Below are 230,686 nucleotides of genomic sequence, written 5' to 3'. Positions count from 1 at the left end.
AAGATGATTGATGACAACAACTTGCTAGTAGGTGGTATGTCATGAAGCATCACTCATCCTCATCAAGTGAGCTGACTAACGATCCTTGGGGGCAATCGTTAACTTGGTTGATGCGTTATTTTGAGGTTAGACACCATACAAAAAAGGTGCTTTCTGGACTACCTCTTGTTGAGGGTAGATTGGATAGTGACTTATTCATCAGAGCCGCTGAGCGAGCCGATCTTGAACTCACATTAATCGATTTAAAATCCACCGCAATGTTGAGCTTTCCATTGGTGGTAATCAATAGGAAGACGTTACAACCCGCTATTATATCTGAGCGACATAACAGCGATTATCAAGTCACGTTATTTAGTGAAGATCAAGGTGAAACGCAATACGTCACGAGCGAGGAGCTGCATAATCAATTCCAGCCTCAAGCATGGCAAGTTTCTATGCGTCCAGAGCTGGACAAACGGATAAGTTCTATTCAAGCGGATTATAATGAACATTGGCTTTTCGCCGTAGTGAAAGAAATGTCTCCGTGGTATCGAGATCTTTTGATTGCCTCTTTCCTTATCAATACGCTAGCGCTAGTTATTCCGCTTTTCACTATGAACGTTTACGATCGTGTAGTGCCTAATCAAGCTTTCAGTACATTATGGGTTTTGGTCGCTGGTGTCTCCGTCATCATTATTTTTGATTGGCTATTGCGTAAAGCAAGGGGAGTTGTCACTGATACCGCGGGTAAGTACATCGATAACAAGCTTTCTTCGATACTTTTTTCTAAAGTTATGGGGATGAAACTTGAACACCGTCCTGCATCAGTCGGTGCATTCGCTCGACAACTACAAGATTTTGATAGTGTTCGCGATTTTTTTACTTCTGCATCTCTTGTGACCTTAGTTGATCTCCCATTTACGTTGTTATTTTTAGTCTTAATAGGTTGGCTAGGTGGGGCAATGATGTTCATACCTATTGCCGTCATGTTTATCCTGCTGATCCTTGGCTTTGCGGTAAAAGCAAAAATAGAACAATCACATACGGAAAGTGCTGCACTATCCATGAAGCGACAAGCTCACTTGTTTGATTCATTGTCCTCTTTAAAAGAGATTAAGCAAAATAACGCTACGGGAGAAGCACAAAAGCGTTGGGAGCAAACGGTATCCATGCTTTCTGATTGGCAAAATCAATCGCGAAACTATTCGAATATCGTTGCTTACTCCATTCAATCTAGCCAGCAGATAATTACCGTAATGTTACTTGTAACAGGCGTGTACAGAATTTCTGAGGGATTGCTCAGCATGGGGGGGCTCATTGCTATTGTCATGCTTAGCGGTCGTGCTGCAGGGGCGATTAACCAGTTAGCTATGTTGTTACTTCGCTATCAACAGACAAAAACAGCGGTTGAAGGCTTAAATTCTATCATGTCTTTACCTCAGGAGGCGCAACGCAGTCAGGTCATTACGTCTGCCGAATTTACAGGGAATATACGTTTAGAAAACGTGAGCTTCCAATACCCAGATGTTGATATGCCATGTTTGAGAGATATTAATCTTACTATCAAGCAAGGCGAACGCGTTGGCGTTATTGGTAGTGCAGGAGCAGGAAAGTCTACACTCCTTTCTATTATTACCAATCAACTCAGTGCCTTACAGGGTAGCGTTTATTTTGATGACATTGACAGTCAGCTTTGGCCCGCCGAATTGATAAGAGAGAAAACGGGTTGGGTTGGCCAAGATTCGCATCTTATATACGGCAGCATTATGGAAAACATAGTATTAGGACATCATGTTATTGATCAAGAACGATTACGCCGTGCGATAGAATTATCGGGTTTGAACCAGTACATGAGTCGCCTTCCTCATGGTCTAGAAACGCAAGTCGGAGAAGGAGGGCGTTATTTGTCGGGGGGGCAAAGGCAAGCTGTAGCGATTTCAAGAGCTTTTTATCGAAACCCAGCAGCATTAATTTTAGACGAGCCAACCAGTTCCTTAGACCAGCCTGCTGAGAATGCATTGTTTAATGCTCTCAAATCGTTGCCGCACTCGACGACGATGATTATTAGCTCTCATAAACATTCCTTATTATCGCTTTGTGATCGAATTGTTGTGCTTGATAAAGGCACAATTTTGAGGGAAGGAGCGCCCCAAGAAATTTTTGCTAAACAACAGTCTAACGCGAAGACGAACAGAGTACGCGCAGTATCAATTGTATGCGAAGGAGGTCAATGATGAGCACAGTTCGTTGGAGTAATGCTCATTTAGCAAACCGTTCGAGAACGTTGATTTGGTTGTCTGCCGCGTTAGTGCTGAGTGTGATTATTTGGGCCTCGTGGGCGAGGTTAGACGAAGTGGTTGTCGGCGAAGGAAAAGTTGTTCCTACTTTGTCTGTTCAGACGATTCAGAGCTTAGAGGGAGGCATTCTAAAGGAGTTACTTGTCATGCCTGGTGAAAGCGTCACTAAGGGGCAAACCATCGCCATTCTGGATGATACAAGGTTTAAGTCGACCTATTCGGAGACCTCTGAACAAGTTGAATCTTTGCTCGCCAGAAAGCAGAGGCTTCAAATTGAATTAGAAACGGTAAAAGTGAATAGCCTCCAACTGGATTGGAAACAACAAGTGAGTATCGAGCCTCAGCCATTTGATATTTCGATGACCGGCCACTCTGCCTATCTGAATGCCAAAGCAAACTATCTTGAGCGGTTGAGCCAACTGGAGTCTGAGCTGGAGGAGGCTAAATTGCGAATTGAGCAACAATCGCAAGCTTATCTAGATACCTTGAATACCATTCAAACACTAAAAAGCAGTCTGGTTATTGTCTCGAAAGAGCGAGATATGTTGAGAGAGGTGGTTTCTAGTGGCGCGGTGGCTGAAGTGGAATTATTAAAACTGAATAGAGACGTTATAAAGCTCAAAGGAGACATCGCGAGTTCACAAGCTGCTGCCCAAAAGCAAAGGGCTGTGTATTCTGAATCCATCGCAGATTATCGTGGTACTGCGCTTGCTTTTAGGGCAGAGGCACAAGGGCAGCTCAATGAAGTTGTGACGCAACTAGCGCAGCTCAATGAAAGTCGTCAGGCGATTGCGGATCAGTTGAATCGAACGCAGTTACTTTCTCCGGTCGATGGAACCATCAAAGATGTTTTTGTCAGAACCATCGGAGGTGTGGTTAAGCCGGGTGAGCCTATTTTAGAAATAGTCCCTCGTAATAGCACGTTAATCGTTGAAGCGAGAATTTCTCCTCAGAATATCGCCTTCATAAGGCCTGGCCTGCCGGCAACGGTAAAGTTGTCTGCCTATGACTTTGTCATTTACGGAGGCCTAGAAGGAGAAGTGACCTACGTAAGCGCCGATGCACTTCAAAATGAAGAGGGCAATGCCTACTACCGTGCCAACGTTACTTTCAAGGTTGATGATAAGTTTACGATCATCCCGGGAATGCAGGTTGTGGTAGACATTCTTACAGGAGAAAAAACAGTACTGAATTATTGGTTAAAACCTATATTACGTGCGAAAGAGAATTCGCTCAGAGAAAGATAGACATAAGGATATAAGATGCGGCTTAAATCAACGTTATTGGTCTTGTTTGCAGTATCATCGTCGCCAAACGCTTTGACTTTAGAAGAGTCAGTTACGTTATCTCTCGATAGCTCCCCCAGTTTGCTTGCTCGCTATTCTCGCTATGAGTCGATGGTACGAGACCGAAATGCCATAAATGGTTCATTTCTTCCTCAGGTTAATTTGTATGCAGCAGCAGGGTACGAAGGTACTCGATATAACAACGGAAACTACATCGACAGTGAAGATAGAACATTAGAAAGAACGGAGATGGGCGTAAGAATCTCCCAACTGTTATTTGATGGATTTAAAACAAGTGCTGATGTTGATCGCCTATCTTACGAGGCTGAAGCTGAACGCTTGGACTTATTGGCATCTGCGGAAAATGTTGCATTAGATACTGTCAGAGCGTATGTGGATGTTTTACATGCCCGAGAGTTGATGAAACTGACAGAAAGAAACCTAAATGAACACCAAGAGATCTACCGTTTCATTCTAGATAAAAAAGAAAAAGGTTTAACCAGCAACTCCGACTTAGCGCAGGTTTCTTCGCGTGTCGCGACAACACAGTCCTCATTGATTGCCGCCCAAAACAATCTTTCCGATGCTAGAACAAGATTTGTACGTTTGGTTGGTCGAGCGCCGCAAAACTTAGTTGAACCTGTTTACCCGCAGGAGTTGCTTCCGAATAAGCTTGACGAAGCACTCAAACAAGCGGTTAGGTTGCACCCATCCATACAGTCAGCGATGAAAGATTTAGAGGCGGCTCGACATGAAGTAAAAAGAGAAAAGGGGGATTACTACCCAGAGCTCAAGCTTGAGCTGTCAGCCAACAAAACAGACAACGTGGATAATATTGAAGGCATTAACGAAGATACAAAGGTTATGCTGACGGTCAACTACGATCTTTTTAACGGCTTTTCTACAGACTCCCGAGTGGAGTCATCTGCCTGGCGAGTAGAGGAGGCGAGGGCTATTCGAGCAAATGCAGAACTAGATGCGAATGAAGGTGTAAGGCTGGCATGGGACGCACATACATTGCTTCAACAGCAAATGGAGTTTTTAAAAGTCAACGTTGATGCGGCGAAAGTAACTGAATTAGGGTACATCCAGCAGTTCAATGTAGGGCGACGCAGTTTGTTAGATGTATTAGATGCCAAAGTTGAAACGTTTGTTGCGAGACGGAACTACACCCGAACAAAGTACGATCATTTGGTTGCCACTTACCGTTTATTCAACTCGATGGGGATTCTGACTTATGCGTTGCGAGTTGAGTATCCAGAGAACTGGAAGGAGAACAATAATGGATAAATTCGCAGTGACGAGTCTTCTAGTTTTCATGTTAGCAGGCTGTGCTGAATCACCGAATACGACGTTGACCACTTACCAGTACAACGACCTTAAAGACAATGATAGTGATGGCGTGATAAACCAACGAGATAACTGCGCAGATACGCCAAAAGGTGTGGTTGTTGACAGTGAAGGCTGTGCGAATTGGGTCAACGACTCGCAGACACACCTGATCAGCTTTTTCTTTGCGATGGATGAGCATCAGGTAACGCCATCTCATGATATGCCGCTAAGCGAGTTGAAAGCACTGCTTCAGAGTAACCCAAATGCGCAAGTCATACTGATAGGAGACACAAGCCCTGAAGCGTCACTCGAATACAACAAAGCGTTGGCAAAGAAAAGAACGGCAGCTATACGAAAATTGCTAGTGAGAAACGGCATTCAAGATAATCGAATTGAAGAGCAAGAGTTTTATCAGAATACGGCATTGACGGTACAACTAAAAAAACGGGAAAGGCGCACAATTGCTGTTGTAAACACGAAAGCTGAAAGTACTGAACAAGCGTGGACTATATTTAGTTCGGACAGCGAGTTGACACCTAATTCGAAGTTGGAGTTGAATTATGAAAATTAAAGTCTTGCCTTTCTTTGCTCTAGCTTCATGTTTGATTTCACCGCTGGCATTTGCTGACTCTGAGGCTCGAACATCGATTTTTGTCGAACCAGAGATACTAGAAACGATAGAAACATTGATAGATGAGCCAAGTGTAAATGTAGCGCTTGCATCTCAGTCTGGTGGTTTTAACGACATGCTAAATGACGGAGCCTCTATTGCGATCACATCTAAGAAATGGTCAGATGAAAACATCTCCCGATTTCAACGAGAAAGAGGCCACAGGCCTACACGTTTGTTTTTAATGGCAAACGCTATTGTCGTAATCAATAGTCAAAAGAGTACGGTAGATAGTGTTTCCGTTAGTGAATTGAAACGCTGTGATGCAAATACGTATGCTTTCGGGGAGATGCGTTTAAGTAACCCAGATGTGAGCTCTAATGGTTGTCAATCATCGATTCAAATGCTTGATGAAGACCGATTGAAACGGGCTTTAAGCGACGACTTTTCAGCCAAAGCTTATATGCGATACTCCGATTTTAAATACTCAGAACAGTGGTCGAGCTACAAGGCTCTCTCTGTTCATCATAACGATGACTCATGCTCTTTGAGCACAGATTGCATCTATTCTCTTCGCTATCCATTTTCCGTGGTCTATTACGTTTATATAAATAAACAATTCGACACTAATCAGAAGATCAAAAAATCAAAGCTATTTGAACTCCTTACAACCGACCACAATACACAACAGGTACGAAATGCTGGGTTTATTCCACTACCAAAAGCGCTTATTAAAAGAAATAGAGTGAAGTTAGGGCTAGATGAGCCAGTTGTTTTAAACGGGTATAAATAAACTTCATACGCCTAACTATGTGGGCTTGAGTGAACGTACCGTCCTAGGAAGTTTTGCCTTGCTGCTCATTTATCTTTGGTTAACCTTTGGTCAATTGAGTTGGTTGTAAGTGGTTTTGTTGGTAATTTTTCTATTATTGTGGCAAGTTTGCTTAAAACCACTTAAGTGAATTTAAGTCATGACACAAGAAGAAAGACTCGTAGCGCTCAGAGCGAAGCTGGATCAGCAAAATAAAGTAACGTTGTCTGAAGTTTGTGAGTACTTTGGTATCTCGCGAGATTCAGCTCGTCGAGACTTAGTTAAGTTGAGTCAGCAACCTGGGTTACAAAGAATACGAGGTGGTGTCATGCTTGCGCCGATCTCTTCCCATACCGAGGCATACGCGAGTCGACCCGTGAGTGACGTTAAACATCGACTGGCTCAATCTGCCGCAGCGTTGTTGGATGAGCGCGACCATCTTGTTATTGATACCAGCACCATTTTATCTCTGCTCCCACTCTATGCAGGAAAAGCGCGTTGTGGAGAAAACAAGCTCAACGTCGTTACTAACAGCATTGATGTGCTGACCGCTGCTGAGACAAACGACACAATGGACGTTTATTTCTTAGGCGGACACTTTGACCCTTATGCCAGAGCAGTTTTAGGGGCGCAAGCAGAGCAGCAAATGCAGCATTATCACGTGAACAAAGCGTTCATTGGCGTGTGTGCATTGTCATCCCGAGGGCTGACAACAAATAGTTTGTTAGAAGCAACAATGAAACAAGCGATGATTGCTCAAGCTCAGCAGGTCATCGTCGTTTGTGAATCCCGAAAAATTGGTAGCGACAATTTCCACCACGTATGTGATTTGTCAAAGATCGACATCATTATTACCGATCATCCCCCTCAATCAGATTTTCAACAACTCCTCGATCACAATGATATTGAATGTATTGTTGTATCACCGAAATAAGGAATCTTACAATGGCTTACGATCCCGTAAAAACCGCTGTGATTGGTTACGGATATTCAGCAAAAACGTTTCATTTACCCTTCATTAAAGCGCTACCAAATTTAACGCTGAGCGCGATAAGCTCTCGTCAACAGGAGGCGGTTCAGAATGATTGGCCAGATGCTAAGTGGTTTTCTGATGCGAATACTTTACTCGATGATAGTGATGCAGAGCTCGTAATCATTACTGCGCCAAATGACGTACATTACGAACTTGCAAAGCGTGCGTTGAACAATGGGAAACACGTCATCGTCGAGAAACCGTTTGTTACTCGTATAGAAGACGGTAATGAACTTATCGCCTTGGCGGAAGAGAAAGGTCTGGTGCTGAGCGTTTTTCACAATAGACGTTGGGATGGAGATTTTCTCACGGTTAAATCTCTTATCGAACAAGGTAAGTTAGGTGATATAAAGCTATTCGAGTCACACTTTGACCGTTACCGCCCTGAAGTTCGTCAACGATGGCGAGAGCTAGCTCAAGATGGTGGTGGTATTCTATTCGACCTTGCTCCTCATCTTCTCGATCAAGCATTGGTGTTGTTTGGCTTGCCAGATGCGATAGACGCACAATGTCGAATGATGCGTCCGGGCGCGACGACGATTGATTATTACAACTTGATACTTCATTACCCTGAGCATATTGTGCACTTGCATTCAAACTTGTATAGCCCAGAGCCGAATCTCCGCTACAAAGTATTGGGTACGGAAGCTAAATATGAAAAGTTCGGATTAGATCCTCAAGAGGGCTACTTAAAAGAAGGCCGTTTGCCGGAAAACGATGCTTGGTCGGAAGAAGATGAGGCGTTATACGGCGTCCGTTACGACGAAGACGGTGCGCAAACTATCAAAACGGAGAGAGGCGCGTACCAAGCTTACTTTGTTGGTGTGGCAGATGCCATTCGTTTGGGTACTGATAACCCGGTTCCTGCCGCTCAAGCAGTACAGAATATCGCTTTGATTGAGATGGCATTGGAAAGCAGTAAAACGGGTAAAACGATTCAGGTGAAACCATGAGTTTGACGCTTGAACTCGTGGCCCGGCAAGAGCATGAACTTCAGTTGGCGGAATTTAATCACCATATTGCGTGGTCTATCGGCCTTGCTCTAAAAGAAGAGGCTGAAGCTCGCGGCGCGGCTGTTGCTATTGAGGTTTACGGCTTTGGACAAACGCTATTTCAATACGCGATGGCAGGAACCTGTGCTGATCATTTAGATTGGGTCCGTAGGAAGCGAAACTCAGTATTGAGGTATGGCCACAGCTCTTACTATCTTTCTCTGTACAACAAGCAAAAGCAACGTGATTTCGAAAATCAGCCTCATCTCGATGCTCGTGAGTACTGCGCTCATGGTGGCGCGTTCCCAATTCGGCTTTCTGGGTCTGGTTTGGTTGGGGTTGTGACGGTATCGGGTTTACCGCAGTTAGATGATCATCAGCTAGTTGTGGATATGTTAAAAACGATGACAGAGACCAAACCCTCTTAAACGCCAAATATGAAAGTAGCACGGTTTCTTTATCGTGCTACTGAATTCTCTTTTTAGCTCATAAAGTGTTCTTTAATGTGAGCAAATATTAACATTGATCCCAACTTACTACCTGAAAATCAAATCAATTTCATATAACCTATACGCTCATTCATATAGAAAGCCTTCAAAGTTGGCCATTGGCAATGTCTTTTAGAAGAAAAGAAAAACTCAATCTTAGAAATCTTATTGTCACCCTATGTGTGTTCAGTGTGCTTGTCACTTTGATCAACGCATTCTACTCGATTTATCGTGTTCAAAGGGATCTCATCATCAATAACACGTTAGAATCAAACCGTGTTTACGCCCAAAAAATGTCTGAAATGACAGACTCTTTCATAGAAAGCTCAATGTCGCAGCTAAAATACAGTGCGAACGTGCTAAAAGACAAGATGCATGACGCTCAGCTTCTTGATAAAGAGGCTGAGAGATTAAGAACGCAAACCAAATCATTTAACTCTGTGGTTGTCGTTAATGCAAAAGGGGTTATTATTTCTGTATCCCCTGAAACACTTCAGGTGAAAGGTGTAAGGTTAGTGGGTGAAAGAAAACGCCAATCTTTAAACGCTCAAGCACCAGTTGTTACTGAACCATTTATATCGCCCGCTGGAAATTACTTGTTAACCATCTCATACCCTATATTTTCTCAATCTAATGAATATTTAGGTTATATCGGCGGCACTATTTATCTAGAAAAAGAAAATATTCTCGCAGAGTTACTCAGCCAGCACGCATACAAAGATGGTTCTTTCCTTTACGTTGTCGATGAGAGTAACACTCTGATTTATCACCCAGATCAATCGAGGGTTGGTGAAATAATCGACGATAATGAGGCAATCAAAGCGGTGACGATGGGGCAGAGCGGCAACAAAGAAATTGTTAACTCTCGCGGCGTCGAAATGCTTGCTGGTTATGCACCAGTAAAGTCATCAGGATGGGGAATTGTTGCTCAGCGCCCGAAATCGATGACGTTATCTGTGCTAGATGAACAGATGTGGAATGTTTTCCTTAAGTCGATTCCAATTGGTTTATTAACTTTGCTGCTAATTTGGTTCTTGTCCCTTCTTATTTCTAGACCACTTTGGCAGTTAGCGGGTGCTGTGCGAGGTGTCGAAGAACATTCATCATCTATCGATGATCTCAAACTGGTTAAGTCTTGGTATTTTGAGGTCTCACATTTGAAGCTTAGCTTTCTTAAAGCATTTGGTATCGTGTCAAAAACCATTGATAAGCTGCAACTGGATACATTAACAGATTCGATGACTGGATTATTGAATCGACGTGGATTAGATAAAGTTCTTGGTTTGTTTAAGCAGGAAAATACCGCGTTCTCTGTTTTGGCGCTAGATATTGACCACTTTAAGAGCGTAAACGATAACTATGGCCATGACGTGGGTGACAATTTACTTAGAGAGTTTGCGCAGTTAATGAAAGACCAAGCTCGCTCTAATGATCACCTGTGTCGTTCTGGCGGTGAAGAATTTATGATGTTTTTGGAAAAAACAGACGTAAACCACGCTATGGATGTTGCAGAGCGTATTAGACACAACGTGGAACAACATGACTTTCAGGTGGTTGGTAAGGTCACGGTTTCGTTGGGCGTTTCTCATTGGAAAGGCAATGACACACCAATTGAAGCGGTAATGAAAGACGCCGATAATGCACTGTATAAAGCGAAACATAATGGAAGAAATAGAACGGAGTTGGGTGACGACGCACAATAGATATTGCGCTTTATGCTGAACATAAAACGAGCCAGTGACTAACCTTTGCTGTTAATCGCTGGCGTAACTGCTACCAATTGCGCGAAACGGCAAGTTTAGCTCTAACTCTGGAATTTGTTTACCCACCCAAGCCGGAAATGTATTGCTATTTGGCCCTGGAAACAGCGTATATTCTTCAGCCCAAGGGTATTGGTTAATAACACTTTGTATTTTAGGTATAAGCTGGCGGGCCTTTTCACCTTGTATGGAGAGGATCTTTTCTGGTTTTGCACCATACCAATATCGATCTGGCGTCCCAGTTTGGTACTGATATAGAGCGGGTTGTCCGCGATTCACTCTCCAGCCGACTACTTCATACACTGTATATTCGTTCGCATTTTCAGGCTTTATTGCAAACCATGTATGAACAGCAAACCAGCCTCGCCAACCAAACGCATCTGCGGCGTAAAACTCAATCACAGCATGCTTAACATTAGAAGGGTCGGGTGCGATACCCGCAGGTTCTCTGCTAGCAGTACGCCAATCTCCTTGAGTGCATCCACCCAGCATAACCGCGATTGACATGAACCCAATTTTTACAAGGTGAGTAAAGTTGAGAAGGTCTTTCATTTATTGCTCCTAGACCAACCGATGTTGGTAACGCTCTATTGATTTTAGCTATAAAAACGTGGCAAGCCTGATTGTTGAAATCCTCTCCTTATTAAAAGAGAGAGGGAAGTTAGTGCCATAATTCCAGTTCATACGCAATAATAAGGTAAGCCGATTTGTAACATGTGGCATAGACGATGCCGTATTTCTCGAACGATTCGTCTAGTTGCGTATGAAAAAGTAAGAGGTTGTATGTATTCCTTACACGGCCACATGAATTAAAAACATTAAAAAAACAGAGATTTACAGTGGGTTTTGACTGATTGAGTGAGTTTGGGACCCTCACATTGTCTCGCATTTGCTTGTTTTGGGCGGAATTTTCATCGCTCATCTTTTTGCGCGTTTAGAGTCAGCGTTCAGCTATGGCACAATAGGCGCTCACAGAACAAGTGCTGTTTGGTCATGCAAATAGCAGAAAAATAACTAGAAATAGAATAATTAATGTTTAAATCAAAAAGTATACTCGCATTAAGCATGTTCGCATTTGGCTGTTTTGCCAATCAAGATAGCGAACCAACGTCCGTTGTGCTGAACTATGGTGACTCCTCCATCAGTACTGATATTCAAGCCAATCGAAAATTTCATGTTGTCCGAGACAATGAAAGTGAGCACGTAGAATTTTCCGGCGGAATCATAAAGGAGTATTCCGATTATATTGTGAATGTTCATATCATAAGAAAAAGCAAAATACGCAGATCAAGCCGAGAGCTGAATACAACCGTACTGATGAACAGTGATCAGATTGGGAAGCCTTTAGTGATTGGCATTGAAAATGATGAGTTCACTAGTATCACTTTGCGTTAATGCTTAGTATTTATTGAATAAGAATGAGGAAATTGATGCTCTCAATACGCTGCTATCGCACCGAGGATGCCCCAACACTGTGGGCACTCTTTTACCATACTGTGCGAATCATTAATCGTCGCGATTACACGGAATCACAAGTTTCCGCTTGGGCACCATCAGATTTTGACCTCGATGTGTGGCAACGCAAAATGGACGATATTCAACCCTATGTCGCGGAGATAGAAGGGCAGGTCGTTGGCTATTGTGATTTGCAAGGTGACGGCTTGATTGATCATTTCTTTTGCCATCATGAATACCAAGGACAAGGTGTTGGTCGTGATTTGATGTCTTTTCTTTTTTCACAGGCGAAAGTACAGGGGATAAAACGACTGTATTCTGAAGTGAGTATTACCGCCCGACCTTTTTACGAGAAAATGGGTTTCACAGTTAAGTCTCGACAACGTGTTGAGGTTAGGGGAGAAACCTTAACTAACTTTATGATGGAAAAGTATATTTAACTTAAATAGTGAGCATTTAGTGAGCTTGAACACAGATATAAAATGTTTTCCAATGTGAAAACGAGTTCATTGATCTCGCACCAACGTTTTGTTTGAAAACAGTGTACATAATCTTCTCTGGAACGCCATTACCGCATTTCGTCTCTGAAGGCTTAAAAAACAGTCTGAAAGTTTTGGTTTTGCGGCGGGTAATAGCGTTCCAAACGCCAAATGTGTCTGGCTAACCATCTCAGGAAGAGAAGTAGTACTATGCGCCCTTATCTCAAATACGTTGTTCCAACATTGATACCATTGCTTGTTTGGTTAATGCCTCTCTCTGCGTTCCCATTTGATGGCATTACTATCGTCCAGCAAAGAGTGATTGCAATCTTCTTGCTTGCCGCACTTTGCTGGGTATTCGAGCCAATTCCAATCTACGCCACTTCGGTTGTGATCATTGTCCTAGAGCTATTGCTTGTATCAAATAAAGGTATTGTGCTCTTTCGTTTGCAAGAAGGGCAGCCACATTTTGGTGAGCTATTACAATACAACGAGATAATGGCGACCTTCGCTAGTCCGATTATTATGCTCTTCCTCGGCGGTTTCTTTTTGGCTATGGCGGCGACAAAGTACAGGTTAGATGTCAACTTAGCCCGAGTGTTACTCAAACCATTTGGACAAAAACCAAAGTTCGTTATGCTGGGGTTGATGCTGATCACCGCTGTTTTTTCCATGTTTATGTCAAACACCGCAACAACAGCGATGATGTTGTCCATTTTAACCCCTGTGATAGCGGTTTTCGGGCCTAAAGACCCAGGTCGAATTGCATTCGCTTTGTGTATTCCTGTTGCGGCCAACATTGGTGGCATTGGTACTCCAATCGGCACGCCACCGAATGCCATCGCCCTAAAATATTTGGTTGGTGACAACTTAATTACGTTTGGTGAATGGATGGTATTTGGTGTGCCATTCGTTATTGTGATGATGGCGTTAGCCTGGTTTCTGATTGGCTTTTTGTATAAAGCCGAACAAACCACCATCGATCTGAACATTAAAAGCAAGTTTTTGAAAACACCCAAAGCAATAATGGTTTACGTCACCTTTGCCGGCACGATTATTCTTTGGTTGATGGGTTCTGCACATGGAATGAATTCTTACACAGTAGCATTAATTCCGGTCGCAGTGTTCTCATTGACGGGCATCATTAACAAAGAAGACTTGAAGAAAATCTCTTGGGATGTGCTTTGGTTGGTGTCAGGCGGTATTGCTCTGGGCCTTGCTCTAGATAAAACCGGGCTTGCGAAGCTGGTGGTACACAGCATTCCGTTTGATCAGTTCTCGCCATATGTTGTCTTGTTTGGTGCGGCTTTCTTGTGCTTGTTAATGGCAAACTTTATGTCGCATACAGCCACCGCAAACTTGCTGATGCCGATAATGGCTGCGCTGGGTACTTCTATGGCTTCGCTAACGCCTCTCGGCGGTGAAGTTACTCTGATCTTGGTCGTGACATTTGCCGCTTCACTCGGTATGTCGTTACCAATCAGTACGCCACCAAACGCGTTAGCTCATGCAACAGGGCATGTCGAGAGCGGCCAAATGGCTCGTATCGGTGCCGTGCTAGGCGTGATTGGCGTATTACTCAGTTTTGTGATGGTGTGGATTTTACATACTGTTGGGCATATTGGATAACCCATGTACGAAACGAAGTTAGACGCGTTAGTACAACGCTACTTTAATCACCTTGAACGCCGATTAACGGTTCTATCCGGGTCGGTGCTTATTGAGCAAGCTGGCTACAACGATCGCTTGTACTATGTGCTGTCGGGAGAACTGGCGGGCTATTACGCGGAAGATGACAAGAAACCGATTCAGGTATTTTCTGCGTCTCAAGGTGCGTTTATTGGCGTACATAGTTTCTTTTCTGGTACGTGGACTGCCTCTTCGACAGTGATTGCTCAAACCGATGTTGAATTGGCTTGGATACAGCGCGATACGCCCGCCGTGGAAGAAGCGACATACGGGCCATTGACGACACAATTTATGCCTGTGATGGTTAACGAATTATCTCGTCGTCAACGGCGCGCAATGCAAGAGGCATTGGCTAAAGAAAAAGCACTACAAAAGCTTCATACCGCAGAGCAAATGACAACGTTGGGGCAGCTTGCAGCGGGTATTGCTCATGAGTTGAACAATGCGATAGGCGTTGTAAGCAGTAAATCAGAACGGCTAGAGACAGTTATCATGGAACTGCTTGAAGAAGTTCATCCGGAAGCGAGTCAATTTTTTGATTTTGGTTTAATGCAAGGGCAGAAAGTCTTTTCTAGCGAAGCGAGAAAGCGGGGGCGTCACTTCGAAAAATACTACGGTTTAACCAAGGAGGTTGCTCGTGATCTTGCACGTGCCGTTCCAAATAACTTCCTTTCAGAACATTGGCTAAAAAGACCAGAAGAAGCGATACGTTTCTGGCAAATGGGGCGAGATCTCCATGACTTACGCATCGCTTCTAAACATACCGTTGGCATTGTGCGATCCGTAAAACAATTGGGGCGCACGGATATCGACTTGGATGAAGCGATTAACATCAATGATTCAATCAATCGCGCCTTGGCTCTATTGCAAAGTGACTTAAGACGAGTGAGTGTTCGTTTTAGCCCTGCGGATTTACCTGCTTTTATTGGTTCTCAAACCGAACTCGTCCAAGTTTGGGTAAATATCTTAAAGAATGCGTGCGATGCACTTGGTGAAACGGAGAAACCCGGTATCGAAATACATACTCGGGAGAGTAAGGGTAAAATTTTGGTCACGATTGCTAACAACGGACCAGAAATTGATGAAGCGACACGTAGAAAAATTTTCCGGCCAAACTTCACCACTAAAAAGGGGGGATTGTCGTTTGGTTTAGGGTTAGGTCTGTCGATTGTGAAGCGCATTATCGCCGGATATAACGGCTCTATTGTGGTAAAGAGCGACAGTGAAAAAACGATTTTTAGAATCAAGTTACCAGTAGAGGGTGAACATGGAGAAGCTTAATGTAATTTGCGTTGATGACCAACGAGAGGTACTAAGCGCGGTTCTACAAGATTTAGAGCCGTTAAATCAATGGTTGAATGTCGAAGACTGCGAATCAGCAGGTGAGGCTCTAGAACTGATGGATGAATTTGATGCAGAAGGCGAGATGATCGCATTGATTATTTCCGATCATGTGATGCCAGGTAAAACGGGAGTAGAACTGCTGACCGATGTATCAAAAGACGGTCGTTTTGGCTTTACGAGGAAAGTGCTTCTTACCGGGCAAGCGACGCACACCGATACGATTAATGCGATCAACTCCGCAGGCATTGACCGCTACTTTGAAAAACCATGGCAAGCAAGCCAATTAATAGAGTGCGTTAGAAACCTGGTGACCCAATATATCTTTGATGTGGGCTTAGATTACACTCAGTATCACGAACATTTAGATCAGAGTGTGGTGTTTGAACGCCTACGTTAATTAGGGGGCATTAAGCTTTGTTTTCGTCACGGCCAGTTAGTGTCTGAAATCTATAGTGAATAGTTCAGCATGTTTAACGTGGCCGTGCGGAATATTGCTCTAGTATGCTTAACTCAACGAATAGCGGCTTGCACTGGCAACAGACAGTGGCTTAGAGAACCAATAACCTTGCAGATAATCGACGCCCATTTCGGTAAAAAATTCACACATTTTGGCGTCTTCAATTCCCTCAATCACTACTTCAATACTATTTTCCTGGCACATAGTGATAAGAAACTTCAGATATTCTTGTGAAGAGCGGTTGGTTAGTGTTTTCCACGCCATCGACCTATCTATTTTGATTTGTGTCATCGGGAGGTCGAAGAAGCTATTTAATGAACTGTAACCCGATCCAAAGTCATCCAGAGAGAGTGCAAATCCTAGTTCCCTGAGGGTATTCAGAGGGGCAATGGCTGTCTGATTATTATCCAAAATAAACGTTTCTGTTAGTTCCAACACAATAGACTCAGGATCGACACCAACCTCATCCGCCATGGCTTTAATTCGCGCAGGGAATTCACTATTCATTAACTGAAGTACAGAAACATTCACGTTGACACGAACTTGGTTTTGGTAACGCTCACGGTAGTTTTTGATAAATTCACACGCTTTGGCAAAGACTTGATATCCGAGTTCGACAATCAAACCTTTGTTCTCTGCGACGGGGATGAATTCGTCTGGATAAATTTCGCCAAACTCTTTGCTACGCCAGCGAACCAGAGATTCGAAGCTCACCACTTTTGAGCTTTTGGCGTCAATAATTGGCTGAAACTTAACGCTTAATGTCTGTTTTTCTAGTGCACTTTTTAGACCTTGTTCAATAAAGAAATAACGGTCTACGGCATGCTGAGTTTTCTCACTGTAAACCGCAACACGGTCTTTATTCTGCTCGCTTGCGTACTGACAAGTTCGTGCTGCTTTACGTAATATTTCCTCTGCTGAGTGACTTGGATCTATGCAAGGATACAAACCAATACTAATGTTACTTCCTAAGTATTGGCCCTCTTCAATCACTGCCTCGTGGTAGGTTTCCTTTAAACTTTCGGCATAACTTTGCAGCGTTTCTACCGAGCATTCATCGTGAATCAAAATCGCAAAGTCATCATCATGTACGCGATATACAGAACTATTTGGAGAAGGTAGGTGACTGAGAGTTTGTAGCAATTTTTCCACTAACCCATCGACCAACTCGCTGCCATATTGATTTAAGTAAGATTTAATCTCTTCTATCTGAATGTAACAGATAGATGCACAAGAATCGGTGGCTCGCACACTATCTTCAATATCCAGCAAGAGATGGGCGCGATTAGCCATACCTGACGCATTGTCATGAAATGCGACTTGATGAATGTAGCTTTCCATCAGCTTGCGTTCAGAAATATCACGGTGGCTACCAACCATATAATGACCATGTTCTGTTTCTTTGGTCATGGCTACGCCTTCAATCCAGACGTACTGTCCATTGGGTTTACGCACGCGGTAGGTCGTTGTGACCCTCGTGTTGTTGGTAATGATGTGAGCATCGACCCGAGTGGAGAGTCTTTCTCGATCGAGAGGGTGAACAAGGTCTAACCATTGCTCTAAGCTGATTCGACCAGCGTTGATACCAAGCTGCTCATAAAAGCCCTTGTTATAAAATACCATGGTGCCAAACTCATCCATGTAAAAGAGGCCTTCGTTAAATACATCGAAGATATGAATGAATCGTTCTTCGACGATTTTTAGGAACTCTCGGTCACTATCTGAGACTTGTTGGTCAAATATGGTGGTCAAGATATTTCCTCCTCGAGCCTTTTAGCATCAGAGATGAGTGTTGGGGTTGATAACATAGAGTTGATCTGCTGGCGTACATTACAATCACAAAAGTGTCAGTTCAAATTGTTTGGCTATCATTTTATGCGCTACTAGGTTAATAACATACTAAGATTAGGCGGCTAATCATCGACATTTATAAAAAATAGTCAACAGTAAAAATCATTTATAAAATACAGTTATTGATGCCGTCCGCAATCTATAAATATTTATGAATAATTATCCTAAAGTTATTTTCAGTTGTGTCGGTATCAATGTGCGGTTTTCTAACGTCATTTGTATATATGCTATCTTGGATAAAACCATAATAACAAAAAGGACTTAATGAGCGCGACCGATTATTAATTGACAGGATGCTCATTAATTGTAATCAATTCAAATTTATTATCACGCCAAGTAATCAAATCTCTTATAATGCGGACGTTAATATCGAGTAAGCCTTCTTTATATGCAGTACGATCCGAAAAATTCAATCAAAATTGCGCTCGCTGATATCGGCGTTGGTATGTTTGTTACCGCGATAGAGCACAACAAGCGCGTTAATTTAGCCAATGCAGGGCGGATATCTAGCTCTGAAGGCATTAAGAAGCTTGCTACAAGTGGCGTAAAGTATGTTTGGGTAGATCAAACATTATCTTCGCAGCAGTGTGTCTTCAAGCCTGTAGATGAATCAACTGATGCCACTAAAGAGACGAGAGAGCAGAAACACTCAGATTTTAAGAGGGGTCAACGAACTTATCGTTCGAGAGACATCCAACACAAGCGAGCCAAAAAGCTGATCGCCGAAGCAAAAGATTTGGCGCAGAAACTATTGAATCAAACTTTTGAAGGAAAAATCATTGAAGTTGATGAAGTAGAAGCTTGGGCTGACGATGTCATTGAAAGTGTTTTGATTGACTCAGATGCGTTGCAGTGTGTCTCTGCACTCCGAAAAAAAGACTCTTACTTATTGGAACACTCCGTCAATGTCGCTTGTCTTTTAGTGTCATTCGGTAAGTACTTGGGCTTGGATAAGCCAACGCTAAAACAGCTTGCTGTAGGTGGCATTATTCATGATGTAGGTAAAATTAAAGTCGATGATAAGATCTTGCACAAGCCAGCGAAGCTAACGCCTGAAGAATTTGAACATATGAAGCTACATCAAGTGTTCGCAGGTGAGATAATCCTTCACGTAAAAGGACTTAGTGACGTAAGCCGTGATGTTTGTTTGATGCACCACGAGAAGTTAGATGGCAATGGTTATCCTAGAGGCTTGAAGGGGGAGGAGATTCCAATTCACGGCCGTATGAGCTGTATTGTAGATATCTACGATGCGCTAACGGCTGATCGCTGTTACAAAAAAGGCATGAGTTCTGCGGAAGCGTTTAAAATCTTGTTGAGTCTAACGCCATTTCATTTAGACGCCGACTTAGTTTACAAATTCATTAATTGCATTGGGATGTACCCCGTCGGCTCCATTGTCGAGTTGAACGATGGGCGTGTTGGTATTGTTTGGTCTTCAAATGAATCTCAAGCATTAAAGCCAGAAGTGAAATGTTTCTACTCCCGCAAGTATAAACGATACATTGATGTCACGATGGTGGATTTAAAAACGAGTGCGTACAAAATTGAAAGAGCGATCGCGCCTTCATCGTTAGAGATCGATCCTAAGCCTTTTTATGATTAAGAGAAATAGATAAGCTTATACAACAGGCTTTACATCCTTGCATGTAGATCGTATTTTATTTGCATAACTATCTATTAATTTTTTCTAAGTTATTTAGATGCAAGATGGTTATTAAGCCCTCGGCTTCATGGATAGAAACCGGGCGATAAAATAGTTCTACACAATGGGCTATAAACCTCATTTTGCTGGAAGGGATGCCAATGCAAATAGATACATGGATTTTTTACACTCTTGCCATTCTCGTGCTCACAGCTTCACCAGGACCAAGCTCACTGTTGTGTTTGAGTAAAGGAGTGAGTAGTGGGTTTCGTATTGCTTTCATGACTGCGCTTGGCAGTTTGTCTGCGATTACGATCATCCTTACGCTCTCATTTACCGGGCTGGGAGTTGTCATTGCTTCATCTGAGTTGGTTTTTAATATTATTAAATGGTGTGGTGCCGCTTATTTAATCTGGTTAGGTATTCAAGCGTTGCGCTCATCTCAGACAGATTTTAATAAAACGGCAACGACTCAAAGTTCCGCGACAGCGTTTAGCGCGTTCACTAGTGGTTTCATTGTTGGCGCTAGTAATCCCAAAGCGATAGTCTTTTTCACCGCTTTGTTTCCTCAATTCATTGAACCTTCCGCACCGCTACTGGCTCAATACGCGATTTTCGCGTCTACATTTGTGGTTTTTGAGCTTAGCTGGCTAACATTTTATGCATTGTTAGGGGTAAAAGCCTCCGATTGGTTGTTTGTCGCTGGAAGAGCGAAGTTGTTTAATCGTTTGACTGGTGGAGTATTTATTGGTGCAGGCGTGATGTTGTCGACGGCAAACCGATAAATAAGACAGACTTCGGTACGCAGTTAGGTTTCCCATATAGTAAGTTGGAATGCGCTAATTTAGCTTTGTCTTATTTCCAGAATGGAAATAGGCGTTTTGTTTATTTTCATTAGTGGCAACAGCCAAGCAGGAGTAAAATCACGTTACTCTTTAGGGGTAGAGCTCGTATTTTGTCTTGTGGGCTTGTGGTTACTTTGTAGGAATATCTTAGATGACAAGCCTTTCTAAACTACAACAACGTTTTCTAGATATCGCGACCGACGTCCGTCTTTCTCCAAAACAGAAGTCGAGTTTTTTAGCTTTAGAGGCGGAAGCGTGCATTCCTTACATGACCGTATCTTCATCACTGAGACAAGCAATGGATGAAGGCATCATCTGCGATATGTTTGAAGGTCATGCACCGTTTAAACCTCGCTACGTGTTGCCTGATTACGCTAAATTTCTATCGCAAGGCTCAGACTATTTAGAGTTGTCTCCGGCTGATGATTTCGATGATGCGCTGAATATGCTTACCATCATTTACCATCATGTTCCTTCGGTAACGAACATTCCGGTTTACTTAGGCCAGTTAGATGATGTCTTGTTGCCTTACATAGGCGACCTAACAGAGAGCCAGATTTACAAAAAGTTAAAACATTTTTGGATCATGCTGGATCGCACATTGCCAGATGCGTTTATGCATGTGAATGTCGGACCGACAGACAACATTATTTGTCGCACTGTTTTAAAAGTAGATGCGGAGCTCAAGCAGATCGCACCGAATCTCACCTTTATGTACGACGAGACAGTTACGCCTGATGACTTACTTCGTCAAGCGACACAGAACATTTGTGAATGCAGTAAACCGCATATTGCCAATTACCCAATGCACGCGAAAGCCTACAACGGCTCACGCTTTGGTATTGTAAGTTGCTACAACTCGCTTCCATTAGCAGGTGGCTCGAACACATTGGTGCGAATGAATTTAAAAGAAGTTGCAAAACGAGCATCAGACTGTAACGACTTCTTAAACAGTGCGTTGCCTTCTTACCATCGATTAATGGTCGAGCTCATAAACGCAAGAAGCACGCACTTGCATGAAAAATCGAACTTCTTTCAAGGCTTTTTGACGCAAGAAGGGTTGATAAAAGAGTCCTATTTCGCGCCAATGTATGGCGTTTATGGCATGGCCGAAGCGGTAAACCTTCTATTTGAAAAAGAAGGGCAAATAGGGCGATACGGAAAAAATGATCGAGCAAATACTTTTGCTCATGATGTTTCAGCAACACTGGCTAAACTGGTGGACTCAACCCCGGTGAAATATGGTTTAGATGGCAAAGCGCTCTTACATGCACAAGGCGGCATTAGCTTAGATCATGATGTTACGCCAGGTGTACGTCTGCCTTATGGTGCAGAGCCAGATCCTGTCACTTATGTACAAGCAACGGCGAAGCATCATCAGTATTATCGTGCGGGTATCAGCGATATTTTGACGATTGATGAAACGGTGAAATCTAACCCAGAAGCGATGTTCAATTTATGTAAAGGGGCACTAAATGCTGGTTATCGTGAGTTTACCGCGAATGTCACTTCAAATGACTTAATTCGCGTGACAGGCTACATGATCAAACTTTCAGACGTCGCGAAATATGATGAAGAAGGTTCGAGAACCAACACGACGTTTCTAGGTGCAGAAGCAGCAAAAAATACCAAAATTTTAGAACGCTCGCCACGTGTGGTGAGTCATGAAGTAACACCGACTTACACGCAGGCATAAGTTCGGTTTAGGAAAGAACAAGATGTCTAGACGAAGTGGAAGCCTTTTGGCAAAAGTCACTCGTATCCTTCCTTTCTCTTGTGTTGATGGGCCAGGAAATCGTCTAGTCATCTTTCTACAGGGTTGTAACTATCAGTGTTTGAACTGCCACAATCCTCACACGATAAACCATTGTAATCATTGTGGTGAGTGTGTGAGTGAATGTTCAGCAGGCGCATTGAAGTTCGACGAAAACAACAACGTTGTTTGGCTTAAAGAGGAGTGCACCCACTGCGATCATTGTATAGAGATATGTCAGAACCAATCTAATCCAAAAATTACTGACTACTCTGTAGTAACAATGCTCGATTTGATACGCAAACATCGCTTTTTCATCAGTGGTGTTACTGTATCCGGTGGGGAATCTACCTTACAACTTCCTTTCATTATTGAGCTGTTTAAAGGGATAAAACAAGATCCTGAATTACGGCACCTCTCTTGTTTCATCGACAGTAACGGTTCTTTAGCGGTTGCTGGTTGGCAGCGTATTCTACCTTTTCTGGATGGCGCAATGATCGATTTGAAAGCGTGGCAGACGGAGACGCATCAGTGGCTAACTGGGCGTGATAATCATCGTGTATTTAAAACCCTTCAATACCTAGTTGAACACGAAAAATTGTACGAGGTCCGCTTACTGCATATTCCCCAAAAAAGTGATTTAGATATAGAAATCGTAGCAATTGGACGTTACTTGAGTACTCTTCCTGAATCGGTGCTTATCCGTTTAAATGCCTTTCAGCATCACGGAGTAGTGGGGGAGGCGTTAACTTGGGATACGTGCTCTCATCATGATATCGAACGCTTAAAATCAGAGCTTCGATGCTACGTGAGTAACCCTATCACAGTGCCGACAGTACTCACGTAGTACCGTTGTTTATCTATGCTTACGCATCACAGGCATCTAACATGGCGCAAGCGTCGAGTAATTGTTGCTGTAACCATTTTAAAGCGGGATCGTTTAAGCTCGCTTTGTTCCAAACGAGGCTGTAGGCTACTTGCCCGTAATCGAATGGAAGAGCTTGCTCAACCAAACCTTTTGCTTGCATTGCCGCTCTTGCCCAAAGCTTGGAGCATGTGAACAAGTAATCCGAGTGCTGACACATCACCGCAGCTGAACCAAAGTCGGCTACACGCATGGCCAAGTTTCGTTTTGAATGCCTTTGGGTGAGATTTTGCTCAAAATAAGGTTGTGACAGATCTTTATCATGAATACCGATGTGTCTTGCACAAAGGTAACTTTCAACAGATAAGGGTTGCTCAGCGAGTGGGTTCGATGCTCTCATTAAGCAAACCATTTCGTCTTTCAAAATGGTTTTCCAGACCAAGTCTTTATTTTGTGTGGGTGGTTGGCTGAGATCGTGAGGAAGCAACAAAAAATCTACTTGACCTCTTGCTAATGCATCGAAGCTCATTTCCTCTTTCGCATGGACATTCAAGTGCGCGTGGTTACTCAGTTGTTGGGACAGATGCTGTAGAACTGGCGCAAAGAGCTCAAACGAACTTTCACGCATTGCTAATGAAAAACTACCTTGATAGTAAGCCGGATTAAAAGAGCCTTGATGTAATAACCCATTCATACTGGAGAGTATGCCATGGATTGACGGGCCTATATGCAGCGCAAATGCTGTCGGCACTAAGCGAGTGCCATCACGGTAAAAAAGGTCATCCTTTAGCGTTTCGCGTAACTGTCCGAGCGTTTTACTGACGCTCGATGGTGTTACACACAAGCGTTCTGCCGCAAGTGTGACGCTGTGAGTGGTTAACAACATATGTAAAACAGTTAGATGTTTAAGGCTTATACGCGAAAGAGCAATGTAGTCCATAAATAGCAGGTTTCTTATGATTTTTGGCAGTATATCAGCATGAAACAAATTTTTACTATTGTTTATCTCGGAAACACGCCTGTTTCTCTTTGAGCTCAATGCATTTAATGGGTTGCATAAGGGTTGATGGTGCTTATAAGTCTAGAAATTTATCTTAGTTTTGTTGGACTTTAATGCTTTCATTTATTCAATTCTAAAGCTTCTATGTAATTTTAATCAATTTGGAGGAGTTGATTGATTTGTACACGAATTAAACTTGTTCCTTGTTAATTAAAATAGATATTGTTTTGTTGATTGTTTGGTGATTTACTCATGATCCCTCAGTAACAAAGGTATAAATAATTAATGGACGACCCCTTTAGTCGACAAAACCCTTCACCATATGTCTTCTTATTATTGGAGACATGCTCATGCTAGAACTTTTTATGCAACCAGAAGCTTGGGCTATTTTCGCCACTTTGTTTGCGCTTGAAGTTGTCTTAGGCGTTGATAACGTCGTTTTTATCTCTGTCTTATGTGAAAGACTGCCGCTGCACCAACGTAAGCTGGCAAGAAACCTTGGTATTGGTCTTGCTGTTATTGCTCGTATTGGTTTAGTGTTTTCAATCTCTTGGATCATGCAATTGACTCAACCGCTATTTTCTTTGGCGAACCATGCGTTTACCGGAAGAGACGTCATCATGATTGCGGGTGGTGCATTCCTCTTGGCTAAAAGCCTGAAAGAGTTGTGGAGTTGGTTAAATCACAACGAGTCGGCTCACTCAACTCACGCCCGTACTGGTTTAGCGGTAGTTCTGTTGCAGATTGTTGCCGTGGATGCTGTATTCTCGATGGACTCGGTGATAACCGCCGTTGGTTTGACAAGTGATGTCCCACTTATGGTCGCAGCGATTGTTTCGTCTGCTATCGTGATGGTCATGACAGCCGAAAAAATCAATAACCTGGTGTCGTGTTACCCTGGTTTTAAGACACTTGCTTTGTTATTCCTCGTTTTGTTAGGTGGTTTATTGATGGCAGAAGGCTTCGAAATTCATATCAACAAAGGTTATGTGTACTTTGCGATGGCATTCGGCTTAATTCTGGAACTTTGTCATATCCAGTTAAAAAACAAACAACGCCCGACTATTAAACGTCTTAGTCCGTTGCGAGTTCATCCAACGAGATTAGAAGCTCGTCAATAATAAAAGATATTGCCGCTTATATGAGCGGCATTTTTATATTCGTCATCACCTATTTTTACTCTCTTTTTATTTTGTTGTCGTTTCGACAAAAAATCGCATTTGTTGTGGGGTTGAAGATTTTTTATATAGACCGCCCAACTAATATGAGTGAACGACAATAATGGATAAAATGATCGATGCGTTAGCAACCCATGGCTACTACATCTGGGATGATTTTCTTTCTGAACAAGAAGTGGCTCAATTACGAGACTGCATTCCAAGTAACTGGAAAAAAGCGCGTATTGGTCGTAATGACGATGTGACTCGTATTGAGTCAATTCGAAGTGACAAAATTCAATGGTTATCGCCCAATATGGGGCACGCGGTTACTTCTTACTTAGATAAGATGGAAGAAATACGCCAAGAAGTGAACCGTCACTTGTTTCTAGGACTTTTTGAGTATGAAGCTCACTTTGCCAAGTACGAGGAAGGGGATTTCTACCAAAAGCATCTAGATTGTTTTAAGGGCAATGAAAACCGTCGATTGACAACCGTTTTTTACATGAACGAATCTTGGACGGAAAAGGATGCAGGTGAATTGGTGGTTTACGATCTAAATGATAATAAGATAGCAACCATCCCTCCTCAATCGGGACGCTTACTTTTATTCTTATCTGAGCAATTCCCGCATGAGGTTTTACCGACCAATGCTGAGCGTTTCAGTATTGCAGGTTGGTTCAGAATCAATGGTGTGCGAGACAATGTACTTGATATTGCAAAATGATTGGTTTGCAACCTGCACAAAATCAGCATAGGGCGTAGATACGCCCTTTATCGATTAAACATTAGTTGATAGCTCGTAACACTCGGTCATGTTTCGCTCTAGCACTGCATAGACGTCAGAACAAAGTTCTTGTTTAGCGACTTGCTCGCCCATAATCGCGGCGATTTGTGCTTGAGCCATTCGTCCTCGGTAGGGACGGTCCTGAGACAGAGCTTGAAAAACATCGGCAACCGCGACAATACGTGATGGTACATCGAGTTCGTCTCCTGTTTTATGATAAGGATAGCCAGAACCGTCCAAACGCTCGTGATGATTAGAGGCCCACTCCGCTATTTTAGCGTTGGGAAACACTTTGTGTAATGCGAGCTGAGTATCAATTGTATGGCGTTTAATACGCGTATACTCTTGTTTATTAAGAGAGCCTTCTTTATGAAGAATCTCATCTGGTGTTTTTAACTTTCCGATATCATGCACCAACCCAGCAATAAATAACATCTCTTGGTCGTGCTCACAGAACCCAAGCTTGATGGCTAGATACCGAGATAACTCCGCCACTTTTTGCGAATGTTGATAAGTAAATGGGCTTTTTGCGTCAACAATTCGAGCGATAAACATGCCCAAACTATTCATATCTTGGATGGTGAGCTGTTTTTGAAGCCAATCAATGCTTTTAAAGTTTAATCCGATGGTTTCTATATTTTCAGACTCCATCGCGAACCAAAATGCGTCGGTCATAACGAGCTTAACCATTGCCTTAGCCATGTCTGGATTAAACAAAGTTCCAGCGTTTGCCATGATGCATTCTGCAATTAGTTCTTCATGAAGTGTGACAATGTCACAGTGGCAGTTCATGACGTATTTGGAACGCATAAAATCGAGACGATCGGCTAAATAGAGTAGGGCAGCGACCTCTTTTTCAAAAGGCGGTAAATCAAGATATTTTAGTTCACTCCAATGTGTATGGTGGTAAAGAACAGGTGTCGCAAACTGACGCAACAAACGACACTGCTTGAGGCTTCGGTATCCTCTTAAGCAATGTGTTTTTACATCTTGTGGCACCAACTCCTCAAGTAACATTTTATGTTCTTGTGTTTCGGAGACCCCACAATCGTGGATCATCCCTGCGAAGTAGCAAAACTCCGCTTTTTCTGGTTCCCAGTTCATGACCCGAGCACATTGGTAAGCGATGTAAGCGACACGATGGCTATGGTGCGTATCATCAACACCGACATAGTCGAGTGCTCGAGCAACCCAGATAAGTGCTTGTTTCAGATCGACTTCAAAGCCCATGTCCGTATGGGAATGGCAAGAATGATTCATGGTTTATACCGACATTGCTAATTAGCCCACGCTAAACCCAAATCAGAAGGTGATAGGAAAGATTGGGTACGACAGCGAATAGACCCCAAAAAGGTGGGCGTTTAGACATAGTTTTGATTATGGGCGGGATAATAATCCTAGTTGCATAATAATATCACCTGAAGCTCATGGTTAAGAGTCAGATATTTGAACTAAGTATAAGTTTTGAAAGATTATTGTTGCTCTTGTTGACTTATTTGAAAACGACAATAAATCATGATGTAACGCATTCTTATTTTTATTTTTGTAAATCGTGTTCGGGCTCAACCAGAGACACACGGTATTGATGTGTGATTAACAGAATTTATATTGTTGTTCTTGAAGGCAAAAAATAAGAAGACTTCTTCGAGGCTTGCTCTGTAACTAACAGAGTATTAGGTAAAGCAGCTTGTTAACAACATGACAATAGAGCGTCGTTGAAAATATTTTCTCTGTAGCTCATGTTGTTGAGGAAAGATAATAAAATGGTACGGCTTCCCAGCGATGTTAGCCTTTTTGGTGAGATAAGTTTATTGAAAATGTGTGATTGCAAAGTAAGCATAGGTGGTAAAAGTAGCTAGAATGATAGCTCTAAATGAAAAGGATTTCGTATGTTGAAGCATCGTTTATATCGGACTTACACCGCAGGGTTAAAAATAGCAGCCCTTATCCTTCCTATGCCGAGACCAACCTTGTTTTCCGGCCCTGGTTCGATGAATGAGCTATTAGAATCGATGGCCGAGCTGGGATTTAAACGCGTTTTGTTAGTAACCGACGAAGGGTTAGTCCAAGTCGGTATTGTAGATAAGGTGCTTGAGGCAGCAGCACAACTCGATTTACAGTTAGATGTTTTCTCGCAAGTTAAGCCCGATCCTACCTATGATCAGGTTGAGAGCGGTCTAGAGGCTTATCATCGTTTTCATTGTGAGGGCATATTAGCTTTGGGTGGCGGCTCTGCAATGGATTGTGCAAAAGTTATTGCTGCGAAAGTTACCAATAAACGGCCAATAAAAAAATTAGCTGGACTATTGAAGGTATGGCGAATGCCAGCACCGCTTTTTGCTATTCCAACAACGGCTGGAACCGGAAGTGAAGTTACTATCGCTGCGGTCGTGTCAGATCCCTCCTCACACATTAAAACCCCTTTAATGGATCCAAAGTTGGTGCCACTAATGGCAGCTTTAGATGCGAATTTAATGATTGGTTTACCTCCTAAGATCACGGCTGATACTGGCGTTGATGCATTAACCCACGCTATTGAGGCCTATGTATCGAAAAACGCTACTCAAGAAACGATGGCTTATTCGGTTGCCGCTATTAAACTCATTTTTAAATATCTTCCTAGGGCTGTGATGCTAGGGGATGATGTCGAAGCTCGTCATAAAATGGCTATGGCATCCTATTACGCGGGTTTAGCATTTACCAAAGCGAGTTTGGGTTATGTTCATGCCTTTGCTCACACATTCGGTGCGAGATATGGAATACCTCATGGTATGGCAAACGGATTAGCCTTGTTGCCTGTGCTGCGCTTTTCATTATCAGAGATTGAGCCTCAACTAAGAAAGCTCGATGAGTTGACGGCCGAGGGGCAGTTAGGTAACGCAAGTGCTCAGCATTTTTTGGCGAATCTGGAGTCCTTGTTTTCAACTATTGATATTGAGCAAACCAGTGCGCTCATTCAACGTGAAGATGCTGATGCGCTTGTTGATTTAATTCTGAAAGAGGCGCACTGGAATTACCCTGTTCCCAAGTTCATGAACAGGGAAGAATGCACACAGTTATTGTTAAATATCAGTAAGGTGTAAATTATAGTTTATATGTGTGGTTTTTTATCCTTACACTTTGCTTGATCTTCTGCTAAAGATCCTACAATATCGACGGCAATACAAATATGGTGTTGGTTTCGGTCCGCCGTTGCCCGATCTAATACTGATAATTTCTAATAAAGTGTAAAGATTAATATACAATGAGTCGTTCTAAAGTATTCGGTAGTACGCTAATTATTGCGGGCACTACAATAGGCGCTGGTATGCTAGCGCTTCCACTTGCCTCTGCCGGCATTGGTTTTTCAACTTCTATTATCATCATGCTAGGCTTATGGGCTCTGATGGCTTTCACTGCCTTGCTTATGCTTGAGCTTCATCAACATGCGGAGAGTAGTGCTACACTTCATACTTTGGCGAAACAGATCCTAGGTCAAAAAGGCAAGTGGGTGGCAAGTTTTGCGATGTTGTTTCTTTTCTACTCATTATGTGCAGCGTATATCGCTGGCGGTGGTGCTCAGTTCGGAGACCGCCTTGCACAATGGTTTGACCTCGATATTTCAGGGCCTACATCAACGATAATCTTTACCTTGATTGTGACTTTAGTTGTGACAGTGGGTACCGGTACGGTCGATAAAGTAAACCGAGTTCTGTTCGCGATGAAGCTCATTGCGATGGTTGCGGTGCTTTCTTTTCTTGCTCCAAACGTTACGGAATCTTACTTGTTAAGTATGCCAATCGAACAAGGCCTTGTTGTAGCGGCGATTCCGGTGATCTTTACTTCGTTTGGTTTCCACGGAAGTATACCTGCAATTGTGAATTACTTAGACGGTGACACTTCTTCTTTACGCAAAGCCGTTATTATTGGTTCGACGATTCCACTCGTTATTTATATCTTTTGGCAAATCGTGACGTTGGGTGTGGTTAGCCAAAGTACGCTTGTTGAGAACGGAGGGTTGAGCGCACTGATTGGTCAACTATCTCAGACAGTACACCAATCAAATTTGGGTAGCATTGTTGGTGTGTTTGCTGACTTGGCATTGTTGACATCGTTCCTTGGCGTGAGTTTGGGTCTATTCGAATTTTTGGGTGATACCATCAAAGGAAGTAACGATAAGCCTAATCGTTTGATTGCGGCACTAGTGACGTTTACTCCACCGCTAGGCTTCGCACTTTTCTATCCTCAAGGCTTTATTATGGCTTTGGGCTATGCAGCGATTGCCTTAGCGATTTTAGCCATCTTTTTGCCTTTGGTTATGGTGATCAAGGTTCGTAAATCGGATGATTTTACTGGGGAGTACCGCGTCGCAGGTGGTCAAGGTGCGTTAGTGATAACGGGCATCGCTGGCACTGGCATCGTATTCGCTCAGGTGTTAATTACGCTGGGTGTGCTTCCTGCTCTAGGCTAGTTGTTTAGAACGTTCTTTGAATAACTTCTAGTTACTGAATCCATCGTAATCAATCAGTATTGTTAGGCCAACGAGTTTCGCTCGTTGGCTTTTTTAATCTGGATCAAATTACCGTAAGATATCCGGTGAAAAAATTGGTAGAAATGTGCTTTTATTTCGTACACTTAAGTTGTGGTATATCGATAATTTAAGTGGAGAAAACCGCTCAAAATACCATTGAATTTGCAACACAATGAGCTTTTCTTGTTTCTCTGCTTTGGTGTGGAGGTGAAGCATGGCGCACCGGAGTTTTTACCCGTTTGCAAAACCGCTTAACGAGCAACTGCAAACGCTAAAAGGCAGGATGCAGGCGCACTTGCCATGTATTGATAGGGTGTCATTTGCAAAATATCACCCAGACCAAGATGTGCTCAAATCATTTGCAGAAAGTGAGTTCGACACTTGGTGTTTAGCCCATCACGAATCAGCATTCCGTAAACTCCACCACCTCAATATTGCCTCTAAAAACGCGGTTCCTCGTATCGTCGAAGACCTTCATGATATTAAGCACTGTCCTCGGGTTCAAATTTTACTCAAACACGGATATCAGTCGTCGGCTGCTATTCCTTGTTATGACAATAAAGCTTTTACTGGTTTTGTATTTTTGAACTCCACTCAACGTGATGCGTTTAGTTTAGAAGCGCTGAATGGTCTTAAACCTTATTTCGAAATGATTCGATTTGCGGTTGAATCAGAAACTCAAGTAGTCAATGCGATAGAAACGCTAGCTAACCGAATGCAATGTATGATGCCAGGCTATTCACCTGAGTATTACGCGCATACCAAACGCATGAAGTACTACAGTCAAATTATCGCAACGCAGTTAGCGGATCGTTATCACCTGAATGACGAAATGGTCGAAGATATTGGTATTTTTGCTCAGTTCCATGCGCTCGGTGATAGTCAGCTGCCAGTTGAAATTGCTAGCCGCCGAACAAATTACTCTCAAGAACAAGAGGCGATATTGATTCAACATATTGAGCGTTGTATCGATTCAGCGGATGACATAGTTGCCCGTATCGGAAATCCGGTTCACCCGAGTGTGACTTTGTTTTTGCAGATGATTATTTATCAGTACGAAAATTTAAATGGCACTGGTTATCCGTATGGTTTAACCAGTGATGATATACCAATAGCCGCCCAAATTACGGCTGCCGCAAATGCCTTTGATTTTATGACAACGCACCATCCGTATAGACAAGCGTGGTCCATCCCATACGCATTGTTAGAACTTGAAAAATGGGTATATCAGGGATGGTTATCTCGAGAATGTGTTGATGCTCTGCGAGAGCATCAAGGTTATATAAAGCAAATCATCCACAAATATCCCGAGCACTATACAGGCTTGGGGTTAATGTGAAGAGCAGTAACAAAGTTGAAATGTTGACGAGGAGGAATATTTAAACAATACTGTTTTTATATACAGTAATAAGTTTGGAGGTGAAGTATGTTGTGGGAAACCCTTGAAAGAGTAAACCGCTTACGCCAACAAGCACTTGCAAATCCTGAGTTTGTTGAGTCAGCAAAAGAGCACGAACAAGCACTTCAGGAGCAAGAATACCATTATCAAACTAAGAAAAAGCGTTCAGCCAAAGACAAACAAGGTAAAAAGTCGCTGGCCGATATCTATAAAGAAGTAGAGTTTGGCGCTGACGCTCGTCATTAATGTATTCACTGCGGCATTTTTCATTTCTTCATACGCTGCAGTATTCGTTCAAATTTATGCGAGAGCAGTGGGAGACCGCTGCTCTCGTTGACCTGCCTATAATTTACTAATGAAGTTCAGCAGAGCAAATTATCACTAACACTTAGCAATTCTCTCAATGATCTTGTTGATGTAATGATAATGACAACGGTTTGCATTTGTATCTTTGTTGTTATATAAAACCTCCCTTATTAATCGTTCTGTTGAATAAGAACGGCAAACGTGATCAACGAATGAGAGCTCTGAATAACTGTTATTCGTAAATGGCTATTAGGTGAAGTAGGGATGTTGGAAGCTAAAGCACTCCAGTTTGAGATTGAAGGCAAGTCATTGCTAAAAGCGTTTGATGTGACATTTGAACCCGGAAAAACATACGCTCTTGTTGGACACAATGGTTCAGGAAAATCCACATTGTTAAAGTTGCTGGCACAGCAACAGCCATACACCGCTGGTGACGTGGTTCTGCATGGAACGAGCATTAACGATCTCTCAGCGAAAAAATTCGCCCAACACATTGCCTACTTGCCTCAGCATCTTCCAGTGACCGACAGTATTTTAGGTCGAGATTTAGTCGGTTTTGGTCGTTATCCATGGCATGGTTTACTTGGACGTTTGAGTAAGAAAGATCACGACATTGTTGAAGAAGCAATGGCGATGACAGGCACACTAAAATACGCAGATCGCTTAGTGGACACGTTATCTGGAGGAGAGCGTCAACGTGTGTGGCTAGCTATGCTGTTAGCCCAAAAAACCGAGTATTTGCTTCTTGATGAGCCTTTGTCTGCGCTAGACATCAGCCATCAAGTAGATATGTTGAAGCTTATCTCTAAACTCAGTCAAGAACTGGGTTTGGGCGTTATTATCGTATTACACGATATCAACTTGGCTGCACGATTTTGCGACTACATCGTTGCATTACATCAAGGTGATTTGATTGCACAAGGCAATGTTGAACAGGTGTTTACTGAACCTAAGTTGAGGGACATATATGGGATAGAGATGATGATCTCTGACCACCCTGCGGGTTATCCGGTGGCGATGCCAAGCTAAAGGTTGGAATAATGAGCAGTACAAACACTCGACTTAAACATTTCTCTTTCGCTCTCTCACTTAGTGCGCTTTTGGTCAGTTCTTTTCAAGCACTAGCTGACGCATCACCTCGGGTGATGTCGGTTGATTGGACACAAACTGAAACGATGTTGGCTTTAGGGGTCGTACCTGTAGGCGTTGCTCAAGGGCAAGATTACGATGCTTGGGTAAAATCGCCACCGTTACCACCTCAAACGAAGGATGTAGGGTTAAGAACTCAACCCAATATAGAGCGCATTTACGAGCTCAGACCTGATCGTATTTTTATTGCCCCGTACTTCTCCTCAATGAAGCATCGCTTAGTTGATATCGCCCCGGTTACCACCATTGACTTATATGAAAGCGGGATTACGGATTGGTCGGTACTTACCAGCTTCACTCGGAGGTTTGGTGAAGAGCTGGGAAGAGAGGCGGAAGCAGAGGCGCTTATCCAACAATATGAAAAACGTTTCTCTTTATTAAAACAGCGTATAAATAAAGGCCAGCCGCCACTTCTAATGATTCAGTTTATGGATACAAAGCACGTACGTGTTTTTGGTCAAAATAGTCTTTACTCTCAGGCTATCGAAAAGATTGGGTTGAGTAATGCATGGAATGAAAAGACGAATAGCTGGGGCTTCAGCTTAGTTGGCATCGACAAGTTAGCTGGCATAAAAGCTCAAATTGTTATCGTAGAGCCATTACCTTATGGTGGAGCAGAGCAGCTCTCTCAAGACCCATTTTGGCAATATGTTGTTCAACAATCTGGTGAAAAGGTCATGCAAGTCGCGCCCGTTTGGAGTTTTGGTTCTATGCCTTCAGCTCTCCGTTTCGCAGAGTTAGTTACGGCGAGTAAGGTCGAGGAGTTAACACAATGAAAACGATGCCTTTAAGCTTTGTGGTGTTACTTTCGGCATTTACCTTTTCTATTGGTGCTTTCCAATTGTACCAAGTAAGCTCATTTTCGTTGGCTCTAAGCAGTTTATGGGAGCCTAACTTTCAATCTATCGATTCTGTTTTGCTTCACTTTAGCTGGTGGCCTCGAGTCTTCACCACGATTATATCTGGTGCTGGATTAGCGGTTGCTGGGGTATTGATGCAGCAAGTGCTGCGTAACCCTCTCGCTTCACCCACGACACTTGGTGTGGCGAGCGGTTCAAGTTTTGCTTTGATGTTAGCTACGCTATTCGCTCCTTGGATGTTGGATATTGCGCCTAATTTGGTTGCTCTCATCGGCGGTGTGATATCGATGGGGTTGGTGATGCTGTTGTCATGGCGACGAGCGTTATCTCCAACGGTTGTCGTCGTTTCTGGGTTAGTGATAAACCTGTACTTTGCATCATTAAGTACGGTTATTCTGATGATGAATACCGAAAAGCTGAATGGGTTAATGATATGGGGAGCCGGTTCGCTTGTTCAGAGTGGATGGGGAGATTTCTCGTATCTTGCCCCTCGAATCGCACTTGCTACGGTCGTTGCATTTGTGATTGCAAAGCCGTTAAGTCTGTTGGAACTCTCCGAGCAAGGTGCCAAGAGTTTAGGTGTCTCGCTAGCTAAGTTGCGTTTTGTCTGTCTTGGGCTTGCGGTGTTAATCACTTCTTGGGTGGTTTCTGCCGTAGGAATCATCGGTTTCATCGGGTTAGCGGCGCCAGCGATTACTCGATTGATAGGTATCAATAAAATCCAGCATAAGCTTTGGGTATCAATGCTGATTGGTGCCATGTTATTGACTTTAACCGATTTGGTTATTCAGCAACTGCCAGGGCTAATGGCGAGTTTTATACCAACGGGAGCAGCAACGGCTGCATTGGGCGCTCCGTTACTGTTATGGCTGTTACCTCGTTTATCACAAAAGACGCAGGGCCATACTCAAACAGTGTTAACTCGACACCGTCAACATGTTTACAAGCTAAACCCTAAAGCGATCTCATTGGCGTTGATCGGTACGTTAATTTCCGTTTTCCTTTTTGCCACGGTTGCTGTGCAAAATGAAGGGTGGACAAACTTATTTGCTAGCCAAAATTGGATTTTTTTGGAATGGCGCGCACCTAGATTATTTGCAGCAGCAATTGCGGGGGCAATGTTGGCGATTGCTGGAACCATGATTCAACGCCTAAGTGGAAACCCAATGGCAAGTCCTGAAGTGATCGGTATCAGTTCAGGGACAGCGATGGGATTGATCATCGCGATGTTTACTGGGTTTGGTTCGTCAATTTTCACTCTTTCTCTAGGCGGGCTCGTAGGCGCATTAGCGACGGTATTAGTCATTGTGCTGCTAAACCGTAAGTCAGGCTTTCAGCCGGAGCGTATTTTGCTGACTGGTATTGCGATAACCGCACTGATGAATGCAATACAGAGCTTTATTCTAGCCACTGGTGACCCAAGAAGTTATCAAGCATTGGCTTGGTTGTCTGGGTCTACCTACTATGTCTCGGTTGAAACGTTACTCCCATTGTCTTTATCTGCGCTTGTCTTTATAGGGTTGAGTTTTCTCTGCGTAAGATGGCTAGATATTCTTCCTGTCGGTGCCGCTTCCTCTAAAGCACTTGGAATTCGAGTTGATCGTTCACGCGCAATACTGCTTCTTTTAGTTGCTTGTCTCACGGTCAGTGCGACATTGGTTGTTGGCCCGATTAGCTTTGTTGGGTTGTTGGCTCCGCATTTAGCTCGCTTATTTGGTTTTAACAAAGCGTCACAACACATGTTATGCGCCGCGATACTGGGGGCAGGGGTGATGTTGTTGGCTGATTGGTTGGGACGACAGGTCCTTTACCCGCAAGAAATACCAACAGGGCTTATGGCGTCTCTCATTGGCGGTTTGTATTTAATGTGGGGTTTACGCCGCTTATAGAAATGAGCTAAGCCTCAACCAAGAAAGTACTTATACAAATAAGCACTCGTAGTGGCATTCGTAACCTATGCGAGTGCTTTATGCAAAACCTCTGGTTTGTCTTTTACGGAAACAACTGGCGATGCCGTAACTCGCTTTTCTTTCAGCGGTCGCTGAAGTCATGAAGGGTTGGTTTGGCTGCCGACAAAAAGGAGAGAATATGACTCGGCAGTTTATGCTGACACCAACGTCGATGGCGGTTGTATTAGCTGTATCAACGCCAAATGTCTTGGCTCAGGAAGATGAAAATATAGTTGTGATTGGACAGCAGCAAGACAGTGCAGTTGGTCCAGATTTTAGTTATCTCGGAGCGAAGAGTCGGGCAGCGACGAAAACTGATATTGCTATCAATGAGACTCCAAGAGCGGTGTCTGTTGTTACGCGAGAGCAAATGGATGATCGTGCCTCTATTAGCATTTCTGACGCACTACAGTACACACCAAGCATTCAAACTAATTATTTCGGCGAAGATAACAAGCAAGATTGGTTTATTATTCGTGGTTTTAAACAAGCGAACAGCGGGTTGTATCAAGATGGTACCCGTTTATATTCTTCTGGCTTCTATAGTTGGCAAATAGATCCGTTTGCGTTAGAGAGGGTTGAAGTTTTACGTGGTGCAGCGTCTGTTCTTTATGGGCAAAACCCTCCAGGTGGGGTTATCAATGTTGTCAGTAAGCGACCTCAATTTGATGGGGGGTCAGGACTTGTATCTTTGGAGTACGGTTCTGAAGACCGTAAACAACTTTCTCTTGACGTAAACTCTGAGGTGAGTGAGCAGTTAGCTTTCCGCTTTCAAGGGTTAGCGAGAAAAAATGGGACGAGAATTAGTGGGGTAGAAGCAGAGCGCATTCTTCTCTCTCCATCGATGACGTACAAATTTAATGAGACGTCTGAAATTACCTTTCTAACGAGCTATCAAAAAGACGACTCAGATCCTTATCTGCAATTTTTGCCAGTTGAAGGAACGTTAACGCCAAACAAAAATGGAAAGATCAGTGATAGTTTAGCGATAGGCAATCCTAACTGGGAGACGTTTGAGCGTGAGCAGGTGTCTTTAGGCTATGAGTTTTCTCATGCATTTAATGATACCACTTCATTTGTTCAAGCAGCTCGTTACAGCGAAATGGATGTTAAGCTAAGACAAATGTATTCGTACGTTTACTCGGCTGACGTGCCTGCGTTGGGGCCGGCTTTGGACCCATCAAATGAACGCAAAACCATACTTCGGGGGGCTTCAACAGAAGATGGATCATCCGATGCTTTTAATATCGATAATCGTTTGATGCACCAAGTAAATTGGGGAAGTGTTGAGCATAACTTGATGTTGGGCTTAGATTTTCAAATGATCAGTATCGATGGTAAAGATTTTGCCAATGACCCTATCGTTGCTAATGGTAGTGCATTATTAAACACACCAATGGGAGCTTTGCCCGATCCTAGGTTTAATGTATTTAATCCTACTTATTCGGATAACATAATGTTACTCGATCCGAATACGCTACAACCATTGAGCGAAACCGATAAGCAAAGAACGAAAATCGATAATCAGCAGCTCGGCGTCTACTTTCAAGCTCATATGCTGATCAACGATAAATGGGCGATGTTATTGGGCGCACGTTACGACGATACAAGTAATGAAGTACATAATGTTACCACGGGTGCTCGCACGAAAGTCGATAATGGAGAGTGGACGTTTAGCGTGGGAACGGCTTATATTTCTGATTCTGGCTTCACGCCATACTTTAGTTACTCTCAGTACTTTGATCCAATTATTCAAGAAGACAGCAATGGTAAGCCAGCGAAGCCTGAAAGCGGTGATCAATTTGAAATCGGTATGAAATACCAACCGGATTCATTTGATGGTTATTTCAATATTGCAACGTATCGGGCAACAAAAGAAAACTTGGCTCGTATCTACTTGAGTGAATTAACGCAAATAGGAAAAATAGAAAATAACGGCGTTGAGTTTGAAGCTGTAGCTAATGTGACACCATCCTTAACATTGATCGGGAACATTGCGTACGTTGATGCAGAGATAAAAGAAGACATCAATAAGGCATGGGTTGGCAAAACACCTTCCCAAGTGGCGAATACCGTATCATCAGCTTGGGCACATTATCGTTTCTTTGATGGACCTCTTGATGGCTTTGCTGTTGGCTTAGGCGCGCGCTATACAGGTGAGTCATACGGAGACAATGAAGAGAGACTAAAAGTACCAAGTTATTTCTTAATGGATGCGACGGTCAGTTATCGAATCGGCGATTACAAGCTACAAGTCGCAGCTAAAAACATCGCGGATAAAAAGTACATAGCGACATGTGATGGTTTTTGTTGGTATGGCGACCGACAAAATGTTATTGCAAGTTTAACTTACGACTGGTGAGTTAACGTATAAATAAACACCCCTAACTTTAGGGGTGTTTATTTAGAAATCGGCTTTACGGACAAAGTGCGGGTTTTTGTACTTTTTCTGCGGGCCAAACGATGATACGACAAGTTTGTTCCATAACGTTTTGTCAAACTCACCCTTTGGAATCGAAGGGTAGAGGGTTTCCTCTTCTTCTCTTGCAAAGTTCATATATTGTTTCTTTTTAATTTGATTGTACTTTTTGGCGATCTGGTTATGTTTTCTTACCCACTCCAGCTTGTAATTGTGGAGCACTTTTTCACCTTCTTCGAGAGTCATTCGAGATAGGAACAGTCGCTTGTATGAGACCTTTCTGTCCAGCATTGTGCGCATAACGGTTTGGATATATTTACCGTGATGCGTAATGGTAATGTCGTTTTCATCAATAGGAGTGACACACCAGCCTTTAGGTAAAAAGTCTGGCTTCTTAAATTGCTTATTACGCTCCATTAGCGCCTGATGTAAAACTAAATCAGAGGTGCCGCGGAACGTCTTTTGCCATTTACCGATACGAATTTGAATCGAACCAGGCAAGCGATAGATGTTAGTAAACTTATCTTTGTCCATGGACTTGTGTCATGAGATTAATGTGCATAATTAGAAAGCGGAATTCAGCCCAATGCCACAGGCAGTAGACTTAAGTACCGTACGATTTTACAACGACCTTGCGTGATATAGCGAGGGGTTATGTCAATAATAGGTAAGAAATAGAAAATTAGTTCACATTATGAAGAAATTGGAAGCTAACAAGGCTAAATTTTGAAGTTACACCAATTATGCCCATGCCGACTAAATAAAAAGAAGGCACGGGCATAAAATCACACCGCTTCTTCGAGTTGCTTGGTGTCTTCTTCAATCTGTTGTAGGTGTCGGTTTGCTTGCTGTAACTGATACATTTGAGCATAACGACCATTTTGCGTTAAGAGTGCTTTGTGTGTACCTTTCTCGACCAACTCCCCATGATGAAGAACAATGATTTGGTCTGCATCTAGGATAGTTGACAGCCGATGAGCAATAACAACGAGCGTCATGTCTTGTCTGAGTACCGCCAAGCTCTTTTGGATTAAAGCCTCTGTTCCCGAGTCAATATTTGCGGTTGCTTCATCTAATATCAATATCTTAGGTTTTACCACAAGCACACGTGCTAACGCCAAAAGCTGTTTCTGACCCGCAGATAAATTAGTTTCGCCTTGACCTAACTGCGTGTCTAGCCCGTTAGGGTAACGATGAATTTGTTCTGCCAAACCTACCTTGTCTAACGCATCCCATATTTGATTGTCATCAACCGCCCGACTGAGAGAGATGTTTTCTCTGACTGAAGCAGGGAGAATATGTGGATCTTGTTGAACCATTGCCACATCTTTGCGAAGTACGTCTTTCCCTAATGTCTGAAGTGGACGACCATCTATGAGCAGTTCACCACATTGCGTTGGATAAAAGCCCATTAACAGTGACGCTAAGGTGCTTTTACCGCTTCCTGTATGCCCGACAAGCGCGATAAAGTCTTGGTGGTTGGCCTTCAACGAAATGTCTTTTAGGACGTCCTGTTTACCATCGTAGCTAAATGTGAGGTCTTTAAGTTCGATAGCACCTGACCTTAATGGTTGATGATCGCCCCCGTAAGTTTGTTCTTTCGCATCAATCAATTCAAACACACGTTCGCTTGATACTAACGCCTGCTGAAGTAGAGCAAGTTGCTGAGTCATCTCAATTAGTGGTTCAGTAACTCGCGCAAGATAACTGATAAATGCATACAGTACCCCCACACCAATCAACTCAATACCATTAAAACCAAAGATCGCAACCAAGCAAAGCAACGCAAGACCAGCGAGTAAGTCCATTAATGGTCTTAGCAGATAGCCGTTTAGCCGAATCACTCGTTTAGATGCCACCAGATGCTCTGCGGTTAGCTCGTTGAACTGTTTATTAAAACGCTCTTCTTGTTGCATTAGTTGAATGACACTCATCCCTTGAATGGATTCACTCAGATTCGCATTTATATCGGTCAATAGGTCACGCATCTTTCGGTAGCTTTCTGTACTTAGCTGCTTAAACAAGTACATAAAGCCGATGACGATCGGCAGCAATACAAGCACAACGAGTGTGAGCTTCCAGCTCATGAAAAACATAACGCCAAGCATTACGACAATCATGACCACGTTTTTCACCACGGTCGCGATCAAAAGCTCATAAAATTGCTGTAAAGATTCCGTATCGTTGGTGATTCGCGACACCAATTTTCCAGCAGGAGTGTAATCAAACGCAGATAACGGCTGCTTAATCACGCCAGAAAATACTTGCTTACGAATCGCTTTGATCGTGTTAGCCGCGACAATGCTAAATTGCAATGACTGAAAATACTGGAATGTTGCCGATACGATCTGAAGAGCGATATAACCTACTGCTAGCGAAATCAGAACATTTTGTGAATAGTCACCTTTAGCGATGTGCTCATCAATGAAATATTGAATCAACCAAGGGCCGCCGGCGCTAGCTAACGCTGCAATAAACAGCAAGGCGAGTCCTTTAATCATTGGCTTTGGTTGAGATAATGGGTAAGACATTAACCGTTTAAACGTGCTGGTCTGGTTCATTCATTATTCCTCCATCGCCTGTTCTAGTTTTTGGTACTCGAACATTTCGGCGTACCATCCCTGATGCGCTAATAAAGCGCTATGTTGCCCACGTTCAGTAATGTGGCCGTGATTCAAGACAATGATCTCGTCTGCTGCTTCCAATGCGGTGAGGCGGTGTGCAATAACGATTAGGGCTTGATCACGGTAGTGTGTTTCCAAATTCTTAAGGATTTGATGTTCGGTCCGTCCATCAACAGCGGAAAGTGCATCGTCCAAAACCAACACTTGGGCATTCAGCAGCATAGCGCGTGCTATCGCAATACGTTGTTTTTGCCCGCCGGAGAGTGTAATGCCTTTTTCACCAACTTCTGTTTGGTAGCCTTCAGGAAACTTCTCAATATCGTCATGTATACAGGCTAACTTTGCTGCTCTATAGACTTCTTCTTTCTCTGCATTAGGGTTGCCTAAGGCAATATTGTCGAAGATAGATTTGGAGAATAGAAACGGACTTTGGTTAACTACAGCAAAGCGGTTTCGCCACTGTGGAAGTAGGGCATCCTTGATCTCGACATCACCGAATTTAATTGAGCCGTTTTCTAAATCATGTTGACGCAAAAGTAGTGTTAACAGGGTCGATTTTCCGCTTCCTACAGGCCCTGCAACTCCCAACATTTTTCCGGGTTCAAGTTCGATGTTTACTTCCGTCAAAGCGGGCGGTAAATCACTAGACCAGTGGAAATCGTCGATATCAATTTTCAACGGAAGTGGTTTATTTTCTATTGGCTTATTGCCACTGATAATTTCTGGCTTTTCATCAAAGATCTCTTGTAATCGGTTCCATGCAGCAGAGCCTCTTTCTAAAATGTTAAATAGGAATGCGAATGCCAGCATCGGCCATATCATCAACCCTAAATACATCGTAAATGCGGTCAGATCACCAAGCGTGATCTCACCTTTATCAACAAGGTAAGCACCAGCAGCGACACTAAGAAGGAAAGAAAGACCGATGGTTAACTGAATTGCCGGGTCAAATCTAGCATCGACTCTTGCGACAGCGATGTTCTTTTCGCCAGTATCATCCACAACCTCTTCAAAACGTTGCTGCTCTTGGTTTTCTAATCCGAAAGCACGCAGCATTCGCACGCCATTAAGTGACTCTTGTGTCATGTCTGACATGGTAGAAAAGGCTTCCTGAGCGACACGAAAGCGTTGATGTAGGATACGCACAATAAAGAAGATGATGATGGCAAGAAATGGCATTGGAAGAAGCGCCATTACGGTGAGCTTCCAGCTTACTTGCGTTACCATAATGATTAAAACCGCAATACCAGTGATCAAAGAGTCTGCGGCGGTTAAAACCCCTTCGCCGGCAGTCATAACGATATTACGCACATCATTAGTGCCACGAGCCATCAGATCCCCCGTCTTGTAACGTTCAAAAAAACGAGGTGGCTGTGTCGATAAATGCCTATATAGACGGTTACGTAGAATGGTCCCGAGCTCCCAGCTTGCGCCGAAAAGCCAAATTCGCCATAAGATGCGACACCCATAAATAGTAAAGATCAGTACAGTTAACCCTGAGAGCCATAGAATCAGCGTATTTGTATCTAAAGTGTTGTCTACGACGCCATCAACTATGATGCCAACTGCTTTGGGCGGAACAAGCTGTAGTGCTGATATAACAGCGAAAAGCAGAATGGATCCGACATAGTGCCTCCACTTTTGTTGGAAATACCAACGTAGCTGCCAGAATATTCTCATTACGCCTCCCGCTTTAAATTATTGAATTTGTTATAGAACTATTATTGAGCGAAATGATGAGTTTACAAGCACAAGTTATAGGCGGGTTTAAAAACGATAGATTGTTTCAATTATAGCCATGTGTCGGCGCAAATTACTGGTTTTATCTCTATGAGCTCATTGTGCGACGACATTATGTGAAATAGTTGTTAATGATGGTTTTGGAGCCATTACCTTGCAATAACGATGAAGACACCAAAAGTAAAAGTGTTACTGCCACTCTCTATGGGAATTAGCAATCGTCAGTTTGTATTTTGTATTTCACTTGGCCACCAGGAGTTTCTGGGTAGTAAACTTCGACATAACACATATGTTCTGGACCAACAGGCTTGTTTGCAAAACCAATAAGGAAGTAGGGCTCGTCTGGGCTATCTACCCCATACCAAGTGTTGATAGTGAGTTGCGGATCAAAGCCTGCTAGCTCTTTTGCTGGAATAACATTTTTGATAAATCCAAAGTAACCAATTAGGTCGTTATGGCCGTCATTATCTAGATCAATGTTATATTGTATGCCGCCATCTACTGTCTCTTGAGATTGAATCACTGCTTTGGTGTAGACAAAGTTGTTGGCGGTCATGAGTGCTTCTCTGGCTCCATATAGAACCGCCACTCTGGCATCTTTTTGTAAGCCAAGAAATTTAGGAAATGCAACGACGCTTACAATACCAAGAATGATGATGCACACAATGAGTTCAATAAGAGTAAATCCTTGAGAGCGACGCACAGCCTTTCTCCATGTTTTAGAAACGAATAGGCGGCTATTCTGATATAGAAACTTTCAGGTCAAGTATTAAAAAAGAATGATAGTAAGAGATCGGGATTGCAAATCTCAAATATAAAACAAGTTGCTTATTTTCGAGATGAGGAGTGATTTTGATAAAAACCAAGGAATGAACTCGAGAGGATAAAATCCTCCCGAGTAAAGCGACTAAGATTCGTGTGTCAGAGCACTGCTGTTACGTTTAAAAATGAATCGCCAAATAAATAAGACAATTGCGATGTAACCTAATCCTACACCAAGCGCTTGCCAGTGCATGCCGTTATACATCGCGATTGGCATCAAAGAGATGATGAAGATGTCAGTGATTGAGCCAGGGACATAAGCGATGGCGTAATCATCAAGTACTTTGCTACGCATTTTGGGATCAACAATACGAAGTAACGCAATACCCATGGCAACCGTACCGGTTAACCAACCCCAAGAGAAAATGCCTTTCTCGAACCAATCTTCGCCCATGATACGTGGGGCAACCCAGAAGATTAGCCATAGTGTGAAGGCGATACCGCCGATTGCAAGCACTACCATCGGCATTAAATACTGGGCTAAGACGGTAATCTTGATGGCTGAGATACCAAAGATAATCAAATAATCGGTACTGATGCCCGCAGCGTGTTTGAATGCACCGTCACAAAGATAGCGTGAAGCTTTGGTTTGTTTCGCGATGATTCGCACAAGCATGCCGCCAAGGAAGCCAGTTACAAACGTCGGGATCTGCACCTTATCGTGGAAAGAAGACAAGTAGTTGGCGGCGACATAAGAGAAAGCGGTTACGACAACCACTAACGCAGCGTGAATCGCGAAAGAATCAACCGACAGGGAAGACATGGTGTCTTTCATTACCGGTTCTTGATCATCAGGCTTAACAAGGCCTTTGCGTTCGTGTTCGTCCATGCTGTCGAAGGTCGTAAAGCTACGAATCCAACCCATCTTCAATGCGAATTGCAGCATGAGCATGCCGACAGAAATCGAGATGAAAATACCCACGGTTGCGAACGTTAAGCCAAGTGTGAAGCCATCTTCCCAGCCAAGCCCCGTGAAGATTTCACCAACAACAGATGCAGAGCCATGTCCGCCCATAAAGCCCGCAGACATTGTCACACCAAAGCCAGGATTAATCTCTGGCCAGAAGAAGGTTGTGAGAACTAGACCAAACATTGCTGCAAACAACCACTGAGAAACAGAAGCGATTTGGTTAAACGCCCACAATGAGCCAGCACGCTGTGCGACGGTTTTAGGTGATGGAACATCCGTTGCCAGACCTAACGCAGAAAAAAGTGCAGCAGTTAATAGGCTTGCGTTAGCGGTAAACGTATCGGTCCAAGGCAGTACGTCTAACAGGGCTGGTCCAAAAATTAGACCGAATAATCCTGCGAGAACCGCCGATGGAATGTACATACGCTGTAATAATGGCGCGTGAACGCGAATGACTTTTGCCAAAATTAATAGTAAGCCAGCGATGGCTAAGTCAGTCAGCATTAGACCTTTAGGCATCTTATCCTCCAGTAAATGCAGCCAAGGGGTAGCGTCCTTGTGACCTACCTTGAATAAAAATCTCTCTCAAGCCAAAAAGCCACATACGTGACTAACAGCGTTGAGAAATCAATGTCGTTTTCATAAGCAAAGGAATGTGCTTATGCAATTTGAAATGAGTGTAAATGTTGTGATTGCACACGAACAGGAAGAGAAATTAGATTAAATTTCTCGATATTTTTTTGATAGTTCACTCAGGAAAGGCGGCAATCCTAGTCACTTTGTCAGAGCAATGCAATTGGTGTGAATCAATAAATTATGCCTAGTTATGGGTGTTTCTGACTAACAACATGAAAAATAAAGACAATTAACAAGCAATAATATTTGTCATATCGACAATAAAAGTTAATTAAATGGTTAAATTGTCGCCGCTTTATGTGGGGCGTTACGGATTCACATGCGAAAGAACAAAATCGACTAAGGTGCGATTTTTAAGGGAAAGCTGTTTTGAACGGTAAAGCAGGTGGATCGGTTTTGGCTTGGGAATGTGTGAATGGAGAATTTCTACCAAGGCGCTAGATTGGATTTCCTGTTCAACTAAGATCTTTGGTTGCAGAAGAACACCAGAGCCTTTTAACGCGGCAAACTTAAGTACATCGCCATTATTAGACGTTAATCGGGTGTTGCTGTTTCCAAAGGTATTAGATGGCATGTTCACCACTTGTTGGCTTTCTCCTTGGTGATACTGAAACCCCAAACAATGATGATGTTCAAGGTCATCAAGCGATTGGATAGGGGCATGTTGTTCAAGGTAAGAGGGTGAGGCGCAGTAAGTCATGTGGTATTCACCCAATTTTCTCGCGACTAACGACGAATCGACCAACTCACCGATTCGAATAATCACGTCTGCTTCGCTTCGATATGGGTCAATCAAATTGTTGTCCAACATCAGCTCAACGTTCAAATCGGGAAATTCAGCTAAGAAGTCAGCCACGATAGGAGCAATGACCTTTTTGCCATACGTGACAGGGCAGTTAACTTTTACTGTTCCGGTTGGACGGTTGATCAGCGTCTGGATCAGGTTCTCTGCGTTGGTGATGTCTTCAATAATGCGGTGGCACTCTTGGTAGTAGAGTCTGCCGGCTTCGGTCAGGGACTGTTTACGCGTGGTGCGATGAATCAGCTGTGTACCTAAGCTTTGCTCAAGAAAGCTCACGTGCTTGCCAACCATAGTCGGTGAAATATCAAAGTGGTGTGCAGCATTACGAAAGCTGCCGTGTTCGACCACGTAAGCGAAAACTTTCATGCTTGTTAATTTATCCATTGCACACCCAGAGTTGATAAAGAAATAACTACAGCAGAGTTTATCAATCAAATGAGGTTAATTACAGTGGGCGTATGATTAAGAATGGAGAAAGAGATCCATCATGAGCGAGACGATTTTTGTTACCGCCGAACTGAAAATGAATGCCGATAAGCCAAGACAACAAGTGGTTGAAGCCATTGAACAATTTTGCCTTGATATGCAAAGCGAAGCGGGGTGCTTGCAAGCGAATGCGACCTACGATTCTAAAGATCCACAACGTGTGATTCTTTGGGAGCGATATGAAAACCGCGCCGCGATTGAAGCGCATTTTGCTATGCCGCATACACAAGCGTTTATTGCGGCTGAAATGGCAGAGTTAGTTCAAGCATTCGAAACCCAAGCTCAATAGGAGAGGCGAACATGAAATGGGGTATTCTAGGCACAAGCTTTATCTCAGGTGTCATGGCTGAGGCAATCCAAGGCGATGACAAGAGTGAACTGTACGCGGTTGCTGGGCGTTCGGAGCAGAACTTAAAGACATTCGCTGAGCAATATGGCATCGAGAATACGTTCAACGATTACGATGCATTGATTGCCGATGAGCAAGTCGACATTATTTACATAGCATTGCCAAATCACCTTCATCATGACTTTATCGTTAAAGCGGCAGAGCAGGGAAAAGCGATCCTGTGTGAAAAGTCACTGTCGGTAGATATGGAAAAAACCGAGTTGGCACTAAAAGCAGTCGAAACGCACAAGGTATTCTTTGCTGAGGGTTTGATGTACTTACATCACCCATTGATCAGCGAGTTGGTTTCTGTGCTTAAATCGGGAGAGATTGGTGAACTTCGCTCCATCCACACGTCTTATATTGCGTCGATTGCGCAGTTTGTTAATCCAGACAGTAAAGGTGCTTTGTATAACTTAGGTTGCTACCCAATGTCATTGGTGCATTTGGTGGTGAAAACCATGTTGGGTGAACAAGCCTTTGGAAACCGCTCTATGACGGCGATTGGTCGACGAGGTAACGATGGGAATATCTGTGAATCGAGTTTGATGATGCAATTCGGTGAGCAACAAACCGCGAGCGTACACACCGCCGAAGATCATGGATTGAAACACCAATTCACTATTCTGGGTAGTAAAGGCAGTATTACGTTAGACTCGAATCCATGGCTACCAACGCAAGACAACCAGTTTAGTGTGGAAATTTACGAGACGTCGAAGCGCGAGGTGTCTGTATCGGCAGCTGGAGACGCTTTCTTCTATCAAGTGCGCAATATTCGCCAAGCGGTTGAAGCAGGGCGTACATCGTTAGAGAACCCTTGTGCAACATGGGAAGACTCTCACCGTATTATGCAGCTACTGACTGAGTGGGAATCACTGGCTTCAAAGTAAGTCTGTACTTGAACCAATGAACATAAAAACGGCGCACTAAATCCAATATTTGGTGCGCCGTTTTGTTTTGGGTTCAGTCTCTGTTAAATGCGATTATCGCCGGTGCTGAACGCAATGATTTGGCTGATTTCAGACAGGCTTCTGCCACTTTCTTGCTGCCATTGAACAAACGCTTTGTTGGTTGCATCGAGCGATTTTTTCGTATCTTTGCCACCTTCAATGATCTTGCAATTACGCAGGTAAGCTTCAACGTCGCTAGACAAGATGAAGGTATCAACGCCCATTTGACGCAGTGTGTAAGGGCCAGTATTTCCGCCTAGGCGATTGCCGCGTTTCTTCAAATACGCCCATAGGTCGGTGATTTTCTCTTGCGGCCAATCGGCAACCATTTTACCAAACGATCCGTATTCGATTTTTGCTTCGTGGATCATACGAGCATTAGCAGGAATCGACATGACTTTAGTGAGATGGCGAATGATGCGTTTGTCGGTTGCTTTGGTTTCCCATTGCTCGTCTGACAGCATCAACAGCGGCTCAATCTTAAATCCGAAGAACACTTCTTCGAAGTTCGGCCACTTGTTGCGAACCACGCTCCACGAAATCCCACTTTGGAATACCTTCATTGAAAAAGCAGCCAGCCAACGGTCGTCGGGAATCGCTGCCAGCTCTTCTTTGCTTAGCGGATGAGATAAAAGCGCTTCAAGTTGATCTTCACCACCTTTACGCTCGGCAGCGCGCTGATAAATCGCGTCAAATTTTTCGATACTCATAAAAGAAGTTAGTCCTAGTTTATGTCGATATTTGCGAAACATACTACGCTTAAGTGGCTGAATCGCAAATTGATGGAGTGTCACAAATGAAGAAGGTCACATTAACGTTTGTCGGAGAAGGTTCGGATCGTATTGCAGAAAAATTCTATGCGTGGATGACGGATGGTGGGTTAGAAGACAGCATGATTGAGAATTTATCTGACCGTGAAATCTCAGTTGTCGGCATCAGTGATATGGATAATGAAACGCGTGATGTGGTAATCAATACGGAAATGAACTGACGAGTCGACTATCGTCAGCAAGCAGAATCAGATAAAACAAAGCCCTTCACTCGAAGGGCTTTGTTGCGTTTATAAGCATGGGAGCTTAGTTGTTTACCAGCGTCAGACCGCTTGGCAGTGCATCACCGAAGATACGTTTCGATTCACTCTCAGATAGCTCTTTGACTTCTTCAACCAATGATACCCAAGATTCAGGCACTTTACTTTGCTTCAACTTAGCCAGTACCTGCTCACGGTAGTCGTCTGAGATATCAAATAGTCGGTCGCCTGTTTTACGACAAATCATTACGGCTGCAAACGCGATCATTGGCTCTTTCTGCCAGTTCTGTTCTAACAGTTTAAGCAACCACTGTTCCGCTTGTTCACGAGGAACGACGTTATGCTGACTGCCATATAAAGGCGTACGTGATGCCAAGCGACCCATTGCCCACCAGTGTGCTTGTTCAAACTGGTTTTGGTTGATCGCTTTACTCAAGAACCACGTTGCCAATAGAACTTTATCTTCCACTTCTAGATGCTCTAGAGAGGCTGAAAGACGCACCATGGATTCGTAACCCATGTCTTGTGCCGCTTTGGCGGATTGTGGGTTTTTCATCGCGCCGGGATGCAGATATTTTGCGATGTCTGCCAAAATGGTTTCTTGTTGTTCTTGGCTTAGACCGCCCGCGATACGTCGCCAGAATACCCACCAGTCTGTCCAACCTTGATGGTTTTTGAACTGAATATTTTGTTGATACAGTCCCCAAACTTGCTCAATACGCCAAGAGTCTGTTGGATCGCCAAAGCCCGGACGCAGTGCAAAGCCCGCCAAACGAAGCCAGTTTTTCTCGTGCTGTTCAGAACGACGGCGACGCTTACGACCTTGTGCAAAAGTATCGAAAAGTTGACGGAGTGTGGTGAAGTCCCATTCGTCACGTTTGCCGAGCTTCTTCTCAAGGTCTTTGGCTAAGGTTTTGATCTCTTTGCCTTCTGCGCTTTTCTTGTTACCGCTGTAAAGGCGAGCGATCAGCTCCTTACATTCGTTCAACTTAGGGTGAAGTTTAACTTGCTCGCTGTCATCGGTTTGCTTGTTACGAACTTCGAATTCCAGCTCCCAACGTTTGTTATCGTCTTCTGCGCTGACACATTCCATCTTAAGCGTGCCGACTTCGGTCAACTGACACGCCAGTTGTACTTCTACGCGCTCTTTCTGGTTGGCTTGTAGTTCAGCGCCTTCACCTTCAAGGGTGGTGATATAAGGCGGCAGAGGAGCAAATAAGTCGGGGTCAACGTCCACCATCACACCGTTTTGAATGGCGGTGTTATTGGTTAAGGTGTCGTGGGTGGAAGTCAGCAGGTTAAAGCGAACGGGTTCACCCAAGGTAAGCGAGAAACGACGACCACTTAAGCGGATCTCGTGACCTTCTTCTGTCCCTTTTGCAAGCAAACAGAGCGCTTTGCCCATCTTGTTCTTTTCTTGAAGATGCAAGAAGTAAGAACGCGCTGCACCACCACCAATTTTTAGCTGTGCACCACGACGTGCTTTACCAAACGCAACAGCACCTAGTGCAACAGACCAATCTGGATGTGGGTTATCTAATACCGTAACCGGAGCGCCGCGCCAATCGGACAGTAGGGTAGTGACTCGCTCAATCACAAGTTCACTGTTGAACACACCACCGTTAAGTAGCAAACCGACTGGAATTGCATTTTGTTTGTCGTCTTCAATGCGAAGAGCGGCACGAGCAACTTGTTGGTGCTGAGTTAAGAACTCGGCTACGTGTTTGCTCACCGCTGGGTCAGCAACGTATGGAAGACCAAACTCGACAACCGCGCTGCGGCGTTTGTCCGGCACTTCACTGAAATCAGAAAGCGGGAAGAAGCCATCTAAAGCGATTTGGTGCACTTCTTGTTTGCTCAGCCCAATACTCTTTGTTCCGCCAAGAAGTTTCGAGCCGCTGCCCAGCATGGTGATCTTCACTTCTTCAGGTGCACTTGCTGAAAGTAGGTTTTCTTTCGCCTTACGAGTTTGCTGAATCAGCTTAGTCAGGCTTGCTGCAGTGAGCTTCTTACTTTGTTCCCCTTTATTTTGAGAAAGGCGGCTCTCCGCAAGGTGTGCTAATGCTAAGTCGAGGTTATCACCACCCAGCATCAAGTGTTCGCCAACACCAATACGATCAAGGGCTAGTTCATCTTGAGAAGAGAAACTGGCTTCAATCAAGCTCAAGTCGGTAGTACCACCACCCACATCGCACACTAGGATCAGTGGCAACTCTTTGAGCTCATCAGCTGCGGTTTGCTGGTGACGCGCGTACCAGTCGTAACATACGGCTTGTGGCTCTTCGAGCAGGACGATTTTTTTCAAACCTGCCAACCCAGCGGCTTCAAGCGTAAGCTTACGAGCGGTTTCATCGAACGACGCTGGAACGGTCACAACCACATCTTGGTCTTCTAGCTTGTTGCTAGGATGACGGTAGTTCCACGCTTGGCGAATGTGGTTGAGGTAGCTTGCGCTGGCAATGACGGGAGAAACTTTATCTACGTCTTGCGCGCCAGCCCAAGGAAGAATGTCTGAGCTACGATCCACTGCTTGGTGTGATAGCCAGCTTTTAGCACTGGATACCTGACGTCCTTCCACCTTAGCGCCTAATTCACGAGCCCATTCACCCACGATCACATTACTAATGTCGCCAGATACAGGTTCGTTTTCCCAAGGAAGTGTTAGGTCAGAAGGGGAGATTTGACCAACTGCAGGGTGATAGCGGAAAGAGGGCAGCAATGGTTTACGAACCACTTCACCCGGACCAATCAATTGGTCGATGTCGAATAGGGATACTTCGGATTGTTCAAGGTTGTCGGTGATTTCACAATACGCCACCACAGTGTTTGTGGTGCCAAGGTCAATACCAACAAGAAAACGAGGAGATGCCATACAAACCTTCGTGTATTTAAAAACGGCACCCGATTGGATGCCGTTTGATTTCTATTTATTCTTCTTCGTTTGAGTTGCTTTTCGCGTCTTCGCGCACATCGAACTCAACATGCCATTTTTGACCGTTATCAGCGGCAATGGCTTCTAAGTAAAGCGTACCAAGCTCTGTCACGCGAGAAGCTAGGGTTACTGGAACCACTTCACCTTCACGACGACCTTCAGATACTGGCAGCGTTACTTGGATTTCTGGTAGCTCTTCAAGCTCTTCTGGTGCCCAGTAGTCTAGGTGAGTACCCGCTAGGTCATCACGACGAACCGTTGAGCCAAAGAATTGGAAGTTAACCGGCTGACCGATGATCAAACCAAACTCTTGGCTTGGCACGTCAACGCTTGAGCCTTCTTCCATACCAAATGGTGCAACACACAGTGCTTCCATTGGAGGCGCCATGCCCGGAATCGCTGGCATCGCACTTTCGATACCTACGTAGTAAGCCGAAGCAATACCACCACGGATACGAACGCCTTGACCACGACGTACAGAGCCGTAGTAAGCCGCACCGCTAGCAACCGCAAGGTCTAGGTCTACACCTGTTAGGCGTTTTGCCATTTCCGCATCTGCTTCAATTAGCCATTCGTTGATCGTGTCTTCTAGACGAGTTGCTAGAAGTTTCGATTTCAGAACACCACCGTTGAATAGGATTGCGGTTGGCTTGATGAAGTCAGCTGATTGGGCTGCATCCGCACCTGGCATACCAGGCATGTTAGCGAATGGGTTGAAATCTTGAGCTGCTGCTTCTGCGCCATTTCCTGAAGCAGAAAGGGCATTAGCTTGCTTAGACAAGAACGCTGCAATGTGACGAGTGATGCCTGCATCTTGTGCGTAAGGCAGACCCATTTGCGTTAGTGCACCACGGTTACGTTGAACAGGGTGGTCAGTAATCGCAACTTGAGGGAAGAAGCCGTCAACCAGTGTTTGTTGCACTTCTTCTTGAGTCAGTTCTGTTTTTAGCGTTGCGCCAAGCAGTTTAGAACCACGGCTTGGTACTACGATTGGCACTGACTGAAGTTCACTGTCGTTCAATAGCGCTTCTTTCGCGTCGCGACATGCGTGTGTCATTGCCTGAACTTGCCATGGCTGTAGCTCTTTGCCTTCTTGCGCTAGCTTCATCTTCAAGCGGTACGCAAGTGCAAGGTCCATGTTGTCACCGCCAAGTAGGATGTGTTCACCTACCGCGATGCGGTTCAGAGTTAGGTTGCCGTCGTCTTCAGTTACTTCAACCAAAGAAAGGTCGGTTGTACCACCGCCGATATCGACCACAAGTACGATGTCGCCAACTTCAACTTCGTCGCGCCATTTGTCGTTACTGTTATCGATCCAGTTGTAAAGCGCAGCTTGTGGCTCTTCTAGAAGCGTTAGGTGTACAAAACCAACGTTGCGTGCTGCTTCTGCTGTTAGATCGCGAGCAGCAGGATCAAAAGAAGCAGGGACCGTAATAGTCACGTCTTGATCGGCAAGGTTGTGATTTGGGTTCGCGTGATTCCAAGCGTCTTTTAGGTGCTCTAGGTAAAGCTCTGTCGCACGAAGAGGGGATACTTTTTCCACTTCTTCTGGGCTACCTGCTGGCAGGAAAGCATCACGACGGTTCACACCTGCGTGGCAAAGCCAAGATTTCGCACTTGCAACAAGACGAATTGGTGTTTTTGAACCTAGGTTACGTGCAATTGCACCAACTAGAGCTTTTGGCTCGCTCGACCACGGAAGAACGCGTGATTGCGGGTTCATTTCGTGTTCGTGCGGCTGGTAAAGGAAAGAGCCTAATTGGCTGCGAGTCTCTACCGTACCCGGCGCAGTCAACTGCGGGATAGGCATCACTTCAACGCGAGCGTCTTCGTCGTGAGTATCAACAAAAGACATGACACAGTGTGTTGTACCTAAGTCGATACCAACACTGAATTTTGGCGTCTGTTGAGTTTCAACAGACGCTTCTTGAGAATGGTTTTCTTGGTTCATGTGTTCCATTACAGCTCAACCTCAGCTGGAGCGAGCACAGATGCATCGTAGTTCTCAGCCAGTTTAGGCAACGTCATTGATGTTGCTTTCCAACCTTTGTGAACTAGCGTGCCGTTGAATGGCGCGCTGCCTGTTACGTTGCCAGTTAGGCGGATTTCTTGTGGGTTGAAGCCTTCTTCAACCGTAATGCGAGTTTCTTCGTCTTCGTTACGAACGTGCGCTAGCGTCACGTAGTCGTTCAGTACTTTCTGACCGCCAGTGTGTATTACGCGAGCGGCTGCACCTACTTCTTCATCAGAGAATGACGTTAGGTCTTCTTTTAGGAAGTCAATCAGACGAGCTTCTTGTTGCATGATAGAAAGCAACTGCATTGCAGAGTCCGTTGATGCTGTTGCAAGTTTTGATTCAACTTCTACAACACGCTCTACAACTTTCTCTACTTCCACTACTTTTTCTACTTCAACGATCTTCTCAACTGGTTTCTCAACCTCGACGATTTTCTCGACTGGTTTTTCTACCACTTTCTCGACCACTTTTGATTTGCGCGACACTGCAACTAGAAGAAGCAAAACGCTCGATGCGGTTAGGCCAGCGTGAAGCATATCGAACGTTTGAGGAATTAGGTTCAAATCAATGTTCATGACGTTTTTTCTCTTTCTATTGATTTATTGGTGCTCAGTATTGGCTCATATTTGTTCACTAAAACGATCGTCTTTGCGATCTTGCACCAAGTTTAGACATTAAAATGATGACGGATGGTAGCATATTCAAGGCTTAAGGCTGTAATAATTCGTGACTATACCGTACGAACAGCGTGAAAAATCGACGATCAGACTCCCCAATATAGGTTGTTGCTTGATGTTTGTGCATTGCTAACGCAGTATTTCAATAGATCCCGAAGTTTAACTTACGGAAGTATCAAAAATTACGATATGACACAAAGCACCGCTCATAAGAGCTTTATAAAACGACATTCAGACTCTATTTTAGCTTTTTTGGCGACTTTATGTGTCACTGCTGGTGTAGTAGGTGCTGCTTATACAATGCAGCAACGGTATACACAGACGACGTTTGATACTTTAGCCGACCGACAAGCAGAATCACTTAAAGCAAACGTCGAGAATGATCTAAAGTTCATTGGTGCGGGCGCAAACTTTTTCCATTCGATTGAGCGAAGCTATTGGCCATCGTTTCCCATGTATGCGGAACAAGTGATTAATAGCTCACGAAGTCTCATTGGACTTCAATGGATGCAAAAGGTCGAATTCGAAGATCTTGATGAACATATTTTAAAGACCCGTCAAAAATTTCCAAACTTCCAACCGTTTACCGTTCCTAAAGATGGTCCCAAAACCTACGGGTACATTTTTGAACACAATGAGCCAATTTTTATCGCGTCGGATATCTACCCAAGAACACCGGAAAACCTTTCTCTATTGGGTTTCTATTTTTCGCGCAAACGCTTCGATTTAATCTTGGATGATATTTCCGAAAATGGGCGAGCGAATGTCTCGGATAAAGTTCGCTTACTGCAAGATGGTTATGACAAGTCCATACCTAAGACTGGGTTGTTGGTGTTCCATCCAGTGTTCGACTTCGAGAACAAATATTTATTAGGAGTAGTGACCGGCGTTATCCGAAGTACGGTTTACTTTGAGGATTTGATTACGAAAACCGCGACGGAGCTCGATATGTCGGTGCGCGTAGAAGATTTGGGATTCGACGCAGCAGATGACCCTGTTCTCTTTCAAAGTGCTAGCTGGGATAACATTCGAGGAACGGTTATAAGCCGAACCATTCAACTGCCTAACCGTGAATGGCGTATTGACTTTAAACTTTCTGACGCAGTCTCAGCTTGGGAGCGTTCTATTTTAGCGGGCACGACGCTAGCCGGATTGGTAATCGCCTTTTTGATCAGTTGGATTGTGAATTTACAGTCTCGAGAAAAAGAGCGCTTAGCGGTCATGTTGGAGCTCAAAACCGTTGAATTAAAAAGAATGGCAGAGCGAGACCCTCTAACTCAACTACTGAATCGCCGAGCATTCAACGATCACTTGCTTAATCAGATAAACAAAGGTGTTAACTTCGCCTTGGTTGGTTTTGATATCGACCACTTCAAAGTGATTAATGACAAACACGGCCATTTAGGTGGAGATGAAGCGTTGCAACATGTCACTAAGCTGGTCAGTGCTAATTTAAAACCGGGAGATAAGTTTTACCGCGCTGGTGGTGACGAGTTTTGTATTATTTCTAAAGTCATTGATAGAGCGGTGCTAGAAGCTTACCTAGAAAAGTTACGGAGTGTTGTGGCAAGTACGGCTTTTGATTATGGTGATGCGTCAATCATCTGTACGTTGAGTATCGGTGCGGTTATCCATAAAGAAGAAGATCCTGAGAGCTTGTATCACAAAATGGATAGTCAACTTTATTTGAGTAAAAAAAACGGCCGTAATAATGTGTCGATCGGCGATTAAATGGGCGCACAAATTCGAGTTTTACGCCGTGTTACGATAGAATCGCACGCTTTAAATTTTTATGTTAGGAACCAAGGCAAACTATGAACCATAACCGTATTGTATGCTTCGATTTAGAAATGTGTTGCTGGAACGAAAATGGCGTCGGCAGCACGGGTGAAATTATCGAAGTGGGGTTAGCTGAAATAGATTTGTCTATAGGTGAGATAGTCAAGCGTGCTCAATACTACGTGAAACCAGAACACGATGAAGTGTCTCTGTTTTGCGCTGAGTTAACGGGCATCACACCACGTAAGATTGAAAAACAAGGACGCCCACTAGAAGAAGTGCTTAAATCCATGGTTAAGAACTTCGGTGGTCGCAACAAAATCTTTGCATCTTGGGGGCGAGATGACCTCATTCTTCTAGAAGAGTGTAAGCAAAAAGGTATTGAAGCACCGTTCACAGAGTTCATCAACTTAGCGACACTCTACCGTATTCAAAATCGTCTTAAAGATAGACGTATAGGCCATCGAGCCGCTCAAGAAGCAAAAGGAATAGACTGGGAAGGGCGTCAACACTCTGGCTATGTAGATGCATACAACTTAGCTAAGCTTGCTTTGACCATGTTTTAGTTATTCGAACCTAGCTAGCTTGTAATTAAATAATCATCCAACCATTGTTGTTTTGTCATGCAGTCTGTTTAGTGTGGAAAGAGCTAAACACATACCTTGACCAGTATTTTAATAACAATGTCGTTGGCTTATTGAAAAACGCGCAGAGTGCGCGTTTTTTTATGACAACAGAAGCGATATCTGTTGTCATTCTAGGGGTAGCTTAGAGTTAGCCAGCGACTTATATACTCATCTCGTCACTTTACTGAGACTGTAACTTCGCTCGAATGAACTCGCTGTGATCAACATAGAGTAGCTCTGCTGTTTTACGGATCACCGCGTCTTCTAGCGGGTCAATTTCGCCGTCTGCGTAAGCGACTTCCCACATGCTTTTGATTAAGTTGTAACGAGTTTCTTGAGTCAGTTCTCTTAGTTGAGAGGTAAAGTCGTACAGCGAAGCGGAATCTTTTATTTTCTGTTGCGCTTGCTCTAACAAAGTATTTGATTCTTCTTCATTTAACGAAAGCAGTTTCATCAATAAAGAGCGCTTTGTTTCTTGTTCTCTATCATCGACACTATGGTCTGCGCCAGAAACTTCACAAAGCAAACACGCGATAGCCATGTTAGGGGAAAGTGTGTTGGTTTGGCTTAAATCAGAGCCATCAATGAGTTGTTTAAATAATGATGTGAGAGAATTAAACATAATGAACACCGAGCTATTGTTTATTTGGTTAACATGGTAATAAATACGGAAGATCTCAAGGTGCGATACCAAATTTAGCACGCCGTTGACATTTAAGAACGGCCACTTTCTCCCCAAAAAACCTAAACTCCTGAGTTAGTTCAAGGTGACTTGCCTCTTACAAAGGGCAAGTCATTTTGGGATTGATACTCAGCTTTCAGCACGTGTCGGTGGAAAATGAACTTCGTCACCATCACTCGTCAGAATACTAATTTGACTTGGTTTGCCTTCATCATCAAGACGTAGCTCACCAATGGCACTATGGTTAACCAAGCGATAAAAGTTGTGCGTACTTGGTGCGCGTTTGTAAATCTTGAGTCGTTTACGTTTTGTGAACCAGTTTAAAGGTGAGCGAGGGCTGTATAGCAGTCTATCTAGGCCATCACAAATATTGACCAGTTGTGTAGGGAACTGATTTTTAATTCCACTACAGGTGATTTGATAGATATTCGGACTGTTTTTTCGATAGCGGAGCTTAATATCGTATGCAAAAGAGTAGTGTACGTCGCCAGAGAGAATAACAAAGTTAGTTGGTGTCTTTGTGTGTGTGAAAATACTAATAAGAGTATTCGCACTTCCGGGGTGGGCCATCCAGTTTTCAGCATCAACCATCAATGGTTTACCAAGCATGGTCACCACACGTTGTAGTGCTTCGATAAATTTCACACCAAACATTGGCGCGGCAGAAACAATAACAACTTTGTCTTGGTGCACGAGTTCTTGGTGGAACTCAATCATAGCTTCCCAGTCCATTAAGCCAGAAGGTTTGTTCATTTTAGACTCAGAACGCCAGCGTCTGGTTCGTGTATCTAGCACGACAACTTTTGGTGTCGTAGGAATGGTGTAGTGCCAATTCTCAAAGCGATACAAATATTGAATAAATGCATCTTGGGTTTGCGAGGTTCGCTCATCGATAAAGCGTTGAGCGAGGCTCATAAATTCATCATTGAATTTTTCTGGCGCATTTCCCCAACCTTGGCAAAGCCAGTAAGCTATCAAGCTATTACCGATAATGCGTTTTGCAAACGTGTTGCTGTATGCGGCTTGTTCCCAGCCTATGGTGAGATTCCAATCGTCGGTGACATCGTGATCATCAAAAATCATATAGGTTGGAATGTGAGCGAGTAAGCGTTGAACCTTGTCCAGACCTGCGACGAATTTATCAATTTGTTTTTTTTCTTCGCGCCATTGCTGCTGCCATTTGGGTTCAAGAACTTCTCCGCCGACAGTAAATTCGTTTTCTAATAAACGATCCGTTCGAACAAGCTTCCACAAGGTCGGAGACCAAACCAATAAGTACATTGCAAAGCACTCAGCAAAGCTTATTAGGTGATTCTCACACTCTTTGGCGCTGAATATTGGTGTCCCTCGGTGTGGAAAAAACTTACTTAGTAAACTGTCATCACTCACATAATGAGGCAACAATTTATCTCGACCATAATAGCAAGCAGGGTGTTGGTAGAGCTCATTGGTATTTTTTATCGGAGCTTGATCGAATTCTTCGCCTGGCAAACCCAATAAAGCTATGACTTGCTCAATGGCATCGAGAGTGGGGCCTGCAACATGGTCTGCATAGATTTGATCACCACTCATGATGAGCATATCTGGTCTTTCTTCAATGGATTGAGACGCGATTTTATGATCCGCAGCGACCAATGTATCATCACTGAAGTGATGGGGATTACGGCAAGATCCATGTAAGAGATAATCCGCTTTTTCACTAACGAGGAACTCAATACCCAAGTTTGGCGTATTATCTTGCTCATAAGTCAGGTGAGGGAGCAGTTCCGTCACTAAGCCATATTGCGTTTTTATTTGATAGCGTAACGCTTGATGGGTTGGAAACTCGCCTTCTAATTTAAGTAAGCAACACCACGCATTGAGGCCGACTTGAAGCTGTTCTTTTTGTTCACTTAAAGGGGCTTGATAAAGGATGGAGGCATTTTCATCCGTAATTTGCACCATACCCTCCAAGCGTTGGGTGGTGACTAGCCAAATATTGATTTCAGTTGCGGTCACTTTACGTAGGATCGGACCTGCAACGACAAGAGGAAGTGAAGAAATTTCAGTCGTGTTCATCAATGCTGGCAAAACGGCTCCTTATGTGTCAGCTTCTTCTTCTAATATTTCGATAACTTGCGAGCTACTAAGTTCATGTCCCATAAGGAACAAACCAAGCATCGCATCGGCTTTTGACGCGTTATCACTGTCTTCATCCAAAATTTGCTGAAGCCGAGTTCTAATTAGGTCGATTTCGTGTTCGACGAAGCCACGCCCTTCTTCGTCACCTTGACCATCTTCTGGTGCATTATCAAAGTGCAAAAACAACATGTCACCATCGAGTTGAGTCCCTATCAACCTCTCTGGCAGCCATGCTTCTCCCATCACAATGTCTGGGTCTGTGTCTGCGGGTAAATGATTCAAGGTAGAGATGAGTTCTGATGCTTTCACTTTTTACTTCATTATGTTTGATTTAGAACTAAGCTAGAGTTTACGCGCTTGTTGTGATGGTAAAATATTCGCAAACAAGCTCACCTAGTCGTGCAATATTAATATGATCTTGGGACTCAAACTGTCACGAGGATGACAACATTTGCCATTGTAACGGCTATCATCAGCAGAACATAAGCTTTTAATGGCAAATCATTGATGTTTGCCTGCTTCTCAACCAACATTTTTCGAACTCATGAAGAGATTAATTCTAACAACACTCGCTTTACCTTTAGCTGCGGTAGTTTCTTCTGTGCATGGTGCAGAAGAACAAACGTGGGGGATTGCTGCGATGTATCGCACAGCATCGATTCCGTTTTATACCGCCGATAATGACTCTACGGTGAGTACATTTGTACCAATGATGTTCTTTGAAAACGAACATGTGTATATCAATGGCATTGAAGGTGGCGCTTTTTTGTATAACGAGAGTGATTCCGACTGGCGTGCGAGCACACTCATGCGATTGAGATTTGTCGATATTCCCATGTCACTACAAAATGCTAATGAAGGAGACAGAGTCGATTTCGGTGGGCAAGTGCGTTATAGCATTAACGACAATTGGCGCGCAGAAGTAGAGTTGATGACGGACGACGAACTCCAGTTTCACTCTAATTACCGCCTTGCTGCCAATTATGTATTTGGTGATTGGGAATTAGAGCCATCGATTACGATTCGATACAAAGACGCTGATTTCAATAGTGAATATTATTCCTTTAAGGATAGTACTGGCGAGAGAATTGGAGCTGGGCTTGACACCAATCTTGGTATTAAAGCGCGTTACCATGTAACTTCAAATTTGTATTTATTGGGTGAGACGAGTGTTACTCGCTTAGATGATAACGCCTACAACAGTCAGCTTGTAGAAGATCGATATCAGGGAGAAGTGTTTGTCGGTTTTGGCTTTTTCAACGATAAAAGCAAAGTTCCGAAACCGACACTGAGCAATAAAGCATATCTACGTATTGCGCATGGTTGGGCGACGCCTTCGAACATCGGTGAAATATTTAGCTTTGAGAGAGAAAAAGACCCATACGACAATCAACTTACTTCATTGTTTTATGGGCATCCATTAACGGATGAGCTGTTTGGTTTTCCTCTTGATATTTATTTAACGCCAGGGTTGGTTCATCACTGGTCGTCCAGTGTTCAGTCTGCGAGCACAGAATACGTCATGGCGATTAAGGCTTATTATACGGTTAATTGGCCTACGACTTGGCGATTTGGTGTAGCGGAAGGTGTGTCATACATTGATAGCATTACCTATATTGAAGGCACAGAAATGGAAGACAAGGGTTATACACCAAGCAAGTTGCTCAACTACCTAGATTTCTCGTTTGATGTCAATGTAGGCGATCTCTTCAACCAAAAGAGCTGGAACAATATGTGGGTGGGCTATTCATTGCATCACCGCTCGGCGATTTTTGAAAGCGCTTCGCAGTTTGGGCGAATTAAAGGTGGGAGCAACTACAATACTATTTATTTCCAGTTCGAGTTTTAGCGCATCACGAGATGCATATAGGTCGGATTTGCAACTGACTTATTTATCGCCCATTATGAGTAATGATGAATAATACTATGCTGCTTTCAACGAGAAATTTCGTATATCGTGCCAGAGTTAAGGCTGTTTGTGATGCATCTGATGAATCGGATGGCATAAGCACCATGAGTATCGACTCCTCATTCAATCTTCAAATTGAAGCGATAAATTGTACCAACGCTGAATTTGCCAAACGCTTTTTTGCCATTCACGGAGAAGGGCACTTGGAGGGCGATGAATGGTTGGTGCTGTACGTCAACTCTCTTGACGTTAAGGCGGGAGACAATATAGAAATCCGTAGCGATGTCGCGTTTAATGCGATGATCGAGAATATGATAAGCGAAGCTGAGCGGTCTTTAGAAAAAGTCTACCTCGATGCAATACGCAACTTGGAGAAAGTGAATCGTTTTTGACGATGTAAGAGACCCTATAAATACGATCAAGGCATAAGGATCCAAAAAGGGATTGGCGCGAACCAATCCCTTTTGTATTCTGGTTTCTTCTAACTTACGCCATTGTTGCAAGTTGGCTTTGCGCTTCTGAAATGCCTTTTGCAGCCGCATCTTCACCCATGTTTAGCGCTTCTGCGTAAACAAATTCCACATCAGTGATTCCTACAAAACCCAGCACAGTGCGTAGGTATGGCGTAACGTTGTCAGTTGGTGAATCTTTATGAATACCACCACGAGTCGTTATTACAATCGCCTTTTTACCTTCAATCAAACCTTGAACGCCGTTTTCTGTGTATTTGAATGTCACGCCTGCACGAGCAATCAAATCAATCCAGTTTTTAAGCTGAGTCGGGATGGTAAAGTTGTACATTGGAGCGGCAATAACCAAAGTGTCTGCGGCCTTTACTTCTTCAATAAGGGTGTCAGACAAGTCGACCACCGCTTGCTGTTCTTGTGAAAGATCTTCTGTAGCGCGCAGTGCAGTCGCAACGGCGAAGTCCAAAACAGGTAGCGGGTTTGCAGCCAAATCACGAACAGTAAGCTTGTCTTGGTCTACATTTTTGATGAAGTCTTCAACCAATTTGTTTGATTGAGAGTAATCGCCAAGGATGCTTGATTTTAGAGCTAGTACACGAGACATAATGGTTATTCCTTAAATAAGTGCTTTCGACTATGGGAGCCATTATAAGCAACGTAAGTGAGTTCAAAAGCCTAGCGATTCGCTGAACATGTTCGAAAAAATTGAATGAGCTTTCGGTTATCTTGTTACAGATCTTGTGTGATACAATCCGCGCAGTTTTTGTAATGAAAAGAATAGGAAACGCTTTGACTTCGTCACAGCCCCCAAAAAAGAATCTAGCTGAAGAGCAAGCGACACCGTCAAATGGTGCGCAAAAAGCGACAGCGAAACAAGCTCAAACACCTCAGGCTCAAGTGAATAGCGCGGCATCTCTGCGTAAAGCGCTGAATCAGTGCATGATGCGCGACCGTTTCCGCTTGAGTAAACGTATTTCTGGTGCAAGCAAAATTAAGAAGGACGCAGCGCGTAATGCTGTGTTCGACGAAATCGCATTAGACATCGCAAAATCCATGATGGTTGCAGAGCAGCGCAGCAACTACAAACCAACGATTGAATACCCAGAAATCCTGCCTGTAAGCCAAAAACGCGACGATATTGCGAAAGCGATCGAAGAAAACCAAGTGGTTATCGTCGCGGGTGAAACCGGTTCTGGTAAAACCACTCAGCTACCAAAAATCTGTGCTGAGCTTGGTCGCGGTAAATTTGGCCTGATTGGTCATACTCAGCCTCGTCGTCTTGCTGCGCGTTCGGTTGCTAACCGTATTGCCGAAGAGATGGAAACCAAGCTTGGTGAGTTTGTTGGTTACAAGGTTCGATTCAACGATCAGATCTCTGAAAATACCCAAATCAAATTGATGACGGACGGTATCTTGTTGGCTGAAATTCAGCACGACCGTTTCTTGAATCAATACGACACCATCATTATCGATGAAGCGCACGAGCGCAGCCTCAACATCGATTTCATCTTGGGTTACTTGAAAGAGTTGCTGCCACGTCGTCCTGATTTGAAAGTGATCATCACGTCGGCAACCATCGACCCAGAACGCTTCTCAAAACACTTCAACAATGCACCAATCATAGAAGTATCGGGTCGTACTTACCCAGTAGAAACACGTTACCGCCCACTAAGCGGTGATGACGACAATGATCGTGACCAGCTTGAAGGCATCTTCGAAGCGGTAGATGAACTGTGCGATGAAGGTTTAGGTGACATCCTGATTTTCATGAATGGTGAACGTGAAATCCGTGATACCGCAGATGCATTGTCCAAACGTAATCTGAAGAGCACGGAAATTGTGCCGCTTTACGCGCGTTTGTCGGCAGGTGAGCAGAATAAGATTTTCCAACCTCATACTGGTCGCCGAATTGTACTGGCAACCAACGTGGCAGAAACCTCGCTAACTGTTCCGGGTATTAAGTACGTTATCGACCCGGGTACGGCGCGTATCAGTCGATACAGTTACCGTACTAAGGTTCAGCGTCTTCCAATTGAGCCAGTTTCTCAGGCGAGTGCGAACCAGCGAAAAGGTCGTTGTGGTCGTGTGGAAGAGGGTATTTGTATTCGTCTGTACTCAGAGGAAGATTTTGAGTCACGCCCAGAGTTTACTGATCCTGAAATCCTACGTACCAATCTAGCGTCGGTTATCTTGCAAATGACGGCACTTGGTTTGGGTGATATTCAAGCGTTTCCGTTTGTGGAAGCACCGGATAAACGTAACATCCAAGACGGCGTGCGTTTGCTGGAAGAGCTTGGTGCGATTAACTCTGAGGTAAAAGATCCGAAAAAACGCCTGACTTCCATTGGTCGCCAATTAGCGCGTTTGCCAATCGATCCGCGCTTGGCGCGTATGGTATTGGAAGCGCCAAAATATGGTGCGCTTAAAGAAGTGATGATCATCGCAGCTGCCTTGTCGATTCAAGATCCACGCGAGCGTCCTTCCGACAAACAACAATCTTCAGACGATAAACATCGTCGCTTCTTCCATGAAGAGTCGGACTTCCTGACATTTGTGAATTTGTGGGAATACATCCAAAAGCAGCAAAAAGCCTTGTCTAGCAATCAGTTCCGCAAACAGTGTAAGCAAGACTATTTGAACTACTTGCGCGTTCGCGAGTGGCAAGATGTGTACTTCCAAATTCATCAGTCGATGCGTGAGATGGAATTCAAGCTTAACGATGAGCCCGCTTCTTACCATGGCGTACACAGTGCCATTTTGGTTGGTTTGCTGTCGCACATCGGCATGAAAGACCAAGAAAAGAATGAATATCAAGGCGCTCGTAATGCTCGCTTTCATATCTTCCCGGCATCAGGGCTGTTCAAGAAGCAACCTAAGTGGATCATGTCGGCTGAGCTGGTGGAAACCTCAAAACTTTGGGGTCGCATCATCGCCAAGATTCAGCCAGAATGGATTGAGCCGTTAGCTAAACACCTTATTAAACGCAGTTACAGCGAACCACATTGGTCGAAGAAACGCGCTGCGGTGATGGCGCACGAAAAAGTGATGCTTTACGGCGTACCAATCGTACCGAAACGCTTGGTCAACTACGGCAGTATCGATTCGACCGTAAGTCGCGAAATCTTCATTCGTAGTGCATTGGTTGAGGGTGAATGGGAAACCAAACACGCGTTCTTTAAGCAAAACCGTAAGCTTCTGCAAGAAGTGGAAGAGCTTGAGCATAAATCTCGTCGTCGAGACATCTTAGTGGATGATGATGAGCTGTTTGATTTCTATGACCAACGCGTTGGCACCGAAGTGGTGTCTGGTAAGCATTTCGATACGTGGTGGAAAAAGGCATCTAAAGAAAATCCGGAACTGCTGAACTTTGAAAAAGAGATGCTGTTCAAGGGTGATGCTAGCCATGTGACCGATTTGGATTACCCGAACTTCTGGCATCAAAATGGTTTGAAGCTCAAATTGAGTTACCAATTTGAACCAGGCGATGATAGTGACGGTGTCACAGTGCATTTGCCGTTGCCGATTTTAAACCAAGTTGAACCAGCGGGCTTTGATTGGCAAATCCCTGGTTTGCGCCATGAGCTTGTGGTTAGCTTGATTAAATCGTTGCCAAAGACAATTCGTAAGAACTTTGTACCTGCGCCGAACTATGCCGATGCATTCTTAGCACGCGTCACGCCAATGGAAGCGCCGCTGCTAGATTCATTAGAGAAAGAGTTGCGACGCATGACGGGCGTAGAGGTACTGCGTGAAGACTGGAACTTGGAACAAGTACCTGAGCACTTGAAAGTCACGTTCCGTGCGGTTGATCATCGAAATCGTAAACTGAAGGAACATAAAGACCTTCATGAACTGAAAGAAAGTTTGAAAGACAAAGTTCAAGAAACGCTTTCCAAAGTTGCGGATGACGATATCGAACAGCAAGGTCTGCATACGTGGAGTTTTGGCGAATTGCCGAAAGTGTATCAACAAAAACGTGGCGGCTACGATGTAAAAGCGTATCCGGCGCTTGTTGATACCAAAGACAGCGTTGAAATCAAACTCTACGAAACGGAGTACGAGCAGATAACGGCAATGCGTGCTGGTCAGCGTCGTTTGATTTTGTTGAATGTGCCGTCTCCAATTAAATATTTGCACGCTAACTTACCGAACAAATCGAAGTTGGGGTTGTATTTTAACCCTTACGGCAAAGTGCTTGATCTGATAGATGACTGCATTGCCTGCGGTGTCGATAAGCTTATTGAAGAGCAGGGTGGTTTAGTTTGGGAGCCAGAGAAGTTCGAAGCGTTGAAAGAACACGTTCGTGCTGAATTGGGTGACACCGTTGTAGAGATCGCTCAACAGGTTGAGACTATTCTGACCACGGCGTTTAGCATCAATAAGAAGCTAAAAGGCAAGATCGACTTCACAATGGCGTTTGCTCTGTCCGATATCAAAGCACAAATTGAAGGCTTGATCTTCAAAGGCTTTGCAACGGAATGTGGCTGGAAGCGCTTGCCGGATATTCTTCGCTACATGCGCGCGATAGAGCGCCGTATGGAGAAGTTGCCTATCGATCCAAACAAAGATCGTTTACATATGCTGAAGATTGAATCTGTGACTCAAGACTATAAAGAGTTGCTGAACAAGATCCCGAAAGGTGTGGCTATTCCTGAAAATGTAAAAGAAGTGCGTTGGATGATTGAAGAACTTCGCGTGAGTTACTTTGCTCAACAATTAGGCACTCCTTATCCTGTTTCTGATAAACGAGTCAAAAACGCGATTGATGCTTGCTAATCAACCAGTAAAATAGTGTCAGATTTGTAATTATCGCTTAAGAAGTTGCTGGTACACTAATTGCTAGTAACTCAATAAGCATTATTTTTTAGTTCTGGGAGGCAATAGTTCGCCTCCCTTTATTTGTAGTACCAACGACTGAGTTATGCAGACGTGGGAATAATAAAGAGTAAAGGTAGATGATGAAAAAAACTCTATTAGCAGTGGCGCTACTTGGCGCATCTTCTGCGGCAATGGCGGATTCTTGGATTTACGGTGGTGCAACAGTAGGTCAGTCTGACTACAAAGGTGAGACGGACACATCATACTCTGTTCACGTTGGTACAGGCATTCTACCTATCATTGGTGTTGAAGCTGGTGTAACACAACACGGTGAGTTCAACGTAAATGGTCAAGACACTAAGCTAACTTCTTACTACGCGGCACTTAAGCCAAGCATCGATTTCGGTCCGCTACACGTGTACGCAAAAGGTGGTTTCCATCAGTGGGACAAAAAAGTGAAAGGCGGCAAAGACGATGACGATTTGGACCTAATGTACGGTGTGGGTGCTGAGTACTTCATTTTTGGCCCGATGTCTGTTGGTGCTAGCTACATGAACTACACTGCTGGTAAAGACGATATCAGCACGTTCTCTGTTAACGCAACACTACATTTCCTATAAGCGTCAAGCTTTCTAACACCATATGAAACACACCGGCTTTATGTCGGTGTTTTTTTGTCTGGAAGTCACAAAACAAAAGTTGAACATAAATTATTCACTTTTAGAGTCTTAAAATGCCTATGCTTTCCAATATATAGTGGCGATTAAATGCGCATGTTTGCGTAATGTTTCGCTTAGGAATCGATCAGGAAGGGATAGTATGAAAAAAACACTCTCGTTATTCGCTCTAACGTTGTGCTCAACGTCAGCAATGGCTGACTCTTGGATTTACGCTGGTGGCCAAATTGGTCAGTCCGATATCGACAGCGAAAATGATACAACCTACGGTATTCATGTCGGTACTGGTATTTTGCCGTTCATTGGCATTGAAGCAGGCTACTTTAATCACGGCAAAGTGGATTTATCTTTGAGTGGCAGCAGGGGTAGTGCTGATTTTGATTCATTCTATTTAGCGGCGAAACCTAGTATCGACTTCGGCCCGTTACACGTTTACGCAAAAGGCGGCATCAATGCATTCAACGTTGATTATGACGGTGGACTTAGAAACTTAGACAAAGATGATGGCGTCTCTTACATGTATGGTGTTGGTGCCGAATACTTCTTGCTTGACAATGTGTCTGTGGGCGCGAGTTATCAAGCGTTTGGCGTGGATATTGAAGGCGATAGCGATACCGTTAGCAGCGTAACAGGGAACATCACCTTCCATTTCTTATAACGCTCGCTGGATGAAAGGTTTGCTGATTTGGTTTCGTCGTTAATTGTGAAACCAAATCAGCGGAGGTCTTCTCTATTTGCGCAGTGACTGGCTATGAACTTAAGTCTTTCTTGTGTCTTTTCTAGTCTACAACCTACGACAAAATCAATCGTTAGACCTCATAATTTTTGTGTTGATATTATTTCCCCTTCATCTGTCTCGAATTGAGCTTAAAATGCAATAAATCACGACTTTTTGCAAAAATATGTGATTGCTGCTAAAATTCGTCCCGCTTTAAAACTTTAGAGTTCAAATTAATGGAGGGCGGTATTGGAGTTCTTCTCACCTGAGGGGCGTTTCAAATTCACGTTAAATTTGTATTTATGGATAATGCATTTAAAAAATATAGTATTGATACAACCGATTATCAGGTTGGACAGGATAACGTTCAAAAGTGGGGATTCGATATACATAACCCGGTTTTTGGCATTAGTGCGGGGCTCGTTGTTTTCTGTCTGATTTCACTTCTTCTTGTTGAGCCAACCACTGCTCGAGACGTATTAAACGGTCTAAAAAACGGAATTATCGAACAGTTTGATGCGTTCTTTATGTGGTCGACAAACTTCTTCTTATTGTTCGCCGTTGCTCTTCTTTTTTCTCCGCTAGGTAAAATCCGCTTAGGAGGCAAAGAAGCAACGCCGGATCACTCAACCGTTTCTTGGTTGTCGATGCTTTTCGCCGCGGGTATGGGTATTGGTCTTCTGTTCTGGAGTGTGGCTGAGCCGACCGCGTATTTCACTGATTGGTGGGGAATGCCACTTAACGCAGTACCATACACCGAAGAAGCAAAATCCCTCGCGATGGGTGCCACTATGTTCCACTGGGGTGTACATGGTTGGAGTATTTACGCACTCGTTGCGCTAGCATTAGCGTTTTTTGCCTTTAACAAAGGTTTACCACTTTCATTGCGCGCGGCGTTCTATCCAATTTTTGGTGACCGTGCATGGGGCTGGTTAGGTCACGTTATTGATATCCTTGCCGTTTTGTCGACGCTATTTGGTCTTGCAACGTCGCTAGGTCTGGGTGCTCAGCAGGCGACCAGTGGTATTAACCATGTCTTTGGTCTAGAAGGCGGCATTGGTACACAAATGATTGTGATCACCTTCGTTACCTTTATCGCGGTGTTATCAGTGATTCGTGGCATTGATGGTGGTGTTAAGCTACTGAGTAACGTCAATATGGTGGTTGCGTTTGCGCTGCTTATTTTCATTACCTTCATCACGTTTGATACGGCGTGGAGCTCGCTACGCGACACAACAATGGCTTACATTGAAAATATTATTCCATTGAGTAACCCTCACGGTCGTGAAGATGAAACTTGGATGCACGGCTGGACGGTATTCTACTGGGCTTGGTGGGTATCTTGGTCACCGTTTGTTGGTATGTTTATCGCGCGTGTGTCTAAAGGTCGTACGGTTCGAGAATTCTTATTCGCAGTCATCGTTATTCCTACAGTTGTTACTTTGATTTGGATGTCTGTGTTTGGTGGTATCGCGCTTGACCAAGTGGTGAATAAAGTTGGTGAGCTAGGTGCAAATGGCCTAACTGATATTTCATTGACTCTGTTCCATGTTTACGATGCGCTTCCGTATAGCTCAGTGATTTCAATGCTTTCTATCGTGCTGATTCTGGTATTCTTTATTACATCGTCAGACTCTGGCTCGCTGGTTATCGATAGTATTACCGCCGGTGGTAAGATTGATGCACCAGTACCGCAACGCATTTTCTGGGCGTGTATTGAAGGCGCAATTGCAGCCGTAATGCTTTGGGTTGGTGGTAAAGAAGCCTTGCAAGCATTGCAATCAGGCGTTGTTGCAACAGGGTTGCCGTTTACTTTTGTTCTGCTGTTGATGTGCGTAAGTTTGGTGAAAGGGTTAAGAACAGAACTGCCAGCTTACAAATAAATACAACACGATCCATGATTGAGTTTAAATGCCGAGCCTAATGTGCTCGGCATTTTTTATTTCTACTTTTCTTTTCCAATAATTTCGTTACAGTTTAGGCTTATTTCCACCTCATTAAACTGCATTATGTCACTGGCTAAACTCATTCTTATTCGTGGACTTCCGGGGTCAGGTAAAACAACCTTAGCAAAACAACTGGCAATAGAGCTTGGTGCTAAGCATTTTGAAGCTGACATGTATTTTGAAAATGATGAAGGTGATTATCACTTTGAACCGGTTCAATTACCTCAAGCGCATGAGTGGTGTTTTCAGCAAACTAGAAAGTGGTTGAACAAAGGGAGAGTCGTGATTGTGAGCAATACGTTTGTTCGACATTGGGAGATGAAGCGTTACATGGACTACTGCATGAAGAAGCGCATCGAGGTGGAAATTAAAGTGTGTCACGGAGCGTATCAGAGCATTCATGACGTGCCACCAGCGACGATAGAAAAGATGCGCCGCCAGTGGCAAGAGTGACCGTTACCAGAACCGGAAGTTATTGACCTCGTCCGTCAATCATCACAACGAATGTTTTGCTCATGATTGAAAGGTCCATTGAAATCCAAGAGTAAAACGAACCTAAGCTTAGTGCGTAACTGTGGTCAAACCCAACTTTGCGTCTTACATCTTCAATGCATGCATCATAGCCTTGGTTAACCTGAGCTAAGCCTGTGATACCTGGTAACACGCCATATGTGCGCTCTACAAAATAGGGGATTTCATCTTCCAATTTCTGGTAGAAAGCTGGGCGTTCTGGGCGCGGCCCAATCATCGACATTTCACCTCTCAACACATTAAACAGTTGAGGTAGTTCATCTAAACGCGTTTTGCGTAAAAAGCGTCCTACTGGCGTGATGCGGGGATCATTTTCAGTTGCCCATACTGCGCCAGAGCGTTGCTCTGCATCAATATACATGGTGCGAAACTTCATGATTTGAAAAAGATCCATTTTTTCTGGTGTGCAGCGTCCTACTCGCAATTGGCGATAAATCACAGGGCCTTTCGATGTGGTTTTGATCGCTAGCGCGATAAATGGGAATAGTGGTGCAGTGACGACCAAAATAAGCATTGCAACCAGTACATCAAACGTTCTTTTCGCGTGGCATACATTTGAATCGTAGCGTGAGTTTTTCATGATGCTTTCCTTATTGGTTGACGCGTTTCCAACGTCCATTTTCCATTCCGAGTAAATACTTCATACCGCCGATAAAGTTGGCGAGATGACCAATGACGATGTAGCTAATCAGCTTAAAAGGTTTAATTGTGTTAAGTGTTGGCATCAAGTAAGTGATAAGCGCGATGCTATAAATACCAACTTGTGCGGACAGCATTACTTGAAACAGCGGATTATGTGCCAGTAGTAGTGAGCAAATAAAGCAAACAATCATCAAATAGGGTGTTGCTAAGCGCAGAACCTTTCCCGATAGAAATGCAAAGGCAGTGCCACGATAACGAGGTAACAGTAATTTCTTTAATTGCATGAGCTGCTGCATGTTACCCGCTGAAATTCTTAGGCGCCGCTTGAAATCTGCGTTGTCTGAGCTCTGTTCTAGTTCAAGAGCCAGCATGTTTGGCTCGTAAATAGCGCTATAGCCTCGCAAAACGATTCTCATAGGGAGAATAAAGTCGTCATTAATGGTGCTAACTTCCAGTGGTTCAAATAAGTGAGTTCTGTAAGTGTAAAACGCACCGTGGGAACCAATCGTTGAACCTAACAAAGATTCTTGGTGCTTTACTCGAGACTGGTATTGCCAATACGCCGCTTCACCTTGGTTATCAGTGCTCATTATTTGATATGTTGCGTTAACCACTCCAACGTTCTCATTTTGATAATGCTGACTAGCTAGCAATAGAGAATCGCAAGAAATCAATGCCGACGTGTCACTCAGTGCGGTAATGTCCGAGCTAACATGACGCATTTCTTCGTTGAGTAGGGCAACTTTACCGCGATTGACTTGGTGATCATTAATAATGAACAGAGTATCAGAGCAGATTGCTTCTTGAATTGTCGCTTGAGCAATCTCGGCTGTGTTATCTGTGCAGCCATCACATGCGATCACTACTCTTAATTTATCCCTCGGGTAGTCTAGGCTCGCAAGGTTACGGATCTTCTCTGCTATCCATTGTTCTTCATTGTAGGCGGGCACGATGACAGTAATAGAGGGTAGCTGGCTGTCTGTTTTGGAGGCTTTGTAAGCTCGCTCTACAAATGGTGCTTTGGTTTCGTCTTGCTGTTTTAAAGGAAGCCACTTAAGGAGCAGTGGGTACCCAACGTGATGATAGACAATCAAAAACGCGGATAAACCAAACCCTATAATCCAAAGTAAATCATTCATAGCTAGCCTCCTTGGCCAAACGTGAGTAGCGACTCACCATGTCTCTGATATCAAAGTGTTTGAGAATAAAAGTTCGAGGAGAATGGTGTGATGATTCCAGTTGATGTGATAACGCTTCGGCCAACGAAAACACACGATTTGCTTCAACCAGTGTGCTGTTGTTCGGACAGAGTGTCTCTTTCACGCCACCAACATCGGTTGCGACACAAGGAACGTCACATGCTTGAGCTTCTAGTGTTGAGAGGGGGAAACCCTCTTGAAGCGACGGTAAACAAAATAAATCGAGGCTTTGGTAAAAGCTGGGCATATCATCGACCAAGCCTAAAAAGGTAACGCGATCCTCAAGTTTTAACGTTCTAACTTGTGCTTCCAATTGAGCTCTCTGAGAACCATCTCCAGCAATGGCTAGGTGTGTGTTTGGCGTAAGATGAGAGAAGGCTTCGATAAGCACTTTATGGCCTTTAACTGCTTCTAGACGCCCGGCGACGCCAACCACGATTTTGTCGGTTGGAAGTTCAAACAAGTGTCTTGTTGCCGTTTGGTCACCGCTTTTAAACTTCTGACAGTCAATCCCGTTATGGATAGTACAAACTTTGCGATACTTTAACTTAGTCTGTATTTGATGGGCGACAAAGTTAGCATCGGCAACCACTTGCGGGCGAATCATCGTTAGCAAAAGGGACTGTAGTCGAGCTGATTTTTTGTTATTGAGGTGCCATGCGTCGTGCTCGGTATGAATAACTACAGGTACGTGCGCTAAACGTGCAGCAATACCACCATACAGAAGTGGGCCGATATGATGGGTGTGGACCACGTCTGGTCGCATTCTTTTTATCATTGAAGTCAGTGTAGCGATGGTCTTCCCGCTGAATCCAGGTCTTTTATTAAGAAAGTGCAGTTGGCCTTGGTAGGGCAATAGTTTTTGCCAGCCTTGTAGTGCATGTTCTTTGCTTCCTTCTAAGCTCACGACAAAAACGGAATGGTTTGGCTGCGCAAAACGAAGCATTTCTAGTACGAGCGTTTCTAAACCACCAGGAGCTAAGTGTTGCACGACGTGTAATATCACTTTTTTGCTGTGCTTAGTGTTATTGTGTTTTTGTCTGAATTCCATTTTCAAACCCTCGTTGAGTTCTTTGTTTATTTAGGAATTGCAGACTGCGTGCCAAAAAATTAATCATTTAAAAACAATAAGTTAACATTGATGTTTGTGAGGCTTTATGTTTATTCTCAATTTGAGATTCATATTAGTGGACATGCTATGAGGCTGTATAAGGCAGTAGTAAAAGAAAAGCACTCGCCGACCGAGTGCTTGTAAATGAGTTCTTATGGCGGTTAGTTTCCGTACACTACGTTAGGTAAAGTGGTGATGACAGGAACACCAAGGTGTTTTTCTAATGCTCTTTTAGAGCGGATAGAGTTATCGGCTAACTCTAGTATCGTCGCTAATCCAATGCCTAAACCAGCGCCACCAATAAATCCTAAAATGACAAATACAAAACTAGGTAAGTTAGTTGGAATCGTTGGCGTGAACGGTTCATCAATGATTTTTACGCGCTTATTCTCTTCAAACTCTCCCAAAGAACCCGTTAGTTGGGCCATCTCATAGCGTTCGACGAGTTCATCATACATTTCTCTCTTCACTGCGACGTCACGAGCTAAGCGGTTGATTTCTGTCGCTGTGCTCCCAAATTGGTGCGCATTTCGCTCTAATTCTTGGATCATGTCTCGCAAGCTGTTGGTTTCTTCCGTAAGTGCTTCAAAACGTCCGCGCATCATTTGTAATTGATGTAGTTGGGAGACAAGTAGAGGCTGTGCTTCGCCAAGACTGTTTACTGTGGTATTGCTCGCGATATCCCATAGTTGAGCACTGTTTAATTCTGGTTGTTTAGAGTTCAAGAGTTCCGAGCGTTCCTGCTCCAACCGGTTTAATTCTCGCAACTTACCTTGCACTAAACTATGCGCCTCTGTGTATTTAGCGCGAAGCAGGGTAAGTTCACTACGAATGTCGATGATTTGCTCTTCCAGTTTACCGATAACCGGGTTCGTTTTGGATAGTTGTTGATCCAAACTGCCTAGACTTCGTGAAACACCAGCAAGCTCCGCCTCCTTTTCGGCTAGCGTTTGTTTGAGGCTAGCAAGGCGAGTAAGGCTTTGAGCTTGCATTTCGGGCGTCGCGTCTGAGTAAGTATTTTTATATTCTGCAAAGGCTTGCTCTGCCTTGTCTAGTTCTTCCCTGCGTTTGTTGATGTGGATAGTCAAAAAATGGCTCGAATCTTTAATCGAAGAACGCTCAGGAGCCAAAAGCTGTTCGACAAAATGCTCTCTGACAGACAGCAGCATCGACTCCATTCCTTCTGGTTTACCACTTTGCAATTGAATTTGAATGAAGTCTTTACCGAGTGGCTGAACAGACAGGCGCGACGCGAGATCTTTTATGATGAACTCTTGCTCTTTTGCACTCATCTCGTCATTGATCAACGATTGTTCTTTTGCGACTGAATACAAAACGTGTCGGCTTTTTAGCAGAGTACTGAGTGCGCTCAATCGGTCTTTCAGCATTGTTGAGACGGCAAGGTCTTGAAGGAACGGGTTCATTTTCGCTGTCTCTTGAATAAGCATGCTGGTATGAGCAACATAAGTCGTCGGAACCAGTTTACTTACGATGAAACCCAGCACCGGCAAGACAAGCATAGGAATAACGATCATGTAGCGACGTCTCCAAGCTCCATGTAACAGTACGCTGAGGTTTTCTCTTAAATCGTTCATAGCGCCCTCACTAATTTATCAACTTGGTTGGCTCTTGCTTCCCAGCTTTGCTGTTGAACATATTGCTTTGAGTTTGCCGGGGGTGGGATCAGGTGATCGAGACTGGCACGCACGTCTTCGACATCTTGAACCACATGAAGCATATGTTTGTAGGGCATTAATGCAGGAAATGGTGTGCTGATAACAGGGGTTCCTGTTGCCAAGTACTCAAGAAGTTTAAGCGGATTACATGCCTTGATTTGAGCGTTATCAACAAAGGGCAACCAACTGGCATCCCAGTGTTGGGAGTAACGTGGCAGAGTGTGATGCGCTCTCGGGCCCAGGTAGTATACGTTGCATCTTTGTGGAAGTGGATTATCACTGAACTCGTTAGGGCCGATGAACACGAGATCCCAGTCAGGCGCTTGGTCTGCGACTTGGGCAATTAAGTCGTAATCTAACCATTCAGACAAACTACCATAAAAGCCCAGCACTTTGCGGCCGTTGTCAGGCAAGTCTTTGGCCTTCGGTGCTGGCTCAGAAAACAGACTAACGTTGACACCATGAGGCAAAGTGACGGTTTTATGTGATGGAAACTTGGTGGAGAGCGTATCGCTTGCCGTAAAGATAACGTTGGCCGCATTAACAAGAGTACGTTCGTGCTTTGTTACCGTGTCGTGGTCAACACCAGCTAAAGCGCTAAAGTCATCGCCACAATAGTAAATCAGTCCACGTGGGTTCATTTCTGCACAAACATCGGCAGCAGTCGGGAGCGACGTCCAAAATACAGGCTTATCAAAACCAAGAGCTTGTAATTGTTTGTTGAGTTGGTGTTTCATCATCTTAGCGGCCACTTTTCTTGCTAATGCAGAATTAGGGGCAGGAATGGTGAGCAAGTTGATGATGTGAATGTTTGGGTTTGTTTCAGAGTCCAATGTTGGCTTGTGTGAGCCTACGTTATGAAATACACGAGTGAGTTTGTTTAACGCACGCTGTATGTCTTTAGAATCCAGCTTAGGTTGACGAAGGCCAATGGAGTTCACCCAAAGGATTCGATGGTTCGCTGCTAGTCGCTTGACAATATGCTGAGTGGAAGAGGGTAACCCACCAAAATCTTCTCCAAATACTACGATGTCCGTCATGTGGCTCTCCTTGAGTCTTGGTTATTTGATTACTAATTAAGTGAGTAATCACAATGCGTGCCAAGGAATTAGCCATTTTAAAACAGTGATTTATGGGTTTTGTTTATGTTTGAAACTAGGATTTCTCATTTTGACAGTCACTTTGAACAATTCGGCTAACGACAACTGTTAATGCCGCTAGAATGTAAATTGGCCAAGTGAAACCTTGAGTCAGAAACGTACCTGATACGATGGTACCGATAAGCCCACTTAACACGGCGTTTGCTCCAACAGAGAGGGTGTAATCTGATTTTGGTGTCAACAATGAGATGGAATGCAAAGAGGTGCGGATCAATGACACAATTAAAGTAATGAACACCGCGAGCCCGACAAAACCCGTTTCTGCTAACACGCCAAACCAAGTACTATGGACGGCGTGGTTGATACCATCCCAGTGTGGGCTGTAGAAATAGTAATTAAAGTAAAAGTTATCTAGACCTACGCCAGTCAACGGATGATGCAGCGCCATTTTAAATGCCGCTTCCCACGCATAAAGTCGCCCCATCGCAGAGGCATCTATACCATCCTCAGCGGCTCCCCCCGATTCTCGTCCTGAAATACCAGCGAATGCGTAGAGTACGATCGCTGCGATAGCGCCTAATACCAAGACTAATGTTTTGCTTTTGATGTGTTTAAAAGCAAAGTAGGCAAATACAGACAGTGAACCTAGTAACCCCCCGCGGCTCTGCGTCTCAATGATCGCAAAGAACAAAACCAAACAGGTGATAAGGGCAAAGAGCCTGAGATGCTTGGGGGAATGCTTCTCCATCAATTGACTAACGGTAAAGGCAAGGGGAAACATCAGCACTAGTGCCAAATCGTTAGGATCGCCAAGTACTGAACCTATGGACCGTCCTATCGACACGCGCGTCCCTTCGACTAAATCAATGCCATTCGCTGCGTTTTGTAATGCCACTAAGCCAATCAATAGTCCGGCGAAAATAATTGCTTTTGACATCTGTGCGAGCTGTGAAGGTTTAGTAATAAGCCAGGTGATTGCCAACGTCATAATGATGATTTTCCAATAGGTATTTTTGAACACCGTTATTGCGATATCACGACTGGAAGCGAATATTATTCCGATGATCACCAGACCCCAAAATATACACAGCCACTTTAATGAAGGGTGCCAAAAAGCTGTAATCTGGCGGCTTATAAGAAGGTGAAAGGCGAGTGCGGCGAGTGCCCCCAGTGATAACAGTAATGGGATCTTGAAGTTATAGATAACAGGAAAGGCTTCGTGAATACGAAAGAATGAAAAAATAACGAACAGTGTGACAAGCCAAAACGTTTGATTGAGAACAAACAGTAACGCGAGTGGTGCGAAACACAACGCAACAATCAAAATGGGATGAGGCATAACAACCCAAAGCAGGCCGATACCGACAGTGATCGTCAGTGCTGCGATGGACTGTTTTGTTCTCACCTTGGTTTCATTCATAACGAGTATCTCTTCACCTGTCCACGCCGTTTCACTATGTATCGAGTGAGAGCATTGAGTGTCTCTTTACTCATGTAGCGAGTGGCTATCCATGCCAGCAAACTGCATGTCAAAATGCAAATTGCGATGGCGATGCCTATTGATTGTGAAGAGTGAAGCAGGAACAGTGCCACACCGGATATAATCTGTAATAAAACCATCAGACTGAGGTGAAAAGGCAACGTCATACATTGTTGGCCTACTACATAAGTCAGGCCCAACTTACACAGTTGTGCGTAATAAAGCGCAATGAATACCCCATAAATGCCCAGAGAAGATAAGCCAAACAGCAAAGCAATCGCAACGCACGCAGAGACGAAATTTATACCAAGTAGCCAGCGAGTACGACGCTTGTACAAAATGGAGATGTTAATCAACTCACTCCATTCTTTTAACATGGCGATAGGTAGCAAGAATAAGCTGAATAGTACCGCCTCATGATAGGTTTCTGGCAGTAAGTAGGTGATCATCACCATCGCTAATGTGCCGACCACTACACTCAAACCTGTAATGTAAATCATACCTAAGTGTGTGATGCGCACTGCTTCAGTGTTCTTGCGCCCTTCTAAGTAGTTAAATCGACGTGGCATCCACCACATGCCAAACGGCTGCACTAAAATACACATGCCCACTGCAAATTTTACCGCTATCGCGTAAATCCCTAACGTCGCAAGAGAAGTGTTGGCACCAATGAACCAGCGTTCAGCGCCATTGAGACAAAATGCTACTAAACCGGCCATCATCATTGGTAGGCAGTAGTTTAGGTATTGTTTTGCCAATGTCAGCTTAGGAAGGGTGACATTGTAACGGTTAACTATGTGCAGCCAAACAAATTGAGTAATAGCAGCCAACAAGCCCCCCCACAAAACAGAAATAACATGGGGATGAACAGACAGCGCCGCGACGATAAAAATGACCTGAAAAATGGTGGTAGTGACCATGACGTTAAGCAGTGTTCTTGCTTTGTCGTCTTGTGTTCTTAACCAGGCAGTGCCGATTGCAATACTGCCTTCTAGAACGATGGCAAACATAACAATAGCAAATTCGACTCGCGTAAAAGGCGCGGGAATGGGGGCGATTAAAATGATAGTGAGCAAGCTAAGAGCGACGACGCCAGCGATGAGTAAAGCAAGTGAGTACAGCTGGTTTAGTAGGCTTGTGCGCGTATTTTTATCCTTTTCAACGCCGACGAATCGATAAAGCGCTTCATGCAAAGCGAAACTGACAAACAAGGTCGTAACAACACCAAAAGTTGTTAGAAGCTCAAGCTTGCCCATTTGTTCTGGTGAGAGAAAGTGGGGCAATACAGGCAGCATGATTAGGCTGATGCTTTTATTGATCACTAAGGCGATAGCAAATAGCGTCATGTTGGTCATTGCTTTAGACATGATCATATCCTTTGATGTCTCGCGGTGTCTTGAGTGTGCAATCATTGTTGGTAGCAATTTCGGCAGCAAGGTGCTGGGCGATTGGCAAATAACAACGTTCGGCTGTGTATAGTTGAGAAACATTGAGTGCTTCGATACCCATCGTTACTTTCATCCACGGCGATTCATTCAAAAGGCGAATTGCGTTGTGTAACGAAGCCACATTGTTAGGCGTGTATTTAATACAATTTCGGCCGTGAGTTAACACGCGGTCCCAATAACTATCATCATGTGGAATGACGACACACATACCTGCAGCGAGCGCTTCCAAAATAGATAACCCAAAAGGTTCGTTGAGACTGGTGGAAACAAACACACCACACTGTGAACGCAATTCATCTAAGTTGTTTGGGCACTCATGCCATTCAACACCTTGTGTGTTGAAGTCCGGTGTTGAATATTCCACACCTGCCACGTTAGGTTTGATGTAACACACGGTGGATTTGATCTTTTTCGACTCATCAAGTGTTAAAGCATCAAGCAAAAGATCGATGTTCTTCCATTTTAGTAAGCTAGCTGCCCAGAAAACGCGGCTTGAAATCGGATTCGCTTGTTTTGGCCAGCGATCTTTCGATAATCCATTAACAAACGTAGATGTATTCAAACCGCACCAATAGCGTTCTGTGGCTGGCTTCTCTGTTTTGAGGTAGGCCTGTAATGCTTCTACCATTGATTCGCGGGTGTTTGCCAAGTAGTAAATTGCCGATGCTTTTACTAAGCAGTAGCCAGCAGATCTCGATCGTCCGATAGGGCCATGAACCATCTGTACCACAGGCTTTTTGCTAATCAATCGTAGTAAGTACAAAGGCATATCATTACTTGGGCAAGATAGGCCCAAAAAGCTATCTATTTTTGGCAGCTTCATGCACGCGTAGAGAAGTTGGAGAAAGTAGTAAGCGTTCATCAACCAGTAGGTCAGGCCATGAGTCGAGTTAAATGGTGATGGTTTTATTTTTATAACTTGCACACGCGGTGTATCACTAAGCAGTGACGCCCAATGCTCTGGATTTGTAGTGAGTAGATAACCAATCACGTTCAGCTTATCGCACTGCTTAAGGAGCTCTGCATTCGCGATTTTGGATCCACCTTGCATTGGGATGGCGTCGAACATCAATACACGTTTCATGACCGGGCTCCTCAATTGATGCTCAACCAGCGTGAAAGAGGCTTCATGCAGTGAGTCATTGGCATTGGTGTAATGGCGTTGTTATTAAGTTCACCTTCGTAAATACGTTCAATAGCGTTTATAGATGCAGTCGTCGTTAAGTGCTGGCTAGCATGTAGGTAAGCGTTTTCCGCCAGCTTGTTTCTTAATGCCGCGTCTTGCATGACTTGTTGAATCGCGTTTAACAGGTTCGCCATTCCACTGTTCTGGTACAGCAATGCAGAGTGATTATGCTCGAACAACTCAGGAATGCCTCCCGTTTTAGGAGCCACGATAGGCAGTTGAGCTAAAGCCGCTTCCCCGAGCACGAGACCAAAGGCCTCTTCATAGGCGCCGCTAATAAAAGCGTCTGCATTACCACACATCCACTCTCCGGCATTGTGTTGCTCCCCGACAAAGTGCACTCGCTCTTGGATACCAAGATCCGCGGCAAGCTGTTGCAATGCTTCTCTTTCTTCGCCGTCACCAACAATAACAAGGTGAGGGTTGTTGTGGTGGTAGTTGTGCATGCGCATTGCGCGAATAAGGCGGTCGAACCCTTTGCGCTTAATCAGCGAACCCACCGACAGAAAGGTAAAGGCCTGTGATGGGATTCCGAGGCGATCTTTAATGTCGATGGGTGTATCCACGCCTTGAAGTGACACGCCGTTGTGTACGACATGAAGTTGGTTTTGTGGGTAGCCGTCCTGAAGAATTTCGCGTCCAACATCTTTGCTAACGCAAATCAATTTTGGAGAGAGGTGAAGTCCGAGAGAGAAGCGATCGCGCAATGTATAATGGCAATGAAGTTGCGTGACAAGTGGTATATGATTCATGCGAGCAGCCAAACACATCCATTGACAAGGGCCGCCGCTATTGACGTGTACCAAGTCGATGTTGTGCTTTTCGATCAATGCTGAGCCTTGTTTGATAAGGATATTCCACCCGCTAATATCCCAGCGTGGAGCGCTCCAACCACCAACCAAATTGAAGGATGAATGTTCCGCTTCAATTCCGAGCGAATGGCACTTATCGATTAATGGTTGGCAGTTTGACCATACGAATGGCTCAAACTTATTGCGGTCGATTCCTGAAATGAGATCCAGAAGCACCACTTCACTGCCGCGAATCCAATTATCACCATAATGAACATATAGAATGCGTTTTGGCGTAGTCATAAGTCACCTCTGTCTCATCATTAATCTGCGTTAACTGCTGAGCTGCAATAGAGATGCCAAAATATGCCATTAGTTTATATGATTGAATCTTATATGATATTTATGTTTGGAACTCATCATTCTCATATTGAGAACCAATATGGATTAGTGATCCGTTTCAATTTGATATTTTTGTAGCAATACGGGAATCACACTTTGCGCTGAGAAATCATCAATGATGGTTTGTCGAGCATTCTGGCGAATGAGTGATTGTTGCGCTTCACCAATCGACATCCAGTCATGAAGACATTTAGCAAGAGAGGGAATGTCTTCGACGATAAAACCATTTTTACCCGTTTGGATAATATCTGGAAGACGACCTACACGTAAGCTCATCACGGCAATGCCTCTCGACATGGCTTCAAGCGCCGCCATTGGAAGACCCTCATAACGAGAAGAGATAATAAGTACGCTGATATTTTCCCAAACACCTTCCATATCGGTTTGATGGCCGAAGAAAGTCACATTTGAAGGGGCAGTTTGATTAAGCGACTCTTTTTCTGGGCCATCACCGTACACACTAAACTGTAATGTTGGACAGACCCTCGCTACCTCAATAAATTGATCGGCGCCTTTTTCCTGACTCAATCGGCCGACAAAAGCGATTTCCTGATAGTTGAGTTGACTGTTGGGAATCGAAACAAAGTTATTCAGCAGTTCTGAAGAACAAAAAACTTTGCGCTGAATACTTGGACTGACAGCAAAGCAATGGTCAGATAGGCTGCCTGAGCTTCTATCAAGCCAATCGTATAGCCATAGCTTCCCTGAGGACGATTCACCAGCATGATAAGTTGAAATCAAACGAGGAAACGTTCGGGTGAGCAGTTTGGCGCAGCGCGACAAAATCGACGCTTTATAACCATGGGAGTGAACCACTGAGGGTTGGTGATTGGCGACGGCGCTTGTTAGGTGCTTAATTTTTAAAGCTTTATTGGGCTCGCCAGACAAATAGTTTAAGTAACTCACAGGGATCGCGGCTTCTTTTGCCTTCTGTACAATCTGAGCGGCTGGCGAATACTCAGTGGTTAGCACAACTCGAGCTTTGTTTCCAAAGGCGATTAATCCCCGAGCTAGCTCGATAACGTGACTTTCAATGCCGCCGAATAGACGGCTATCAAGCAAGATCCAAATTTCACCAATGGCAGGTTTATCAAGATTGTTCGAGATTAATTTCATCCGCTTCCCACGCTTGTTTTTTTCGGTAAACCGTAGATGGGCTTAACTCCAGCATGACAGCGGCGTTGAGGACGTTGCCATCACAGTACGCGATTGCGTTTTGAATTGCTTCACGCTCTACTTGCCACATAGGACGAATGGTTCCATCAGCGTTAAAGTACGGTGAGGTAGCAGCAGAGGACGGTGTACCAGGCAGCTCCGCTGCGGTAATCGACGGTTCGACCGCAGAAGGTGAAAGTTCCTCAGTATAAACAGGTGGTGGTGTGATTGGTGCAATGTTTGTTGACTCTTGAGCAACATGCGCAGGCGTCGTTGTTTTCGTCACTTTAGACTTTTTAGTAAGTTGAGCGGGTAGGTGGCTCACCGTGACTTTTTCGTCGTTATTAAGCACCACAATGTTACGTATGATGTTTTGTAGTTGCCTTACATTACCCGGCCATTCGTAATGCTTGATGATATGTTGAGCTTCACTGTCGATTGTTGAGAATTTCTTTTTGTCCTGTTTGGCGTAAGTGGTCAAGAAGTGCTTGGCAAGCGTGACGATGTCACTTCCTCGTTCACGTAATGGGGGCATATCGATAGGTATAACGTGCACACGGTAGTATAAGTCTTCACGAAAACGACCTTCTTCTACTTCTGTTAATGGATCTCGGTTAGTGGCACAAATGATTCTCACATCTACTTTCATTTCTCGAGTGCCACCAAGAGGGGTGTAAGTGCCCGTTTGTAGAAAACGGAGCAACTTCTTTTGCATCTCAAGTTCCATTTCACACAGCTCATCAAGAAAAAGCGTACCACCATGTGCCAGCGTCGCCGCACCTTTTCGATCTGTTGTTGCTCCAGTAAAGGCCCCTTTAACGTGACCAAAAATCTCACTTTCCATCAAATCTCGTGGAATAGCCCCACAGTTAATTGCAATAAAAGGCTTGTCTTTACGGTCGCTCTGGCGGTGGACGGCTTCAGCACAAACTTCTTTACCTGTGCCGCTTTCTCCCACAATAAACACACTGGCAGAAGTTGGCGCAACAGCATCAATGGTCTTGTATACCGCCTGCATCGGGAGGCTTGAACCGATGAATCCGTGATAGTTGTGGCGATCAAACTTGGACTGAATATTTTCCACCAAATCTTCCAATTTGGCGCGTTTGAGGTGCAATGCGACTGATGTTTTTAGGCGATCAGCGTTTATGGGCTTTTCTAAGAAATCTTCCGCACCTTTTTGAATTAGATTAACGGCTAAGTCGACGCTGCCGTGTGCCGTAGCAATAATAACGGACGTAGGAATGTCATTCTGGTTGATCCAATCCAACACGTCTTCGCCAGACATGTCGGGCAGTTTCAAATCGAGAATGATGAGCTGAGGTTTGCTTCTTTCAATAAATTGAATCGCTTCGCGACCTGTCTCGACATGAAAAATGTCATAAGGTTCGTCTTTCACATACTGCTTATAAAGTATGGCTAGTGAAGTAGAGTCCTCTACCAGTAACACCCTTGGTCTCATAGTCCCATCCCAACGTAGTTTGTTTCATTTTTTATGATTTTTGTCAGCACTACTATTTGGCATTATGAGTGGTTTATAGCTCTCTAGTGCTGAAAATTCTCAATTTGAGAAAAGCGTTATTTAAGTATTAGCACAAGGTAGGAAATTTGCGAAAAATCCATACTTTTTAATTGATTAAGTTATGCCCAAATAATTTAAAGGTGTGTGGCTTGGCGAGGGTGATTGAATTTGGAGCCTAAATTTCTGAGATGATGTCGGCATCGCGCTTTATCAAACGCGATGCTTCGCTAGGGAGTAAGACACTGATACTACTCAAACCCTTGAGCTTTTCGCTTTTCTAACGCATCAAACGATTCATTGGCGAGTTGCGGAAGTGTTTCACAAAGCTCCAATGCTTTTGGTATTTTTCCTTCGACACAGTACTTCTCAATCATTCTTGCTTGTCTTGAAAGCGTTCGATTGCCTAAAGCGAGAGCAGAACTGCCCAGTGTGTGAACCTCGAACTCTAATGTTTGAAGGTCTTTTGTGCTTAATGCTTGCTCTATTTTCTCCATGCGATCGCGTGACTCTTCGACATAGTGATCAATCAAGGTAGGGATGATTTCGGCGCACGTATCTTTGATCATTTGCTGAAGAATATGCTCATCCACTAATTCTTGCTCGATAGTCAATGTATTATTTATCGTCATAATAGCGCTCCCTATAACATAAACAGTTCGCTTTTTTTAATTTGCTGAGACAGTTTTTCTTTCCACTTTTTTGGTAAGAAACGCAGCTTGGAAACTTGGCGGATTAACTCATCTTTCAGGCTTGGTGTGTGCTTCATGTTCAATACAGAACCAATCAAGTTCGCATCGCTAGCATCGAGTATCTTTTTGGCTTGCTCGAGCTGGGTTGCAGTCGTAGAACCATAATGCGCTACTAACAAAGTAGCATCACATACGCCAGCAATCACTTGAGGCGCAATATTGCTTCGGTTGACACTGAGAAGTGGTGATGTATCTATCACGACGCGCTCGTACTGCGTTAACCATTGTGCAATGTTTCGTTTCAGCATTGTTGGGTCTCGGTACGCTAACTGAGTGCTGGCGAGAGATGGAGCTGGGAGGCCGACTAAAGTTTGATGTGTATTCTCTCGTGTGATCAAATGGCCAACCTTCTCGTCATCATCAAATTCGTGAACAGTGTGATAAGCGGGTTTGAATAAGTTAAGGTCTACATACAAAGTATTGTGGCCTGCTAAAACCAAGCGCTCTGCAAGAGATGACGCCACGGAAGTGACACCATCTTCAGATTTACAACCCACAACACAAATCGTTTTGTGGCCTTTCTGTTCACTCTGAAGATAAATTTGCTCAATCTCAGCGTGAGTTGCAGGAATAGTCATTACAACGCTCCTATTAACACGATGGTTGTGGTGATTTGTAAAATATCTCTTAATCCGGCCCTCGCTTTTTCAACAAAGCTTTCGTCTTTATGGGGAATGTAAATCGTGTCGCCTGCGCGAATGACTGGCAGCTCATAAATGTTGGCTGTTTTACTAAAGTTCACCAAATCAAATGTTCGGGCTTGGCCCTGGCAGCAAGACATATTGACCACACTGATCTTTTCAAGGTAGGCATTGTCAGTTGGTCCTCCTGCTTCCGCTAACAGATCAAGCACAGTCATGTTGTCATTGAATACGTATCGCCCTGGGTCTCTTACTTCACCTAATACGCGTACCGTGGACTCTTTTGAACGGTCTAACCAGTTTTTGTTTTTTTCTGGAATGTAAATGGTATCACCAGGACGAACGTGGGGCAGAATTGACTCATCGCCTGTTTCAAAGTACATCGATAAATTCAATTTACTCACTTTGGCATAACCTAGGCCTCGGTGTGTGACACGGATGTTGTGAATATCTGCATCCATTGTCGGTCCGTCGGCGGCAGACAAAATATCCAGAAAATGCATATCTTCGGTGAAACGATAGCGCCCAGGTGCATTGATTTGCCCGAAAACGTATATTGATGCGTCAGAGCTTTGGCTTACCCATTGCGATTTATTATCGGATGGGTCGTCAGGCAATGCATGTACCCTTACGACTGTACCAGCGGAAACTCGAGGTAGGCTTGATGTTGGCGAGCCATCCAGAATGTATTGGTCTAAGTCAAATTGTGTCATTTGACCGTTATTGGCGACTTCAATTTTGGTGGTATCAGCTCGTCGAGTTGGGCCACCAACGTGTGCAAGCAGATCAATCAAATCCATTTCGTCTGACCACTCGATGCGTCCAGGGCGAACAACTTCTCCCATCACTGCGACCGCTCGACTAGGTGCTACTTTTAACCAAGACTTCTCATTGAAATCGGTTTTCTCCGGCACGAAAATCGCGTCTCCTGGTCCAACATTTGGTGGTCTGGCTGAAGATAGTCCTTCTGTATGCGCGGTAAGATCGAATTTGATGACTTTGCCATCGGCTTTTATAACGCGAATTTGGCGAGATTCTGCGTAGCGAGTGGGCCCGCCAGCGTTGGCGAGGATATCCATGAAGCTAGCGCCTTGCTTGCCTTCGTATGCCCCAGGATGGGCGACTTCACCCATCACGTAAACCACATTTGCACCTGCTTTGATTTCTTCTTCCTGTTTTGGGACAAAGATGGTGGCACCTGGCAGGATCTCCGGCAGTAGGCTTTGGTCTCCAGTATCAAGGTACTTTTTCAGGTTAAACATGGTTGGGTTATTGTTTGTTATCACGCGAATTTGCTCAACACTGGCATATCGTGTCACGCCGCCAGCTCGCATTACGACATCAACTAGCGTGGTGTTTGGCTTGTATGAGAACGAGCCAGGTGCGTTGACTTCACCAAAGACTTTGATTGCACGAGCGGAATCTGCGCTGTCACCTGAATTCGCGAGTTTTGCTGCATCAAACTCTTGCTCAATATTCCCTACGAGTGGGGAAGCGGGGACAAATAAGACATCCAGTGATTCTAGTTTTGGCAGTTGGCTATTGTCCCCCGTATCAAGGAAGCGTTTGTAGTCAAATTCAATGTTTTTATTTCCACGTTTCACGATCATTTTATCAAGCTGAGCCCCTGCGCGCAGGCCGCCAGCTTCGTACACAAACATTTGAATGTTGGACCCAGAAGGTAAGGTATATTCACCGGGTTTGACCACGTAGCCTTGAACGGACACTAACAACTGTTGCTGTTTAATAAAAACTCGAGCGTTGTTAACGTCACGATAAACGGTCTTTAGCCTGTCGATAATCACGTCTTGGAGTTGTTGTTCATTGTAGCCGGCCACTAATACAGGGCCGACTTCTGGTAAATTAATTCGTCCACGACGATCGACCTGAAACCCTTGGTTTAACGACGCCTCTCCGGGTAAGTTAATCTGTATTAAATCACCGACCTTAACAGTATTGCTCTCATCCGCTATGGAAGAAGGTACCCACGCAACCAGACACAACAACATTAAGAGGATAAATGGTTTCATCGTGTTCATAGCGCGCCTCCTGCCGTTGAGTTGCGGTTTATTGAGGTATCGCTATCTGAATTAGGGCTAATAACCTCGATGCTTACTCGACGATTAGTTAAACGCACGGCGGATGTTTCACCTTCATAGAGTGGCAGGTTATCTCCGACAGATTTGGTAGTGACTCTCTCTGAAGTGATACCAAATACGGTTAGGTAACGCTTTACTTGTTCCGCACGCGCTTGAGCAAGTTTCTGGTTGTAATCGGGTGTTCCAGTTGCATCCGCATGCCCCGTTACTACAAGAGATAGGTTGGGGTGGTCACGTAAAATGTAGGCTGCTTCTGCCAAATGTCCCATGTACTTCGGGTTGATTTCTGCTGAATCGACAGCAAACTGGTTGTCGATATTAAGTAGTGCATAGATATCCGAGACTATGTTTAGGTCGCTACGTAGTGCTTCAATATCATCGGGCGGTGTGCAAGTTGTTTGGCTCAGTACGTAGTCGAGTTGTTGTTCGAGCTGGTTTAAGCGTCGACGCTGAATCACAAGGTCGTTGGCAGCGTCGAGTAAAAGCCCACCTTCTAACTCGCGCGCAATTCTATTTTGTTTTTCAAGGGCCTGAACAACTGCCGCAGGAAAACACCAGCGCGCGCCCTCTTGGATTAGTGCGTCTAGATGTAACTTGGTCAATTGCCAATCAAACCTTAACCCATGTTCTGGACCTAAAGGCTCGTCAGGCATTACTGGGGAAAACTGATAATTCTCGATCGAGATATCTTGATAGCTTTCCGCCAAGCCACCTTTCCCGTGTTCTGGGTAGTCAAACGACGAACAACCAAACATGCCGACAACAAGACCGCTTACTGCATATCGTCGTAAAAGATTTACCATGCCAACCTCCGTTTAAACCGGTATTTTTAGTGTCCTTTTGAGTTAACGGGAATGGCATGGTTGATACGAAGCAAGCTCATGATTTCTAAAGGTTGGCCTGATACGTTTTCAATACTCATGCTTCTTTCACGTTCAACTAGACGCTTATATAAGTAAACAATGGCACCAATCCCTGAAGAATCAAGAAATTGGACGTGCTGTAGGTTAATTTCGACTTCTTTGTGATGATTGTTGTGAATTACTTCATCAATGTGATGTTGTGCTTGTCGACAGCCACTTGCGTCTAAGTCACCAAAAAACTCAATGGCTAACTTGTCTTGATTGATTTCTAGTTTGCGTAATTCCATGACTCTGTCTCCGTTTGTTTTTCTAATTGGATATAGAGCAGGTAACGTGCCAATTTGAAATTAATGAAAAATCAAACAGTTAAATATTGTTAATTATATTGTTCAATTTGAGAAAGGACTGATTCTCAAATTGAGAATCAAAAACGCACAGAGAAATGGTTTGCTTATAAGAGGTTTTGAGCCGAAAGAAGTCGTTAGACCGGGGGAGGCACGTCATGATTAGATTCCAACTCGATTGACGAACCATCCGCCATACGAGAATAATGTGTAACGACTAAATGCAAAACCTGTCTAAAGTTTATGATTATCTTTGCAAATTATTACTAATGTTGATTGTTATGAGTCGAAGAATAACTAGTAATAAATAGGTCATCGAGAGGACTTACGTTTCAATAAAGGCGATTTTTTGTACAAGGTCTTCTTATGCCATTAAAAATGACATTAATTGCGCTGGCTGTTATGGCAGCGTCTTCACAGCCTCAAGCGGATACGTCTTTCGCACCACCAGTTTCTCTTGCACAAAGCTATCAGGATGGCATTGATGTGTCTGAATATTGGTATAGCGAAAAACTTGATGGTGTTCGCGCTTATTGGACTGGGCAACATCTCGTGACGAGAAATGGTAATCGAATCTACGCCCCAGATTGGTTTACAGGACCTTTGCCTGATTATCCGTTGGACGGTGAACTTTGGGCTGGGAGAGGTAACTTCCATCTTGTTCAGCAAACGGTATTAGATAAAACTCCTGTAGAGTCTGCTTGGCGACACATCGACTTTATGATCTTTGATATGCCATATTCCGCTGGTGATTATCGGAAGCGTTATTACAACATCAAAGATTTAGTGCTTGAAGTCGACCAGCCTCATATCAAATATGTCGAGCACCGAGCCATTCAAAATGAAGCTCATCTGTTTACACAGTTGGATAAAATTTCAATATCCGACGGTGAAGGGGTGATGTTGCGGAAGGTATCAAGCCGCTATCAGGCTGGACGCGGTAGTGATTTGCTTAAACTTAAACGATACGCAGATGATGAAGCGTTAGTTGTGGGTTATAAGCCAGGAACAGGGCGCTTATTAGGTATGATGGGAGCAATGTTAGTTCGCTTACCAAATGGCATTGAGTTTTACATCGGTAGCGGATTTACCGATGAAGTGCGTCGCCAGCCTCCGAAAATTGGTTCAACCATTACATTTAGATATAACGGTTTTACACATACTGGTAAACCACGTTTTGCTCGATTCTTGCGTGAAAGGTTGAAGGAATAGAACGCTCTGCACTTACTAGTTGCCAACGGTTACGCCACATCGTTTGAAGAGACCCTGCCAAAACTGAACGTGGTTTAGGGTTTCTTGCCTAAATGTCCTATGTGCCTCAATGATGCCATACTGGTGACCATGGAGTTGCATACGGTTCTCCACCAAAGTGGCACCATCATTAAGTTGTTGATAGGTGCTGTCTAAATAAGCCAAATAAGGTTGCACTTCTTCAACGTAAATGGATTGAAAGACATTTCTTAAGTAGCGGAACTGGGTGGTGTCTCTGTTCGGCCCGCACAATACATTGCTCTGGTTCTGCTCAAGTAGCTGAGTTGTCGCTTTTAACCAAAGGGATGTATTTACCATTGAATAGTAAAGTCGTCCGAGTAAACGAGATTTCTCTAACTCTTCTTGATATTGAGTAACTTCCACATCGGGTAGACGTGAGACCGCGCGGTGGGGTAAATCATACATTTCGCTGAAAATACGATAGACATCGTTAATGCGTGCAATATCATTCGTCGTATTTTGAGATAGCCAATCAGAGGCTGTTAGTTGCTTTTGCATGGCATCACTTACGAGTAGTAAGTTGTCGAGATGAATGTCTAAATGTTGCCACTTGGTTGAGTAAAGCTCTGTCAATGTCGCGCGTTCTTCATCGCTAAGTGGAAATTCGGATAAACATCGATGCATGACTCTTAAAAGGGCAGTTTGATAATCAAAATCATGAAAGGCATCCTGCACCTTTCCAAGTTGCGAGTTTTTCTCAGCAAGTAAATTGAAGAGTCCGCACTGTCGTAATTGATAGCTCTCTAGCAGGCCAATAGATAGCCTTGGCAATGGCTCGAACAAAACGCGTTTCGCAGGAATCGTTACCGTAGACTGTAATTCTATTGGAATAGCAGGAACGTCCAATACATTGGCTACACGTTGATGATACTTATCAAACATGGCGTTCTCTGGATTGAACCAGTTATCACAACCATTAAGAAGCAAGATTAAGAACAATAAAATAGACCGCACAAATATCCTTTTTTATAACTTCGTATCCGTTGTCTAGAGAGCAAAATCAACCACTTCGCAATCTTGTTATAAGTATACTCAACCGTGTGATTATTCGATCAAAAAAGCCAGCGGATGCTGGCTTTTTTTACTTTTTATTGAACTGAAAAGTTCAATTGCACTTCTGGCTCTTGGCGATGCATCCAACGCATTCTGACGCCTAACATAAAGGCCGCAGAAGATAGGCCGATGATAAAACCAAGCCAGAAGCCTTGTGCTCCCATTGGCTCGACAATCCAGTCTGTACGGCCAAGGACGTAACCAATTGGCAGCCCAAGAATCCAATAAGCAATAAAAGTACGGTTGAAGATGGCTCGCATGTCTTTATAGCCGCGTAATGCACCAGCTGCGATTACTTGAACCGCATCCGTACATTGATAAACAGCGGCAAACACGAGCAGGTGCATCGCTAGAGTGATTACCTCTGGGTTGCTAGTGTAAAGCTCGGCGATCCACTCACGAGACAAGACGGTTAAAATCGCTGTGAGAACGGACAAAGCTAGACCAACCATAATGCCGACTCGTGACGCTACGCGCGCGCCATCGACGTTTTCTTCACCAAGTCGATGGCCGACACGAATGCTTACTGCTGCACCAATACTCATTGGTAGCATAAATACCAACGAGGAGAAGTTAATCGCGACTTGATGCGCTGCCACAATGATAGGACCCAGTGGTGAAACGAGCAGTGCAACAACAGCAAACAGTGTCACTTCAAAAAACAGCGCTGCTGCAACAGGAAAGCCGAGCTTGAATAGACGAACTTGCGCTTTCCATTGTGGGCGATGCCATTCTCCAAATAGGTTGATGCTTTTCAATCGCTCTGATGTCATCACATACAGCAATAGCATGGCAAACATGACCCAGTAAACAATCGTGGTTGCTACACCACAGCCAACACCGCCTAATTCAGGTGCACCAAACTTGCCGTACACGAAAATCCAGTTTAGAGGAATGTTGAGCAGCAAACCGATAAAGCCAATAACCATTGCCGGTTTCGTCAATGACATACCATCCGTAAAGCTTCTAAGCGTTTGGAAAAGTAAAAAAGCGGGTACTGCTAATATAACGGCATGAATGTATCCCACCGTTTTTTCAGCCATCAGTGCTTCAACATCCATCAGCCCGAGAATAAACTGGGTTTGAAGCAGGACTGCAATTATCGGCACACTGATCAGCAATGCCAAAACGACGCCTTGCTGAATTTCAAACGGGATTTTCACTCGACGACCAGAGCCATTTAACTGTGCGACAACAGGGACCAATGCCATTAATAAACCCACCCCAAACAAAATGGATGGTAGCCAAATACTTGAAGCGACAGAAACCGCAGCCATGTCGGTGGCGCTAACGCCGCCAGCCATTACGGTATCAACAAACCCCATACCAGTTTGAGCGACAGATGCGATCAATACCGGGGTCGCCAATTTGATAAGACTTGATGCTTCTTCTTTATAGCGATGCACGAAAAATACTCCAGAGCGGAACAATAAGTTGAAAGAATGAGAGTACTCGAGGGCAAAAGATGTGGTGAACGGATCTGATGGTTGATTTTAGTCACGATAAGGTGAAAAAATGCCTCGGAGAAACTCCGCGCAAATGATAAACAATTGTATGTTTATATTCCATAGCTAGGTAGCGAATAGTCGATAACACTGACTGGACGCTCTCCACGCTAAGGATACGCTTTTACTGAGAACAGCAGCGAATCATGGTAATGTTGAAGCATGCATGAGAACAAACCAGTGTTCATTAAGCCGTTGCTTTATCGTCTGCGGTCTTTATTTCCGGCCCGTAGCGCAGTGTTTAAGGCTTAGTCTTCAACTACAGTTGGTATGAAATCAATAGGTAAAAAGAAATGTTTACAGGAATAGTTCAGGGTACGGCGAAGGTCGTTAAAATTGATAAAAAAGAACGCTTTCAAACGCACGTTGTCGAGTTAAGCGATGAACTTTGTAAAGGGTTAGAAATTGGTGCATCCGTTGCACACAACGGATGTTGTCTAACTGTGACTAAGATCGAAGGCAACCTTATCAGTTTTGATTTAATGCAAGCGACATTGGCTCTTACTAATTTAGGTCGGCTGGTGGAAGGGGATAGCGTAAACATTGAGCGCGCGGCTAAGTTTGGTGACGAAATAGGCGGGCATAGCATGTCTGGTCATATTAGTTTGACGGCAGATATTGTCGATATCATCGATACGCCCAATAACCGCACGATTTGGTTTCAACTGCCGCAAGAATCAATGAAATATGTATTAGCGAAAGGTTACATTGGTTTAGATGGCTGCTCGCTAACTATTGGTGAAGTTGAAGCGTGTCGTTTTTCGGTACACCTAATTCCAGAAACCTTGCAGCGAACGCTTTTCGGAGTGAGACAAGCAGGGGAGCGTGTTAATATTGAGTTTGATCCTCAGACTCAAGCAATTGTTGATACTGTTGAGCGCGTTCTTGCAGCAAAACAGCTTTAGAATGAGAAAAAGGAGCCTAGTGCTCCTTTTTCATTTAAGCGTTTTTATATTTCTGATGTTCACATGCTCGAGCTGCTATTCGTAATTGTCATCGATAAATAGTTCGACCTTATCTTGTAACTCATCCACTCGCATATTTAGGTGGATAGCGTGGCAACAAGCTGGGCAATCATCATAAAACTCTTGGTCACCATTACTTGCATCCAATGTAATGCCGATAGAGTGTCCGCAATGCGGGCACTTTACATACCTTTCGGTATAATTTTTCATACAACAACTCCTAATCTCGCAGGGCTTTTAAACACACTATTCATCAAGGAAGCACAGCCCTTTACTTACTTTGCCTACAAGGAAAATAGGCACAATCCAAAGTTAAGTCTCCTTTGATATTAGGTCGAGTTGTTGCTAATTGAGTCGAAATAAGTACAAAACTTGACCCCAAACTCAACCTTGAGCTTAGGGTGATTTTCTGTAGTGATGTGCCTCGAGATTTTACATCTTGAAATATGCAGTGGCTTCCAAATTAATAAGAAATGATTTTATTAATAACCAGTTGAGCCTGTTCCAAGTAATGGCCGCCAAACAAATTACAATGGTTGAGAACATGGTAAAGGTTATAGATATCTTTACGTTCCTCATAGCTTGAAGAAAGTGGCATAACCGATTCGTAGCCTTGATAAAATTCTGGTTGAAATCCACCAAAAAGCTCTGTCATCGCAATATCACACTCCCTGTCCCCCCAATAGCACGCAGGATCGTAACAGATAGGACCGAATGCAGTGAGTGCCGCATTTCCATTCCATAAATCGCCATGCAACAAAGAAGGTTCCGGAGCATGGTTTGCTAGCCGCTGTTTTACGACATCGATAAAGTCATCGATATCAACCAAGGTGACGCCTTTTTCTTTAAGGAGCTGTAATTGCCAACCTATGCGTTGCTCAGCAAAGAATACACACCATTTCTTGTGCCATTTGTTGGGCTGTAGAGTCGAACCGAGATAGTTGTCGGTATCAAAACCAAACTCTTTTTGCTCGCCCCACTGGTGTAGGTGAGCTAATTGTTGCCCAAATTTAAAGCTGTTGGGACCATCTTCTAATGGTTTCGTTGGAAGGTAGTTAAGAATTAGGAATGAGGCATTTTTGGTTTTACCAACCAATACCACCTCAGGTACAAATAGGGTGGATGTTTCACGCAAAAGATGCAGGCTTTCAGCTTCTACCTCAAACTTAGACAAAAACTCGCGATCGTTAATTTTCACAAAATAACGTTGCTCACCATCATTGATCATGTAGCTTTCACTGATATCCCCACCAGACAGCCTTACTTTTTCCGTGATCTGGTAATCGAACAATAAAGTATCAGAAAGCTGTTGCGATATTGCTTGCCACATACAAAACCTCGCGAATCTATTTGACCACCAATAGTTTAGGATAAATAGTAGGGAGTTGGCGTTATGTTGAGCATACTTAGTAAAGAAACCTTCCTCTTAGTGTAGTCAATTTGTATAAATGTGAATCAAATCGCTTATAAGCCTCTGATTTGTTGGCTTAGCATATGGAGATGAACGTTTACAACAGGTATTATGATTTTTTTGACGTTAGTTCCATTGGTGGCATGAAAATACTGATATGTGATGACTCAGCTGTTGCAAGAAAGCTTATTGCGCGTTCTATCGTACAAGATACATCATTGCATCTTATTGAAGCGCAAGATGGTTATGAGGCGCTTAATATTCTTGCTGGGCAAAATATCGATATTTTGTTTCTCGATTTAACGATGCCCATAATGGATGGTTTTGAGGTCCTCGAATCATTACCTGTTAGTCAGTACGCGACCAAAATCGTCATTATTTCTGGAGATGTTCAACAAGAGGCAAAACAGCGCTGTCTCGATCTTGGTGCTCAAGCTTTTATCGCTAAGCCTCTGACAGAAGAGCAGGTGCTCCCACTATACGAACAATTAGGGCTGCATTATGCGTTCAAACCTAGTCATTCGGTTGATTCTAAAAGCCAGGGTTGCGAAGAGCTTTCCTTACTAGCCAAATTCCGTGAAATTGCGAACATTGCCCTTGGTAAAGGGGCTGCGATTATGGCCGACCATTTACATGAGTTCATCCAACTTCCTGTTCCTCATGTTGGACCTTTGTCCTACGGCGAGCTTCATATGACACTGGTTGATGTGGTTGGGCGTGACAGTTCCGTTGCGGTAGCGCAGAGGTTTGTCGGTGGTGGTATTCACGGAGAGGCACTGGTGTGTTTACGTGGTAGGGATATCAATCAGATTGGGGAAAAATTAGGTTATCTCCTTGAGTTTACGCCTCATAATGAAATCATCTTGAATATTTCTAACCTACTGGTTTCGTCATTTCTCACATCGTTGGGCGATCAACTCGACAAGCAATTCTCACTTCGTCAGCCAGGCATTGTGGATACCTTAACACCTTATTGTGAAGAGCAAGGCGAGTTGGGTGAGCTCTTTACTATCGAATACACCTACATGGCAGAAGCGCTCGATTTCGAGTGCGAGGTACTGTTTTTAATTGATAAGCCATCCGTAGAAATAATCTATGAAATCATGGAGCTAATCTAATGTCCGATATCACGCTGGACATAGCAGACTTTCATTGGGTCACACAAATTCTCGATACGATGGATTCAGGGCTTATTGTTTTGAATCAAGAGTATAAAGTGTGTGTGTGGAACAGTTTTATGCAGTCATACAGTGGCGTTCTATCACAAGAAATTCTTGGTGAATGTTTATTTGAGCATTTTGAAGAGCTGCCAAGAACTTGGCTAGAAACCAAGATAAAAGCAGCCGCCGATCTGGAAACTCGTTCTTTTTCTAGCTGGGAAAACCGACCGTACCTTTTTAAGTTCAACAATTTTTCTCCGGTTTCAAACAGCAGTGATTTTATGTATCAAGATATCGTGATCACGCCGTTAATTGGGCTCTCAGGAGAGGTCAGCCACATAGCGATTCAAGTCAATGATGTTTCTGAAACTGCGAGAAATCGCATTCATTTGAAAGAAACAAATCAACATTTGTCGGAAATCAGTCGCAAAGATGGTTTAACAGGTTTATTTAATCGCGCTTATTGGGAGCAATCATTGAAAGATGAGTTTGCTCACTTAAAAGTTATCGACGGACCATGCTCATTAGTAATATTCGATATCGACCACTTTAAGAAGGTGAATGATACTTATGGTCACCCGACAGGGGACGAAGTCATTCGTCGAACCTCTGCATTGTTGAGAAAAACAGCAAGGAGCAGTGATATCTGCGGTCGTTTTGGTGGTGAAGAGTTTACGGTACTACTTCCTCACACAAACCAGGAGCAAGCTTGCTATTTCGCAGAGCGTTTGCGCAAAAGAATTGAGCAAGAGATCGTGAAAGTGGAAGATTTTTTGATTAATTACACGATAAGTATTGGTGTTTGCGAGTATAAGCCTTATTTTGAAACTCACACTCAATGGTTAAAGAGTGCCGATGCTGCGCTGTATCGTGCAAAAGAAAATGGTCGTAACCAAACCTGTTTGCATGAAAATGGCTGAAATATAAAAAGGTTTGAAGAAACCCTGTATCCGAATTCAGTGAAGCAAAGCTCAATTGTTTGAAAATCATCCAGTTGGTTCGTGAATGTTTGTTAATATGAAATAAGTTAATGAAATTTTCTCGGCATGTCTTACTATTGAAACTATTCTGCTTTCAGCTTCGAAGGCTTGCAATAAACGGAGAAAAACAGTGGTTTTAGAAACCGATGGATATCTCGCTCTTATCGAGCACTTGTCTCTAAATCTAGATATTTTTACGACCGAAATTGGCGACACTGGATCCGAAAGCATCGAAGATGTTGTCACCGATATGGTGGCTTCAAACATCATGGCGATTTTTGAGCAAAATCCAGAACTTCACTCGAGCGTACGCTTCAAATTGTTGAAAGAGGCTGATGCAGTTGTTGAAGATCTTGGTGAGATATTGGCTGGGGTATGGCATAAAAAAGCGACCAATGAACAGATCACGTTCCTTGATGAATACATCGCTCTGGTCAAAAATCTGTTCGATAATGCTGTTGCGACTTACGACTGATATTGTTTTAACTTACAGCAATGTCCGGTTAAAGAGTGAGAGGAGTTACATTGTAACTCTTCTTATTTGCCAAAACTTAGATGCCCAGTATGGGTTGTCGATTCTTGAAATAATCACACCTCTAGACGTCGATGCATGCATGAACTGCTTGTTACCCAAGTAAATTCCGACATGATAAGTTGTACGTCTTGTTTTAAAAAACACTAGATCCCCTTGCTTGGCATCCGTCCAACTTAACTCCACACCTTGCTTTGATTGCTGCTTCGTTGTCCTTGGTAACGAGAGCTGATAAGCCTCAATAAACGCTTTTTGTACAAATGCTGAGCAATCAATTCCAGATTTCTGTGTCCCGCCTAAGCGATAAGGCGTGCCGTGCCACTCTGTGTAAAAGTCGAACAAGTCAGGGTTGTCCGACAATAGCTGATTTGTAGGTGTTGTCACTTGTGCTTGCTCACTAGGCTCAGGCCCAGAAGAGCAGGCGCTTAGTAGCACACTGATTATCAAAGGAAAATATACTCGACGCAAATCACCACCTGTCATCTCTATGACCCACAACTGAAATATTAGTGTCATAACCAATCCATAGTATGGGCTGCAAATCACGGTTTTGTCTCACAAATGTGACGGAATCACTGCAGAACCGATTCAACCTTAAGAAAGAATAAAAATTGATTATGGCAAAGCGAAAACGCTCACGCACATCACTTTCACTGATTCAGGCTGTCAGTGCAACATTTTTAACTATCATTGCTCTTGTTATAGCCCTTTCTGTCTCAAGTTTCAAAGGAATGGAACAGGTAGGGGAACAATTTGAAGACTTGTCGCAAAAAGCATTACCCATCGCGATGGCAAACGCAAAGTTAACCAGGAATGTATTGGAGATGGTTAAGCTACTCAACCATGGTATGCAGATTACTGAGCCGAAAGAGTTGCCTCTCATAAAAGAGCAAATCGACTCTCTTGCAACTCAAAGCACAACTTTGGTTGTGGAAGCGTCTGGTGTAGCTCAGCAACTCTCGGAGGAGTTAGACACCAAACTAGCGCGTTTACATAACATCACGCAGTCCATTTTGTTGAAGCAATCTTCGGTGATACAAATTCAAATGGATATTGATGCCGCTGTTGGTGGGTTTCGCTATGGGCTTAGCTCTATCGGTCCGGAAATGAATCGAATCAGTTCGTTTCTTAGTGCTGATAATCCTGAGTCGAGCGATGCCGCTAACCGTTTCATTGCTTCTGCAAGCTCAATGGAAAGTACGTTCTTAGTCATGATGATGCACTCAGAATTAAACAAAGCCGAAAAAGAATACCGAGAAATGCGAAATCGCATAGCAGGTATTAAACTCGCCTATGAAGACTTCCAATCTTTCCATCCTGAAGTAAGTGAATATGCAAGCTTAACCGCACCATATGAGATGGTGAAACAAGGCTTTAGTGAAAAGGGCGTGCTGCGTTTGATCCTCGCCAAACTAGAACAAGGGGAATTGCAACGTTCAGAGTTTAAACAGGCTTCGATGCTTGCGGATGAAACCATGCGGTTACTTGATCAAATCTCCCAAACCGCTGGTCAGTTGATCGATGAAAAAGAGCGGGTGGTCAACGAGACCATTGAATCGGTGAGCGTTGTGCTCGTGTTTGCGGCGTGTGTGATTTCTTTTATTATTCTGGTTACTTGGTTTAGTCTTAAGTCATGGACAAACCGAGGGTTAAGGAATGTACTAACGCGTCTTTCAGCACTTACCGAACATGATTTTCGTGACAAGGCAGAAGAAGTCGGCCCCTATGAGCTGAAAGAAGTAGCACGAAAGTTGAATCAAGTAATCGATTCCACACATGACTCCATTCAAACGGTGACGCGCAATTGTGAAACGCTTTATCAGACGGCAGAAGTAAGTCACAGTGCAGCCGAACAAACAAGTGATGGGTTGGCAACACAAAATGAAGCGTTGTCGAGTATGATCACGACCATAACGGAGCTTGAAGCCTCTATTCGTGAAATAGCAATGGTGACAAATGCATCTTCACAGGACTCGCTCCTTGCAACCCAACACACTGAAAAAGGGGTTCAAGTCGTGGAACAAAACCGCGAACGTTTGGAGTCATTAGAAAGCTCTTTGGATGTAAATGAACAGTCAATGTTAGAGCTAGACCAGCGTGTTAAACAGATTCGTGAAATGGTGGATATGATCAGTGGGATCGCGGACAACACCAACTTGCTTGCTCTCAACGCGGCAATAGAGGCTGCCCGTGCTGGTAAGCAAGGGCGTGGATTTGCTGTTGTCGCTGATGAAGTTCGCAAACTTGCAAGTGATACCTCTCAACAAACTACGAACATCCGAGAAATGATGAGCGAGCTTATTACTGCCGCAGAGCGTTCGCGCCAAGCAGTCAATGATTCAAGAGAAGAAATGACCCACGCGCTAAAGTCCAGCAATGAAGTGAAATCGACATTCTCTGATATCAACCTCGCGGTTAAGTACATTCAAGAACGTGTTGAGCAAATCTCAGTTGCTACAGAAGAACAAGAACGAGCGACGGCAGATGTATCTCAATCCATCACACATATTTCTGATCTTGGCGAACGCACAAAGCTGCAGCTTGAGTCTATGGTTGAGAGTTCTGAGCAAGTGGCGGAAATTGCTGGGCACCAGCAGGCAATGCTGCACAAGTATGAGCTTCATCAGACCAAGTAAATGAGATGTTTCCACTGACTAAAAGCAGAACCTCGGTTCTGCTTTTTTATTACGGCTACTCATTTAATGGCTCCTATTTGCATTGCAAAAGTGAGTTACATCTCATCTCGTTCATTTCTAAAGGGTTTAGTTATCACAACGTGATGTTAATGCTTTGTTCGAGGGACTCGTTGACTAGAATGTCGCCAGAATTCAAAGGAATGAATCATGCAGCTTCATGCGATTTCTTTATATCCAGAGAAAGCTAAAGCCTTTTGCTTGAAGCATAAGGAGTGGTTTTGTGATCGATAAAGTTTGCCCCGTCGTTCTACGTAATCAAAATCAAGAGATCCTACTTTTTAAACATCCGTTGGCGGGTGTTCAGCTCGTCAAGGGCACTGTCGAAGTGTTTGATGAAAGTTACATCATAGCAGCCAAGCGGGAGCTCGCTGAGGAGTCTGGTATCACACATGTTCGTTCCGCACGATATTTATGCTCATGGGATAGTGGCTTTCAAAATCAAGTATGGCATTTTGTTTTGTGTGAGTGTGCTGACCTCGCTAATTCATGGCTGTTTCATACGCAAGACGATGGCGGACATGATTTCGCGTTCTTCTGGCACGATGTCGAGAGCGGCCTTCCCGCGAATGCACATACTGTGTTTCAGCGCGGGCTGGAAAAGGTACGAGAGTTGATAGACCAAGGCGTGATTTAAAGGAGGACTCTGTCATTGCATTGGCGGATTTGGGCGAAACGCCACAGCAAACACTATGCTTCTACTAGAAGCAAATAAAGAAGGTAGAGCAGCCGTTACTGTTCTCATCGTGTTGATAATGGCACTGTCGATCTCAAAAATGGCGATGAGATTACAAATGTTTAAGTGACTTCTATATGCTTTGCTCATTCATTCAGATAAGGAAACGGTAATGGATAAATTCGTCGTGTTTCTCTTATGCCTTTTTATGACAGTTGGCGGAGTGGTTCATCTTTATGACAACATTGTTGGTGGCTTTTTACCTTACGATTTTGCGCCACGCTGGTTGAATATGTATTGGAGCGCTTTGGGACTATTGGACTTATTAGCAGCGTATCTATTGGTCAAGCATCGCCGCTCTGGCCTAGTTGTTATGTTATTGATTCTTATAACCAATGTTATCTTTAGTTCCCACGCTCACTATACATTAGAAATATTAGATAACAACGTCGCCCTACAAATGAAGACACTGTTTTTAGGGTTCTCATTTGGGGTATCTATCTGGTTATGGAATGCGCGAAAACATAGTCAATCGCGCCAAATATTTCGTTAATTATTATTTTCACAACACTCGATTAAGGATTGTAAACAGGGACTCGTTATGAACGATTTTAAAGACTTGGCCAGTTTTGCTGGTTTCAGCGTACTGACAGGTTTGAGCTTTGCCACCACTTTCTTCAGCCTTGCTTTTCTATACAGCTCAATAGAGGCACAGCAAGTAATGAGCACCAATGCTTTGGCATGTGCAGTGCTTGGTGTTGTTGGTTTATTTGTTGGTATTACTCAGTTAAACAAAAAGCGTCAGCTAGCAGAAAACTAATCTGTTCTTACACATCATGAGGATGAAGTAGTGTTTAACAGGGGGTTAGGCTTGGTCTATTCGTTTTGTTGACATACTTCATCCAACAATATTTTTTTCAACCATTACTTCTTCTCTTTATTGTAGCGAAAGGGCTGCGTTAAAAGCTTATCTAATCTTTGCTCTTCTTCGTCTCTAATTTCCGGCACACCAATAACAACATCATCATGACCCAACTTAGGCTGAGCTCGGTATGTCCCAAAAAAGCGGTCCCAAACTGAAAGGAAAAAACCAAAGTTTGAGTGGGTCTCTTTTACTATCACTGAATGGTGCACGCGATGCATGTCTGGTGTAACGATGACGTTTCGCAGTTTTTGGTCTATGGATAAAGCCAGTTTTGCATTACTGTGATTAAACATCGCGCTCGCATTAAGAACAATTTCAAATACCACAATTCCGATAGGTGAAACACCTAAGATAAACACGGCTGCAATTTTTACTCCCATTGAAATGATTATTTCGAAGGGATGAAAGCGTGCGCCTGTAGTGACGTCTATGTCGAGATCGGCGTGATGCATTCGGTGAATCTTCCACAGCGGCTTTACATGATGAAAGACAACATGCTGAGCGTAAATGACGAAATCAAGCAAAATGACGGTTAGAAAAATATTTAACCAAGCGGGGAGGGACAGAATATTGAGCAGCCCCCATTGTTGCTCCTGAGCTATGACCGCAGCTTGAAAGGCGGCGATAGGCATGATTAAAGCAATAACTAGGCTGTTAAAAGCGACCAATGACAAGTTATTGACCCAGCGAAACCTGCGCGAAGCGGTCAGTGTTTTTCTAGGCAATTTGTTTTCCCAAATGGCACAAAGCAATAATACGCCAAGGAAAAAGCCTAATCTGAGCCATGAGGGTTCTTGAAATGTCGTTTCTGTCACTGTCATTCCCTTATTTATTTCTTTATCTATGACCGAGATAAGAGTGAAATTATTTCAACACACTGCTGATGGGCTTATCTTGAGGCGAAACCATAATATCAGTAGAATCGCGCTCTACTTTTTACTTGGCATTACTTACCATGAGAATTCACGCTTTCCACCGTTTATATCAGTACCGACAATCTATCTCAACCAAGCCTTTCAACGCGCGTGGATGTAAAGTGGTTCGTTGCCAATATTGCCAGGTTTCTGAGCAACACTGTTTGTGCGACCTTCAGCCAAACATTAAGGCTAATATTGCATGTATGTTGATTGTTTCTGAAAACGAAGTATTTAAGCCAAGTAATACCGGTCGTCTAATCGCTGATACGATTCAAGAGACTTACGTGTATCAATGGAACCGAACAGAACCGTCTGAAGAGATGCTCGCGCTACTACAGGATGACAGCTACCAACCGGTGATTGTATTTCCTGCAGACTATGTGGATGATCCCTCTCGTTTAATTGAAGATCTAGAGCCAGCGCGATTAGTAAAAGAAGATGTCGAGAACAAAAAATGGTTGCTGATCTTTATTGATGGTAGCTGGCGTGAGGCACGAAAGATATTCCGTCGTTCTGATTTTCTTAAATCTTTGCCTGTGCTTTCCATTGAGCCGGAATCTCTGTCTGAATACATCATGCGCCGCTCCGAGAATGAGCAGCATCTTTCAACCGCCGAAGTCGCGACATTAGTTTTAAAACAAGCTGGTGAGCCGAAAGCTGCGGAATGCCTTCAATTGTGGTTTGAAGCCTTCAGAGAAACTTACATGCTGAGCAAGACTCGAGTCAAAAACGACCCTAACCAGCCACACTTGAAACGTTTCAAAGAGTGGATGAAAACCGAGAGCTGACTCTAAGGAATGAGCTTTTGTTGATGGTATGTTGTTCAACTGGCTTCGGTGAGGGGATAAATCTGCATTCGGTCACGGTTTGCAGGCGTACAGATATGGATAATGCCATCAGTTTATACTTTTGACTCTAGCCATTTTTGAGAGTCGTTTGAAGCATTTTTTAGGAGAGAAATACATGTATTACGGCTTTGATGTCGGCGGCACTAAAATTGAATTTGGTGCATTTAACGAGAAGCTTGAGCGTGTAGCGACGGAACGTGTACCTACACCAACAGACAACTACGAGCTGCTGGTTGATACCATTGCGGAATTGGTGAACAAATACGATACAGAGTTTGGCTGCGAAGGTACGATTGGTCTTGGCTTGCCAGGTATGGAAGACGCCGATGATGCAACGGTACTAACAGTTAACGTTCCTGCGGCAAAAGGCAAACCACTTCGTGCTGATCTGGAAGCTAAAATCGGTCGCAGCGTAAAAATTGAAAACGATGCAAACTGTTTCGCGCTTTCTGAAGCCTGGGACGAAGATCTTCAAGATGAACCATCTGTACTAGGTTTGATCCTTGGTACTGGTTTTGGTGGCGGCTTTATCTACGAAGGCAAAGTATTCTCTGGCCGCAACCACGTAGCGGGTGAGGTGGGTCACACACGTCTTCCTATCGACGCATGGTTCCACCTAGGCGAAAACGCACCATTACTGGGTTGTGGCTGTGGCAACAAAGGCTGTTTAGATAGTTACCTATCTGGTCGTGGTTTCGAGCTTCTTTACGCGCATTACTACGGCGAAGAGAAGAAAGCGATCGACATTATTAAAGCGCACGTAGAGGGTGAGGAGAAAGCAGTAGAGCACGTCGAGCGCTTTATGGAGCTGCTAGCGATCTGCTTTGCAAACCTGTTTACTGCAACAGACCCACACACCGTTGTACTTGGTGGCGGCTTATCTAACTTCGAATTGATTTACGAAGAGATGCCAAAACGCATCCCTAAACACTTATTGTCTGTGGCTAAGTGTCCTAAGATCATCAAAGCAAAACACGGTGATTCAGGTGGTGTACGCGGCGCTGCGTTCTTAAACATCAAGTAATGACTTAAACCTTACTCGATATAAAGTAAGAAGAAATTTAAAGCCCCGTTTAGACTTTCAAGGTTAAACGGGGTTTTTACTTATATACCTAAGTAATTTCGGTATGCTCGGGTATAGATCATGAACAAAAGTAGCATGCATAAAAAACTCACGACGAATCGTGAGTTTTCTGTTTGCAGCTAAGCTTATTTGTTCTTTTTGCCTACGCCCAGGTTTTCTTTTTGAGCTAGGGTGATTTTGCTAAAGCCTAATTTTCTGAAGTAGTTGTCGCGGTAGTTGCGCACTGCTTTAGTGTCAGACACTGCTTCGATTTGTTGCTCCATCTTTAGGAACTCAGTGATATCGATACCTTCTGCTTCTGCAACCGCTTCTTGAATGTTGCGGTGCTGCTGGTATGAGAACGTCAGTTCTTTGTCTTGGTCTTTGTAAGTGTAAAGAATGGTGCGAGCCATAGCTGTCTCTCTGAAAAGGTTTCTGTATTAAACAAAAAGGCCAGACTCGCTGACCTTTGAATTTCTAGTTTGAGCTAGATTCTGCCTTGAAGTGGGATAATTGTCACGCTTTCTCCCGCTTTTACTGTATCAATAGCTGGGGAGATTTCGATCAAACAATTTGCCTCACTCATTGAGCGCAAAATACCAGAGCCTTGCTTGCCTGTTGTACGAACGGTTAAACGGCCAGTGTTATCCAGTTCATAGATTCCTCGACTAAATTCGGTACGACCTTGGCGAGAGCGAAGATTCTCAGTCGCGATGGCATTCACTTTCAGAGGCTTCCAGCCTTGTTCGCCTTGCATCTTACGCAGTGCAGGCTCAACAAAGTTGATGAATGAAACCATCACTGCCACAGGGTTGCCCGGCAGACCAAAGAACGGCTTGTTGTTGATTTGACCAAACGCTAATGGACGTCCCGGACGCATGTTGATTCGCCAAAAATCTATTTGACCAAGTTTATCCAAGGCAAGTTTGATGTAATCCGCATCACCAACAGATACGCCACCAGAAGTCATAACCACGTCCGCTTGCGCCGATGCGTTTTCCAACGCTTCAATCATTAATTGTTCGTTGTCTTCCAGAATACCGAAGTCCAAGATCTCGCAGCCGAGCTTTTCAAGCATGCCCATGATGGTAAAACGGTTGGAATCGTAGATAGAATTCGCTTTTTGCTCTGTTCCCGGCGCTTGTACTTCGTCACCGGTGGAGAACACGGCAACTTTCACTTTGCGGAACACATTCGCTTCACCAAAACCAAGCGAAGCGATCATGCCCATTTCTGGAGAGGCTAGGCGAGTGCCTGCGGTAAAGACGTCACTGCCGATAGCGAGATCTTCACCTGCTTGACGAACGTTTTGGCCTGCTTTGATATTCGCACTGTTAAAGGTGACCTTGTCACCTTCTTGAGAGGCTTGCTCACGCATGACCACTGTGTCGCCGTTACGTGGTGTTGGTGCGCCAGTCATGATCTTAACTGCTTGACCAACTTCCAGAGGCTGATCGTAAGCATGGCCCGCCATCACTTCAGCAACCACTTGGTAGCTATCACGGTCAACATCATCACTGCGGATGGCATAACCGTCCATCGCGGAGTTGGTGTATTGCGGCACATTTACTGGTGAAACGATATGTTCCGCAAGAACGCGGCCATAGGCGTTTTCAATCTTGCATGCTTCTATTTCCGAAACCGTGTTCACCAAAGAAAGGATTTTCTCTTGGCCTTGAACCACAGAAAGGAAAGCAGGAGAAAGTGTGTCGCAACATGCGGCTTCTTTCTCTTTGTTTTTTGGTGCTTTCGCTTCTTGAACATACTGAATAACGAACTGAGCAATCGCTTCAAGATCATTGATGTTCATTTGTGGCAGTTCAGAGTCCAACTCGTCGCCGTCTGAAGCGATAGCGATGATGTTTTCATCGTTTGGATAAAGCCAAGGCTTGCCGACTTCTTCACGGTGCAATTCGATTTTAGGAAACGCGATGTTTTTGCAGCCTTCGACCAAAACCACATCAAGCATGTCTTCATCAAAACGTGTTAATAGGAATTCAAACTCCGCTTCGGCTTCTGGCGTTTCTGTCATTAACGCAAAACGGTTGCGAGAAGCAATCAGCATTTGAGATGCGCCAGCTTTGCGTAAACGGTAGCTGTCTTTACCCGGCTTATCGACATCGAAGTTGTGGTGCGCATGTTTTAGCATGCCAATGCGTAAACCTGCTTCGGTCAGCTTTGGCAATAGGGCTTCAAGTAGCGTGGTTTTGCCTGTGCCTGAATAAGCCGCAAAACCAAGAATAGGAATGTTTAGCGTGTGTTTCATGATTCTAATTGTCCAAATTGCGCCAGTTCTTCCGGAGTGTTCAAGTTGACGAAACAGTTTGGTGAGTCGCTAAAGTCAACGTAACTAGTGTTGCACTCTTTGTAGAGCAGAATGATTTTGCGGTCGCCACGTTCTAAAAATGCGGTGAGTTTTGGCAGTACGCGCTTGTGGTAGAGCGTAAAAACAGGTTGCTGATGGTCACCATCATGCGCGACCAAAATATCGCTGTCTTCTTTGACGAACTGGCAGAAACGCTCGACAAGGTCGGTGTTGATTTGTGGGCTATCGCAAGGTACAAATCCGACCCAGTCAGTTTCAGCATGCATCAAACCCGCGTGAATACCGCCCATAGGCCCAGGGAAATCTTTGAATTGATCACTAAATACGAAACCAAATTTGCTGTACGCATCTTGGTTTCGGTTGGCATTAATTAAAATGCGTGGAGTTTGTGGAGATAAACGTTCAATAACGTGTTCGATGAGTGGCTTCTGATTTAATTCAATCAGACCTTTATCTTTTCCACCCATACGGCTGGCTTGGCCACCAGCCAAAATGACCCAACTAGTTTGTGTTGGTTGAAGCATATGCATTCTCTTGGGATGTTTCTTTTGGTATGACATACAACAGAGGAGACTCTATCAAAGTCTTGTCTTTAATCCACCACTGTTTTTTACATAAGTCGGTCAGTGCGTTGGCCTGATGGCTTGTCACCACGATACTGGAACCACGATCCAAAAGATCTTTCGCCATCATTACCAATCGTTCAATGGATTCTTGGTCTAAAGACGCACTTGGCTCATCCATCAATAAAATCGACGGTTTTAAAATCCAAGCCCTTGCCATGGCAACGCGCTGTTTTTCACCGCCGGACAACACGGAAATATGTTCGTCCGCTAAGGTTTCTAAACCTACCATGCGCAGCGCGTGAATAACTTGAGCTCGCTTATCTTTTTGCGTGTCTTGTTGATATTTCACTCCATAGACTACGTTTTCATATACAGTGCCGTCAAAAAGGTAAGGGGATTGATGGAGATAAATCACATCGACACGACCATTGCGACACGTCAGTCTTTTCAGCCACGTATCTTTTGGCGCAACAACATCGCCAGTAGAGGGTTTGAGCAAGCCAGCAAGGATTTTGAGTAGGGTAGTTTTGCCCACACCATTGTCACCCTTGAGATAAATGGCATCATTTGGGCCGATGGCTAACTCAGGGATGTGGAAAAGCACACGCTCTTTAAAGCGCATGGATAACTGTTCGGCGGTGATTTTTATAGTCATAATTCGCCTCGACATGGGGTTAATGGTGAGTCGTTTGTTTGCTTCATGTTCTATGTTCTGAGGTAGCCTTTGCCTCTCATGCTTGATAAGAAGAAGTTTAGAGCCAACGCTAAAGATAGTAATACAATTCCTAATGCAACTCCTTGCGCAAAAGCACCTTTACTGCTTTCCATTGCGATAGCCGTGGGAATATTTCGCGTCACGCCCATAATGTTCCCACCAACCATCATTGAGCAGCCCACCTCGGTCACGATACGTGAAAACCCTGCAATGATAGCCGCAAGTAGAGGAAAGCGGGTTTCCCAAATCATCGTAGCTGCCAAGCGCGGAATGGAGACGCCCAGCGTGATGGCAGTTTCCACTGCACGACGGTCGCTAGATTGTAATGCACCATGCATCATCGATACCAAAACAGGGAAGCAGATCACCATTTGGCCGAAGATCATTGCCTTCTGAGTGAACAGCATTTGCCAGTCTCCCCAAGGGCCAGCACGCGACAGCAACATGTACAGCAACAGGCCAATCACCACGGTAGGGACCGCTTGCAGCGTATTTACGATCGACAACAAAAACCATTTACCGCGAAAGTCGGTATACGCCAGTACAAAGGACATCAAAATAGCCGGCAATACTACTAGGGATATTGCCGTAATAGAAACACTAAAGGAGACCGCAACGATCTCCCATAGGTCTGCATCAAAATTCACCAGTAAGCGAAGCGCTTCCAGTGTTGTATCAGCAAGATTCATATTGCGTTATTTGCTCTCAGCATTCGCAACAAACAGTTGTTTACCGTTTAGGCGGAAACCATTGATAAGTTCCTGTCCGCGAGGGTTTACCAACCAATCACTGAATGCCTTCGCACCTTGGTAGTTGATCGTTGGGTAACGCTCAGGGTTAACAAGAATAACTTGGTACGGGTTAAACAGTTTTTCATCGCCTTGGAACAGAATTTCTAGATCCAATTTGTTTTGGTAAGCCAGCCATGTGCCGCGGTCCGTCATGGTGTAGCCTTGCATTTCTGACGCCATGTTTAGAGTTGGGCCCATACCTTGACCTACGCTACGGTAGCCACCAAAGTTCGGTTCGATTTTAGTTTGAGCCCAGAAGCCCATTTCTTTTTTGTGCGTACCAGAATCATCGCCGCGAGAGATGAACGTTGCGTTTTTGTTTGCGATCTCTTTGAATACATCTAACACGCCTTCGTCATTTTTGATTGTTGCTGGGTCAGCTTTCGGGCCTACAATCACAAAGTCGTTGTACATTAGCTTGCGAGGTAAAACGCCGTAGCCTTTCTCAACAAATGCGCCTTCAGCTTTTGGTGCATGTGTCATCACCAAATCTACGTCACCGTTTTCGCCCATTTTTAAGGCTTTACCCGTACCTGCAGCAATAACATCGACTTTGTAGCCCGTGTCTTTTTCAAATTGTGGAAGCAGGTAATCAAGTAAACCTGAATGGTAAGTACTGGTTGTGGTTGCAAGGCGAACATGTTCTCCGTCTTGAGCAGAAAACGCAGAGTAACTTACAAGCGTGATAGACGTTGCAGCCAGAGTTAGCGCAATTTTTTTCATTTTTATGTGTTCCTTTCCAATGATTCTTTGGAATCTCTCCAGGTTTTAGGGAGAAGCCTTTTTGGACGAGAGCGATTAGCGTAATACGCAAGTTGTCTTAGGGTGTTGGAATAAGCAAACATCAACATCCTGAGATCACTTAAATGCGCTCCGTATCCACCTTATAGCAAACAAGATATAGCAAACAAGATGCCAACCTTTTACAAGCTTAAAGTGCTTGGTTTATGCACTAAATCATGGGGTTATTTGCATAAAAGTTTGCGTTGGTACAAAATGTCGCACTTTTTGTAGGGTATCTCTGTTTAAACTTGGTACACTCTGTCCCATCGAAATCCATCTGGGGTAAATATGTCTACTCAATCCCATCTTAGTACAAACCAACAATATAGCGCCTTTTCCGTACTGGTCGTCGATGATGAATTAGGCATGCAAGCCATCTTGAAAAAGGCATTGGGTAAGCTTTTTTCACATGTCGATACAGCTGGTAGCATCGAAGAAGCAGAACAACTGCGTAATTCTCGACATTATGATCTGATCTTACTGGATATTAATCTGCCAGGGCGTTCTGGAATTGAGTGGGAAGAAGCGTTTGAAGATGATGACAAACGTGCCGATGTGATTTTTATGACGGGTTATGCGGATTTAGAAATTGCCATTCGAGCGCTACAGCTCGGTGCTTCCGACTTTATCCTCAAACCATTCAACCTTGAGCAGATGTTAAAAGCGGTCAGTCGCTGTATGGATCGCCGTTTGAACGAACGCATGCAGTACGCCATGACACGCGATTACCAACGTCACAATACCTCAGAGATCATCGGCGGCTCAGAAAAAACGCGTCTGCTTAAGCAACTTATTAACCAATTTGCACCATCACGCGCTTCTGTTTTGGTGGAAGGTGAGTCGGGTACGGGTAAAGAACTAGTTGCACGAGGTATCCACCAGGCGAGTGGGCGAACGGGCCCGTTTGTGCCAATCAACTGCGGCGCGATTGCACCAGAGCTTTTAGAAAGTGAGTTGTTTGGTCATACATCGGGCGCGTTTACCGGTGCAAAAAAATCGCGTGAAGGTTTGTTCCGTGTTGCTAACGGTGGCACCTTATTTCTTGACGAAATCGGGGAGATGCCACTTGCAATGCAGGCATCATTATTACGTGTGTTAGAGCAGCGTACGATTCGCCCTGTCGGTTCAGAAAGAGAGATCAGTATTGATGTCCGTATCGTAGCGGCAACCAACCGAAACCTGCAAGAAGAGGTCAATCAAGGTAATTTCCGCAGTGACCTCTATTACCGTTTAAACGTTCTGAAAATTGAAGTGTGTCCGCTGCGAGAGCGCAAAACCGACTTATTTGAGTTGGTGCCATTTTTCAGCAACATGCTGACGCGCGAGCTAGGTATGCCCGCGCCCAAATGGGCGCACGAGGACATGGAAGCCATGAGTGAGTACGATTGGCCGGGAAACATTCGTGAGCTGAAAAACTTGATTGAGCGTTGTATCTTGCTTGGCAAACCACCTGCACACTATTGGCGAGAGCTGAATGGCGGGCATTCACTGCCTAATGTATCGATTACTGTTTCTCACTCAGCTGAGTTACCAACCTTTAAAGAAGGCAAAGAATTTACTGGCGAGGGCTATCCAAACAGCTGGACGTTAAAAGAAGTCGAGAAAGCACATATTAAACAAGTCGTTAACTTGCACGAAGGCAACAAATCAGCAGCTGCTCGCGACTTGGGCGTAGCTCGCAAGACCTTAGAACGTAAATACAAAGAATGGGATTCTGAGGATGAGGAATATGCCGACTAACGGCCCACAGCACAAAGGATTGTCAAAATGGACGCACCGTTTTAAAACCATGGTGCGTTATCGTTTGTTATTCTTAACCTCTGCGCCGATTTTCCTCACGTTGTTAGCTCTGATCGGCATTACCATTTATTGGTCTATTCATTACACGTGGCAAAATGCGCTGCTTGATGTCTCGGAGCGTCTTGGTGTTGCAAATAACAGCGTAACGTTGTTACAGCAAAAGCAAGCCAATTACGTGCGGGCGTTTGCCGATTCGTACGATTTCCGTATTCGCATTAATCAAGGAACGCCACAAGGTGACCTGCAAAAGTGGGTCACAGAGCAGAAGAAAAGATATGCTTTAGATTTTCTCTCTTTCCAACGCGTTAATTCCATGGAAAACAAATTCCGCTTTATGGATCTCACCAAGCGCGAATCGTTTTTTGATGTACTCAATAAAGAAGAACTCGAACGCCTCGATCCTGAACTCGCCAAACGAGCAGAAGTGCCTATTCTTGCTGATGGTGACAGGGAGGCGCGTGGGTTAGTCAGTCGAACCGTGATTCCGGTATACAGCCAAGCGAACGATTTGATCGGCTTTCTTGATGGTGGTTTGCTCCTTAACAACAGTACAGTGTTGGTGGATCAAATCCGCGATCTCATTTACTTAAGTGATAATGACCGCCTTCGCCCTGTGGGTACGTTGACTGTGTTTCTCGATGATTTGCGTGTGAGCACCAACGTTCCTTTAGACAGCGATCATAGGCTAGGGCGCGCCATAGGCACTCGCGTGAGCGCAGAAGTGTATAACCAAGTACTTTCGAAGGGTGAACAGTGGGTTGATCGCGCTTATGTGTATGACGCTTGGTATATTACGGCGTATCAACCAATCAAAGACCAATACGACAATGTTATTGGTATGCTTTATACGGGTTACCTCATGTGGCCATTCGTTAAAGCCTACATGACGAACATTGCCGAAATCAGCTTGATTACGGTTATGTTATTGCTGGTTTCCGGCGTGATGGTATATCGCGGTTCTTATGATCTGTTTCGACCGATCGAACGCATTCATAAAGTGGTGAAGCAGGTCCAACAAGGTAAAGAAAAACGGATTGGCCCGTTAGGATTAGATGCCGATCATGAACTTGCGCAGTTAGCCAGACAGTTTGATGATATGTTAGACGCGCTAGAAGAGCGCAAAATTGAACTGAAAAACTCCGCAGCTCAACTTGAATGCAAAGTTCAAGAGCGTACGGCAAGCCTGAGAGAAAAAACCCAAGATCTTGAACTGCATATTCAATTGCTCAACCAAACCCGCGACAAACTCGTTGTTCATGAAAAACTTGCAGCACTGGGAGAACTCACCGCGGGGATTGCTCACGAAATTAATAACCCAACCGCCGTGATTCTTGGCAACGTAGAATTGATCCATTTTGAATTGGGTGACGATGCAAGTCGAGTACAAGAAGAGATTGATGCGATTCACGCGCAAATTGATCGTATCCGCAATATCACACGCAGTTTATTGCAATACAGTCGCCAAGGCGGTGTTCAAGATGAAATCACTTGGCAACATGTCAATCCTATCATTGATGAAAGCATCACCTTGGTTAAAACTGGCACCAAGAAACGCGACGTTGAGTTTGTGACTGACCTACAAGCGCATACGTCCGTTGAGATAAACCGTCACCACTTGCTACAAATCTTAGTTAATTTGCAAATGAACGCCATTCACGCAATGAGCGGTAAAGGAACTTTAACAGTAGTCAGTGAAGACTGGATTGAAGAGGGCGAAGTGAAAGGAGCTGCGATTCATGTTATCGATGAGGGCTGCGGTATTAAACCAGAAAACTTGAGTCGAATCTTCTCGCCATTTTACACAACGAAACGAGAAGGCACAGGGTTAGGGCTATCGGTCTCCCAAAGTATTCTCAGCCAAACGGGTGGTGAGTTAAAAGCAGAGTCTGAATGGGGAAAAGGCAGTAAATTCAGTATTTATTTACCTAAAAAAGCCGAACTGATCCTAGAGGTGACGAATATCGCTTAGTCACTTGTTGTAAGCATTACGGAAGAAAGAGCCAGTTATAATACTGGCTCTTTTTTGTATTCAATGACGCATTTGTGCTTGAGCTTTTTGCTTTGAAGAAGCACTGCGATGGTTTCACTAGCGATGAATTAATAAAAACAACACTTGCAGTATGTAGCATGAACAAGTACCGTTGCCCGGTTTTTCTAAATACACCCCAATTGCTAAGGTAAAGGTTTTGATCTCCACAGCGAATATTACTCAACAATTCGGCGCTAAGCCGCTATTCGAAAACATTTCAGTTAAGTTCGGCGAAGGCAATCGCTATGGCTTAATTGGAGCTAACGGTTGTGGTAAATCAACCTTTATGAAGATCCTCAGCGGCGAGCTTGAGCAAACCAGTGGTAACGTAAGCTACGATCCAAACGAGCGCGTTGCAAAACTGAACCAGGACCAGTTCGCTTACGAAGAATTTACTGTAATCGATACCGTTATCATGGGTCATAAAGAGCTATGGGAAGTGAAGAAAGAGCGTGACCGCATCTACTCACTTGCTGAAATGAGCGAAGAAGACGGCATGAAAGTGGCTGACTTAGAAGTTCAGTTTGCTGAAATGGACGGCTACATGGCAGAAGCCAAAGCGGGCGAGCTTCTTCTTGCTGTAGGTATCCCAATGGAGCAACACTTCGGTCTAATGAGTGAAGTAGCACCAGGTTGGAAACTTCGTGTGCTTCTAGCGCAGGTTCTATTCGCAGACCCAGATGTGATGCTTCTTGACGAACCTACCAACAACTTGGACATGGACACAATCCGTTGGTTGGAAGACACGCTAAACGCGCGTAACTGCACAATGATCATCATTTCGCACGACCGTCACTTCCTAAACTCAGTATGTACACACATGGCTGACTTGGACTACGGTGAACTACGTGTTTACCCAGGTAACTACGACGAGTACATGACGGCGGCTTCTCAAGCTCGCGAACGTCTACTAAACGACAACGCTAAGAAGAAAGCACAAATCGCTGAGCTACAAACTTTCGTTGCGCGTTTCTCTGCAAACGCATCGAAAGCAAAACAAGCGACATCTCGTGCGAAGCAAATCGACAAGATCAAATTGGACGAAGTGAAAGCGTCTAGTCGTCAAAACCCATTCATTCGTTTTGAACAGTCTAAAGAGCTGTTCCGTAACGCTCTGATTGTAGAAAACCTGAGCCAAGGTTTTGAAGAGGACTTGTTCTCAGACTTCAATGCAATTTTTGAAGTGGGAGAGCGCGTTGCGATCATCGGTGAAAATGGTGTGGGTAAAACAACACTTCTAAACACGCTTGCTGGTGTACTTGAACCGCGTGCTGGTGAGTTCAAATGGTCTGAAAATGCAAACATCGGTTACTACGCGCAAGACCACGCGCATGACTTTGCAGAAGATATGAATCTAACGGATTGGATGGGTCAATGGCGTCAAGAAGGTGATGACGAGCAAGTCGTTCGTGGTTTCCTTGGTCGTATGCTGTTTGGTCAAGATGACATTAAGAAGTCAGTAAAAGTACTGTCTGGTGGTGAGCAAGGTCGTATGCTGCTTGGTAAGCTAATGATGCACAAGCCAAACATGCTGCTAATGGACGAACCAACCAACCACATGGACATGGAATCAATTGAATCTTTGAACACCGCGCTTGAGCAATACAAAGGCACGTTGTTCTTCGTCTCTCACGACCGTGTATTCGTAGACTCGTTAGCAACGCGTATTATCGAAATCCGCGATGGTAAAATCACAGACTTTAAAGGCACTTACTCTGAGTTCCTAAAATCTCGTGGCGTTGACGCGTAATTACTCGCAAAGCGTTTAAAAAGCAAAAGCCTCGCTATTTAGCGAGGCTTTTTTGATATTTGGCCTTAATCCTTAAACTGACCGGTTATATACGCATAGAGCCCGACCACGCCAAAGGTAATAATCATAGAAAGCATGATACCGCTGGGCGTAAGCAGAAAATTCCACAATTGGTCATTATTCATAGTCCACATCCTCTGTGAATCCGCATTATTGGTTTTAGTTTACACTGAAAAGGTGTTATTGGTTGCCTTTTACATCAAATTCAACCTTGTCGGCTCCTGTAAACACTTGGAAGCGCAAACCTTTCGCACGCGCAATGGTCGTAATACCAAATTGCTTCGCTAGATCTAACCCCATTTGAGTAACGCCAGAGCGAGAAAGCAGAACAGGAATGCCCATTTGAGCCACTTTAATCACCATCTCTGATGTAAGGCGACCAGTTGTGTAGAAAATTTTATCTTCACCTGTTTCTTCTTTGAGCCACATCTCACCTGCAAGTGTATCCACTGCGTTGTGACGGCCGACATCTTCCACAAATGACAACACTTCATTACCTTTGCAAACCGCACAGCCGTGTACTGCGCCCGCTTTTTTGTAGGTGTCGTTGTAATGAGTTAACGCTTCCAGCGCAGAATAAATTTCTGACTGCTTAAGAGAAACTTGAGGCACTTGATAATTTTCAAGCTGCTTCATCACGTTGCCATACATGGTGCCTTGGCCACAACCTGAGGTGACGGTTTTCTTTTTCAGGGCGCCTTCTAAGTGTTCAGTGTTTTCTTTAGTAATCACCGCTGCGGAATGCGTTTCCCAGTCAATAATAACGGATTCAATCGCGGCTGGATCGGACAGGAAGCTTTGGTTTTTTAAATAACCCAGTACTAGTGCTTCTGGACGCGAACCTAGCGTCATGAGCGTGACCACTTCTTTCCAGTTCAGCATGACCGTAAGAGGACGCTCGCAAGCGATTTGCTTCGCGAGCTTTTCGCCGTACTCGTCGTACACATCGACTTCAATGGTTTGCAGGGGATTTTCACTGGTTTTAATAATATTTGGTTTCAGCACAGTCGTGTCCTAGTGATTAAGAGCGTTAGGTTGCTACGCATTTTAGCTTGTTAAGTGGCTAGCAAATCTCATTCCAAAATAGCGGTTCCCACAGAAATTGCGAGGTTTTATGTCAACAATGCATTAAAACTGCGAGTTCGCAGTAATGACACATCAATACATTTGAGTTTCGTCTAGTTTGGTACTTATAGCCTGAGGGAGTATATAGACTAAGTTATATCAGCTTGGCGCGTTTATTGCTTCGAAGACAATAAAAATGGTCGAAAACGGGGGCAAAATCTCCCGTGTGTTTTCAGACCAAAAATAGAAAGACTGGGTGAGTTATGTCGGATAAGAAAGATTTCGAAAAAAATTACGAAAAGACTGAGGATACATGGCCAATCGGCGTAGAGCTTGTTGAGCATGAGATCAGTACAGGGATTTGGGTGACAACCCAATGGCAGTTGACAGGATTTGCGCTGAATCCGACGGAAGAGACTCCAGATGTTTGTCTGTTGCAATTACATAAAGACGAGCGTACAGACTACCGCTTTAACTTAAGCTCTCAGCAACCTAAACTCTTTTTAGTGATGGATAACGTCGAGTCTGGTGAAAAACCAGCGATACAGTTACTGACGGCTTCACAATCTGTTGCGGCGCAATATATGGATGGTGATAACCTTGTACTATCTAACGATATGCCGTTAGCCGTTCAGGCTTGGATGGAAGCCTTTATTGGTCGTCACGGTGAGTTGTTAGAAGTAAGACGCAAGAAACGCAAAGGAGCAGGCAGAGCAAATGGCAACTAGTTTTTTAAGCCGTTGGTCGAAACGTAAACTAGAAGAATCTTCCCAACATGCTGAAGAGATCACGCCGATAGCAGAGACGGAGCAATCCGAAGATAGTGTCACAGCGCTTTCAAACGCTGACGAAAGCTTAGATGCTTTGAACGTCAATGAGGATAGTCAGGCTCCAGACATTACCGCGAGTGTAGAGACTGAAAAAACCGAAGAAATGTCTGTGGCGCAACTGCTGGTTTCTGAAGCTTCAGAAAGTGTTAAGAAAGCTGCGCTGCGCAAAATGTTCTTGTCCGAAGAATTTAACGTGCGTGACGGCCTAGACGATTACGATGATGATTACAGTAACTTAAAGTCACTTTCTCAAGACGTCGCTGAGACGCTGCGTGATTGGGTTAAAGACAAAGTGGAAGACGAACCAGACGCCGAAACTGCGCAAGGGTCTGAGCTTAACGCTAACGATATCGCATCTGAGGTAGTTGAAGACGCAGAGTCAAACACCGACAAAAGTGGCCAAATTACTCAAGATGAAAGTGAGCTGTATATAAATACAGTGTCTAGTGAAAGTGATACTTTTGCTGAAGAATCACAGCCTAACGAGGTGAGACAAAATATACCACACAAAGAATAGGTACATTTTGACTAAACACTCAATGAGCCGGCTGAGACAAAATGTCTCAACCGGTTTTTTTATCCCTACTATTTGTCAGTAAAATTGATAACCTATTGATTTTTAGTTGATATTTTATTGGCATGACACTTGCTATTTGTTGCTCAATACCAATCTGGTTGAAGTTAGTACGGACGCACTGCGTAGTATTCATCGCCTATAGACGGCGGAATAAGAATTCTCATTGATAAGTTAATCAGCAGAATCTCCGGCGCTAACTACACTAAGAGATGGAAAAGACTATCCATGTTCATAAATGGAATTGAGCAATGCTGAAACAATTATTAGAACAAGCAACTTCCAATAACGGTAAAGCGAGGCTGTACGCTTTCGAAAATACCGTAGAGTTGACCAATCTTATTCCACCAACCGTAAGCTATGAAAGCGGCGGTAATACTTTGATTGTGGGCCCAACAGCAATCATCGAAAGTGCGGCAGCGCAATTGTCGCAAATGAACAGCCTAACGCTGCTTTCTACCGATGGCGAAAAGGGCACAAATCCCGAGCTTTATTACGCCAATTCGGTTCAGGTTTCAGGGTTCTTAGGTACGTTTGAAGTTCTGATTGAAAATCATGGTTTGACCAACAACCTTGCCAAGGTCGCGACCAATAGCGATTGTTTCGATATCGTACTCGATCTTTGCCTTAACAGCTGCATGTCGGAAGAAGTCCCAGTACCGGGCTACTACCCAGTAGGTCGTGGCTATCCGAAACTGGCTGAAGCGTTGGAAGAGATTCCAACCTTAATGGGGACGTTCGATAAACCGAAATTCTTCCGTTTAGATACCGATTTATGTGCACACAGCTCTCGTGGCGTAAAAGGTTGCGAACGGTGTGTGGATGCTTGTCCGGCAGGGGCACTATCGAGTGAAGGCAGCGACAGAACGGGCCATCGCATCGAGATCAACCCATACCTATGTCAAGGTGTGGGTACTTGTGCTACAGCGTGTCCGACAGAAGCGATTCATTACGCACTGCCAAACCCTGAAGATACGCAAAAGTTTATTGAACGTACGCTCGCCAACTATGAGCAAGCGGGTGGTTTGGATCCTATCGTATTGATTTGTAGTTCTCGCCACGAGAGCTACAACGTGATGGCACTAAAAGCACTGCCAGATAATGTGATTCCAATTGTGGTGGAAGAACTGCCTTCGGTTGGTATTGATACTTGGTTCGCCGCGCTTGTGAATGGTGCTACTCAGGTGCTGTTTGCGGCTTCACGTTTTATGCCTCAAACCATTATTCGTGTGCTTAATAGCGAAGTAGGTATTGCTCAAGAGCTGCTCGGTCAGCTTGGTATCGCCAAAGAAACCATCGACATTCTGTATCTAGAGTCACTACGTGAAGGTGCTCCGACACTTTGTACTGAGTCTTTTGATTTGGCATTAGGTGATTTGCAAGGTAACAAACGTCAGCGTCTATTTACGGCCTTGGATGCGTTGTCCGCATCACGTATTCCAGTTGAGAACATTGTTGAACTTCCAGCGAACGCACCTTACGGCACAGTCTCTTGTGAAAGTAAAGGTTGTACGTTGTGTATGAGCTGTGTGGCGGTGTGTCCAACACGTGCATTGCATACGGACGGTCGATCTCCGTCGCTTAAATTCGTCGAGCAAGACTGCATTCAATGTGGGCTGTGCGAGAAAGCGTGTCCAGAGAAAGTGCTGACGCTTACTCCTCGTATGAACTGGGTGAAAGAAGAACGCCAGAAAGCGGTTGTGATTCATGAAGAAAAGGCAGCCGAGTGCATTCGTTGTCACAAGCCCTTTGCTCCGCAATCGATGATCGACATGCTACAAAACAAGTTACGCGGTCACTCTCATTTCTCTGATGAAGCGGCGATCAATCGTATCGCGATGTGTGAAGACTGCCGTGTGATCGACATGTTTAAGTCGATGGCAGAAGACCCAATGAAACAATTGAAATACTAGGAGCTCGCAGTGGACACACAACAAGAACAAACACTGAGAACAGACATTTATCTCGTTCTATCTGCACTTTTTCGTAGTGCGCCTAGTGATGAAATGCTGGCGTTCCTGAAATCGCTAGAAATTGAACCGTCTGAGAGCGCGATGCAAAAAGCTTGGCTCGCACTGCAACAAGCCGCGAACGAAGCGCAGCGAGAAGCGTTAGAAGAAGAATATCAAGATCTGTTTATTGGCATTGGACGTGGTGAAGTTGTGCCATTCGGATCTTGGCATCGCACTGGCTCGATGATGGAAAAACCGTTAGCGGAAATTCGTCGCGATTTGGATCTTTTAGGCATCGAACGAGAAGAGAACGTGAAAGAGCCTGAAGACCATATTTCTGCACTGTGCGAAGTGATGGCAATGCTGACAGGTGAAGAGGAAGAACTTCAACAAGCGGTGTTTAACAAACACATTGCTCCTTGGTTCCAATCTTTTACGCGCCAACTAGAGAGCGCCGAAAGCGTGAACTTCTACAAGCCAGCTGCACAGCTTTGCGATGCATTTTTAACGTTAGAGCAAGTCCGCTTTAGCGTGAACACCAAAAGCAGTAAGAACAAATTAAAAATTGATGTGAAAAACGTCACTGATTACGAGTAATCGAGCAGTACTTGGTCATATCGATAGAGAGGCATGAGTCTCCAAAGATCTACCGTAAGGTAAGGAAGCAATGATGAAAGATAATAAAGAAATAAACACAAGCCGTAGGGATCTCCTAAAAGGCTTCACAACCGCTGCCGTTGCCGGTGCTGTTGTTGCGGGAACCACGAAAGTGGCCGTTGCTTCAGAAACGGTTGAGCCTTCTGAAAACGACGTGAAGAAGAAAGGGTATCGTGAAACTCAACACATTCGCGATTACTACGACACACTTTAGGAGATAACGGATGAAACTTGTCAAACGCTCCGACAGTGTGAGCAAAGAAACGAACCAGCTTGGCGTATCTCGTCGTGCATTCATGAAAAACACTTCGCTTGCCGCTGGTGGCGCAGTGGTTGGTGCTAGTCTATTCGCACCGGGAATGATGAAAAAAGCGCAAGCAAAATCAGTCGATCCAGAAGCGAAAACAGAAATAAAACGTACTATCTGTTCTCACTGTTCAGTGGGTTGTGGTATTTACGCAGAAGTTCAAAATGGTGTTTGGACGGGTCAAGAGCCTGCGTTCGACCACCCATTTAACGCCGGTGGTCACTGTGCAAAAGGCGCAGCACTGCGTGAACATGGTCACGGTGAGCGTCGTCTAAAATACCCAATGAAGCTTGAAAACGGGAAGTGGAAAAAGCTTTCTTGGGATCAAGCGATCGAAGAAATCGGTAACAAGGTGATGGACATCCGTAAAGAGTCCGGCCCTGATTCGGTTTACTTCTTGGGAAGCGCAAAGCACAGCAACGAACAAGCGTACTTGTTCCGCAAAATGGCATCACTTTGGGGTACGAACAACGTTGACCACCAAGCGCGTATTTGTCACTCAACAACCGTGGCGGGTGTAGCGAACACTTGGGGTTACGGTGCGATGACCAACTCTTTCAATGACATGCACAACTGTAAGTCGATGCTATTCATTGGTTCAAACCCAGCTGAAGCACACCCAGTAGCGATGCAGCACATTCTGATCGCAAAAGAGAAGAACAACTGTAAGATCGTCGTAGCGGATCCTCGCCGTACGCGTACTGCTGCGAAATCAGATCACTACGTTTCTCTTCGTCCAGGTTCTGACGTAGCATTTATTTGGGGTGTGTTGTGGCACATCTTCGAAAACCAATGGGAAGATAAAGAGTTCATCCGTCAACGTGTATTCGGTATGGATGAGATCCGTGCTGAAGTGGCGAAGTGGACGCCAGCAGAAGTAGAGCGCGTAACAGGCGTAAGCGAAGAAGACGTTTACCAAACAGCAAAACTGCTTTCTGAAAATCGCCCGGGCTGTATTGTTTGGTGTATGGGTGGTACTCAGCATACTACTGGTAACAACAACACACGCGCTTACTGTGTGCTTGAGCTAGCGCTTGGTAACATTGGTAAATCAGGCGGCGGTGCAAACATCTTCCGTGGTCACGATAACGTACAAGGCGCAACCGACCTTGGCGTACTTTCTGACACGCTACCTGGCTACTACGGCCTTTCTGAAGGCGCTTGGCGTCATTGGTCAAAAGTGTGGGAAATCGATTACGAATGGATCAAAGGTCGTTTCGATGACAACGCTTACAGCGGTCAGAAACCAATGCACAGTGCAGGTATTCCTGTATCTCGTTGGGTTGATGGTGTACTGGAAAACAAAGACAACATTCGTCAACGCGAAAACATCCGTGCAATGTTCTACTGGGGACACGCAGTGAACTCTCAAACACGTGGTGTTGAGATGAAAAAAGCGATGCAGAAGTTGGACATGATGGTGATTGTGGACCCATACCCAACGGTTGCTGCGGTAATGAACGACCGTACCGACGGCGTTTACCTGCTTCCTGCAACAACACAGTTTGAAACACACGGCAGCGTTACCGCATCTAACCGCTCTCTACAATGGCGTGATCAGGTGATTGAACCTTTGTTTGAATCAAAACCAGACCACGAAATCATGTACCTGCTTTCGAAGAAACTGGGCTATTCCGATCTTCTGTTCAAAAACATCCGTGTTGAAAATAACCAGCCGGTGATTGAAGACCTAACGCGTGAATTCAACAAAGGCATGTGGACGATTGGTTACACAGGCCAAAGCCCAGAGCGTTTGAAAGCGCACCAACAAAACTGGCATACGTTCCACAAAACCACATTGGAAGCGGAAGGTGGCCCTGTCAACGGTGAAACCTATGGTCTACCTTGGCCATGCTGGGGCACACCAGAAATGAAACACCCAGGTACACACATTCTGTACGATACGTCTAAGACGGTTGCAGAAGGTGGCGGTAACTTCCGTACGCGCTTTGGTGTGGAATTTGAAGGCAAGAGCCTTCTTGCAGAAGACAGTTATTCGAAAGGCTGTGAAATCAAAGACGGTTACCCAGAGTTCACTGACAAGTTATTGAAACAACTTGGTTGGTGGGACGACCTAACTGCTGAAGAGAAAGTGGCAGCAGAGGGTAAAAACTGGAAGACTGACCTTTCTGGCGGTATTCAGCGTGTCGCGATCAAGCACGGTTGTATTCCATTTGGTAACGCGAAAGCGCGTGCGATTGTTTGGACGTTCCCAGACCGCGTACCACTGCATCGTGAACCACTGTACACACCACGTCGTGACCTTGTAACGGATTACCCAACTTGGGATGACAAAGATGCAATCTTCCGTGTTCCTACGTTGTATAAATCAATTCAAGAGCAAGACAAATCGGGCGAGTACCCAATCGTTCTGACTTCTGGCCGTCTGGTTGAATACGAAGGTGGTGGTGAAGAGACGCGTTCAAACCCTTGGCTTGCCGAGCTTCAACAAGAAATGTTTGTTGAAGTGAACCCGAAAGACGCGAACGATCTTGGCTTCAGAGATGGTGATGATGTTTGGGTTGAAGGTGCAGAGAAGGGGCGAATCAAGGTGAAAGCGATGGTAACACGTCGTGTGAAACCTGGCTTGGCGTTCATTCCGTTCCACTTTGGCGGTAAGTTCGAAGGTGAAGACCTACGTCCTAAATACCCAGAAGGTACACAGCCTTACGTTGTTGGCGAATCGGCCAACACGGCAACCACTTACGGTTACGACCCGGTTACCTTGATGCAGGAAACCAAAGTAACCCTATGTAACATTCGTAAAGCGTAAGGAGTCTGACAATGGCACGAATGAAATTTCTATGTGACACCAAACGCTGTATCGAGTGTAACGGCTGTGTTACTGCATGTAAGAACGAAAACGACGATGCTCTTGAATGGGGCATTCAACGTCGCCGCGTGGTAACACTAAACGATGGTGAAGCCGGTGAAAACTCCATCTCTGTTGCTTGTATGCACTGTACCGATGCGCCTTGTATGGCAGTTTGTCCAGCAGACTGTTTCGAACATACCGAAGACGGCATCGTTCTTCACAATAAAGATCTGTGTATCGGTTGTGGTTACTGTTTGTTTGCTTGTCCGTTTGGCGCACCTCAGTTCCCTAAACAAGAAGCGTTTGGCGAACGTGGCAAAATGGATAAATGTACTTTCTGCGCGGGCGGCCCAGAAACAGAGCCAGGCTCTGAGGAAGAACGTCAAAAATACGGTGCGAACCGTATCGCAGAAGGCAAGTTACCGATGTGTGCATCGCTTTGTTCAACCAAAGCACTGCTTGCGGGTGACGCAGAGAAAGTCTCTGACATTTTCCGTCAACGTGTGGTAGAACGCGGCGCGAAAAACGCAGGTTGGACAGACGGAAACGATCTTTCTTACGATGCGACGAAAAGCTAAGTAAGGAGAGGCACATGTTAAACACGCTTAAACGTGCGTCTCTAGCAATGCTGTCAATGATGACAGCATTGCTGCTGACTTTCGCAATGCCTGCTTCAGCAGAGGAACAATCTTCTAAAGTTATTCAACAGGAGATCACGCAACTCGCCGGGGCAGACTATTGGCGCGAAGTCAGAGAGGGGCAAGAAGGTTATACCACGTCTAAATCGCCAGAACATGGCGTATTAATCAGTAAACCTGGTGAGACTTGGTACATTCTAAAAGAGAAATGGATGTCTCCTGCTGGTGCTGTCGCGATTTTCGGCAGTATCGCGATGGTTATCATGGCTTACGTATTTGTTGGCCCTTTGATGCTAAGTAAGCCTCGTACAGGCAAAAAGATGAAGCGTTGGTCTCGTTTAGACCGCGCGCTTCACTGGAGTATGGCGTTTACATTCTTAACGTTGGCATTCAGTGGTTTGATGCTGGTTTACGGTAAGCACTTCTTAAAACCGTACGTTCCTACTGAGTTCTGGGGCTTTATCGTCATGTTGGCGAAGCAGTACCACAATTACATGGGACCATTGTTCTTCATTTTGCTGATGCTCGTGCTCTTTAAATGGTGGCGCAAGTCGATTCCAAACATGACTGATGTTCGTTGGTTCATGAAAATGGGCGGTATGGTTGGTAAACACAAAGGCACACATCCGTCAGCTGGTTTCTCAAACGGTGGCGAGAAGGCAATCTATTGGTTGTTGATCTTCTTTGGTGCTATCGCGGCAGTGAGTGGCTTAGTTCTGGACTTTCCTATCTTTGGCCAAACTCGCCGTGACATGGAGCTTTCTAACTTAGTTCATGCGATTTCGGCACTGATTCTAATCTGTGGCTTTATCTTCCACATCTATATTGGTCTATTCGGTATGGAAGGTGCGCTAGAAGGCATGGTGACAGGTGAAGTTGATGAAACATGGGCGAAAGAGCATCACGATCTTTGGTATGAGGAAGTGAAGTCCAAAGAAGCGATGGGTGAAACAGATACGGCACAAACGGAAGTAAAAGGAGCGAAAGCGAATGAACAAACCTCATAACGGGATTTGGGTTGCGTACATCCTGAGCTGTCTGACCCCGTTTACGTTTCTGATCTCAGGCGTTATCGCAATTATCTATGCGGGTTACCGATTAGATAAGGGAGAAGACAGCGACGTAGTGATTTCTCATTACTACGGTTTAATTCGCACCTTCTTTCTCTACCTGACGTTTTTTGTTGTGTTGATCGTCACCGTCGCGACTTCTAACGGTGTACTCGTTGGCGTGAGTGATTATTGGTTGCATAGTACTTTGCTTGAAACCATCGCTTACTTTATTCCTTGGGTAGGGATGGTGTTTGCTGCATTAGCCATCTTGGTGTGGTTTATGCGAATGTTTCAAGGGATGCAGCAACTGCTCAATAACCAACCACACAGACCATCGACAGGTCCAAACCTTTAATCAGTATTCTTTAAGCAAAACCGCCGTAATAGGCGGTTTTTTTGTTGCTGTTTTGTCTCAAATATGAAGCGTTGAGTCGCAGTGGTGATACTTGATGCAACTTATTGAGTGAATTTACGTAACTGGGCAGAAAATCATAGTTAAGTAAGAAACATGTAAAAAAATCGCGTCACGATGAGACATTAGTCTCACTCACGCTATTGTTCATTTACTCAGGATTCATCGTCCCGTTAAAGTACGCTGCGCTCAGAAATTCAAAGAGTTGCATACGTGAAAATTGCCATCAATACATTCAGTCTACGCATACAGAGGAATCTCTATCGGAGGATGTTTGATTAAGGCATCTTGCTCTCACAAATAAAAAGAGCGAAACGAGCATTAAATGATGCGGCAAGGTAAGAAAAGGACAAACACGTTACGGCTATGATCCCTCAATTCGTCATTCCTATCACGAATCGCTTTGGCGAAAGTTATCACTTCTCTGGTCAGTTACTTACTAGCGGCGAACCTAAAACATTCGTGACCAAACAAGAGGCAATAGAGTTTCTTGAGAGCTTTGGTGAGCTTGACCTTCGCTCTGTCGAGGATTTGTTCTATGCGATTGGTCAATTCAAGCCAAACATACCTGACGGTGAGCTTACTTCCCAACACTATAATTCAACGTTTGCCAATGCTTTGGTGAACGGTGACTTGCGTGTCGCTCGAATTGTACCTACCGGCGAAAACTACGCACTCTCGTCAGCGGTTACGCCTCCACCGACTCAAAATACCGTCAATGCAAAACCATCGAAGGGAAAGGGGAAGTCGAATAAAAAGAGTGGCAGAAGTGCCGCATCCGCCAAGCCTCAGCAACAAAGCAGCGAAAAACATGAGAAAGCCGGTGATCCTGTATCACTTGTGACGGGTGAAGAAATTCTCGAACTCTATGATATCGAGCTACAACAAGGTACTACTTGGCAGCGTACTTACCGCTCTTCGCAGTCGGATGTAAATCATGGAATGGGCTTTGGTTGGCGACATGCATTTCAGTTTGAATTACGCGAGAAGACGGACGAGAAAGACAACGTTATCGCTTGGGAGTTTGTTGACGATAAGGCAGATATCACAGAATTTGAGCCAGTAGATATTGGAGCAACAAGTTACCAGATATACGCTGGTGCGAGCTGTTATTTCCTGAGCTCAACAACTCGGATTGTAACGCTCGCTAATGGGCATCAATATCGGTTTGAGCAAAAAGATGATCGCTGGCTTGTTAAACAAGTTAGAAATGGCACGTTTTCAACGTTTCAATTGCAGTATTCTCGAAACCATCGATTGATCGAGATCGCATATAACAAGCGTCCGGTTCTTGAATGTCAATATGATAAGCAAGGACGCCTTGTAGAACTGCTTAATGCAAAGTCCCAAAAAGTTCTGACAACTTATACCTATGATGAGCACGATGATTTGGTCAGTGCAACTAATCATTTAGGCTTAAAGGAACAGTATCAATACCGCGGCCATTTAATTGTTAAGCGTGTACGACCAACTGGCTTTACTCATTATTTTGAATGGGATGGCGAAGGTGCTAACGCGAAATGCATCAGGAACGTTGGGGACGCAGGAATTTATGACTATCGCTTCCATTATCAGGGAAATCACTCTTCTTATTCTGACTCGTTAGATCATCAATGGTCTTTCTTGCATGACGAGCAGGGTAACTTACTCGAGAAAATAAGCCCCACAGGTAAAACTTGGCGATGGCAATATGATGAACTAGGACGAAAAGCACAAGCTATCTATCCTGATCAGTCAACGGTCAATTATCAATATAATCAGCATGGTCAATTAGTTTCTAAGTTTCATTCCTCTGGCAAAGAAATTCAATATGGCTATGACGGCTTAGGTAAGTTAGTTAAAACGGTTTCACCTGACGGGGATATCGAGAAGGCTTACTACAATAGTCTCGGTCAAAGAGTTTGGGATACCGATCAGTTCGGCTGTGTCACGGAGTATGATTACGATAAACACGGTCAAGTCGTCAAAAAAGAGTCTGAAGATGGTAAGAAAAGTCAGTGGTGGTGGGATGAACAACAAAGACTTATCGCGAATGAAATAGACGGTACATTACTTCGTTACAGCTACAACGAAGAAGATCTAGTGAATGGCGTCGCTTATCCCGATGGGTGTATTGCTCAACTCGCTTATGATCAATTCGGCAGGCGTACATCAGTTCGTTATTTTAACGACGAAGACAAAGTCGGTTATAGCGAAGAATATTCTTACGATGAGCACAGTCGTGTTGCTCAGATTCGGACGCCAGCAGGCATTACCTCGTATCAATGGGGAGCACTCGCGCAACAAGAAGCAGTCATCTTTCCCGATGGCAGCCATATTTCTTACGAATACGATCAACAACGTAACCTGACTAAATTAGTTCGGAGTGACGGCTTAGAGTTCGAATTCCTGTATGACGATGAAGGCCAGCTATCAGGAACTATTGGGTTTGATAATCTACAAAGCCAATTTGATTATGACGATATGGGGCGGATCCATCGTAAGCAAGTCGCCGATAGGACCGTGCTGTACCGCTATGACGCTGCGGGTTATCTCAAGCACGTCAAAGCAGGAAATGCTAGCAGTATTGTAGAGCACCACTTCAATTATGCGCTTAGTGGGCGACTTACTTTCGCATCCAATCGCCATCAAACACTGCAATACCAATACTCTTCATTCGGGCATTTAACAAAGCGCATTCAAGGTCAGTTTGAGATAGCGCAGGAGTTTAACAGAGTTGGCCAACGCGTATCTCAGGTACTGCCAGATAATACGGAGCTGAACTTCTCTTATGATCGATATGGGCGTTTTTCAGCGATTCGGTTTGGAAACCTAGATTTACCTCAAATCAAATTTCATTACGATGAAATGGGACGAGTTTCCCAAATTGAAACGGCACATTTTAATGAGCGCATCATTTATGATGGTGTTGGTCGTTTGGTCGAACAACATTGGCCTGATAGAGAGAAAAAGTACGTTTACAATGCGCAAAACCGTATTTCATCAATCATTGATAATACGGCAGGAGCAACACACTATCAGTACGATGCCTTAGGGCAACTGAAACGAGTCAATGCTTCCGGAGAAGTGACTGAATTTGAATACGATAGTTTTGGCAATCCTACTTCGCCATCTTCAGAGGTATTCGCTGATCGTATTGAAGTACACGATGATGTCCGGTTCAAATATGACGCGCAAGGAAACCAGACAAAACGTGAGGGGCAAGGACATGTTCAGACTCGCGTATTTGATGCGTTAAATCAGCTCATTGAAGTTCACACCGACGATGGCATCAGTCAATATGAATATGATGCATTAGGGCGCAGGACGAAGAAAATTACACAACAAGGCGTTACGGAGTTCTTGTGGGAAGGGGAACGTTTAATTGGTGAACGCTCTTCAGGTGCTTTCCGATGGTACCTATATCAACCAGAAACCTACACGCCAGTGGCACTGCTAGAAAACGACGTTATTTATTGGTACCAGTGTGATCAAGTTGGTAAACCAGAGCGGCTGATCGATTGCGAAGGGAATGTTGTATGGAGTGCCAGCTACGATGCTCATGGCTTTGCTCATGTACATATTGAAAAAGTAGTAAATCCACTGCGTTTTCAAGGGCAGTACTTCGATCAAGAAACCGACTTACACTACAACCTCGCTCGGTATTACGATTCTAAGCTAGGACGCTTTATCCAACAAGATCCGATATCTATTGCTGGTGGCATTAACCATTACCAATATGCAGTCAATCCTATCCAGTGGATTGATCCAACAGGTTTCCTTTGTGAAGAAGGGTTAAAACGCTTGGGTCAAATGTTGGCAGCGTATCAGGCGCAAAGCGATGTCCCCCAAGAGGTTTGCGATCAGATTTTAGAGGCAGCAAAAGAATCATCCGTCGGAGAAGATGGCGTTCGCTCGCAAGTCAAAATCCGAAAACCCAAAGGTAAAAATCATATTCGATATGAATACGATTTAGACCATATTGATTGCGAGAAAAATGAAATTACTTTTTATCGTCATATCAATCATTCAGATGGCAGCAGGCACGAAGTTCAGTATGTTGTTGGGATTGAGGAATTTGTAAGCGGACATGTTTTTGGCGAAAGTCAAGCTTTTGAAACCTCAAAGACCATTCATAACTCCAATGAGGGCTCTAAAATCTTTACAGATTGGTCTCTTACACGGTTAAAGTTGCGCGACTCTGATACCAACAATTTAAATAACTATGATTTTGGTTCTTATTTGAGGACTTTAGCTGGGCCTCCTCCTGCAGACATGCCGGATCCACATGCTCACCACGTACTATTTAAGAGGGGGTTGGGGCAGGATCAACAAGATCTAGTTATGGAGGGGCAGGAGCTTTTAAGAAAATATGATATCGACCCAATATTTGGTTTTGAGAACTTAGTGTGGGCTCCCAACCGTATCGCTGGACAGCATGATATTAATGCGTTGCGGCAGGTTGTTGATACTCTTAAAGCGACTGATAAAATGTTGGGTAAACGCGTTGATATGGTTAATGCTTTAAAATTACTGGGTAAAACCGCAGCTGAGAGGAGATAAAGATGGCCGGTGAGCACAGCGCAAAAGATGTAATGGCCGCGATTAGATCGGGTGACGTGAGTGAGGTTGAAAAAATTCTCTCAGGAGATGACAAATTACTTCATCTAATTACGCCTCTGGGTTCCTGGTTGCACATCGCAACGGAGCAAGGGCAAGATAAAATTGTAGAGCTTCTGGTGAATCTAGGTATTGATGTAAATATCAAGGGGGGGCCTTCAGGTGTAACTCCCTTAAATACAGCTGCATATGAAGGTCATTTAGACTTACTTACCTATTTTCTAGAAAGAAATGCAGTGATGGATATATCTGAACCAGACCGCAACCCATTGTTTGCTGCGATCCATGCTGGTCATAAAAATATTGTGGAGTTATTATTAAAAGCTGGTATAGATACAAAGGTTAAATATACTGGTAACTCTATGAAAGACATGGACGCTATAGAGTTTGCTTATGAATGGGGACGCAAGGAAATCGCAGAAATGATTAAAGAGCACAATAGGCACGCTTAGTAGAAGTTAATATGGTACGACAAAGGCAACCGTTTATCAGTTGAAACTGGTTGGCTTCCTCCTTATCTCGTCGAGGGGCGTTGGCTAGAAGAAGTAAAAGCAGGGAAGATCACTCGATAAACTCCTTTAGTTAGCCATTCAGTATAAAAGCCACCTCTCATGAGGTGGCTTTTATGTTTATGGTGGGGAGTTTGCTGCTTGTTGAGCTATATGGTGCGCATTATGTTGGTGCACTAAAACCACATTGGTGCATTTATTAGCGTGTTAAGCACCATTTCAAGAACGCCAAATTTTATTAAAGTTAATATAAAACAAAAGATTAAAAAGTAAATGTTAGAAATATAAATTATGGAATGAGAATTGCTCTGTTAGACGCTCTATAAATTAAGTTCACCAAATTGGTGATGAACCTAACTTTGATGCACAGGATAAGTGCGCTACAGATCAACGGAGACAATCATAATGAGTGTAACTGCCAATCAGGTACACGGCGCTGTACAAACTCTCACGCAAAGTTCCGACACACTTTTCTTACTACTTGGCGCAATCATGGTTTTTTTGATGCATGCTGGTTTTGCTTTTCTTGAAGTAGGAACCGTGCGCCAAAAGAACCAAGTTAATGCTTTAGTTAAAATCTTGGCCGATTTCGGTATTTCCGCCATTGCGTATTTTTTCATTGGATACTGGGTCGCTTATAGCGGCACCTTCTTTGCTGATGCAGAGACGTTATCTCAAGGCAATGGTTACGAGTTGGTGAAGTTCTTTTTCTTGCTGACCTTCGCTGCAGCGATTCCTGCTATTGTTTCTGGTGGTATCGCAGAGCGAGCTCGTTTTTATCCGATTCTAATCGCAACATTTTTCACTGTCGGCATCGTATACCCGTTATTTGAGGGAATGATCTGGAACGGAAACTTTGGTGTTCAAGCTTGGTTTGAAAATACCTTTGGTTATGGCTTCCACGATTTTGCAGGTTCAGTCGTTGTGCATGGTGTTGGCGGCTGGATAGCGCTTGTTGCTGTCGTGTTTTTGGGCATGAGAAAAGGCAGAGTTCGAGCAGGAAAGCACACCAACTTTGCACCTTCGAATATTCCGTTTTTGGCTTTGGGAGCTTGGGTCTTATGTGTGGGGTGGTTTGGCTTCAACGTCATGTCAGCTCAAACTGTGTCAGGCATAAGTGGCTTGGTGGCTATGAACTCATTGATGGCAATGGTCGGGGGCATTGTCGCGTCACTGTTGGCTGGTAAGAATGACCCTGGCTTTATTCATAACGGCCCACTAGCTGGCTTGGTTGCTGTATGTGCGGGCTCAGACTTAATGCATCCTATCGGTGCTTTAGTGACAGGTGCGATTGCTGGCGTGCTATTTGTTTATCTTTTTACCCACCTACAAAACAAAACCAAGATTGATGATGTGCTAGGTGTCTGGCCTTTACACGGTGTATGTGGCGCTTGGGGTGGTATTGCCGCTGGGATTTTTGGTCAAAGCGCATTGGGTGGGCTAGGTGGCGTGAGCATTATCGTTCAGCTTCTAGGAACGCTTTTGGGTCTTTCCATCGCAGTGCTTGGTGCACTTGTAGTCTACGGCGCGATTAATACCAGTATGGGACTGAGGCTTTCAGAAGAAGACGAATTCAATGGCGCTGACCTAGCCATTCATAAAATATCTTCGACCAACGAGGATTGAGGCCAATATGGGAGCGGCATAAAGCCGCTCTTTTAGCAATTGCCTTTCTTGGCTTGGCCAGGAGGACAGAAATTACCATTACCTCGATGGTCATCATCATTGGTGCTGACTCTTACCTTTACATCATCGACTTCGCCTTCAACATTGGTAAGTTGACAGCCTGCCAAAGTCATAAGCAATATAAACGCTAGAGATACTTGTCTCATTGCTGTTCCTCTTAAATTGTAATTCTAATAGTGACCATTACGACTATGGTCTAATCCATATTACTACTGTTGCTATTCTTTCAGTGTTAAGCTAATGAAAAAACAGCAAGGATGAGTTATGAATTTCCCTTATAGAAATATTGTAGTACTTACTGGTGCAGGTATCTCGGCCGAATCTGGTATTCAAACATTTCGTGCGCAAGATGGCCTATGGGAGAATCACCGTATCGAAGATGTAGCAACGCCTGAAGGGTTTGCTCGCGATCCGGACCTTGTTCAAGATTTTTACAACCAACGCCGCAAGAAACTTCAAGATAATGCGATAAAGCCTAATGCAGCGCATGAAGCATTGGGTCGTTTAGAGGCTGAGTTAGAAGGTAAAGTGACGGTCATCACTCAAAATATAGACAACCTTCACGAAAGAGGCGGCAGTCAGAATGTGATTCACATGCATGGTGAGTTGCTCAAGGCCCGCTGTAGTGAATCTAACCAAGTAGTAGAGCACAATGAGGACATTAAGACCGGCGAGCTTTGTCACTGTTGTCAGATCCCTTCACAAATGCGACCACATATTGTTTGGTTTGGTGAAATGCCACTGCGAATGGGTGATATCTACGCGTCATTAGAAGAAGCAGATTTGTTTATTTCTATTGGGACTTCTGGCGTTGTGTATCCCGCAGCAGGTTTTGTTCATGATGCAAAAATGCACGGCGCACATACCATTGAAATTAACCTAGAACCTAGTGCGGTAGAAAGTGAATTTGAGGAAAAACGCTACGGAAAAGCAAGCGTTGAGGTTCCAAAATTAGTTGACGAGATACTGGCTCTAGAAGGAAAAGAAAGAGCGTAATAACTTCAACAGGAAGAGTTTTTGTCTTGTCATTAAGAACAAAAAAGCGGCTCATGAGCCGCTTTTTCATATCTTTAAAACTAACGAATTAGTTGTTCACTTTTAGCTTTTGGAAGTACTCATCGTACATTACGCTCGCTTCGCCAACTTCATCTTGCCAAGTACCGCTGTCCATCACTTCTTGTGGTGGGAAGATGCTTGGATCATTAGCAAATTCTTTCGGTAGCAGATCGTGTGCCGTTTTAACTGGCGTAGGATAACCAATCTCAAGTGCAATCTTAGCTGCGTTCTCAGGACGTAGTAGGAAATCGATCATCTTATGAGCTGCGTCAACGTTCTTCGCACCAGCTGGAATTGCTAGGCTGTCCATCCAGAAGATAGTGCCTTTTTCTGGCCAGATGATGTCGATGTTCGCGCCTTCTTGACGAGCCATGTATGCAGAACCGTTCCAAAGCATGCCTAGTGAAACTTCACCCGCAAGGTAAGGGTTTGCAGGAAAGTCTGAGTTAAATACTAATACGTTTGGCATTAGCTTTTTCAGTTCTTCGTAAGCGGCTTTGATTTCTTCTGGGTTAGTCGTGTTTGGTGAGTAACCAAGCTTAGTCAATGCAATGTGGAATACTTCGCGAGAATCATCCATCAGCATTAGTTGACCTTCCCACTTGCTATCCCAGAAATCATCCCATTTAGAAACCGATGACTTGTCTAGCATGTCAGCATTGATACCAATACCGGTCGCCCCCCAAATGTATGGGATAGAGTAGTTGTTGTTCGGATCGAACGGTTTGTTTAGGAAGTTAGTATCAAGATCGGTAAAATGAGATAATTTCTCTTTGTCGATCTGTTGTAGCATGCCTTCTTTACGCATTTTAGAGACGAAATAGGTAGACGGTACTACCAAGTCGTAACCAGAACCTTGAGTTTTTAGTTTTGCGTACATACTCTCGTTAGATTCGTATGTAGAGTAAATAACTTTGATTCCAGTTTCTTTTGTAAAGTCTTCAAGAACTTCGTTTGGAATGTATTCCGACCAGTTGTAGAAATACAGTTCTTGATCAGCAGCCATTGCAGGGGTAGCGATGAGCGTCGCTGCACATAGAGCGCTTGCGTAGAATTTACTTTTCATTTGTTTTCCGTTTTGTTTCGCGATTGGACAAGTCAATACTAGCTGGAGTTATCAAGTTGAGCCAAATCGCAGTAAGCACAAATCTGTTTATTTAGCTTGAATATCGTTATCTCCTTGTTATGAGACGATAAATCTATGATACCAAGACAAATAAACCTAGCAACGCGCGATTATATCAGCCTAAGACAAAAATAGGCAGCGTATTGCTGCCTATTTTCCTATGGTTGATGACTTGTTACACAAGTTCGATTACTGTCCCGCTTTCAGCTTGAGGAAATAATCTTCGTACTTAACGGTTAGATCACCAACCGCATCTTGCCATTCAACGCGGTCAAGGTCTTCTTGAGAAGGGAACAGCGGGGCAACGTCTTTAAACTTAGCATTCGATTCTTCCACCGCCGTTAGGTAGCCAGTATCACGAGAGATTTGCTCTGCGATTTCTGGGCGCAGTAGGAAGTCGATCATCTTGTGAGCGGCTTCTACGTTCTTCGCACCGGAAGAGATAGCGAAGTTATCAACCCAGCCGATACCGCCTTCTTTAGGAAAAACGAGTTTAAGGTTTAGGCCTTCACTTTGTGCCGCTGCGGCGCTACCGTTCCAAAGCATACCAACGCCCACTTCGCCAGACATGTAAGGTGCGCCTGGGTTGTCAGAGTTGAAAACTAGAACGTTTGGCATCAACTTTTGTAGCTCAGCGTACGCTTCATCGATTTGCTTAGGGTCTTTTGAGTTACCTGAGTAGCCAAGTTTACGCAGAGCGATATGGAACACTTCACGAGTGTCGTCCATCAACATTACTTGACCTTCAAGCTCAGGCTTCCATAGGTCAGCCCAGCTTTGGAAGTCGTTTGGATCGTACATGTCTGCGTTAACCGCTAGGCCTGTAATCGCAACAACGTGTGGGATAGAGTAGTCGTTACTTGGATCGTAAGGCTTGTCTAGGTAGTTTTTATCTAGGTTGCCGAAGTTTTTCAGCTTAGTCTTATCGATCTTTTGTAGCATGCCTTCGTCACGCATCTTCGCCACGAAGTACGTTGAAGGTACTACTAGGTCATAACCTTGGTTATGAGTTTTTAGCTTTGCATACAAAGTTTCGTTCGACTCGTAAGTCGAGTAGATCACTTTGATGCCAGTTTCTTTAGTAAATTGCTCTAGGATATTACTGTTGATGTAAGGACCCCAGTTCATAAATACTAGTTCTTTATCATCCGCTGTCGCTGTACCAGAGAACAGAGAAAGCGCACATGCACTACCAGCTAATAGAGTAGCCCATTTTTTCATTGACGTTAGCTCCAAACCAAACGTTGTCCAATTTTGGACGATAGATAGAAAAACAGAATGGCATGTAACCATTCTGTTTCGTGATGTTAACAGGTGCGGATTCTACTTCACTTTTTCTCTTGCTAGCAACTGAGAAATTACTACCAAGACCAAAGAAACAATCAACATTACCGTTGCTAGGGCGTTCACTTCCGGTGAAATGCCCACCTTAACCATGGAGTAAATCTTCAATGGTAAGATTTCGTAAGTTGGACCTGTTACAAACGAGCTGATAATTACGTCGTCCAAAGACAGCGTAAAGCTCAATAGCCAACCTGCAGCAACCGCTGGTTTAGCAAGAGGAAGGATGATCTGTTTCAAGATAACCCATTCGCTTGCACCAAGGTCTTTTGCAGCTTCCAACATTTTCACATCAAAGCCATTTAAGCGGCTGTACACCGTTACCACAACGAATGGTAGACAAAAGGTGATGTGAGCAATCAATAGTGTAAAGAAGCCAAGCTGTGCGCCTAATACCAGGAACAGAGCAAGTAATGAAATCGCCATAACAATATCTGGAGACATCATCACGACAAACAGCATGCCGTTTACCGCACCTTTACCTTTGAACGAGTAACGGAATAGGGCAACGGCCGTTAAGCTACCAATGATGGTTGCTGCTGTCGCTGAGAATACCGCTACGTTCAATGAATGCCATGCAGCTTGCATTAGGCTATCGTTGTTTACTAAGGTTTCGTACCATTTCGTGGTGAAACCACCCCATTTCATACCAAATTTGTTGGCATTAAATGAGTTAACAATTAAGACGATGATTGGCAGATACAAAAATGCATACACCAGCGCCATAAAGCTAAATCTAACCGTGCGTCCCATTAGTCTAGCTCCACTTTCTTATTCAATAGTTTGCCTGCTCTGTAGTAAGCGTAAAGCATCACAGCCATTGCGAAGGTGAGGGCGATACTGGTCGCAGCACCAAATGGCCAGTCACGAGCGTTCAATACTTGGCTCTTAATAACGTTACCAATCAGTAGGTTCTTCGCACCACCAAGAAGGTCAGAGATGTAGAACATACCTAGTGCTGGTAGCAGAACCAACAAACAACCACCGATAATGCCAGGCATTGTAAGAGGTAGAATCACTTTCGTAATGGTTTGGAACTTGTTCGCACCAAGATCTTTCGCCGCCTCGATATAAGTGTTGTCCAACTTCTCGATTGCCGAGTAAAGCGGCAGAATCATAAATGGAAGCAGGATGTACACAAGACCAATCATTACTGCTGTTTCGGTGTACATAATACGTAATGGCTTATCGATGATTTCCATCGCCATTAATGATTTGTTCAAAATACCTTGTGTACCCAGAACAATCTTCAGGCCGTAAGTACGGATAAGAGAGTTTGTCCAAAAAGGTACGATAACTAAGAACAACATGAATGGGCGCCATTTCTCTGGCATTTTCGCTATGATGTAAGCAAATGGGTAACCAATTACTAAACACAACAACGTCGCCACAATCGCCATGTAGAACGAGTGCATCAGCACTTTCGCATACAAGGGATCGAGTAGACGTAAGTAGTTGTCGAAAGTAAATGTCATTTCGATTAAGTTTGCTTCATCACGCGTTAAGAAACTCGTACCGATAATCATCACATTTGGTACCAACACGAAAAGTGTTAACCAACCGACGATTAAGGTAATGATCGCGTTTTGAAGATTAATCTTCTTGCTTATCATTGAGGACTACCTCCCAGCTCTCAACCCAAGTGATAGCGACTTTCTGGCCAAGTGAGTGGTCCACATCAGGATCATCTTCGTTAAAGAATTCGCTAACCATTACACGCATGCCTGAATCCAATTGGATAACTGAATCAAGCGTCATACCTTTATAGGTACGCTCTGTTACGTGACCTACGATGCCTTTTTCTTCAGACTCTTTGATCTCTTCGATACGTAAGTCTTCTGGGCGAAGTAGTACTTGCAGTTTTTCACCTGCTTGCGCTTCCTGATCGTAGTAAACAACAGACTCGACACCTTCGATTTCTGCACGGATACGTTTCTCGTCGATACGCTCTAGCATTGTTGCGTTGAATACGTTGATCTCACCGATAAAGCGAGCAACAAATAGGTTCTTCGGCTCTTCGTAAATCTCACGTGGAGAACCATCCTGCTCGATAACACCGTCGCGCATAACAATAATGCGGTCAGACATCGATAGGGCCTCTTCCTGATCGTGCGTAACGAAGATAAAGGTAATACCAAGTTGACGCTGAAGCTGTTTAAGCTCGATTTGCATTTGCTTACGCAGTTTGTAATCAAGTGCAGATAGAGATTCATCTAGCAGCAGTACTTTTGGTTTGTTAACAACCGCACGCGCAATGGCGATACGTTGTTGCTGACCGCCAGAAAGCTGATGAGGCTTACGCTGAGCCATTTTTTCTAGGCGCACCATGCGTAGCGCTTCCATTACTCGTGGTTCAATGTCCGCAGTAGGCGTTTTCTGCATACGAAGACCAAAAGCGACATTCTCATATACGGTCATGTGTGGAAACAATGCGTAACTTTGAAATACCGTGTTGACGTGCCTTTGCTCTGCAGGAACCTGTGTTACATCCTGGTCATCCAAAATAATTTGACCGTTATCTGCCGTTTCAAAACCTGCAATCATGCGTAAAACTGTTGTCTTACCACAACCAGAAGGCCCGAGAATCGTCAGAAATTCACCATGATTAACATCCAGATTTAAATTACCGATGATTTCCTTACCATCGAAACTTTTACTAATACCAGATAAACGAATAACTGGCTTTCCTGCTTGCGGTTTTGCGTTCAACGTCTGTATTTCCCCCACGTTCAAGCCGGGATTATCCCAGCTGATTTGACACTAACCATTCACTTTTGAGGCGCGCATCATAATCACCAAAAGTGTGAAATTAAAGCATTTTCTTATCTTGAAACAGAAATAATTTTGCAGGAAAAAGCCATCATTCCTTACCATACTGTTTTTATGAGATTAATTGGCATCTAGACACAGTTTGATAGCACTAAACTTTGTTCAACAATTGTTTCAATTTCATGACCTTGAAAGTGGTTAATTATCAACCATACAGTTGAGATTGCAAGGATTGTAGGTGAGTTGTGATGTTAGATGTGGAAAGATTTCTTTATAATGACGATTACATTAATTGACTGGAATTCCAGTCAAAATTTTACAAGTTAGTCTTGGATAAACTATGAACGACGATTTTGAGAAAGATTTCAATCTTGGGGGGAGTGTAGAGCGAGCTTTGTCTGGCAACTACGAGCTTAAAGCTGGCGCGGTTTTTAACGAAGCTTGGCGAGCAACCATCCAGCACTTTTTATCATTTTCTCCTGCCATTATTGTATTGCTTTTTGTCCAGTTAGGTATTTTCTATATTGCATTAAAACTGCAGTTGGGCGATTTGAGCGTTATTCTTGATGCATTTGAGAACCCAGAGTCGTTCACAAACGATATTGTGTCTTCTATTTATGTCGCGAATTTCAGTTATGAGGTGATTAGCGCACCAATTTATGCGGGGATCAGCTTGATGGCTATGAGCCATGTCGCCGGCCTGAAGACTAAGTTGCGCCATGTTGGAAAGGGGTTGCAGTTCACCATTCCTGTTATTCTAGCAACGCTCATGAGCTTAATGCTACAAGGTGTGGTTGGTATGATTTTTCCTTTACTGTCGCTGTATCTTTCCTTGGCATTTAGTCACTCTATTTTGTTGATTTGTGAGAAAAGGGTGCCACCAATGCAAGCGTTGCTGTTATCACTTCGCGCAATCAACAAGAAGATTTTTGTGGTCGCGGGGCTTTACTTAGGCGTGATGTTAATGTTTATTATTGCAGCAATGTTCTACGGTATTGGCTTGATTTTTGTGCTGCCATTCTTCTTCCATTTGAAAGGCATACTCTACCGCGAAATGTTTGGAATTAAGCTTAAGATCGTTACAACACAGAAAAACGATAATGATCACGATGGTAACTCACAGGTGTTTGATGCCTAATTCTTTGAAATCAATAAGTTTACGAGTGGCGGCAACCTGTATAGCCGCCACTTTTATTTCTATAGGCCCATATTTACACTACGAGAAACAGTTTAAATATGTGGAAAATCCTGACGTACTCTCTGGCAAGATTAAGCATGTCGATTTATCACACTTGCCATACATCGGTGATATCCCAGACTTCAATTCAATAAATGATACGAAAGAGAAAAAAGCTGCTTTTTTTGATTTTTTAAGGCCTAAAATTGCTCTTGAGAATCAACGAATTCGTCATGAGCGGGCCTTTCTTACCTCTTTAAAGGTGGGACAAGTGACGCAAGAACAACAAGAGTATGCTCAGCGGTTATCATCTCTGTATTCGTTGCCCTTGAGTAACGATAAGATTGATCAAGCATGGCTAGACGAGATGCTTGTGCGAGTGAACGTCTTACCTGAAGCCTTGGTTCTAACTCAAGCGGCAAATGAATCTGCGTGGGGCACTTCTCGTTTTGCTACTCAAGCAAACAACTTGTTCGGCCAATGGTGTTATAAAAAGGGCTGTGGAATTGTTCCAGCGCAACGTGGCGCTAACAAAGTTCATGAAGTTGAAAAATTCGATTCTGTACAACAGTCTGTTCATGGCTACTTTATGAATGTTAATCGAAACCCAGCGTATGCAGACCTGCGTGAAATCAGAACATCTCTGGCTGAAAAGAACAAGGGCTTGTTAACGGTTGCAACCGCGTCAGAGTTAACGCATGGGTTGCTAGCCTATTCTGAACGTGGCATCGCCTATGTACACGATCTTCGCGCTATGATTCGTCATAACAACGCCTACTGGACGCAATAAAATAACGGATAAAATGAAAAAGTTAAGCCTAAGTCTATTGGGAAGTGCGGCGCTAATTCTTGTATCGCCGATAACCCAAGCTCAAGAGTACATGTTCACGTACTCAAAGTTATACACTCAACTAAAAAACAACAATAAAGAAGGGCATGACGATGTGAAAGTTGGTGTCTTTTTTGTGGACGCAAAAACTAAACAAATTTGTACGATAGAAAAAGCTTGGATGGAAAAAGAAGAGCACTATGAAGAGTTTGTTATCCCTGCTTCACAAGAGTTGCCTTTACCTGTTGATAAAAACTTAAAGTCAGCGAATCCGTTGGTTTTTGTCGATACCCCAAAAGATACACGTTGCGATTACTCACTTGTCGTGATGACCAAAGAACCATTACAGGGTAACGTTTCTTACGAGCAACTTAAGCCTCTTCTACCTCAAATGCAGACGATGCTGGAAGATTTAGGCGGTATGTTTGCGGGTTGGTTTACACCGGAGGTTCAAGGTGTGACGATGGAGTTTGCAAATCAACTGAATGATAAAGTGATTTTCTCAAACGGAACCGAAAAGCCAATTGTCAATGGCAAGATACAAGTCGCACTAAGTGAAATAGGGCAAGGTGGCACAATGACACTACCAGAACCGACGATGCGAGTGTTACCTTATCTACCTAACGCAAAGAAATGAACACTGAACGTTTAGAAAGGGCTGCAATCGCAGCTCTTTTTTAATTTTGACCGTAACTAAAGTATCTTTCACACTCTTTTCTTAAAGACTCAATAAGACAAGCATTTAATCCTGCGTAAAAAGCTCGTATAATCCACGCCCCAAAGAAACCCATGTTAGGAAGTCCTAGTCGATTTATCGGCGATGTGAGAGCCCGCAATGAACCAAATAGATACAAGAAAAGAAACCCTAGAATTCAACAAGCTTCAGAAACGCCTAAGAAGACATGTTGGAAATGCCATTACTGATTACAACATGATCGAAGAAGGCGATGTTGTAATGGCATGTATTAGCGGTGGTAAAGATTCATTCGCGATGCTTGATATCCTGCTGAATCTTCAAAAAGCCGCACCGATCAAATTTGAAGTGGTTGCGGTAAACCTAGACCAAAAACAACCGGGCTTCCCTGAGCACATTCTGCCAGAGTATTTCGAAACACTGAATATCCCTTACTATATCGTCGATAAGGACACGTATTCCGTCGTAAAAGAGAAGGTACCAGAAGGCAAAACCACTTGTGGTCTGTGTTCACGCCTGCGACGTGGTACGCTGTATTCATTTGCAGAGAAGATTGGTGCAACTAAGCTTGCGCTAGGTCATCACATGGATGACATCGTCGAAACAATGTTCTTGAATATGTTCCACGGCTCTCGCCTTAAAGCGATGCCACCAAAGCTACGCTCTGATGATGGCCGTAACGTGGTCATTCGTCCATTGACTTACTGTCGTGAAAAAGATTTGATCAAATACGCTGAGCACAAGGATTTCCCAATAATTCCGTGTAACCTTTGTGGCTCTCAAGAGAACCTTCAGCGTCAATCTATAAAAGCAATGTTGATTGAATGGGATAAGAAGACGCCAGGGCGTGTGGAAGCAATTTTTAAATCAATTCAAAACGTAAGCCCAAGCCAACTAGCAGACCGCGAATTGTTCGACTTTGTTAACTTACCGCTAGATCGTGAAGGTAACCGCGAAGAGTATGAATTTAATGAGGCTGTCGTTTCTTCGACGAATATTGATGAATCGATGTTCATCGATGTTACGAACATCTAACTCGTAAAAAAGGAGGTCAATTAGACCTCCTTTTTTGTACCCAACGCTTTAACTGTTCCCAAACAAAAATCCCCCTGTATTCGGGGGATTTATTAGCGCTTATTTGAAAGCGCTCAATACATAGCAATACTAAAGAGAGATTAGGTTGCTGTATTTGGGTCGAGAGGGCTAATGTAGCCTTTTGGTTTTAGAGCCAACACGTCGCAATTTATTTTATCAATTACGTGCTCCGCTGTATTACCAATAAAGACAGCAGAAAGCCCTGTTCGCCCTGTGGTACCTAAAATAACCATTGCTGCGTTCAAGCGCTCTGCAGCTGCCGGAATGACATCTTCAGGTAAACCTTGCTCAACTATCGTTTGTTCTTCATCAAGACCATGTTTTTGGCGTAGTGCTTTCATAGCCGTTAAATGATGACCTCGCACTGCATCGGTATAAGTCGTTGGGTCAAATTCAGGAAGTTCAATCGTAATATTCGCCGGTGTAACGGGGTAGGCGTTAACAAGATATGGCTTGGCCTCAAGCCGAGTGGTGATTTCTTTTAATCGCTCGACCATCGTATCGTTGAGATCAATATGAGTAGGGTTTTCTGAGCCCACATGTACTGAGGCAAGGATACTTGCTTGTTCCGGCCAAGCAGCATTCTTAATAAGAAGCACTGGAATAGGGCATTTTCGCAACAAGTGCCAATCTGTCGGTGTGAAAATGACAGACTCTAAAACATCATGCTTACGTGTGCCTTTGATGACTAGGTCATGATTGCCTGCATAGACTTCAGCAATAATCGCCTCATAAGGGCGGTTGTGCCAGACAACACAAACATCAAAGTCGAAGCCATCGTTTAGGTATGGTTGAGCAATTTTACGCATCCACTGCTCACGCTGATGAATGACACCTCGACGCATAGCATCTCTTTCATCCACTGATAGCATTGACGTCATGTCATACGAGAAATCGTAAATGGATAAAAAGAAAGTGATTCGGCTTCTAGATACACTTTTCTGAGCTAATTGAACAGCTCTTGCAAGTGCGGGCTGCTCATCATTATTGATGTCAGCTACAACAAGGATCTTACTGTATATACTCATAAATAAGCCCACTTCTATTGCAAAACCAGATACTGAATGTAAATTAAATCAGTATTTTGGAGTACTCACCGTACATTTTTACTGTAGCTTAGTTTGGAGAACTTTTTGAGGACTTTCGAAAGGAATTTATGAGAAATATGATGTAGCTCATTTTCGAGCTACATCAATAATTAGGGTGTATTATTCTTTAGTTACACCAGCAAGTTCCATCAATGCATCGTGGTCTAAGATAGTGATATATTTACCTTTTACGCTTAGGATCTCAGATTTCTGGAAACGACCTAACAAACGACTGATCGTTTCGACTGTAAGACCAAGGTAGTTGCCAATATCACCACGAGTCATAGTTAAACGAAACTCTCTAGGGCTGAAGCCACGCTGAGAAAAACGCGTTGATAGGTTGTAAAGGAAAGCAGCTAGTCGCTCTTCTGCATTCTTTTTAGAAAGAAGCAAAATCATTTCCTGATCACCTTTAATTTCGTTACTCATCAAACGCATGATTTGCTGGCGAAGTTTAGGCATCTTACCCGATAGATCGTCTAAAATTTCGTATGGGATTTCACATACCATCGACGTTTCGAGTGCTTGAGCAAAGCTAGGGTGGGAGTCACCAGTGATAGCATCGAAACCGACTAAGTCTCCAGCTAAGTGAAACGCTGTGATTTGCTCATCACCTTGCTCTGTGATCGTATAGCTCTTGATGGTACCAGAGCGGATAGCGTATAGCGATTTTAGCTCATCACCGGCCTTAAAAAGCTCTTGTCCTTTTTGAATAGGCTTCTTACGTTCGATGATTTGGTCAAGCTGGTCAAGTTCTGCCTCATTTAGAGTGAACGGGATACACAGTTGACTAATGCTACAATCTTGGCAATGAATGGCGCAACCGCCTGATTGGATACGCTTTGTTGCAGGTTTTTCAGAAATCATAACAACCTTTCACTATTTGATATACATCAATATTTTAGCATCGCTTAATCCCAAAGGGTAGCAAAAATGTCACCTCAATAGAGTTTAACGTTATATGAAACCGAGTAATGCTAAGGCTCCTACAGCGGTATACGTACCATAGCCAATAAGGATTAATGCTGAAATATTTCTAAATATTAATGATTTTTGTAATTTCTGAAAATGATTGGCACCGTATCCAATAATAAGCATTGCAGGTAGCGTTCCGAGCCCAAACGCAAGCATAATTAGGCCGCCGTTCATCGCACTACCAGAAACCGCCGACCAAGTAAGCGCTGAATAAACTAAACCACATGGTAACCAACCCCAAATAAAGCCAAATGGCAACGCGTGAAGAGGATGCATTAATGGCAACAAACTCTTCCCTGCCGGCGAGATAAAGCGCCAGAGATACTGCCCTAGCTTTTCTATTAAAAGTAAGCCTTGCCACCATTTAGCAATATACAGCGCGACCAGAATCATGAATAACGCAGCAATCAGCCTTAACCAAGCAAGAGAATGCGTTAACCCACTAAGCTCAGATAAACCTGATATAGCACCACCCACTAATGCTCCTATTAAGGTATAACTGATCAATCGTCCGAGGTTGTAGAAGAGGGGGATAAGAGGGGTGGTTTTATTTTTAGCAGAAGAGCCCATGGTAAGCAGAGACGCGATACCACCACACATACCCATACAATGACCGGCTCCTACTAAGCCGATCATCAACGCACCGATAAAATCAGGAGTCATAAAGGTCGCTACTTTTTATCATTATTAGATTGGTCTTCTTCGTCGAGAAGAATGTTGTGCCCTTGCCGTTCAAGATCTTCAAACTGATCGCTTCTTACCGCCCAAAGAAAAACGGCGACAGCAACACAAACGAGAACGATAGCGATGGGAATCAATATATAAAGACTTTCCATGTTTGCTTTCTCTACTTATTTCTCTTTGAGCAGGCGCAAAGAGTTAGATACAACGATAATTGAGCTTGCAGACATGCCAACTACTGCAATGTAGGGAGCCACTAAACCTGCGACCGCCAAAGGCAAAATTAACAGGTTGTAACCCAAAGACCAAGCCAAGTTTTCTCGAATAATCTTTCTTGTACGCAGTGCAAGCAAACGTGCTTCTAGTAGCTTTTCGAGATTATCCCCAAGTAACGTCATATCTGCAGAAGCTTTAGCGACATCTGTACCACCGCCCATTGCGACAGAAAGGTGAGCTCCGGCGAGAGTCGGCGCGTCATTGATTCCATCACCAACCATCATAGTGATACTGTTTTCGTCCAAGCTCTTAAGGTATGCAAGCTTATCTTCTGGCTTTGCTGACGCGACGATGTGATCGATACCAATTTCATTCGCCACTGGTTGGGCGTTTGAGAGAGAATCACCAGTTAGCAGGGTTGTCTTAATTCCAGCGTCAGCAAAACGTTGAATAAAGGCTTTGCTTTCTTTTCGGATAGGGTCGCGGTAGTAAAAGCTAGCGACATGCTTGCCATCAACCGACAGATAGACCGCCTGGCTTTCACCACTTTCTTTGCCTTGAACAAAAGCAGCACTACCTATCTTAACGATTTTGCCATTCCACATACCCTCAATCCCTGAACCAATCACGTTTTGCACGTCAGACACGATAAAGTCATCATTGGTGTAAGTTGCAAAAGAACGAGCGATAGGGTGGTTTGCATGAGCCTCTAAAGCTGCAGCTAGTGATAGACAATCTTTCTGTGGGAGATCACTAAGTACCTTTGTTTCACAGATCTCAATATCACCTTTCGTTAGAGTGCCTGTTTTATCTACAACTAAGTGGTTGATCTTACATAGTGTCTCAAACACATGGCCTTTACGAAGCAAAATGCCAAAATTACCCATTCTAGAGGTAGCACAAGTGAGAGCGGTCGGAGTGGCCAGAGATAGCGCACATGGGCATGTAGCAACTAACACAGACAGCATGATCCAAAACGCATCATCTGGTTTTGTTTGATGCCAGTAAAACCAAGTACCAGCAGAGATGATAAGAATCACACCAACAAAGTAACGGGCGACAATGTCTGCAATTTCCGCAATTTTAGGTTTGGAGTGTTGAGCTTCATCTTGTAAACGCACGATGTTAGAAATCATTGAATCGGCCTTTGAGCTTACTACCTCAAGTTCAAATGATTCGTCTCCGTTTAGCGTTCCTGCATAAACAATATCGCCTTCTCGTTTCACAACGTGCACTGACTCGCCCGTTAGCATGGATTCATCAATATGAATACGGCCTGAAATAACTTTACCGTCAGCGGGGATATGTTCACCAGGTAGAACGCGAATACGATCGCCAACTTTTAGCGTCTTCACGGGTATCTGATCACCGTCCAGCGTTGTAGCAATTGCAGGAATCAACTTAAGAAGGTTACCACTCGCTGCAGCAGCTTTGCGACGAGCGCGCATCTCTAAGAATCGACCTACTAACAAAAAGAAGGTAAACATCGAGATAGATTCAAAGAAGACTTCGCCTTGTTCAGTTACTGTTGCAACTAAACTTGCAACATAGGCAAAGATCAACGCGATAGAAACCGGGACATCCATACCAAGGGTTCGGCCTTTGATACTGCGCCATGCGTTTAAGTAAAATGGAAGAGCGGAATAAAGCAAAACAGGAGTAGCAAAAATCAAACTTACCCAACGAAAGTAACTTTTAAACTCTGGCTCTAAATCACCAAAGACTTCGAGATACAGTGCAACGGCGAGCATCATGACCTGCATGGTTGCTAAACCTGCAATACCTAGCCGATATAGATATTGCTTCATCATTCGATGGTAAGAGGCTTCTTGCTTATCTGCTTCAAAAGGTGCAGCTTTGTAACCAAGTTTATGAATAACGGAAAGGAGCTCGCTTAACCGTACCTGAGTTTTATCCCAGGCTAGTAACGCTCGATTGGTGGTTGTATTAACACGGATAGATACCAACCCGGCCGTATTAGAAACTTGCTTTTCGATTAACCACGCACAAGCGGCACATGAAACGCCTTCCAAAGAAAGGGTTACTTCAGAAACATTTTCGCGATTTCGTACGAATTCAGATTGTACATCCGCATTGTCATAATGAATTAAAGCTTGGAGTTGCTCTGGTACTAGATCTGCCTTTTCTGCAGGCGCAGTGCGGTATTGGTAATATGATACAAGACCACTATCGACAATAGTCTGCGCCACAGTTTCGCAGCCCGGACAACACATGTCGCGAATTTCACCCAATATTTCTACTTTGAAATCCGTGTTGGCTGGTACATCTTCACCGCAGTGATAACAGGATTTACACATATGCTTACTTCATTAACGGTGTTGAAGAGGCAGGAAACTCAACTTTACCTTGGATCATCCATTGCTTGTCGTGTGGTTGTAGTTCAACAAACCATGGTCCTTGAATAGATTCCTCAGCTTTTAGTCGGTAATTACCAGATGCATCCGCTGTTACAAGCTTTGTGAAGTCACGATCAGGAAGAGTACGATGAGTGAAAGTGGCCGTTAGAGCAGGGTAATGAGGTAGCTTCCCTTTAGCGAAAACAATCACAACATTGTTATTTTCAGAGGAAATCTCAGCGTTAAGACCTAGGTCACGAGCGACATTCATTTTACTAATGTCGATATTAATGCCTTTGCCTTTTTTATAGTAATCCTCGGCGACTAAAGAAACAGAGTTGTTCGAGAAAACGACCACAGTAATCACAGTCCAAACTACGACAGTAAGAGGAAGGATGATTAGGAACCACGGCCAAAATTGTTTATACCAAGGCTTTACCATAAAAAAGTTCTCAACAGCTAAATGAAAAAATGTAAGGCGTTAAATTTAAAGGAAAGACAGCCCCTATGAAAGGGGCTGTTATTGCTATGTTACGTAATATCTCAGTTACTTACTCTCTGAGTTACTTAAACTCCAGACATATGAGGCAACGAGCTGAACTTTATCTTCACCCAAAATGTCTTTCCACGCAGGCATTACGCCTGAGCGTCCGTTCATTACGGTTTCTGTTACAGCTGCACGAGAGTCACCAAATAACCAGTCTTGGTCTGTAAGGTCAGGCGCACCGACTGCAGGGTTACCCTTACCATCGGTACCATGACAAGCTGCACACACTACGAAGCGTGCTTTACCTGCCGTGGCTTCACGAGCATTTACTTTACGACCAGATAGACTAAGTGTGTAACTTACAACTTCTTGAACACCTTGCTCACCAAGGGCATCTTTCCATGCTGGCATTTGACCAATACGGCCGTGCATGATGGTTGTAACGATCGCTGCTGGCTCGCCACCATATAGCCATGCATCATCAGTCAGGTTAGGGAAGCCTTTCTGACCACGTGCATCAGAGCCATGGCATTGAGAACAGTTTTGCAAAAACAAACGCTGACCAACTTTTAATGCTTCAGGATCTTGCGCAATTTCAGGAATTGGGCGTAGACCACTGTCATTGTGCGCAAGTTTACGGAATGCTTCGCCGAAGTAAGCGTCGGCATCATCCAGTTCTTTTGCATATTGGTTTAGTTGCTTGTTCTCTTGTGCTACAGCGATGGCTTCTTTTGACTCTTCTAGTGAGCGAACGGTTTGAGCCGAACTCTGCCAGTTTAAAAAGCCCTTGAAGCTACCTAAACCTGGGAATAGGGCAAGGTAAACTGCTGCGAACACAAATGTGCTTACAAACAGGTAAGTCCACCACTTTGGTAGAGGGTTGTTTAGCTCGCGAATACCATCGTACTCGTGGCCCATGTCTTCCCCTTCCTCGACGCCCATTTTATCTTTAGCGCACCAAGTCAGGAGAATCGCACAGCCTACTAGCGTACCGACAGTAATCACGATAATCCAGAGACTCCAGAATGTAGTCATTACTTCTTCACTCCTTGGTTATTAGGGGTCTTTTGTTCTTCGTCAGCAAACACCAAGTTGGCATCTTCTTCAAAGCGTGCTTTACGCTTTTTACTAAATGCCCACCATACGATGCCAATAAAACTAGCGAAGAGTACAACGGTATAAATACTATGAATTGTACCGAAATCCATATGATCCCCTTACTTCATTGCATGACCAAGAGACTGAAGGTAAGCGATGATTGCATCCATCTCTGTTTTACCTTCTACTTCTTTAGCCGAATTCGCGATCTCTTCATCAGTGTATGGAACGCCGAACTGATCACGAAATAGCTCAAGTTTCTTCTGAGTTAGCTTACCGTCTAAAACGTTTTCAGCTAGCCACGGGAAACCTGGCATGTTTGACTCAGGTACAAGCTCACGAGGATCTAACAGGTGAACACGGTGCCATTCGTCAGAATAACGACCACCAACACGAGCTAAATCCGGGCCTGTACGCTTAGAGCCCCAAAGGAATGGGTGTTCCCAAACACTCTCACCAGCAACAGAGTAGTGACCGTAACGTTCAGTCTCTGAGCGGAAAGGACGAACCATCTGGCTGTGACAGACGTTACAACCTTCACGGATGTAGATATCACGGCCTTCCATCTCCAAAGGAGTGTAAGCGCGCAGATTTTCTACAGGTTCAGTCGTTTGCTTTTGGAAAATCAGAGGAGTGATCTCTACAAGAGCGCCCCAACTGATAGCAAACACGATAAAAATAGCCAACAAACCGACATTACGTTCTAAGATTTCATGGCGATTATTAGAATTATTACTCATTCTTAAATCTCCTTATGCCGGATGTGGGATAGCTTTTAGGCTTTCTTTAGGTGCACTTACCGTTTTGTACGTGTTGTATGCCATTAGGAACATACCAGATAGGAAGATAAATCCGCCTAGGAAACGTACAAAGTAGAACGGATAAGACGCTTCTACAGATTCAACAAAACTGTAAGTTAGCGTACCGTCAGAGTTAACCGCGCGCCACATAAGACCTTGCATTACACCAGAGATCCACATCGCAACGATGTAAAGAACGGTACCGATTGTTGCTAGCCAGAAATGCACATTAACTAGACCAACAGAGTACATACGCTCTTGGCCAAATAGGCGAGGTACCAAGTGATATACAGAGCCGATAGAAACCATCGCAACCCAACCTAACGCACCAGAGTGAACGTGACCAATGGTCCAGTCTGTGTAGTGAGAAAGTGCGTTAACCGTCTTAATCGACATCATCGGGCCTTCAAAGGTAGACATACCGTAGAACGACAGTGAAACGATTAGGAAACGTAGGATAGGGTCATAACGAAGCTTATGCCATGCACCAGATAACGTCATAATACCGTTGATCATACCACCCCAAGAAGGAGCAAATAGAACCAGCGACATAACCATACCTAGAGACTGAGTCCAGTCTGGTAGCGCTGTATAATGAAGGTGGTGAGGGCCTGCCCAAATATATAGAGAAATAAGTGCCCAGAAGTGAACGATAGATAGACGGTAAGAATAAACAGGACGTTCAGCTTGTTTAGGAACGAAGTAGTACATCATACCTAGGAAACCAGCGGTCAGTAGGAAACCTACCGCATTGTGTCCATACCACCACTGAACCATCGCATCCACTGCGCCCGAGTAAATCGAGTAAGATTTACCAAGTGACACAGGAATAGCCATGCTGTTCACGATGTGAAGTACTGCTACTGTGATAATAAAGGCACCGAAGAACCAGTTTGCCACATAAATATGTGACGTGTTTCGCTTCACTAGTGTGCCGAAGAACACCACCGCATATGATACCCATACTAGCGCAATTGCGATATCAATAGGCCATTCTAGCTCAGCATACTCTTTACCCGATGTTAAACCGAGAGGCAAAGTAATGGCTGCTGCCAGGATGATTGCTTGCCAACCCCAAAAGGTGAAGGCAACGAGTGGGCCACCAAAAAGACGTGTTTGACATGTGCGCTGTACAACATAATAAGACGTTGCGAACAGAGCACTGGTACCAAACGCAAAAATTACCGCATTAGTATGCAGTGGACGTAAGCGACTGTACGTCAACCACGGCGTATCAAAGTTTAGCTGTGGCCAAACTAATTGAGCGGCAATCAAAACACCAACAGCCATACCAACTATGCCCCATAAAATGGTCACAAGGGTAAATTGGCGAACGACTGTATAGTTGTAGTTTTGTTCAAGCTGCTTTACTTGGCTCATTTGCATGCTTCCAATTTCTAATTAACTACACTTTTACTTCCAACACGACTTGCGTCGTAACACCACCCAAGTAAACTCTAGAATTCAAGTGTTATCATCACCTTATTTCCATTGCTGACTTTAATAAAAAGTGGCATTTTCAGCGTGACACTATACTTGAATTAACAATTCAATGACAGGGTAGTAACCTTACTGGACCTCTGGAAATCATTTTTTATTTAAAAAGTTTGAAGTTTGTAACAAGGATATTAGTAATTATGCCTGCACAAAAGTTAACAAAGGCGCGACTTGCGCAAATCTTAATCATGCTCAGTGTTTTAATAGGCGCATTTTTCTGGCGTACCTTTACACACGAGAGTGTTAATAGCGTTGACTGTTCACAAAAAGAACGATGCGATGTAACAATTGAAGGAGAAATAATCACGATTAATCGTGACTCAATGGGAATTTCGCTCGAAACGACAGAAAGTAGCACTCTAAAAATTGATCTAAATCAATCTGGTAATTTTATCAATCTCAACGAGAAGCATAAGTCAGTAGAATGGGACATCATGCCTGAATCGAAAAAAATCACCTTTAAAAAAGGTGAAAACATTGTTGTAGTTCAATTATAAATACGATCTATCACGAGATAATCGTAACTTATTAATGAAATTAACACCTTCTTACCTAGAGAAAATTGGTTGGAATGGTATAACAGCAGAGTGATATCCAATTATAAAATCGTATGCATTGCCAATCAGTTTTTACTCATATTAAAGATGAAGACTCAGCGATAAAAACGCTCAGATCCGAATTGACACAACAGAACTTGTCTTACGTGATGTGTTACTACACGGAAGAATACAATTTCGAGTTGATTCGAGAAGCGTTTCTTGCGCATTTTCCTGGTGTGCCTTTTCATGGCGCCAGTTCATGTCAAGCCGTAATGACAGATCAGGGCTTTCATACAGGCCCAGTAATTGCGGCACTTGCTGTTTATGATACAGGTCCTCATGCTTATGGTACTGGTATTTCTAATCACAACTCAGGTGACAGCGTCACCAAGGCTTTGGATATGGCCCTTGAGAATGCAAACCGTGTAGGAGAGGTACCAAACTTAATTCTACTTCATGCTACACCAGGGCAAGAGGAATCAATCATTGCGTCTATAGATGAAAGATTTGGAACTCTAATTCCAATTATTGGTGGTTCGGCCGCTGATAATAACATCGCTGGGAAATGGTCTGTGATAACCGCCCAAGGCTCTCAAACTTCAGGTTTAAGCTTAACTCTCTTTTACTCCTCTCAACCTGTTGATATCGCTTTTAGCGCTGGACACACACCAACTAATATCAAAGGTGTTGCAACCAAGACCAACGATAGATGCTTACTTGAAATTGATAACGAACCTGCGCTCAATGTTTATAGAAGGTGGACAAATCACCAGGATAACCAAGTAGGTAAAGATAATATGCTGTTTACAAACTCGAGTGCTTATCCATTAGGGCGGATCGCAGGTCATCTCTATGATCGCCCATATTACAAGTTATCCCATCCGATCCGTGAGACGCAAGATGGTGGAATCGAGTTATTTACACGAATAGAAGAGGGTGACGAGCTCACATTAATGAAAGGAAGTCGTGAGCATCTCGTTGCGCGCGCTGCAAAAGTCGTCAATGCCGCTTTTAACCAAAAATTAGAAGAGTCTCGAAAAATTGGAGTGATAAATATCTTTTGCGCAGGTCCCATGTTGCACTTAATGCAAGACATGAATAGCGTTTGTGAACAAATTAACCAAGAACTAGAGCATTTGCCTTTTATTTGCCCTTTTACTTTCGGCGAGCAAGGTAGATTTATTGGTGGTGAGAATGGACATGGAAACCTGATGATTTCATCGGCTATATTCCATAAACCTTATGAAAGATAAATACTTAGACATATATCAACAGGAAGCGCTTCAAGAAGCGTTAGTTGAGCTAAAGCAGGCTAGACAAAGAGAACGACTACTCGCCGATGAAAACAAGGCCATTCTTTCCGCGATATCTGCGATGAGTGAGGCAAAGAATCGGCATGAGATATTTACGGGATTAAACAATGTCCTCAAAAAGTACATCAACTTCGATGATTTTATTGTACTGACTCGTGATGGTGAACGATATCCCTTCAAGACATTGATATCAACTAATAGCGTATTTGATAATGTATCCTGGTTACACGGTAACACCTATCAAAGAGCTCTCAATGGTGAATGCATTCTACTGTTCGAGCCAGATAAACTCGCTGAGTTTGTTAACTTAAACAGCTTTATAAAAAGCCATGTAAACTCGGTCGTTTTAACTGGTATACGTTCAGAAGTAACGCAAACCGTAATCCTACTTATTGGAGCTCAGAAAGGGCACTTTAGCATAGAGAATAAGGAAACCTTGAGGCGGTTTCGTCCCTTAATTGAAAGGGCGGTCATTGATATCGAGACCAAAGAGAAGTTACAACGTATCGTTGAAGTAAGAACAACTCAGCTCGCTAAAGCAAGAGAAGAAGCAGAGCTTGCGAACCGGTCTAAGTCGGAGTTCTTAGCGATGATGAGTCATGAAATAAGAACCCCTTTAAATTCCGTTCTTGGAATGCTAGATATACTGAAGCAATCAACCTTATCAGAAGAACAAATTGATGCTTTGAGCCAAATGGAGTGCTCTGCAGAGCTACTTCTCGCGATAATCAGTGACATTCTTGATCTTTCTAAAATCGAGTCAGGTCGCTTTCAGCTCAATGAACAATGGATTAACTTAAGAGACACTGTCACTTTTGTTATTTCTCAGCAAAAACAAATAGCTAAGAAGAAAAATCTTAAATTCAAGCTCAACTGTACTGTCACTAATGACAAACAATTTTGGATTGACTCCACGCGGTTATCTCAAATTCTGTTTAATCTAATAGGGAATGCAATAAAGTTTACAGACGAAGGTGAAGTAAAAGTTTCTGTATCTGAGCAAGATGCTGAACTTGTGATCTCAATATCTGACACTGGAATTGGTATATCTAAAGCAAAGCAAGAGCACTTGTTTACGGCATTTCATCAAGGAGACCGTTCCATCACGAGACGCTTCGGTGGTACAGGACTGGGGCTCGCAATAACCAAGCATTTAGTCGAAATGATGCGTGGAAAGATTGCCGTTAAAAGTGATGAGCATGTTGGTTCAACCTTTACGATTTCGATTCCAGTTTTGACTCGTTGTAATCAAAATCGTCCAGTTAGAATCGAAACCAATCAACCGACAAAAGCAATGGAGCTTCTCGTCGTAGAAGATACTGAATCGAATCAGTTCGTAATAAAGCTTATCTTAAATAAGCTTGGCCATAATGTTCATATCGCAAGCCATGGAGCAGAGGCATTAACATTTTTAGAAGAGAATGAGGATTTAATCGATTTGATTCTCATGGATGTCTCGATGCCAGTGATGGATGGAATTACCGCAACAAGACTTATTCGAGATAAAGGTCTCAGGACCCCAATTATAGCGTTAACTGCACATGCGCTAGAAAGCGATAGAGATAAATGCCTGGATGCCGGTATGGACGGATTCATTTCCAAGCCAGTTAGAAGACAAGATATCTTTGAAGCTATACAGTCATTTCAATAAGTAAAAAGGCGTTAATATAGATCTTAACAATCGATAGATTATTAAGATCTATATTAAGTATTTTATGGTAAATGACGATTATGTTTAATGCTCACAGTAAGGCCCTTAAATTTAAAATCTGCAAGGGAATAGGAGCATACTCAGACAACATTTAGCGTACAGCAATACGCAATTTAACATAACACATATAATGCGCACTGTAATAGAGGTTCCTGTGGACTTGCAATCACTAAAGCCAATCCGGCACAAACCATTGAAATGCTTGATAATCCAAGTCCGTTATACTTTTTTGCAATGCTTTCCCACATGCTTTTTATCGCTGGATTTTCATTGCGATCAGCGTGACATCCTAGTAACGCGATCTCAGGGTCTATACCTGCGCCGTGTGCGAGAAAAACTGCTTCTTCATCAGTAAGTTGTCTAACACCTTTGCGAATTTTACTAATCTTCGGCGGGTCTAGATTCAAATCGTGCGCAACCTGCTTATCTTGTACGTAGTTTTTCGCCTTTTTGTAGGCGTTAATTAGTTCAGCTGTGTACATAAGAACCTCCATTTCTTCTCATTGTAGCCACAAAGTTGCCATAAATCGCATCTTGCAGTTGCCATTCGTCGCAACTAGGATTGCCATAAATCGCAATTAAGACCGCCTAGCTCTGGGCGTTTGCCCTTGACGCTTTCGCGCTTGGCTTTGGCGGTCGATCTCACAACTAGTCAAGGTGGTTGTTTATGTCAGAAGTCTCCAATACAAAAAAACTAGAAATATATCTGAATCGCGCTTGGAGTTTGTTCCTTGTCTCGGTTATTGCGGCGGGTATTTATTTCTTTGGTTCCCTTATCTACGACTCGTTTGAAATCCCATACGACGATTACGAAACTTTTTCGTTTTATCTTGACCATGAGTTTTGTGGTGATTTGGCTCGCGACTATGCCTCTGACGGTCGCGTCACCGTTTACGAGTATCTGGTTGTTTCACATTGCTCTGGCAAAGATGAGAAACGTAAATTCTACTCAGAGCTTGAGGCTCAATAATGCGTGAACTTGTTATTGATTTGGCATCAGGCAAACAAGAATGGATTGATTTTGTTCCTGTCCATTCTTGGGCTTCTTGTGAGCACATTCCTGATAACTTATTCGACCATCGTTTTGAGTACGTCGACCACAGATTCACAACGCCTGAGGATTTCATTCCGTCGGCTGTGAAATCGGCAATGAGTGCGTCAATCTACTCACACGACCTGTCAGATTTTATTGAGCGCCCTACTTCTAACCCTTGTTTGGACTTGCCGAAGTCATTACACCGTAACGGCGACTTCGCTCGACACATGACACGCGCTTACACCGACATTCTGAAAACACGCAACGCTCTGGAAGCTGTACGCGCAGTTAACGACGCTCACGACCGTTTGACTGAGCACGGCTACAGCTACGCGATGTCAGATGAGCAAATTACCAATCTAGCCAAGCGCAAATCACGCGACTTTTCTCGCGTGTTAAGTGCGATTCCTTTTGAAGAATCACAAGCGCGTTTTGATAAAGCGGTTCAGCTTCTTGATTCATTAGGCTTGGCATTTTCACCTGAGCAAATTCAATACGCAGAAAACAACTGTGAACTTTTCGCATTGGTGAACCGTGCTCTTGATGAGCATTGGCTTGTTCGTCAACTGCGCCGTAAATGTGCTTACGAGGTTGAATGTGTTGCGCGTGATTTAGCGCTTGTTCAACGCCGTAAGCAAGTTTACTGCTCGGATTTTTCTCTAAGCCGTCAACGTGACCGCAATACGTCTAATCGTATCGCCCTAGAAAACACGATTGCTTACGATGAGGCTGACCCGTCTAACTACTTCACACTCAGTGAGCTATCCGCTAAGTCGGTTTCTAACGCTGAGATTCGCCGCGCTGAAATGTTTGTTCGTCTGCGTGGCTTTGAGGAAATCGCTCAAGAATCGAATCACGATGCGGTGTTCTTCACGGTAACAGCTCCGTCTCGTTTTCACTCTGTTTCTAAGGGAGACATCAACCCTAAATGGCTTGAGGCTGGCAAGCCTGACGCGAAATCAGCTCACGCGTACTTAATGGGCGTTTGGGCGAATCTTCGTAAGTCGATTGATAAGAGCAAAATCAAGGTTTACGGGATGCGCATTGTTGAGCCTCACCAAGACGGCACGCCGCATCACCACTTGTTGCTGTTCATGGAAAAATCCGCACGCAAATTTGTGACGTCTGAGTTTCGTCGTCTTGCTATGGCTGACTCGCCAGACGAAAAAGGTGCAAAGAAAGCCCGTTTCAAAGCCGAAGTTATCGACTGGTCTCAAGGCTCAGCCGTTGGTTATGTCGCTAAGTACCTGAGTAAAAACATCGACGGTCAACACATTGATTCTGACAAAGGTTCGTCTTTGTCTGGCTCGGATGCGGCAGAACGTGTCGTAACTTGGGCGCGTGTGAATCAAATTCGTCAATTTCAATTTATTGGTGGTCCATCTGTCACGGTATGGCGTGAGCTTCGTCGTCTTCGTGATGAATTCAAAGAGGACGATGCTTTGTTTACAGATTTATCTCAAGACGAACACTTTCTATTAGAAAAGGTTCGCCGCTCTGCTGATGAGGGCGACTGGAAAGCGTTTTGTTACGCAATGGGCGGTGTGTTCGTTAAGCGCAAAGATCAACCAGTAAAAGCGGAATATTCCGTTTCAACCTCTATCGAAAAACTGATTGCTTCGGGCGGTGAATACTCATCGACTCGATACGGCGATATGGCTCAAGCGCGTTTGAATGGCTTGATGTTCCATAAGATTTTTATCGCGACTCGCTTCCGTACTTGGAAGATCGAGAACAAAGAGCAATTCATCCGTGCTCAACAAGGCATCATGTCTAACGTGGTCGATTACTTCGACGCGCTAGAACGTGAAAAAGAATACGAGCGTATGTATGACGACCTTTACGAGCAATACGAAAAGCACCTAGCGCTCTATGACGAAATGGAAGCGCTGTTGCTCACCGACCCTCAGGAAATTAATGCGTCGTGTTGGGTGGGCGCAGCCCCGCCCGACATGATGCATTAATTTCCCTTGGACTTGTGTCAATAACTGTCATTTCAATTTTCAACTAACCAACAACGTAAAAATAAGGGCAAAACACTATGAGAATGGAAGGTTTAATTCTAGATGTTTCGGACATCGTTCAAGAAACCAAAACAGACCGTAACGGCGAACAAAAGCAAAACGGCAAGCTGCGTCTTATCACGACCAACCCAACAGACACCATTGAAGTGCGTGTGTCTCCTGAGCTTTGGGAAAACGGCAAGGCTGGCGAACTGCTCAAGCGCTGTGTGGGTAATCGCATGATGTTTGATGTGGAACACAAGAAATTCAGCTTTGGTAACGATGAGGGTAAACACGTCTCTATCGACGGTTTTCACCTCTACGCCCTACCTCAACTTAATGAAAAGTAAGGGCTAAGTCATGACCGAGACGCAATTTTCAGAGCTAATGGCTCGACTCGATAACTTTCAGTTAATGGTGTTCTTAGGCATTTGCTTCTTGCTAGTTGCGCTCGGTTGGATGGTAGGAGGACAAAGATAAATGCTGTCATCAGAGTTCATGCTCGGCTGTTTCGCGACAGCCTTTATCCTTGGCTTCTCGATTGGCTTCCACATTCTCGGATTCAAGAAAGCGGCTGAGGTTTCAACTTCTTCATAAACCATAACATAGGAAATAAGACTATGGAAAAGCAAAGCAAAGTACGCGCAGCAATGGCTAAGGCTGGCGCAGTAGTAACAGCAAAACGTGCGGCATTTGGTGGTGCACTTCTCATGGCGGCATCTTCTGCGAATGCAGCACTGCCAGAAGTGGCAACACAAGCCTTTAGCACACTGGCAAGTTACGTCACTGAAATGCTCACCTCGACATGGGGCATCGCCGTGCCAATGACGGTCGGCTTTATCGGCATCAAGCTATTCAAGAAAGGTGCAAACAAAGCAACGTAATTCTAGCGGTTGCTTTATACACCCATTGGTCAACGCCTCCGAATGGGGGCGTTATTTTTCACGAGGAAGATTTACAAATGAACATTAAACAAAGCATAGCGTCACTGATTATTTTACTGGGTGTTTTGTTTAGTGCTTTTAATGTAAGCGCCGCTCAACCTACTTACAGCGCTAGCGATGTTGCCGCTTATCCTAACTGTAACTTGTCCTTGGGTAAGAGAGTTAACCCTTACTCGTATGTCTCTTGTTATGAAAATAAGTTTGTTAACTACAAAGACTTCTATACGAAGTCATGCTCTATAGAGAGTAGTAAATTCGCTTTAATGATTATTTGTAACACAACCAGTCCCAGTTACCCGAGATATCACGCTGCAACGTTTCTTCATCGTACCGCTAAGTGTCCAGCAGATCATGAAAGAATAGAAGATGGTGATGGTTACACCTGTGAGCCTATCGTTCCTGCATGTGAGTTTGGCGAAAACCCTGACGGCACTTGTATGGATGCCTGTCAGTTCAAGCAATCCATTGATGACAAACAATCACTTCACTGGTCGGCTTATGTTTATGGTGAGCAAGTGACGGGGGCATGTTATGGCGATTTTGGCGCAACCCGTTGTGAGCTTGAGCGTATTCCAAATGACACTACGCTTTGTACCGATGTCGACTCCGGTGAGTTCACTCAAAACACGCGATGTCACGGTAAGTTTCAATTCACTGGTAATCAGTGTGATGGTGGTACGTTGTTTTGGGGTAAAGATGGTCCTGACACCCCTATTATTCCCGATGATCCAATTCACGACCCTGACGACCCAACGGGCGACATCGAAGACCCTAGCGTACTTCCTGACGACTCCACCAATACGGTTAATCCTCCAGATACGGGGGGTGTGCCAGATGTTGAAGACCCTGATACAGATGAATCAACCGATAAGGGCGTTGTCAGTGCGATTAAAGGGCTTAACTCGGATGTGAACAATGCACTTAACGCACTAAACGTCGACCTCAATCAATCGAGCGCTGATATTCAAAACCAAATCATTGCGCTCAATGCGTCGATGGTGACTAACACCCAAGCGATTCAAAAGCAGCAAATCAACGACAACAAGATTTACGAAAACACTAAGGCGCTGATTCAGCAAGCTAACGGTGACATCACGACGGCGGTCAATCGAAACACCAACTCTGTTGGTGAGGTGGTAAAGGGACTCGATGATTTGCAAACCACTAACGCTGATGGATTTGCGGAGTTATCGGATAAGCTCGACGACCTCAAGCCTTGTGAGCCCACCGAGGAAAACAACTATTGTGAAAACCCTCATGGTTTAGGTTCGGATTATGTCGGTGATGTGCTGGCTCAAGCGGATAAAGCCGTGTCCGGTGCGATGAATTCCTATGAAAAGACCGTGACCGATGCGGCTAACGATTTGATTGAGAAGAATCTGACGGCGGAATCTGAGGGGCATATTAATGCTATATCGGATTCGTTTTTGAGTGTATTACCTAAGCCTACGCCCTGCATGAATCTATCTTTGCCTACGCTTGGCGGTGGTCGCGCTTCTATCTCTTGTGAGTTTTCGCAGAAACTCAAAATGATCATCTCAATTCTGATTTACATCTACACGATTAAGACGCTTGTTGAAATCCTGCTGACTGAGGTCACGCCTGTACCAAGTAACAAGCCAGGTTCGGGGAGATATTACTAATGATTCAGCTATTACCAATTGTCAGCACCATTGGGACGGCGTTGCGCCTCCCTGCTCTGGTTGCCTTTATCTCTCAGATAGCGACCACGTTATTTGGTTGGTTTTTCATTGCGAAAGCACGAAACGTCACGATTAACTTGGTCATTTTAACGCTGCTAATCGGCTTGACCGTCACCCTCACCTTGGCGATTTACACCCTTGCAACGGGCCTGTCTTATGTTGCGCCTCCAATGTGGTCACAAGCAGCGGGTATGTTCATCCCTAATAACGCCGTGCCTTGTGTGAGTGCGATTTATTCGGCGCGTCTCCTGCGTTGGGTGTGGGAGTGGAAGTTCTACGCGATTGTGAGGGCGGCGTAATGGCATCGGTCTACTTTGTTACGGGTAAGCTCGGCTCAGGCAAAACGCTAACGGCAGTCGGTAAGATTCGTGAGGCGTTTATGCGTGGTGTGCCTGTGGCGACAAACCTCGATATCAACTTGAAAGAAATGCTTGGACGCGATAAGCGCAACACTCGACTTTACCGCTTACCGGACAAGCCTCAAGTGGAAGATTTGATGGTGATTGGTTCGGCAAATAAAAGCTATGACACCAAAAAAGACGGCTTGATCGTGCTCGATGAGTGCGGAACGTGGTTTAACTCGCGCACATGGAACGATAAGAATCGACAAAAGTTAATTGATCACCTTTTGCATATTCGAAAGCTTGGATGGGATGTGATTTTCATCGTTCAAGATATTTCGATTGTTGATAAACAAGCACGTCTCGCACTGGCTGAGCACACCGTGTTTTGTCGTCGTTTAGACCGTCTTCAAGTCCCTATCATCTCGACTGCGGTATCCGTTCTGACGCTCGGTCAACTCAAGTTGAAAATGCCTAAGTTACACGTTGGCATTGTGAAATATGGTGACAACGCGAACTCGCTCACCGTCGATAAATGGATGCTCTGGGGTACGGATTTATACAGTTCTTACGACACTAAGCAGATGTTTAGAAACAACTATGAGGACGGCGTTTATTCAGTATTGCCGCCCTACTATACCCACGGACGTTACACTGTCCCGTATACGTTGAGAAATATCATGCGCATTACGAAAATCTATCTCCGTAAATACTCTCGATTCAGTGTATTTGCGGCAGGTGTCGCCGTCTCGTTTGCGGTGTTCACCTTAGTTGGCACGCCGAACATGTCGACGGAACCCGAAACGGTTCAAACGGCGGTGCCTCGCGAGTCATTGAGTGACTTGCTCGACGGCTATCGAATCGAATCTTCAATGAATCCCCCAAACGTTGCCCCGTCTTTTGTGTTGGTTAAGGACGATGTGCGTCTGTCGTCCTCGCAACTATACGCAAAGGGCTTTACAGCTCAATCTAACGGCTCTTGCTCCATTACGGTTAGCGGCAACGGTCAATCATTCAAAGTCATGTGCTAGGGAAAAAGGTGCGCTTTATGTCATGGATAATCGCAAAACTCACTGCTTTTCTTTCAAAAAAACAAAAAGAATTTTATTGCGCCGGAGGCTCACTGCTTACGCGCACATTACTTACCATGCGCTGTGGTAAAGTTGAGAAACAAACTACGGCTTGTTCCAACTTTTCCACATCCAGCATTACTGCCTTTCTGCTCGCATGTACCCTGCTCAGCTCGCCTGTTTTTGCCGCAAGCTCTGCGCCTTTTGAGGCAAAGAATACACCGATTGGAGATTTTGCATCGTGGTTCTCGGTTCACACTGGAAACACGGTTGTGCTTGGTCATGGCGTTACTGGTGAGGTCAGCTTTACCGCGCCGGATTTGAAAGATGAGGACTATCCAGCATTTTTCCTTTCGGTACTTCGTGCGCACGGCTACGAGCTTACACATGACCACGGCGTTTTTACCATCATTGCTGACGCGAACAAGGTGGAAACGTTCGAACCCTCTCAGGTGAAGCTGTACTTCTTTGAGAATGTTCGAAATACTAAGGTCGTTGACTTAATTTCCTCAATGCTTTCTGCAACGCAGAATCAAACACTGAACAATAAAGCGATTAAGAATTACAAGGTTGAGGTACTTCCGACCACAAACAGCATTATCGTGACTGGCTCTGAAAACCAATTGAAGCACATTGATGTGCTCATCAAAGGGATTGATAGACCACAAAAGCAAGTCTTTATTGAGGCGGTGATTACCGAAACTGAGCTCGGTGATTCTCAGGAAGTCGGTGTAAATATGGACTTAGCACTGAGTGAGGCTGGCTTTGTTTCGCAGCCTACCGCAATTAAGAAAGCCGTTGATAACCTGCTGTTCTATGAGGGCGGCGATTTTAACGCGCTTATCAAAGCCGTATCAAAGAATCAGAATACTAAGCTCTTATCGCGTCCAAACATGTTCATTATGGACAGGGAGCGCGGTTACATCACGGTTGGTCAGAACGTTCCGTTCCTCACTTCGTCTGAGGTAACTGATGGCGGTAATCGAGTCCAGCAAATTGAACGTAAGGATGTGGGTGTGTCACTTGAGGTTGTACCGCATGTGATTGGTGATCATGTTGTGTTGCAGATAATGCAAAAATCCGACTCGGTGACGGATTCCTCTATCGCATCCGACATCATCACCAATACGCGAACACTGCAAACAGTGGTCAAGGTTAAAGACCGCCAAACAATCTCTTTAGGTGGTTTGATTTCGCAAGAGCAGCGCGACTCGGTAAGCGGTGTGCCAGTCTTAATGGATGTGCCTTTACTTGGTGCTCTTTTCAGGTCAGAAAAGACCAATACGGTAGATAAAGAGCTTAAAGTAACGATAAGAACTACGATACTTTGAGCCAAAAGGAAAGCCGAACAATGGATGTTCGGCTCTGCTTTAGCTGTACTGTAATACGCTTTCCAATTCTCTACACTTTATTATCGTGTCACGTTCTAATACGGTTGCGATATGTGTTTTATCATAAGAGCTTCTAGCTTCAAACCGAAGCAACGGATGGTGTCCGTTAAGTGCATTGTTTACGTATATGTCTCGTTCTTGTCTCTTCTTCTGCCTATGAGATGAGTCGTCCAGCTCGATAACTGCCAATACTTTTGTGTCTCTATCCGTTATCACGTAGTCCATTCTTTTAGCCCAAGTTCGAGAGTTATCTTTAAAATTGGTCGGTTGAACTAACGCCATCAGTGAAACTTGGCTATGAATCACGTATTCATCAGGTATAAGCTCCTGCAACACCCTATAGAATCTGCGCTCTGTCTTGGTGGCCAAGTATGTACTTTTCTTGTGAGGTACAGAATTAGTTTTATTGCCAGTTTGCGGCAAAGGTAGTTCGACTATCTTTGGACTCTTTTCTGCAACTTTTGATTCAAAAGAATGCACGCTGTTCGGTCTTCTGATTGCTGCACCTTGTTCCCATTCGTTAAGCCTACGTTTAGGTTTCTGACCCTTCTTTGTGAATAGATACACAATACACGCTAAGGATATAAGTATCAGTAACTCAGGCACTTTCTGTTCCTCACTAATAGAAAAAAGAGTGCATGGTAGCATATGGATTTTATTTGAGGTGTTATTGAAATCAGCTTTTATGCACACCCGTGGTTTATTGTGGGTCTGCACTAGCCTCGTGCGATGATAAAAAAACCACTACTAAAAAGTAGTGGTTTATGGTCATTTTAGCTCAGCTATAAAGTCTCTATGGACCCAGCCATCTATAGTCTCAGAATTGTCTAAAACAGATTGGACTTTAACCCACGATGTTTTTTCACCGCTTTCCAAAACCGTCACTTTTTTCCCGACTGGCAATAGGTGGATTATTTCTGAATTAAAACTAGGTAGATCTCTTAATCTTACATTTGACCCTGATATTATAAAGCCAACTTTTGTTTTATCAGCTTCTAAGGTGTCAGTGCCTTGTTCCACTAGTGGATTATCCATAGCGTAGACTACCGTTACCGAACTAGTATTGTTTGCATTTGGTATCTGTTTATCTTCGCCAGAGTGAGTGAAAATGCTACCAATCCCAGTGAGAATAAAAATAGCTAACAGCCATCTGTAGAAAATTTTATGCCTTTTAGTGCTGTCCACCTCAACACTACTCATACATAAGTACTTCAGCCAGCTCTGCCACCCGATAGGTAAATGTAGTTTTCCAAATAGTGAAGCCACACATACCGCTTGGCTACTTGAGCTAATCCCTTCGGATAGCTCGGTGACATCAAGTATTCTCTTAATCTCAAGCTCTATGGAAGCGCTTGTTTTAACAGCACCTTTCAAAAATACGTGGTACCAATAAGTATCCATGAAGTGAATGAGCTGAGTGGCTATCATTCCTGCTAACGCAAAAAGAACGCCAGCAGAAATATCAACCCCTAATAAATTGATGGATATATTTTTGTGGATAGCTAACCCCACACCAGTCAAAAAACCCGAGAAAACTACTACAGCAAAATTTCTCAGCTTCATTGATACATCATTGAAATGTTGCTGAACGTTGGAAGTTTGCTTCCAGTAATCTAACAGTAGAGCTGTACGTTCATTTAACGTAAGCTCTTCTTTTTCAGGGTTGTTTTTATTGTTGGTATTCATGCTGAAAGTCACTTTGGACGAAAATTAATAATACTTAGGAGTTCTGAAAAGTTCTCAATTGAGTAATCTGCTACGTAGTGCTCTTCTGCACTTTCTTTTAGCTTCCTTTCAGCTTCAACCTCTTCATCGCTCCAGTGAGTAACTTCTCGTAAAATATCATAATCTTTTGTGCGCTCATCAGAAAAGTGTCCAGTGCCATATTTTGCATAAACTGATGTCACTCCCGCCGCATTGGCCATGTTTACATCTTTGAACTCTGAATCACCAATGTATACACATTCATCCTTATCTAGATTTTGTTCTTCTATTATGTGTAGTAGAAGTTCTGGATTAGGCTTTAATTCGCCAGGTGCTGTGTGTGAGAACTTAGTATGATCAAATTTAAACTCCGTTCTTTCCCCCTCACGAATAGCCATAATTTCGTGATCTTGAGGCGAGTAAACATGGTCAATGAAGTGATCAAGACCGAAGCGCTTAAGCCTATATTTTGTGTACCATTGCTTCGATTCTGTATAGGCTATCACCTTGATTTTTCGAGTTCTTAGCTCACTTAAAGTATCGTATACACCTTGATATAGTTTTAAATGCTGAAGTCTGTTGCTACGAGCTGCGTGTATTGCGTCATCCAGTTTTTCCATTATGTTTTCTGGAGTACCGTACATTTCTAGAAGAGAAGGCACCTCTTGTAAAACAAAAGCGTACTCAGCGGTCCCATGTTTTTGATGTATAACTTTTATTTCTTTGATCAACTGTTCTCTGGGGATACCAGAAATTTCAACAGTTCTATCTAACATCGGAATGAATGTAGAACGCCATATGTCGAACCAGTCAAACAATGTGTTGTCTAGGTCAGTAATCAGTACCGACTTTTCGGGCTTATCGCTCACAATTATCCACCATACTTTGTATGTAAAAATATACAGTAAAACTAATTAAAAATTTTGTTCAATTCAAGTGAGCATCTAGGTTTTACTAAGTTTTTTCTTATGTCTGAGTGATAAATAGTCAAACTATTTAAGATAGTTAGACATAGAACGTGAAAGGCCCTAAATGCTAGGGCCCTCAACTACATCATTTTCTTCAATACTCTCGCATACTTTAATACTAGAGTTGTTATGTCCAAATCCCCTTTTGCTCCGATTTCAATTAGAGCTATACCTGTTAGAACTTGCTGGGCCGTAACCATCTGCCCTGTAGGTAACTCTAATTTGTCATAATGCATTCTAAAGTTCTCCCAGCTCTCACATGAACTCAGCTCACGCCCTTTTGCCATTCTCATTAATCGCTTGCACTCAGGAGGAATGGTTTTCCCCTTATCCCATTCTTTGACCGTTCTCACAGTTTTCAAACAAAGTTCAGCAGCTTGTTCGACGGATAAACCACATTCAAATTCACGAAAAATATAGTTTTTAGTCATTTCGTGATACTTCATTGAATAGTCCCTCAAAAGAGAGACATTTTATAGGACTGACATATGCAATCGTATTCAACATAAGCAGATATAATGCGCACCAAGGGGTGAGATCTCAAAGCAATAATGTCCGGTTTTAGCTACTTTAAAATGTCCTCCTAAGATTAACAACATTGTTTGCTTTTGAGGCTTTAACCGAGGTTCCTGTGGACTTGCAATCGCTAGTTTGGTTTGTGGTTATGCTTACGAAGCAAATCAAATCTCTTATTGAAAATTGATGCGCGCTTAGTCCCCGACTTACTGGCGTGTCCTTCCGTAAGCACCTGAATCAATCTATGTATGGTGATGATGGCCAACTCACTGAATTTGCCACTCAATGGCATCACGATTACTAACTTAAGCGCTACCAAACAAAAAAGCCTTTCATACTCGCCTCGTACAACAGCAAAAATCAGCTAAACGCTCTAATCGCTCCGCAACGAAATCTGCCAAAAATCACGAGCTCAGTTGCGTTCTGAAACAATTATAAGCCTGTGGTTATATGGAGGCGAATGTACTTTTCGGGGTATTTGTAACGATAGCGTTTTCCTTTCTTCAAGTTGGACTTAACGTACCTACACACTTTTTGGTCACCACTGCTGGTTACTCTTTTTATTACTGCGTTTTTACTTTTGTGCTCCATTTCTATCATGACGTCACAATAACCTTGATAGCCATCAAACTTATTGTCTACTTTCTTTTGAAGCTTAGTCTTAATCTTTTTAGCCAACAGGTTCGTTTCTGAATCGTCAGCAAAAACTGAATTACTTGCAAAGATCAATACCATTAAAGTTACAACGTATCTCATCGTTTTGGTCCGTTTATGTTGTTGATTGTTCGATGATAAGTAATTTTTCTGTAGATACGAAAATGGGACGCCACATTGCGTCCCATTTAACATGATGAAGTAACTGATATGTAATTAAGCGCGCTTCTTGCCTTTGTTTGCTTTGAAGCCCTGGTGCGGAAAAACGTTACGAATCCTCTGTTGAACTTTTTTGGGAATGCCTTTGGAAAAGCTTAAGCGCATTCCTGTTCGTTGGCTATACACCTTCATTTCACCAGTAAACGGGTTATGCTCACTAATATCCTGTAAGTTGTGTTTGAAAGAAGGAGGTAGATGCCCTTTTACGTTACTAATATGGCCATTATCGAACTTTACTTTTAACACCGGCCTATCGACTGCGATCAACCAAAAGATCACGATGGCTGCAATTAAGATTACATATAACATTTGGCACTCCCTATCCTAGCTAGATAGCAATTTACTCAAATCCTCTTTAATTGAGGTAACTTTTTGACTCGCTTTTTCACTTCTCGACGCTTCGGAAAGCAAATATTCAATTGCGTCAGATAACGTACAACCAAGTTCATTCGCTCTACTAGAAAGCTTTTCCCAAACTCGGTAATCTAAATCAATGGATTTCTTCTTTGTATGGACTTGCTCTGCATTGAAGTGACGTTTCCGTTTCGCTCGGATAGCCTGCTTGAGTTTATTATCTAACTCTTCTGACATGTGGTTTTCTATCCAAGCTAAGACAAGTGTAGGCTCGTGTTCAAGGCGTTTTAGTTCTGCGACCGCTGCATCTGCTTCGCTTGTATCAATATGTCGGGTAATCGCTTCACCATCTTTCCATTTTTTGATGAGATACTTCCATTTCCACCCACATTCTAGATTCTCAAGCTGCTGATATTTCATTTGTTCCGACCCATAAACATAACCTAGTGACAGCGTAACCCAGATGGTTTACTTGGGCAAATAAAACTCTTAGAAGTATCGATGTTGATCACTCATTTGTCTAAGTATTGTTCATTGAGAGATGAATGCCGAGAGCAAACCAAATTGGTGCTAGGGTGTTATAGTCCGTTTCGTTATAATGTCGGCAAGATTGAATTACGATGAATTTTAATGAACCAACTTAATTGGCAAGACGTAACACCTTCACTTGAGCAGTACGAAGCACTTTTAAAGTCTGCACCTTCGTTAACAAAGAAGTCTTTTACTGATCTCCAACCGAGAATGTCGGCAACGATATCTCGTTTTTCAAAAATTTCCGGATTGACGCGAGTACTACTCATTAACTGCGTAGATAATTCTGTATATAGAGAGTTCATCAGTAAAGCTCTTCAGAGCCAGTCTAACGCTGCGATAGTTTTTTCGGAATCACTTGATGCCAAACGTTTATTTGACCGTTACAGTGTTGATGTAAGTGGTGATATTGCCTTCCAACCTGGTTTAATTTCACAGGCAGATAACGGTTACTTAATTGTACCGGCTAATCTAATTTTGGCTAACCCAGGGCTTTGGCCAAATATAAAGTCTGCAATTCAACAAAACCTTATCGAGCCACTGAACCTAAGCCCTACTCGTTTACCTACTTCAGTACCGCAAGCTAAAGCTTATGATGTAAAACTGATTGTAACAGGAGAAAGAAGTCAGTTAGCAGAGCTAGAATACATCGATGACGACTTCTGTTCTGGCTTTGCCATGTATACGGAAGTTGAAGAAGATATTCATCTGTCAGAGCAGAATTTGACAGATTACTTTGGTTTAGTGAACTGGATATGTTCTCAATATCAGCTGCCTCACTTAACCGAATGTGGTTTTAGAAGATTGTTGCTGGCCGGTATGAGATTTACTGAAGATCAACATTATCTGCCTTTAGGAGTAATGTGGCACTCTCAACTTCTAACGCTTGCCAGCCAGTTCAGTGATGGCCGAGCATTAGATTACAAGTCGTTAGATAAAGCGATTGACGACAAGTATTACCGAGAATCTTACCTTCCTCAGCGTGCCGTGTACGATATTTTAGATGGCCAAGTCATCATTGAGACAACTGGGGAACAAGTTGGTCAAATCAATGGCCTAACCGTTATTGATATGGCTGGGCACCCTGTCAGCTATGGTGAGCCTGCACGAATATCTTGTGTAATTCATTTTGGTGATGGCGATGTTTCCGATGTTGAGCGCAAAGCTGAGCTTGGAGGCAATCTACATGCAAAAGGCATGATGATTATGCAAGCTTTCTTGAGCTCTGCTCTGAAACTGGATGAACCACTGCCTTACTCTGCCTCCATCGTATTTGAACAGTCTTATAGTGAAGTTGATGGTGACAGTGCATCTCTTGCAGAACTTTGTTGCTTGGTGAGTGCTTTATCTGAATCTCCAATTAATCAACAAGTTGCTGTTACAGGAGCTGTTGATCAGTTTGGTCGAGTGCAAGCCGTCGGTGGCTTGAACGAAAAAATTGAAGGCTTTTATCAGGTTTGTAAACATCAAGGTTTTACAGGAAATCAAGGTGTTGTGATGCCAAAATCAAACCTTAAACACCTTGCATTACATAAAGATGTAATAGAAAGCATTAAAAATGGTGAGTTCCATATTTGGTCCGTTTCTACCGTAGATGAAGCTATTCCGATTGTAATGAATAAACCTTTTAGAGGTGAAGACGATAGCATTATTGGCAAAATAGCGGAACGTATTGAAAACTTTGAAAGACATGAGCATCCAGAAGGAATTGTGCAGCGCATCAAAAACTGGTTTGTCTAGTACTGATCGGAGTTGTTTAGCGTACACGTGTTCACTAAGATGCAGCTATCAAAAATTGGAGTAATTGATAATGCAAAACAAACGTGATTCTTATAACCGTGACGATCTACTTGCTTCTAGCCAAGGCGAACTGTTTGGGCCTGGTTACCCTCAGCTTCCTGCGCCAAACATGCTAATGATGGATCGTGTTACTAAAATGTCTGAGACTGAAGGCGATTTTGGTAAAGGTTTGATCTTGGCGGAATTGGATATTACTCCAGATTTGTGGTTCTTTGACTGCCACTTCCCTGGCGACCCAGTAATGCCAGGTTGTCTTGGCCTTGATGCGATGTGGCAACTTGTTGGTTTCTTCCTTGGCTGGGTTGGTGGCAAAGGAAAAGGTCGTGCTCTGGGTGTTGGCGAAGTGAAGTTTACAGGTCAGATCCTGCCAACAGCGAAAAAAGTGACGTACGAAATCCACATGAAACGCGTTGTAAACCGTAAACTTGTGATGGGTTTGGCCGACGGTCGTGTATGTGTGGACGGCAAAGAAATCTACGTAGCAAAAGATTTGAAAGTTGGCTTGTTCCAAGACACTTCAAGCTTCTAATCACGATTTTAATCGATTTATTAAGGCTCCTATTTAGGAGCCTTTTTGTTGTCGAGTGTTAACCTACTTCCCTATGTCCCTATAATGTAGAAAAGGCTCCGTAGAGCCCTTTCGAATCCTTCTTTTTGTATGTGGAGAGTTTATTTGTAGAGACCAGATTGTCTTTCATCTCTGGCATCACGCCAACCACCTAACCAATACGACCGAGCATCAACTTGTTGATATGGGCAAGCCTCTTGAGACCTTCCATTCAACCCAGCTTTGTAGCCTTGAGATTGAGCTCGTTCTAGGCGATCACGCTTTTGTCTCTTCATAGTTAATTCCTCATACAGGTCCATTTACTAACGTACAGCTGTTATTGTGAAACTTTGATGGAGTTTTTATGACTCCACTTATAAGAATCGATCAAAGTAGGCAATTTCTCAAGGCATAAAAAAAGCAGAGACTCAAATGTGTGAGCCTCTGCTTGATTTAAAAATTACTGACGATTTTTAACTATTTTCTACGGAACCCAAACAATCCAAGCATGGTCAAAGCTAACCAACCAAGGCCTGCACCTTGACGCTCTGTCGTCGTTGAGTCAATGCTTCGAGATACGATGTCGTCCTTAGTTGCGTCAGCAATAGGTACTAGTTTGACTGCTACAATTTGCTCTTCAGAGCTACATGTCGCATTGTTTGCTGTTGTGCTATAACCACCTGCACATTTCATAGCAGTACCAGAGATCACACCTGCATCATTGATATCAGTTGCGTCGATAATACGGAACTGATTGTTTTGTTCAGAGTAATCACCGCCATTAGTCAAACTGTCTAGGAACCAAGCTTTTCCATTGAATAATGTTGCAGCACGTTCACTAGTCTCGCCACCTACGCTATATGGATAGATAAAACCGCGCTTACGACGTGGCTTGCCATCGTCTTCACGAGTCGTTTCCGCATCAAGTTGCCCGACGATTTCATTGTAAGAGTTGATACCGCCCATCTTACCGCCCGCACCGCTAAAGAAAATGCCAGTAGTTGGGTAAAAAGCGCTAATAGAATCCTTACGAACATCATCTACGATAAAGAGACGATTCGGAGCAGAGCCCGTTGGCATTAAGTATCCGCCCGAACGTTTTGCTTCACCAATAGCAACAAAATTAGAGTTAACGTCGGTTAATCGTGAGTTTGTATGAACCGTATCATCACCTTCGCGCTGTCTAGCTCCTACAACAACTTTATTTTTCCAAGTTGCGTTTTCAACGCTACCTTCGGCTTCTAGAGTTCCGACAAAAACAGTCGCATTCAGGTAGTTATCATCACTGTAAGTGTTGTAACCTACGCCATAGACCGTTGTTCCATCAGTGACAAGGTCACGCATGCTCCCTTGAGCTAACCTTTCTCCATCTTTAGATGTGCCACTAGGCCAAGCCAATTCACTGACGGTTCCGCTTTGATCCCAAATCGCTGCTTTTGATGTGTGGTGAGATCCATTGGTATTGCTTGCTGTTCGAGAAACACTGCCAACAGTAAAAATGCCGTCTGTGCTCCAAGCATGGCTTTGCACAACACTTGCGTCACCATCGCCAGTAAGAATATTTGGCTCTACTGGTGCAACTACGGTATTTCGTGTTTCTAATGTAGAAGTATTTTCTGTGCTAACTTTACTCTGATTACCGACAGCTGCACCATCCTCGGTAAGCTGGTTGATAACATTGTTATATTCATTTTTATAAGCAGCAGAATCTTCTTCTATGAACGCTAACGCATTAGAAGTAAAGTCTTTACTACGTTCTTTATTCCACGGCGTCCAGTTTACTGAAGCCCAAGAGTCACAGGTGGAATAGCGAAGCTGGTTGTAACAGTAACGCTCAAAGTCTTTGAGTTCTTGGATGTAATAAAAGCCAGCGTCTAATCCGAATGGGATTTCTTCACGATAGCTGTTCCCATCCACGGCTTGTGTCGCTGAAATCGGTGTAGTGCGAGTTTCCATTGCAAGTTTAAACTGCTCTGGCGTGCAGTTTGCTGCTGCATCAAAGCAGCCTAAAGCGAAAGGTGAACCTGTTGAAGGATCTGTACCTGCGTCGCCCTGTTGAATTGCAACCCCGTAAGCCGTTTGGTAGTCACCGTTTGAACCATGATCCTGAGGTGAAACCTCAACAACTTGATACAATGCCGCCTGTGCGTTCATTGTGGTACCAACCATCATTGCAATGGCGGTCAATTTGAATTTATTACTACAATTCATTGAATTCTTAACTATCCTGTTGCATTGCTTCGAGTTCTTCCCATCTCTCGAATGCGATTTCCAACTCCTGCTCTAGTGCAGCAAGCTGTTCCAATACCGGCTGAGTTTGCTCTACAGGTTTAGCAAAGAACTCTGGATCGTTCACTTGCTCCTGAAGGCTCTCGATATCCGACTCTAATTGTTCAAGTTTAGCTGGTAGAGCCTCTAATTCTCTTTGCAGCTTATACGATAACTTCTTCGAATTGTTCTTAGGTTGCGTAGTTTTGGGAGTTTCCTCAACCACTTTCTCTTTCTTCGTTGGTTTTTCAACCTGACTGCGCGAAGCAAGAACTTGGTCACGCTGCTGTTTAGCATCATGATAACCACCAACGAACTCTTCGATTATACCGTTACCCTCAAAAATCCAGCTGGTTGTTACTGTGTTGTCTACGAACTCACGGTCGTGACTCACTAACAATAATGTACCCTGATAATTGGCAAGCATTTCTTCTAAAAGTTCCAACGTTTCGATATCCAAATCGTTAGTTGGTTCATCAAGAATAAGTAAGTTGTTTGGTTTCAACAAGATACGGGCTAGCAATAATCGGTTTTTCTCACCACCAGAAAGTGCCTTAACCGGGGTTCTGGCGCGCTTAGGTGCAAATAAGAAGTCTTGAAGATAACTCAGCGCATGACGCTGACGTCCCCCAACCATTACTTCTTGTTTCCCATCCGCTAAGTTATCGATCACTGTCTTTTCTGGATCCAAAATCTCTCGGTACTGATCAAAGTACGCGACTTCTAATTTTGTTCCGCAGTGTAAACGACCAGACTGCGCTTCCAATTGCCCTAGTAGCAATTTAAGTACCGTACTCTTACCGCAGCCATTTGGTCCGATAAGTGCAATACGGTCACCACGCATGATGTTAAAGCTAAAGTCGTCGACAATTGTCTTGCCTTCGTAAGCAAAAGATACATTTTCTGCTTCAAATACAATCTTACCTGAACGAGAAGCATCATCGATGTTTAGGTTAACTTTACCTTGAACTTCACGACGGTCACGACGCTCTTCACGAAGTTTTTTAAGGGCTCGAACACGGCCTTCATTACGAGTACGACGTGCTTTAATGCCTTGACGAATCCACACTTCTTCCTGAGCTAGTTTCTTATCGAACTCAGCATTTTGCATTTCTTCGACGCGAAGCATTTCTTCTTTGTCATTCAAATACTGTTCGTAATTACCAGGGAAAGAAGCTAATTGACCGCGATCTAAGTCAACGATGCGTGTCGCCATCGACTTGATGAATGCACGGTCGTGAGAAATAAAGATGATCGAGCCTTTGAAGTCTTTTAAGAAGTTCTCTAACCATTCGATCGTTGTCACATCGAGATGGTTTGTTGGTTCATCAAGAAGCAATACATCAGGATCACAAACCAGCGCACGAGCTAAAGCAGCTTTACGTTGCCAGCCACCGGATAGATCGGTCAGTTTGGTTTCTGGGCTTAGTTTTAAAGCGCCAAGTACGTTCTTAACACGGTCATCAAAGCGCCAAGCGTTAGAATGATCAAGTTGCTCTTGAACTTTCGCCAAACGGTTAATGTTCTTCTCACTTGGGTCTTGAGCAACAAGATCGAGAAGATCGTGATAGATCTTCAATTGTTCGCCGATTTCAGCCAAACCGCCAGATACGTATTCGTAAACCGTACCCTCTTGATTGCGCGGTGGATCTTGTTCAAGCCGAGAAACTACTACGTCTTGAGTTATTTGAATCTTGCCATCATCCAACAAAATGTCGCCGGCAAGCACTTTCATTAACGTAGACTTACCTGCTCCGTTACGACCAACTAAACAAACGCGTTCGTTTTCTTGAAGAGCGAACTCCGCTTTGTCTAGCAATGGGTGGTCACCAAATGCAAGTTGTGCGTTATGAATGGTAAGTAATGCCATTATTATCCAACCAATGTGTGAGTTGTTCTAAGTCAAACGGCCAGTTCAACTCAGAATCTTGATATTTTAATACGGGTATTGTGACGCCGTAACGAGAAAATAGTACATCATCGAACGCAATATCAATGATATCTGTTTGCTCGGCCAAACCGACTTGGTCTACTAGAGCAAATGCCATCTCACAAAGATGGCATCCCTCCGTGCTATACAATATCAGCACGTATTAATCCTTTTGTTTATACTACGCGTGCGTTACTAGCCAACAGTTATGAATCTGTTTATTACGCGCAAAATCTAATGGTAACGTTTGAGAAGAAATATTCTGAGCCTTCAAACCCAATTCAGCGAGTGATTCTTCATCCATCTTGAAGTGACGTTTGTTATTTGAAAATACGATTGTGCCTTCACTTCTCAGTAAACGTTTGAGGTTCTTCATTAGCTTAATGTGGTCACGTTGTACATCGAATGATGTTTCCATACGCTTAGAGTTAGAGAACGTAGGTGGGTCAATAAAGATCAAGTCGTACTCACTTTTTGCGTTTTCTAGCCATTGCAAACAGTCCGCTTGTTCATATTTATGTTGGCGCCCTACACAGCCATTAAGCTGCATATTGTCTTTCGCCCAGTTCAAGTAGGTGTTTGACATATCGACAGTTGTAGTGGAACGCGCACCACCAACTGCAGCGTGCACTGTTGCACTACCAGTGTAAGCAAACAAGTTAAGGAAATCTTTACCCTGTGCCATTTCGCCAAGACGACGACGAGTGATCTTATGATCCAAGAACAGGCCTGTGTCTAGGTAGTCATGAAGGTTCACGATCAGCTTCACACCGTACTCGTTTACTTCGAGCGTCTCTGATACCTGACCTAATTTTTGGTACTGGCTTCGACCTTTCTGCTTCTCACGAACTTTCAGTACAACTTTGTTCGCTTCGACACCGGTCACCTGAATCGTCGCACGGATAATGTCCGTTAGACGACGCTTGGCTTTTTCTTCAGGGATGTTCTTAGGTGCTGCGTACTCTTGAATCACAATTTGATCGCCGTACACGTCGATCGCTACGTTGTATTCTGGAAGGTCTGCATCGTAGATACGATAGCAGTCTAGTTTCTCTTTACGCGCCCACTTGCCAATCTTGCCAATGTTTTTCTTCAAACGGTTTGAGAAGTCTGGTGCGATTTGAATGTTAGTATCTGCACCTTTCACTTCATCAGCGTTGCGCTCGGCAATGCTGTAGTTCTTTTGGTGACACGGTAACGCACCATTGTTCAATTTAAACTGTTTATCAGCGCGCATACGAAGGCAACTCAAGAGCTCGTCTGAGCTAGAGAAGATAGATGCTTTACATCCGCCAAACTCAGATTTTAGCTGTCCACCGAATGCGGTATAGAGCGCAATCAGCCCCGGCTCAGTTCCTAGACGCTCACCGTAAGGTGGGTTTGAAACGATAACACCGTGTTCAAATCCTGCGGGACGAGTAATAGTTGCAGCATCACCTTGCGCAAACTCAATCAACTCTTCAACACCTGCTCTGCGGGCGTTTTCTTGAGCGACTTTTAATACTTTAGGGTCGTTATCGAATCCAAAAAACTTAGCGTCAACTTTCCTGACACCTCGTCTAGCTTGAACATTAGCCTCTGATTTAATCTCAGCCCAGGTCTCCGGTTCAAAGTCTTCCAAAACTTCGAAGCCCCATTGTTTGCGCTTAACGCCAGGTGCCATGTTGGCTGCCATCATTGCCGCTTCAATAAGCAAAGTACCAGAACCACACATTGGATCGAGTAATGGTTGATGCCCATCCCAGCCACAACGCATGATAATCGCAGAAGCAAGCGTTTCACGTAATGGCGCACGACCCGATTCTGGTCGATAACCACGCTGATGAAGACCACTACCTACCATGTCTACCCCAAGCAACGCTTTATCTTTATGCAAACGAACGTGAATACGAATATCTGGGCGTTCTTTGCTGATATTAGGACGTGGCAAGCCTTTATTCTCAAAGCAATCTACGATGCCATCTTTGACCTTCATAGCCCCGTATTGGCTATTTCTAATCTCACGGTTTGTGCCGTTAAAGTCCACAACAAAGCGTTTAGAGCTATGAAATTGGTTAACCCAGTTAATAGTGGAAGTGGATAGATACAAGTCCATGTCGTTGTTACACGTGAACTCAGATAAAACACGTACAAATCGAGACGCTAAACGGCTCCACAAACAACAGCGATAAACCTGTTCGTTTGTCGCTTTAAATTTTACGCCTGCCTGTACTGGTTTCGCATTTTCAATGCCTAGTTTAGTCAGTTCTTCAACAAGCAAATTTTCCATGCCATTTGAAGTTACCGCGAGATATTGATTCATAGTGTTCTTTCGCTGATAAAAAATGGCTTCAATTATACCTGACTTTACGATCAATGCCTCGTTTTTAAAGGTATTTTCCCACCCGTTAGTTCAAATCATCACCACTCAAATGATCTAAAACTTTCAACATCTTTAGTTTGAATATTTTTCATTCATGAACGTATTTTGTTTCCTTTAGAAGAAGTGAATACTTATTTACATGCCTTTTGGTATATACCAGTCGTGACTGGTTGATGTAAATTACTTACAAATACCCTTTATAGGGGAATAAATAGGGTTGTTTTAGGCGCTAGGTTGCCTAATTAAAGGAGTAATCAAATTGAAATAAGTAAAATAAAAGTGACCAGCTTCATGTTTGCATGCATAGAAAACAAACAGTTTCATGGTCTTTCGGATTGGAGTGTCAGAGGAAAGGACAAAAAAAATCGACCCAATAAGGTCGATTAAGGCAAACAAAGGAACGAAATAAAGAAAAATTAAACAGCTTTAACCCACCATTGCCATAGGGGTCATTGCAAAGAGGTGATTTGCACAAGCCATGCGATCATGCATTACTTTAATCGGCTGCCCAAATTGAAGCGCCTTATTGCCATCAAGAACAAAGGCTTCTTGGTTAACATAAGCACATAAGCTCGATGTTTCGCCTGGTTCTAGAACGATGAACATACCATCAGAATATTGATTTGTGAGAAAGACCATGTCCCCTTCTTGAGGTTCATAATCAGAGGACTGTGCATCGAAGAACCAGCTCTTAGGCTGTACAGGTTTATGAAAACGCTTTGCAGCAACACAATACAGTGTTAATTCAGCTTGGCGATATTCACTGATATCGAGACAACGAATGCGCTCATTAAACGTTTGAAATGCGCTGGCGTCATCAACGGTAAATTCACTGTTTGAGAAGGCACAGTTAACCAACAATTTTCGGGATAGATTGGTTTGGAAAATCATTTCCTCCCCCAGATCCAGCATTAAGCAAGCTTTTTGCTCGTCAAAATACCAATTCCATTTGTCGCTGGGTTTAAGCATTATTCCGTTCTCTCTTGACTAGTTAAATCAGTGGTAAAGAGGTAAGACGCTTAATTACCTACTCGTGATTTTTAAATTCTACAAACGAACGGATAAAAAAAAAGAGGAAACAAAGTCCTCTTTTTTATGTAACAGGTACTAATTTTTCAGTAGTTTTTGATGTATATGTTAAAGATTCTTAACAATATCACGTACGAGACCTGGGCCGTGGTAAATAAAGCCAGTGTAGACTTGAACAAGTTTAGCGCCTGCCATGATCTTTTCTTTGGCTGCAACATAGGAATCTACACCACCAACACCGATAATTGGAAGTTTGTCTCCAAGCTCTTCATGAAGCTTACGTACGACCTCCGTAGAGCGTGATTGCACAGGGCGACCACTCAAGCCACCTGCCTCATTGGCGTGTCTCATCCCTTCTACGATCGTGCGATCCAAAGTTGTGTTAGTCGCGATCACACCATCTATATTGTTTTTCAATAAAGAATCGCAGATTTGGCAGATTTCATCGTCACTTAAATCTGGCGCAATCTTTAATGCTAACGGGACATACTTGTTGTATTTCTCTGATAACTCCGCTTGTTTCGCCTTTAATTCGGAAAGCAGTTCATCAAGCGCTTCACCATATTGAAGTGAACGAAGACCTGGAGTGTTTGGCGATGAGATGTTTACTGCAATATAGCCAGCATACTCATACACTTTTTCCATACAAATCAGGTAGTCCTCTGCCCCTTTCTCAATTGGCGTATCTTTATTTTTACCGATGTTAATTCCGAGAACACAATTGAATTTTGCTCGTTTAACATTCTCGATCAAATTATCAACGCCTAGGTTATTAAAGCCCATGCGGTTGATGATCCCTTCTGCTTCCACTAAACGGAATAGGCGTGGTTTATCATTACCTGGTTGTGGTCGTGGCGTTACAGTGCCGACTTCGACAAAGCCAAAGCCCATGGCATCAAATGCTTCAATACATTCGCCGTTTTTATCTAAACCAGCCGCAAGACCAACAGGGTTACGGAATGTTAGACCCATACACTCAACTGGACGAGTTGGTAACTGTTGGCGGTAAAAGAGATCAAGTGGTGTGCCGTTAAAGCGTTGGAAGTTCTTGATTGCAAGATCATGTGCCTTCTCGGCATCGAGTTGGAAAAAGCCAGTTCTGGCTAGACGGTAAAGCATTGTGCCTCCGAAAGAAAAAAGCCCCGTATAAACGGGACAATATTATTTACCGTTTTTCATCGTAATTCAATGAAAATGAACGTAATAAGTAAAAACCTATATCTTTATAAGATTTTTAAATATAAAACAAACAATTACAATCAAGTTTCTGCGATAAAAATCGTAACTAACCGCTTAAAAGCAATCGATTTCACTCTGTTTTAATTTCAATTCAATGTGACAATGTAACTATTTTCATTCCAAATGTGAATAATAGATAATAAAAAGCCCCGTTAAATAACGAGGCTTTTACTTATGACTTGATTATTCCACTACTCTTTCGATGAGCAGTTGAGGTTTAAAAGTACTAGCTCTCGAAGTGCTACAGAGAACTTAGCAAATTCGTGTACTGAGCCAACTTTGAACTCGTTTAAGATACTCTCCCAGCGGTGCAACGATTGCTCGTTAGTTTCAATCCAATCTTCTAACGCAGCCATCACGTCAAGCTCTTCGGTTGAGCAGCCACAAGTCAGTACCTGAGCGGTAAGTTGACGTTGTTGCCAGTCCAGATCTTCACGGAATGCCGCTCTTGCAAGTGCTTGCCAGTTGTTATCAACGGCTTGGCTATTAATTTGCTTCAAGAACCAATGCAACGATAAACGGTCACCCAAGTTAAAGTAGAGTTTCGATGCTTGCTCAACCGTTTTACCTGTTTCACTTGCTACTGATGAAATATCCAGTGCAGATTGTAAGCTTGATAAGCGGGCAACTTGGTGAGCGAGTTTCTCTTCAACCCCTTTCTCTATCCAACCTTGAGCCAACTCATTGTGTTCTTCAACTTCAGACTCAACTAACATAGTGTCTAGGGTTTCAGTGATAACATTGACATCTTGCTTGTAGATAGCAATCAACTCACCGACCGTGCATTTGCCGCTACGGTTACGAAGCAACCAGCGTGCAATTCGACGCAGTGCTCGGCGCACGTAAAACATAATTTCGTATTGAGCTTGCGCTGTCGCAACGTTATCAAGTTTGCGAGTTTGCTTGAGGATTTCTTCTAAATCAAAGATTTCTCTAGCCGCACTGTAAGCGTTGGCAATATCGACAACACTTGCACCAGTTTCTTCTTGCAAACGAGTAACGAAGTTACAGCCCATTTCATTAACCATCTGGTTAGCCAATGCTGTAGCGATAATTTCAGCTCGCAGTGGGTGATTAACCATTTGATCTTTATAGTTACGTCGTAACGCACTTGGGAAATATTCAACAAGTTGTTTTGCATGGAATTCATCATTTGCGATTTCATCCGTAACAAGTTGCTGTTTAAGTACCATTTTACCGTAGGCAACTAACACTGATAGCTCAGGGCGAGTCAGACCTAGTCCCTGTTTTTCACGCTCGATTAGCGTTTCATCATCAGGAATGTATTCGAGAGCACGGTCCAAGTACCCTGCTTTCTCCATAGTGTGGATGAATCGAATTTGCTCCTTAACAATGCCAACACCTTGCTGTTCAGTAACAGAGATCGACTCCGACTGACGGTAAGCATCATCCAAGACAATTTCACCCACTTCGTCTTCCATAGACTCTAGAATTTGGTTACGTTGCTTAACCGTAAGATCGCCATTTGAAACCAGTCCATTGAGGAAGATCTTGATGTTGACTTCATTATCCGAACAGTCAACGCCACCTACGTTATCAACGAAGTCCGTGTTCACTCGACCGCCAGTTAGTGCGTATTCGATACGACCAAGCTGAGTCATACCCAAGTTACCACCTTCGCCAACCACTTTGGCTCTTAAGTCACGGCCGTCAATGCGCAGCATGTCGTTAGCACGGTCGCCAACATCTGTATGAGTTTCTGTTGATGATTTAACGTAAGTGCCGATACCACCATTCCAAAGCAGATCGACTTTCATTTTCAAGATCATCTTTATCAGATCGTTAGGCGCTAAAGATGCTTTCTTAGTACCTAACATTTTCTGAATTTCTGGCGTCAACTGGATCGATTTTGATCGACGAGAGAAGATGCCACCACCTTGAGAGATCAAGTCTTTGTTGTAATCTTCCCAGCTTGATCTTGGCAGATTAAACAAGCGGTTACGCTCTTCCCAGCTGCTGGCTGAATCTGGATTTGGATCAATAAAGATATGCATGTGGTTAAACGCAGCTTGCAATCGAATATGCTTCGATAACAGCATACCGTTACCGAACACGTCACCTGCCATATCACCTACACCGATTGCAGTAAAATCAGTGGTCTGACAGTTGATGCCCATTTCACGGAAGTGACGTTTAACAGATTCCCAACCACCTTTTGCGGTGATACCCATTGCTTTGTGATCGTAACCGTTTGAACCACCTGAAGCGAATGCGTCACCTAGCCAGAAGTTGTATTCTGCAGAAACAGAGTTTGCCAAATCTGAGAAGGTTGCTGTGCCTTTATCGGCAGCCACTACTAGATATGGGTCATCTTCATCGTGACGAACAACGTTTTGTGGTGGTACCACCTCTCCTTCAATGATGTTATCTGACACATCTAGCAGTGCACGGATAAAGCGTTTGTAACAACGCTGACCTTCCGCAAAAATTTCATCACGAGTGGTGAGAGATGGCTGGCGTTTACAAACGAAGCCGCCTTTTGCACCAACTGGTACAATTACAGTGTTCTTAACCTGTTGCGCTTTTACTAAGCCAAGAATCTCCGTACGGAAGTCTTCTTGACGATCTGACCAACGCAAACCACCACGAGCCACTTTTCCACCACGAAGGTGAACACCTTCAATATCTGGTGCGTAAACAAAGATCTCGAATGCAGGTACAGGCTGCGGAATCTCAGGAATATCGCTTGGCTTCATTTTCAAAGATAACCAAGGCTTAGGCTGCTTATTCTCGTCTACTTGGTAGTAGTTGGTACGAAGCGTCGCCATGATCATTTCAATATAACGACGAATAATACGATCATCATCCAAGCTCTCTACACGATCCAACTGCTCTGTTAGCTTTTTAATTAGATCGTTTTGGCCTTTCTCGCTGCCTTTGTGTTTCGGATCAAATCGCTTGGTGAACAGCTTGACTAGACCTGTCGCTAAGTCTGGGTAGTGGCTTAGCGTGTCTTCGATGTACTGCTGACTGAATGGGAAGCCGACTTGGCGCATGTATCGTGCGTAAGCGCGAAGAATGGAAATCTCACGGCCAGATAAAGACGCACCTAATAACAATCGGTTGAAACCATCACTTTCAAGATTACCCGCCCAAATGGCAGCAAATGCTTGTTGGAAACGATCACGAGCTTCACGAAGGTCAACGGTTTTCTCGCTCTTATGCAGCATAGAGAAGTCAAGGATCCAGAAAGTCTGACCGTTGTTTTTCTCGATCTCATATGGCGATTCGCCAATCACACGCAAACCAAGGTTTTCCAACATCGGCATTACGTCAGAAAGGTGAATTGGTTCATCGCGATGATATAACTTTAAGCGGACAGCTTTGGAATCTGCTCCCTCTTCTTGAGGTCGGTAGAACAACATACCAAGTTTATTATCATCACTTAACGCTTCTAAGCGCTCGATATCTGCAACCGCAGAACCTGGCATCATGTCCTCTTTGTATGAGCGAGGGAACGCACTCATATATTCTTTTGAAAGAGGAAGGCCTTTACTTTCACCAAAGTTAGCAATGATGGATTCTTTTAGTCTGTCATCCCAAGAGGTAGAAACTTCCATTAGATTTTGCTCGATCTTTTTCACGTCTACGTCAATGTTGTTATTGTCTACACGAACAATGTAATGTGTTCTCGCTAGTGGGCTTTCTGAGAAGTACGTTGTAAATTCAACCTCTTGCTCGCAACCAAAGTACTGCTTAAGAATGCGTTGAGTTTGACGACGCAATTCTGTGTTGTAACGATCTTTAGTGACATAAACCATGCAACTGAAGAAACGACCAAATGGGTCTTTACGAACAAACAAACGCAGCAAGTCACGATCTTGCATTTGTACAACACCCATTCCCACCTCAAGCAGCTCTTCTTCATTAGCTTGAAGCAACTCGTCGCGTGGGTAGTTTTCTAAGATATTGTGCAATGCTTTGTATGAGTATGATCCGTGACGGTATCCACTTGCTTCAAGGATACGGTCAACTTTTTCACGGATCAAAGGAATACTTTGTACCGCTTGGTTGTAAACGGCGGAGGTATATAAACCAGTAAAGCGATGCTCACCTATTACTTTACCGTTTTCATCAAACTTCTTAATACCGATGTAATCAGTATAAGCTGGACGGTGGATACGAGATGCTTTGTTACCTTTGGTGATGATCAGAGCGTATGGTTTTTTCGCTTCTAATCGCGCTGAATCTGATAATTCAGAGAGCTTGACGCTACGCACGCGCTTGTCATCAGCAAACAGACCTAGTCCTTTTTCTTTAGCAGGAACAAGTTCGGTATCACCATTGACCTCTTTTAAGTCATAATCTTTATAACCCATAAAGGTAAAGTTATGATCTTCTAGCCAACGAAGAAATGCGATCGTTTCATCCATACGATCAGTTTGGATAGAAACACGATCTTTATTTTTCTCAAGTTCATCAGTAACAAACTTAAGCTTATCAACCATCTGCTTCCAGTCATCAACGACTAAGCGAGTATCAGATAGAATTCTTAACAGCTCTTCTTTAAGCGCTTGCATCTCGTCTTTACTAGTAAGGCGGTCTACCTCTATGTGGAAAAGTGATTGAAGAACACCACCCTCACCGTTTACGTCTGTAACTTGGCCTTTTTTATCACGCTGAATCTGTGTTGGGTTATTCAACATTAGGTGACAAACAAGATCCAAACGTGCTAAAGCCATTTTGACTGAGTCCACTAAGAATGGACTATCTGGAACAACAATTTCTACGATTGTGTGTGTGGATTGCCAGCCTTGACGACTTACGGTCGGGTTAAATACTCGAACCGAAATCTCTTCTGGTTTTTTTTCATTGATATGGTGCCAAAGACTAACGACAGCACCATAAAGGTCGGATTCGTTTCGCTGAATTAGATCATCATCAGCAATGTTACTGAATAAGTGTTGAGCAAGTTTAGTTACAAGCGTTTGGTGAGAAAGCTCGAGTTTGTCTTGAATCAGTTGGTAAACCTTTTCAAGCAGAACCGGCACTACATTTTCACGCGCGGTCATATTCACACTCCACATTAGAATTGTTGTTTTGTAGGGGGACTTAGTAGCTAGGTTGTTACCTTAGAAACTAAGCATAGGTAATGCATGTGCCCATTGTAAAAGCATAATTACAAATGTTTAACAACTAATCGTAGTGGTAAGAGGTGAAATGTCCGATTCTGTGACTAAGATTCCTATTTAACTCTCTGCAAATACAATACATCACAGAGTTTCTAACTTAAGAAACTTATTATTTTGGTCAGTTGTTAGTCTAAACTGGCCTCTAACGCCCAATTGACTAAGAAATGGTCTAAATCTCGCGGCGGGTAACTGCAAACGCAAACCGTTGTGTGTGACAACTTGAACAACACTTGCCGCACCAGAATAATGAGATAAAAACGTTTGATATGAAATGTTGAGATTGAAGTAGTAATAGTTCATGAAGTGAAAACTAAGTGACATAAACACAATAGGGTGGTCTAAATGACCACCCTATTGTGTTGTTTACTATTCGTCTAGTGCTTTAGTCACTTTTTCGAATAGATCTTTAGCAAGATTATCCATTGCTTTGAGCTTTTCAAGTTCTGCACGAATCATTGCTTGGCGAGCTTCATCGTATTTACGGAACTTAAGCAAAGGATCAATCATTCGAGAAGCTACTTGTGGGTTCGAATCATTTAGTTGGCGAAGAATTTCACCGGCAAACTGGTAACCTACACCGGATTTATCATGGAAACGTACAGGGTTCGCACTTAAGAACGAGCCAATTAAGCTACGCGTACGGTTCGGATTTTTCAAACTAAATGCTTCGTGGTTCATGGTTGCTTTTACTTTTTCAAGAGCATCCTCTGCAGGATTGCTACCTTGAAGTGCAAACCACTTATCCATAACCAAACCGTCGTGCTTCCATTTATCGCTGTAATCAGCCATAAGTGCTTCACGACACTCGAGCTGAGCGTTATTTGCAGCACTCATCGCAGCAATCGTATCTGTCATGTTATTTGCAGATGCGTATTGCGCGTTGACTAAATCATTACCTTTTGCCGTATGTGCTAGGTACTGTAGGCAACGGTTACGTAAAGCACGCTTGCCAATAGCAGCATGGTCGATCGTATACTCTGCTTGCTTAAGCGTGTGATAAGTCGCACTTAGCTCATCTTCTAATTCCTTAGAAAGTGACACTGTAATGCTGTTTAGCACTTTATCTACGGCATCGATATCAATTTGCTGGTACCAACCAGTAATCTCATTGATTGAAGGCATAGAGAAAACTTGAGCAATGAAAGCTGGCTCAAGCGTTTCATCCAACAGCACACCGCGGAAAGCATCTATCACACCTTCAGAAAGCGATACTTCTTGTCCCGCTTGAACGTTTTTCACATTCTGACGAATGTATTTAGCCAATAGCATTTGGCTAGCGTCCCATCGAGCAAAATCGTTCGTTGCGTGCTTCATCAAGAAGACTAACTCGTCATCGCTGTAATCGTATTCTAATTTGACTGGTGCCGAGAATTCACGCAACAAAGATGGCACTGGCTGTTCTTCGACATTTTCAAATACGAACGTTTGCTTATCTTGTTTAATATCCAGCACGTTATGAACAGATTCACCGTTACTCATCAATGGGATAACTTGACCTTTCGAATCATACAACTCGATATCGAACGGGATATGCAGCGCTTGTTTTTCTGCTTGGTCTTGCGTCGGCTCCGTAAATTGCTCTACCGTTAGTGCGTAAGTTTTTGCATCAGCGTTGTATTCGCTATTTACGCGTAGCGTTGGTGTACCCGATTGGCTGTACCACAAACGGAACTGTTTTAAATCAACACCGGTGGCATCTTCCATTGCAGAAACAAAGTCTTCACACGTCGCGGCGGTACCATCGTGACGTTCAAAATAAAGTTTCATTCCTTTTTGGAAGCCCTCTTCGCCAAGGAGTGTATGGTACATGCGAATAACTTCGCTGCCCTTTTCATACACCGTTAGCGTGTAGAAGTTATTCATCTCAATGACTTTGTCAGGACGAATCGGGTGAGACATTGGGCTTGCATCTTCCGCAAATTGAGGACCACGAATAATACGTACGTTATCAATACGGTTATCAGCACGAGAGCCTAAGTCAGAAGAGAATTCTTGGTCACGGAATACGGTTAAGCCTTCTTTTAGACTTAGTTGGAACCAGTCACGACAAGTGACACGGTTGCCAGTCCAGTTGTGGAAGTACTCATGACCGATCACAGCTTCGATGCCTAAATAATCACGATCTGTCGCAGTTTGATCGTTCGCCAGCACATATTTTGAGTTAAAAATGTTCAAGCCTTTGTTTTCCATTGCACCCATGTTGAAGAAATCAACAGCAACGATCATGTAAATATCCAGATCGTATTCCAGGCCAAAGCGTTCCTCATCCCACTTCATCGAGTTGATCAGCGATGTCATCGCATGACCTGCACGATCTAAGTTACCTTTATCAACAAAGATTTCTAAATCAACACTGCGACCTGACATCGTTGTATATTTGTCACGCAATACATCAAAGTCGCCTGCAACAAGGGCGAACAAGTAAGCTGGTTTTGGATGCGGATCCTGCCATTGAACCCAGTGACGACCGCTCTCTGCATCGCCTTCTGCAATTCGGTTACCATTGCTCAGCAAATATGGATAAACCGCTTTATCTGCGATCACTTTTGTTGTGTATTTTGCTAGAACATCCGGACGGTCTAGATAGTACGTGATACGGCGGAAGCCCTCAGCCTCACACTGAGTACAAAATGCGCCGCCTGATTTGTACAAACCTTCGAGTGCTGTATTCGCTTCAGGATCAATTTTGGTGACGATTTCAAGTTCAAACTCGGATGGAAGATCGGTCAGTACCAGCGACGACTCCTTCACCTCGTGATGAGCCCAATCCTCACCATTTACTTTTACAGCGTGTAGCTCAAGTCCTTCGCCATCGAGTTCTAGCGTTGTTGTATCGCCTTTTTGAGCAACTTTTGATACCGCCGTAACGATTGTGTCATTGTCATATAGATCAAAAGTAAGATCGATATCAGTAATCGCATGAGATGGCTCTTTATAATCTTTACGATATTTGGCCTGGGGAGCTTGAGACATGAGCATAAATCCTTGTATGTCGAACAACAAAAATACCAGACTGCATGATCAAAAATGCAGTTCTGGTATCACTATATAAGCTATTTGTAGGGGTTGTGGTATCAGAATACAAGTCTTTCCATCAAAAAACGGAGCTTTTAGTGCTCTAGCTCCGTTTTTTGATTAACATTTAAACAACATTAATGACTTACCGTACGCACGCGTAATTTGGCGCATGTTAAAGGCATCATGGCGTAACTCTATTGAGTACGGCGTACATATCACCATTGGAATCTTCGATCGTTAGCTCATTCTTGTTGAGCTTATACGTTGTTCCATGCTCGCCATTTTCATACAACAGAACCAAAAACTCATCTTCTGTGTAAAACACACCTTGTTTGATGGACTCATCCCCTTCTTCGTTCGAAACCCTAAACATGAACACGAAATCAGGTTGAAGTATCAAATCCATCTGATTAATGTTGTTGGCCACTAGACCGTCGCCAGATACGTGAGAGCTAGACCAAATACCTGCAAGTGAATTGGATAATCCCTTAGTGAATGTTACACCATTAAGATCAAGCGTATTATGGTTGTTGCGATAGGCATAAATTTGAGGCTCGTCGGTGTTTAAACCAAGAACGATGGTGTCTTCATTTGCGTTATACAGCCCTTCCCAATGGTCAACGGAATAGTCTTTCTTTTGAATATCAATAGAAAAGCTGTAGTCAGAACCTAATGAGAGTTTGATCGCACGAAAGTTTTCAGCCGACTCTTCGGGGTTTGGGTTCATCAAATACCAGTCTCCGATGAGAAACGGCGTGTCAAAGTGACTTAATTCATCTTCTCTGGTGTTTTCTCCACCAAACACACTAAAGCAGCAAAAGCTAAGTAAAATAAAGAACCACTTCATATCGGCATCCTTATCGTTTTCTTTTAGCTTAGCCAGTAGTCCTCACTTTCGCGAAATTTTAGATGTAGATCACGTAAATTATTGGGGGAAAATAAGCGAATATCTTGCTCGATATCGAGACAGCGGAAGACAAAAAGGCATAAAAAAAGAGTGAATCTGAAAGACTCACTCTTTTTATTCTAAATTGCCAGTTATTATGACTGATTTTCCTGCTTAAGTAGATCGACCATAATCGCGACAGACTCATCTAAATAAACATCAGGAGCCTCGTAATCTTTTGGTATGTCATCCAATGTTTTGAATGCTTTTTTACCCAAAGCAACTTGACGTTCATTTATGCGTTGTAATCGAAGGGCTTCCGCTTTATCCGATTCAGCTTTACGAACTTTTTCGTTCAAAGACAAAGTATTATCGTCTTTTTCTTTACGATATTTCTCGATGTCTTCATTGATAAAGCGGAACTCCATTTCATCAGAAATACGCTTGTTATGAAGAGCAGTAAGTTTTTCAACTAAGGCGTCGTTACTTGGAAACGTTTGATATTGTGCTTTATCAATCTGATCCCAAGGTAAAGCATTGTCTTCAACACTTTCACCTGTTTCAGAAGCCTCAATTGGCGTTGGGTACGAAATATCTGGTGCAACACCACGATTTTGCGTACTTCCACCGTCAATACGATAAAACTTCTGAATCGTGTACTGAACGTAGCCTAGCTCTTTATCGAAAAGATCGTAAATATGATTCAGTGAACGATGTTGCTGAACTGTACCTTTACCGAAAGAGTTTTCACCTAAGATGATTGCACGATTATAATCTTGCATTGCCGCTGCAAAAATTTCAGATGCTGAAGCACTGTAGCGGTTAATCAACACCGTCAATGGGCCATCATAACTCACTTTTCCATCGGTATCGGCATTCACCTTGATGCGGCCATAGCTGTCACGAACTTGAACTACAGGACCTTCTTTAATGAATAAACCTGTCAATGCCGTCGCTTCTGTTAGCGCACCACCACCATTGTTACGTAGATCAACGATTACGCCGTCAACGTTTTTGGTTTTCAACTCAGCTAGTAATTTATCGGTGTCTTTCGATAAGCCGACGTAGAAACTTGGTACTTCTAAAATACCAATCTTCTTACCGTCTTTTTCGATAATTTCTGACTTAACCGCACGATCTTCTAAGCGAACTTTGTCACGAACAATTGTGACAATGTAACTCTTAGCATCGTTACCTTCTGGCAAGATCTGTAGATTAACCTTTGTGCCTTTAGGGCCTTTGATTAACTGAACAACATCATCCAGACGCCAACCGATCACGTCGACAATTTCTTCACCGTCTTGTCCAACACCAGTGATTCGGTCCCCTTCACCAAGTTGCTTACTCTTTGATGCCGGACCGCCAACAACAAGTGAACGAATTACTGTGTAATCGTCTGTCATTTGCAAAACGGCGCCGATGCCTTCTAGAGAAAGGTTCATTTCCGATTGGAATTGCTCGGCATTACGTGGAGAAAGGTAGCTTGTATGAGGGTCAACCTGTCGCGCGAAGGCATTCATATACAACTGAAATGCGTCTTCATTGTTGGTCTGTGTGATGCGCTTCATCGCGTTGTTATAACGCTTCTCTAAAACTTCTTTAATCTCTGGCCACTCTTTGCCAGTCAGTTTCAGATTTAACGCGTCATATTTCACACGCTTGCGCCACAACTCGTTGAGCTCTGCTTCGTCTTTTGGCCATGCGGCGTCAGAGCGGTCTAACTCTATCTCGTCATCGGTATCAAACTTGATCTCTTCATCGAGTAGAGTTAACGCATAAGCAAAACGATCGAAACGCTTCTGCATTGAGAGGTTGTAAACATCAAAAGCAATTTGGTTGTTGCCCGATTTAAGCTGATCATCAAGCTCGACTGACCAATTTTTAAATGAATCGATGTCTGCTTGAGTGAAAATATTTCTATTGTAATCAAGCAACTCTACATAGCGTTCAAATATCGCTTTAGAGAAATCATCATTGAGGCTGAAGTGCTTATAATGAGAGCGGGTAAATCGCGAGGTGACTCGTTTGCTAGCTGTTTCATGCTGAACTTCAGGAGAAAGAACCGGCAGGTCATCTTTATGTAGTTTGGCTTCAAGAGCCTGAGCTGATGCTGCTAGCCATAAGCTAGCAGCAATCAGGGTCACTTTTGAACGGCAATTCATGCGTAGGAGTATCTCCTTTATGCGCGCAAGTGCTCCGCTTTCACAACCATTTGTAGGCCGTTAGCAAGTTGAACACGTACATCATCCTTATTGATTTCAACAATGGTCGCTGCCATGTTTCCTTTGCCCATGTTCACGTTAACTGCGTTACCTACTGTGATTTCATCAGCATTTAGAGCGCGCGTTTCTACAGGCTTAGTTGGTTTTTGTACTTTTGGTTTATTAGTACGACGAGGCTGTTGAGGCTTTTTAGCCGCAGGTTTCGCTTTCGCCTTACCCTCTTCACGAGCTTTTTGTGCTTGTTCTTTACGACGAGCCTGAACTTTCGCCTTGCTTTCTGCAAGTGTCGCTTTCGCGTGTTCAACGTGCTCTTCTTCTAGCTCACCACAAGGGTTGCCATCTAGGTCTACACGTACTGCACCTGGTTTTACACCGTGTAGGTAACGCCATGATGAAGTGTACTGTCTTAACGCTGCACGAAGCTGTGTTTTGCTTACTTTTTCGTCTTCATTTAGACGTTCCGCAAGATCTTGAAAAATACCAATTTTCAGAGGTTTTGCTTCACCTTCTAAAGTAAAGCACTTAGGGAAACATTCAGCAATATATGCAATAACTTCTTTGCTGTTTTTTAACTTTTCAGTCATGAGGGGTCCTGATTTGAGCGGATTTCCGCGAGCATTAAGAAAAAATATTCTCGTATTATAGTGACATGCCAAGGAAAAACCACACTCGAAGGCTAATTTATGCGTCGTTCGCGTGTGAATTAAGCAGCTTTTCTACTTCAACCATGAAATGAGTGAGACCTTCTTCGTCTGTTTCATTAAATCGGCCAATACTTGGACTATCAATATCAAGTACACCAACCACCTTTCCATTAATAGAAAATGGAATCACAATTTCTGAATTGCTCGCTGCATCGCACGCAATATGCCCCTCAAATTCGTGAACGTCGTATACTCTTTGTATAGTATTAGTTTGTGCAGCAGTACCGCAGACGCCTCGACCCATTGGGATACGAACACAAGCTGGTTTTCCTTGGAACGGACCAAGAATAAGCTCTTCACCTTTTGTTAGGTAAAAGCCTGCCCAGTTAAGATCGTCAAGTTCCATGAAAAGCAATGAGCTCAAGTTTGCTAGGTTCGCAATAAAGTCTGGTTCAGACTCAATTAGAGCAACAGCTTGTTTGGTTAGTCTTTGGTATTGTTCTAAGTTCATATTAACTTCCTACTTACTATAAAAGCTTCCATTCTCAATGTATGGCGCTAAAATGCAGCCCTACTTTATAATAGGACTTATTCTCAATTACAATGCTTCTGAAAAATGACACTATTAGCCGTTCTTGGTTGATAACACAAGTAAAAAAGCACAAGTCCAAGCTGATCATAGCGAACTTGATAGCGGTGCTTGCAACCTTGATTAGTGTTCCAATTCCCCTCCTCATGCCTTTGATGGTTGATGAGGTCTTATTGGACCAACCTGCAAAAGGCTTAGATGCCATGAATGCCATTCTCCCTGAAGCGTGGCACACTCCGACAGGCTATATTTTCTTCACCCTGTTCTTGGTTGTTCTTATGCGAGCTGCGAGCCAAGGATTAAATATCCTTCAAAGCCGACAATTTACGCTTGTTTCAAAAACCATCACGTTTGAGATGCGCAGTAAAATGATCGACAAACTCGGCCGTATCAGCATCCGACAATACGAAACCAAAGGTAGCGGAGGAATCAACGCACACCTTATCACTGACATTGAGACCATTGATAAATTTATTGGTTCTACGTTAGCAAAATTCGTTATCAGTTTTCTGACTGTTATTGGTACTGCTATCGTTCTACTTTGGCTCGATTGGCGACTTGGTCTGTTTATCCTGTTAGTTAACCCTATTGTCATTTACTTCTCACGTAAACTAGGCAGTATGGTTAAACATCTGAAACGGAAGGAAAATCATTCTTTTGAAATTTTCCAAAACCGTTTAGTTGAAACATTAGATGGAATCTACCAACTACGCGCGGCCAATAAAGAGCGAGAATTTCTCCAGCAACTTAAAGACAGTGCGAACCAAGTTCGCGTTGATGCAGACAAGTATGCTTGGCAATCTGAAGCGGCTGGTCGCGTTTCTTTCCTTCTCTTTTTGATCGGCTTTGAATTATTCAGAGCTGTCGCAATGTTAATGGTCATGTTCAGTGACCTTACTATTGGTCAAATATTTGCCGTTTTTGGTTACCTATGGTTCATGCTGTCTCCTGTTCAAGAGTTGCTTGGGATTCAGTTTTCTTGGTACAGCGCTAAAGCCGCATTAAAACGCATCAACGACTTATTAGAGTTAGAAGAAGAGCAGAGACCGGTTCCTAAGGTAAATCCTTTCAAAGAAGGTAGAGAAGTTGATGTTAAAGTAGAAAACATTAATTTCTCTTACAATAATGAAAACAAAGTCCTAGATAATCTTTCTTTACATATGCCGGCAGGAAAGAAAGTGGCATTGGTTGGTGCAAGCGGCGGTGGTAAGTCGACCTTGATACAATTACTTATTGGGGTTTACCGTCAAAACTCCGGTAGCATTCGCTTTAATGATGAATTAACAGAAGATATTGGTTTTGAAGTAATTCGCGACAAAATTGCCGTGGTATTACAGCAACCTATACTATTTAACGACACCTTGAGGCATAATCTAACGCTTGGTGGGGATTTTGACGAAATGTCACTTTGGCGTGCGCTTGAAGTGGCTCAGCTGCAAGATGTTATTTCTCAACTGAACCACGGCTTGGATACTCAAGTTGGTCGTAATGGCATTCGTTTGTCAGGAGGTCAACGACAACGGCTGGCCATTGCTAGAATGGTGCTGAGTAATCCTCAATTTGTTATTTTAGACGAAGCCACGTCTGCGCTAGATACCGCTACTGAAGCGGCTTTACACAAAGCACTGACCGAGTTCTTACGTGGTAGAACAACATTAATCGTTGCGCACCGACTGTCCGCTGTTAAACAAGCCGATTTGATCTACGTGCTTGAAGATGGGAAAGTGACGCAAACAGGTACTCATGGTGAGTTAGTTGAGCAAGAAGGCTTATATCAAACCTTATATGGGGGCATACAGTCCCACGCTTAAATCGTTCAAGCTAGAGAGGTCGTTATGACCTCTCTGTCTAAGCACGCCATGCAACCCAATAACGTACGTTTGTGCCAAGGTTGTGAATTGCCTGTCGACATCGTCGACTTACCCCATGGCAAAAATGCACACTGCCCTCGTTGTGGTACACAATTATATCGCGGAGGTAGCCCTAGCCTCTCTGGTAATCTAGCCGTCGCGATAACCTGTATCCTACTATTTATTCCATCGCACTTTTTTAACTTTATTAGCATCCGACTCTTTGGTGTGATGATTCCGGCAACCCTGCCTTCAGGGATGATCACATTGATGGAAGAAGGATTTGTTCTTCTTTCATTGCTCATTCTATTTTGTAGCTCTCTTGCGCCACTGACGGTTTGTGTTTCAGTGGTAACGGCACATATTTCTTTACATCAACGATGGTTCCGTGGGCTTCGTATCTCACTGTGGCTAATTCAACATTTGAAGCATTGGGTTATGTTGGATGTGTTCTTAGTTAGCATCGCCATTTCCTGTTTTAAACTCCAAGATTATTCCGACATTTTCGTCGGTCCAGGGTTAATTGGTCTGGTTCTTTTGCAGATATTTACCGTTTTGTTAGTTTCAAGAATCAGCGTCCGTCGTTATTGGGAAGCTTGGAAGCCAGAAAGTTTATATGCTTTTGAGCATAAAGATGTGCATTGCCATGAATGCCACTTGTCCCAACCTGAAGGTGACCATTGCCAGCGTTGTCATCACGAGTTATATCATCGCAAGCCAAACTCCATTCAGAAAACATGGGCTTACCTCATCGCAGCAACGGTCGCCATCTTCCCTGCTAACCTGATCCCTATTTCCATCTTGCTTACCAATGGTAAGCGTTTGGAGGACACTATTTTTTCAGGCGTGGCTGGTTTGGTAAAAAGCGGCATGTATGGAATCGCTGCGATCATTTTTGTTGCCAGTATCGTTGTCCCGGTGATTAAAATACTTGGGCTCGCCTACATCATGCTTTGCATCCAATTCAAACGTTCGGTGTTTAAGAGACAACGAATGATGGTTTACTTTGTTGTTAAATGGATCGGTAAATGGTCTGTGATGGATTTGTTTGTTATTTCTATCATGATGACTTTAGTCGATCGTGGTCAGATACTGGATTTCACACCAGGATATGGCGCCGTAGCATTTGGTGTTGTCGTAGTGTTGACCATGCTTGCAGCAGAAAGTATTGATCCAAGGCTAATCTGGGACCAAACAAGCCCAAAACAATCAGAAAAAGAGTCAATGAATGAGTGATCAGAACAGTTCTCAAACGTCATACGTACCAGATGTAAAGCGGAGTAAAGGCATATCTCCTCTTTGGCTGTTGCCAATTTTGACCATGGTCTTAGCTGGCTGGCTTGTAGTGAAGTCGATACACGATGCAGGACAACGAGTGCAAATCTATTTTTCTGATGCCGCTGGTCTTGTCGCCGGCCGAACCACTATCCGTTACCAAGGATTAGAAGTCGGCATGGTAAGAGACATTAACCTCACCGAAGATCTCGGCAGTATTTATGTCGATGCTGATATCTATCCTGAAGCTGCAAAGTTACTGAACGATAAAACACGCTTTTGGTTAGTAAAACCAACAGCTAGCCTAACGGGAGTTTCCGGACTGGATGCGCTCGTCTCAGGTAACTACATCTCGATTCAACCCGGAGATGGTCAAGAGTTTGAGACAACATTCCATGCGTTAGACTCTGCCCCAACAGATTTACGCGTTTCTCAAGGTTTGAATATTAAGCTCAAAAGCCGTGATTTAGGTGGTGTATCGGTTGGCTCTCAAATTGTTTATAAGAAAATCCCAATTGGTGAAGTGTACAGTTACCAGCTAGATGAAGATGCAAAATCTATCACTATTCAAGCCAACATTCAGGATCAATACCGACATATCATTAACAACCGCAGTCGATTCTGGAACGTCAGTGGAATTGGTGCCAGCATCGGTTTTGAAGGTGTCGATGTAAGACTAGAAAGCATGAGTGCCTTACTAGGTGGCGCCATCGCCGTCGACTCTCCGGATGATGGTGAGCCTGTAGAAGAGAACACCGAGTTCCGTTTGTATAAAGATTTGAAAACTGCTGGTCGAGGCATCGCGGTTAAAATCGTCCTACCTGATGACAGCAAGATCAGCGGAGAAGGCGCTCCAATTATGTATCGCGGAATCGAAATTGGCCAAGTTACGGACTTGAGCCTTTCCGAAGGCCGAGAAGTGATATTGGCGTCAGCGGCAATTCAACCCGCTTTTAGTGACATGCTGACGACAGGTACTAGATTTGTTTTAGAAGAAGCAAAAGTGTCCCTTTCTGGTGTTGAAAACATTGCTAATTTAGTGCGAGGAAACTTCTTAACGATCGTGCCGGGCGCGGGTGAACGCTCTCGCCGCTTTACTGCCATTCGTAAAAACGTGTTTAACCAACAGCAAGAAAAGTCCATCGCGATTCGGTTGGTGTCCGACAATTCGTTTGGCCTAGATAGCGGTGCCAATGTACTTTATAAAGGCATCGTTGTTGGTTCAATCATCAAAGTGGGCCTAGTTAAGGAAGATAAAAAATCACAACACGAAGTATTTATGGATGTATTGATTGACCATGAATACAAACATCTGATCAAATCAAACAATCGTTTTTATGTAACCGGCAGTGCATCAGCAGAGTTAACTGAATCGGGGCTCAGCGTTACCGTTCCTCCAGCAAAGCAGTTGTTAACCGGGTCAATTAGTTTTGTGAGCGAAGGCAAGCAGGATATTCAAAAAGAGTATCAGCTGTTCCAAAATGAATCATTGGCTGAATTGGCGCAGTACAATCAAAGTGGCTCTAGGGCTCTAACACTATTTGCTTCTGAATTGCCGCCGATTTCCAAAGGCAGTCCTCTACTCTATCGTAATCTTCCAGTTGGTAACGTCTCCGATTTCCAACTAATTGATGGCGGAGTACTAATTAAGGCTACTATCGAAAACCGCTTCGCTTATCTTGTAACGCCACAAACCGTTTTTTGGAATCGTTCAGGGATCGAGATAGATGCATCATTAGCCGGAGTCAGTGTGAAAGCGCACCCTTTAAAATCGTTAATCGAAGGTGGCATCGCTTTTGACTCCGTGCCAGGCGTTGAAAACAAAATCGGAGAAAACTGGAAGCTGTATTCTGATCAAAAAACCGCTCGCAAGTTTGGGCGCGTCATTGCTTTAGAAACCGACGGTTCGCAAGAGATTGCTAAAGGAATGCCGATTGAATATCAAGGTGTTAAAGTTGGTGAAGTCACTCTGGTTGTACCGAATTTTCGTCGTAACATGGTTGAAGTCACTGCAAGGATCCTACCTGAATACGTAGAAAACATTGCGGTTGAAGGCTCACATTTTTGGCTAACTGAACCAGAAATTGGTTTAGGTGGCGTTAAAAACCTCGGGGCGTTGGTGTCGAAATCCATCAGTGTTGAACCAGGTAAAGGTAAAGCTAAATTTGATTTTCAATTAGAAAATAGTTCAGAACGCGTGCATGGAATCATGTTTACGTTACAAAGTGAACAAAGAGGCTCAGTACAAGTCGGTACCCCTATTCTTTACCGCCAGATGGAAGTTGGCCAAGTGACCGACGTAAGCCTAGGAGAATTTGCTGATCGCATCGTCACGACTATCAAAATACAGCCTGAATACGCTTACCTCGTTCGTCAAAACAGTGTGTTCTGGAATGTTTCAGGAGTAGATGTTTCCATCGGGCTTACCGGCGCTAACATCAAAGCGGGAACCTTTGATAGTTTAGTTCGCGGAGGAATTGCGTTTTCAACGCCAGAGCAATCGACTATTCCACCAGCGGCAAAGAGTGGGCAATCTTTCTTTTTGTATCCACAAGCTGAAGAAGGTTGGACTCAATGGCGTACAGCGATTCCTAAGCCGTAGAATAAAGCTCAATTCACGTACAATTGAAGTTTGATCACTTTAAAAGAGCAGCAATCGCTGCTCTTTTTTAATGCTCGGCCCTTGTCACTATTCGTTTCTGCTTCGCTTTCGTATATTATTTGCCACAAATTCTGCAAACGAGATCCCACATTGCATCCTAATGTTTACATCCCAGACGCGTTTCTGGAAAAAATCCAAACGATCCTTCCTGCTCACCTCAACATGGAAGACTTTATCGCGTCTTGCCAAAAGCCACTGCGCAAAAGTATTCGAGTTAATACGTTGAAGATCAGCGTTGAAGCGTTTCTAGAACGAGCAGAAACAAAAGGCTGGAAGCTTTCTCCTGTGCCTTGGTGTGACACAGGTTTTTGGATTGAAGCGGATGAGTCAGTTGTACCATTAGGCAACACAGCAGAACACATGTCTGGCTTATTCTACATTCAAGAAGCCAGTTCGATGATGCCGGTATCTGCTCTGTTTATGAATGATGAATCTTACGATGCCGTGTTAGATACCGCAGCCGCTCCAGGCTCAAAAACCACTCAAATTGCAGCTTTAATGAACAACGAAGGTGTACTTGTGGCCAATGAATACGCCGCAAGTCGTGTAAAAGTACTGCACGCTAATGTGGAACGTTGTGGGGTACGTAACGCCGCACTAAGTAACTTCGATGGACGCGTTTTTGGCGGTTGGCTACCAGAACAATTTGATGCGGTTTTGCTCGACGCGCCTTGCTCTGGAGAAGGCACCGTTCGCAAAGACGAAGATGCGATGAAAAACTGGACGCAAGCTTCCGTACTCGACATCGCTGACACACAGAAAGATCTTATTGAAAGCGCCTTCCATGCATTAAAGCCCGGTGGTGTGATGGTTTACTCAACATGTACGCTCAGTACAGAAGAAAACCAACAAGTTTGTCAACACTTGAAAGAAACCTTTGGGGATGCTGTAGAGTTTGAAAGCCTTGAGAACTTGTTTGAAAACGCAGAGGCAGCTCTAACTGAAGAAGGCTTTTTGCATATTTTCCCGCAGGTCTACGACTGTGAAGGGTTCTTTGTTGCAAGAATTCGCAAACAGGCTGCTGTTGAGGCGCCAGAAGTCAAAAAGCGCATGGGGAAATTCCCCTTTGCTAAAACTTCAAAAAAAGAATCGACAGAAATTGCTCAACAACTCCAAAGCGCGTTAGGTATTAAACTTCCAAATGGCAGTTCTGTATGGCTTCGCGATAAAGATGTCTGGTTATTCCCTAATGCTTTAGAAGCGATGATCGGCGAATTACGCTTCTCCCGTATGGGTATAAAGATCGCGGAAGCCCATAAAAATGGCTACCGTTGGCAACACCAAGTCGCGACTGCCCTGGCGACAGGTTCTGAAAGCAACGCCATTGAACTCAGTATTGAAGAAGCGCGCGAATGGTACATGGGGCGTGATGTTCGCCCACAAACCATTCCTGAGGGAATGAAAACAGGTAAAGGCGAAGTGCTTGTCACCTATCAAGGCGCAGTTATTGGCCTTGGCAAGTGGGTAAGCAACCGAATAAAGAATGGCCTCCCTCGCGAATTAGTACGAGATAAGAACTTATTTTAAAAGACGTAACGAACCATAAATAAATGAAAAGCCATCGTATTTGCGATGGCTTTTTAATTCGTAAGTATGAAAGCAAGTGGGCTCGCTAGCGATCCGGACACGCTGTACTAAACTAGTTGTATCAAAGTAATGCTTTGATGTGGCATTTCTCTCTATGTTCACCAACAAAATTATTGTTGGACAAGTTTAGCGCAGGCTCTGCGGAGCCGTTTCCCCTAGGCCCAAAAAAAGGAAAAGTTTGGGCCGTTTTTTTGGCTGTAGTTCCACTATACGTGAGTTTGGACTACGCTATACGAATACCGTCTTTCTCAATGACAATTTTACCCTGCTTGTATAAGCCACCGATGGTCTTTTTATAAGTCCCTTTACTTGTGCGGAAAGCATCAAAAATCGCTTCAGGAGAAGACTTGTCATTCAAAGGCAAAAATCCGCCTTTCTTCTCTAGCAGGTCAAGGATCTTACTAGAAAGATCGTCCATTTTCGCCACACCGACTTTTTGTAGAGCAAGGTCGATTTTGCCATCTTCACGAATGTGCTTAATAAAGCCTTTCAGCCTTTTACCGATGTAAAGCTTACCAAAAACATCCGATGGGAAAATCATGCCCCAATGCTTACCGTTAACGATAGCTTTATAACCAAGTTGACTACGCTCTGCGATGATCAAATCAACTTGTTCGTTAACTTCATAATTCGCTGGAGTTTTATCTAACCATTTATTGAACTTAGTCGTACCAACAATGCGACCTGACGCTTTGTCGGTATAAACATACACTAAAATGGTTTGTCCGGCAGAGAAGCGAGTGCGTTGCTCACTAAAAGGAATCAGTAAGTCCTTTTCTTTGATGCCCCAATTTACAAAAGCACCTGTCGCGTTCACACCCTCAATCTTCATTAAACCCCATTCACCCACTTGGGCAATTGGTCTTTCAATGGTCGCAGCAAGTTGGCTTTCTGAATCGAAGTACAAAAATACGTCTACATGATCACCAATTTCAGTACCCTCTGGTACATACTTATTAGGCAGTAGAACAGAACCGTAATCATCACCATCCAGAAATACGCCAAAATCAGCCTTTTTAATGACTTCTAAGCTGTTAATTTGACCAATTTTAATCATTGATTTTGTCTCTTTTTAAATTTATGTGGAATTATACCTAAACTAACAAGAAAATCAGAGAGAAAAGCATAGCGCTCTGTTATGCTGTTGTCGTTCAGCTATATGCCCCAGTCACTCTTTTAGCACTTTTATGCTTACCTGCTCAACAGTACGCATAAGTTAAGAATGCTTTAACAAAGTCAGGAGCTTTCTTTGGTCACCGTCGATAAACAAGACTCAATAACATTAAAAATCAGTCATGCACTCGCAAAGAGCAAAAGTGTCGACCTAGATATTTACTTTTTTATACCTGGTGAGCTTGGTTTAAACGCCGATATCATCAGTGAATCCGAATTTTATTACACTTCAATCACACAGCAACGCTCTTATTACAGTACTGAAATCCTTCTTCCGCTAGTACACAGTCGACTTGCCAAACGTGGACGCCTGTCGAATCAGCAATACCGAGTAAGTTTGAGCTTGTTCGCTTACCAATACGTTATCGCACTAGACAAAGCGGTAGCAAGTTTAAACAAGCATGAGAATAACTCCGTAACGGAAGATGAAGTGGACGAAGTTATCGAGCTCACGCTTGAGATCTTAAAGCGCTTGCGGCGTTCTATTCCTTACGAAGAGAACTTAAAACGCTACTACGTTAACATCGATAACTATCTGTCTTGGTATACCGAGCAAAAGTTCCTGTCACTGGTGGCCCACCTACCACGTGAAGGCGACTATGGCACGATCAAGAAGCGCCTGATCACGCTATGTGAGAAAGAGCAAGCCCATCGTAAACTCAACAAATACAACTCATCAAGAGTCGTTGAAGACGTTACTCGCCTATCTAACAAAATGCGCTTGCTAAGGCGATTGATTGAACACCCTATCGTGCTTCGTGAAGAAACCATATCGATGGGTAACAACATTAAGCGCGCTATCAAAGGTATTGCAACCGGTTTAGTGATGGTTGTCGTGACCTCAACCGTGATTCTCGCTCGCGATTATCTGGGGGAAATTTCTGCCTCATTCATTATCGCGATGTCTTTTATTTACGCTTTGCGAGAAATCTTTAAAGATGATTTACGCGATGCCATGTGGCGATGGATCCGTAAAGGCAAGCCAAAATGGCGTAAGAAGTATGTTGATCCAACGACGAAAAAAGTGGTTGGCAAAAAATTGGAGTGGCTCGATTATCGTACCTTAAGTAGCTTGCCGGATAAGATTCAAAGAATACGTAAAAAGCGCGTCGTGCAACGTGAAGAGCAGATTCTTCATTATCACGAGAAAACCGAAATGGCGACCTCTCTTTTCTTGAGTGGTTACGAACAAACGAGAGAAACATTGAACATCAGTTTACGCCCTATCATCCGCTTGATGGATAAAAGCTCAAACCGAGTTTACCGTTTAAATGAAGGTCAAGTAACCAAAGAGTCAGTAGAGAAACGTCATTTGCTCAATGTGATTGTCAAAGAGGACAACCACACCGATGAGCCTGTTTATTACCGCTGGAAAGTGGTCTTAAATCGCTCCAAAATCGTCTCTATCGAGAAGATTGAACTCAATTAAGCCACCGCCTTTAAACAAGCGAGCCACAAACCACTAGGCAGCCTCTTTTCTTTGTTGGGCTGCTTTTTTTATCGAAAGAGTAAGCGAGAATTCAGCCATTGGCTCGTCACCATGTAAGTTAGGACACAGCGCGACAATTTTTACGTCACGATTTACTCGTTCACCCGTTGCCAAGGTGTGCTCGAGCATCTCATCAATGACATGACCATCGTTACAAACAAAGTGCACATCGGCTTCCGGGCGCTTTAAAAACTCGGCTTTCACACCTTTAAATGCTAGCGAGATCGCTTCTCCCTTTTCTTGCGCTTTACTCATAGCAAGAAAACCACCAGCAACATCAGCGCCAACGGCTAAAGCGCCGAAATACATGCTATTCAGGTGGTTCTTCGTTCTTCTGCGCAATGGGATACGAACCTCAACATGCTTGCTATCTATCGCAATGATTTTAGGGTGGCAAAGCCAAATCAGCGGCACTTTCGAAAAGCCAAACAGATTTAGATACAAATTCGCACGACGTAGAGCTGATAACATTTTGGTCTCCTTACCAATCTAGTCAGACCAGTTAATCAACGAAAGAAATAGATGTCAAAGAAATGTTAACAAAAGCTCGATCTCACGAGTTATTTAACCCTCATGAAGTGACGGCGTCACCCGTGAGGTATGAAGTTTATCGCAGTTACTTAGATTACCTTACAGCGAGATAGATAAAATGGTTATAAATTCAAATGTATATATATTGATTTAATGATCAAGTTTTGTCATTTATACATAAGTCATTTAAATGAATACCTACACCTTTGTATACAATTCGGTATTTCCTGGCGAAGATTCCCGTGAAACGGTTTATTCCTGCCTGTAATTCCGTTATCTTTACCCCTTCGCAATAGAGAATAAAGCTATAACATGCCTATAAAAACAGATGAATTGAGAACCCAGCCTTTGGGTCCAATGCCTACCCCAGCAGAGCTAGGTAGTGTACATCCTATTACGGATGACGTTGCAGACCGTATCGCTCAATCTCGTCGTCAGATTGAAAACATTTTATCGGGTGAAGACAATCGCCTTCTTGCGATTGTAGGTCCGTGTTCTGTTCACGACACTGAAGCTGCCATTGATTACGCCACTCGCCTGAGTGAAATCCAAGACAAGTACAAAGACGAGCTATTTATCGTGATGCGTACTTACTTTGAAAAGCCTCGTACAGTAGTTGGTTGGAAAGGTTTGATTACGGACCCTAACCTAGATGGTTCTTACGCACTTGAAGCTGGTCTTCATAAAGCTCGTAAACTACTACTGGATATCAACAAGCTTGGTCTTGCGACTGCTACTGAGTTTCTTGATATGATCACCGGCCAATACATCGCGGATTTGATCACTTGGGGCGCGATTGGTGCTCGCACAACGGAATCACAAATTCACCGTGAAATGGCGTCGGCACTATCTTGCCCAGTTGGTTTCAAAAATGGCACAAATGGCAACGTAAAAATTGCAATTGATGCAATTCGCGCATCGAAAGCATCGCATTACTTCTACTCGCCAGATAAGAACGGTCGAATGACGGTTTACCGTACAAGTGGTAACCCTTACGGTCATATTATTCTGCGCGGTGGAGAAAAAGGCCCTAACTTTGATGAAGCATCAGTCAAACAAGCATGTAATGCTTTAGCTGAGTTTGGATTGCCACAACGTTTGGTTGTGGATTTCAGCCATGCAAACTGTCAGAAGCAACACAGAAAACAAATCGACGTAGCTCAGGACATTTGTAACCAAATTAAGTCAGGCAGCACTCGTATTGCGGGTATCATGGCAGAAAGCTTTATTCTTGAAGGCAATCAGCCAATGACTGACATCAATAACCTAACGTATGGTCAGTCTATTACAGATCCATGCCTAGGTTGGGAAGACACTGCTACAATGCTAGATATGCTGGCAAGCGCTGTTAAGTCCCGAAAGTCCCTATAACAAAATAATCAAGGAATCTTCATGCCATCGTTTGATATTGTTTCTGAAATCGATACGGTTGAACTACGTAACGCCGTTGATAACGCTAACCGTGAATTGTCTACTCGTTTCGATTTCCGCAACGTAAATGCGAGCTTTGAGCTAGTAGAAGAAAACGTAAAAATGTCTGCGGAAGGTGACTTCCAACTTAAGCAAATGCGCGACATTTTACGCGGCCACTTAGCGAAGCGTAACATTGACGCGAACGCAATGGATGCACAAGACCCAGACGTTACTGGTAAAAACTGGCACCAAACTCTGCTTTTCCGCCAAGGTATTGATACTCCAACGGCGAAAAAAGTAGTGAAACTTATCAAAGACGCAAAGTTAAAAGTACAAGCTTCTATTCAAGGCGACAAAGTACGTGTTACCGGTAAGAAACGCGACGACCTGCAAGCGACAATGGCAGCGATTCGTGAAGCAGAGATGGGTATCCCATTCCAGTTTAACAACTTCCGTGATTAATCAATCTGAGAAGTAAATAAAAACGCCAGCGCATAATCCGCTGGCGTTTTTTATTGGCTTTAGTGTAACGAACTACGTATCTACTTTTAGCATTTGGCATTGCTAGATAACTAAGTCCTGCCCTTGCAGCAATACGAATTCGCTCGTTCCTTGTGGTATGAACACGCAAATTCGAAGCTTTTCAGCTTTAGCCTTGGCCAGCATATCCGAAAGCTCAGCAGCGCTCGAGAAAGCTTCTCTTTCTGCATCTCTGCGTATTAGTTCTAACACATTCGCTTCACATCGAGTTGAGTACAGAGCCAGCTCCGCTTGTTGCATATAGCGTACGGCTTTTATTGGCAACATCTCAACATCTTTCCCAACATGAACCCAAGTACAACTTCCCTTTTCATCTAAGGGTGTTGCCATGGTCGCTTGGTAAATTGCTTCTAACTCACGATTATCTCGCGCGTTTTCCACCTCGGGATTCGAGAAGAATTGCTCCCAAAACTTGCGGCGTAAATCGACACTAGGCAGCGCCTCTTTAATTGAGTTTCGCTTTGAGTTAGCAAAATCCGCCATCAACCCCATGTTTTGTGGCAGTATCGATTCAAGTTTTTCACGGATGTTTCGAATTAAAACTGGCGAAGCTCCACCACTAGAGATAGCGATTTGGATGCGGCCACGATTAATCATAGACGGCGTGATGAAATCACAATAAGGCTTATCATCCACAACGTTAACCAAGATGCCTAGCTCTTTGGCATCTTTGTACACTTGGTGATTTAGCTCAGGATTGTCTGTCGTCGCCCACACTTGAACAAAGCTTTTAGTGACAATGTCACTCGAATAGAAACGTTGTACCCAGCGCAGTTGATGCTCAGAAGCAAGCTTAGACAGAAAATCAACCAACGTCGGAGAAACGATAGTCACATCCGCCCCAGCCTTTAGCAACGCTTCCACCTTTCGGCTTGCCACCTCACCGCCACCCACGACGAGAACGGGTTTATTAATTAAATCTAAGAACAGAGGAAAATATCGCATTTCAATCCATGATTACTCTAATTAGCTGTTGTAGACCATGCTACCAAAAATGGGGCAAGCTCATCACCCTGTTTCGGTATCACAAATAATTTTTGTTTGAATTTTTACTGAACTTCACCTTGCTCAGCTAATGACAGTTTTAATAACAACTTTTTATTCTTTTGTATTGTTCACTCTTCTATTGATTGTTCTGATGCACCAAATTGTCCATGAATTGCACTATTTACAAACAATTAACATTTCGTCATTCTAAATCTCAAGGCACTTTGTAAGTTCTCTCAAAACTTCATTTAAATTATATATTTGAGAATTAACAGATCCTTTCCTACGCTTATAACTGGTTGATCTATCGAATGCCGTTTCTTCGAAAATCAATCACGTAGGACGATAACTCTAACGAATTGGACACGTTATTTCAGGTCACTCCTGATTAAACATGGATCATACAGGAAGGATACAAATGGCAAATAAACTCACAGTTCTTGCTTCCGTCGTAGCGGCTTCTACTGCGATGATGGCAACATCAGCTCAAGCAGCAGACACTACTCTGGACAAAGTCACAAAACAAGGCTTTCTTACTTGTGGCGTAAGTACCGGTCTACCTGGTTTCTCTAACCCTAACTCAAAAGGCGAATGGGAAGGTATCGACGTAGAATATTGCCAAGCACTGGCTGCAGCCGTTCTTGGGGATAAAACGAAAGTTAAATATGTACCCCTAACCGCAAAAGAACGTTTCACTGCGCTTCAATCTGGTGAGATTGATGTGCTTTCCCGTAACACGACCTGGACTCTCCACCGTGACACTGCACTGGGCCTAAACTTCGTAGGTGTGAACTACTACGACGGTCAAGGTTTTATGGTGAAGAAGGAACTTGGTATCTCAAGTGCTAAAGAGCTTGATGGTGCGTCGGTATGTGTTCAATCAGGTACAACAACCGAGCTAAACCTTGCAGATTATTTCCGCAACCAAGGCATGGCGTACAAACCAGTGGTATTCGACACAGCTGCGCAAACTTCGAAAGGTTTTGATGCGGGACGCTGTGACGTATTAACAACTGACCAATCTGGCCTTTATGCACTGCGTTTGAATTTGAAAGATCCGTCCTCTGCGGCCGTTCTTCCAGAAATCATCTCTAAAGAGCCACTAGGTCCAGTCGTTCGTCAAGGCGATGATCAATGGTTTAACATCGCTAAGTGGACATTGTCTGCGATGATTAACGCTGAAGAATACGGTATTAGTTCGAAGAATGCGGATGAAATGCTGAAGTCAACAGATCCAAACATCAAACGTATCCTCGGTGTTGATGGCCCTAAAGGCAAAGGTTTGGGTATTCGTGACGATTGGGGCTACCAAGTTATCAAACAAGTTGGTAATTATGGTGAAAGCTTCGAACGTACAGTCGGTACTGGTTCGCCGTTAGAAATCTCTCGTGGCGTTAATGCGCTATGGAATGCAGGCGGCTTTATGTACGCGCCACCAATCCGATAGAAAGAGTTAATCAGGGCGGTTCATGCCGCCCTTTTTCTTGATTATATCTCACTGTATGAGTAAGGATCGCTCATTGGATGGCGAAAAGCGCTCGCTTGGTGGAACGGCTTTAAAGGTTCGTACGTCACCAGACATGGAGCGTTATTCTTTAGCCAGCAAGGACGAAACTTCTTTATACAGGCCGATATCTATAACTAAGGTTTGAGGTTATCGCTGTATGAAACCGACACAAGATGCATCGCCAAGTACGATGTCCAAACCAAGCGGAAGCAAGAGCCTGATTTATAATCCTGCCTTTCGTTCTGCTATTGTCCAGATCATTGCCATTGCTGCACTGGTATTTTTCTTTTACACGATTGTAAACAACGCTCTCAATAACTTAGATGCTCGTGGTATTGCAACGGGCTTCGGTTTTCTGAATCAAGAAGCCGGGTTTGGTATTGGGTTAACATTAATTGAATACGATGAAACGTACTCTTACGGTAGAACATTTATCATCGGCCTTCTTAATACGGCGTTAGTCTCCGTATTAGGTATTATTCTGGCTACTGTGATTGGCTTTACCATGGGGGTTGCCCGCCTTTCTTCTAACTGGTTAGTTAGTCGTTTAGCGGCAGTTTATATCGAAACTTTCCGAAATATCCCCCTTCTTCTGCAAATATTCTTCTGGTATTTCGCTGTTCTTCAAGCATTACCCTCACCACGCCAAAGCTTAAGTCTTGGTGAAGCTATTTTCCTGAACGTTCGTGGCTTATATTTCCCTGCACCGACTATGGAACCTGGCAGTAGCTACGTTATTGCCGCGTTAATCTTCGGGGTAATCGCAAGCTTATTAATTAATGTATGGGCGAATAATAAGCAACGTCTCACTGGGCAACAAACCCCAATGGGAAGAATAGTTTTGGGTTTAGTTGTTGGCCTTCCATTGGTTGTGTACTTCCTTGCTGGTATGCCAATTTCACTGAATTATCCTGAACTAAAAGGGTTTAACTTCCGAGGTGGTATTAGCATTATTCCTGAATTGGCTGCGCTACTTTTGGCATTAAGTGTTTATACAGCTTCTTTCATTGCTGAGATTGTTCGCTCTGGTATTAATGCGGTTAGCCATGGTCAAACCGAAGCAGCGATGTCGCTAGGCTTACCACGCTCGAAAACTTTAAAGCTTGTTGTCATTCCACAAGCGTTACGAATTATTATTCCACCTTTAACCAGTCAATATCTCAACCTCACCAAAAACTCATCGTTAGCGATGGCAATTGGTTATCCAGATCTTGTCTCTGTGTTTGCTGGTACTACCCTGAACCAAACGGGACAAGCGATTGAGATCATTGCGATGACGATGGGCGTGTACTTGACATTAAGTCTGATTACGTCTGCATTAATGAACTTGTATAACCGTAAAGTCGCGCTGGTGGAGAGATAATATGAGTACTCATCAATTTCAACCGGATCTCCCACCACCCGCCAATACTGTAGGCTTCGTTGGTTGGATGCGGAAAAATCTATTTAATGGCCCTATCAATTCCATTGTTACTGTCATTCTTGCGTATATTGTCGTAACTGCAATATGGTATATCGTGGATTGGGCGTTTATTAACGCAGACTGGATTGGCTCAACGCGTGACGACTGTAGCCGAGATGGTGCTTGCTGGGTATTTATCAGCGTGCGCTGGGAGCAGTTCATGTATGGTTTTTATCCAGAGTCCGAACTATGGCGCCCTCGCCTTTTCTATATCACATTGGCCATATTTACTGTTTTACTCGCGTATGAGAAGACACCGAAACGGATGTGGATTTGGCTTTTCTTCGTAAACATCTACCCATTCATCATCGCTGGACTTTTATACGGTGGTGTCTTTGGACTAGAAGTGGTCGATACACACAAATGGGGTGGACTACTCGTTACGCTCATTATTGCGTTAGTTGGTATCGTAGTTTCACTGCCAATTGGTGTGGTGCTTGCGCTTGGTAGACGTTCAGAGATGCCGATCATTCGCAGCATTTGTACCGTCTACATTGAAGTTTGGCGTGGCGTTCCGCTGATTACGGTTTTGTTCATGGCTTCGGTTATGCTTCCATTATTTATGTCTGAAGGTTCAGAGACAGATAAACTGATTCGCGCCCTTATCGGTGTGGTTATGTTTGCCTCCGCTTACATGGCAGAAGTGGTACGCGGTGGTCTACAAGCCATTCCGAAAGGTCAATATGAAGCCGCTGATGCGCTTGGGTTAAGTTACTGGAAAAAGACTGGGCTGATTATCTTGCCACAGGCGCTAAAGATTACTATTCCTTCTATCGTGAACACCTTCATCGGTTTGTTTAAAGACACCAGTTTGGTACTCATCATTGGTATGTTTGACGTACTCGGTATAGGGCAAGCAGCAAACACCGACCCTGAATGGTTAGGCTTTGCTACAGAAAGTTATGTATTTGTCGCGTTAGTGTTTTGGGTATTTTGTTTTGGCATGTCACGCTATTCGATATGGCTTGAAAACAAACTTCATACCGGTCACAAACGATAACTCATCAAGATCAAGGACGTATTATGACGCAACAACAAGATTACATGATCCAATTGAAGGACATGAATAAATGGTATGGTGAGTTTCACGTACTAAAAAATATTAACCTCGACGTTAAGCGCGGCGAGAAAATCGTTATCTGTGGCCCATCAGGGTCGGGAAAATCAACGATGATTCGCTGTATTAACCGCCTTGAAGAACACCAAGCAGGCAGCATTTACGTCTCTGGTACGGAATTAACTGAAGACTTAAAGAACATTGAAGCAGTACGCCGAGAAGTGGGCATGTGCTTTCAACACTTTAATCTCTTCCCTCATTTAACCGTACTGGAAAACTGTACGCTCGCGCCTATCTGGGTGAAGAAGATGCCAAAAGATGAGGCAGAAGCAGTTGCGATGAAATATCTGGAACGTGTAAAAATTCCAGACCAAGCGGAGAAGTATCCCGGTCAGCTGTCTGGTGGCCAGCAACAACGTGTGGCGATTGCTCGCTCTTTGTGTATGAACCCTAAAGTCATGCTTTTTGATGAGCCAACATCTGCACTCGACCCGGAAATGGTTCGCGAAGTACTGGATGTAATGGTCGAACTCGCCGAGGAAGGCATGACTATGCTATGTGTGACACATGAAATGGGCTTTGCTAAAGAAGTTGCCGATCGCGTGATATTCATGGACGCAGGAGAGATCATCGAAGAAAACAACCCGGTCGATTTCTTTGAGAATCCTCAATCGGATAGGACCCAAAACTTCCTAGCGCAAATCTTACACCACTAAGATTTAGCCGAATCGACATAAAAAAGCACTGGTTTCTGTGAAGCCAGTGCTTTTTGTTACTAAATTCAAAAATCTGTGTAAGAATCAACATAGCTATGCTAGGCAGTAATATTGTGTTACAAGTTGCCAAATACATAACATCTTATTTCTATTATTATTTTATCTAAGTTACGTATGGTTAGGGCTTGATTTTTTGAACTTTCAATCCCATAAATGTACTTAAAAGAAAGTCTCTTATCGAGGAAGATTATGAACAGTCCAATGTTTACCCGCACTTCAACTCAAGAAAGTGCTCTACAAACGAACAAAGTATTGCGTAATACTTACGCTCTACTTTCAATGACACTTTTATGGTCGGCAGTCGTTGCTGGCGTTGCAATGGCATTTAACCTTCCACATCCAGGTATCATCCTAATGCTGGTTGGTTTCTACGGCCTATTATTCTTAACAGAAAAAAACCGTAACAACAGTCTTGGCCTTGTGTTTACGTTCCTATTTACTGGCTTCTTAGGTTACACCGTTGGCCCTATTCTAAACATGTACATCGGTGCAGGCATGGGCGATATCGTATTAACCGCACTCGGTGGTACGGCACTATCTTTCATGGCAGCATCGGCATACGCACTAACAACGAAACGTGACCTATCGATGATGGGTGGCTTAATGCTATCACTATTTGTTGTGCTGGTTGTGGGCATGATTGCAAGCTTCTTTATTCAATCAACCCTGTTACACTTGGCGTTGAGCAGCTTGTTTATCATTTTCTCTACTATGGCGATCCTGATGACAACACAAAGCATTATTCGTGGCGGTGAAACAAACTATATCTCTGCGACAGTAACTTTGTATGTATCAATCTACAACATCTTCATCAGCCTACTAAGCATTCTAGGTATTATGAACGACGATTAATCGTTTCTCGTTAAGTAGAATCAAAAAGCCCGAAGGTAATTCCTTCGGGCTTTTTCTTTGTGTGCAATTCAGTGTATTACGCCTGCTCTACTGACAACTCGATAACTTCGTCAGCTTCTGGGTTTTCTCTAAAGCGTCTCACTTTGATCGTTTCCTCTCCTAACATGATTTGCTTGGCGATTCGGTGCATACCGTCAAAAACACGATAGTCACTGGTTAAGATTACCGGATACGACAAATCAGCATTGTTGATTCGTTGGCAATGTTTTGCAATTTCGCGGCAGGTTGGCTGTGGCCCTTCATGACTAAACCAAGTCACTTCATTTGGGCCTTTGATATCATCAATCGAAATTTCTTCTACAGGTAAGGATTCTGCAAGTTGCCAAATACGCTCGATGGACCAAGTGGATTTTACATTGTCATTAATCTCAATGTAACGTTGTTTCGACATGACTAACTCCTTGTCATCATTGTTGTTTCTAACCTGAATACAGGCTTTCATTAATCCAATGAGAATATCGGTCTATGAAAACAAACACAACGTTTAAGCTATTAATTCTCAAACAATCGCTATATCGCTTGTATGAGCGCTTTATAATCACCTCTCTCAGTTTGTAAACTGATTTCAGGGTATAACTTGTCTTAATTCAAACCGCGACTTCGCAATCGCTCATCGACTGATGACAAGAAGCAAAATACTCCAAACGCAACCCACCAATAACCGAACATCTTGAGCGCGGGCAACCAGACTACTGATTTACCAGCTACGCTAAAAAATATGTAGGCCGACATCATCGGTGTCACTAACATGACTCCCCAAGTCAAAAAAAGTAACGGCCCATAGATGTACTGCAACCAAGCATACTTCGGTTTTATAGGATTATGTTTTACAAATCCCGTCAGACATAGAAAAGAGAAAATGCTAAAGCATGCTTGCAGTACCGCCCATCCAATGGAAACGAAAAGATTCGACCACTCCATACACTCCTGAATTGCTCCGTGTTGTTGTTAAGCATGGGTGAACATAACGATTTTTTTCAATTTATTCTTTTGATTTAAAACTAGTTTATATTCGTTGTGATCGACTTATCTAAAACAATAAATATAACTGACAAATCAATCACACCAAGTGAATTGCATAACAATGCAAAACCACCGATATCAACCCCGAAAATTTTCTAACAACACGAATAAAAAAACAAATTTATGCTTAAAATATAATTTAAGAGTATTCAGTTATAGGCCACTACTTTGTACGCTTTTGCTTCGCTCGGCACTACTTCGAGATTCTTTTGTTGAGAACATTCTCGGCTGTCGCTAATCTATAAACATCCATGTTTACTTAACGGATAAAACGTTATGTTCGTTTACAACGGCAAAGAAATTGAAACGGATGCTCAAGGCTACTTATTGGATCATACTCAATGGGAAGAAGGTATGATTGAGCTTTTAGCAAAAGAAGAAGACATCGAGCTTACGGATGCTCATTTGGAAGTTGTGCATTTTGTGCGAGACTTTTATGAAGAGTTTAATACCTCCCCTGCAGTGCGTATGCTTGTGAAAGCGATGGAAAAAGCGCACGGCCCGGAAAAAGGTAACAGTAAGTATCTATTCAAGCTGTTTAAAAAGGGACCAGCCAAACAAGCAACCAAATTAGCCGGCCTACCAAAGCCAGCTAAATGCTTGTAGATTCATAAAATTTTAAAACCGCGTAACGGCTTATACGACGCAGGCTCCTGCATCACATGCTCTACTGTTGCCGTTCGCGGTCCTTCTTGTAACCATTCCGAAAACGCAACTATTTGCGCGTCTGTTCCACACGCCATCACTTCAACATCACCATTGTTTAGGTTCTTCGCATAACCTGTTAACCCTAGCTTCAATCCTTGATGGGAAGTATGGTAACGAAAGCCGACGCCTTGAACGTGACCTTTTACTATAAATCTCTCACACTTTACGTTCATCTTTGTACCGCTTCTTTTTACTGAGTGATATATTCTTTTCGTCTATTCACCCCACTAAGGATAGTGGGTTTTTGCACGGTTATTATAATTATGAAAGAAATTCCATTCCGCTGGATTGATAAGTATCTCATTCACTTAAAGATTCAAGAAAAGTTCTATTTGCTCTTCGTTCTCCCTCTTCTTGCTTTAGTCATTCTCACTCTCGTCCTTAATAGCGCGGCTAATACACTGATCTCAAGTATGTACCAAGAAGAGCTCATGCTTATGAAAGGTCTGATAGAGGCAGGCAACCTTTCTCAATCTCAAGTAGCAAGCCTCATCGCTGGTTCTGAAACCGTTTCTATTGGCTCTGGTTCGCAATCCGTGTCTGTTTTAAATGGTACGTACAGTTTGGTTGCGAACCATGAACTTTCTTTATGGGCTGCCCTATCAACGACTCAAGTAAGCATTATCTGTGTGAGCTTGTTTATTCTCGCTCTTGGCGTTTACTACATCATGACGTTTATTGGCGGCGCGATGTTCACGATGAACAAAGCATTAAACACCCTTGCGGGTGGCGACTTAACCGCGAGAATGAACTTCTTCCCTGTTCGCGACGAGTTTAGTGAAATTGCTATTACGATAGACAAAGTTGCAGAACGAGAGCAACAAATGGTGCTGTCGATTCAAGAGTCTGTGGCGTTAATGCAACAAATTAGCTCAGACCTGAATCAATCGATTCATCACAGTTCAGATATTTCAGCGACTCAGCAGGAACACCTCAACTCTCTTGCGAGTGCAACTGAACAGATGGCATCAACGATTCGAGAAGTCGCGACACTAGCTCACGATTCAAGCACGCAAACCGATGATGCACGTAACGTGGCTCAGTCTGGACAAGTGAAAGTTGAGAATACGCTTCACTCGATTTCGAACCTTTCTAATGAGATTCAATCTGCGTCTCAAGCCGTTGCCGAGTTAGATGCCAATGCAGCACAAATTGATGAAGTCGTGACAACCATCAATGGGATCTCCGAGCAAACCAACCTACTTGCTCTGAACGCGGCTATTGAAGCTGCACGTGCTGGAGAACAAGGTCGTGGATTTGCGGTCGTTGCGGATGAGGTTCGCGCTCTTGCGGGACGCACTCAGCAAGCGACAGTTGAAATCCAAACGATGATTGAATCATTACAGCGTAACAGCCAGTCGCTTACTAAGCTGATGGAAGTGACAGTTAATAATGCAAATGAGGGACAAAACCTCATGACGGAAGTGAATCACGAAATCGGCTCTTTGGCAGATAAAAATCAAACTATCTCCGACAGTAGCATTCAAATTGCAACAGCAGCTGAAGAGCAAGGTGTAGTCGCGGACAATATCGCCTCAAGCGTTGAAGAAATTCGAGTTCAAGCAGATAACGTGTGCAATATGATAAGCACGACTTCACAAAACGTTGATCAACTGCGTAAGCAAAGCGACACAATGGAAGCACTACTTACTGGACTTAAAGCATAGCAACGGAATCTGTTACAGCAAATTCAAATAAAAGGGTCACTTTAGTGACCTTTTTTGTATTTAAAAGTCACTACAATGTACTGGATTGCCGAGGGATATTGCTTTTACCATTCACATCCCGGACAATACGCCCCTTTCAAAATTCAACAAGAGCTAATGAAATGACAGCTGCTATCTATTTGGTTAAAGGTCGCGAGAAATCGGTCAAGCGCAAGCACCCTTGGATCTTCTCTCGAGGCATCAACAAAGTTGAGGGCGAACCTGCTCTTGGCGAAACGGTTGATGTATTCACTCACGACGGTAAATGGCTAGCTAAGGCGGCATATTCGCCAGCTTCGCAAATTCGTGCTCGTATTTGGAGTTTTGATAAAGAAGAAATCGACACCGCGTTTTTCGTTAAACGACTTAAAGACGCACAACTTCTTCGTGAAGACATTATCGAACGTGATGGCCTTACGGGTTATCGCCTTATCGCAGCAGAGTCTGACGGCTTACCAGGCGTTACGATCGACCGTTACCAAAATTTCTTTGTGTGCCAACTTCTCAGTGCTGGCGCAGAACACAATAAGCAGGCTATTGTTGACGCTCTGGTTGAGTGCTTCCCTGATTGTAATGTGTACGAGCGCTCTGACGTGGCCGTTCGTAAAAAAGAAGGTTTAAAAGAGATCACGGGCGTCTTGCACGGCGAAGAGCCACCTAAATCGGTCGTCATCGAAGAAAATGGCGTAAAGATTAGTGTAGATATCGTTGGCGGACACAAAACAGGTTTCTACCTAGATCAACGTGATAGTCGCCAGCAAGCGATGAAATATATGAAAGGCAAAGAAGTTCTTAACTGCTTCTCTTACACAGGTGGCTTCGGACTTTACGCTCTAAAAGGTGATGCAAAGCGTGTGATTAACGCTGACGTGTCGCAACCTGCTTTAGATACCGCAAAATTCAACGCAGAGCTAAACGATTTTGATATTTCGAAGAAGCGTGCCGTGTTCCTAAATGCAGACGTGTTTAAGCTGCTTCGTGAGTATCGTGATCAAGGAACTCAGTTCGATGTGGTTATTATGGACCCACCGAAGTTCGCAGAGAGCAAAGCACAACTAAACGGTGCATGTCGTGGTTACAAAGACATCAACATGCTAGCAATGCAAATTCTAAAACCGGGCGGCACTCTACTGACCTACTCGTGCTCTGGCTTGATGGATCAAGTTCTGTTCCAGAAAATCATCGCTGATGCAGCCGTAGACGCTAACCGCCAAGTAAAGTTTGTGGAGCGTTTTGAACAAGCCGCTGACCACCCAACCGATACAGCATATCCAGAAGGTTTCTACTTAAAAGGTTTTGCATGTAAAGTGCTTTAATTATTGCCTGAACTTACTGCATTACTAAATGAAAAACGGAGCTTTCGCTCCGTTTTTCATTTTGAATCATTTACTCTCGTAATTGTTCAAGATTAGAAATCAAACTATTGGCGATATCAGAAGCAGAAGCTCCGTCAAAATTAACCTCCAACTGTTGTCCATCTTTATTGATGGTCAGAGTTGAGTTACCTCCACTTTCAGTCACCGCCACCGTGATATCATCCACGCTTCCGTGATAATCGCCAGAGCCGAGATCATCAAGTAATGTGGAAATATCAGTACCACTCATATCATCAAATACATCGGTAAAATCGAGCTGATCCCCGTCACTGAAATCCGTCACGGTGTCAGTTGCGGATTGCATCTCTGTCCACTTGAAGATGTCATCACCTCCGCCACCAGTCAAAATATCATTACCTAGACCACCAATTAGAATATCATTACCATCGGTGCCTACAAGAACATCATCTTGGTCTGTTCCCATGATGATATTAGGCTCTTGCTGTAACGAAGCAGTCTGTGTACCGAAAGCGGTCACTGTTTCAAAAGAGACATTGTTAAAATCAATATCAACGGTTGCAGTGGTATCGCTTTCTAAACCATCTGAGTCAATCGCTTTGTAATCAAACGAGTCGTTTACATTATTAAAACTTGTAATCTGAGTACCAACTAGAGTAAAGCTGGCTTTATCACTTGAACTGTCTGTTTCAGGGAACAAGCGAATCTCATCAAAACTGCCATTACTTAGCGATACGTCAGCGTAACCTTCTTGATTACCAGTAAATACGATGTCACTGGTGTGTATGGTTTGTATATCAACAAGAGTATCGCCCATATAAAAGTATGCTTGAATCCAAGCGCCGCCACTGTTAAACCTATCATTCAAGCTTGCTAGGTTTAACCTTGCTTCTTTAGCTTCAAGCCCTTCATCTAATTCAATGGCAATGAACTCACTCGTACTAATTTCATCCCCTTGGCCAGTTTCGCCCGGTGACACTACAACTAAACCTACCTGCTGAGCGGCAAAGTCGACCTTGATTTGAGCATTATTGACAAAGTCACCATTACCATCAATGGTTCCTCCAAAGAAACTTAAACCGTTAACATCGACTGAATCGGCAATGAAGTCTTTAGAAAATTCATCGAGTAAATCTTGGGAATCAAAGCTTTGCTCATCAAAGAAGTCTTCCGTTAGTGCATATCTGACTTCCGTAGTTTCTGGAATCACATCACCAATGTCCAATATGACTTCATTGTTCTGATCATCCAAGTAATAGAGATAGCCATAGTCTGGAAGCGTCGTGACACAGATGCTCGTTTCTTTATCATCTTGAAGATCAAAGTCATCTTCAAAGTCTTGCGCATGTGGTGCAAAGTCAATTAAAGCGTCTCCTCCCACACTAAGGTCAACCGAAATGCCAAAGTCTTCTACTGTCGGAGGTGTATTGTCATCATCAATAATCGTACCAAGGCCTGACGCTGCAGGTGATTGCCCTTGAATCGAACCAGTTAAAACAAAGTTTTCTGAAGATTCATAAATCTGGTCTTCAACAGTGTTTACCGTAACACTAAAGTTAGTATCACTCGCAGGTACGGAGACATCAAACGTTCCATCAGGGTTTACCGCAATAACTTCCGTCGTGTTATCAGCATAAGTAATGGTCACACTCGTAGCGTTAAAATCATCTCCAGCGACAGCGGTTCCGTCTAAGAGAGACATACTAACCATAATCGCAACCGCACTTGCATTACTCAGTGTAACGTTAAATTTCGCATCGTTACCTTCCACCACTTGAATATCCGTAATTTCAGTGACAGTTGGTATGTCTGCATTATCGTTAATCGTTACGGTACCGACAGCAGCAGTTGTTTGCACAGTAGTGGCACCGGATAATGTAAAGTTCTCATCACCCTCATAAATATCATCGTTTAACGTCACCATAGTAACGCTAAATGTTGTGTCTAACGCTGGTACAATGACATCAAACGTACCATCTGGGTTCACTGAAATAACGTCGGTACTACTATCAGCGTAGGTAACGGTTACTGTCGTATTTGTATAATCCGAACCTCCTTCAGCTGTCCCATTTGCTAATGTCATATTAACAACGGTGTTTGTGGTACTTGCATTGCTTAAAGTGACTTCAAGCGTTGCCAGCTCACCTTCACTAACTATGGCATCCGTAATCGCTGCTACAGTCGGGCGGTCATCATCAGGATCTGGTCCTGGGCCACTACCATCATCAACAATAGTACCGGTACCAATCACAGAACCAACTTGGTTATCAGTGTTACCTGATAACGTAAAGGTTTCAGGTCCTTCGAATAAGTCATCATCTGTTGTACTTACAGAAACACTATAAGTCGTATCATTTGCGGGCACATCGACAATAAAGCTGCCATCTGGATTTACCGTAACGACTTCTATGCCGCCACTCTCATAAGTAATTGTTACTGAAGTATCGGTGTAATCCACACCGCCTTCTGCTGATCCGTCAGTCAGCATCATATTGACAGTGGTGTTGGTGGTGCTTTCATTACTCAACGTTACATCTAGTGTTGCAATATCACCTTCGTTTACCGTTGTAGAGGTAATCGCTGCCACTGTTGGGCGATCGTCATCTGGATCAGGTCCTGGCCCCGAACCATCATCAAGAAGAGTCCCTGTACCCATTGCAGATGTAATTTGAGTGGCAGTTTTACCCGACAGTGTTAAAGTCTCTGCGCCTTCGAATAGGTCATCATCAATAGTATTGACTGTGACGCTGAATGAGACGTCGTTCGCGGGAACTGAAACATCAAATGTTCCGTTTGCGTTGACAGTAATGACATCTGTTGAGTTATCCGCATAGGTAACTGTAACCGATGTATTGATGTAGTCTATGCCCCCCTCTGCGCTACCATCAGCGAGCACCATATTGACCAAACTTTCACTATCACTAGGGTTACTTAAAGTAACATCAAAAATGATAGGTTCACCTTCATTAACCACTTCACTAGAAATAGAGGCAACGCTGACTGTATCGTTATCAAGAATCGTTACCGTGCCTGTAACCGGAGTTGTTTGTATCTCGGTCTGTCCAATTAATGTGAAATTTTCATCGCTTTCGAACAGCTCATCGTCGGTGGTACTTATCACAACGTCAAAGGTCATATCACCAGCTGGTACGGACACATTAAATGTACCATCAGGGTTCACAGGGATAACGTCTGATGAACTATCTGCATAGGTAACAGTAACAGACGATTTGGTGTAATCTACCCCTCCCTCTGCTGTGCCATCATTAAGTGCCAGATTAACGAGAGTATCCGTAGTGCTTAGGTTACTCAAAGTGACAACCAACGTAGCAGACTCACCTTCGTTTACGGTTGTATCACTAATTGCCGCAACAACCGGACGGTCATCATCCGGATCGGGACCTGGACCACTACCGTCATCCACTATCGTCGCCGTACCCGTATCACTGCCTTGTACTGCGCCAATGCCAGTCACCGTCACACTGAAATCTTCAGGGCCTTCATAAACGGCGTCATCAATGGAAGCGATACGCACATCAAATTCGGTTTGCCCGGCTGGCACCGTCACCACGCCATCGTTTGGCACTGCAACCCAACCACTTCCCGTGTTGTATTCTAAGGTGCCTAAGTCACCGACTTCGGTATCGCCGAGATTAAGACCCAACTCTACTTGCGTTTCCGCTTCAGAGGCGTTCGATAAGGTGACTTTGAAGTTCGCAGTCTCACCCTCATTAATGGTGCCAGCGTCAGAGATGGTCACATTCGGACGGTCATCATCCGGATCGGGGCCAGGGCCACTGCCATCATCCACTATCGTTGCCGTACCCGTATCGCTGCCTTGTACCGCCCCAATGCCAGTCACCGTCACACTGAAATCTTCAGGGCCTTCATAAACGGTGTCATCAATGGAAGCGATACGCACATCAAATTCGGTTTGCTCGGCTGGCACGGTCACCACGCCATCATTTGGTACTGCAACCCAACCGCTTCCGGTGTTGTATTCTAAGGTACCTAAGTCACCGGATTCGGTATCGCCGAGATTAAGACCCAACTCCACTTGCGTTTCCGCTTCAGACGCGTTCGACAGCGTCACTTTGAAGTTAGCTGTTTCACCTTCATTAATGATGCCAGCGTCAGAGATGGTCACATTCGGACGGTCATCATCCGGATCTGGACCCGGGCCACTACCGTCATCCACTATCGTCGCCGTACCCGTATCACTGCCTTGTACTGCGCCAATGCCAGTCACCGTCACACTGAAATCTTCAGGGCCTTCATAAACGGCGTCATCAATGGAAGCGATACGCACATCAAATTCGGTTTGCCCGGCTGGCACCGTCACCACGCCATCGTTTGGCACTGCAACCCAACCACTTCCCGTGTTGTATTCTAGGGTGCCCAAATCTCCAACTTCGGTATCACCAAGATTAAGACCCAGTTCCACCTGCGTTTCCGCTTCAGACGCGTTCGATAAGGTGACTTTGAAGTTCGCCGTATTCCCCTCATTGATGGTGCCAGCGTCTGAAATAGTCACGCTTGGGCGGTCATCATCCGGATCAGGGCCCGGACCACTGCCATCATCCACTATCGTTGCCGTTCCCGTATCGCTGCCTTGCACTGCGCCAATGCCAGTCACCGTCACACTGAAATCTTCAGGGCCTTCATAAACAGCGTCATCAACAGAAGCAATGCGCACATCAAACTCGGTTTGCCCTGCTGGCACCGTCACCACGCCATCGTTTGGCACTGTCACCCAACCACTTCCGGTGTTGTATTCCAAGGTACCTAAGTCACCGGCTTCGGTATCGCCGAGATTAAGACCCAACTCCACTTGCGTTTCCGCTTCAGACGCGTTCGACAGCGTCACTTTGAAGTTAGCTGTTTCACCTTCATTAATGATGCCAGCGTCAGAGATGGTCACATTCGGACGGTCATCATCCGGATCGGGGCCAGGGCCACTGCCATCATCCACTATCGTTGCCGTACCCGTATCGCTGCCTTGTACCGCCCCAATGCCAGTCACCGTCACACTGAAATCTTCAGGGCCTTCATAAACGGTGTCATCAATGGAAGCGATACGCACATCAAATTCGGTTTGCCCGGCAGGCACCGTCACCACGCCATCGTTTGGCACTGCAACCCAACCACTTCCCGTGTTGTATTCTAAGGTGCCTAAGTCACCGACTTCGGTATCGCCGAGATTAAGACCCAACTCTACTTGCGTTTCCGCTTCAGAGGCGTTCGATAAGGTGACTTTGAAGTTCGCAGTCTCACCCTCATTAATGGTGCCAGCGTCAGAGATGGTCACATTCGGACGGTCATCATCCGGATCGGGGCCAGGGCCACTGCCATCATCCACTATCGTTGCCGTACCCGTATCGCTGCCTTGTACCGCCCCAATGCCAGTCACCGTCACACTGAAATCTTCAGGGCCTTCATAAACAGCGTCATCAATGGAAGCGATACGCACATCAAATTCGGTTTGCCCGGCAGGTACGGTCACCACGCCATCGTTTGGCACTGCAACCCAACCACTTCCCGTGCTGTATTCTAAGGTGCCCAAATCTCCAACTTCGGTATCGCCAAGATTAAGACCCAGTTCCACCTGCGTTTCCGCTTCAGACGCGTTCGATAAGGTGACTTTGAAGTTCGCAGTCTCACCCTCATTAATATTGCCAGCATCGGTAATAGTCACGCTTGGACGGTCATCATCCGGATCAGGGCCTGGACCACTACCGTCATCCACTATCGTCGCCGTCCCCGTATCACTGCCTTGTACCGCCCCAATGCCAGTCACCGTCACACTGAAGTCTTCAGGGCCTTCGTAAACAGCGTCATCAATGGAAGCGATACGCACATCAAATTCGGTTTGCCCGGCTGGCACCGTCACCACACCATCATTTGGCACTGCAACCCAGCCACTTCCCGTGTTGTATTCTAAGAGACCTAAGTCACCGGCTTCGGTGTCACCTAAGTTGAGAGTCAGTTCAACCTCAACATCTATAGCTGATGGATTAGATAACGACACTTTAAAACTAGCCGTTTCACCCTCATTAACTATCCCTGCATCGCTCATCGTTACCGTTGGGCGATCATCATCAGGACTTAAACCTGGCCCACTACCATCATCAACAATGGTTGCCACCCCAGTTGCAGGTGTATTTTGTTCTTCTGTTGTGCCAGAAAGCGTAAACGTTTCTGGGCCTTCGAATATAGAGTCACCTATAGAGTCGAGAGAAACCGTAAACCCGCTTTCACCTAATGGGACCGAGACTGTAAAAGTACCGTTATCATCAACCAAGATTTCTTCCGTTGTACCATCAGAAAATGTTATGAGAACACGCTCATTAACGTAGTCACTTCCGCTCTCGTCAGTTGAACCACCAGTTGCGGTGCCATCAAGTAGCGACAAAGTGACATCAGTATTGTCCTCTGTTGCTTGGTTTAAAGTAATATCGAATACAACCTGATCACCTTCGTTGATAGTCGGACTGGATATTTCCTGAACAATTATCGTTGCAGGAACGGGGATTGCTGTTGGTTCTGGTGGTTGTATTTGGAGAATATCGAGTAGCGTCTCTACCTGAGTACTTGAAAATCCTGTTCCGTCAGTTCCCACTGTCTCAAAATTGGTACTAGCGAGTAATTCAGCACCTGTGCGATCTATAGCTCCCGTATTCTGTGGGCTAGACCCGTTTCCTTCACCTGCAGCAGGTTCAAACTCTTCACCCAGCTCAGTCGGGTCTTCCCCACTCGCAATTGCTTCAATTAACGCAGTGATATCATCAGTTACATTTATCGAACTTCCTTGTGGTGTCACCTGCTCGATAACAAGTTCAGAAGTATCTGATACTTCATCGATTATTAACTCTCCTGGTTGAGGTAGTTGACCCTGACCTAAAGTCCTAATCTCCCCGTCCAACCCGATAACGACAATGTTGCCCGCCAATGAGCTAAAAGTTACACGTTCCATATCTACCTCGCCCCACTTCAAACCAAGTCAAAAGTTTGTCACCCCTACATTTACGTCTATAGTTTAGTCAAAATCATCATATTTTCGTTGTATGTGTAGCTTGTAGGACGTTTGATAACTCTAGGGGCAGAGTTACAAAAAAGCGCAGAGTGACACAGGCCGTGAAACGCTATGATATTAAGAATTCAAGCTTTTCTCCGAGCTAAACTTGCTATGTTGCTAAGCAACATTCGACATATGTGCTAAGGTTTTAAAAGGCGAAATCTTGGATTTTTGAAACAAAAGCTTTGTTTTAACAGTAGGTTGATAAATCCCTTACTCAAGCACTGTTATTTATGATGTTTCGTCTCAGTTATGAGATGAAATAGCAAAAAGCAACACGAATTTTTAGGAGAAATACCGTGAAATGGAACCGACTAAATATTGCTTGCTGCTGTAGTTTAATGGTGTCTATACCCGTTTTCGGTCAAACTTTAGAGCAAGCCGTGGCATTGACGTTAAAAAACAACCCTGACATTAAGAGTGCATTTAATGAATTTACGAGCCGAAAATACGTAAATGAAGCATCTTCGGGTGCTTACTTACCCTCTATTGATCTAGATGCGGGTATTGGGTATGAAGGATTAGACCCTTCTGACGAGGTGGGACGTGGAGATACAGATTACACTCGAAAAGAAGCATCGGTGACACTAACCCAACTTATCTGGGACGGCAGTGCGACTCTTAATGATATAGACCGAACTGCAGCGGATGCTGAATCAGTAAGATTTCAACTTTTGGCCGACGCATCGGATAAAGCACTTGAAGTCACCAAAGTGTATCTAGATGCTGTAAAAGCTTACGAAATACTCAAGCTGTCTGAAAACAACCTGGCTGTTCACAAAGATATCTACGATGACATTAAAAAACGAGTCAACTCGGGTATCGGCTCTACCGCTGACTTAACGCAAGTAGAAGCACGTTTGGCAAAAGCACACGGCAACTTAGCCGCTGCTCAAAATAACCTGTATGACTCTCACACGATGTTCACTCGTTTAGTCGGTCAAACACCGCAAGGGCTAATCTTTCCGAGAGCGGACCAAAACTTTATTCCGTACACAATTGATGAAGCGGTAGGCTTGGCATTTGAACTGCACCCCGTTATTCAAGTCGCACTCGCAGACGTAGACTCGGCTAAGTTTCAATACAAACAGTCTAAAGGTGTTAACTACCCAACCATTTCCATTGAAGCTTCGCAAACATGGCGTGACGACGCTGATGGTTTAAAAGGTCGCAGTGATGAGACACTTGCCATGCTGCGCCTACGCTACAACCTATTCAATGGCGGCAGTGATGCAGCGAACTCAGAAAACTTCGCCTACCAGCTAAATAAAGCAAAAGACTTGCGTGAAGGTGCCTATCGCAATGTTGAAGAAGGGTTAAGACTTTCTTGGAGTGCGCTTGATTTAACATTACAACAAAAAGAGTTTCTATCAGATCATGTAGACTCTGCGTCTGAGACCGTAATTGCTTACGAGAAGCAATATCGCATCGGTAAACGGACACTGCTTGATCTATTGAACACTGAAAACGAGCTCTTTGAGGCGCGTAAAGACTACTTAGATTCTAAATACGCAGAGCAGTACGCCAAATATCGAGTGATGAACGCAACAGGTCAACTGTTGAGTGCATTAAGGGTCGAAATGCCTAAAGAATGGCTAGAAGAAGTGGAGTATTAATTATGAAACACATAACTCTTATTGCACTCTCATTGATGATTTCGGCATGCAGTTCATCCGATAAAGGCGATGAGTATGATTACATCGATACGCCAATTGCCGATCAGTGGGCTGATCATATAGATGATGACTCAGACGGTGTTATTAACGAGCGCGATTTGTGTCCGGGAACTCCTTTAGGAGCCGAGATAGATAACGATGGCTGCGGTTCGTATGTCGACTCCTCACAAGAAATGCAAATTCGAGTCCTATTTGCGAACGATTCCGATGTTATAAACCCTATCTTTACGCAACAAATTCGTGAGTTGTCCGATTTCTTGAAAGAGTACCCAAATACGTCTATCGAGATTCAGGGCTATGCTAGTCGCACTGGTACTGCAGAACACAATCTCGACTTATCCAAGCGCCGGGCTGAGAACGTTAGAAAAGAACTCATGACGAATGGTATTAGTGGGGATAGAGTTACCATTGTGGGCTATGGAGACACAGTGCTTGCAACACAAGGCACTGACCAAGTGAGTCACGCGCTAAACCGTCGAGTAACCGCAACAGTGATTGGTCACAAGGGCGAAGTTAAGAAAGAGTGGACCGTTTTCACTACACTTCCAAAAAGCTAACACAACCATAAACAGAACGTAAAAATAAAAGGTCTAGCAAATTGCTAGACCTTTTTTGATTTTCAATTTTACCTAAATGGTAACGCCACTACATATCTTTGTATTGCGCCTCTAAACTTGCAATCAAGCTTTGAGTCACATCATCAACGCTTGCACCGTCAAAATGGATGTCTAATGTCGAGCTACCTTTTGTAATACTCAGGTTTGCCTCAGAGCTGCCATCTGGTGCCACTTCTACGTGATACTCTCCGACATCACCGGTATGATCACCTGATTGAAGATCATTAAGAAGCTCTCCAATTTCATCTTTAGATAAGTCATCAAAGAGATCAGAGAAGTCTAGAGTGTCTTCATCTTTATTGAAGTCAGTGACAGTGTCGCGTTCATTGGACACATCAATCCATTTAAAGATGTCTTCACCGTCCCCCCCTGTCAAAATATCATTGCCGAAACCACCAATTAAAATATCATTATCTGCACCACCGAACAGCTTGTCGTCACCGCCTTGTCCAAACAAAATATCATCTCCTGAACCACCAGAGATGGTATCTGCCTGGTCGTAATAACGAGACTGTTCAAATTCTGCTTGGTTTTCAGTAATGTAGTGATGAACTTCTTCTTTGGTAACCAACGAAACATCCTTACCTAGTTGAGAAGCTACGTAGTTTTGCAGCGCGGAAACTCCTTGCTCACCATCGACGTCGAAACGCATGGCATCACCAAAAATAATGTCATTTCCATCAAGGCTGTTAATCTCATCTTTGCCTTGCATCAAAGAAACTTCCTTACCAAGGATCACTTCTGCTAGTTGGTTTACATCTATGTTAGCTCTTACTACACCATCAGAGTCGAAGTTTTCTAACGAATCTTCATCTAAGTAGCGACCAAGACCTATCGAACGAACCTCACTAAATTCAGCCAATGCTTGATATGCGTTATTCGCTTGAGATAGAACATTATTTCCATAATCATCATAGACATATGAGTTAAGCATTCTCCCCACCTGTTCACCAGTAGAGAGCGAATACACCGCCCCGCGAAAATCTATGATTGTTTTATTGTTGTATGTGACTGTATCACCAAACCTGTAATCACTTGGCAAGACATCCGCTAGCGTCACTAACTTTTGTTCTGACACGCCAAGTACGACACCCTCCCAACCACTAAACCAACTCGTATTGTTATCCGTAGCTTGGTTTGGTTGACCATCAGATATGAAATAACTTAGGTTTGTTGCGCCACTATCGGCATTAGCAAACCAGTCTAGTGCAGATTGGAACCCGGCTTCATAATTTGTATTACCATCACCGATTTGTAAAATTGCATCCAATGTAGACTCTATTTGCGATGTTGCGTTGTCTGCACTCAAATCTAATTCAAGTACCTGAGAGCTCCCAGTAGCAAATGTGGTCAATAAAACGTTCACTTTGCCCGAATGAGGGCCACTAGCACTTTCGGTAAGAGTATTCAGCACTGTTTTTAGCTCACCTAGCGCTAGACCAACGTCGTAACCCATGCTGCCTGATGTATCGAGCATAAAAGCAATGTTGTAGTCCTGCCCCTCGACAATCTGTAATCCTTGAACATCGCCAACAATCACATCATTGCTATCAGATCCAGCTATCTTGTTATCACCATGCGTACCGGAAACAAAATCATAATCTCGAACTGAAACAGAAGCCGTGTCCGTTCCCATTTGAGTATTGTTATTAACTTCAACACTTCCTGCCGTCGCTGTTACATCAAAATCTAACGAACCATTGTAATCGGCTGGTACAGTAATCGTACCGCTTAGTTGATGACTGGTTTGATTTGGTTCACTTGAAAGGTCAACCGTGTAAGAACCATCGCTGTTTTCAGTAACCGTTTTGCCATTCACCTCTAATGTTAGCCCTGAAGGAATTCCCGTTAATGTGACGCTATCGTTAATGAATGACTCACTGCCATCCACATCGATAAGATCAAGGTTCAGCTCAAAAGAGACTTGCTGCTCTGTAAGTACAACATACTCTCCTGTGTTGTTATTTAGCTTGATAATGGCATCTTGGAAGATAAGTTGTTCAATTTCATAAAGGTGGTCACCCGACTCTTTATGAGTGCTCGAAACAACATCTTTTGTATCAATAAATCGGCTATCTTCGACAATCCAATACGGGACCTCTGAGTGGTCAGACGCAGGGTAATAGTTGAGGTTGTAATCAGACAACTTGCCAGAGTAAACAACTGTGTCCGTCTCCGCTTGATCATCTAATGAACCAATACCGCCATAGATAGAATCATTACCTCCTCCAGTCACAAAGATATCACTGCCTTGAGCATCAACGTTCGCACCTGCTTGTTGATCTCCGACAAAGCTCAGTGGCGATTCAGTGTCACCGCTTAGCATTAAGTCATTACCAACATGTCCGTTATTAAACGTTTGTGTCACCACATGTTCAAAGTCAAGCCCTGGTAAATTACTTGCCTCAAGCAGATCTTTAAGTTCTTCGTCTGTAGACCAGCTTCCGCCTAGTGTCACAGGTACAGACGTTACTGGACCGAAAGTAAGGTCAATCTTAATTGGGTCCGCGACAGGCTCTATGTCGATACTCAACGTACCTGAAGCAGAAGAATTGCCATCACTAACAGTGAAATGAATCTGCTCGTAAGTATCCAAGCCGTTCCCAACACCGTCTTTATCGAAAACATTTGCACCAGATTCATGTTCAGCAGGAACATAACGAACAAGACCATTTTCGATATCAGAAGCGAGTACACTGCCAGAAACCGCTTCCCAACCATCAGAACCTTTCACTTGCAGTGAGCCATTTAGAGCAGAAGTGTCAAACTCAACACTTATACTACTATCAACGATGCCTAAATGTTCTAGTGTTATAACAATAGCTTCGTCTTCTAATCCGGAAATTTCGTTGCTTTGAACTGCTGGCGGAACATCATTATCATCAATATAGCCAACGCCAGATACATCTCCGACTTTAATCACAAGACTCTCTGTTGATTCAACCAACTGATCATCAATACTTGGAATGGTAATCTCAAAGCCATTCACTCCGGCTGGAACAATAAGGTATCCACCCAAATACTTCACGCCATTAGTAAAAGTTGCGTTCGACAAATCAATGTCTTGAGAGCTCACACTAGAACCCTCTGCAGAGAAATCCACTTGATACTTAACGGTCTGATCTGTCGCGTTATTTAGAGAAACAGAAAACGTGACATCGTCACCCTCAACAACAGTAACACCTGCAATGCTCTCCACCACAGGTCCATTTTCCGCAACATTACCATCTAGTATTTCGTTAACGATATTGACCGTAGACGGATCACTAACTCCACTTTCAGAATCGACTGCCACATATCCAAAGCTATCTCCGGCAGGAATACCTTCTACATAACGTAACTCCCAGTTCCCTTCATTTTTCGTAGAAAAATCTAACTGAGTAATGACCGAACCTTCAGGAAGAGCTAGTTCTTGCCCAAAACCAACGCTTGTTTCTTGGAATAGCATGAAGTTGCCTTCAGGCTTCAAGAACTCGAACGTTTGAGTCTGTTCGATATTATTTGAATCTAAATACGTAACCGTAATAAGCGCAGCGTTGTCATCACCGTAATCAAACAATCCACCTAATCCATCTAAGCCAAGGTTTACGCTGCCCACAGGGTTATTAGACAAATCGATCGTAATTGTCTCGCCTTTCTCAATACCCTGCCCATCATTGTCAGCAATACCGTTTCCGATATGTGACACTTGGCGGTTGTATTGAGCAAGTTCACCACTATCAGAAGATATAGTGATGGAGGAACCATTAACTAAATGCTCAGTACGGGAGTGTGATGGACCTCCGTCCTCACTTAGCCCCCAATTATTGAAATCTGTTGTAGACTCGGAACTATTTGGTGTATCTGGGCGATCCTTGATACCTAATAAGAAACCCACATTATCAGCTTCATAGTAAAGGCTATCTTTTTCATAAAGAGTGTCACTGACTTCTTTTATTTCATGCAGTTCACCGTTGTTATCTCTGAAGAACAATGTTCCTGAGGTCGGTAGTTCAGTAATCTGCACATGCAAGTCGTTGCCATTTAAGTCATCTTCAATATCCGCTATATGATCCTGAGAGTCGCCATCACCTAAAGGTTTCGTATCAGTATCAAATACAACTTGCGTCACAGGCTTGTCAGTCACATGCGTAAAGTCCTCACTGTCAGGCTTGTCATTGACTGGCGTCACATCGACGTTCACCGTGGTGGACTCTGATACCCCACCGGACGTGACGATGTAGGTGAAGCTGTCTGT

194 protein-coding genes (1 of these 194 cut by a window edge) are annotated in these 230,686 nt (G+C 43.8%); 102 read left to right on the top strand and 92 right to left on the bottom strand.

Features of this window, described 5'->3' with window-relative positions; all coding sequences use genetic code 11:
• The 10 genes from R7P64_RS05910 to R7P64_RS05865 all read left to right on the top strand — a co-directional run.
• Nucleotides 1-45, top strand: partial view of an Ig-like domain-containing protein gene (locus R7P64_RS05910; RefSeq protein WP_318123254.1) — the 3' end only. Its footprint begins 12,096 nt before the window's first position; the window shows 45 of its 12,141 coding nt (coding positions 12,097-12,141); the start codon falls outside the window, past its left edge; it ends in the stop codon at nucleotides 43-45.
• The gene (locus tag R7P64_RS05905) at nucleotides 42-2,213 is read left to right on the top strand and encodes a type I secretion system permease/ATPase (protein WP_213866556.1); all 2,172 of its coding nucleotides are present in this window, start codon (nucleotides 42-44) and stop codon (nucleotides 2,211-2,213) included. Before R7P64_RS05910 ends, R7P64_RS05905 begins: the two co-directional genes overlap by 4 nt.
• Entirely contained in the window at nucleotides 2,210-3,523 is a 1,314-nt protein-coding gene (locus R7P64_RS05900; protein ID WP_021033865.1) for an HlyD family type I secretion periplasmic adaptor subunit, read from the top strand. The genes R7P64_RS05905 and R7P64_RS05900 overlap by 4 nt, the downstream gene beginning before the upstream one ends.
• Nucleotides 3,524-3,538: 15 nt before the next feature.
• Nucleotides 3,539-4,852, top strand: coding sequence for a TolC family outer membrane protein (locus tag R7P64_RS05895; protein ID WP_318123253.1), 1,314 nt, complete (start codon nucleotides 3,539-3,541; stop codon nucleotides 4,850-4,852).
• Entirely contained in the window at nucleotides 4,845-5,465 is a 621-nt protein-coding gene (locus R7P64_RS05890) for an OmpA family protein (protein WP_017634007.1), read from the top strand. The genes R7P64_RS05895 and R7P64_RS05890 overlap by 8 nt, the downstream gene beginning before the upstream one ends.
• Nucleotides 5,455-6,297, top strand: coding sequence for a hypothetical protein (locus R7P64_RS05885; RefSeq protein WP_005390219.1), 843 nt, complete (start codon nucleotides 5,455-5,457; stop codon nucleotides 6,295-6,297). Before R7P64_RS05890 ends, R7P64_RS05885 begins: the two co-directional genes overlap by 11 nt.
• 178 nt (nucleotides 6,298-6,475) lie before the next feature.
• Nucleotides 6,476-7,249, top strand: coding sequence for a DeoR/GlpR family DNA-binding transcription regulator (locus R7P64_RS05880; protein ID WP_167415180.1), 774 nt, complete (start codon nucleotides 6,476-6,478; stop codon nucleotides 7,247-7,249).
• An 11-nt stretch (nucleotides 7,250-7,260) separates the two neighbouring features.
• On the top strand, nucleotides 7,261-8,301 hold the full coding sequence (locus tag R7P64_RS05875) for an oxidoreductase (RefSeq protein ID WP_005377752.1): 1,041 nt from the start codon (nucleotides 7,261-7,263) through the stop codon (nucleotides 8,299-8,301).
• A complete protein-coding gene (locus R7P64_RS05870; protein WP_318118523.1) occupies nucleotides 8,298-8,768 on the top strand; it encodes a heme-degrading domain-containing protein in 471 nt (156 codons plus the stop codon). The genes R7P64_RS05875 and R7P64_RS05870 overlap by 4 nt, the downstream gene beginning before the upstream one ends.
• A 185-nt stretch (nucleotides 8,769-8,953) precedes the next feature.
• Nucleotides 8,954-10,531 carry a sensor domain-containing diguanylate cyclase gene (locus R7P64_RS05865; protein WP_213962576.1) on the top strand — a complete coding sequence of 526 codons (1,578 nt, stop codon included), beginning with the start codon at nucleotides 8,954-8,956 and terminating at the stop codon, nucleotides 10,529-10,531.
• 51 nt (nucleotides 10,532-10,582) lie between these two features.
• Here the strand turns inward: R7P64_RS05865 and R7P64_RS05860 are convergent, their stop codons facing one another.
• Nucleotides 10,583-11,140: a DUF3750 domain-containing protein gene (locus tag R7P64_RS05860; RefSeq protein ID WP_158159643.1), complete on the bottom strand. Its 558-nt coding sequence runs from the start codon at nucleotides 11,138-11,140 to the stop codon at nucleotides 10,583-10,585.
• Between the two features lie 480 nt (nucleotides 11,141-11,620).
• Here R7P64_RS05860 and R7P64_RS05855 point away from each other — a divergent pair, with 480 nt between their 5' ends.
• The 5 genes from R7P64_RS05855 to R7P64_RS05835 all read left to right on the top strand — a co-directional run bounded on the left by R7P64_RS05855 (nucleotide 11,621) and on the right by R7P64_RS05835 (nucleotide 15,952).
• Nucleotides 11,621-11,983, top strand: a complete 363-nt coding sequence (locus tag R7P64_RS05855) for a hypothetical protein (protein ID WP_025766707.1) — start codon at nucleotides 11,621-11,623, stop codon at nucleotides 11,981-11,983.
• Nucleotides 11,984-12,018: 35 nt separating this feature from the next.
• Nucleotides 12,019-12,483 (top strand): GNAT family N-acetyltransferase, encoded by a 465-nt coding sequence (locus R7P64_RS05850; RefSeq protein ID WP_017820619.1) that lies wholly within the window; start codon nucleotides 12,019-12,021, stop codon nucleotides 12,481-12,483.
• 249 nt (nucleotides 12,484-12,732) lie between these two features.
• The gene (locus tag R7P64_RS05845; protein WP_017634015.1) at nucleotides 12,733-14,151 is read left to right on the top strand and encodes an SLC13 family permease; all 1,419 of its coding nucleotides are present in this window, start codon (nucleotides 12,733-12,735) and stop codon (nucleotides 14,149-14,151) included.
• A 3-nt stretch (nucleotides 14,152-14,154) separates the two neighbouring features.
• A complete protein-coding gene (locus tag R7P64_RS05840; protein ID WP_318123252.1) occupies nucleotides 14,155-15,492 on the top strand; it encodes an ATP-binding protein in 1,338 nt (445 codons plus the stop codon).
• Complete coding sequence (locus R7P64_RS05835) at nucleotides 15,479-15,952, top strand: response regulator (RefSeq protein ID WP_005377744.1); 474 nt, start codon at nucleotides 15,479-15,481, stop codon at nucleotides 15,950-15,952. The genes R7P64_RS05840 and R7P64_RS05835 overlap by 14 nt, the downstream gene beginning before the upstream one ends.
• A gap of 108 nt (nucleotides 15,953-16,060) precedes the next feature.
• Here R7P64_RS05835 and R7P64_RS05830 read toward each other — a convergent pair whose 3' ends face one another.
• Complete coding sequence (locus R7P64_RS05830) at nucleotides 16,061-17,764, bottom strand: putative bifunctional diguanylate cyclase/phosphodiesterase (RefSeq protein ID WP_005389107.1); 1,704 nt, start codon at nucleotides 17,762-17,764, stop codon at nucleotides 16,061-16,063.
• A 487-nt stretch (nucleotides 17,765-18,251) separates the two neighbouring features.
• On the opposite strand from R7P64_RS05830, the gene R7P64_RS05825 reads away from it, so the two are divergent.
• The 4 genes from R7P64_RS05825 to R7P64_RS05810 all read left to right on the top strand — a co-directional run bounded on the left by R7P64_RS05825 (nucleotide 18,252) and on the right by R7P64_RS05810 (nucleotide 22,953).
• Complete coding sequence (locus tag R7P64_RS05825) at nucleotides 18,252-19,469, top strand: HD-GYP domain-containing protein (RefSeq protein WP_167415183.1); 1,218 nt, start codon at nucleotides 18,252-18,254, stop codon at nucleotides 19,467-19,469.
• 200 nt (nucleotides 19,470-19,669) lie between these two features.
• Nucleotides 19,670-20,293 carry a LysE family translocator gene (locus tag R7P64_RS05820; protein WP_005377741.1) on the top strand — a complete coding sequence of 208 codons (624 nt, stop codon included), beginning with the start codon at nucleotides 19,670-19,672 and terminating at the stop codon, nucleotides 20,291-20,293.
• Nucleotides 20,294-20,504: 211 nt separating this feature from the next.
• A complete protein-coding gene (locus tag R7P64_RS05815; protein WP_318118520.1) occupies nucleotides 20,505-22,049 on the top strand; it encodes a YjjI family glycine radical enzyme in 1,545 nt (514 codons plus the stop codon).
• Between the two features lie 22 nt (nucleotides 22,050-22,071).
• Nucleotides 22,072-22,953 (top strand): YjjW family glycine radical enzyme activase, encoded by an 882-nt coding sequence (locus R7P64_RS05810; protein ID WP_193837397.1) that lies wholly within the window; start codon nucleotides 22,072-22,074, stop codon nucleotides 22,951-22,953.
• A gap of 19 nt (nucleotides 22,954-22,972) precedes the next feature.
• Here the strand turns inward: R7P64_RS05810 and R7P64_RS05805 are convergent, their stop codons facing one another.
• Nucleotides 22,973-23,911, bottom strand: a complete 939-nt coding sequence (locus R7P64_RS05805; RefSeq protein WP_005377737.1) for a LysR family transcriptional regulator — start codon at nucleotides 23,909-23,911, stop codon at nucleotides 22,973-22,975.
• A gap of 410 nt (nucleotides 23,912-24,321) precedes the next feature.
• On the opposite strand from R7P64_RS05805, the gene R7P64_RS05800 reads away from it, so the two are divergent.
• On the top strand, nucleotides 24,322-25,092 hold the full coding sequence (locus R7P64_RS05800; RefSeq protein WP_017820626.1) for a TerC family protein: 771 nt from the start codon (nucleotides 24,322-24,324) through the stop codon (nucleotides 25,090-25,092).
• 160 nt (nucleotides 25,093-25,252) lie between these two features.
• On the top strand, nucleotides 25,253-25,855 hold the full coding sequence (locus tag R7P64_RS05795) for a 2OG-Fe(II) oxygenase (protein ID WP_005377733.1): 603 nt from the start codon (nucleotides 25,253-25,255) through the stop codon (nucleotides 25,853-25,855).
• A gap of 54 nt (nucleotides 25,856-25,909) precedes the next feature.
• Here R7P64_RS05795 and R7P64_RS05790 read toward each other — a convergent pair whose 3' ends face one another.
• Nucleotides 25,910-27,175 (bottom strand): HD domain-containing phosphohydrolase, encoded by a 1,266-nt coding sequence (locus tag R7P64_RS05790; RefSeq protein ID WP_025766702.1) that lies wholly within the window; start codon nucleotides 27,173-27,175, stop codon nucleotides 25,910-25,912.
• A gap of 629 nt (nucleotides 27,176-27,804) precedes the next feature.
• On the opposite strand from R7P64_RS05790, the gene R7P64_RS05785 reads away from it, so the two are divergent.
• The 8 genes from R7P64_RS05785 to R7P64_RS05750 all read left to right on the top strand — a co-directional run bounded on the left by R7P64_RS05785 (nucleotide 27,805) and on the right by R7P64_RS05750 (nucleotide 38,450).
• Complete coding sequence (locus R7P64_RS05785; protein WP_213868779.1) at nucleotides 27,805-28,998, top strand: iron-containing alcohol dehydrogenase; 1,194 nt, start codon at nucleotides 27,805-27,807, stop codon at nucleotides 28,996-28,998.
• 161 nt (nucleotides 28,999-29,159) lie between these two features.
• On the top strand, nucleotides 29,160-30,365 hold the full coding sequence (locus R7P64_RS05780) for an aromatic amino acid transport family protein (protein WP_033905238.1): 1,206 nt from the start codon (nucleotides 29,160-29,162) through the stop codon (nucleotides 30,363-30,365).
• 274 nt (nucleotides 30,366-30,639) lie between these two features.
• A complete protein-coding gene (locus R7P64_RS05775) occupies nucleotides 30,640-31,764 on the top strand; it encodes an HD-GYP domain-containing protein (protein ID WP_064368381.1) in 1,125 nt (374 codons plus the stop codon).
• An 87-nt stretch (nucleotides 31,765-31,851) separates the two neighbouring features.
• On the top strand, nucleotides 31,852-32,070 hold the full coding sequence (locus R7P64_RS05770; RefSeq protein ID WP_005377723.1) for a hypothetical protein: 219 nt from the start codon (nucleotides 31,852-31,854) through the stop codon (nucleotides 32,068-32,070).
• A gap of 324 nt (nucleotides 32,071-32,394) precedes the next feature.
• Complete coding sequence (locus tag R7P64_RS05765; RefSeq protein ID WP_005377721.1) at nucleotides 32,395-33,159, top strand: ABC transporter ATP-binding protein; 765 nt, start codon at nucleotides 32,395-32,397, stop codon at nucleotides 33,157-33,159.
• A gap of 11 nt (nucleotides 33,160-33,170) precedes the next feature.
• Entirely contained in the window at nucleotides 33,171-34,055 is an 885-nt protein-coding gene (locus tag R7P64_RS05760) for an iron-siderophore ABC transporter substrate-binding protein (RefSeq protein WP_033905240.1), read from the top strand.
• Nucleotides 34,052-36,028, top strand: a complete 1,977-nt coding sequence (gene fhuB, locus R7P64_RS05755) for a Fe(3+)-hydroxamate ABC transporter permease FhuB (protein ID WP_318118519.1) — start codon at nucleotides 34,052-34,054, stop codon at nucleotides 36,026-36,028. Before R7P64_RS05760 ends, fhuB begins: the two co-directional genes overlap by 4 nt.
• A gap of 199 nt (nucleotides 36,029-36,227) precedes the next feature.
• Nucleotides 36,228-38,450 carry a TonB-dependent siderophore receptor gene (locus tag R7P64_RS05750; protein ID WP_318123250.1) on the top strand — a complete coding sequence of 741 codons (2,223 nt, stop codon included), beginning with the start codon at nucleotides 36,228-36,230 and terminating at the stop codon, nucleotides 38,448-38,450.
• Between the two features lie 42 nt (nucleotides 38,451-38,492).
• On the opposite strand, the gene R7P64_RS05745 is transcribed toward R7P64_RS05750, so the two are convergent.
• The 6 genes from R7P64_RS05745 to R7P64_RS05720 form a co-directional block, all read right to left on the bottom strand.
• On the bottom strand, nucleotides 38,493-39,041 hold the full coding sequence (locus R7P64_RS05745; RefSeq protein ID WP_054576911.1) for a hypothetical protein: 549 nt from the start codon (nucleotides 39,039-39,041) through the stop codon (nucleotides 38,493-38,495).
• A 251-nt stretch (nucleotides 39,042-39,292) separates the two neighbouring features.
• Nucleotides 39,293-41,068: an ABC transporter transmembrane domain-containing protein gene (locus R7P64_RS05740; RefSeq protein WP_053307070.1), complete on the bottom strand. Its 1,776-nt coding sequence runs from the start codon at nucleotides 41,066-41,068 to the stop codon at nucleotides 39,293-39,295.
• A 3-nt stretch (nucleotides 41,069-41,071) separates the two neighbouring features.
• Complete coding sequence (locus R7P64_RS05735; RefSeq protein ID WP_065274505.1) at nucleotides 41,072-42,811, bottom strand: ABC transporter transmembrane domain-containing protein; 1,740 nt, start codon at nucleotides 42,809-42,811, stop codon at nucleotides 41,072-41,074.
• Nucleotides 42,812-43,082: 271 nt separating this feature from the next.
• The gene (locus tag R7P64_RS05730; protein ID WP_005377704.1) at nucleotides 43,083-43,574 is read right to left on the bottom strand and encodes a type II secretion system protein; all 492 of its coding nucleotides are present in this window, start codon (nucleotides 43,572-43,574) and stop codon (nucleotides 43,083-43,085) included.
• Between the two features lie 204 nt (nucleotides 43,575-43,778).
• Nucleotides 43,779-45,122 (bottom strand): sodium/glutamate symporter, encoded by a 1,344-nt coding sequence (locus R7P64_RS05725; protein ID WP_158156349.1) that lies wholly within the window; start codon nucleotides 45,120-45,122, stop codon nucleotides 43,779-43,781.
• A 424-nt stretch (nucleotides 45,123-45,546) separates the two neighbouring features.
• The gene (locus R7P64_RS05720) at nucleotides 45,547-46,425 is read right to left on the bottom strand and encodes a LysR family transcriptional regulator (protein WP_213973204.1); all 879 of its coding nucleotides are present in this window, start codon (nucleotides 46,423-46,425) and stop codon (nucleotides 45,547-45,549) included.
• Between the two features lie 103 nt (nucleotides 46,426-46,528).
• Here R7P64_RS05720 and R7P64_RS05715 point away from each other — a divergent pair, with 103 nt between their 5' ends.
• Nucleotides 46,529-46,816 (top strand): putative quinol monooxygenase, encoded by a 288-nt coding sequence (locus R7P64_RS05715; RefSeq protein ID WP_005389066.1) that lies wholly within the window; start codon nucleotides 46,529-46,531, stop codon nucleotides 46,814-46,816.
• An 11-nt stretch (nucleotides 46,817-46,827) separates the two neighbouring features.
• The gene (locus R7P64_RS05710; RefSeq protein ID WP_017820639.1) at nucleotides 46,828-47,805 is read left to right on the top strand and encodes a Gfo/Idh/MocA family protein; all 978 of its coding nucleotides are present in this window, start codon (nucleotides 46,828-46,830) and stop codon (nucleotides 47,803-47,805) included.
• 83 nt (nucleotides 47,806-47,888) lie between these two features.
• Here R7P64_RS05710 and R7P64_RS05705 read toward each other — a convergent pair whose 3' ends face one another.
• Nucleotides 47,889-48,575 carry a DNA-3-methyladenine glycosylase I gene (locus R7P64_RS05705; RefSeq protein WP_005377694.1) on the bottom strand — a complete coding sequence of 229 codons (687 nt, stop codon included), beginning with the start codon at nucleotides 48,573-48,575 and terminating at the stop codon, nucleotides 47,889-47,891.
• Between the two features lie 86 nt (nucleotides 48,576-48,661).
• On the opposite strand from R7P64_RS05705, the gene R7P64_RS05700 reads away from it, so the two are divergent.
• Nucleotides 48,662-48,856: a hypothetical protein gene (locus R7P64_RS05700; RefSeq protein WP_005377692.1), complete on the top strand. Its 195-nt coding sequence runs from the start codon at nucleotides 48,662-48,664 to the stop codon at nucleotides 48,854-48,856.
• 85 nt (nucleotides 48,857-48,941) lie between these two features.
• On the opposite strand, the gene R7P64_RS05695 is transcribed toward R7P64_RS05700, so the two are convergent.
• Genes R7P64_RS05695 through R7P64_RS05685 form a run of 3 tightly spaced genes read right to left on the bottom strand, consistent with a single transcriptional unit; the run spans nucleotide 48,942 to nucleotide 54,419 of the window.
• On the bottom strand, nucleotides 48,942-51,767 hold the full coding sequence (locus R7P64_RS05695; RefSeq protein WP_318118517.1) for an Hsp70 family protein: 2,826 nt from the start codon (nucleotides 51,765-51,767) through the stop codon (nucleotides 48,942-48,944).
• A gap of 55 nt (nucleotides 51,768-51,822) precedes the next feature.
• Nucleotides 51,823-53,787, bottom strand: a complete 1,965-nt coding sequence (locus R7P64_RS05690; RefSeq protein ID WP_020195930.1) for an Hsp70 family protein — start codon at nucleotides 53,785-53,787, stop codon at nucleotides 51,823-51,825.
• Entirely contained in the window at nucleotides 53,787-54,419 is a 633-nt protein-coding gene (locus R7P64_RS05685; protein WP_213969915.1) for a DUF2760 domain-containing protein, read from the bottom strand. Before R7P64_RS05685 ends, R7P64_RS05690 begins: the two co-directional genes overlap by 1 nt.
• A 291-nt stretch (nucleotides 54,420-54,710) precedes the next feature.
• On the opposite strand from R7P64_RS05685, the gene R7P64_RS05680 reads away from it, so the two are divergent.
• Nucleotides 54,711-56,252, top strand: a complete 1,542-nt coding sequence (locus R7P64_RS05680; protein WP_005377686.1) for a sensor domain-containing diguanylate cyclase — start codon at nucleotides 54,711-54,713, stop codon at nucleotides 56,250-56,252.
• Nucleotides 56,253-56,335: 83 nt separating this feature from the next.
• A complete protein-coding gene (locus R7P64_RS05675) occupies nucleotides 56,336-56,866 on the top strand; it encodes a 3'-5' exonuclease (protein ID WP_213973200.1) in 531 nt (176 codons plus the stop codon).
• 241 nt (nucleotides 56,867-57,107) lie between these two features.
• On the opposite strand, the gene R7P64_RS05670 is transcribed toward R7P64_RS05675, so the two are convergent.
• From R7P64_RS05670 to R7P64_RS05660, 3 genes are all read right to left on the bottom strand, one after another.
• The gene (locus tag R7P64_RS05670) at nucleotides 57,108-57,548 is read right to left on the bottom strand and encodes a TerB family tellurite resistance protein (protein ID WP_017820644.1); all 441 of its coding nucleotides are present in this window, start codon (nucleotides 57,546-57,548) and stop codon (nucleotides 57,108-57,110) included.
• Between the two features lie 189 nt (nucleotides 57,549-57,737).
• Nucleotides 57,738-59,678 (bottom strand): alkaline phosphatase D family protein, encoded by a 1,941-nt coding sequence (locus tag R7P64_RS05665; RefSeq protein WP_318123248.1) that lies wholly within the window; start codon nucleotides 59,676-59,678, stop codon nucleotides 57,738-57,740.
• A 9-nt stretch (nucleotides 59,679-59,687) separates the two neighbouring features.
• Nucleotides 59,688-60,038 (bottom strand): hypothetical protein, encoded by a 351-nt coding sequence (locus tag R7P64_RS05660; protein ID WP_005377676.1) that lies wholly within the window; start codon nucleotides 60,036-60,038, stop codon nucleotides 59,688-59,690.
• A gap of 235 nt (nucleotides 60,039-60,273) precedes the next feature.
• On the opposite strand from R7P64_RS05660, the gene R7P64_RS05655 reads away from it, so the two are divergent.
• Nucleotides 60,274-61,578 carry a MipA/OmpV family protein gene (locus R7P64_RS05655; RefSeq protein ID WP_318123246.1) on the top strand — a complete coding sequence of 435 codons (1,305 nt, stop codon included), beginning with the start codon at nucleotides 60,274-60,276 and terminating at the stop codon, nucleotides 61,576-61,578.
• 62 nt (nucleotides 61,579-61,640) lie between these two features.
• Nucleotides 61,641-62,030, top strand: coding sequence for a hypothetical protein (locus R7P64_RS05650; RefSeq protein ID WP_228009997.1), 390 nt, complete (start codon nucleotides 61,641-61,643; stop codon nucleotides 62,028-62,030).
• Nucleotides 62,031-62,124: 94 nt separating this feature from the next.
• Here R7P64_RS05650 and R7P64_RS05645 read toward each other — a convergent pair whose 3' ends face one another.
• Complete coding sequence (locus R7P64_RS05645) at nucleotides 62,125-62,709, bottom strand: FMN-dependent NADH-azoreductase (RefSeq protein ID WP_025766683.1); 585 nt, start codon at nucleotides 62,707-62,709, stop codon at nucleotides 62,125-62,127.
• 185 nt (nucleotides 62,710-62,894) lie between these two features.
• Between R7P64_RS05645 and hrpA the strand changes: the two genes are divergently transcribed.
• The 5 genes from hrpA (at nucleotide 62,895) to R7P64_RS05620 (ending at nucleotide 70,717) form a co-directional block, all read left to right on the top strand.
• Nucleotides 62,895-66,881: an ATP-dependent RNA helicase HrpA gene (gene hrpA / locus R7P64_RS05640; RefSeq protein ID WP_170893799.1), complete on the top strand. Its 3,987-nt coding sequence runs from the start codon at nucleotides 62,895-62,897 to the stop codon at nucleotides 66,879-66,881.
• Nucleotides 66,882-67,063: 182 nt separating this feature from the next.
• The gene (locus R7P64_RS05635; protein ID WP_021033871.1) at nucleotides 67,064-67,543 is read left to right on the top strand and encodes an outer membrane beta-barrel protein; all 480 of its coding nucleotides are present in this window, start codon (nucleotides 67,064-67,066) and stop codon (nucleotides 67,541-67,543) included.
• Nucleotides 67,544-67,742: 199 nt separating this feature from the next.
• Entirely contained in the window at nucleotides 67,743-68,258 is a 516-nt protein-coding gene (locus R7P64_RS05630) for an outer membrane beta-barrel protein (protein WP_005377661.1), read from the top strand.
• Nucleotides 68,259-68,620: 362 nt separating this feature from the next.
• Entirely contained in the window at nucleotides 68,621-70,201 is a 1,581-nt protein-coding gene (locus R7P64_RS05625; RefSeq protein WP_005377659.1) for a BCCT family transporter, read from the top strand.
• Between the two features lie 126 nt (nucleotides 70,202-70,327).
• Entirely contained in the window at nucleotides 70,328-70,717 is a 390-nt protein-coding gene (locus tag R7P64_RS05620) for an ATP-binding protein (RefSeq protein WP_005377656.1), read from the top strand.
• A gap of 19 nt (nucleotides 70,718-70,736) precedes the next feature.
• On the opposite strand, the gene R7P64_RS05615 is transcribed toward R7P64_RS05620, so the two are convergent.
• From R7P64_RS05615 to R7P64_RS05540, 16 genes are all read right to left on the bottom strand, one after another.
• A complete protein-coding gene (locus R7P64_RS05615) occupies nucleotides 70,737-71,375 on the bottom strand; it encodes a sugar transferase (RefSeq protein WP_005377654.1) in 639 nt (212 codons plus the stop codon).
• Nucleotides 71,376-71,385: 10 nt separating this feature from the next.
• The gene (locus tag R7P64_RS05610) at nucleotides 71,386-72,576 is read right to left on the bottom strand and encodes a glycosyltransferase family 2 protein (protein WP_318123244.1); all 1,191 of its coding nucleotides are present in this window, start codon (nucleotides 72,574-72,576) and stop codon (nucleotides 71,386-71,388) included.
• Nucleotides 72,569-73,687 (bottom strand): glycosyltransferase, encoded by a 1,119-nt coding sequence (locus tag R7P64_RS05605; RefSeq protein ID WP_318123242.1) that lies wholly within the window; start codon nucleotides 73,685-73,687, stop codon nucleotides 72,569-72,571. Before R7P64_RS05605 ends, R7P64_RS05610 begins: the two co-directional genes overlap by 8 nt.
• Before the next feature lie 221 nt (nucleotides 73,688-73,908).
• Nucleotides 73,909-75,342 carry a chain-length determining protein gene (locus R7P64_RS05600; RefSeq protein ID WP_318123240.1) on the bottom strand — a complete coding sequence of 478 codons (1,434 nt, stop codon included), beginning with the start codon at nucleotides 75,340-75,342 and terminating at the stop codon, nucleotides 73,909-73,911.
• Nucleotides 75,339-76,463, bottom strand: a complete 1,125-nt coding sequence (locus R7P64_RS05595) for a glycosyltransferase (protein ID WP_318123238.1) — start codon at nucleotides 76,461-76,463, stop codon at nucleotides 75,339-75,341. Before R7P64_RS05595 ends, R7P64_RS05600 begins: the two co-directional genes overlap by 4 nt.
• A gap of 115 nt (nucleotides 76,464-76,578) precedes the next feature.
• Nucleotides 76,579-77,943 (bottom strand): O-antigen ligase family protein, encoded by a 1,365-nt coding sequence (locus R7P64_RS05590; RefSeq protein WP_162497020.1) that lies wholly within the window; start codon nucleotides 77,941-77,943, stop codon nucleotides 76,579-76,581.
• On the bottom strand, nucleotides 77,940-79,370 hold the full coding sequence (locus R7P64_RS05585; protein ID WP_318123236.1) for a lipopolysaccharide biosynthesis protein: 1,431 nt from the start codon (nucleotides 79,368-79,370) through the stop codon (nucleotides 77,940-77,942). The genes R7P64_RS05590 and R7P64_RS05585 overlap by 4 nt, the downstream gene beginning before the upstream one ends.
• On the bottom strand, nucleotides 79,363-80,535 hold the full coding sequence (locus R7P64_RS05580) for a glycosyltransferase (RefSeq protein ID WP_005377641.1): 1,173 nt from the start codon (nucleotides 80,533-80,535) through the stop codon (nucleotides 79,363-79,365). The genes R7P64_RS05585 and R7P64_RS05580 overlap by 8 nt, the downstream gene beginning before the upstream one ends.
• 11 nt (nucleotides 80,536-80,546) lie before the next feature.
• A complete protein-coding gene (locus R7P64_RS05575; RefSeq protein ID WP_318123234.1) occupies nucleotides 80,547-81,731 on the bottom strand; it encodes a glycosyltransferase in 1,185 nt (394 codons plus the stop codon).
• A 144-nt stretch (nucleotides 81,732-81,875) separates the two neighbouring features.
• Complete coding sequence (locus tag R7P64_RS05570; RefSeq protein WP_137281981.1) at nucleotides 81,876-82,946, bottom strand: glycosyltransferase family 4 protein; 1,071 nt, start codon at nucleotides 82,944-82,946, stop codon at nucleotides 81,876-81,878.
• The gene (locus R7P64_RS05565; protein WP_065274521.1) at nucleotides 82,921-84,447 is read right to left on the bottom strand and encodes a sigma-54-dependent transcriptional regulator; all 1,527 of its coding nucleotides are present in this window, start codon (nucleotides 84,445-84,447) and stop codon (nucleotides 82,921-82,923) included. The genes R7P64_RS05570 and R7P64_RS05565 overlap by 26 nt, the downstream gene beginning before the upstream one ends.
• Before the next feature lie 308 nt (nucleotides 84,448-84,755).
• A complete protein-coding gene (locus tag R7P64_RS05560; RefSeq protein ID WP_005377636.1) occupies nucleotides 84,756-85,136 on the bottom strand; it encodes an Hpt domain-containing protein in 381 nt (126 codons plus the stop codon).
• Nucleotides 85,137-85,147: 11 nt separating this feature from the next.
• Nucleotides 85,148-85,834 carry an AAA family ATPase gene (locus R7P64_RS05555; protein WP_054730238.1) on the bottom strand — a complete coding sequence of 229 codons (687 nt, stop codon included), beginning with the start codon at nucleotides 85,832-85,834 and terminating at the stop codon, nucleotides 85,148-85,150.
• Nucleotides 85,834-87,936 carry an SLBB domain-containing protein gene (locus R7P64_RS05550; protein ID WP_064353904.1) on the bottom strand — a complete coding sequence of 701 codons (2,103 nt, stop codon included), beginning with the start codon at nucleotides 87,934-87,936 and terminating at the stop codon, nucleotides 85,834-85,836. Before R7P64_RS05550 ends, R7P64_RS05555 begins: the two co-directional genes overlap by 1 nt.
• On the bottom strand, nucleotides 87,933-88,799 hold the full coding sequence (locus R7P64_RS05545; protein ID WP_017820663.1) for an OmpA family protein: 867 nt from the start codon (nucleotides 88,797-88,799) through the stop codon (nucleotides 87,933-87,935). The genes R7P64_RS05550 and R7P64_RS05545 overlap by 4 nt, the downstream gene beginning before the upstream one ends.
• A gap of 26 nt (nucleotides 88,800-88,825) precedes the next feature.
• A complete protein-coding gene (locus R7P64_RS05540) occupies nucleotides 88,826-89,146 on the bottom strand; it encodes an STAS domain-containing protein (RefSeq protein ID WP_017634929.1) in 321 nt (106 codons plus the stop codon).
• Between the two features lie 423 nt (nucleotides 89,147-89,569).
• Between R7P64_RS05540 and R7P64_RS05535 the strand changes: the two genes are divergently transcribed.
• Nucleotides 89,570-90,415, top strand: a complete 846-nt coding sequence (locus R7P64_RS05535; RefSeq protein ID WP_053307085.1) for a DNA ligase — start codon at nucleotides 89,570-89,572, stop codon at nucleotides 90,413-90,415.
• Nucleotides 90,416-90,430: 15 nt separating this feature from the next.
• Here the strand turns inward: R7P64_RS05535 and R7P64_RS05530 are convergent, their stop codons facing one another.
• Both R7P64_RS05530 and R7P64_RS05525 read right to left on the bottom strand, forming a co-directional pair.
• Nucleotides 90,431-91,429: a DUF3080 domain-containing protein gene (locus tag R7P64_RS05530; RefSeq protein ID WP_318123233.1), complete on the bottom strand. Its 999-nt coding sequence runs from the start codon at nucleotides 91,427-91,429 to the stop codon at nucleotides 90,431-90,433.
• 134 nt (nucleotides 91,430-91,563) lie between these two features.
• Nucleotides 91,564-92,934 carry an MATE family efflux transporter gene (locus R7P64_RS05525; protein ID WP_005377626.1) on the bottom strand — a complete coding sequence of 457 codons (1,371 nt, stop codon included), beginning with the start codon at nucleotides 92,932-92,934 and terminating at the stop codon, nucleotides 91,564-91,566.
• 392 nt (nucleotides 92,935-93,326) lie between these two features.
• Between R7P64_RS05525 and R7P64_RS05520 the strand changes: the two genes are divergently transcribed.
• A complete protein-coding gene (locus R7P64_RS05520) occupies nucleotides 93,327-93,938 on the top strand; it encodes a riboflavin synthase subunit alpha (RefSeq protein ID WP_213966949.1) in 612 nt (203 codons plus the stop codon).
• Nucleotides 93,939-94,013: 75 nt separating this feature from the next.
• On the opposite strand, the gene R7P64_RS05515 is transcribed toward R7P64_RS05520, so the two are convergent.
• Entirely contained in the window at nucleotides 94,014-94,208 is a 195-nt protein-coding gene (locus tag R7P64_RS05515; RefSeq protein ID WP_017634925.1) for a CPXCG motif-containing cysteine-rich protein, read from the bottom strand.
• A 253-nt stretch (nucleotides 94,209-94,461) separates the two neighbouring features.
• Nucleotides 94,462-95,328: a fructosamine kinase family protein gene (locus tag R7P64_RS05510; protein WP_005377623.1), complete on the bottom strand. Its 867-nt coding sequence runs from the start codon at nucleotides 95,326-95,328 to the stop codon at nucleotides 94,462-94,464.
• Nucleotides 95,329-95,552: 224 nt separating this feature from the next.
• Here R7P64_RS05510 and R7P64_RS05505 point away from each other — a divergent pair, with 224 nt between their 5' ends.
• The 3 genes from R7P64_RS05505 to R7P64_RS05495 all read left to right on the top strand — a co-directional run bounded on the left by R7P64_RS05505 (nucleotide 95,553) and on the right by R7P64_RS05495 (nucleotide 98,024).
• A complete protein-coding gene (locus R7P64_RS05505) occupies nucleotides 95,553-96,527 on the top strand; it encodes a response regulator (RefSeq protein WP_213966950.1) in 975 nt (324 codons plus the stop codon).
• The gene (locus R7P64_RS05500; RefSeq protein WP_213966951.1) at nucleotides 96,527-97,489 is read left to right on the top strand and encodes a GGDEF domain-containing protein; all 963 of its coding nucleotides are present in this window, start codon (nucleotides 96,527-96,529) and stop codon (nucleotides 97,487-97,489) included. Before R7P64_RS05505 ends, R7P64_RS05500 begins: the two co-directional genes overlap by 1 nt.
• A gap of 190 nt (nucleotides 97,490-97,679) precedes the next feature.
• The gene (locus R7P64_RS05495; protein WP_005377620.1) at nucleotides 97,680-98,024 is read left to right on the top strand and encodes a DUF3802 family protein; all 345 of its coding nucleotides are present in this window, start codon (nucleotides 97,680-97,682) and stop codon (nucleotides 98,022-98,024) included.
• A gap of 45 nt (nucleotides 98,025-98,069) precedes the next feature.
• On the opposite strand, the gene R7P64_RS05490 is transcribed toward R7P64_RS05495, so the two are convergent.
• Nucleotides 98,070-98,564 carry an NlpC/P60 family protein gene (locus tag R7P64_RS05490; RefSeq protein ID WP_025998640.1) on the bottom strand — a complete coding sequence of 165 codons (495 nt, stop codon included), beginning with the start codon at nucleotides 98,562-98,564 and terminating at the stop codon, nucleotides 98,070-98,072.
• Nucleotides 98,565-98,698: 134 nt separating this feature from the next.
• Between R7P64_RS05490 and R7P64_RS05485 the strand changes: the two genes are divergently transcribed.
• The 4 genes from R7P64_RS05485 (at nucleotide 98,699) to R7P64_RS05470 (ending at nucleotide 102,270) form a co-directional block, all read left to right on the top strand.
• Nucleotides 98,699-100,717, top strand: a complete 2,019-nt coding sequence (locus R7P64_RS05485) for a methyl-accepting chemotaxis protein (RefSeq protein WP_137281983.1) — start codon at nucleotides 98,699-98,701, stop codon at nucleotides 100,715-100,717.
• Nucleotides 100,718-100,997: 280 nt separating this feature from the next.
• Entirely contained in the window at nucleotides 100,998-101,411 is a 414-nt protein-coding gene (locus R7P64_RS05480) for an NUDIX hydrolase (RefSeq protein WP_206954086.1), read from the top strand.
• A gap of 211 nt (nucleotides 101,412-101,622) precedes the next feature.
• Nucleotides 101,623-102,003 (top strand): hypothetical protein, encoded by a 381-nt coding sequence (locus tag R7P64_RS05475; protein WP_005377611.1) that lies wholly within the window; start codon nucleotides 101,623-101,625, stop codon nucleotides 102,001-102,003.
• A 48-nt stretch (nucleotides 102,004-102,051) separates the two neighbouring features.
• Complete coding sequence (locus R7P64_RS05470) at nucleotides 102,052-102,270, top strand: hypothetical protein (protein WP_137281985.1); 219 nt, start codon at nucleotides 102,052-102,054, stop codon at nucleotides 102,268-102,270.
• A 104-nt stretch (nucleotides 102,271-102,374) separates the two neighbouring features.
• Here R7P64_RS05470 and R7P64_RS05465 read toward each other — a convergent pair whose 3' ends face one another.
• The gene (locus R7P64_RS05465) at nucleotides 102,375-103,190 is read right to left on the bottom strand and encodes a sterol desaturase family protein (protein WP_031781345.1); all 816 of its coding nucleotides are present in this window, start codon (nucleotides 103,188-103,190) and stop codon (nucleotides 102,375-102,377) included.
• Between the two features lie 140 nt (nucleotides 103,191-103,330).
• Between R7P64_RS05465 and R7P64_RS05460 the strand changes: the two genes are divergently transcribed.
• Both R7P64_RS05460 and nagK read left to right on the top strand, forming a co-directional pair.
• Nucleotides 103,331-104,080, top strand: coding sequence for a tRNA-uridine aminocarboxypropyltransferase (locus R7P64_RS05460; protein ID WP_137281986.1), 750 nt, complete (start codon nucleotides 103,331-103,333; stop codon nucleotides 104,078-104,080).
• Between the two features lie 175 nt (nucleotides 104,081-104,255).
• A complete protein-coding gene (gene nagK / locus R7P64_RS05455; protein ID WP_017820672.1) occupies nucleotides 104,256-105,164 on the top strand; it encodes an N-acetylglucosamine kinase in 909 nt (302 codons plus the stop codon).
• A gap of 185 nt (nucleotides 105,165-105,349) precedes the next feature.
• On the opposite strand, the gene R7P64_RS05450 is transcribed toward nagK, so the two are convergent.
• The 6 genes from R7P64_RS05450 to R7P64_RS05425 form a co-directional block, all read right to left on the bottom strand.
• Nucleotides 105,350-105,616 (bottom strand): DUF2960 domain-containing protein, encoded by a 267-nt coding sequence (locus R7P64_RS05450; RefSeq protein ID WP_005377584.1) that lies wholly within the window; start codon nucleotides 105,614-105,616, stop codon nucleotides 105,350-105,352.
• Between the two features lie 74 nt (nucleotides 105,617-105,690).
• A complete protein-coding gene (locus R7P64_RS05445) occupies nucleotides 105,691-107,469 on the bottom strand; it encodes a bifunctional molybdopterin-guanine dinucleotide biosynthesis adaptor protein MobB/molybdopterin molybdotransferase MoeA (RefSeq protein ID WP_318123230.1) in 1,779 nt (592 codons plus the stop codon).
• Nucleotides 107,466-108,053 (bottom strand): molybdenum cofactor guanylyltransferase MobA, encoded by a 588-nt coding sequence (mobA, locus tag R7P64_RS05440; RefSeq protein WP_005377572.1) that lies wholly within the window; start codon nucleotides 108,051-108,053, stop codon nucleotides 107,466-107,468. Before mobA ends, R7P64_RS05445 begins: the two co-directional genes overlap by 4 nt.
• Nucleotides 108,031-108,750: an energy-coupling factor ABC transporter ATP-binding protein gene (locus R7P64_RS05435; protein ID WP_005377570.1), complete on the bottom strand. Its 720-nt coding sequence runs from the start codon at nucleotides 108,748-108,750 to the stop codon at nucleotides 108,031-108,033. Before R7P64_RS05435 ends, mobA begins: the two co-directional genes overlap by 23 nt.
• Before the next feature lie 50 nt (nucleotides 108,751-108,800).
• The gene (locus R7P64_RS05430; protein ID WP_005389524.1) at nucleotides 108,801-109,499 is read right to left on the bottom strand and encodes an ABC transporter permease; all 699 of its coding nucleotides are present in this window, start codon (nucleotides 109,497-109,499) and stop codon (nucleotides 108,801-108,803) included.
• Nucleotides 109,500-109,505: 6 nt separating this feature from the next.
• On the bottom strand, nucleotides 109,506-110,324 hold the full coding sequence (locus R7P64_RS05425) for a substrate-binding domain-containing protein (RefSeq protein WP_005389522.1): 819 nt from the start codon (nucleotides 110,322-110,324) through the stop codon (nucleotides 109,506-109,508).
• 348 nt (nucleotides 110,325-110,672) lie between these two features.
• Between R7P64_RS05425 and R7P64_RS05420 the strand changes: the two genes are divergently transcribed.
• From R7P64_RS05420 to R7P64_RS05410, 3 genes are all read left to right on the top strand, one after another.
• Complete coding sequence (locus R7P64_RS05420) at nucleotides 110,673-112,124, top strand: sigma-54-dependent transcriptional regulator (protein ID WP_025766656.1); 1,452 nt, start codon at nucleotides 110,673-110,675, stop codon at nucleotides 112,122-112,124.
• The gene (locus R7P64_RS05415) at nucleotides 112,114-114,153 is read left to right on the top strand and encodes a cache domain-containing protein (RefSeq protein WP_005377562.1); all 2,040 of its coding nucleotides are present in this window, start codon (nucleotides 112,114-112,116) and stop codon (nucleotides 114,151-114,153) included. Before R7P64_RS05420 ends, R7P64_RS05415 begins: the two co-directional genes overlap by 11 nt.
• Nucleotides 114,154-114,370: 217 nt before the next feature.
• Nucleotides 114,371-115,963 carry an ABC-F family ATPase gene (locus R7P64_RS05410; RefSeq protein ID WP_025766654.1) on the top strand — a complete coding sequence of 531 codons (1,593 nt, stop codon included), beginning with the start codon at nucleotides 114,371-114,373 and terminating at the stop codon, nucleotides 115,961-115,963.
• 240 nt (nucleotides 115,964-116,203) lie between these two features.
• Here the strand turns inward: R7P64_RS05410 and R7P64_RS05405 are convergent, their stop codons facing one another.
• Nucleotides 116,204-117,028, bottom strand: coding sequence for a formate dehydrogenase accessory sulfurtransferase FdhD (locus R7P64_RS05405; protein ID WP_054574149.1), 825 nt, complete (start codon nucleotides 117,026-117,028; stop codon nucleotides 116,204-116,206).
• Nucleotides 117,029-117,351: 323 nt separating this feature from the next.
• Between R7P64_RS05405 and R7P64_RS05400 the strand changes: the two genes are divergently transcribed.
• The 12 genes from R7P64_RS05400 to R7P64_RS05345 all read left to right on the top strand — a co-directional run bounded on the left by R7P64_RS05400 (nucleotide 117,352) and on the right by R7P64_RS05345 (nucleotide 133,059).
• Entirely contained in the window at nucleotides 117,352-117,816 is a 465-nt protein-coding gene (locus R7P64_RS05400) for a DUF3305 domain-containing protein (RefSeq protein WP_005389514.1), read from the top strand.
• Nucleotides 117,806-118,435, top strand: coding sequence for a DUF3306 domain-containing protein (locus R7P64_RS05395; protein WP_064368418.1), 630 nt, complete (start codon nucleotides 117,806-117,808; stop codon nucleotides 118,433-118,435). The genes R7P64_RS05400 and R7P64_RS05395 overlap by 11 nt, the downstream gene beginning before the upstream one ends.
• Before the next feature lie 308 nt (nucleotides 118,436-118,743).
• A complete protein-coding gene (locus tag R7P64_RS05390; protein ID WP_213868730.1) occupies nucleotides 118,744-120,405 on the top strand; it encodes a 4Fe-4S dicluster domain-containing protein in 1,662 nt (553 codons plus the stop codon).
• A 9-nt stretch (nucleotides 120,406-120,414) separates the two neighbouring features.
• On the top strand, nucleotides 120,415-121,041 hold the full coding sequence (locus R7P64_RS05385; RefSeq protein ID WP_017820684.1) for a molecular chaperone: 627 nt from the start codon (nucleotides 120,415-120,417) through the stop codon (nucleotides 121,039-121,041).
• A 73-nt stretch (nucleotides 121,042-121,114) separates the two neighbouring features.
• Nucleotides 121,115-121,315 (top strand): twin-arginine translocation signal domain-containing protein, encoded by a 201-nt coding sequence (locus R7P64_RS05380; protein WP_005377542.1) that lies wholly within the window; start codon nucleotides 121,115-121,117, stop codon nucleotides 121,313-121,315.
• A gap of 10 nt (nucleotides 121,316-121,325) precedes the next feature.
• On the top strand, nucleotides 121,326-124,181 hold the full coding sequence (locus R7P64_RS05375) for a formate dehydrogenase subunit alpha (RefSeq protein WP_213868729.1): 2,856 nt from the start codon (nucleotides 121,326-121,328) through the stop codon (nucleotides 124,179-124,181).
• An 11-nt stretch (nucleotides 124,182-124,192) separates the two neighbouring features.
• Nucleotides 124,193-124,801 (top strand): formate dehydrogenase FDH3 subunit beta, encoded by a 609-nt coding sequence (gene fdh3B, locus R7P64_RS05370; protein ID WP_005377536.1) that lies wholly within the window; start codon nucleotides 124,193-124,195, stop codon nucleotides 124,799-124,801.
• Nucleotides 124,802-124,815: 14 nt separating this feature from the next.
• Nucleotides 124,816-125,868, top strand: coding sequence for a formate dehydrogenase subunit gamma (locus R7P64_RS05365; protein WP_017821916.1), 1,053 nt, complete (start codon nucleotides 124,816-124,818; stop codon nucleotides 125,866-125,868).
• Nucleotides 125,852-126,268 carry a membrane protein gene (locus R7P64_RS05360; RefSeq protein WP_005377532.1) on the top strand — a complete coding sequence of 139 codons (417 nt, stop codon included), beginning with the start codon at nucleotides 125,852-125,854 and terminating at the stop codon, nucleotides 126,266-126,268. Before R7P64_RS05365 ends, R7P64_RS05360 begins: the two co-directional genes overlap by 17 nt.
• Nucleotides 126,269-126,691: 423 nt before the next feature.
• A complete protein-coding gene (locus tag R7P64_RS05355; RefSeq protein WP_318123229.1) occupies nucleotides 126,692-130,867 on the top strand; it encodes an RHS repeat-associated core domain-containing protein in 4,176 nt (1,391 codons plus the stop codon).
• A gap of 2 nt (nucleotides 130,868-130,869) precedes the next feature.
• A complete protein-coding gene (locus R7P64_RS05350) occupies nucleotides 130,870-131,376 on the top strand; it encodes an ankyrin repeat domain-containing protein (protein ID WP_213973174.1) in 507 nt (168 codons plus the stop codon).
• A 462-nt stretch (nucleotides 131,377-131,838) separates the two neighbouring features.
• On the top strand, nucleotides 131,839-133,059 hold the full coding sequence (locus R7P64_RS05345) for an ammonium transporter (RefSeq protein WP_213973173.1): 1,221 nt from the start codon (nucleotides 131,839-131,841) through the stop codon (nucleotides 133,057-133,059).
• 32 nt (nucleotides 133,060-133,091) lie between these two features.
• Here R7P64_RS05345 and R7P64_RS05340 read toward each other — a convergent pair whose 3' ends face one another.
• Entirely contained in the window at nucleotides 133,092-133,265 is a 174-nt protein-coding gene (locus tag R7P64_RS05340; protein ID WP_165401620.1) for a hypothetical protein, read from the bottom strand.
• A 118-nt stretch (nucleotides 133,266-133,383) separates the two neighbouring features.
• Here R7P64_RS05340 and cobB point away from each other — a divergent pair, with 118 nt between their 5' ends.
• Nucleotides 133,384-134,115 carry a Sir2 family NAD+-dependent deacetylase gene (cobB, locus tag R7P64_RS05335; protein WP_005377522.1) on the top strand — a complete coding sequence of 244 codons (732 nt, stop codon included), beginning with the start codon at nucleotides 133,384-133,386 and terminating at the stop codon, nucleotides 134,113-134,115.
• A gap of 88 nt (nucleotides 134,116-134,203) precedes the next feature.
• Here the strand turns inward: cobB and R7P64_RS05330 are convergent, their stop codons facing one another.
• The 5 genes from R7P64_RS05330 to potA form a co-directional block, all read right to left on the bottom strand.
• On the bottom strand, nucleotides 134,204-135,241 hold the full coding sequence (locus R7P64_RS05330; RefSeq protein WP_158156469.1) for an extracellular solute-binding protein: 1,038 nt from the start codon (nucleotides 135,239-135,241) through the stop codon (nucleotides 134,204-134,206).
• 249 nt (nucleotides 135,242-135,490) lie between these two features.
• Nucleotides 135,491-136,522 (bottom strand): extracellular solute-binding protein, encoded by a 1,032-nt coding sequence (locus R7P64_RS05325; RefSeq protein WP_017634902.1) that lies wholly within the window; start codon nucleotides 136,520-136,522, stop codon nucleotides 135,491-135,493.
• Nucleotides 136,523-136,624: 102 nt separating this feature from the next.
• Nucleotides 136,625-137,395, bottom strand: coding sequence for a spermidine/putrescine ABC transporter permease PotC (gene potC, locus R7P64_RS05320; RefSeq protein WP_005389180.1), 771 nt, complete (start codon nucleotides 137,393-137,395; stop codon nucleotides 136,625-136,627).
• Complete coding sequence (potB, locus tag R7P64_RS05315; protein ID WP_005377512.1) at nucleotides 137,395-138,255, bottom strand: spermidine/putrescine ABC transporter permease PotB; 861 nt, start codon at nucleotides 138,253-138,255, stop codon at nucleotides 137,395-137,397. The genes potC and potB overlap by 1 nt, the downstream gene beginning before the upstream one ends.
• On the bottom strand, nucleotides 138,236-139,351 hold the full coding sequence (potA, locus tag R7P64_RS05310; protein ID WP_017634901.1) for a spermidine/putrescine ABC transporter ATP-binding protein PotA: 1,116 nt from the start codon (nucleotides 139,349-139,351) through the stop codon (nucleotides 138,236-138,238). Before potA ends, potB begins: the two co-directional genes overlap by 20 nt.
• A gap of 400 nt (nucleotides 139,352-139,751) precedes the next feature.
• On the opposite strand from potA, the gene R7P64_RS05305 reads away from it, so the two are divergent.
• From R7P64_RS05305 to ttcA, 4 genes are all read left to right on the top strand, one after another.
• A complete protein-coding gene (locus R7P64_RS05305; protein ID WP_005389175.1) occupies nucleotides 139,752-140,549 on the top strand; it encodes a hypothetical protein in 798 nt (265 codons plus the stop codon).
• Nucleotides 140,542-141,378 carry a glucosaminidase domain-containing protein gene (locus R7P64_RS05300; RefSeq protein WP_213973216.1) on the top strand — a complete coding sequence of 279 codons (837 nt, stop codon included), beginning with the start codon at nucleotides 140,542-140,544 and terminating at the stop codon, nucleotides 141,376-141,378. The genes R7P64_RS05305 and R7P64_RS05300 overlap by 8 nt, the downstream gene beginning before the upstream one ends.
• A 13-nt stretch (nucleotides 141,379-141,391) precedes the next feature.
• The gene (locus tag R7P64_RS05295; RefSeq protein WP_005396478.1) at nucleotides 141,392-142,054 is read left to right on the top strand and encodes a DUF2987 domain-containing protein; all 663 of its coding nucleotides are present in this window, start codon (nucleotides 141,392-141,394) and stop codon (nucleotides 142,052-142,054) included.
• 198 nt (nucleotides 142,055-142,252) lie between these two features.
• The gene (gene ttcA / locus R7P64_RS05290; RefSeq protein WP_005377502.1) at nucleotides 142,253-143,146 is read left to right on the top strand and encodes a tRNA 2-thiocytidine(32) synthetase TtcA; all 894 of its coding nucleotides are present in this window, start codon (nucleotides 142,253-142,255) and stop codon (nucleotides 143,144-143,146) included.
• A gap of 140 nt (nucleotides 143,147-143,286) precedes the next feature.
• Here ttcA and uspE read toward each other — a convergent pair whose 3' ends face one another.
• From uspE to ccoN, 10 genes are all read right to left on the bottom strand, one after another.
• Nucleotides 143,287-144,234, bottom strand: coding sequence for a universal stress protein UspE (gene uspE, locus R7P64_RS05285; RefSeq protein WP_005377500.1), 948 nt, complete (start codon nucleotides 144,232-144,234; stop codon nucleotides 143,287-143,289).
• A gap of 180 nt (nucleotides 144,235-144,414) precedes the next feature.
• Nucleotides 144,415-145,161 carry an FNR family transcription factor gene (locus R7P64_RS05280; protein WP_005377497.1) on the bottom strand — a complete coding sequence of 249 codons (747 nt, stop codon included), beginning with the start codon at nucleotides 145,159-145,161 and terminating at the stop codon, nucleotides 144,415-144,417.
• Between the two features lie 90 nt (nucleotides 145,162-145,251).
• Entirely contained in the window at nucleotides 145,252-145,932 is a 681-nt protein-coding gene (locus R7P64_RS05275) for a sulfite exporter TauE/SafE family protein (protein ID WP_213973171.1), read from the bottom strand.
• 8 nt (nucleotides 145,933-145,940) lie between these two features.
• Nucleotides 145,941-146,105: a cbb3-type cytochrome oxidase assembly protein CcoS gene (gene ccoS, locus R7P64_RS05270; protein WP_130544951.1), complete on the bottom strand. Its 165-nt coding sequence runs from the start codon at nucleotides 146,103-146,105 to the stop codon at nucleotides 145,941-145,943.
• A 15-nt stretch (nucleotides 146,106-146,120) separates the two neighbouring features.
• Complete coding sequence (locus R7P64_RS05265; protein WP_017821936.1) at nucleotides 146,121-148,484, bottom strand: heavy metal translocating P-type ATPase; 2,364 nt, start codon at nucleotides 148,482-148,484, stop codon at nucleotides 146,121-146,123.
• A 4-nt stretch (nucleotides 148,485-148,488) separates the two neighbouring features.
• Nucleotides 148,489-148,965 carry a FixH family protein gene (locus R7P64_RS05260; protein WP_005377489.1) on the bottom strand — a complete coding sequence of 159 codons (477 nt, stop codon included), beginning with the start codon at nucleotides 148,963-148,965 and terminating at the stop codon, nucleotides 148,489-148,491.
• 105 nt (nucleotides 148,966-149,070) lie between these two features.
• Nucleotides 149,071-150,045, bottom strand: coding sequence for a cytochrome-c oxidase, cbb3-type subunit III (gene ccoP, locus R7P64_RS05255; protein WP_213973170.1), 975 nt, complete (start codon nucleotides 150,043-150,045; stop codon nucleotides 149,071-149,073).
• Nucleotides 150,045-150,218, bottom strand: a complete 174-nt coding sequence (locus tag R7P64_RS05250; protein WP_005377485.1) for a cbb3-type cytochrome oxidase subunit 3 — start codon at nucleotides 150,216-150,218, stop codon at nucleotides 150,045-150,047. The genes ccoP and R7P64_RS05250 overlap by 1 nt, the downstream gene beginning before the upstream one ends.
• Nucleotides 150,219-150,227: 9 nt before the next feature.
• On the bottom strand, nucleotides 150,228-150,848 hold the full coding sequence (gene ccoO / locus R7P64_RS05245; protein ID WP_005377475.1) for a cytochrome-c oxidase, cbb3-type subunit II: 621 nt from the start codon (nucleotides 150,846-150,848) through the stop codon (nucleotides 150,228-150,230).
• A gap of 12 nt (nucleotides 150,849-150,860) precedes the next feature.
• Nucleotides 150,861-152,288: a cytochrome-c oxidase, cbb3-type subunit I gene (gene ccoN / locus R7P64_RS05240; RefSeq protein ID WP_005396488.1), complete on the bottom strand. Its 1,428-nt coding sequence runs from the start codon at nucleotides 152,286-152,288 to the stop codon at nucleotides 150,861-150,863.
• Nucleotides 152,289-152,545: 257 nt separating this feature from the next.
• On the opposite strand from ccoN, the gene R7P64_RS05235 reads away from it, so the two are divergent.
• The 3 genes from R7P64_RS05235 (at nucleotide 152,546) to R7P64_RS05225 (ending at nucleotide 155,908) form a co-directional block, all read left to right on the top strand.
• Complete coding sequence (locus R7P64_RS05235) at nucleotides 152,546-152,902, top strand: hypothetical protein (protein ID WP_005377473.1); 357 nt, start codon at nucleotides 152,546-152,548, stop codon at nucleotides 152,900-152,902.
• A 113-nt stretch (nucleotides 152,903-153,015) separates the two neighbouring features.
• Nucleotides 153,016-154,197: an FIST signal transduction protein gene (locus R7P64_RS05230; RefSeq protein WP_005377472.1), complete on the top strand. Its 1,182-nt coding sequence runs from the start codon at nucleotides 153,016-153,018 to the stop codon at nucleotides 154,195-154,197.
• Nucleotides 154,187-155,908, top strand: a complete 1,722-nt coding sequence (locus tag R7P64_RS05225) for an ATP-binding protein (RefSeq protein ID WP_005377471.1) — start codon at nucleotides 154,187-154,189, stop codon at nucleotides 155,906-155,908. The genes R7P64_RS05230 and R7P64_RS05225 overlap by 11 nt, the downstream gene beginning before the upstream one ends.
• Nucleotides 155,909-156,081: 173 nt before the next feature.
• Here the strand turns inward: R7P64_RS05225 and R7P64_RS05220 are convergent, their stop codons facing one another.
• The gene (locus tag R7P64_RS05220; RefSeq protein WP_005389163.1) at nucleotides 156,082-156,450 is read right to left on the bottom strand and encodes a DUF3693 domain-containing protein; all 369 of its coding nucleotides are present in this window, start codon (nucleotides 156,448-156,450) and stop codon (nucleotides 156,082-156,084) included.
• Nucleotides 156,451-156,635: 185 nt separating this feature from the next.
• On the opposite strand from R7P64_RS05220, the gene R7P64_RS05215 reads away from it, so the two are divergent.
• From R7P64_RS05215 to R7P64_RS05180, 8 genes are all read left to right on the top strand, one after another.
• Nucleotides 156,636-156,938 carry a hypothetical protein gene (locus R7P64_RS05215; protein WP_025518896.1) on the top strand — a complete coding sequence of 101 codons (303 nt, stop codon included), beginning with the start codon at nucleotides 156,636-156,638 and terminating at the stop codon, nucleotides 156,936-156,938.
• On the top strand, nucleotides 156,938-158,968 hold the full coding sequence (locus R7P64_RS05210) for a replication endonuclease (protein ID WP_318123226.1): 2,031 nt from the start codon (nucleotides 156,938-156,940) through the stop codon (nucleotides 158,966-158,968). Before R7P64_RS05215 ends, R7P64_RS05210 begins: the two co-directional genes overlap by 1 nt.
• Nucleotides 158,969-159,051: 83 nt before the next feature.
• Entirely contained in the window at nucleotides 159,052-159,357 is a 306-nt protein-coding gene (locus tag R7P64_RS05205) for a hypothetical protein (RefSeq protein WP_005389159.1), read from the top strand.
• Between the two features lie 270 nt (nucleotides 159,358-159,627).
• A complete protein-coding gene (locus R7P64_RS05200) occupies nucleotides 159,628-159,891 on the top strand; it encodes a major coat protein (RefSeq protein WP_021448020.1) in 264 nt (87 codons plus the stop codon).
• A gap of 77 nt (nucleotides 159,892-159,968) precedes the next feature.
• Nucleotides 159,969-161,594, top strand: a complete 1,626-nt coding sequence (locus tag R7P64_RS05195; RefSeq protein ID WP_258472357.1) for a methyl-accepting chemotaxis protein — start codon at nucleotides 159,969-159,971, stop codon at nucleotides 161,592-161,594.
• Entirely contained in the window at nucleotides 161,594-161,953 is a 360-nt protein-coding gene (locus R7P64_RS05190; protein ID WP_024701224.1) for a DUF5455 family protein, read from the top strand. Before R7P64_RS05195 ends, R7P64_RS05190 begins: the two co-directional genes overlap by 1 nt.
• A complete protein-coding gene (locus R7P64_RS05185) occupies nucleotides 161,953-163,026 on the top strand; it encodes a zonular occludens toxin domain-containing protein (protein ID WP_258472364.1) in 1,074 nt (357 codons plus the stop codon). Before R7P64_RS05190 ends, R7P64_RS05185 begins: the two co-directional genes overlap by 1 nt.
• A gap of 17 nt (nucleotides 163,027-163,043) precedes the next feature.
• Nucleotides 163,044-164,396, top strand: coding sequence for a secretin N-terminal domain-containing protein (locus tag R7P64_RS05180; RefSeq protein WP_318123225.1), 1,353 nt, complete (start codon nucleotides 163,044-163,046; stop codon nucleotides 164,394-164,396).
• Nucleotides 164,397-164,435: 39 nt separating this feature from the next.
• Here the strand turns inward: R7P64_RS05180 and R7P64_RS05175 are convergent, their stop codons facing one another.
• The 7 genes from R7P64_RS05175 to matP all read right to left on the bottom strand — a co-directional run bounded on the left by R7P64_RS05175 (nucleotide 164,436) and on the right by matP (nucleotide 169,291).
• Nucleotides 164,436-165,062, bottom strand: a complete 627-nt coding sequence (locus tag R7P64_RS05175) for a DUF2726 domain-containing protein (protein ID WP_258472359.1) — start codon at nucleotides 165,060-165,062, stop codon at nucleotides 164,436-164,438.
• Between the two features lie 162 nt (nucleotides 165,063-165,224).
• The gene (locus R7P64_RS05170) at nucleotides 165,225-166,142 is read right to left on the bottom strand and encodes an SH3 domain-containing protein (RefSeq protein WP_258472361.1); all 918 of its coding nucleotides are present in this window, start codon (nucleotides 166,140-166,142) and stop codon (nucleotides 165,225-165,227) included.
• An 8-nt stretch (nucleotides 166,143-166,150) separates the two neighbouring features.
• Nucleotides 166,151-167,029, bottom strand: coding sequence for an HAD family hydrolase (locus tag R7P64_RS05165; RefSeq protein ID WP_258472362.1), 879 nt, complete (start codon nucleotides 167,027-167,029; stop codon nucleotides 166,151-166,153).
• 179 nt (nucleotides 167,030-167,208) lie between these two features.
• Complete coding sequence (locus tag R7P64_RS05160; protein WP_069496754.1) at nucleotides 167,209-167,574, bottom strand: phage protein; 366 nt, start codon at nucleotides 167,572-167,574, stop codon at nucleotides 167,209-167,211.
• 502 nt (nucleotides 167,575-168,076) lie between these two features.
• Nucleotides 168,077-168,400, bottom strand: a complete 324-nt coding sequence (locus tag R7P64_RS05155) for a hypothetical protein (protein ID WP_025766620.1) — start codon at nucleotides 168,398-168,400, stop codon at nucleotides 168,077-168,079.
• Between the two features lie 114 nt (nucleotides 168,401-168,514).
• Nucleotides 168,515-168,826, bottom strand: coding sequence for a DUF3634 family protein (locus R7P64_RS05150; protein WP_005377468.1), 312 nt, complete (start codon nucleotides 168,824-168,826; stop codon nucleotides 168,515-168,517).
• A 15-nt stretch (nucleotides 168,827-168,841) separates the two neighbouring features.
• On the bottom strand, nucleotides 168,842-169,291 hold the full coding sequence (gene matP / locus R7P64_RS05145; protein ID WP_005396497.1) for a macrodomain Ter protein MatP: 450 nt from the start codon (nucleotides 169,289-169,291) through the stop codon (nucleotides 168,842-168,844).
• A 210-nt stretch (nucleotides 169,292-169,501) separates the two neighbouring features.
• On the opposite strand from matP, the gene R7P64_RS05140 reads away from it, so the two are divergent.
• Together R7P64_RS05140 and fabA are read left to right on the top strand one after the other, a co-directional pair.
• The gene (locus R7P64_RS05140) at nucleotides 169,502-171,142 is read left to right on the top strand and encodes a Lon protease family protein (RefSeq protein ID WP_318119237.1); all 1,641 of its coding nucleotides are present in this window, start codon (nucleotides 169,502-169,504) and stop codon (nucleotides 171,140-171,142) included.
• A gap of 70 nt (nucleotides 171,143-171,212) precedes the next feature.
• On the top strand, nucleotides 171,213-171,731 hold the full coding sequence (fabA, locus tag R7P64_RS05135) for a bifunctional 3-hydroxydecanoyl-ACP dehydratase/trans-2-decenoyl-ACP isomerase (protein ID WP_005390081.1): 519 nt from the start codon (nucleotides 171,213-171,215) through the stop codon (nucleotides 171,729-171,731).
• A 140-nt stretch (nucleotides 171,732-171,871) separates the two neighbouring features.
• Here the strand turns inward: fabA and rmf are convergent, their stop codons facing one another.
• The 14 genes from rmf to R7P64_RS05065 form a co-directional block, all read right to left on the bottom strand.
• Nucleotides 171,872-172,045: a ribosome modulation factor gene (gene rmf, locus R7P64_RS05130; RefSeq protein ID WP_005377453.1), complete on the bottom strand. Its 174-nt coding sequence runs from the start codon at nucleotides 172,043-172,045 to the stop codon at nucleotides 171,872-171,874.
• A 181-nt stretch (nucleotides 172,046-172,226) separates the two neighbouring features.
• Nucleotides 172,227-173,960 carry a DUF3466 family protein gene (locus R7P64_RS05125; RefSeq protein ID WP_318119238.1) on the bottom strand — a complete coding sequence of 578 codons (1,734 nt, stop codon included), beginning with the start codon at nucleotides 173,958-173,960 and terminating at the stop codon, nucleotides 172,227-172,229.
• 7 nt (nucleotides 173,961-173,967) lie between these two features.
• A complete protein-coding gene (locus R7P64_RS05120) occupies nucleotides 173,968-175,887 on the bottom strand; it encodes an ABC transporter ATP-binding protein (protein ID WP_005377449.1) in 1,920 nt (639 codons plus the stop codon).
• Complete coding sequence (locus R7P64_RS05115; protein WP_017821808.1) at nucleotides 175,865-176,107, bottom strand: glutaredoxin family protein; 243 nt, start codon at nucleotides 176,105-176,107, stop codon at nucleotides 175,865-175,867. The genes R7P64_RS05120 and R7P64_RS05115 overlap by 23 nt, the downstream gene beginning before the upstream one ends.
• Before the next feature lie 21 nt (nucleotides 176,108-176,128).
• Entirely contained in the window at nucleotides 176,129-178,249 is a 2,121-nt protein-coding gene (rlmKL, locus tag R7P64_RS05110) for a bifunctional 23S rRNA (guanine(2069)-N(7))-methyltransferase RlmK/23S rRNA (guanine(2445)-N(2))-methyltransferase RlmL (protein ID WP_262579902.1), read from the bottom strand.
• A 486-nt stretch (nucleotides 178,250-178,735) separates the two neighbouring features.
• Nucleotides 178,736-179,278: a cell division protein ZapC gene (locus R7P64_RS05105; protein WP_005377444.1), complete on the bottom strand. Its 543-nt coding sequence runs from the start codon at nucleotides 179,276-179,278 to the stop codon at nucleotides 178,736-178,738.
• 168 nt (nucleotides 179,279-179,446) lie between these two features.
• Nucleotides 179,447-180,457, bottom strand: coding sequence for a quinone-dependent dihydroorotate dehydrogenase (gene pyrD, locus R7P64_RS05100; RefSeq protein ID WP_005377443.1), 1,011 nt, complete (start codon nucleotides 180,455-180,457; stop codon nucleotides 179,447-179,449).
• A gap of 311 nt (nucleotides 180,458-180,768) precedes the next feature.
• On the bottom strand, nucleotides 180,769-185,610 hold the full coding sequence (locus R7P64_RS05095) for an NAD-glutamate dehydrogenase (protein WP_005377441.1): 4,842 nt from the start codon (nucleotides 185,608-185,610) through the stop codon (nucleotides 180,769-180,771).
• Between the two features lie 201 nt (nucleotides 185,611-185,811).
• Nucleotides 185,812-186,030, bottom strand: coding sequence for a DUF2835 domain-containing protein (locus tag R7P64_RS05090; protein WP_005377440.1), 219 nt, complete (start codon nucleotides 186,028-186,030; stop codon nucleotides 185,812-185,814).
• Nucleotides 186,031-186,096: 66 nt separating this feature from the next.
• Nucleotides 186,097-188,703 carry an aminopeptidase N gene (gene pepN, locus R7P64_RS05085; protein WP_318121888.1) on the bottom strand — a complete coding sequence of 869 codons (2,607 nt, stop codon included), beginning with the start codon at nucleotides 188,701-188,703 and terminating at the stop codon, nucleotides 186,097-186,099.
• Nucleotides 188,704-188,929: 226 nt separating this feature from the next.
• A complete protein-coding gene (locus R7P64_RS05080) occupies nucleotides 188,930-189,595 on the bottom strand; it encodes a hypothetical protein (protein WP_005377438.1) in 666 nt (221 codons plus the stop codon).
• A 194-nt stretch (nucleotides 189,596-189,789) separates the two neighbouring features.
• The gene (gene prc, locus R7P64_RS05075; protein WP_213962515.1) at nucleotides 189,790-191,796 is read right to left on the bottom strand and encodes a carboxy terminal-processing peptidase; all 2,007 of its coding nucleotides are present in this window, start codon (nucleotides 191,794-191,796) and stop codon (nucleotides 189,790-189,792) included.
• Nucleotides 191,797-191,813: 17 nt separating this feature from the next.
• Entirely contained in the window at nucleotides 191,814-192,440 is a 627-nt protein-coding gene (gene proQ, locus R7P64_RS05070) for an RNA chaperone ProQ (RefSeq protein ID WP_005377435.1), read from the bottom strand.
• Between the two features lie 97 nt (nucleotides 192,441-192,537).
• Nucleotides 192,538-193,011, bottom strand: coding sequence for a GAF domain-containing protein (locus R7P64_RS05065; RefSeq protein WP_017634278.1), 474 nt, complete (start codon nucleotides 193,009-193,011; stop codon nucleotides 192,538-192,540).
• A gap of 92 nt (nucleotides 193,012-193,103) precedes the next feature.
• Here R7P64_RS05065 and R7P64_RS05060 point away from each other — a divergent pair, with 92 nt between their 5' ends.
• From R7P64_RS05060 to rsmF, 4 genes are all read left to right on the top strand, one after another.
• Complete coding sequence (locus tag R7P64_RS05060) at nucleotides 193,104-194,900, top strand: ABC transporter ATP-binding protein (RefSeq protein ID WP_021033889.1); 1,797 nt, start codon at nucleotides 193,104-193,106, stop codon at nucleotides 194,898-194,900.
• Nucleotides 194,901-194,924: 24 nt separating this feature from the next.
• Entirely contained in the window at nucleotides 194,925-196,175 is a 1,251-nt protein-coding gene (locus R7P64_RS05055) for a paraquat-inducible protein A (RefSeq protein WP_005377429.1), read from the top strand.
• A complete protein-coding gene (locus tag R7P64_RS05050; RefSeq protein WP_258514551.1) occupies nucleotides 196,168-198,816 on the top strand; it encodes an MlaD family protein in 2,649 nt (882 codons plus the stop codon). The genes R7P64_RS05055 and R7P64_RS05050 overlap by 8 nt, the downstream gene beginning before the upstream one ends.
• 150 nt (nucleotides 198,817-198,966) lie before the next feature.
• Nucleotides 198,967-200,403, top strand: a complete 1,437-nt coding sequence (gene rsmF, locus R7P64_RS05045) for a 16S rRNA (cytosine(1407)-C(5))-methyltransferase RsmF (protein WP_318119241.1) — start codon at nucleotides 198,967-198,969, stop codon at nucleotides 200,401-200,403.
• 283 nt (nucleotides 200,404-200,686) lie between these two features.
• On the opposite strand, the gene R7P64_RS05040 is transcribed toward rsmF, so the two are convergent.
• Nucleotides 200,687-201,520 carry a S1 RNA-binding domain-containing protein gene (locus R7P64_RS05040; RefSeq protein WP_318119242.1) on the bottom strand — a complete coding sequence of 278 codons (834 nt, stop codon included), beginning with the start codon at nucleotides 201,518-201,520 and terminating at the stop codon, nucleotides 200,687-200,689.
• A gap of 192 nt (nucleotides 201,521-201,712) precedes the next feature.
• On the opposite strand from R7P64_RS05040, the gene R7P64_RS05035 reads away from it, so the two are divergent.
• Nucleotides 201,713-203,065: a hypothetical protein gene (locus R7P64_RS05035; protein ID WP_005377421.1), complete on the top strand. Its 1,353-nt coding sequence runs from the start codon at nucleotides 201,713-201,715 to the stop codon at nucleotides 203,063-203,065.
• A gap of 33 nt (nucleotides 203,066-203,098) precedes the next feature.
• Here the strand turns inward: R7P64_RS05035 and R7P64_RS05030 are convergent, their stop codons facing one another.
• Complete coding sequence (locus R7P64_RS05030; protein ID WP_005377418.1) at nucleotides 203,099-203,596, bottom strand: DUF4442 domain-containing protein; 498 nt, start codon at nucleotides 203,594-203,596, stop codon at nucleotides 203,099-203,101.
• 372 nt (nucleotides 203,597-203,968) lie between these two features.
• Between R7P64_RS05030 and R7P64_RS05025 the strand changes: the two genes are divergently transcribed.
• A complete protein-coding gene (locus R7P64_RS05025; RefSeq protein WP_318119243.1) occupies nucleotides 203,969-205,027 on the top strand; it encodes a 3-deoxy-7-phosphoheptulonate synthase in 1,059 nt (352 codons plus the stop codon).
• Nucleotides 205,028-205,048: 21 nt separating this feature from the next.
• Nucleotides 205,049-205,531, top strand: a complete 483-nt coding sequence (locus R7P64_RS05020) for a YajQ family cyclic di-GMP-binding protein (RefSeq protein ID WP_005377415.1) — start codon at nucleotides 205,049-205,051, stop codon at nucleotides 205,529-205,531.
• A 102-nt stretch (nucleotides 205,532-205,633) separates the two neighbouring features.
• Here the strand turns inward: R7P64_RS05020 and R7P64_RS05015 are convergent, their stop codons facing one another.
• A complete protein-coding gene (locus R7P64_RS05015) occupies nucleotides 205,634-206,554 on the bottom strand; it encodes a bifunctional precorrin-2 dehydrogenase/sirohydrochlorin ferrochelatase (protein WP_005390199.1) in 921 nt (306 codons plus the stop codon).
• 460 nt (nucleotides 206,555-207,014) lie between these two features.
• Between R7P64_RS05015 and R7P64_RS05010 the strand changes: the two genes are divergently transcribed.
• The 5 genes from R7P64_RS05010 to R7P64_RS04990 all read left to right on the top strand — a co-directional run bounded on the left by R7P64_RS05010 (nucleotide 207,015) and on the right by R7P64_RS04990 (nucleotide 212,250).
• Nucleotides 207,015-208,043 (top strand): amino acid ABC transporter substrate-binding protein, encoded by a 1,029-nt coding sequence (locus R7P64_RS05010; protein ID WP_005377403.1) that lies wholly within the window; start codon nucleotides 207,015-207,017, stop codon nucleotides 208,041-208,043.
• Between the two features lie 217 nt (nucleotides 208,044-208,260).
• A complete protein-coding gene (locus R7P64_RS05005; protein ID WP_318123221.1) occupies nucleotides 208,261-209,466 on the top strand; it encodes an amino acid ABC transporter permease in 1,206 nt (401 codons plus the stop codon).
• A 1-nt stretch (nucleotide 209,467) separates the two neighbouring features.
• Complete coding sequence (locus tag R7P64_RS05000; protein WP_005389988.1) at nucleotides 209,468-210,565, top strand: amino acid ABC transporter permease; 1,098 nt, start codon at nucleotides 209,468-209,470, stop codon at nucleotides 210,563-210,565.
• A gap of 23 nt (nucleotides 210,566-210,588) precedes the next feature.
• Nucleotides 210,589-211,338: an amino acid ABC transporter ATP-binding protein gene (locus R7P64_RS04995; protein ID WP_005377400.1), complete on the top strand. Its 750-nt coding sequence runs from the start codon at nucleotides 210,589-210,591 to the stop codon at nucleotides 211,336-211,338.
• Nucleotides 211,339-211,587: 249 nt separating this feature from the next.
• Entirely contained in the window at nucleotides 211,588-212,250 is a 663-nt protein-coding gene (locus tag R7P64_RS04990; RefSeq protein ID WP_025766607.1) for a Bax inhibitor-1/YccA family protein, read from the top strand.
• 76 nt (nucleotides 212,251-212,326) lie between these two features.
• Here the strand turns inward: R7P64_RS04990 and R7P64_RS04985 are convergent, their stop codons facing one another.
• On the bottom strand, nucleotides 212,327-212,701 hold the full coding sequence (locus tag R7P64_RS04985; protein WP_005377398.1) for a chromosome partitioning protein ParB: 375 nt from the start codon (nucleotides 212,699-212,701) through the stop codon (nucleotides 212,327-212,329).
• 908 nt (nucleotides 212,702-213,609) lie between these two features.
• Between R7P64_RS04985 and R7P64_RS04980 the strand changes: the two genes are divergently transcribed.
• Nucleotides 213,610-213,939, top strand: coding sequence for a TusE/DsrC/DsvC family sulfur relay protein (locus tag R7P64_RS04980; RefSeq protein ID WP_005377396.1), 330 nt, complete (start codon nucleotides 213,610-213,612; stop codon nucleotides 213,937-213,939).
• A gap of 2 nt (nucleotides 213,940-213,941) precedes the next feature.
• Here R7P64_RS04980 and yccX read toward each other — a convergent pair whose 3' ends face one another.
• Nucleotides 213,942-214,214, bottom strand: coding sequence for an acylphosphatase (gene yccX, locus R7P64_RS04975; RefSeq protein ID WP_017634611.1), 273 nt, complete (start codon nucleotides 214,212-214,214; stop codon nucleotides 213,942-213,944).
• 90 nt (nucleotides 214,215-214,304) lie between these two features.
• Here yccX and R7P64_RS04970 point away from each other — a divergent pair, with 90 nt between their 5' ends.
• Nucleotides 214,305-215,708: a methyl-accepting chemotaxis protein gene (locus R7P64_RS04970; RefSeq protein ID WP_025766604.1), complete on the top strand. Its 1,404-nt coding sequence runs from the start codon at nucleotides 214,305-214,307 to the stop codon at nucleotides 215,706-215,708.
• Nucleotides 215,709-215,869: 161 nt separating this feature from the next.
• Nucleotides 215,870-217,063, top strand: a complete 1,194-nt coding sequence (locus tag R7P64_RS04965; protein ID WP_047102342.1) for a class I SAM-dependent methyltransferase — start codon at nucleotides 215,870-215,872, stop codon at nucleotides 217,061-217,063.
• Nucleotides 217,064-217,133: 70 nt separating this feature from the next.
• Here R7P64_RS04965 and R7P64_RS04960 read toward each other — a convergent pair whose 3' ends face one another.
• Complete coding sequence (locus R7P64_RS04960) at nucleotides 217,134-224,054, bottom strand: Calx-beta domain-containing protein (RefSeq protein ID WP_318123220.1); 6,921 nt, start codon at nucleotides 224,052-224,054, stop codon at nucleotides 217,134-217,136.
• Nucleotides 224,055-224,455: 401 nt separating this feature from the next.
• On the opposite strand from R7P64_RS04960, the gene R7P64_RS04955 reads away from it, so the two are divergent.
• Together R7P64_RS04955 and R7P64_RS04950 are read left to right on the top strand one after the other, a co-directional pair.
• Nucleotides 224,456-225,772: a TolC family outer membrane protein gene (locus R7P64_RS04955; protein WP_195723090.1), complete on the top strand. Its 1,317-nt coding sequence runs from the start codon at nucleotides 224,456-224,458 to the stop codon at nucleotides 225,770-225,772.
• A 2-nt stretch (nucleotides 225,773-225,774) separates the two neighbouring features.
• Nucleotides 225,775-226,389 (top strand): OmpA family protein, encoded by a 615-nt coding sequence (locus R7P64_RS04950; RefSeq protein ID WP_031781371.1) that lies wholly within the window; start codon nucleotides 225,775-225,777, stop codon nucleotides 226,387-226,389.
• Nucleotides 226,390-226,477: 88 nt separating this feature from the next.
• Here the strand turns inward: R7P64_RS04950 and R7P64_RS04945 are convergent.
• The coding region (locus R7P64_RS04945; protein WP_318123218.1) for a VWA domain-containing protein at nucleotides 226,478-230,686 on the bottom strand (4,209 nt) is incomplete at its 5' end.

The organism is Vibrio sp. 2304, from assembly GCF_033339475.1.
Taxonomy (GTDB): Bacteria; Pseudomonadota; Gammaproteobacteria; order Enterobacterales; family Vibrionaceae; genus Vibrio; species Vibrio alginolyticus.
This window is presented reverse-complemented; position numbering and strand designations above follow the sequence as displayed.

Excerpts from the sequence above, each read along its gene's own strand:
- ccoN (WP_005396488.1), bottom strand. The coding sequence starts at position 152,288 with ATGAGCCAAGTAAAGCAGCTTGAACAAAACTACAACTATACAGTCGTT.
- R7P64_RS05215 (WP_025518896.1), top strand. The coding sequence starts at position 156,636 with ATGTCAGAAGTCTCCAATACAAAAAAACTAGAAATATATCTGAATCGC.
- R7P64_RS05795 (WP_005377733.1), top strand. The coding sequence starts at position 25,253 with ATGGATAAAATGATCGATGCGTTAGCAACCCATGGCTACTACATCTGG.
- R7P64_RS05445 (WP_318123230.1), bottom strand. The coding sequence starts at position 107,469 with ATGAAACACACGCTAAACATTCCTATTCTTGGTTTTGCGGCTTATTCA.
- R7P64_RS05760 (WP_033905240.1), top strand. The coding sequence starts at position 33,171 with ATGAGCAGTACAAACACTCGACTTAAACATTTCTCTTTCGCTCTCTCA.
- R7P64_RS05395 (WP_064368418.1), top strand. The coding sequence starts at position 117,806 with ATGGCAACTAGTTTTTTAAGCCGTTGGTCGAAACGTAAACTAGAAGAA.
- R7P64_RS05870 (WP_318118523.1), top strand. The coding sequence starts at position 8,298 with ATGAGTTTGACGCTTGAACTCGTGGCCCGGCAAGAGCATGAACTTCAG.
- R7P64_RS05810 (WP_193837397.1), top strand. The coding sequence starts at position 22,072 with ATGTCTAGACGAAGTGGAAGCCTTTTGGCAAAAGTCACTCGTATCCTT.
- R7P64_RS05355 (WP_318123229.1), top strand. The coding sequence starts at position 126,692 with ATGATCCCTCAATTCGTCATTCCTATCACGAATCGCTTTGGCGAAAGT.
- R7P64_RS05875 (WP_005377752.1), top strand. The coding sequence starts at position 7,261 with ATGGCTTACGATCCCGTAAAAACCGCTGTGATTGGTTACGGATATTCA.
- R7P64_RS05845 (WP_017634015.1), top strand. The coding sequence starts at position 12,733 with ATGCGCCCTTATCTCAAATACGTTGTTCCAACATTGATACCATTGCTT.
- R7P64_RS05620 (WP_005377656.1), top strand. The coding sequence starts at position 70,328 with ATGTCACTGGCTAAACTCATTCTTATTCGTGGACTTCCGGGGTCAGGT.
- R7P64_RS05670 (WP_017820644.1), bottom strand. The coding sequence starts at position 57,548 with ATGTTTAATTCTCTCACATCATTATTTAAACAACTCATTGATGGCTCT.
- R7P64_RS04995 (WP_005377400.1), top strand. The coding sequence starts at position 210,589 with ATGACGCAACAACAAGATTACATGATCCAATTGAAGGACATGAATAAA.
- potB (WP_005377512.1), bottom strand. The coding sequence starts at position 138,255 with ATGATAAGCAAGAAGATTAATCTTCAAAACGCGATCATTACCTTAATC.
- R7P64_RS05835 (WP_005377744.1), top strand. The coding sequence starts at position 15,479 with ATGGAGAAGCTTAATGTAATTTGCGTTGATGACCAACGAGAGGTACTA.
- R7P64_RS05415 (WP_005377562.1), top strand. The coding sequence starts at position 112,114 with ATGCCGACTAACGGCCCACAGCACAAAGGATTGTCAAAATGGACGCAC.
- R7P64_RS05905 (WP_213866556.1), top strand. The coding sequence starts at position 42 with ATGAAGCATCACTCATCCTCATCAAGTGAGCTGACTAACGATCCTTGG.
- R7P64_RS05770 (WP_005377723.1), top strand. The coding sequence starts at position 31,852 with ATGTTGTGGGAAACCCTTGAAAGAGTAAACCGCTTACGCCAACAAGCA.
- R7P64_RS05880 (WP_167415180.1), top strand. The coding sequence starts at position 6,476 with ATGACACAAGAAGAAAGACTCGTAGCGCTCAGAGCGAAGCTGGATCAG.
- R7P64_RS05890 (WP_017634007.1), top strand. The coding sequence starts at position 4,845 with ATGGATAAATTCGCAGTGACGAGTCTTCTAGTTTTCATGTTAGCAGGC.
- R7P64_RS05515 (WP_017634925.1), bottom strand. The coding sequence starts at position 94,208 with ATGAAAAATTATACCGAAAGGTATGTAAAGTGCCCGCATTGCGGACAC.
- R7P64_RS05180 (WP_318123225.1), top strand. The coding sequence starts at position 163,044 with ATGTCATGGATAATCGCAAAACTCACTGCTTTTCTTTCAAAAAAACAA.
- R7P64_RS05430 (WP_005389524.1), bottom strand. The coding sequence starts at position 109,499 with ATGAATCTTGCTGATACAACACTGGAAGCGCTTCGCTTACTGGTGAAT.
- R7P64_RS05340 (WP_165401620.1), bottom strand. The coding sequence starts at position 133,265 with ATGAGACAAGTATCTCTAGCGTTTATATTGCTTATGACTTTGGCAGGC.
- R7P64_RS05235 (WP_005377473.1), top strand. The coding sequence starts at position 152,546 with ATGCCTGCACAAAAGTTAACAAAGGCGCGACTTGCGCAAATCTTAATC.
- R7P64_RS05055 (WP_005377429.1), top strand. The coding sequence starts at position 194,925 with ATGACCTCTCTGTCTAAGCACGCCATGCAACCCAATAACGTACGTTTG.
- R7P64_RS05635 (WP_021033871.1), top strand. The coding sequence starts at position 67,064 with ATGAAAAAAACTCTATTAGCAGTGGCGCTACTTGGCGCATCTTCTGCG.
- R7P64_RS04985 (WP_005377398.1), bottom strand. The coding sequence starts at position 212,701 with ATGTCGAAACAACGTTACATTGAGATTAATGACAATGTAAAATCCACT.
- R7P64_RS05305 (WP_005389175.1), top strand. The coding sequence starts at position 139,752 with ATGAACGACGATTTTGAGAAAGATTTCAATCTTGGGGGGAGTGTAGAG.
- R7P64_RS05460 (WP_137281986.1), top strand. The coding sequence starts at position 103,331 with ATGAGAATTCACGCTTTCCACCGTTTATATCAGTACCGACAATCTATC.
- R7P64_RS04980 (WP_005377396.1), top strand. The coding sequence starts at position 213,610 with ATGTTCGTTTACAACGGCAAAGAAATTGAAACGGATGCTCAAGGCTAC.
- R7P64_RS05780 (WP_033905238.1), top strand. The coding sequence starts at position 29,160 with ATGAGTCGTTCTAAAGTATTCGGTAGTACGCTAATTATTGCGGGCACT.
- R7P64_RS05200 (WP_021448020.1), top strand. The coding sequence starts at position 159,628 with ATGGAAAAGCAAAGCAAAGTACGCGCAGCAATGGCTAAGGCTGGCGCA.
- R7P64_RS05675 (WP_213973200.1), top strand. The coding sequence starts at position 56,336 with ATGAACCATAACCGTATTGTATGCTTCGATTTAGAAATGTGTTGCTGG.
- R7P64_RS05015 (WP_005390199.1), bottom strand. The coding sequence starts at position 206,554 with ATGCGATATTTTCCTCTGTTCTTAGATTTAATTAATAAACCCGTTCTC.
- R7P64_RS05490 (WP_025998640.1), bottom strand. The coding sequence starts at position 98,564 with ATGACAGGTGGTGATTTGCGTCGAGTATATTTTCCTTTGATAATCAGT.
- R7P64_RS05265 (WP_017821936.1), bottom strand. The coding sequence starts at position 148,484 with ATGTGTAAATCCTGTTATCACTGCGGTGAAGATGTACCAGCCAACACG.
- R7P64_RS05425 (WP_005389522.1), bottom strand. The coding sequence starts at position 110,324 with ATGAAAAAAATTGCGCTAACTCTGGCTGCAACGTCTATCACGCTTGTA.
- R7P64_RS05500 (WP_213966951.1), top strand. The coding sequence starts at position 96,527 with ATGTCCGATATCACGCTGGACATAGCAGACTTTCATTGGGTCACACAA.
- R7P64_RS05400 (WP_005389514.1), top strand. The coding sequence starts at position 117,352 with ATGTCGGATAAGAAAGATTTCGAAAAAAATTACGAAAAGACTGAGGAT.
- R7P64_RS05230 (WP_005377472.1), top strand. The coding sequence starts at position 153,016 with ATGCATTGCCAATCAGTTTTTACTCATATTAAAGATGAAGACTCAGCG.
- ccoO (WP_005377475.1), bottom strand. The coding sequence starts at position 150,848 with ATGAGTAATAATTCTAATAATCGCCATGAAATCTTAGAACGTAATGTC.
- R7P64_RS05695 (WP_318118517.1), bottom strand. The coding sequence starts at position 51,767 with ATGGCATCTCCTCGTTTTCTTGTTGGTATTGACCTTGGCACCACAAAC.
- R7P64_RS05580 (WP_005377641.1), bottom strand. The coding sequence starts at position 80,535 with ATGAAACGTGTATTGATGTTCGACGCCATCCCAATGCAAGGTGGATCC.
- R7P64_RS05700 (WP_005377692.1), top strand. The coding sequence starts at position 48,662 with ATGAAGAAGGTCACATTAACGTTTGTCGGAGAAGGTTCGGATCGTATT.
- R7P64_RS05195 (WP_258472357.1), top strand. The coding sequence starts at position 159,969 with ATGAACATTAAACAAAGCATAGCGTCACTGATTATTTTACTGGGTGTT.
- R7P64_RS05390 (WP_213868730.1), top strand. The coding sequence starts at position 118,744 with ATGCTGAAACAATTATTAGAACAAGCAACTTCCAATAACGGTAAAGCG.
- cobB (WP_005377522.1), top strand. The coding sequence starts at position 133,384 with ATGAATTTCCCTTATAGAAATATTGTAGTACTTACTGGTGCAGGTATC.
- R7P64_RS05560 (WP_005377636.1), bottom strand. The coding sequence starts at position 85,136 with ATGACGATAAATAATACATTGACTATCGAGCAAGAATTAGTGGATGAG.
- R7P64_RS05820 (WP_005377741.1), top strand. The coding sequence starts at position 19,670 with ATGCAAATAGATACATGGATTTTTTACACTCTTGCCATTCTCGTGCTC.
- R7P64_RS05740 (WP_053307070.1), bottom strand. The coding sequence starts at position 41,068 with ATGAACCAGACCAGCACGTTTAAACGGTTAATGTCTTACCCATTATCT.
- R7P64_RS05225 (WP_005377471.1), top strand. The coding sequence starts at position 154,187 with ATGAAAGATAAATACTTAGACATATATCAACAGGAAGCGCTTCAAGAA.
- ccoP (WP_213973170.1), bottom strand. The coding sequence starts at position 150,045 with ATGACTACATTCTGGAGTCTCTGGATTATCGTGATTACTGTCGGTACG.
- R7P64_RS05715 (WP_005389066.1), top strand. The coding sequence starts at position 46,529 with ATGAGCGAGACGATTTTTGTTACCGCCGAACTGAAAATGAATGCCGAT.
- R7P64_RS05025 (WP_318119243.1), top strand. The coding sequence starts at position 203,969 with ATGCCTATAAAAACAGATGAATTGAGAACCCAGCCTTTGGGTCCAATG.
- R7P64_RS05190 (WP_024701224.1), top strand. The coding sequence starts at position 161,594 with ATGATTCAGCTATTACCAATTGTCAGCACCATTGGGACGGCGTTGCGC.
- R7P64_RS05380 (WP_005377542.1), top strand. The coding sequence starts at position 121,115 with ATGAAAGATAATAAAGAAATAAACACAAGCCGTAGGGATCTCCTAAAA.
- R7P64_RS04950 (WP_031781371.1), top strand. The coding sequence starts at position 225,775 with ATGAAACACATAACTCTTATTGCACTCTCATTGATGATTTCGGCATGC.
- R7P64_RS04990 (WP_025766607.1), top strand. The coding sequence starts at position 211,588 with ATGAACAGTCCAATGTTTACCCGCACTTCAACTCAAGAAAGTGCTCTA.
- R7P64_RS05710 (WP_017820639.1), top strand. The coding sequence starts at position 46,828 with ATGAAATGGGGTATTCTAGGCACAAGCTTTATCTCAGGTGTCATGGCT.
- R7P64_RS05565 (WP_065274521.1), bottom strand. The coding sequence starts at position 84,447 with ATGAGACCAAGGGTGTTACTGGTAGAGGACTCTACTTCACTAGCCATA.
- R7P64_RS05360 (WP_005377532.1), top strand. The coding sequence starts at position 125,852 with ATGAACAAACCTCATAACGGGATTTGGGTTGCGTACATCCTGAGCTGT.
- R7P64_RS05720 (WP_213973204.1), bottom strand. The coding sequence starts at position 46,425 with ATGGATAAATTAACAAGCATGAAAGTTTTCGCTTACGTGGTCGAACAC.
- R7P64_RS05345 (WP_213973173.1), top strand. The coding sequence starts at position 131,839 with ATGAGTGTAACTGCCAATCAGGTACACGGCGCTGTACAAACTCTCACG.
- R7P64_RS05020 (WP_005377415.1), top strand. The coding sequence starts at position 205,049 with ATGCCATCGTTTGATATTGTTTCTGAAATCGATACGGTTGAACTACGT.
- R7P64_RS05590 (WP_162497020.1), bottom strand. The coding sequence starts at position 77,943 with ATGAATGAAACCAAGGTGAGAACAAAACAGTCCATCGCAGCACTGACG.
- R7P64_RS05705 (WP_005377694.1), bottom strand. The coding sequence starts at position 48,575 with ATGAGTATCGAAAAATTTGACGCGATTTATCAGCGCGCTGCCGAGCGT.
- R7P64_RS05350 (WP_213973174.1), top strand. The coding sequence starts at position 130,870 with ATGGCCGGTGAGCACAGCGCAAAAGATGTAATGGCCGCGATTAGATCG.
- matP (WP_005396497.1), bottom strand. The coding sequence starts at position 169,291 with ATGAAATATCAGCAGCTTGAGAATCTAGAATGTGGGTGGAAATGGAAG.
- R7P64_RS05275 (WP_213973171.1), bottom strand. The coding sequence starts at position 145,932 with ATGACTCCTGATTTTATCGGTGCGTTGATGATCGGCTTAGTAGGAGCC.
- R7P64_RS05220 (WP_005389163.1), bottom strand. The coding sequence starts at position 156,450 with ATGTACACAGCTGAACTAATTAACGCCTACAAAAAGGCGAAAAACTAC.
- R7P64_RS05170 (WP_258472361.1), bottom strand. The coding sequence starts at position 166,142 with ATGAATACCAACAATAAAAACAACCCTGAAAAAGAAGAGCTTACGTTA.
- potC (WP_005389180.1), bottom strand. The coding sequence starts at position 137,395 with ATGGGACGCACGGTTAGATTTAGCTTTATGGCGCTGGTGTATGCATTT.
- R7P64_RS05470 (WP_137281985.1), top strand. The coding sequence starts at position 102,052 with ATGAACGATTTTAAAGACTTGGCCAGTTTTGCTGGTTTCAGCGTACTG.
- R7P64_RS05510 (WP_005377623.1), bottom strand. The coding sequence starts at position 95,328 with ATGTGGCAAGCAATATCGCAACAGCTTTCTGATACTTTATTGTTCGAT.
- R7P64_RS05860 (WP_158159643.1), bottom strand. The coding sequence starts at position 11,140 with ATGAAAGACCTTCTCAACTTTACTCACCTTGTAAAAATTGGGTTCATG.
- R7P64_RS05140 (WP_318119237.1), top strand. The coding sequence starts at position 169,502 with ATGAACCAACTTAATTGGCAAGACGTAACACCTTCACTTGAGCAGTAC.
- R7P64_RS05775 (WP_064368381.1), top strand. The coding sequence starts at position 30,640 with ATGGCGCACCGGAGTTTTTACCCGTTTGCAAAACCGCTTAACGAGCAA.
- pepN (WP_318121888.1), bottom strand. The coding sequence starts at position 188,703 with ATGTCTCAAGCTCCCCAGGCCAAATATCGTAAAGATTATAAAGAGCCA.
- R7P64_RS05570 (WP_137281981.1), bottom strand. The coding sequence starts at position 82,946 with ATGAAATTAATCTCGAACAATCTTGATAAACCTGCCATTGGTGAAATT.
- R7P64_RS05805 (WP_005377737.1), bottom strand. The coding sequence starts at position 23,911 with ATGGACTACATTGCTCTTTCGCGTATAAGCCTTAAACATCTAACTGTT.
- R7P64_RS05825 (WP_167415183.1), top strand. The coding sequence starts at position 18,252 with ATGCAGTACGATCCGAAAAATTCAATCAAAATTGCGCTCGCTGATATC.
- R7P64_RS05375 (WP_213868729.1), top strand. The coding sequence starts at position 121,326 with ATGAAACTTGTCAAACGCTCCGACAGTGTGAGCAAAGAAACGAACCAG.
- R7P64_RS05545 (WP_017820663.1), bottom strand. The coding sequence starts at position 88,799 with ATGGTAAATCTTTTACGACGATATGCAGTAAGCGGTCTTGTTGTCGGC.
- rmf (WP_005377453.1), bottom strand. The coding sequence starts at position 172,045 with ATGAAGAGACAAAAGCGTGATCGCCTAGAACGAGCTCAATCTCAAGGC.
- R7P64_RS05095 (WP_005377441.1), bottom strand. The coding sequence starts at position 185,610 with ATGACCGCGCGTGAAAATGTAGTGCCGGTTCTGCTTGAAAAGGTTTAC.
- R7P64_RS05885 (WP_005390219.1), top strand. The coding sequence starts at position 5,455 with ATGAAAATTAAAGTCTTGCCTTTCTTTGCTCTAGCTTCATGTTTGATT.
- R7P64_RS05080 (WP_005377438.1), bottom strand. The coding sequence starts at position 189,595 with ATGAAGTGGTTCTTTATTTTACTTAGCTTTTGCTGCTTTAGTGTGTTT.
- proQ (WP_005377435.1), bottom strand. The coding sequence starts at position 192,440 with ATGACTGAAAAGTTAAAAAACAGCAAAGAAGTTATTGCATATATTGCT.
- R7P64_RS05280 (WP_005377497.1), bottom strand. The coding sequence starts at position 145,161 with ATGATTTCTGAAAAACCTGCAACAAAGCGTATCCAATCAGGCGGTTGC.
- fabA (WP_005390081.1), top strand. The coding sequence starts at position 171,213 with ATGCAAAACAAACGTGATTCTTATAACCGTGACGATCTACTTGCTTCT.
- R7P64_RS05450 (WP_005377584.1), bottom strand. The coding sequence starts at position 105,616 with ATGGCTCGCACCATTCTTTACACTTACAAAGACCAAGACAAAGAACTG.
- R7P64_RS05790 (WP_025766702.1), bottom strand. The coding sequence starts at position 27,175 with ATGAATCATTCTTGCCATTCCCATACGGACATGGGCTTTGAAGTCGAT.
- R7P64_RS05435 (WP_005377570.1), bottom strand. The coding sequence starts at position 108,750 with ATGACTATAAAAATCACCGCCGAACAGTTATCCATGCGCTTTAAAGAG.
- R7P64_RS05485 (WP_137281983.1), top strand. The coding sequence starts at position 98,699 with ATGGCAAAGCGAAAACGCTCACGCACATCACTTTCACTGATTCAGGCT.
- fhuB (WP_318118519.1), top strand. The coding sequence starts at position 34,052 with ATGAAAACGATGCCTTTAAGCTTTGTGGTGTTACTTTCGGCATTTACC.
- R7P64_RS05205 (WP_005389159.1), top strand. The coding sequence starts at position 159,052 with ATGGAAGGTTTAATTCTAGATGTTTCGGACATCGTTCAAGAAACCAAA.
- R7P64_RS05550 (WP_064353904.1), bottom strand. The coding sequence starts at position 87,936 with ATGAACACGATGAAACCATTTATCCTCTTAATGTTGTTGTGTCTGGTT.
- R7P64_RS05865 (WP_213962576.1), top strand. The coding sequence starts at position 8,954 with ATGTCTTTTAGAAGAAAAGAAAAACTCAATCTTAGAAATCTTATTGTC.
- R7P64_RS05855 (WP_025766707.1), top strand. The coding sequence starts at position 11,621 with ATGTTTAAATCAAAAAGTATACTCGCATTAAGCATGTTCGCATTTGGC.
- R7P64_RS05690 (WP_020195930.1), bottom strand. The coding sequence starts at position 53,787 with ATGGAACACATGAACCAAGAAAACCATTCTCAAGAAGCGTCTGTTGAA.
- R7P64_RS05090 (WP_005377440.1), bottom strand. The coding sequence starts at position 186,030 with ATGAACTATTACTACTTCAATCTCAACATTTCATATCAAACGTTTTTA.
- nagK (WP_017820672.1), top strand. The coding sequence starts at position 104,256 with ATGTATTACGGCTTTGATGTCGGCGGCACTAAAATTGAATTTGGTGCA.
- pyrD (WP_005377443.1), bottom strand. The coding sequence starts at position 180,457 with ATGCTTTACCGTCTAGCCAGAACTGGCTTTTTCCAACTCGATGCCGAG.
- R7P64_RS05840 (WP_318123252.1), top strand. The coding sequence starts at position 14,155 with ATGTACGAAACGAAGTTAGACGCGTTAGTACAACGCTACTTTAATCAC.
- R7P64_RS05330 (WP_158156469.1), bottom strand. The coding sequence starts at position 135,241 with ATGAAAAGTAAATTCTACGCAAGCGCTCTATGTGCAGCGACGCTCATC.
- R7P64_RS05745 (WP_054576911.1), bottom strand. The coding sequence starts at position 39,041 with ATGGACAAAGATAAGTTTACTAACATCTATCGCTTGCCTGGTTCGATT.
- ttcA (WP_005377502.1), top strand. The coding sequence starts at position 142,253 with ATGAACCAAATAGATACAAGAAAAGAAACCCTAGAATTCAACAAGCTT.
- R7P64_RS05150 (WP_005377468.1), bottom strand. The coding sequence starts at position 168,826 with ATGTTATATGTAATCTTAATTGCAGCCATCGTGATCTTTTGGTTGATC.
- R7P64_RS05250 (WP_005377485.1), bottom strand. The coding sequence starts at position 150,218 with ATGGATTTCGGTACAATTCATAGTATTTATACCGTTGTACTCTTCGCT.
- R7P64_RS05060 (WP_021033889.1), top strand. The coding sequence starts at position 193,104 with ATGCTTCTGAAAAATGACACTATTAGCCGTTCTTGGTTGATAACACAA.
- R7P64_RS05505 (WP_213966950.1), top strand. The coding sequence starts at position 95,553 with ATGAAAATACTGATATGTGATGACTCAGCTGTTGCAAGAAAGCTTATT.
- R7P64_RS04970 (WP_025766604.1), top strand. The coding sequence starts at position 214,305 with ATGAAAGAAATTCCATTCCGCTGGATTGATAAGTATCTCATTCACTTA.
- R7P64_RS05000 (WP_005389988.1), top strand. The coding sequence starts at position 209,468 with ATGAGTACTCATCAATTTCAACCGGATCTCCCACCACCCGCCAATACT.
- R7P64_RS05295 (WP_005396478.1), top strand. The coding sequence starts at position 141,392 with ATGAAAAAGTTAAGCCTAAGTCTATTGGGAAGTGCGGCGCTAATTCTT.
- R7P64_RS05185 (WP_258472364.1), top strand. The coding sequence starts at position 161,953 with ATGGCATCGGTCTACTTTGTTACGGGTAAGCTCGGCTCAGGCAAAACG.
- R7P64_RS05065 (WP_017634278.1), bottom strand. The coding sequence starts at position 193,011 with ATGAACTTAGAACAATACCAAAGACTAACCAAACAAGCTGTTGCTCTA.
- fdh3B (WP_005377536.1), top strand. The coding sequence starts at position 124,193 with ATGGCACGAATGAAATTTCTATGTGACACCAAACGCTGTATCGAGTGT.
- R7P64_RS05050 (WP_258514551.1), top strand. The coding sequence starts at position 196,168 with ATGAGTGATCAGAACAGTTCTCAAACGTCATACGTACCAGATGTAAAG.
- R7P64_RS05420 (WP_025766656.1), top strand. The coding sequence starts at position 110,673 with ATGTCTACTCAATCCCATCTTAGTACAAACCAACAATATAGCGCCTTT.
- R7P64_RS05625 (WP_005377659.1), top strand. The coding sequence starts at position 68,621 with ATGGATAATGCATTTAAAAAATATAGTATTGATACAACCGATTATCAG.
- R7P64_RS05650 (WP_228009997.1), top strand. The coding sequence starts at position 61,641 with ATGATGAATAATACTATGCTGCTTTCAACGAGAAATTTCGTATATCGT.
- R7P64_RS05300 (WP_213973216.1), top strand. The coding sequence starts at position 140,542 with ATGCCTAATTCTTTGAAATCAATAAGTTTACGAGTGGCGGCAACCTGT.
- R7P64_RS05765 (WP_005377721.1), top strand. The coding sequence starts at position 32,395 with ATGTTGGAAGCTAAAGCACTCCAGTTTGAGATTGAAGGCAAGTCATTG.
- R7P64_RS05575 (WP_318123234.1), bottom strand. The coding sequence starts at position 81,731 with ATGACTACGCCAAAACGCATTCTATATGTTCATTATGGTGATAATTGG.
- R7P64_RS05800 (WP_017820626.1), top strand. The coding sequence starts at position 24,322 with ATGCTAGAACTTTTTATGCAACCAGAAGCTTGGGCTATTTTCGCCACT.
- R7P64_RS05750 (WP_318123250.1), top strand. The coding sequence starts at position 36,228 with ATGACTCGGCAGTTTATGCTGACACCAACGTCGATGGCGGTTGTATTA.
- R7P64_RS05010 (WP_005377403.1), top strand. The coding sequence starts at position 207,015 with ATGGCAAATAAACTCACAGTTCTTGCTTCCGTCGTAGCGGCTTCTACT.
- R7P64_RS05610 (WP_318123244.1), bottom strand. The coding sequence starts at position 72,576 with ATGAATGATTTACTTTGGATTATAGGGTTTGGTTTATCCGCGTTTTTG.
- R7P64_RS05785 (WP_213868779.1), top strand. The coding sequence starts at position 27,805 with ATGTTGAAGCATCGTTTATATCGGACTTACACCGCAGGGTTAAAAATA.
- R7P64_RS05005 (WP_318123221.1), top strand. The coding sequence starts at position 208,261 with ATGAAACCGACACAAGATGCATCGCCAAGTACGATGTCCAAACCAAGC.
- R7P64_RS05725 (WP_158156349.1), bottom strand. The coding sequence starts at position 45,122 with ATGCCTAAAGGTCTAATGCTGACTGACTTAGCCATCGCTGGCTTACTA.
- R7P64_RS05630 (WP_005377661.1), top strand. The coding sequence starts at position 67,743 with ATGAAAAAAACACTCTCGTTATTCGCTCTAACGTTGTGCTCAACGTCA.
- R7P64_RS05680 (WP_005377686.1), top strand. The coding sequence starts at position 54,711 with ATGACACAAAGCACCGCTCATAAGAGCTTTATAAAACGACATTCAGAC.
- R7P64_RS05155 (WP_025766620.1), bottom strand. The coding sequence starts at position 168,400 with ATGAGATACGTTGTAACTTTAATGGTATTGATCTTTGCAAGTAATTCA.
- R7P64_RS05210 (WP_318123226.1), top strand. The coding sequence starts at position 156,938 with ATGCGTGAACTTGTTATTGATTTGGCATCAGGCAAACAAGAATGGATT.
- mobA (WP_005377572.1), bottom strand. The coding sequence starts at position 108,053 with ATGCTTCAACCAACACAAACTAGTTGGGTCATTTTGGCTGGTGGCCAA.
- R7P64_RS05615 (WP_005377654.1), bottom strand. The coding sequence starts at position 71,375 with ATGAAAAACTCACGCTACGATTCAAATGTATGCCACGCGAAAAGAACG.
- R7P64_RS05900 (WP_021033865.1), top strand. The coding sequence starts at position 2,210 with ATGATGAGCACAGTTCGTTGGAGTAATGCTCATTTAGCAAACCGTTCG.
- R7P64_RS05895 (WP_318123253.1), top strand. The coding sequence starts at position 3,539 with ATGCGGCTTAAATCAACGTTATTGGTCTTGTTTGCAGTATCATCGTCG.
- R7P64_RS05120 (WP_005377449.1), bottom strand. The coding sequence starts at position 175,887 with ATGGCATTACTTACCATTCATAACGCACAACTTGCATTTGGTGACCAC.
- R7P64_RS05595 (WP_318123238.1), bottom strand. The coding sequence starts at position 76,463 with ATGACGGACATCGTAGTATTTGGAGAAGATTTTGGTGGGTTACCCTCT.
- R7P64_RS05655 (WP_318123246.1), top strand. The coding sequence starts at position 60,274 with ATGAAGAGATTAATTCTAACAACACTCGCTTTACCTTTAGCTGCGGTA.
- R7P64_RS05555 (WP_054730238.1), bottom strand. The coding sequence starts at position 85,834 with ATGACTATTCCTGCAACTCACGCTGAGATTGAGCAAATTTATCTTCAG.
- R7P64_RS05365 (WP_017821916.1), top strand. The coding sequence starts at position 124,816 with ATGTTAAACACGCTTAAACGTGCGTCTCTAGCAATGCTGTCAATGATG.
- R7P64_RS05850 (WP_017820619.1), top strand. The coding sequence starts at position 12,019 with ATGCTCTCAATACGCTGCTATCGCACCGAGGATGCCCCAACACTGTGG.
- R7P64_RS05685 (WP_213969915.1), bottom strand. The coding sequence starts at position 54,419 with ATGAACATTGATTTGAACCTAATTCCTCAAACGTTCGATATGCTTCAC.
- R7P64_RS05605 (WP_318123242.1), bottom strand. The coding sequence starts at position 73,687 with ATGGAATTCAGACAAAAACACAATAACACTAAGCACAGCAAAAAAGTG.
- R7P64_RS05815 (WP_318118520.1), top strand. The coding sequence starts at position 20,505 with ATGACAAGCCTTTCTAAACTACAACAACGTTTTCTAGATATCGCGACC.
- R7P64_RS05540 (WP_017634929.1), bottom strand. The coding sequence starts at position 89,146 with ATGGAATTACGCAAACTAGAAATCAATCAAGACAAGTTAGCCATTGAG.
- R7P64_RS05645 (WP_025766683.1), bottom strand. The coding sequence starts at position 62,709 with ATGTCTCGTGTACTAGCTCTAAAATCAAGCATCCTTGGCGATTACTCT.
- R7P64_RS05585 (WP_318123236.1), bottom strand. The coding sequence starts at position 79,370 with ATGTCTAAAGCAATGACCAACATGACGCTATTTGCTATCGCCTTAGTG.
- R7P64_RS05475 (WP_005377611.1), top strand. The coding sequence starts at position 101,623 with ATGGATAAATTCGTCGTGTTTCTCTTATGCCTTTTTATGACAGTTGGC.
- uspE (WP_005377500.1), bottom strand. The coding sequence starts at position 144,234 with ATGAGTATATACAGTAAGATCCTTGTTGTAGCTGACATCAATAATGAT.
- yccX (WP_017634611.1), bottom strand. The coding sequence starts at position 214,214 with ATGAACGTAAAGTGTGAGAGATTTATAGTAAAAGGTCACGTTCAAGGC.
- ccoS (WP_130544951.1), bottom strand. The coding sequence starts at position 146,105 with ATGGAAAGTCTTTATATATTGATTCCCATCGCTATCGTTCTCGTTTGT.
- R7P64_RS05030 (WP_005377418.1), bottom strand. The coding sequence starts at position 203,596 with ATGTTATCAGCTCTACGTCGTGCGAATTTGTATCTAAATCTGTTTGGC.
- prc (WP_213962515.1), bottom strand. The coding sequence starts at position 191,796 with ATGAATTGCCGTTCAAAAGTGACCCTGATTGCTGCTAGCTTATGGCTA.
- R7P64_RS05040 (WP_318119242.1), bottom strand. The coding sequence starts at position 201,520 with ATGATTAAAATTGGTCAAATTAACAGCTTAGAAGTCATTAAAAAGGCT.
- R7P64_RS05260 (WP_005377489.1), bottom strand. The coding sequence starts at position 148,965 with ATGGTAAAGCCTTGGTATAAACAATTTTGGCCGTGGTTCCTAATCATC.
- R7P64_RS05520 (WP_213966949.1), top strand. The coding sequence starts at position 93,327 with ATGTTTACAGGAATAGTTCAGGGTACGGCGAAGGTCGTTAAAATTGAT.
- R7P64_RS05535 (WP_053307085.1), top strand. The coding sequence starts at position 89,570 with ATGCCATTAAAAATGACATTAATTGCGCTGGCTGTTATGGCAGCGTCT.
- R7P64_RS05160 (WP_069496754.1), bottom strand. The coding sequence starts at position 167,574 with ATGAAGTATCACGAAATGACTAAAAACTATATTTTTCGTGAATTTGAA.
- R7P64_RS05325 (WP_017634902.1), bottom strand. The coding sequence starts at position 136,522 with ATGAAAAAATGGGCTACTCTATTAGCTGGTAGTGCATGTGCGCTTTCT.
- R7P64_RS05125 (WP_318119238.1), bottom strand. The coding sequence starts at position 173,960 with ATGAATTGTAGTAATAAATTCAAATTGACCGCCATTGCAATGATGGTT.
- R7P64_RS05735 (WP_065274505.1), bottom strand. The coding sequence starts at position 42,811 with ATGAGAATATTCTGGCAGCTACGTTGGTATTTCCAACAAAAGTGGAGG.
- R7P64_RS05105 (WP_005377444.1), bottom strand. The coding sequence starts at position 179,278 with ATGCTTAAACCCAGCGACAAATGGAATTGGTATTTTGACGAGCAAAAA.
- rlmKL (WP_262579902.1), bottom strand. The coding sequence starts at position 178,249 with ATGAATCAATATCTCGCGGTAACTTCAAATGGCATGGAAAATTTGCTT.
- R7P64_RS04960 (WP_318123220.1), bottom strand. The coding sequence starts at position 224,054 with ATGGAACGTGTAACTTTTAGCTCATTGGCGGGCAACATTGTCGTTATC.
- R7P64_RS05600 (WP_318123240.1), bottom strand. The coding sequence starts at position 75,342 with ATGAACGATTTAAGAGAAAACCTCAGCGTACTGTTACATGGAGCTTGG.
- R7P64_RS04965 (WP_047102342.1), top strand. The coding sequence starts at position 215,870 with ATGACAGCTGCTATCTATTTGGTTAAAGGTCGCGAGAAATCGGTCAAG.